Genomic DNA, 230,686 nt, shown 5'->3' on the forward strand with positions numbered 1-230,686 from the left:
GATAGGCAGGGTGTGTAAGCGTTGTGAGGCGTTGAGCTAACCTGTACTAATTGCCCGTGAGGCTTAACCATACAACACCCAAGGGGTTTTGATGGACTCAATGTAAGAACATTGAATGTGTGTAAGTAGAACTTAAATCAGTTTTCCAAGTTTTTTGCCTTCAGTTTTTAGAAAAAGCTGAAAGTAAAAGCAAGAATTTGCTTGGCGACCATAGCGATTTGGACCCACCTGATTTCCATTCCGAACTCAGAAGTGAAACGAATTAGCGCCGATGGTAGTGTGGGGCTTCCCCATGTGAGAGTAGGACATCGCCAGGCTTTAAATATCGTTACCTGTATAGACAAGTAACAACATCATCAGTGTACTAATCTGTTGATGACAATTTGTGGAGAGATGGCTGAGTGGTTGAAAGCACCGGTCTTGAAAACCGGCATACGTTAATAGCGTATCTAGGGTTCAAATCCCTATCTCTCCGCCACTATTAAGAAGCCTCGCTAGAAATAGCGAGGCTTTTTTCATTTCTGACGTTTGAGAATGAGACGGGATTTGCATCAAACCCCTAGTCAGTCGAGCCCTCGGTCTCAGAACGATTAAGAAGTCTCGTTAGAAATAGCGGGGCTTTTGTCGTTTTTAGTATTTGGAAATTAGCTAAAGCTTTGCCACTACGAGAATTTGAAAACGAACAGGTTGCAGTGTCACTCACTATCTATAATGGTGATTTTTCTAAGCTTAACTTTATGAATTTTAGGCACAAAAAAGCCCAAGCTAAGCAGCTTGGGCTTTTTAATATCTGTTGTTTAAAAAGAGTGATTAGAACTCTTTCGGAGCAAAACCTGTCATTACGTCTAGGCGCAATTCTTTACCCACTTTTGTTAATGGGTGAACGATAACTAGACCACGAACACGCTTCTTAAGCTTACCAATGTCTGCTTGCTCAGCTTTTGTGATTTCACGAGAAAATGGCATATCAAGCAGGCTCTTACGCTCTTTGTTAAGTTCGTATGTTTGCTTGTGCTTAAGTTGGTTAAGTTTCTTCGTTAGATCGTCAACTTCATTCGTGAACTTAGTAATCATTTCATGATCACCACGAGAACGTGCCGCATCCAGTTTGCGTTGGCAAGTATCTAAACGGTTGTGCAGCTTTTGAATATCGGTTTTTATGCTCATGGTAATTGGACTCAAATTTTTAATGGTCGAGGAGTATAGCATAGCTGAAATTCAACGCTCTACTATACTGCTCGATCTATTGATTTAGTTGATCAGTTCATTACCTGACGCGTTGCCAGCAAAGAAAGCATCCACGTTATTTAAAGTCACTGAGGCAATGTTGTTTAGTGCTTCGTGAGTCAGGAAGGCTTGGTGTCCAGTGAACAACACGTTGTGACACGCGGATAGACGACGGAACACGTCATCAACAATGACATCGTTTGACTTGTCTTGGAAGAATAGGTCTTTTTCGTTGTCGTAAACATCTAAACCTAGTGCGCCAATTTTGCCTTGTTTCAGTGCTTCAATTGCGGCGACAGAATCAAGCAGTTCACCACGGCTGGTATTAATGATCATCACACCATCTTTCATCTGCGAGAATGCCTTCTCATTCAATAAATGATAGTTCTCTTCGCTCATTGGACAGTGTAGCGAAATGACATCTGCGTTCGCATAGATCTCTTCAAGAGAGCAGTAGCGAGCGCCCATTTCCAATGCTAGAGGGTTTTCATATGGGTCGTAGCAGAGCAGCTCCATGCCTAAACCTTTAAAGATACGCATGGTTGCAATGCCAATCTTGCCTGTACCCACAATGCCAACGGTTTTGCCATGGAAGTTGAAGCCAACCAAGCCTTCCAGGTTGAAGTTTGCATCACGCGTGCGCTGGTAGGCTTTGTGTAGGCGTCGATTTAAACACATCATCATACCGACAGTATGCTCAGCGACAGCTTCTGGGGAATATGCAGGGACGCGCACTACTTGAAGTCCAAGCTCCTTTGCTGCTTCTAAATCGACTTTGTCGAAGCCTGCGCATCGCATCGCGATTAATCTGGTCCCACCAAGAGAAAGCTGTTTAAGTACTGGTGCGGATAAATCATCATTTACAAACGCACATACGACTTCACAGCCCTGAGCCATTTTTGCGGTTTTTGACGTTAATCTAAAATCATGGTAGTGAAATTCGAAGTCTCGATGGTTTTTAATTTTATTGAAAGACGCTTCGTCGTAGGATTTCGCACTGAAAAAAGCAATGTTGAGCATAATACCCTCTCTATTTGTGCTGAATTTATAAAGTAATCTCCTTATAAAGTAATCCAAGTTAGTCATAATGAGTAGTGAAATTTGCACATATTAAGTTTGCTTTAGTATTACCTTGTGACTAGCATGGTTGCTCTTTTTTGTGTTCCCTTAGAATGGGTGAGTTAGGCGTTCTGGCGATGTCAGTAAAATGGTTGTCTTTAATCTTGTGTTGTTCTTTTGTTCCTTTTACACAGGCTGCTGTGGACTTGGTCAAAGTAGACAAATCAAAACGCAGAATGTACCTAATGGACAATGGTGAAGTGGTTAAAGAATATCGGATTGCGTTAGGGGCTAATCCGAAAGGGCACAAGCAGGAAGAAGGGGATAACAGGACTCCAGAAGGTGACTACACTCTAGATTATGTGATTAACGATTCTGCTTTCTATCGCTCTGTCCACATCAGTTATCCAGATGCAATTGATCGCTTGGAAGCGCATCGAAGAGGTGTCTCTCCGGGCGGAGAGATCAAGATTCATGGTCTCAAAAATGGCGAGACACAATCCCCTCAGTTTATCCAGAGCTTTGATTGGACCAATGGCTGTATTGCCATCACCAATGAAGAGATGGATGAGTTTATAAAGCTAGTTAAAATGGGAACGCCAATCACCATTGAGTGGTAATGGAGCGCCTAGTTTCAACCCTATTCTTGAGACATAAAGCGGCTTGGATGATCGCTGAAGATGCCATCTAGCGCCGGCAAGTGTTTCAACTTGTTTGGGTTATTCACTGTATAGCACATTACCTTATATCCGGCTTGCTGCAGCTTCTTAATTTGACGGGAACGAACCCAGTTAATATTGAGGTTGCAACTGTATGCGTTGACTTCTTCTAACAGTAGCCCGTCTTTACGGGTAAAGAACTCACTTAGCACACCCAATCTGTAGCCTTCACAGTGCTTGTATAGCGCTCTTATCACGTCGTGACTAAAGCTCGACAAAAGGATAAATTCTTTGGTCAATGGTCCTTCAGAAAGGGTTTTAGCGACTATCTTCGCGACATCCTCTGCTGAATGGTGGTCAACTTTAACTTCGATATTAAGATTTAGGTTGTTTTTCGCAGCGAGCCCCAGCAACTCTGACAGCGTCATGATCGATTCATTGCTGAACTCTGTACTGAGCCAACCACCAAAATCTAACGTTTTTAGCTCAGCTAAAGTCATTTGATCAACACGACCTTTGCCGTTGCTGCAGCGGTTTACTGTGTGATCATGACATACCACTAGTACATTGTCTTTGGTGGGTTGTACATCAACTTCAACCCAATCAAGACCCAAATCTATAGCGGCTTGAATACTGACTTTGGTGTTTTCTGGGTACTTGCCTGCCACGCCTCGGTGACCAATCAATAGCGTTGTCATATACGTCTATTCTCAATTAGAAACTGCAAAGAATTGTACTCCTTTTTTGTACCTGCAATAGAGTTTAAATGTATGAAGTGATTAAATGATGGTTATTGATGCATATATAAAGAAGAAATTTCCATCATTTAAACGTCATTAAGTCGAGAAAGGCTAGCTTAGGTAGGTATTCTGGGTAACATAAAGTGATTGGACTTTTATGCTCTTACTGCCCAAGTTTTTAGTGGGAACGCAAAGTGAGGGCATAACTTTTATTATCAGGGAGAGAAGTATGAAAATTGGTGTAATTGGCGCAGGTGCCGTTGGTGTTGGAGTATGTAATTACTTACTGACCATGGGCAGTGTAAGTGAGTTGGTTCTATTGGACCAAAACTTAGAGCGTGCTGAAGGGGAAGTCTTCGATTTCCGTCATACCACTGCACTGACCTTCTCGAAAAACACTCACATCATTCCTACTGACGACTATCTCGATCTTCTCGGCGCTGATATTGTCGTAATCACTGCGGGAGCGCAGATTAAGCAAGGTCAGACGCGAATTGATATTGCAGAAATCAATGCCAAGATAGGTGTTGAGATTGCACGTAAAGTCGAACGAGTAGCTCCAAATGCAACCCTCATTGTTGTATCTAACCCTTGTGATATTGTCGCGCACTTTATTGCAACCAATACAGGCTTTGAGAATAGCAAAGTGATCAGTAGTGGCTGCGTGATCGATACTGCGCGCTTGATGAGCATTGTTGCCAATCGCGTGGATTTGGACCCGAAGAACATCTTTGGTTATGTTCTCGGTGAGCATGGTAGCAATTGTTTTACGCCAAAGAGTTTGATTTCAATTGCAGGACAACCTGCAGATTTCTATTGCGATGCCAATAATGTAGAGCGTATCGATGCAGACGAATTGCTCGAAGCTGTGAAGCAAGCTGGGTATGAGATTTTCCGTCGTAAACAAAATACCGTTCATGGGATCGCTGCAAGTGTGTTTCGTATTATTCAGGCAATCAAGATCAATGAACGATCAGTTTTGCCTGTAGGGACCATGATGACGGGTCAATATGGTGTTAATGGCGTGGTATTGAGTTTGCCTACTGTTGTTGGCAAGAAAGGTGCAGAGTCAGTACTCACTCATCCATTTACACAAGAAGAGCTAGATACACTTCATTCGATTAGTATCAACTTACGAGGCATCGTTGAAGATGTCGCCAAAGTAACAGGTTTAAAGTGTTGATTTAAATAATTAAAAAATCAGTATTTCTTGCGATAAAAGCCGACTGAAAAGTGGGCTTTTTTTATGTCCAGTTTTCGTACAGAAACCTTAGAATCTATGGTTGTTTAATCTGCAAATGAGTAATAGAATGCGAACCATTTTTATTTGAGTTGGTATTGGTAATGTCCCGAGTTCTTATCGTAGATGACGATGTTCCGTTGTGTGAATTATTGGAGGCGGTGTTACAAGAAGAGGGTTACACCGTTTCATCTGTCCATTGTGGGGAAAGCGCTTTGCAATACATGGAGAAGACGCCGGTTGATCTTGTTCTTCTCGATGTCATGCTACCAAATCTAAATGGTATGCAAGTTGCGCGTCGTATCTGTCAACGTTTCGCGACGCCGATCCTCATGCTAACGGCATTAAATGATGAGAACTCGATGCTAGATGGCTACCAAGCAGGCGCAGATCAGTACATCGGCAAGCCCTTTAATGTACCTGAATTGTTGATGCGCATTAAAGCAATTCTTCGTCGCGTAGGATTAGAACGTCAAAGACAAGCTATGTGCTGCACAGTACAAAGTATCAGTGATCAGCTGAACAGTTTGCCGCTGACAGGTACTGAAGCAGAGTTACTTTGCTATTTGGTAAAAAACCAAGGCGTTGTGATTTCTAAAGCCGAATTGCAAACCGAGGTTTTGAAGAAAGAGCTAAGTCCGTTTGATCGCAACTTAGACATGCACATCAGTAATATTCGTCGTAAATTGGTGGAAGCGGGATTGTCCAAACAGCACATTAAAACGTTTCGTGGAAAAGGTTATAGCTACCTAGAGGCTGTGACGAATTAATGAAATTTGTGTGCCCATCCTATATAGCCAAGCGTCGAGATAGTCTGGCTTTTAAGCTATTTACTTACATGACGGCGATCGTCATCAGTATCCTTGCTGTACAAGCTGTCGCTGAGCAAGCCTTAGTAAAAGCAATGCTAAAAGTACCAGCGAGCGTAAAAGCAGAAATGTTGGACTTAGCGCATCAAGCCAATGTTTTGATCGAAGACGGAGATATGGATGAGCTTGCGGATTGGGCGAATGCACAACACTTTTACTTATTCGTGTTAGACGAAAATCAACACCCACTTACCCATCGCTTGATGCACCCTCATTTTGAGTTCAAACTTAAGTTTAAAAGACGTTTAGATGAACAACTAGAAGGCAGAGTTAGTCGCCCAATTTTCAGTATTCCTCTTGTGGGCAACAACAGTTTGGTCATCCAACTGCCTCATCGTTTACACCCAGCTCATGACTTTATTCTCTACTTTTCGATACTGAAAGTTGTGATTGCAGCGGTCATTCTGGCGCTGTTTTCTCTATTAATGGCAAGGAACTTACAGCAACCTTTAGACCGACTTCGTGAGGCGAGTAAGAGGCTATCAAATGGTGATTTTACTGTCAGTGTGGTTGATGAACTGAAATCAAACACACGAGAATTTAATGAACTGGCGCAAGACTTCGATCATATGACCAAGGAGATCCACTCTTTGGCTGAGAAACAGCGTCGATTAATACGTGATGTTTCACATGAACTTCGTACACCATTGGCGCGACAGAACTTGGTGTTACATCTGTTGCGAAAGCGTGTGGGTGAGAGTGAGCAAAGCCTTGTCACTCGCATGGAAGAAGAAGCAAATGAACTTAATCACTTGATTGGTGAGATACTCGAAATCAGCCGATTGGAGAACGCTCGCTACGATACTGAGATGAAACGTAGCGACTTAGAAGTTCTGCTTGCTCCTCAGGTTGAGCGTTGCAAGATCGACCTAAAAGCTCAACAAACTCTTACTTTTAAATCGGACGCGACAAGGACAAAAGCCCAGTGTGACGACACTTTAGTCGTGCGCTGTTTGAACAACTTGATTGGTAACGCGATCAAGTATGCGGGCGACTCTGCGCAGATTAATGTGTGCTTAACAAATAAATCCACCGATAAGCACCACTACTTAGCTGTGACCATTGCTGATAATGGTCCGGGTATTCCACAGGATAAATTGTCCGACATCTTTGACCCATTTACTCGATTGGATGCTTCCAGAGACAAAAAGCTTGGTGGCTATGGTCTTGGGCTCGCAATAGTAAAAGAATCGATGCGAATGATGGGAGGAAAAGCCATCGCCACAAACCGAGTGGATGGTGGGTTGAGTGTAACATTGTTGTTTAGGCAATAGATCGCTCGCGGCTATTCGTGATTTAGATCACGTTCGAACAAAGTATTACTCTCATGCCCTTTACAAAAGTTTACGAATGCAAAGAATGTAAATTTAATGCAAATGGTAATGGTTATCACTTATATTCTCTCGCAAAATAAGTAGAAGGGAATCACATAGCACCTATGTGTAACCCAACATTTTGGAGTGAATGTGCATGTTTTCTAAAAGCCAACTGGCGTTAGTGATTGGAGCGGTGTTAGCAGCACCTGCCGTGGCGGAAGTTCAAAAAGCGGATGAGCACCTTGTTGTTGAAGGTCGCGAGTTTGGTTACAAAGCAGATACCAATACAACAGCAATGCGTATGGAAATGACGCAACTGGAGACCCCAGGACAAGTTGCTGTGATTGATGAAGCGGTTATTGATGAGCAGCGTGCAAGCACGTTAGGTGAAGTGCTAAAAAATGACGCGAGTGTTAGTGCCGGTGGTACGAGTCGTAACCGTGAGCGTTTCTCATTGCGCGGTTTTGAACTTAGCAGTTCTGACGGCTTTTTACGTGATGGTCGTCAGCACTGGTCACACTACCGTCAGCCAATTGAGCTTTTAGAGCGTGTAGAGATACTTAAAGGTCCATCAGGTCTACTTTACGGCAAATCTGAGCCAGGTGGTCTTGTGAACATGGTTTCTAAGAAGCCAACAACAGAAACACAAGTTAGCTTGAGCCAAGATATTGGTTCAAACGATCACTCACGCACTGTTTTAGATGTGAGTGGTGCACTGAATGAAGAAGAGACATTGCGTGCGCGCGCAATTCTTGCAAAAGAGAGTTACGGCTCTTGGCGTAAGTATGGTGATGGCACAGAGCCACAAACTGACCGAGTTGTCGGTGGTCTGGTTGTTGAATACGACATTACCGAAAACGTGATGGTTTCTGCTCATTATGACAGAACTAAAGATGAAGGCAGTGTGGATTCTGGTGCTTACATTGTAGACGGTAAGCCTGTGCTTGGAGACAAGTATATTTGGGATGCGCAATGGTCGAAGATTGATAACGATGTAGAAAACTACGGTATCGATATTAATGCGCAAGTCGCGGATAACGTAAACGTCAAAGCAGGATACAACCGTCAAGATTTCAAGCGTTTTGATGTGGAGTCTTACCCTAAGTTTGATGACTATGAAGAAAAAAATGTGATTAAGCACAAAGGGAATGATCGTTCAGACAATTGGGTGTTTGATACTGCGTATGTAGACGTTACGACTGACTTCTCTTTGCTTGATACTGATAACACACTTTTAATTGGTGCAAACTACCTAGATTACAGTTATGACCGCTTTATGGCATTCCACCAAGAGTCTAGTGTCCAGCCGGGTCAAACGGTGCCAAAGCCAGGGTATCGTAGCTCGAAAAAATGGCCGACTAGCGAGCATGATACATGGGGTATCTACGCGCAAAATATGATGACAATTAACGATTACTGGCAGGTACTTGCAGGTGTTCGCTACGATGAAAAGCGCAGCGATACATTAACTGAGAGCCAAGTATCACCAAAGCTAGGCGTTATCTTTCATCCTGCGAGTAATGGTTCAATCTATGTTCAGTACTCTGAAAGCTTCATGCCACAAGGTGCTGTGGCTGACTCTGACTTTACCAATGATGGAGAAGAACTAGAGGCTGAGCGCGGTATTTCTTATGAAGTGGGTACTAAGTGGGAACTGTTTGATGAGCGTTTATTCTTAACCGGTGCGCTGTTTGACATCACATTAGAAAATGTACGATTAGATATCGTCGATCCTAACGACTCAAAAAAACAGATTGCTACTCAAGATGGTGAGCAAGTGCACCGAGGCGCTGAAATCTTAGCGCAAGGGTTTGTTACAGATAAGCTTTCGTTAACTGCTTCTGCAATGTATCTAGATGCAGAGATTACAGAAAGTGCAAAACTAAAAGGCAATCGCCCAGCTGATGTGCCTGAGCTTTCTGCAAGCGTCTGGTCTAGCTACAAGATCCAAGACAATACGAATGTAAACTTGGGCGTGATTTATGAGGGTGAGCGCTACGGTGACGCAGCGAACACGTTTAAGAAAGATGGGTATGCGCGTGTTGATATGGGCGTGGCGTACACACACAAGTATGATGAGAACTTAGATATTGTGGCCCGATTCAATGTTGAAAACGTGTTTGATACTGAATACCTAGCTGGTGGCGGTAGTACGAACCCGGACAACTATGATGGTGCAACAAATGTAGTGATAGGCGAAGGTCGAAACTACATGGCAACAATTCAGTTCAAGTACTGATAACAATATGATTTTTAAAGGGGAAGATCGGTCTTCCCCTTTAGTCGTTTTTAGAAAACAGAAAATATAACTCGTATGAATCTAATGAAATCAAGTATCGCTCTGTTGATCTCATCGGTTTTGATTCCCGTTCAAGCGGAAAATCTTAACGATGCACAAGCAGTGCAGAGTAAAACCAATCAAGCATCGGCTGTTAGCCAGAAGCGTATTGATGCAAGTGCAGAGAAATCTTTGACTCTTGAGGCTGAAATAGAGCAGTTACAAGAAGAAGTTGGCAACTTGAAGATTTATCGTGATCACCTATCTAGTTTGGTAGACAGTCAAAACGAAGAAGTGGCTAGTCTGAATGAGCAAATCGAACAAATCGCTCAGACTCGCCAAGGTGTCGTGCCACTGATGTACCACATGCTTGATGGTCTTAAGAGTATCGTCGCTAATGATAAACCGATCCGCAAGGCACAACGTGAAGAGCGTATTGCAAAGCTGGATGCAATGATGACTCGCGCAGACGTCGCAGATGCTGAGAAGTTCCGCCGTATTCTTGAGGCGTACCAAATTGAGATGGACTATGGCTCTAAGATTGGTGTTTACCAAGGCAAGATAGCATTAGATGGTAATGATCAAGTCGAAGCCGATATCCTTTACCTAGGTCGTGTTTCATTGGTTGCACGTAGCTTATCAGGTGAGCACTTCTGGAGCTGGTCACAGCAACAAAAAGAATGGCAAGCAGTGGGCACTGAGCAAAAAGCGGAACTAGACAAAGCGTTTGCGATGGCGAACAAACAGATTGCACCGAGTATGCTTACTCTGCCAGTGTCTCTTAACGTAGCGGAGGGCAAATAAATGATGAAAAAATGGCTATCGGTTGCGCTGATTTCTTCTGCTGCTCTTCTACCTCACACAACATTCGCTAGTGACGCATTATTGCAGAAAGCACAACAAGAAAATCGTCAACAGCAGTCGCACAATGTGGCTCGTGAATCTGGTTTTAAGAAAACGCAGCAAGAGTTGCAAGCGATGAAAAACCAGCTTGTTGCCGAGCGTGCAGCGTTGCAAGCAGAAGCGGACACCCTGAGTGTTACGTTCAGCGAAAACGAATCGCAGCTTGCCCAACTTGAAGAGAAACTTCGCCTAGAAACAGGCAGCTTAGGTGAGCTTTTTGGCGTAGTTCGTCAAAATGCAAAAGAATTGGAGTCGGAGCTTAAGTACTCTGTAACAGGTGTCGACGCTAACTCATACCAAAAAAACATTGATGATATCGTTGCAGCGAAATCACTGCCGACATTACCTCAACTGCGTGCAATGTGGCGCAGTATGGAAGAGCAAGTCAAAGCAAGTGGTGAGATGGCGAATGTGTCATTCACCTTGTTGGATGGTGAGGGCCGTGAGCAAAATGTTGATGGTGTCCGTCTAGGCTCAATGGCGTTGTTGGACAACGCAGGCTATGTGAAGTGGAATGGTCAGCGTGGTGATGCGGTGAATTATCTGCGTCAGCCTGAAAACGGTCCTACGGCAAGCACATTAAGCTCAGGAGACATTGACTCACTCGTGATTGACCCATCGCGTGGCATTCTCCTTGACCAGTTAGCAAATTCTCCAACCATGGCAGATCGCCTAAACGCAGGTGGCGTGGTGGGTAAGATCATCCTTGGTTTACTCGCTATTGGCTTGATCATCGCGCTGGTTCGTGGTGTGTCATTGATCATCGCTCGTCAAAAGATCGCGAAACAACTTAAGAGCCCAACTCAACCAGAGGATAACCCTCTAGGTCGAATTCTAGCGGTATACCAAAAGGATAAGCACCGTAGTGTTGAAGCGTTAGAGTTGCGTCTATTGGAAGCGGTAGTTGATGAACAAACTCACCTTGAGAAAGGCTTATCGATGCTTAAGCTGCTTGCCGCGCTAGCACCTATGCTGGGTCTGCTTGGTACGGTAACGGGTATGATCGAAACTTTCCAAGTTATCACTCAGTTTGGTAATGGCGATCCAAAAGTCATGGCGGGTGGTATCTCAATGGCACTTGTGACAACTGTCCTTGGTCTTGTGGCTGCGATGCCATTGCTTCTTGCTCATAACGTATTGAGCTCTCAAGCAGAGAACATTCGCAATATTTTAGAAAAACAAGGTATTGGTCTTGTGGCAGAGCAAGCTGAACGTGATATGCCAAAGGGTAAAAATGCCTCTAACACGGTAGCGGAGAACGCAGCGTAATGGAGCAGATCCTACTCAACACATTGGGTTTGATCAGTGAGGATTGGGCCTCGACCTTGGCGAGCTTTATGCAGCAAGGTGGGCAGATCCTATGGTGGCTGGCTGCCGTTGTAGCGGTATGCTGGCTGCTGGTTATGGAGCGTGTTCTTTATCTGACAACGGAATTTCCGAAGGTGAAGAGACAGCTTTGTGAACAGTGGCTCGCAAGAGCAGACCACCACTCTTGGTACGCGCATCAAATCCGCGAAGGATGGATTGCAAAGGCACAAATTGAACTGCGCCAAAACCTATCAACCATCAAAGTATTGGTTGCAATTTGCCCAATGCTAGGTTTGTTAGGCACGGTAACGGGCATGATCACGGTTTTTGACGTGATGGCAACACAAGGCAGTAGCAATCCGAAATTGATGGCTTCCGGTATTTCACTTGCAACACTACCTACAATGGCAGGTATGGTTGCAGCACTTGCAGGTATGTTTGTACATGCTCGTTTAAGCAAAGTGTGTGAACGCAAAGCCCTCCAGTTAGAACAATCTTTAAGGAGTCAGAAGTGAGACTCGGACGTAGACCAAATCAACAAGATGAAGCCCAGATCGATTTAACCTCGATGCTAGATATCGTATTCATCATGTTGATCTTCTTCATTGTGACTAGCTCATTTGTACGTGAGTCAGGTGTAGAAGTTAATCGCCCACAAGCTTCCAATGTGGTCAGTCAAAAAGACGCAGGCATCTTTATCGCCGTGACGGCAGCAAATGATGTCTACATTGATAAACGTTTAGTGGATATTGAGCGTGTTGAAGCCACCATTGAGCACTTACTGCTGGAGCAACCAGACGCAGCGCTTGTAATTCAAGCGGATGAGCATGCTTACAATGGCACGGTTGTGAAAGTCATGGATGCCGCGAAAGGCGCTGGTGTGAAGAACATTGCTTTGGCGGCGGAGAAACCTTAATGAAAAGGCTATTACTCGCGCTACCCGTGTCAGTTTTGATTGCGGTGAGCTTGTTTAGCTTTATGGCGTGGATGGTCGATAAAGGCAATCAGCGAGCACCAAAGCCCTCTGAAGCGGTGCGCTTTGATATGGTTATGATCGAGAATGATGCGGATGTTCAGCGTCGTCAACGCTCGGTTCCTGAACAGCCAGAGCCACCAAAAGCCCCAGAGCCGATGGATTTGTCTCAGGCTCAAACGCAAGTTGAGCCGATGAGTCAAGTGACGCCAATCAGTGCATTGGGCTTGAACACTTCTCTTGATGGTATCGCTATTAGTGCTCCAAACTTGAAAGGCACTATGGGTAATCAGCAAGCGATCCCTTTGTATAGCCCAGAGCCACGCTATCCAAGTAAGGCACTGAAACGCAAAATCGAAGGTTACGTGATGCTACGTTTTACTATTGATGCTGCGGGGCGTCCAAAGGATATCGAAGTGCTTGATGCCAAGCCAAAACGTATGTTTGAGAAAGAAGCGATTCGAGCATTGAAGAAGTCGAAGTATCAGCCGAAGGTTGAAAACGGTGTCTCAATTGAGCAGTACGGGCAAACCCGAAAAGTGGAGTTCAATTTAGCCAAATGATGAAGAAATTCTTAATCGGTGCAGTATTGAGCCTATGCGCTTTTACGACGACTGCCAATGAACTGAGTCAATACACCGCGACTCGTGTTCAACGTGCGCATAATTTGGTTCAAGACGAAAAGTTGCAAGAAGCCATTTCAACGCTTGAAGCATTAGAGTTATCGCGCGGTTATGATCGTGCATTTGTCGCGCGTATGCTTGGGATTTTGTACTGGCAAAATGAGCAAGTGAAGTCGGCTATCAAGCAGCTAGAGATTGCGGTTAATAGCGGTCTCTTAGACGATGATCAAGCTTGGCAAACGCGCAAGATGTTAGCGGATATGTTGCTTAACGAGCAGCAGTTTTCAAAGGCATTACCTCATTACTACGACTTAAGTAAATCTGTTCCTGAAACTCAGAAGGCATATGAAATTTGGTTGCGTATCGCTCAGTCTCACTACCAGTTGAGTCAATGGAACAAAGTCTTGTCTGCGATGGGGCGCTATGAAAAGTTTGGTCAGCCAGATGAAATTGGTCCTTTGTCTATCAAGTTGTCAGCCGAACTTGAGCTGCAAAAATGGAAGCCAGCCATCGGTACGATTAAGCGTTTGATTGCGATTGAACCTGAGCGTGTGGAGTGGTGGCGTCAGCTAGCTGCGCTCTATCTTCGTGTTGATGATAACAAACGCGCTCTTGATGCATTGGCGCTTGCAAAACTAAAGGGTGTCGCACTTAGTCAAGATGATTTACGACTTCTTGCTCAGTTATATGGTGCGCGTGGTATTCCAGAGCGCGCAGCTTTGGTGCTAGAAGAGGTGAAAGACATCAACTCAGACAGCAAGTTAAAAGCGCAGCAAGCGACATATTGGCAAATAGCAAAAGAGTGGGACAAATCGATTGAGAGTTGGCATGTTGCGGCTCAATTGGACAGAAAATATAACTGGAACTTGTCCCAGTTATTAGTGCAAGAAGGTCATTACAAAGAAGCGTTAGCGACGTTGGATAAAGTGACTGGTCGTAAGGCTGATGTGGCGCTGGTGAAAGCCCGAGCTTACTACAAGTTGAAACGCTTTGAGGATGCGCTTGCAAATGCGAAACGTGCCAATGAAATTAAGCCTTCGACTCAAGCTGAGAGTTGGGTGAAGTACCTAACGCAATTGCGCAAAGCCAAAGCAAGCCAGAATAGTTAATGCGTATTTCATAGCATCGAAAGACCCGAGTCAGATCTCGGGTCTTTTTGTTTTTATAGAAGTGAGCAGGTTCGATTTCTTTTAATCGCTGCTGCGTCTACAAACTAAGTCATTCTCGTAGCAGCAAATATCTCGAGGTTACTTGGGGACAAGGTTATATTACAACTACCCAGCACTAAGACTGGACCGTCAGTTTTTATAAGGATAAATACATGATTCTTGATTCTGCCATTTTGATTTGGCTACCGCTTGTATTAGCAATTGGCGCGGCATTTGCTCGGCAACAAAGGGCAGCCTTCGCATTGCTTGGACTTACACTGCTAGGTGCATTTGTTTTTGATCGAATTGAGCTCATCGCGCTGATCAGTTCGTTGGTTGTTCTTGGAGTCTCATACCGGTTGCCGATGCTGGCATTGAATCCAAAGATGAAACCTATTTACTACCTAGGGTGGGGGATTGTCGTCCTTTGGTGTGTGATGCTTTTTGTCCATTTGATCCCTGGCTTTAATAATCTGCAAGTTCTCGACAAGGTATCCGCGGGACCACAGAGTGCGCCATTCTCAATGTATCTTAATCTGGACAAGCCACTTGCCTTCTTTGCTCTCCTTCTTGCTTATCCTATGCTGCTTGGCGGTGAGTCAAAAATAAGAATAAAACCTGCGCTGCTGGTGATGATCCCCCTGCTTTCACTATTGCCAGTTGCCGTTATGCTTGGTGCTCTAAAACCGGAGTTTAGTTTGCCGTCATGGTGGTGGCTGTTTGCTTTGAATAACCTCGTATTAACTTGTGTTGCAGAAGAGGCTTTATTCCGCGGGTTTATCCAGCAGTCATTATCTCGTCGTTTTGATTGGCGATTGGGTTTGGTGGTGGCGAGCATTTTGTTTGGTTTAGCTCATTTTGCAGGCGGTCCACTGTTGATGGTATTTGCTGGACTTGCAGGGATAGGGTACGGTCTTGTTTTCCACTTCACTGGGCGCCTATGGTGTGCTGTGTTAGCCCATTTTGTGTTCAACTTCTGTCACTTGGTTTTCTTTACTTACCCAATCTTAGCTCGATAAGATTTTCCTATAGGCTCTTGCCTCCATGTGCGGGAGCCTTTCTATTCTATCAAACGTAAACAATGTAAATTAAATGCCAATAAGAATGATTATCACCTAAATTAAGCCCTCATTTATTGGTGATGATTGTTTTTTTATGTTGCTCAAAAGCAAAGGCGTCCAAACTTGGGCTCGCCGTCTGCACATTTACGTTTCCATGGCTCTTTTATTGGTGACCTTGTTCTTTGCCTTAACGGGCATCACCTTGAACAGACCAACATTGTTTGAGCGCAGTGAGCCAATCATTCAACAACACACACTCACGATCCCTTCAAAGCAACTTTTTGCAACTGAAGGCAGCTTCCAACCCAATCGTTCGGCTCTATTGAACTTCCTAACTCAAGAAACCCATTTGCGCGGCACTCCTTCGGCTTTGGATGTTTATACCGAAATCGAAGATGGAGAGTTAGTGATTGGCGAGCTTTCTTTGGATTTTAAAGGTCCGGGTTATAACGCTACCGTTTTTGTCGATATGACCACGGGAGAGGCTGAAGTTGAAACAACGAATTACGGCATTGTCGCGCTACTGAATGATCTGCACAAAGGTCGCAATAGTGGCGATGCTTGGAAGTGGTTCATTGATATCACTGCATTATTGATGGTGTTCTTTGTTCTAACCGGAGTGTGTTTGCTACTACCAAAGAAAAAGACTTTAAGAACGTCGATGCAGTGGATGGCTTTTGGCACCTTGCTGTCGCTCGTTATTTATTTTGTTGCTGTGCCATAACAGCCTCTATTCAGAGAATTCCCCTATGTTAAACACAGACCGATTTTTGCGTCGCAACTCATTAAGCAAACTAACACTTATTGCTGCGCTGATGCCTCTTTCGCTTTTTGCTGCCCCCTTGCCTGATCGTGCCAAAGTCGATTTTGAATTCGAGTTGCCAAAAATTGATACATCAATGTACGCCCGTCCTTATGTTGCAGTATGGATTGAAGATGATAAGCGCAAGCCAGTGAAAACCATCCAGTTATGGGTTGGTAAAGATGAATGGCTAAAAGATCTTCGAAGCTGGTGGCGAAAGGTGGGTCGTTATGACCGCGAATTAGTGGACGCCGTGACGTCTGCTACTCGTCCCGCTGGTCAATACCGTTTTATTTGGGATGGCACCAATGATGAAGGTCTGCGACTCGAACAAGGCACTTACACGTTGCATGTTGAAGTGGTACGCGAGCACGGTGGACGGAATTATTTGCGACAAAAGATGCAACTAGCGGACAGCGAAGTTCGTTATCAAATCAAACCAACCCAAGAGACGGGCATGATTACCGTCAACTACCAAGTTAAGTAATAGAGAAGGAATAACGATGAAAACCAAAATGAAAGCGGTGGCACTAGCAAGTGTAATGGCGATGGGGCTAGCAGCTGCAACAACAGCACAAGCGCACCCTCGTTGGGTTTTGCCTTCTCACTTTACAGTATCAAAAGAAGGTGGTGATTGGCTGACGTTTGATGTGACTGCCTCTCACGGTACGTTTGTTTTTGATAAACCAGCGGGCAGCGATCAAGCATTTGTGATCATGCCGGATGGTCGTTCGGAGCGTCCGAACTTTGTTGTTCGTGGTAAACGTCGTTCGATGTTTGATTTCTACTTTGAAGAAGAAGGCACACACAAGGTCGCGATCAACAACCAACCAAGCTACTACACCCAATACAAAGCGGGTCGCCGCGACACAGTTAAGTGGGCTCGAGCAAGTAAAGCTGATCGCGCAAGTGTTATTCCAGAAAAAGCACGTGATGTTGTTACGCAACTGAGCTATACCCGAGCGGAAAGTTACGTGACGGTGGGGATGCCGACAGAAAAAGCGCTGGAAATTGAAGGCAAGCTGCTAGAGATGAAACCGATCACTCACCCATCAGACATCATTGAAGGCGAAGCGGTGACTTTCCAATTCTTCTTTAATGGTGAGCCTCAACAAGGTGTCACAGCCGAAATTACTCGTGAAGGTACCCTTTACCGAAACCACCAAGAACAAATGGATGTCGTGAGTGATAAAGAAGGCAAAATTACGTTTACTCCAGAGGTGGCTGGTCGCTATTTGATGAAAGCCAACTATAAAGGTGAGCTGAAAAACGATCCTCTCGCAGATAAAGCCAGTGTGAATGTTCATCTAACGTTCGAAACGCAATTAAATTAATCAAGTTTAGGCTCAGCGCTCCACTGAGCCATTTTGGATACACCATGAAAAACAGCTCTATTCTTATCGCTTCCGCTCTTTCGGGCGGCTTACTGTCCTTTCAAGCTGCGGCGCACTTTCCATTAATGAGCTGCCATTTAGAACAAGACAAAGTCATCTGTGAAGCAGGTTACTCCGATGGTTCTACCGCAGTGGACTATGACGTTGAAATGTACGATTACGATGACAACTTGATTGCCAAAGTAACCACTGACAAGCGCTCTATCGCTGAGTTCACTCATCCTCAAATGGATTTTTATCTTGTTTTCGACGCAGGGCATGAAAACCCAGTAGAAGTTGATGTGGTTGAGTTGAAAGAGAAATGATCACTCAGAAAATTCGACCGGATAATGGCAGTCGCGAAGGTAAATGGGTGGCATTAACCATCGCCGGCATTCTTGCGGTGTCTGCCGCCTTATTGCCCTATCATCAGACCGAAGTTGAGCACGCAGAAGCACTCGAGCATCAAGTGTTGATGACTGACCTTGGGCAAGAAGAGTTGGCAATGGTTGCAGAGCTTAAACTTGCTCATGAGGAAATTCGAGATCTCCACATTGATGAGGGTAAGTGGCCTGAAGTCAGTGAACTTGAAACGTTTTGGCTCGCTCCATTTGTTAAAGACCAAAGTTGGCAGCGCAAAGGTTCTCATCAATGGCAGATGTTGGATGCAGGACTTTATCTTGGCTTGAGACAGGACGATGAAGGTTCAGCTTCGATGCTACTTGATAGCCGTCACGAGCATGCTGATATCTGGTTTTCCACGGCTGTTTCTATCGATATCGAGGACTTAACTCAGCAAAGTCAACGAAAGCTAAGTGGTTGGCAACAAATCGTGTTAACGCCTTCTTCTCCTGCAAGCCCTCATAAGCATTAAGCAATAACCAACATGATAACAACTATGAAGACACGCTCTCTCTTACGTCGAATTCTAACGGCTAGTGCTTTACTGGTCGCTTCCGCTTCAAGTTTTGCCGAAACGCTCAACATTGGTATCACTTTGCAACCTTACTACAGCTATGTAAAAGCGGTGGTCGGTGATAAAGCTGAGATCATTCCTTTGGTCGATGCAGGGTTCAATCCTCATAACTATTTGCCCCAACCCAATGATCTTAAAAGACTGAATCAGATGGATGTGATTGTCGTCAATGGTATTGGGCATGATGATTTTGCTCTGAAAGTTATTCAAGCTGCGCAGCGCGACGATCTGGTGGTGATTGAGGCAAATAAGGAAGTTCCACTATTGCCCGCTATGGGGCAATCCGTTGGTAAAGGTGCAGTGAATCCACATACCTTTGTTGGACTATCCACCACGATTCAAAAGGTTTACACCATTGCCAGTGAGTTGAGCAAACTTGACCCAGAAAACGCAGCTTTTTATCGAAAAAATGCGCGAAAGTACGCAAAAACGTTTCGCCTTTTAAAGCGTGATGCGATGTTGTCTCTAGGGCAGCTAGATACAGCAGGTATGAAGGTCGCAACAACGCACAATGCTTATGGATACATTCTACAAGAGTTTGGCGTCGATGTAGCCGCGGTAATCGAACCTGCTCATGGCGTAGAGCCAAGCGCTAGTCAGCTACAGGAAACCATCGAGAAGATCCGCCAATCTGGTATTGATGTTCTATTTTACGAGCTGAATATGCCAAATCGTTTTGTTGATACCATCGAAGAAGCGACGGGCGTGAAGCTATATCGCTTTTCTCACATGACGCACGGGGAATACGAAGCCGACAAAGTCGAGGTGGAGATGCGCGACAACGTAGCAACGTTAATAGAGGCGATGAAGTTTGTTGCAAGCAAGCATGAGCAGGAGAAAGCCTAATGCGAGGTCCTTCGATTTCTCTTGATAAAGTCTGCTTGCAGTACGGGGACAACCTTATTCTGCAAGACATTCAGACTTGTTTTGAAGCGGGTCAATGCCATGTGATTATGGGACCAAACGGTGGTGGCAAAACGTCATTGTTACGTTCGGTTTTAGGACTTACACCATTTTCGGGTGACATCTCGGTGCATTGGGCGGAGGCTGAGCAAGCCGGAAAAATTGGTTACGTACCACAAAAAGCCATGTTTGAAGCTAGCTTACCTTTGACGGTCATGGATTTTGTACTGCTTAACCAAACGCGTGTGCCTCTGTTTTGGCGCCGTAAAACCAAGCAAGCTCAACAGGCGTTAGCTCAATTAGAGCGTGTTGGTATGGCAACAAGAAGTGATCGTCGTATGGGACAACTATCTGGCGGTGAGCAACAGCGTGTTCTCTTCGCCCAAGCTCTACTCGATAATCCAAGCTTACTTGTTCTAGATGAACCGACAACGGGTATGGATGAGCAAGGGGTACGTTATCTAGAAGGTTTGATTCATGAAGTGGTAGCAGAAGGTAAAACCGTTCTTGCTGTCCATCATGACGTAACAGCGGTGCGCCGTTTGGATGCGCAGGTGCATGTTGTCAATCGTCAAATCGTCGCTTCGGGGCATCACTCTGAAGTATTGAGTCCTGAGCGTATTGAGTCTCTGTTTAAGCACTACACGGCAAAAGTGGAGGCGGCGTAATGGATTGGTTAAGACAATTTGCCCTCAACGGAGTAGAAGCCGGGTGGCTCAGTGACAGCTTCGCTTATGCGTTTATGGTTAACGCAATTGTTGCAGCGCTAATTCTTGGTCCGTTACTGGGCGGTTTGGGCACCTTAGTCATCGCGAAGCGTTTGGCGTTCTTTTCTGAAGCCGTTGGTCACGCAGCGCTGACTGGTATAGCGATCGGTGTGCTACTTGGTGAACCACCGGAAAATCCATTTATCGGGTTATTCAGCTTCTGCATGATTTTCGCGCTATTGCTGCATTTCGTGCGAAATCGAACCAACGTTCCCTACGATACACTCGTGGGTGTGTTCCTCGCTCTTGCTTTGGCAGTCGGTGCTGCCCTGCTGATGTATGTGGCACGAAAGATCAATATTCATATGTTAGAGAACGTTTTGTTTGGCTCGATCCTGACGGTGACAGACAGAGACATAACGATTCTTGCGGTGAGCTGTTTGATCATTCTATTGTTACTGATTCCGACCTTTAACCGAATCTTACTGACTTGCATTAGCCCTGACATCGCGCGTGTTCGTGGATTCAACACCAGCTTTTATGACTACCTGTTCGTCATGATGATCACGCTCGTGACAATCGCAGCAGTGAAGATTATCGGTGCGGTTTTGGTTGGAGCGTTACTGCTTATTCCGGGGGCGACGGCACGCTTGCTGACTAAGCGAATGGGCAGTTTTGTTTTGCTTTCATCCTTATTGGCTACCGTTGCCTGCTTGGTTGGGACCGTTTTGCCGATGGAACTTGAATTGCCGGTACCGTCTGGCGCCTCGATCATTATTGTCTCTGCTGCGTTTTTCCTAACGGCAACGATCTACCGCATTGTGCGAAAAGCTTAAATCTGGATAACCAATGATGAAGATGAAAAAACAAATCATAACAATGGGCTTGGTTGTGACGAGTACATTTGCACCGTTCTCTTATGGCAAAGATATTATTACCAGCACGCCTGTGACTTACATGTTGTCTGAGCAACTGATGCAAGGCACAGGCATTGAAACCAGTTACTTGCCACCTAAGCGATATGGCGTTGAACGTTTGGTGAACTGGTTTGCAAGTAAAGGTCAACAACAAGCCATTAAAGCCGGGCAGGAGGCGACCGTTGCGATTACGTTGGGTGCTATTTGGCATCAAGACCCAACTTTTGTTTATGCTCGTCAGGGGAACATTCGCTTGATTGAGATTGACGCGTCTCAGGCGATATCTCCAAGAGCACCGGGCGTTGCGGCACTGACGTTAGACAATGGTGATACATCTAAGTATGCGTGGATGAATCCTACTAACTTAATTCGAATGGCTGCGATCGTGGGTGAGGATCTACAAAAGGTTTATCCTCAATATCAAGCTCAAATAGAAAAGAACCAGCAAGCGTTGATGTTAGAAATACGTGAGCTGATTAATCAACAACAGGACGTTATCTTTGCGAAAGAGATTGATTCAGTGGTCTTGCTAGGGGAATCATTAGAGGATTTTGCGTCTGGAAACCAACTGTTCGTTGTTGGTCGTCAATTTAAGCCTGAACTGGAATGGTCAGAAGCAGAGAAACTGTCTTTAAAAGCTCAGTTTGAAGAAGATAAAACTCTGTGGCTAATTACAGATAAAAGACCCTCAAAACAGCTACAATCGATTATTTCACCAGATCGCATACTGCAAATTGACGTCATTGATCGTTGGGGGAGTAAAGGAATAAAAACTGAGAAACCACTCGCGCGCTGGCAGTTGTAACACGAAAAACACCACAAAAATTATGAAGGGGACTGAAAAGTTCCCTTTTTTTATGTGGTTTTGATCAAATTTTGAGCGATTAATTGGATTGGTTGCATATAATTTATTTGTTTCATTTATGTTTCATTACTACGTTGTATGTGTTCGTTGTGTTGAAAATTTTTGTCTTGCTGTCGTAACGAACCGGTATAAACAACTATATGGATGTTAAAAATGAAAATGAAAACTCTAGCCGTTGCAGTGGCGGCACTAGCATGTGGTTCTCAGGCTTTCGCAGCTGAAGTTTACAATAGCGAAGGCACATCTCTTTCTATCGGCGGCCACGTTTCAGTGGGCGTTGGTGAGTACTTTGAGGAAGATGTTCGCATTCATGACGTATCTCCTCGTATCAATGTGGGCGGCAAACAAGACATTGGTAATGGTGTGACAGTTGATGCCAAGGGTGAATGGTCTATCAAATTACTGGACGGGGGCGCGAGCTCCTTCAACACACGTTTGGGCTACATTGGTGCAACGCATGAACAGTTTGGTCGCGTGGTAGCGGGTACACAATGGTCACCATATTACGATGTAGCTGGTGTTGCGGATTTACCAATCGCGTTTGCCAACGACTTCTTGTATGCAGACCAATATAATTTAGGTTCCGCTCGTGCTGAGCGAATGCTGAGCTACCGTAAAGGTTTTGAGTTCGGTGAAGGCTTTGGATTTAACCTCGGTCTTGGCTGGCAAGGCGAACATGACGAATACGATGCTCGTGGTCAGATTGCAGTGAGCACAAGCCTTGCCGGATTTGGTCTTGGTTACGTATACAGTGGCGGTGACCGTGACATCGGTTCTAAATCAGAATCAGCGACATCTCATGTCTTCTCTGCTAACTACGGTAAGTACGGTTCAGGTCTGTATGCGGCAATCGTATATGGTATGAATGATTATTTCTTTGATTACAAATTCCCAGGCGCAGCAACTTCTGTTCTTTATCAAGAAACGGTACAACTTGAAGGTCTATTAGCCTACGGGGTGAATGATTGGACGTTCAGTGTGAACTACGAAGCGGTAGAAAATGATAAAGACAGCAAGACTCTATACAGTGAAGCAGCGTTACAAGCTGAGTACGCAGTTACGCCTTCATTCTATACCTTTGCTGCTTATGAATTTGACCTCGGAAATGACTACAACGTGGAAGAGAACGACTACTGGACAATCGGTGCTCGTTACTACTTCTAATCAATAGGACAGTTTCTACTGCCTAAACACATTTATTGTGTTGACGCCTATTCGCTGTGAATAGGCGTTTTTCTTCAAATAGACTGAGAGTCAACAAAAATGCCCGCACAATGCGGGCATTTTTTAGTGGATAACCCCTGTTATAAAAATGGGAGCAACACTTTTTAGGACGCCAAGTTTACTTTGTCTCTAAAAGATCAAGGAAGAAAGCGTACTCCAGTGCGTCTTCTTTTAATCGCTTGAATCGACCTGACGCACCACCGTGACCAGCTTCCATATCCGTTTTGAATAGCAAGACATTGTCATCGGTCTTCATCTCGCGGAGTTTTGCTACCCATTTCATCGGTTCAAAGTATTGAACTTGTGAGTCATGCAAACCCGTCGTCACTAGCATGTTCGGGTAATTCTGAGCCTTCACATTGTCGTACGGCGAGTAGCTCAGCATATAGTCGTAATACGTTTTATCATTTGGATTACCCCATTCATCGTATTCGTTGGTCGTTAGAGGAATCGATTCATCCAACATGGTCGTTACGACATCAACAAAGGGAACGTGCGCGCCAATACCACGGTAGAGATCCGGTGCTTGGTTAATGATCGCGCCCATTAATAGACCACCGGCAGAGCCACCAACCGCAAACACTTTGTCTTTTGCACCGTAGCCTTCTTCAACAAGCCCTTTTGTTACGTCAATAAAGTCATTAAAGGTATTTTGCTTAGTGAGCTTTTTGCCATCTTCATACCAAGGGCGTCCAAGCATTTCTGAGCCGCGAATGTGAGCGATAGCGTACACGAATCCGCGGTCAAGTAAGCTGAGGCGGGTTGAACGGAACGTTGGTTCAATTGTTGATCCGTAAGAGCCGTAGCCGTACTGGTAGATTGGATTGGTCCCGTCTTTCTTAAACAGGTCCTTGCGATAAACCAATGATACTGGCACTTGCTTTCCATCACGAGCGGTTACCATGATGCGCTCTGATTGATAGTTATCCGCATCGAAATCGCCTAGCACCGGTGTTTGCTTCATTATTTCAGATTCACCCGTATTCAGGTCGAAATCATAGTAAGTACCAGGTGTGGTTAGGCTGCTGTAGTAGATACGAACTTTAGAATTATCGAGTTCATAGTTGCCTGTTAGATAAGCAGCAAACGCGCTGTCGTTAAATTCAAGTGGGAACTCTTTGCCCGTTGATAGCTGGCGGATTTTAACTGTTGATAGACCATTCGCACGTTGCTCGTACACAAGGTGGTCATCAAATAAGTCGAAATCGACAAGTTGAGTATTGTCGTCTGCTGGGACGACATCGACCCATTTAGAACGATCATGCATCTCTTCTGCTTTGACTTTCATTAAACGGAAGTTTACTGCTTGATAGTTTGTGTAGATGTAGTACCAATCACCTAATTTAGCGATGCTGTACTCAATGCCTGTTTCTCGTGGGTAAAAAGCTTCAGCTTTTGCGTTTGGATTGTTGGCGTCAATGACTGATACACCACTCGTTTCGGTGCTTGAGTGCCAAATGTACACTTGCTCGCCATCTTTACTTTTACTCAAGTAAGTGTAGTAAGCACTGTCGGTTTCTTCGTAAATCAGTTCATCGCTCTTTTGCGGAGTGCCTAGTACGTGGCGGTATACTTGATAGCCAAGCAGTGTTTGTGGATCTTTCTTGATGTAATAGAAAGCCTTGTTGTCGTTTTGCCATGCGATAGCACTCGACGCACCTTCAATTTCATCTTGTAGATATTCGCCGGTATTAAGATCTTTGATTTTGATGGTATAAACACGACGGCTTAACGTATCTTCACCGTAAGCCAGCAAGTTCTCATTTGGGCTCACATATAAGCCTCCAGTGCTAAAGAACTCGTGCTCTTTCGCCAGTTCATTTACATCTAGGATGACTTGCTTGTCTTTGCCTGCAAAGTCTTTCGCACGCATGTGCACTTCGTATTCGTTATCGCCTGTTACTTCATTTGAATAGAAGTAGTTACCTCGACGTACTGGTACTGAGTTATCGTCTTTCGCAATACGACCTTTGATCTCTTCGAATAATTGCTCTTGTAGTGCTTCAGTATGTTTTAGAACGGTTTCTGCATACTGATTTTCTTGCTCAAGATGTTGCAAAATCTCTGGGTCTTGGCGCTCATCATCGCGCATCCAATAGTAGTTATCGATTCGGGTGTCACCATGAATCGTCATTGCATGTGGCACTTTTTTAGCAACAGGTGCTTGAGTTTGTTGAGCAACGAGTTGAGATTGAGAGTAATGGTTCATGGTTGGTATTCCTTGATTGCTGCATCCGGTGACAAGCGCGACCGATACGGCCAACGTAGTTAAAGTGAAACGCATCTGTGTGTCCTTATTGTGTACCTTACTCTTGTTGTATCGCCATTCTTTTATTTAAGAGTTAAAGCACAGGTTTCTTCCAATGAATGTTGAATGGCAAATCTATAAATGTGTGTAAGCAACTGTTCTTTTTAGCAAAGATTTACAGGGATGTTAAATGTAAATGCTGGTGGATGAGAGCTGGAGGGCAAGATGCGTGCAACAAAAAAGGGACACACTTTTCAGCATGTCCCCTTTGGGTGATGAGAGGCAGGTTTTAAATTGCCAATGGCATTTCGTTTGAGTGGTCGTGCTTGCGATTAACCCAACGTAGACCAAGCATGGCGATGATCGACATTGTCATCATTAGGCAGCCAAGTGGCATTTGGTCTTGCGCTGGGAAGAAGGAAGCCAATAGCGTTGCGATGCCTGCGCCTAGGTTTTGCATACCACCCAAAATGGCACCGCCAGTGCCTGCGTGGTATGGGAATGGTGAAAGTGCGCCGGTAGTTGCCGCTGGGAACAAAATGCCTGCACCCAAGAAGTAAATGGTTGCACCGCCAATCAGAGTCAACGCCGTTGTTAGACCAAACAGACCCGGAATCAATACCACTGCTGAGCCAACTAAGATAGCCACTAGACCAACATTCAAAGCACGGCGTTCAGAACGGCGTTGTGCAATATAGCTCGATAGACCAGCGCCGACTAAGTAACCCGGTATCGGCAAGACAAATAGCAAGCTGACCGTGGTTGCTGGCAAGCCAAGTACACCACCCAACAATACACCTGCTGCTGCTTCAAATACTGCAACGCCTGCAAACGTGGCAACCAATACCAATAAGAAGCCTTGGAAGCGTTTGTCTGATAGTACGAACTTGTAGCTCTTCGCAACAGATTCATGTTTGCGGCGCTCTTTAGGCAAGGTTTCCATCATGCTTGTCATCATGGTGATCACAACGGCAATACCGAATAACGCAAGAAATAGGTAGCTAGATCGCCAGCCGAATGCTTCGGTTAGATAACCGCCCAATACTGGTGCGATCAATGGCGAAAAAATCACACACATACTGATCAAGCTGTTTGCGCGGTGCAGTTCAGCGCCCTCAAAGCAGTCACGAGTCAGTGTACGAGACATAGCTCCGCCACAGCCAATACCCAAACCTTGGATGAAGCTGCCTGCTAGAAACCATTCGAACTCATGAGCAAACAGCGCTACCAAAGTACCAAGAATGTAGATGATCAAACCCGTAATGATGATTGGCTTACGACCAAGGCGATCGGACAGCGTGCCGTATACAAACTGCGATAGACCGTAAGGGATCAGGTAACACGCCATCACAGCTTGAAGTGAAGACGCTGATACCAAGAACTCACCCGCCATATGACCGATAGAAGGCACGTACATCGTTTGAGTCATTTGACCTACGGCAGTCAGAATTGCGATTAAAAAGGTAAGTTTCGCTAATGGAAACGAGGCGGACATTTGCGTATCTCTCCAGAAATTTAAGACGTAAAAAGCCTTAGCGCTCCATATAGGAGAGCCAAATAAACAAAGTAATTAGGGAATCTAGGCGCGAGATATTAGAGCTTGAGTGCGGACTTAGCAATCAAAAAGTGTGAAGTTGAGCAAGATAAAAATCTATGATTTGGATTAGAAAATCTAATCTATTTTTGTTGAGTGTTGAAAACGAAAAAGGGAGCCGAAGCTCCCCTTGAAATACTGCGCTCATTTAGAACAACTTTCGTTATTCGCGACCTGAAGCGTAGGCGTAAAGCAACTCAAGTGCGATAGTCGCGCCAGCCAAGGCCGTTACATCGCTGTGGTCGTAAGGAGGTGAAACTTCCACCACGTCCATACCTACGATGTTCATGCCAGCGAAACCACGGATGATCTTCAGAATTTTATCTGAGTTCAGGCCGCCACAAACTGGTGTACCTGTACCCGGTGCAAACGCCGGATCCAGACAGTCGATGTCAAAAGTGACATACACTGGCTTATCCGCAACCGTGCGACGAATCTCTGCCAGTATCTCTTCTACCGACATGTCGTTTGCTTGCATCGCGTTGATGACATTGAAGCCATGATCTTGTTGGTCATATTCAGTACGAATACCAATTTGAACTGAGTTCTTCGCAGAAATCAGACCTTCTTTTGGCGCATGGTAGAACATAGTTCCGTGGTCGTAAGAACTGCCATTTGCGTAAGTGTCAGTGTGTGCATCGAAGTGAATCAATGCCATTTGACCATGGTGTTTTGCGTAAGCACGTAGGATCGGTAGCGTGATGAAGTGGTCACCACCCAAGCCTAGCATTGTCTTACCGCTCTTTAGAATCTCACTTGTTGCCGCTTCTAGACGGTAAGTGAAATCTTCCGCGTCACCACAATCGAATACAAGGTCACCTGCGTCGATCACTTTCAATTTATCAAATACGTTGAAGTCCCAAGGGAACTTCTTGCCTTCCCAAGCAAGGTTTACTGACGCACGACGGATCGCATCTGGTCCCATACGCGCACCAGGACGACCAGAAGTCGCCATGTCCAGAGGAACCCCTAGCACCACAACGTCTGCGTCTGCCGATACTGGATTTTTGATGTACGGTCGACGTAGAAACGACATAGAGTTGGAGTAAAGCGAATAATCGGTTTTCGTAAACAAATCATTCATATCAGAAGTCCTCTAAATAGGTGTAGCCTGCCAAACCTTGTTCCAGTTCAGCTAGGATTTGTTCTTGTTCACTGGTTTCAACTCGTTCTGAAACCAATTGTTTGTAATTGTCACGAATCGCATCTACGTCGATGTGAACGTAGCGCATCATGTCTTCTACGCTATCACCTTCGTTGATGTAGCTGATCTCGAATTGACCGTCTTCATCAACATTGACTACTGCACTGTGGGTATCACCAAATAGGTTGTGCATGTCACCAAGGATCTCTTGGTATGCGCCTACTAGGAAGAAGCCCATTAGGTACGGTTTGTCGTTGCTCCATGCTGGTACTGGTAGCGTGCTCTCAATGCCTTGACCATCAACATAGTGATCAATCGCGCCATCGGAGTCACAAGTGATGTCCAACATCACCGCACGACGCTCTTCCACATCCCCAAGACCAGAAAGCGGTAAAACAGGGAATACCTGATCAATACCCCATGCGTCTGGTAGGGATTGGAAAAGAGAGAAGTTCACGAAGAACTTGTCCGCAAGACGTTCGCTCAACTCATCCAAAATAGGACGGTGGAAACGGTTCTTGGTACTCATTTGACGACTTAGCTCGAAGTAAATACGCAGAGACAGTTGTTCTGCCCACGCACGTTGATCAAGGTTCAGTACGCCAGTAGCGAATTGCGAGTGAACCTCGGCCAAATCGCTTTGGGTATCATTGTAAATTTCAATTAATGCACGTGCATCGGTACCATCCTGCAGGTTTTCCCAACTACGCCACATGTTTTGTAGCAAGATTGGTGCATCTTCTGCAGGTTCGAATACTTCTTCCGGCTGGTATGTTTCAGTACCAATGACGTTAGAAATCAACACAGCGTGATGAGCGGTTAGAGAACGACCCGATTCAGAGATGATCACTGGCATCGGTTGGTCGTAGTGCTGACAGACATCACCGACCGTATTCACGATGTTACGCGCATATTCTGCAAGACCGTAGTTCATCGAGTTCGAAGATTGGCTGCGTGTGCCGTCGTAGTCTACTGCTAACCCGCCGCCAACATCGAAGTAATCAATGTTTGCACCCATGGCACGTAATTCACAGTAGAAACGTGCGGATTCATTCACACCATTGCGTACGTCACGGATGTTTGCCATCTGTGAGCCAAGGTGAAAGTGAACCAATTGCATGGTATCCAGCTTGTCTTCGTGTTTTAGACGATCAATCACGCTCAATACTTGTGATGCCGATAGACCAAACTTCGATTTCTCACCGCCGCTTGCTTGCCACTTACCTGCACCTTGAGATGCAAGGCGGATACGCAAGCCAAGACGTGGAGTTACACCCAAGCTTTTCGCTTCTTCAAGTACTAGATCAAGCTCAGATAGCTTCTCTAGTACGATAAATACTTTGTGACCTAGCTTTTCACCGATCAGTGCTAGACGCACATATTCACGGTCTTTGTAGCCATTACACACGATCACGGAGCTGCCTTGTTGAGCCAATGCCAGTACCGCCAATAGTTCTGGCTTGCTGCCTGCCTCTAGACCCAGCTGTTTATTTTCTAGCTGCGCTTGGCTCGCTAAGATTTCATCAACCACTTCACGCTGTTGGTTTACTTTAATTGGGTACACCAACAGGTATTTGTTTGGATATTGGTATTCTTCAATTGCTTGGTTGAAAGCTTGGCAAATGCCATGCACGCGTTGGTGCACGATTTGCGGGAAGCGCACTAGCACAGGCAGGTTCAACTGCTTAGCTTCTAGCTCTTTTACAATCGCACTGAAAGGGATTTGGTGTGCACGGTCACTACGAGGAGATACGTAAACCTCGCCTTGGTCATCAATTCCGTAGAAGCCTTGGCTCCAGTAGTGAACGTTGTAGTCCGCGCGGATGCGGTCTAATTTAGTTGCTTTTTCCAACTCGATTCTCACAAAAATGTATTTAAACCCTCGCTGAAATAGGAGGAGGAAATACAAAAAAGCAAATCATGAGGCGCTAACCTCATACCCTGACACGAACTCCGTGTGCGCGCATTAACGGATAAAACCCAATCAGAGTCTAATGATTAAAATTTGTTCTTTCGATTAACAACTGTTGTCGAGTCGCGGTGTAAACATTTATTTAACAGAGTGTCCATTCTGCTGTTATAGTTGGTCTGACCAGTAAGGATTTGGTCGCAGAAAAACAAGAATAAAGACCCAACAAAACAAGGATATGTTTTGCAGCTGCATAGAATTCAGGGATACATCCAAACCATGTATCTCGCCGAGTATCCAGATAAGTTAATGTTGCTTGATGGCGCCAGTCGAGCCGATATTCCACACCTCAAAGATTTTATTGAGCATCAGCTTAATCGTTCGTTCACCGACTTAAAAATGGTGGTGGTCACGCATATGCATCCTGACCATGCGGGGGCTGCGCACAAGTTGCGAGATCTTACGGGGTGCCAGATCTTAGCTGCGAAACGAGACACTCATTGGTATGGCGGCTTTGATGGTTGGTTGATGCATTTGACCGATTTGATTTTGGCGCGTTGGATGGCGAATCGAATGCGTAAACCAAAGCGGAATCTATGGTATTCGCGAAAACTAAGACCAGATATTGAGCTGGTGGATGGTGACGCCGTGCCTGGATTTTCTGATTGGCAAGTATTGGAAACCCCCGGACATACTGATAGAGACTTATCGGTTTTTCATGCTGAGCAGAATGTGCTTTATGTCGCGGATTTAATGGTGCAGGTAAAAAGCCATTTGATTGCGCCGTTTCCTATCTTTCATCCCAACCAATATCGTCGGTCGTTAAAGCGAGTTTTTGAGATGAACCCGAGTTGTTTATTGGCCGCACATGGTGGTGAAGTTGAGTTTGATGAAGATGCTTATCAACACATCATCAACACCGCGCCGGTTAGACCCATTACGCATTGGCGAGTGACGAAGATAAAACTTAAAGGGTTAATGCGCTCTGTACTGAGAAGTAAGAATATGAAAGAGGAGAATGGCGAAAAGGACAGAAGAGCCAGATGAGCGACCACGGAGTTCGCTCATCTGAAGCTACGGGGATTATGGAGCCAATAAGTGAGATTGGCTCGGGTCTACCAGAACTTTGTCTGCCATACCCTGACGACCTAGCAACATCATGTAGGTCATCTTTTCACGGTTAGTCAGCGTGATGTCGATAGGCCACTCTTGGTCGCCCATGCGTAGCATCGTTGTGATCACGCAGCGGTGTTCGAACGTTCCGTTTGATGATTTCACCTTGCGGTTCGCCTTCAGTGGAGCTTTACAGCGAACCACTTGTTCTAAGTGGTAAACATCTGGGTGTAGATCGAATTCTACGTATGACTGACCGTCTTGCTCAGTGCACTCTAGATTATCTACGTGCAGAGAAGAAGTCTGTGCGCCTGTATCAATACGCGCTTCAAGGTGAGTAATCCCTAACTCAGGTAAGCAAATTGCTTCGGCGTTCCCAATGATCATTTTCTGATTCATAGTGTCATCCTAGCGATGAGTGATAAAGAGAGCCTAGTCTATAGGCTCCCACTCAAACAATTATCAGCCTTTACCGCGAGTACGGTTAGCGTTTGGTTTTGCGTTCTTCTCGATGAAGTCGAAGATCATACCTGCAACGTCTTTATCTGTTGCAGTTTCGATACCTTCAAGACCTGGAGAAGAATTCACTTCCATCACAACAGGACCGTTTTTCGATTGAAGAATATCAACACCACATAGGTTTAGACCCATGACTTTCGCTGCGTTGATTGCGGTTGCACGCTCTTCTTTGGTTAGTTTCACTAGCTGAGCAGAACCTCCGCGGTGAAGGTTAGAGCGGAACTCACCTTCTTTTGCTTGACGTTTCATTGCTGCGATAACCTTGTTACCTACAACGAAGCAGCGGATATCCGCACCATTTGCTTCTTCAATGAACTCTTGCACCATGATGTTCGCTTTTAGACCCATGAATGCTTCGATAACGCTTTCTGCCGCTTTCGTTGTTTCAGCAAGTACAACACCGATACCTTGAGTGCCTTCAAGTAGCTTGATAACCAATGGTGCGCCACCAACGTTTTTGATCACGTCTTGAATGTTATCAGGGTGGTGAGCAAAACCAGTACGAGGCAGACCAATACCTTTGCGTGATAGCAACTGCATAGAGCGTAGCTTGTCACGAGAGCGGCTGATTGCTACTGACTCGTTCACACAGAATGTGCCCATCATTTCAAACTGACGTACAACCGCAGTTCCGTAGAAAGTGATAGATGCACCAATGCGAGGAATAACCGCGTCATACTTTGGCAATTCTTCACCCATGTAACGAATCTTAGGGTTGTTACTCGTAATATCCATATAACAGTGCAGAGTATCGATCACATCAACTTGATGTCCGCGCTCTTCACCCGCCTGCTTTAGGCGCATGGTTGAATATAGATTCTCATTACGAGAAAGAATAGCAATACGCATGGCAATTCCTTAGTAAGTCAGTACCAAATTAAAAATATAAATATAGAGTATAGTGAGTGGGTTTAATTGATGTGACAGAATCCACTCGCTTCAACGATTTAGAATTGTGGTTGGACAACCACGTCGTCAGAGGTGCGCACCTTAGGGCGTTTTCTCATGAGATGAAAACGAAAAAATATCGTCGATACGACAAAAATAATTTATCGAACTCTCGCGCCTTGCTGTGTGCGACTGTCAAGGGCGAGAAAAAGAAAATTGAGTCAAAAATTCATCATTTTTCGATGTGAGAAAACTAAAAAAAGCGGCTATTTGACCGCTTTACTTTAGTTGTTTTTATAGTGACTTAAGAAGAGTTCAGCCGTTTGGGTGGCTAGCGCTCTGGACTCTTCCTCTGTTAAAGAAGCACGCATCCCCATTAATTGTGGCCAGAATGCACTGCCTTTAAGTAAGTTATGTAGCTGAATGCTTGCCACATCCACATCTTCGATCTTAAGCGCACCGTTTTGGGCATGTTCGGTGAGCCAACGATGTAACGCGGTTTCTTGTTTTGACATGCGTTCAGCTTGTTCTTTGAGATCTTCCGGCTTAAACAAAAAGTGTCCAAACGCGACTTTTGCTAATTCAATATAGTTAGGTTCCGTCACGACGACGATCTCACTGTAGAGCAATTCAATCAATTGCTGTTTCAGCGGCAGTGTGGGTAAACGTTCAATATCGCTGTCCATCATTGATGAGCGCCAAAGCTCCGTCAGCAACTCGGTCACGATCGCCTCTTTAGAAGGGAAGTGATTATAGACGGTTCGCTTTGATACTTGAGCGATTGAAGACAGCTTATCCATGCTGGTGTTTTGCACCCCAAATTCTTGAAACGCTTGTTTCGCCGCGCAGAGAATCGCTTCTCTTTTGGTCTCGCTACGACTTTTTCTTTTTACATTCATAAGCTTGTTAAGTTAGGAAGATCATTTCTGGATCTATTTTACACTAAGTAGTTTACTTTTGATAATTTGAATGTAAACTGCACCGTGTAGTTTACTTTTGTTCGGGTTTACTTTTTATGAAAAAAACTTTGCTAGCCACAGTAGGAGCGTTCGCGATGGGTACATCAATGATTTCTTGTTCTAATGTTGATACTGAAAAAGCGCCAACATACCCGGACAAATTTGCAAACACCGAGTTGGAATACAAAAGCAGTTTGGGCGATATGTTCGGTATCATGAAAGCTTATTTCACAACTGAGCGTGCGAATCCAACCCCAACAATTGAAATTCCAGTGCATGCGATGACTGCGACACAACTACTAGAAGAACAAGATGACGTCATATACCGTCTTGGTCATTCGAGCGTGTTGATGAAGCTTGATGGTAAGTTGGTGATGACCGATCCTGTCTTTAGTGACCGAGCATCTCCTGTCCAATGGGCAGGACCAAAGCGTTTCCACCAAACACCAATCACTTTGCAAGATTTGCCAAGTATCGATGTCGTGGTGATCAGCCATGACCATTACGACCATCTAGATAAAGCCTCGATTAAAGAGCTTGGTGACAAGGTTGGAACTTTCTTGGTGCCTTTGAAAGTGGGGCAATTACTGGTGAACTGGGGCGTGCCTAAGGAAAGAGTGGTCGAGCTAGATTGGTGGGAGTCACATTCTGTCGACGGTATTGAATATACACTGACTCCGACTCAGCACTTCTCTGGTCGAGGTTTGACAGACCGCGATACGACGCTGTGGGGCAGTTGGGTTATCAACGCACAGCAAAATAAAGTGTTCTTTAGCGGTGATTCAGGTTACTTCAATGGCTTTAAAGAGATTGGTGAAAGGTACGGTCCATTCGATTTCACAATGATTGAAACGGGCGCATACAATGACCTTTGGTCAGATATTCACATGTTCCCGGAGCAGAGTGTCCAGGCACACATTGATGTGCAGGGTAAAGTGATGATGCCAATTCATAACAGTACATTTGATTTGTCAATGCACGATTGGAATGAACCAATGCAACGTGCGTTAGACATCAGTGAAGAACGTGGTGTGACTTTAGTTAGCCCTGAGATTGGGCAACGTTTGGCGCTTGCTGAGCCTCAGCCTGCTAAGGCGTGGTGGCAATAATTGCCGAGCTAAACAGCCAAACAGTTGAATAGTTAAGCCACTTATTAGTAGTTACTTGGTAGTAGTTACGTGGTCAGGGATAAGGATAAAGCTATGATGAAAGCAAAGTGGTCGTTGCTACTTACATTAAGTATTCTGCCTACCTTTGCATTAGCAGAGGTAGAGGAAGATATCTCGACGTTGATAAAACGAGTTGAGCAATCCTCTTGCACCTTTATCCGTAACGGCAAGGCGTATACCAATCGCGAGGCGGCAGAACACATGCGCAACAAATGGGATTATGCTAAAGATGACGTTGATTCTGTGGATGTGTTTATAAAAGAGGTGGCGTCAAAGAGTTGGTTATCTGGCAAGCCATATTGGGTGGATTGCCAAGATAAGCGTATTACTAGTGAAGAATGGCTGACATCATTGATGAACAGCAGTACCGATCACATTCAATAAGACCTGCTTGATGGTTTGGTAGCGCAGTGGCAATGTGCGGCTGCGTTTTCTAACCAAAAATAAATCTTCATATACCGGTTGCTTTAATTCGGCGACATATAACTCTTCTCTTAATGCAAAGCTCTCCACCGCACTGCGCGGTAAAACGGTAAAGCCGAGTCCTTTACTCACTGGCAGTAAGATCTGGCTTAACTGGTTGACGTACCCGGATAACGGCATGTCGCTGACTTTGATCTCTTTTAGTAAGGGTTCGGCACATTGATCGAAAAATAGCGTCATGTAATGTTCAGCATCTGGGTGACCAATCACGCCACAGCTTTTCAGTAACTCCGGTGTGAGCGTTTTTCCTCTGTAGGATTTAGGTAAGATCAAACATAAAGTCTCTCGACCAATTTGTTCGCTTTGGAACACGCTTTTATTTGGTGAGTAGGTTACGATGCCCATATCAATTCGACCCTCAGCAACGCCATTAAGAATAGATTGGTTGGGCGCAGCTTCTAGGTGAATCGATAAGCCTTTATGTTGTTTCTGTTTTTCAAGGAGCGGATCAAACAGCATCAAGGCAAGCGCACCAGAGCATGCGAGTTTGCAGTATCCAGCATGTGGATCATCAAAGCTCAAATCTTCTAGTAGGCTTTTTTCTTTTTCTTCAAGTTCTAGCGCGTAGGCATACACCATGCGCCCTTGCTCCGTAAGTTCAAAGCTTTTGTTCTCGCGCTTAATCAATGGGTGCTGACAAGCTTGCTCCAGCTTTTTAATGTGCTGGCTGACACCGGGTTGAGTCATATAAAGCTTTTCTGCCGTCTGCGTAAAGTGACCGACTTCAACTAGTGTTTTGAATGTGTGTAACCAAACTGGATTCAGCATAGGGCGTCGTTTGCTCGATGTTTATTAAAGAAAGCGTCTATCAGAGAATGAATCTGCTAAAGAAATTGCTGAAATAATAGCATGATGCAAGACCGAACGTAGAGAGGAGCATAAATGACGGGCAAAATAAAACCCCGCCTGGTTTCCCAGACGGGGCTTATTCTTTTTCGCAGCAATCCGGCTACTAATAGGTGCTCCCTGCATCTATCCTTGATTGTGGCTAAGTCCTTTAACCGAGTTCCTTGTTCATCGCCTTCCTAGCGGTGTCCATTCTTGCCTATCATCCTGACGGGCGAACTCTATCCTAGAGCTTAACTACATCCTTGCTGATAACTCATCCTAAGCTACCAAATCTTCATCCTGAAGATACCCAATCCTTTAGGCTTTTTTCCTGTTCCCGCCAACATCCTGTCGACATGTTTAGTATTGTTGTTTTGCTGATTACTCTCAATCAGCTAGGTAAAAAAACTTTGGCAGCGAATATTGCTTAAAAAAGGATAATTAATAATTTTCAATTAGTTAGGTTTATTGGTTGATTTGTTCTTAGTCAAAAATGGTCTTTTTACTTACATCGCTTGTGAGAGATCTCGCACAAGGTGTTGAGCGAATGTACGAATCGGTGTCTTTTTCGTCTTGTTTAAGAGTTTGCTCAAGATCACAACTCGAGTTGTAGCCATAAGATTTAGCGACAGTGTCGGACGAAATTCCCATCTCTTTTACTGCAAATATTGCCCATTCATCACGAGTTTTCTGCATGATCTGACGCAGCTTAGTTTTGAAGTTACTCATAACAGCTCCTTGGTTAGTCTTCTTTTCAACGCAAGGATAAGGAGCGTGACAGAGTTAAGTTGATAGTATACCGCTCAATATCAATACTATTGAGGCGTAGTAAAGAATGTGTCGGTAATACTGATATTATTTGCGCGTATAACAATACTATCTTGTGGAGTGACAAATGGCGCACATCGAAAAAGTACCGCAGAGACCTGGCTTTTCTTGGCGCTATCGTCGTATTGATGAGCCTAAAAAGGAGTATGACTTCCATTTTCATGATGATGTGTACGAGTTGGTCATTCATCGACACTTTTCTGGAACTCTGCACATTGGTCATCACGAGTTGGAAGTGACCCACAATCAAATGTTATTGATTGCGCCGGGTGTTCCTCATTCTATTCATTCCACGTTGGTAGAAAATAACTGTGAAACCCATGTAATTTGGTTTAAGCGTGAGTGGATTGCCAATCTGATGTTTTATTGCACGGAACTGCGCAAACTCGATCCGTTGCTCAAGGCAGCAAATAAAGGAGTAGTGTTCTCTGAGCGAACTGCTCAACAAGTTGTGGGGCTTCTTCATGAGTTGATGAAAGTACCTGCGATGGAGCAACTAGCTCGCTTTATTCATGTACTTTCGTTACTTGCGCATGATGAAGCAGCCAAAACACTGATGACACATTCTTATCTCTCGATGAGCGAACATGAGCAACAAGAAAGAGAGCGTGTTGCTAAGGTGAGCGCGTATCTAGAACAACACTTCGCTCGCAAGATAACACTTGCCGATCTCGCTAATGATTTATCGCTGAGTGAAAGTGCGGTGACTCGTCTGTTTAAAAAGCACTTTAAAGAACCCTTTAGCCAACGCTTGATGAAACTGCGTATTAACCATGCCGCCGACTTGCTGCAATCAACTGAGTTGCCCATTGGCATTGTGTTTGAGCGAGTAGGGTATCGCAATCAAGCTTTGTTTAATCGCCATTTTAAAACCTACAAGGGGCTGACTCCGCGAGACTACCGACAACATTACCAGCAGCGAATCCAACCTTAGCTTGAGCACATGCGTGGTATCGTTATGCGCAGCTGGTATATTAATTGCTAGGCTATTCGAGAATCATTATTAAGATTCAATGACAGATGGAATAGGGAACTTGATTGCCATTAATCTGTCATATTCAGTGGATAGGTTAACCCTTGCCATACGATAAAACACAGTCGAACTGTTCAAAAATTGACTGCAACATGGCGTGTTTTGTCATTATGTTGTGAAATCAATCACGGTTAATTTATTCGTTCCCCGATAGATTGGAGGGGAAAACAACCTTAGACAATAAGCTCATGATGAGCGCTACCTATATAGATGAGGGAGATTGCTATGAAAAAGATGAGAAAAGCACAGTTGCATCGTGTACGTATCCAATACTGGAAAGACACAAAAACTGACGCTAGCAAAAAAGCATAGTTAACCACACTCGTGACACTGAGCTGGCAATGGACGGATAACCTTCCATAAAATGCCAGCTCTAAAATTATCTAAAACTGCCATTATTTCTCGCTCACCATATTTTCCAGATATCTACGTAATCCCAAATACCAAGATACTCCCAAAGACTAACGGTTCCAAGCCATCAAAGCGGTTCGCGCTTCCGGTTCTCAGTACTTCAGAAATTCACGGCTTCTAAACGCAAAAAAGCCAGTCCGAGGACCAGCTTTCTCATTACTTGCTCAACTCTGTTTATTACAGAGTGACTCTGCAATTACAGGTAGTTTGCGTCAACCAGTTCGCCCGCTTTCGCGCTGCTTACTTCTGGGCGAGCTTCTAGCCAAGCGACAACTTGTGCTTTTTGCTCTTCTGTCGCGCTGCCGTAACGCTCAGTTGAACATAGGAAACCTTCAAACAGTTCTAGACCGCCGCCGCCGAAGCACAGATCTAGACCATCAATGTAGTCGATAAACTCATCTACGAATGCATCGTAACGGTCGAAGTCGTTGATGTCTGTTTCACAGCTGATTTCAAAACCTAGGATTGCGAATTCACCTAGGAATAGCTTTTTACGCAGACGACGATTTTTGTTATCGATTTTATCTAGTTTCATGATTATCTCTCGTGGATGATTTGAGTACACCTTATACCCCCAAATCTGGCTTAGCCCAAGCAAAATCGGGAGTACATAGAATAGATGTGTGTTTTATAACATTTTCTAAACACAAAGTTCATAAAGATAGACTAGTTCTGTCACTTTTCTCTTCCAAACTTCCTCTCGCTCAATGACAACGCTCTGAATCCTGCATCTTGAAGTCACTTGGGTATACAAACCTATAATTCAACCTAACACTGGGAAAGCAACACCATGAGTAAGGAAACCTTCGACGCGACGCGTTACAACCAGAGTAATAACAAGCCTTTTGAAGAAGTACTGGAAGCGAGCCTATCTCGACGCAGTATCCTGAAAGGTGGTTTGGGGGTCGGTGCAATGACCGCTTTTGGTGCATTTGGTCTCTCTGGGTGCAACTCCTCTAGCTCGGGCACTTCGGCGGGGAATGGCTCTGGCGTTTCAAGTGCAGTCCTCAATTTTGATTCGATTCCTGGCTCACTGACAGATGCTGTTTCGATTCCGCAAGGTTACGTCGCACAAGTGTTGGTGCCTTGGGGGACGCCTTTAAATGCACAAGGTAATGCTTGGAAAGACGATGGCAGCAACACGAGTGCCGATCAGCTTAATGCGCTTGGTATGCACCATGACGGCATGCATTTCTTCTCACTAAACGACAGTGACACCGATGGATTACTGTGTATTAACCATGAATACATTGATACCTCAGCATTGCACCCAAGTGGTCCTACTGTTGTGGGTGGTGTGCGCACTATCGTCGATGAAGTACGTAAAGAAATTAACGCCCACGGTGTCTCTGTGGTTCGCGTTCAACTTGAAGACAACATGTGGAAACTGGTTGATACCGATCCACTAAACCGCCGTTATACTGGTGCGACAGTGATGGATCTCTCGGGCCCCGTGGCAAATACAGACCTGACTGTTACTCGCTTTTCGCAAGATGGTAGCCAAGCACGTGGCACGTTAAACAACTGCGGTAATGGTTTTACGCCTTGGGGCACTTACCTAACGTGTGAAGAAAACTGGCCGGGCTATTTCGTTAATGCTGGTGTTCGTACTGAAGAACAAGATCGTATTGGTGTTGATGATGAGCGAACTCGTTATCTTTGGGAAACGTTGGCTGGTAATGCTGAAGAGCGTTTGGATGAGTTTACACGATTTAACGTTGAACCAACCGGAGCAAGCGCATTGGACGATTACCGTAACGAAGCGAATGGTCATGGTTACATTGTTGAAATCGACCCATACGCGCAAAACTCGCGTGCGAAGAAGCGTACTGCACTAGGTCGTTTCCGCCATGAAGGCTGTACGTTCGGTAAACTTGAAGAAGGCAAACCTGTGGTGTTTTACTCAGGTCATGATTCTCGCTTCGAGTACTTATACAAATTTGAGTCGGCGGCAGCATGGGACCCAGCAGATGCAAATCCGACAAACCGTTTGGTCACTGGCGATAAGTACATGGATGAAGGCACACTATATGTGGCGCGCTTTAATGAAGACAGTTCTGGTACTTGGTTACCACTGACACTAGACAGCGCGACAGTCTCTGGTGGCACATTGGCAGACAACTTTAACTCGTTGGCTGAAATTATTCTTAACACAGCAGGTGCGGCGGATCTTGTCGGTGCGACGCCAATGGACCGCCCTGAGTGGTGTACTGTTGACCCATTCACAGGCTCGGTTTATCTAACGTTGACGAATAACACCAAACGTACGGATGAGACCAACCCTGCGAACCCACGTTTGAACAACAAGTTTGGTCACGTAATCCGTTGGGATGAAGGGGAAGCGGCGACAGACTTTACTTGGGATATCTTCGTGTTTGGAGCCCCTGCTAACGGCGATGCAGACACTAACCGTTCCAGCCTGACAGAACTGAATCAATTTGCGAGCCCAGATGGATTGGCGTTTGATCCTCGTGGCATCCTGTGGATTCAAACGGATAACGGCGCAGATGAAGTGACGTCTTACACCAATGACCAAATGCTTGCTGTCGTACCTTCAAAACTGACGGATGAAAACGGTACGCAAGAGGTGATTGGTGCAGAAAACCAAGCTGAGCTGAAGCGTTTCTTTGTTGGCCCTAACGGCTGTGAAGTGACGGGCTTTACCATTAGCCCAGATTACAAGTCCTTGTTCGTGAACATTCAGCATCCGGGTAACTGGCCTTATAGCGACAATGCTGCGGAAGAAACACCTGCGGGTATGAAACTGCGCCCACGTGCCGCAACGGTGGTTATTCGCCGTGAAGACGGTGGTGAAATTGGCGTTTAGTCATGTGACTGAATTGAAATCGGGAATAAGAAAAGCCCTGCGTTTGCAGGGCTTTGCTGTTTTATATCTAAATAAACATGCACTTTGTATCTAGGCTTGTATCTAGATAATAAGCTTAGTTTTTCAGTGAGCCGCCCGCAGTGCGAATCACATCTTGATACCAGAAGAAGCTCTTCTTACGTTTACGTTCTAATGTACCTTGACCATCGTTGTGGCGATCAACGTAGATGTAACCGTAACGTTTGCTCATTTCAGCGGTTGAGTTCGCGACCAAATCGATGGGGCCCCAACTGGTGAAGCCCATCAGCTCAACGCCATCCAGAATCGCTTCATGTGCTTGTACAAGATGGTCGTTCAAGTAAGCGATGCGGTAATCATCTTGAATCTCACCGTTTTCATCGATTTCATCACGTGCACCTAATCCGTTTTCTACGACGAACAGTGGCTTTTGGTAGCGATCGTGAAGGAAGTTCAGCAGAACGCGCAGGCCTTTTGGATCGATCAACCAACCCCATTGGCTCTTTTCAAGATATGGGTTTGGTACGCTATCGACGATGTTACCCACTTCTTTCTGTTTTGGATCCGCACTTGCACAGCCACTTGCGTAGTAGCTGAATGAGATGAAATCGACACTTGCTGATGCGATCTCTTCTAAATCGCCTGCTTCCATCTGAATTTCAATGCCATTTTCACGGAAGTAACGCTTCATGTAGCCAGGGTATTGACCACGTGTTTGTACATCACCGAAGAACAACCACTTGTTGTTTTCATGCATTGCAGCAAGCACGTCATCAGGATTACAGGTATATGGGTAATTGATTGCGCCAAGCAGCATGTTACCAATCTTGCCGTTTGGTACGATTTGCTGACACAGTTTTACCGCTTTTGCGTTTGCGACTAGCTGGTGATGAATCGCTTGGTAAATCTCTTGTTCACTGGCGTCTTCTTGCAAACCAACACCAGTAAATGGTGCGTGCAGTGACATGTTGATTTCGTTGAATGTTAACCACAGCTTCACTTTGTCTTTGTAGCGTTCCAGCACGGTGCTAGCATAACGTTCGAAGAATTCGATGACGCGGCGATCACCCCAACCGCCATAATTTTCAACCAGTGCGTAAGGCATTTCGTAGTGAGATAAGGTCACGAAAGGCTGGATGTCGTGCTCGGCAAGTTCATCAAAAATTTTATCATAGAACGCTAAACCTTCTTCGTTAGGTTCCAGCTCGTCACCGTTCGGAAAGATTCGGCTCCATGCCAAAGACAGACGCAGACAGTTAAAGCCCATCTCTTTAAATAGCGCAATGTCTTCTGGGTAGCGATTGTAGAAGTCGATCGCCACGTCTTTGATACCCGGCGTACGTTCTTCACGGGTTTGATGCGGACTCAAAATACCGTTCGGCAGCATGTCTGATGTCGATAACCCTTTACCCCCAAGGTTGTACGACCCTTCTACTTGGTTTGCAGCAATGGCACCGCCCCAAAGAAAATGTTCAGGAAACTTAATCATGTTTCTCACTCTTTATCGTTTTGAAGTGTATGTTTTCTGTGTTCGAGAATAGTGTAGGTCAAGGAGGGATTCTTGTATCGAGATCGTGTTTTTCTCAAACGACGGGGATGGCTAGTTCTAACGGTGGTTTTGTAATCGATACAAAATCACGCTGACTTGAACAATAAAGTGAAAATCAGCCCATTTTGTTCATTTTTATTCACGATAATTTGCCCGTTCATATCGCGCATATTATTGGCGGTGATCGCTAATCCCAACCCTAATCCCTTACCAATTTTCTTTGAGGTTTGGAATGGTTCGAACATGGATTCAAGCATTTTATCCGAGACGCCGCAGCCATTATCACTTACCGTGAGCTCTACTTGATTGTCGGTTGGAGTGACGATCAAACTCAGCTGTGGATTGGCGGTTTGGTCCATTGCATCCAATGCATTCGACACAAGGTTGCCAAGGACCTGTAGTAGCCGTTGTTCTTCACCCATGATGTTAGGTAAGTCATGAGGAACGCGCACACGTACGTCCACGTTCTCTAATTGGGATTGGTACACCCGCAAAGTATCTTCGAGTGCAGAGGTGAGAGAAATTGCCTGCAAGCTTTCTGGTTTGTTGTAGGCGAACGTCTTTAACTGGCTGGTCATGCTTGCCATGCGATCAATCAGCTTCTGTACCAAAACATTGTTGGCTTTCATCATTTCGGTTTCGCCACGTTCTGCCAATAGTTCGTTTGTGGTTAGCAGGGTACGCAAGCCTGTCAGTGGTTGATTGAGTTCATGAGTGATCGCGCTCGACATGCGACCCAAAGCGGCCATTTTGCTCGATTCAATCAACTGGCTTTGCGCTTCTTTTAGCGCTTGAGTACGCTCTTCTACCCGCTGCGCCAGCTCTTGGTTTACTTGTTGCAGCGATTGCTCAGCTTTTTTCCGCTTAGTGATGTCGATGATTGTTGCAAGGAAATACTGCTCACCATGCCAAGGGAAACTGGTCAGCGAGAACAGGACAGGGAAGACGCTACCGTCACTGCGTCTGGCAATGGTTTCAACCGTGCTGATCTCTGCGAGCTCTTTATGTTTAGGCAAGTCCTTTAGTAACTTAAGTGTGGTGGAATTGGGATTACCTGCGTCGAATAATTCCCAAGCAAAAGCGTGTCGATTGACGCTTTCTGGCAAGCAGAACAAGCGCTTTGCCATTGGGTTGAGATCGAACAATTGTCCTTGTTCATCAATCAATAGCAAACCTACGTGGGTCTTATTGATCATCTGTTTCAAGCGGCGTTGGGACTCTTCCAACAGGGCTTGAATTCGCTGTTGGTTGATGTGCTTTTGGCGACGTTGTAGACCAATGATGACGAGTAATACAACCAATAAGAGCAGCGCCGCTACGCTCCAACCAATCACGTTTATGGTTTGTTGAATCGGCTTAGAAGGGGTGAGGTAGCTGACGTACCAATTCAAATCATCCAATTTAACGGTGTGCGCAAAGTAGCGTTGTTGGTTGAGCGTCCACACACTGATATTGGTGTTGTCGTATAAGCGTTGCGTTTCTAACTGAACGGTGTTGCTCGGTTCGTTAAACCAGTCAGCGTTATAAAGCGAGCTACTCGATAGGAAAAAGCGTTGTTGGCGATTTTGCAACGTAATGATGTCTTGGCTAGTAATGGTCTGTTCGGTCAACAGGCTGAGGTTGATTTGCACCACCACAATGCCTGCGATATCCAGACCGTCGTAGATAGGCGCTGCAAGATAATACAACGGGCTCGAACCTTTGGTTTTGTTCACCAAGGAAACACCGCCGCCTTGATTGTGAATTTGTTCCACAATGGCTTTCCGGTCAGACAGGCTAAAGCGCTCTTCGATCAAACTCGATACCAATACTTCGCCAGAGTTAGACAGGATTAACCACCCTTCTGTATTGGCAGCTTTATCGAGTTGAGTCAGCTGGGTTTGCAATGGCTCGTAATAAGTTCGGTTTCCTTTCACAAACGCGATGGTTTCTGGATTATTGGTGACGAGGTAAGGCAGATGGTAGAAGCGTTTAAGTGCACGGCGAACTTCACCAATATAGTCGAGCAGTTTTTGTTGAGCTTCGGTTTGAGTTTGCACGCTCAACCACTGACGGGCGACCTCTCTACTGGCGCTATAGCAAGACAACATCAGCACTGCCGCAATTGCGACCACAAGCCATGTTTTGCCATTCCTTTTGCGCTGCATACTGACTCCATTCAGCTAGTGCGTTCTCATCGACAGTCATTAAAGAGTGCGCCTAACTGGTTGGATGTTAAAGACTTGTAAGCAAGAAGTGAGATCTAGCTCCTTTTCTCCTCAGTGGTTTTTGCTACCGTTAACAAAGAGCGATTTCTTTTTCACCCTATGGCAGTAACGTATGGCTTTTAACGACTCCCCTAAAATTGCACTTATCGAAGACGATGACATTGTTCGCCAAGCTACCAGTCAATGGCTGCAACTGGCGGGGTTCGACGTGACCGCGTTCAGTTTGGGGGAGGAGGGCAAAGCCGCCATTCTTAGCCAAGAATTTGATGCGATTGTCAGTGATGTTCGCCTGCCAGACACCGACGGCTTGTCGATACTAGAAAGTCTGATTGCCAATCACATTCCAACGCCGATTATCTTGATCACCGGACATGGTGACGTTGACATGGCTGTCGGGGCGTTACAAAACGGTGCGTTCGATTTTATCGAGAAACCTTTCCAACCTGAGCGCCTATCCCAGCGAGTGACCGATGCGGTCGAGAGTTATCGCGCACAAACGTCTACTCAAGATCGCCAAGAGTACCTATCTAGTGTTAGCGGCTTAGAAGAAGTGTTGATTGGGCGAAGCCGAGTGATGCAACAGCTTAGAGAACAAGTAGCCAAGTTAGCGCGCATTGATACTAACGTGATTATTTACGGTGAAACAGGTTGTGGTAAAGAGCTGGTAGCGACCAGTTTGCACAATGAAAGCCAACGCAGCCCCCATCATTTTGTGCCAATCAACTGTGGTGCTATTCCTGAGAACCTGTTTGAAAGTGAGCTGTTTGGGCACGAAGCAGGGGCATTTACCGGGGCAGGTAAAAAGCGCATTGGTAAATTGGAATACGCGGATAAAGGCACCTTATTCTTTGATGAAATCGAGAGTATGCCACTGTCTATGCAGGTGAAAGTCTTACGTTCATTACAGGAACATACGGTTGAGCGCGTTGGGGGTAATCAGCAGATCTCGGTTGATTTGAGAGTGATCGCCGCTGCGAAAGAAGATCTCAATGATCATGATGAGTTTCGTCAGGATTTGTACTATCGCCTCAATGTAGCGCAGATCTATTTGCCACCACTACGTGAGCGAGAAGAAGACGCGTTGATCTTGTTCGAACACTTTGCTCTGAAAAGTAATCCAGGGAGTCGTCCGCTGAGTGAAGCCGATAGAAAAGCCATTCTTGCTTACGCTTGGCCCGGTAACGTGCGTGAGCTGAGGAATGTCGCGATGCGTTTTGCACTGGATGAAACCGTCTCCGTGATGGAAATTCTCTCCAGTCGACCATCTTCTACAACCGAAGAGACACAAGCAGGCGTTCCATTGGCGATTCAGCTACACAACTTTGAACGTAAAGTGCTGCATGACTCGCTAGTTCGACATCAAGGACGAATTACGGATGTGATGGTCGAGCTAGATTTACCGCGCCGAACCCTCAACCAAAAGATGCAGAAGTTTGGTTTAAATCGCTCTGACTATACATAGAAAAAACGGCTTCTGAGGAAGCCGTTTTTTGTTGAGGTACTTATTTGTTAAGGTACTTGCCAATCTAGGCTTGGTTTACCAACTCGGTGTGTTGTTGGTTTGCCTTGCGGGTAAAGACTACACCTACAACCACCATGACAATCGTCGGAACAATCCAGCTTGCAAAGTAGTGGTACAGCGGCATGTTGCTGTCTAACCATTGGTTTGCGGCTTCTGGCATGTAACCTAGGATGTGCAGCGCATCAACACAGCCAAACGTTAGAGCAGTGAACGCTGTCGCGACGACCATGATTTGCGACATCTTGTTGCGCACTGGTGCCATGATCATCAATGCAATCGCTACTGGGTGAAGCGCCACAACCGCTGGCAATGTGATAGCCAATAGTTGCTCCAGACCTACGTTAGCGATCAAACCTGCCAACACCATGGTCGTGATAACGCAGCCTTTGTAGTTCACTTTGCTGAAAGTGTTGTCGTAAAACTCACTGCCTGCTGTGGTTACACCGATAGCAGTAGTCAAACACGCTAATACCATCACGGCACCAAGTAATAGTGAACCAAATGCGCCGAAGTGGCTGAAGGTGAATGCCGTTAAGATGTCGCCACCATTGCTGAATTCAGAACCTAAGTATGAGCTTGTTGAGCCAATGTAAGCCAATGAGATGTAAACAAATGCCATGGCAACGGCGTACATCAAAGCTGCAATTAGCGTGTATTTTGCGGTGGCTTTCGGACAATCCACACCCATGCTGTGAATCGCTCGGAAGATGATCCAACCAAAACCGATAGAACCTAGCGCGTCCATGGTCATGTAGCCTTGGGTTAAGCCTTCAGCAAATGCGCCAGATACATATGGTCCCGTTGCAGTAGTAAGCTCGCCGGCTGGATAAACCAGAGCGGTTACAGACATGATCACTAAAATAGCCATCAATGCCGGGGTTAAGATCTTGCCTAGGTTGTCGACTAATTTGCCCGGGTATAGCGCAAACAAAATGGTGATAACACAGAAAGCAATTGTGAAAGGTACCAAAGCGGCATCACCAAACATTGGTGCAAAGCTAAATTGGTAAGCCACGGTAATCGCACGTGGTATTACGAATGCAGGACCAATCACGATAAATACCATTACCCAAAAACTGGTCGCCAAAGGTTTAGGTAGGGCGGCGGTTAATTTGTCTGAACCGTTTACGATAGCGACCATCACCAGTGCCATTGCAGGCAGACCTACGCCCGTTAAGAGGAAGCCAGACATCCCGCTCAGAAAGTTTTCACCTGCTTGGTAACCCAAAAATGGAGGGAAGATCAGGTTACCCGCGCCTAAGTACATGGCGAAAGTCATGAAGCCCAAAGCGGCGATATTGCGTGCGCTTAACATTGTTATTCCTCTTATGTTTCGCTTGGAAGAAACTGAAAGGAATGGGAGGAGTATGTGGTGTTCCCGTCAGCTTCTTCTCAAGCTGACAGAAAGTTTAGATATAGCCTGTCAGCTCTGAATCAGTTCCAGAGAGAGCAGGAGGATCGCAGCAGCAACGCCAGATGGGCGTTTTAAAGCGAATTGTGATTGCGCAGTTGCTGACATGAGTGATCCTTAGTGACAAAAAAGCACCAAGGAATACGTTTGCCTTGGTGTGTAGTTACCCTAACGAACATGAGGCTATTGGCACAACCCCGAAGTAGAAAATAAGTTGATACGGTCAATGTTTGTTTCTGAACTGGTGGATCGAACTGGTTTTTAAACTCAAAATTAGAATAAATGACTTTTCATTTCATTAACATGGATTGTTTTGCTGTATTTTTGTGCTATTTGTAGTCGTTTAGGCTATAAACCTCCGCTGGTAAAGTGAGCAGTTTAGAATGATGAGCTTTTTATTCTTATTGTTAAGACGCTCATTAGTTGTAGTCCAATCCAAAATCACGTCGGCAAAATATTGCTTATCAGCCAATCGTGCATTTATTTTGTCTTGATCACATTTTATTAACCTTTTGCGATCTAGGCGTGCAACCTTCTCCTCTTGAATAAGCAAGATCTTGCTCATCGCTTTGCTATCAAATCAGCATAATTTTGCTCATTTTTGATGTCTTTCTGTGCTTATGTCAATAAATACAATGACTTAAAAGTTGGCATTTCAATTGCTCTAGGGAATTTGTTGTTAATAAAGGTTTAACATGATGTAAATCCCCAATCGTGAAACGACTACACGGAGAGTAATAATGAAAATGAATAAGCTGGTAAAAGCTTTGGCTGTCGCTGTGACTTCTTTTGGTATTGCTGCTAACGCTGCGGCAGAAGATCGTAGTTACATTCTTGCAACGGCATCGACAGGTGGTACTTACTACCCTGTGGGCGTAGCGTTGGCGACGTTAAGCAAAGTGAAATTGGCACCAAAGCATCACTTCTCCCTTTCTGCAATCAGCTCTGCGGGCTCTGGTGAAAACGTCAAACTGCTGAACGAAAACGAAGCACAGTTCGCGATTCTACAAGGTCTTTATGGTGCGTGGGCTTGGTCTGGTGAAGGTCCTTATGAGAAGAGCGGTCGCCAAGAGCAGCTGCGTTCAGTCTCTATGCTGTGGCAAAACGTTGAGCACTTTATTGTTCGCTCTGACTTAGCAAAAACTGGCACAGTGACTGACCTGAACAACCTAGATGGCAAGAAGTTCTCTATCGGTAAGAAGAACTCTGGTACTGAGAACTCGGGTCGCCAAATCATGAAAGGTCTGAAAGTAGATCCTGATAAATTCAATCTTGCTTACATGGGTTACGGCGGCAGCGCGAGCGCACTTCAAAACGGTACCATTGACGGCATGAACACGCCTGCAGGTGTACCTGTTGGTGCGGTTACTCAAGCTTTTGCTGCGTTGGGTAAAGACATTTCGATTCTTTCGTTTACTGACGAGCAAATCAAAGAGGCGAACGGTAACTACAACCTATGGACGAAGTACGAGATCCCAGCGAACACCTATCCAGGTCTAGATAAACCGATCACCACCATTGCACAGCCAAACTTCTTGGCTGTTCGTGAAGATATCTCGGAAGAAGACGTTTACCAGCTAACCAAAGCGATCTACGAGAACCTGCCGTTCCTACAAGGCATCCACAAAGCAACAAAAGCAATGGCGATTGAGAAAGCGATTGCTGGTTTGCCAGTGCCTCTTCACCCAGGCGCGGCGCGTTACTACAAAGAAATGGGCATCGAAATCCCATCAGACCTAATGGCGAAATAACGCCTACTTCGCCCCGAGTTTCGGCTCGGGGCATTTTATCCCTATCGATTTCTAAGATGGAAAAAGCCGCCAGAGCTTGGAGTATGAGATGAGCGACTCAATAGAAAAGGAATTGCAGAAGTTTGAGCTGCCCACACGCACTGATTTTCCGTGGGTAACCACTACAATCACTGTGTTTGGCGTAGTGTTGTCTGCTTTGCACATTTGGTTTAATACCTTATCGACGTTACCGGAGTTATGGATTTCCGCGACCCACTTTGCTGGCTTTGCGGTGATTTGTGCGCTTTGGTATCCGGCTCATATCTCTCTCAAGCAGAGTAAGATTGCACTCGGTATCGATGTGTTAATTGCCATGGGCGCGGTCGCGTGTTTGCTCTACATTCCCTATGCCGAAGATGCGCTGTATGAGCGTGGCGTGAAGTTTGTGACCAGCGATTGGGTCTTCGCCATCATGGCAATTCTGATTGTTATTGAGCTGATTCGACGCACCATGGGCTGGTTTATTCCAGTGCTGATTGTGGTGTGTTTAAGCTACGTTGTGCTCTGGGGTAAGTGGGCAACAGGTATTTTCCACTTTCCGGGTTTGAGCATGGAAACCTTGCTCTACCGCAGTTTCTATTCCTCTGAGGGCATGTTTGGCTCTATTTCGCGCATCAGTTGGACTTTCGTATTCATGTTCATTCTGTTTGGTGCGTTTCTCGTTCGCTCTGGTGTTGGTGATTACATCATCAATGTGGCACGTGCTGCGGCTGGCAAAATCATTGGTGGTCCGGGTTTTATCGCAGTGATTGGCTCCGGTTTGATGGGCTCAGTATCTGGCTCAAGTGTGGCAAATACGGTTTCCACCGGTGTTATCAGTATTCCTTTAATGCAAAAAGCAGGTTTCCCTTCGCGCTTTGCGGCGGGGGTGGAAGCTGCGGCGTCAACAGGTGGTCAGTTGATGCCACCAGTGATGGGGGCGGGTGCTTTCATCATGGCGTCTTACACGCAAATTCCTTATGTCGATATCATCGCAGTTTCTTTTATTCCTGCTCTTATCTATTTCTTGTCTGTGGCGTTCTTTGTGCGTATCGAAGCCAAACGCAGCGGCGTTCAAAAAATCACGACCAGCGATGAATCTCTACTGAAAGTGTTGATCAGCGGTTGGCACAACCTTATCCCGCTGGCGGTATTGGTTACTTTGTTGGTTCAAGGTTTTACACCGACTTACGCTGCGGGCTTGTCGATCATCTCAGTGGTGGTGGCGTCTTGGTTCTCGAAAGATCACAAGATGGGACCAAAAGCGATCATCGAAGCGCTATCGCAAGGTGCGAAAAACATGGCGACAACAGCCGTATTGCTGGTGGGTATCGGTTTGGTGATCAACGTGATCAGTACAACGGGCATCGGCAACACCTTCTCATTGATGATCGATGGTTGGGCGAATGGTGACTTGTTCATCATGATCGTTTTGATTGCACTCGCTTCTCTTGTTTTGGGTATGGGTTTACCTGTAACAGCGGCGTATATTGTATTGGGAACACTGTCTGCCCCTGCGCTTTACAAGTTGATTGCAGAAAACCAATTGCTTGAATTGATGGTATCGGGTCAATTGCCTGAACAAGCAAAAGCCATCTTCATGTTGGCGGCGCCAGAAAAGTTGGAACTGCTTAACGCACCAATGGCGTTGGAATCCGCAAAGGAAATGGTGGCGCTAGTGCCTGCGGACTTTATGGAAACCCTACTAGAGCAAAGTTTGGGTATGGAAGCGGTAGGCTTGGCATTGCTGGCTGCTCACCTAATCATCTTCTGGTTATCGCAAGACAGTAACGTAACACCACCAGTGTGTTTGACCGCATTTGCTGCTGCAACCATCGCGAAAACACCGCCAATGCGCACTGGTTTGATGGCGTGGAAAATCGCCAAAGGTTTGTATCTTGTACCGCTGTTGATTGCTTACACAGGCTTAGTAAGTTGGGATGTAACGTCAGTGATTACTGTAGGCTTCTTTGCCATCATCGGTACCTATGCATTGATTGGTGCGATTGAAGGTTATTTGGAAGGTCCTCTAAACATTCTGACGCGTCTCTTGTTGGTAGTGGTGGGTACATTGCTGGTTTGGCACGACATCCCAATGTTGGTTCGTGTGGCAAGCTGCGCGGTATTTGTCGCGGTGTTCATTTACAGTGGTCGCAAGTTCAAATTGCAACAATCTCAACTATCGGTTTTATAAGAGGTCGTATGAAATCAGTCTATGACTACATCATTGTTGGTGGCGGTATCGTTGGTGTGTCGACGGCATGGCAACTGCAGCAACGTCATCCAGAAAAATCCATTTTATTGGTTGAGAAAGAGTCCGGTTTTGCCAAGCATCAAACCGGACACAATAGTGGCGTGATTCATGCTGGGGTGTACTACGCACCAGGCAGCTTAAAAGCCGATTTTTGTAAGCGTGGGGTAGAGCGAACCATTTCGTTCTGTGCTGAGCACGATATTCCAGTGGAGAACTGTGGCAAGTTACTGGTTGCGACCAATGAGCAAGAAGTCGAACGCATGAATGCCCTCTATGAGCGCTGCTATGTAAACGGCATCGACGTAAAGCTACTTGATGAAGTTCAACTCAAGCTGGCTGAGCCAAACATCACTGGCTTGGGCGCGATTTATGTCAAAACCACCAGTATTGTCGATTATCGTTTGGTCACTGAGCAGATGGCGGAAGAGTTCCAAAAGCTCGGCGGGCAAATTAGCCTGAGAACTAAAGTGGTGGCTGCCGAAGAGAAGGACGAAGAAGTCCAATTGACCTGCATTTCAGACGGTCAAACCATGCAACTTAATACCAAGTTCTTGGTTACTTGCAGCGGCTTGATGGCGGATCGTATGACTAAGATGATGGGTATTCCAACCGATTTTCAGATCATCCCTTATCGTGGTGAATACTACCGCTTAGATAGCAAACACGACCAAGTGGTGAATCATCTTATTTACCCAATTCCCGACCCTGATTTGCCATTCTTGGGCGTCCACCTGACTCGTATGATTGATGGCAGTGTGACTGTTGGTCCAAATGCGGTGCAAGGCTGGAAGCGAGAAGGGTACGATAAGGTCAACTTCAGCTTGCAAGATACCATGCAAATGCTCAGATTCTCCGGTTTCTGGAAGGTAACACAAAAGCATCTAAAAATCGGATTGGATGAGTTCAAGAACTCGTGGTGGAAGCCGGGCTATCTCAAACTGGTCAATAAGTACTGCCCAAGCATCAAGGTCGAAGACCTCAAACCATATCCTGCGGGTATTCGCGCGCAAGCAGTGTTATCCGATGGCACTTTGGTTCATGACTTCCTGTTTGCCGAGAGCGCAAGAAGCCTACACGTTTGCAACGCCCCCTCTCCTGCAGCGACATCTGCAATGCCCATTGGGGAATATATTTGCGATAAAGTGAATGAGAAGATAGAGGCGAAAATGGTATAAAACAAAGGCGACTAAACTGTCGCCTTTGTTGTATTTGAATCTGGGAATTAGGAGTTGCCATCTTTAGGGCAAAGTTCGCCCTTCTTGGCGTGTCTTTCGATCATGTAATCGCCGCGGGCGCTGTGCAAGACAATCGCATTCCACACTTGCCCGTCTTTGAGTTCAAACTCCATCGCGTAGTGTATGCCGCCAACGACTTGAGTTCTCACATCATTGATTTGTTTTAGCTTATCCGTCGCGTTCATTTGATGCAGAATCATACTGAGTGAGCGCTCCGCATCTGGTGTAACTTTCGCAATCTGCCAACCACCTGGTACACCACCTTGTGAGCTGCAGATGGCTTGCATTTTCTTCTTCAAAGCTGGTGACATTTGTTTGTCGACTGCGAATGTGCTGGTTGCAAATGGCAGGGCAGATAACACCAAAACAGCCGTCCACATCATCCTTAACTTCATAATTCACTCCGTTGTTTTGCTATTGATTGAGTATAAGCACGACTTTCACGGTTTACATAATCACGAGGCATTCCGTAACAGCTCATAGATACGTATCGGAAAGATGAAAGAGTTAAAAACGATCGCCTTTCGATGGCTATTCGTAACACTCTTTAGAGGAGGAGACGTTATGAGTCTGAAGCATTATTTTGAAAAGGTCTCACCAAAGTTTGAACCGGGAGGCCAGTACCACAAGTTCTACCCACTCTTCGAAGCTGTTGAAACCCTTTTTTATACGCCGGGTAAAGTGAATCACGGCGTAACCCATGTTCGAGACAGCATCGATTTGAAGCGCATCATGATCATGGTGTGGTTAGCCGTATTCCCCGCGATGTTTTGGGGTATGTATAACATCGGGCAGCAATCCAGCGATGCTTTGCTGTACGGCCTTGACCAAGCTGCCGCACAACAAGCTATTGATGCCTCTTGGGGGCTGAGTTGGGTTTGGGGTTCAGTAGAGGCGGCCAGCCAAGCGGGTTGGGCGAGTAAAATGCTGGTCGGTGCAACCTACTTTTTGCCTGTCTACGCGACTGTGTTTGTAGTTGGCGGCTTTTGGGAAGTGCTGTTTGCTATTGTCCGCAAGCACGAGGTGAATGAAGGCTTCTTTGTTAGCTCCATTCTGTTTGCGTTAATTCTCCCGCCTACCATCCCATTGTGGCAAGCCGCGTTGGGTATCACTTTTGGTATCGTAGTGGCGAAAGAAATCTTTGGCGGTACGGGGCGTAACTTCCTAAACCCAGCATTGGCTGGTCGCGCATTCTTGTACTTTGCTTATCCCGCTAACATGTCTGGCGGCGCTGTTTGGGTTGCGGCAGATGGTTACTCTGGCGCTACACCGCTGAGCCAGTGGTATGAAGGTGGTCAAAGTGCTTTGACGAACAACATGACGGGCCAACCAATCTCATGGATGGACGCATTTGTTGGTAACCTTCCGGGTTCAATGGGGGAAGTCTCGACCTTGTTGATTGCGCTCACAGGTCTGGTGCTGATCTTTATGAAGATCGCTTCGTGGCGAATTGTTGCTGGGGTCTTTGCGGGTTTAGCTGTGACGTCGCTACTGCTTAATGCGATTGGCTCGAATACTAATCCTATGTTCTCTATGCCGTTTTACTGGCACTTTGTGATTGGTGGTGTTGCGTTTGGTACCTTCTTTATGGCGACAGACCCAGTATCCGCTGCGTTCACTAACGGTGGTAAGTGGGCTTACGGTATCTTGATTGGTGTGATGACGATATTTATCCGTGTACTCAACCCCGCCTATCCGGAAGGCATTATGTTAGCGATTCTGTTTGCCAACTTGTTTGCTCCTTTGTTCGACTACATGGTCAAAGAGAACAACATCAAACGCAGAATGAAAAGGGTGAGACCTTCGTAAAATGAGGTAAGCTTCACTGAAATTTGGTTGAAAACTGCACTATATTGAAAAGGTCAGAGACATGGGGTTTCTGGCTTTTCTTTTTATCAGGAGGACGAAGACGATGAGAATTAAGGATATTCTCGATAGCCGTTTGGTGCTGTCGTTCTGGTACAACCTAGACTACTGCTTGTCTCTTCTTAGCAAAATCTCTGCACGTTAATTTCCTCAATGCTTCCGCATTGAAAAGCAATTTATCAGTTTGTTTTTAATCTTACGCTTAAGTGCGTAGGGTCGTGCGTATAAGGAAATTAACAATGAAACGTATCCCAGAACCGTTCCGTATCAAAATGGTTGAGCCAATCAAAATGACGACCTTGGCTGACCGAGAAGTTGCCCTTAAACAAGTGGGCTTTAACCCATTTCTTCTTCGTAGTGATGATGTCTACATCGATCTGCTGACCGACTCTGGCACTGGTGCTATGAGTGACAATCAGTGGGCAGGCATCATGATGGGCGATGAGTCCTATGCTGGCAGTCGTAACTATTACAACTTGTGCGATGCGGTGGAGCATTTCTTTGGTTACAAGCTTACTGTGCCAGCGCACCAAGGTCGCGGGGCGGAGCAAATTCTATTCCCAGCTTTGATTGAGCGTATGCGTCAGGTTCGCGGTGGTGAAACGCCCGTATTTATCTCGAATTACCACTTCGATACCACTGCGGGTCACATTGAACTCAATGGCGGTAAAGCGATTAACGTGGTGACGGAAGAAGCGTTTGATACCACCACACCATACGACTGGAAGGGTAATTTTGACCTCAATAAGCTGGTGGCAACGATTGAAGAACACGGTTCTAACAATATCTGTGCGATCATCACGACGGTAACGTGTAACAGCTCTGGTGGTCAGCCTGTGTCGATGGAAAATATGCGCAGCGTGTACGAAATCGCAACCAAGTACGACATCCCTGTGGTGATTGATTCGGCTCGTTACTGTGAGAACGCTTACTTTATCAAGCAGCGTGAAGCGGGTTATGAGAACAAATCGATTCTCGAAATCATTCGCGAGATGTACCAATACGGCGACATGCTCACTATGTCTGCGAAGAAAGACCCGATGGTGAACATTGGTGGTATGTGTTGTATTCGCGATCATCAAGAGCTTTTCCAAGCGGTTCAAACACGATGTGTACCGATGGAAGGCTTTGTCACTTACGGTGGTATGGCGGGTCGTGATATGGAAGCCTTGGCTCGCGGGTTGTATGAAGGTGCGGATGAAGACTATCTTCACTACCGTATTAGCCAAGTACAATATTTGGGTGAACGTCTACGCGAAGGGGGTATTCCAATTCAATACCCAACAGGTGGTCATGCTGTCTTCGTTGATGCGGCGAAGATCTTACCGCATATCCCCGCGGATCAATTCCCTGCACAGGTACTGTGTAATGCCTTGTATTTAGAGGCAGGCATTCGTGCGGTAGAGATTGGCTCACTGTTGCTTGGTCGAGATCCGGAAACGGGTAAACAAAAAGCTTCAGAACTTGAGTTGATGCGTTTGACCATTCCACGTCGTGTCTACACCAACGATCACATGGATTACATCGCCGATGCGATCATCGAGTTGAAGAATCGTGCTGATGAACTAAAAGGATTGACGTTTGAATACGAACCTCCAGTACTTCGCCACTTTACGGCTCGTTTCCGCGAACTGGATTGAGAACTCTTCGGGTTGTCGATACTTCAGAGATTGATAAACGTTAATTAAGCAAAAAGCCGCGAACTTCGCGGCTTTTTTAACTCATCTGGGTGTCGAGTTATGCTAAATCCAGCGTGATTCGCACAAACTGCTCGTCTTGGTACAGCACTTCGTAATTGAAGGTATTGCTGGCATAAATACTACCTAAGAACAGAGAACGTTGACTCATAGGTCCACGGAAAAGCATCGAAATAGGTGCGATTAAGGCGTTATTATCGTCGAAGTGTTGGTTTAAGTTATCAGACAGAACACATAGCAAACAACCATGTTGGTCGTGGGATAAATCGACATCTTCAGGACGAGAAAGCAGAACCGTCGTACCCAATTTCTTCTCGACTTCGTTGATCAGCAGTAGGTAGCTATCGAGGTGAGGTTGTGGGTTACTAGGTTTATCGGCACCTACACAACGTTCAAGTAAAGCTTCTAGATTGCCATTTTCCCCTTTTGCCTGTTGAGTCAGAGACTTTAATGGCTTTTTAATCAGTTTGTAGCGATTACTTTTGAGCTTAGGCTTAAGCCATTTTTGCAGTAGGTCGTTACGTTCTTTAAGAGGAAGAATTCGCGATGATGCGTGGATTTTGAAGTGCAGGTGTAATAAGGCGTGCACCGCAAGCTCGCTAAGTAATTGATTAGCGTCAGCGGACTGTTTTGCCTGTTTAGAACTTTGCATTACACTCTAAATTCTTTGAAAGAAAGGAATGGTGCCGAGAGAGGGACTCGAACCCTCACACCTAAGGCACTAGCACCTCATGCTAGCGTGTCTACCAATTTCACCATCTCGGCATCATGATGCTCTGAATACACAGAGGCTTCGAAATGAAGCGTTCCAAATTGTATATCCAAAATCCATAGATTGGCGAGAGCAAAATTGCTCATTTTTGGTCTTTGGTGTTCGATTGGACATTTATTGTTCATTTTTGGTGATTTCACTATTCGTCACCCTCCTAATACCCCTATTTTCCCTACAAGTATGACCACAAAATAGCATCTTTGCTTAAATTATGAACGCTTGAACGTTTGCGTAAATAAATGTGATGAATATCTCTTTTTGTTGGCTATACTTGCGACCCGTTTAAGCGGGAATTAGGGTTCGTTGTTCAGGACCCTTACCCATACAAGCCGTCACATGGAGCAGGAAGAGTCGAGAGCTCTCCAGCAGTGAATGACCCCACGGACCGGACCAGCTACGTTCAATTGCTTGTATAAGGTAAAAATAAGATGTCGAACTATCCGTTCTTCCTTCAATTTGGATCTACGAGTGCGTTGTCACTCGATGCGTTGTCCCTTTCTTCTGCCAATGCTTTTGGCATTCCTTTCTTTTTCAACGTTCAGTAGGTCCGATTCATGAGTGTTCTATTTAGTCTATTTGGTATTGTTGCACTATTAGGTTGTGCGTTCCTGCTGTCAGAGAGCCGTTCTTCAATCAATTGGAAAACCGTGTCTCGAGCATTGCTGCTTCAAATGGGTTTCGCAGCCTTGGTGCTCTACTTCCCTTGGGGACAAGCGGCGTTAGCCAGTTTGAGCAATGGTGTCGCTGGGTTATTGAGTTTTGCCGATGAAGGCATCAAGTTCCTCTTCGGTGACCTCGCTTCTACTGGTTTCATCTTCGCGGTTCGCGTTCTTCCTATCATCATCTTCTTCAGCGCTCTTATCTCTGCCCTTTACTACTTGGGTATCATGCAAAAAGTGATTCAATTTATCGGTGGTGCCATCCAAAAGTTCTTGGGGACCAGCAAAGCAGAATCTCTTGTTGCAACAGGTAACATCTTCCTCTCTCAAGGCGAATCGCCACTTCTTATCCGTCCTTTCTTGCAAAACATGACTCGTTCAGAACTGTTCGCGGTAATGGCTGGTGGTATGGCGTCAGTTGCAGGTAGTGTACTAGGTGGTTACGCAGGTCTAGGTGTAGAGCTGAAATACCTAATCGCAGCGAGCTTCATGGCTGCTCCAGGTAGCCTGTTGATGGCAAAAATCATTGTGCCAGAGCGTCAAACGCCAAGCGATTACAACAACATCGAATTGGATAAGTCTGAAGAGAGCAACGTGATCGACGCGCTAGCAAGCGGCGCGATGGGCGGTATGAAAGTTGCGGTTGCGGTAGGTACGATGCTGATCGCATTTGTGAGTGTGATTGCAATGGTGAACACGGGTCTGGAAAACCTAGGCGAAATGTTCGGCTTTGCGGGCATCACGCTACAAGCGATCTTTGGCTACCTATTTGCCCCTCTCGCTTGGTTAATCGGCGTTCCGGGTCACGAAGTATTAGCGGCAGGTTCTTACATCGGTCAGAAAATCGTAATGAACGAATTTGTTGCATTTATCGACTTCGTACAACATAAAGCAACGCTGACTGAACACACACAAGTGATCATCACGTTTGCGCTGTGTGGTTTCGCGAACATCGGTTCTATTGCAATTCAACTTGGCTCTATCGGTGTGATGGCTCCAGAACGTCGTAAAGACGTAGCGAACATGGGTCTGAAAGCGGTAGCGGCTGGTACATTAGCGAACTTAATGAGTGCGTGTTTAGCAGGTATCTTTATCTCGTTATAAGGAACGCCTCCACATAAACAGCCATTCAAAACCCGCCACTTCGGCGGGTTTTATTTTATAAATTATTTGAATGAGAGCTAGGTTAAATATTAGGTAGGCTATTGCTCGACAATATTCATTATTGAGTAAATTCACATCAGGATTGAATAGTGCTTGCGTACGGTTTGCATTTACTTTCTAATTTATTAATAGAATAAGGAAGTCGTACGTGACGTCAAAAGTCGTATCGGTAGTATTAACCGATAAAGGTTGGACAGGGTTAGGTCCACTCACTCAAACATGCTGTAAATCCATCACACCTTTCGTAGGTTCTCACCGTTTAATTGATTTTTCGCTAACCAACCTCATTCAAGCAGGAATAAAGCGTAATCTTGTCCTCAGTCGTTTTTATTGCGCACCGTTAGTTGCTCACCTTAAGCATGCATGGCAGCACTACAAATCGAGAATCGAAGTGCTCGAACCCATTTATTCTCAAGCTAAGTTATTACCTAAGCTGCAACAGAATTGGACTGATGTTTTATTGCAGCATTTAGATGTCATCAATCGACCCTCCGATGAACATGTCTTGCTGGTCGGTGGTGAGCAAATCCATCGCAATTACATTTCTTCTTTGTTGCACTACCATCAAATCCAAAATGCCGAACTCACGTTAGTTGTGGCTCAGGTTCCTGTCGCACAAGCGTCTCAGTATCATGTCGTTGAGTTAGATGAACACCGTCAAGTCATTGATATTCAACACCAGCCCCCAATTCCAGCAGAAATTCCAAACAAACCAGGCTTTGCCATGGTATTAACGGAAAATTACCTCTTTCAGCGCCCCGTGTTGGTCAAAGGTTTGTTTAATAATGCCAAGAAGCTGGATGGTCAGCATGATTTGACCAAGGACATCGTTGCACTGCTTGCGCGTAGAGTAAAAACCGTGTTGTTTGACCTCGGCGAGATTGACGCAAAGCAAGCGCCTATGTATTGGCACAACGTTAATAACATTGATGATTATTGGCGACTACAAATGATGATGCTGGCGGAACAAAGTGATACTAGCAAACCATCTACCAGTGCGTTGCTGAGCCGACAAATTGAATCGCAACGACCAAGCCAATATTGCGATATTGAAGGGATCAAAGTCCGCGTTAAGGACAGCTATATTGCTTCTGGTTGCCATATTGAGGGGGCGTGTTCAATTCGCTCAGTCATTGGTGTGGATTGTGAGCTGGGTAAAAACAGTATTCTGCACGAATCCGTATTAATGGGACGGTGCAAAATTGGAGAAAATAGTCGCATTACACGTACTATCATTGAAGAAGATGTTCAGATTGCTCCGGGTACCGTGATTGGGGAAAAGCCGGAGAGAGACAAAGAACGTTTTCACATTACGGATGGTGGATTAGTCGTGATTCCGAGGGGCAGTCGCGTTGGTTTTGAACAAGAAGCTTCTCCACTGCATGCGAATTACCCCGAAGGCGTTACAGATAACGTCGTGTAATACGGGTATTTTGAGTTGAATTGTGATTGACGTACAGAATCAAGATTTGGTGTGTAAATATACATATTTTCGAAACTAACGGCGTTTGGCTAGGAGAAAAAATGCAGTTCGACCGACTTCAATTTGCTGATGCATTGAAGCACTTTAGAAAGAAATATAAATACTCACAAGACAGTTTGGCGGAGCTGCTTTCTTCTTCACACCGTGTATTCTCTAGCTTGAATCAAGCAACGCTGAGCCAGTGGGAGAGGAGGAAAATAGAGCCGACGTTACTGCGACGTCTCGGGATCGCACATTTCTTTCAGCAACCATATCACTACGATACTCAAGAGCTGAAGAGTGTTAAGAAAGCACTCCAACATCCGGTCAACTTCCAAAATTTAAGTACGGTGTACGAGTATGAGATCACGCATACCAGTCACGTATCTTTGGATAAATTGGAAGGAGAAGATAGATCATTAGTTATGGATTCCCATCAACGTTTGAATGGGAACGAGCTTGTCGAAACTCTGAATGAGCTTGAGCTTCATCAACCTAAAATCTACTGTTTCTATTACCAAAGAATGCTGATTGGACATGTGGTGTATGAACAGAAGAATAACGCCATTTACTTGGTCAGCGTTGTATTTTTGACCAAGTCAATTCGAACTCAATTACTCAATCATATTGTTGAAATTAGTAAAGATTTGATGGTGTTTTTCCCGATTCGGGATCATAGCTTGAATCAGTTTATGGAAGATTGTTTTTTAGAACGATGTTGTTCAAGTCATTGCATCACTTTCTACACAGGAACCAGCCGGCAATTTTTTGAGAACCCAATGATCCGGAGCGTGATGCAAGGATTTCAAGATTTTCGCTTGGTTCGCTACGAGCAAATGCTTAAGAAGCAGAGTGTTTAGCTCTGCTTCCTGATCTCAAACTAGATTCAGTAAGGTCGATTACGACTTGGGTACCAATCCGTATGGTACTGAACTAAACGCTTGTGGTTGGTTTTTTACCGTCGGTGCTTGATGCACTCCTTGCCAATCTAACAGCATGATCGCGAGGACATTACGGTGTTCACCATAAGTTAGGTCGAACTCACCATCCACAGAAGGGATCATGCCTTGCTCAGTATTAAGGGCGCTTTGAATCGCTTGACGTGTTTTTTCAACAACCGGATCGTTATCCAAACCAGCCAACAAGAAAGTAATGCCGACTTCAGCAATCACATCTTCTTTTGAACGGAGAATGATGGTGTCTATGTTGTCGCGAAAGTAGTCATAGATCCATTGATGATCGGCTTCGTTAACCTGTTTTTGGTAGTACTGAGAATCTCCAAAAATGATGTGTGTCATGCCGTAGATCTTATTGCCGTATTGTTGCGGTGAGAGCTTCTTATCTAGGCTATCTGGGTAGGTGCTTCGGAATGCATCTGTAAACGCTTTAACGACATCTTGCTCGCCGAGTTGACGCAACCAATAAACCTGATTCGCCAACTGAGCTGCCCAAGCCTCAATCATGGCGGGGTCAGTGGCGTAACGAGCAAAGTCATAACGTTTTAGTATGCTTCTCAGCGTTTTGTCTTGCTTATGTTTTAAACCATACTCATCGGCTCGTGCCATTGCGCCAAGTAAATCAACACCTAAATACAAGTATTCTGGTTGATGTTTGGTAACGGTATAACGGCGCTGCCCGCGCTCGTCTTCGTCGTCATGGTAGCTGGCTAAACGTTCCTCTGAATACAGAAAAATCTGTTCTGGTGTGGTGACATCGCTGGCAAAGCGATTTAAACGGCTGGCAACTTGCGCCATGTCAGTCCATACCGCAGGTAAGTATTTATCATCCAAAGTTTGGCGGTACATACGAAGACCGAAATGCCCTTCTCGAAACGCTGGTAAGGTATAGAGCTGTGACTCATAGGTACTTTTGATCAACTGAGCAGATTGTGAATAGGTCAAAGCTGGAGACTCTTGAGAGGCTTGCGCCTGAAAAACCAGTGAGCATGAGAGCAACACGGCTAAGCTGAGAGGTTTGATACGCATATACACATTCCGTTAGAAAGCCAGAATTCAAACCTACCATCAATGCTTTATCGGTATGTAATGGCTCAGTCAATAGTTAGTCACGATATGGCGGAACGTTAGGTTGATGCGTTCTCCTTTGGTTTTTGCAGTTTTTGGGACAGCATGCTTCCAATGGTGCTGAAGCTCACCTGCCATGATAAGCAGTGAACCATGGCTGAGTTCATACTCTATTTGGGTTTTACAATGTAAATTCCTTAGCACAAACCGACGAGTTTCCCCCAAATTAATCGACGCAATAATCGGGTTTCTTCCCAATTCTGGTTCGTTGTCTTGGTGCCAGCCCATTGAATCTTGTCCATTGCGATATAGGTTTGCCAATACTGAGTTGAACGAAACGTCTGCAATGGTTTCGCAGCGTCCTTTGAGATCACTAAGTTCTGTGGTCCAAGGGTGAGGTACCATTGTGAGCCCGGAGTAGGTGTACGCTGCATCGCCGTGCCATGCTTGCAAACGAGGTTGTAGAACTGAGCGACCAAACATCATGATGCTTTCTTGTTGCCAAGGTAGGGTTGTTCGCAATTGGGAAAAGTAATGGTCGGCTTCTGAATGACTCAGAAAGTGAGGATCATGGTAGATCTTGCCTTGTGCTACTTCTTGCCAAAATGAGCTTTTGAATAAATCGCCTTGTACCTGCATCTCACTTTACCTTTCTCTTTTATAAAATGAACAAATATTTATTACCTTTACGATGGCTATTGGTTATTCTTTTAGTAAATAAGTATTTTAACAATAAATAAAGAAAACTCTTGGTTTGCCATGAGTTAGTGGGGAACAGATGCGGTACTCACCGAAGAAGCAAGGTTACTTTGCATTGTTCTTCCTCACTTTTTTTGCCCTGTGCGTTGGAGTTATTGAGCTATTACACCAAAATCAGCTCAGTCTGCACCGAGAGCGAGTTCAAGTTGAGGCCAAAGAACAACTTTCTATGCTCCGTTCCAATTTGGAAGCGGAACTGATGGCTGACATATATAAGGCCAGCACTCTGGCTACGCTTATCACATTGCTGCCGAACAGCGAAACACACAAGCTGAATTTGGCGGCGAATCGTATCTTAAGCAAAAGTAATCACATTACTGTTATTGGCATCGCAGAAAATGATGTCGTCGGTTATATATACCCTCGAAAGGGCAATGAACGTGTGATTGGTCTTGATTATCGTAGCGTGCCTACTCAATGGGTTCAGGTACAAAAAGCCAAAGACATTGAAGAGATATTTATCGCCGGTCCTGTCGAGCTTGTACAAGGCGGTAAAGGGTTGATTGTGCGCGTTCCTGTGTTCCGCGATCCTCCGACTAATAAAGACTATTGGGGCGTTATTAGTGCGGTGATCGATTTCAATGGTTTGTTGAGAGAAACGGGTGTCATTGATTTTTCTTACCAATATCAAATGACGATGCGTGGCTACGACAGTGGCGGTGAGCTAGGTGATGTTATCTTTGGCAATCCGGGAAGAGAAGAGGACATTTATGCCAAAGAGCAAGTGTTCTTCCCATATGGTGGCTGGAGTCTAGCGGTGTACTCCAATGGTGAGTTAGAACAACAAGTGCCTTGGTATGTATTACAAATGGCGCGTTTAGTTGGCTATCCGATCGTGCTTGCTTTGAGCATTGCGCTCATTGTTATTTATCGCCTATACATTGTAGCGGACAGCCGTGCATTGCATGATGAGCTTACTCAGCTGCCAAATCGTCGTTACTTTATGAAGTCTTATCAACAGCAGTTTGAGATCGCCAAGCGCTATAAAAAGCGTTATAGCTTTGCCTTGGTTAACATCGACCTCGATCATTTTAAGCATATTAACGATACCTATGGGCATGACGCAGGGGACAAGGTGTTGGTGGCGTGTGCAGAAAGAATCAAAAGCACATTGCGCCGATCAGATATTGTGGCGCGAATGGGGGGCGACGAGTTTCTTATCATCGTGCATAACCCTAAGACTGAAGAAAACATTCAAGCGTTGTTGAAAAAACTGAGGTTTGCCTTGTGTTCAACGCCGGTGATCTATGAAGAAGAATTGATATACCTGCGAACCAGCATGGGTTACGCGATGTTTGACCCTGAAATGATTTCATCTCAGCAAATGATGAAAATCGCTGACGAGCGAATGTATCAACAGAAACACTATGGCGGCTAAAACGAATGGTATAGCACCCGCTTAAAACATTTAAACGAAAAGCCTCGCACACTTAGCGAGGCTTTTTCATTTAAGCCGTTCTTATCACTAAGAAAGGACATTGCTGACAAAGGGATTAGTAGCAATGCATGTTGTGGCATATTTTGCAGTTGTTTGCATTTTGCAAATGCGATTTGCAAAATGTGTGGTTAATAAATCATCAATATGCATCAAGATCGAAGAAAAAACGCAGTTTTAAAAGTTGGCACGCATCGTGCTTTATACAGAGTGACCCTTATTAAGCCGAGGGTCACCTAGCCAACTGACGTTGTTAGTGAATACACATTGTTCACAAGTATATACCGCCAATCACCTCATTGTGATTGGCGTTTTTTCTTTTTATAGTTCAATAATTTGCCTCTCATCGCCCGAATCATCTGATTCGCCACACTTGTTATAACAACTTGGTTGCCTTGGACACACTGCTCCTCTTGAACAAATCAATCTTGCTTGAGTTTGAATCCCTCGTTCGATCCAATTGATGTTGAGAATTTTGGCAATCGTTGTGAGATCTTTCTTGATGTGCTGTGGAATCACAGTACTACCACCGGAAGACACACACAGTGACTTCAACTCTTCAGCAATCGCAATCGCATCACCACCTTGGGCTGAAATCGCTGGATTGAGGTCAATACCTGCACACAGAACGCGATTATTACCTGCAGGGTCAAATACGTTGACCGATTCACAGCAATAGATGCGGGGTTCGTTACCGACGTTAAGAATCGAAATTTGCGCCGAGCTGGTGTCCAGCGGTTGTGATAAGCGGCGGAACACCGCCCAGTGCTGACAAGGGTCATTGACTTTACGCATGTTCCCCCAAGGCAGAGGGATACCATTACCGCGATATACGGCTTTCAGTTTGCCTGGACCATAGGCATCAAAGTAATGCCAGTGTGGGTATGGCGACACTACCGTCATGCGGCGCATCGCGACAGAAGGCGAGACGCCCGCTTTTTTGTGAACATCAATTTCATAGCCAGAGCGGTCAAGTAACTGACGAAATGGCACTTTCGGACACAACAACGCCCCAGCAAAGAAACTCGACTCGAAATCGCGCCACGCTTGTAAAATATCTTGTGAGTTGAGTTCAGAGTTAGAAACCTGCGAACCGCTTTGTTCCCAGTTGTTCTGGTGACCAATCGACAACACGTTATTCATGCCGTCACTGCTGTGCAGCACTCGGTGCCCAATGTATACCGCTAAGTCGTACTTCAATCGAGTCGGGTAGTCTCGCATGCGCTTGTTGAGGTAGATGGTCCCTGGTGCTTCCATAAACGAGGTGATCAACTGCTTGGCACTCACACCGAGTTCATCAATCACATCTTGTGGCGCGCGGTCTACCCAGCGAATATCCAATCCCATGCTTTTCGCAATATCAATCAGATCCTCTACCGAAAGATTAAGACGTTTTAAGCCAACCTCTTCTGCCGCTCGTTCTAAGTCCGGGAAGTGGTTTTGGTGGTTCTCTTGATGCGCTCGAATCAAGAGATGAGCGAACTGACGCCCCGTGATGCCGGTTTGAGAGAGCATTTCCGGTATCGCGATTTGTAGGATGTCGTTAGAGAATAAAAAGCTTGGTTCGAGCGCCATTCCGTTGATGCCACCACGATTACCTTTGTTGGGGGTAATGGCTTCTAGCTCTGGTTCATCGTCCAAAAACCAAGCGGGTTCTTTTTGGAAAACTTCGGCAATCACTTCCAACATATCAATGCTCGGAACGCGTTTTCCACGTTCGATCATGGATAAGTAAGAAACTGACGGAGCGTATTCAGGATTAATCCTAACGCAACGCGCAGACAAATCTTCCATCGTTAAATGGTTGTTCTTCCTTAGGTTACGAATTTTCGTTCCTAAGAAGTGAGATTGGCGGATAAGACTTTTTGACACAGACATTTTGTAAAATTCACATTGTAAAATTTTTGTTGTGAAATTGTAGTCAATATTTCGCTAGTCTACATAATGAGCAGGCAAGGAAATTAACCATCAACTTCACAGATTTGCCTGAAACTTAAACAGAGGTTTTAAGTTTTTACTCTAGGAAGAGTGTTTAAGTGCGAGGAAACGACGATGAATATGCTGAACTTCGATAAAAAAGACATCCAACAACAAGAACGCCCATTTATCGCTGAAGCCGTATTTGCCGTCGAGGCGGTAAGTGCTGAGCAGCAGAGCGAGAAGCAAGTTAAGGCGAAGCAACTACTGGACCGTATGTTCCCATTGGAGAGTGGGTCACACCAAGATGTATCAAGCTACGTGATCGACTACAGACACGTAATGGCGTACTTCAAGGACGGCACACACAGTGGTCTGAAAAGTCCAAAGCATTTTGTGGCGTACACAGGAGAGAAAGAAGATCCAAAATCGATCCTATTCAAAGATGAATCAGGCAGTCACGTTGAAGTAATGTTCGGTTGTCACAAAGGCACGGGTTGTGTGGAGTTGATGGATATTGACGACATCCAACTGGAAACGCGTACTACCTTTAGCCCTGAGCTAATTGGTAATGCGCCGACCGCGATGCGTCATTGGATCAGCTTAATCAAAGGCGATAAGAAAGGAAAGCCAATGGCGTGCAGTGAAGACAAAGAGTACACCGCGAAAAATGGCGACGATTACTTCTTAAGCTACTGCTATAGCATTGATTAATGAGCTAAGAAGTACAGAGAATAACGAGCCAGCCCAAGAAAGACAAAACCCCAAGCACTTGCTTGGGGTTTTGTTTATATTTTCAGCCAGTTTGAATGGCTTTCGCCTGTTCGTTTTGACTGTGTTAAAGCGGCATTACGCGGTTACGACCGAGTTGTTTCGCTTCATACAATTGTTTATCAGCTTTGTTTACGATGCTATCGAGCGTGTCACCAACTTCAAATTCTGCAACACCAAAAGAGGCGGTGATGCTTTGTACTTGGCTCCCTGAACGTTTGTCACGAACACGCAGCTTTTCAATCATTCGACGAAGCGTATCAGCGTATTGTCGACCGATTCGCAGTGACTTGTTTGGTACGATAAGGGCAAACTCTTCACCACCAAAGCGATAAGCACTGATGCCGTCACGACAACTTTGTTGCAGTCGACGAGCAATGGCTTTGATTACGGTATCTCCGAATAGGTGACCGTAGTTGTCATTGAATGCTTTGAAGTGGTCGATATCCAACATGATCAGTGTCATTGCTTGGTTGTTATCGATCAGCATTTGCAGGTCGTTATCGAAAGCGCGACGGTTATACAGGTTGGATAAGCCATCGAACAAGGCGTCTTTCTGCACTTCTGCTAGCTGATTCTTAAGGCGAGAGATCTCTTCGCTAGCCGTTGTGAGTTGGCTATTTAGGAACTTCGTCGAGTGGCGTATTTCACGAGACTCTGCAACAAGCTGACGCACTACATTCATCACTTCTTCGATGCTGAGGCTATTGTCTTCAACTTTTTCTAGTTTGTTAAAGCTCTTATCCACCATGTCGGAGAAGGAGGAGGTGTCGGTAATCGTGTCAGTCATCGAGCTAGAGACTTCGCCCAAAAGCACTTCTACATTTGTTTTGAGTTCTTCTAAGCTGGTTTCTGCTTTACTCGCAACATAGCTGTTATAGAGCTGCTTATGCATTGCTGGTGGGCAGACGTCATAGTTCTCAAGAACTATATCTAATTCTTGATTCAGCTCTGGGATAGTTTTGTCTACGTAGGTGTACCACAGTGCGTAGTTGGCTGGTGTTGCCGCTACGTGGTTTTTTATCATCAGTGGTACCGCTTTTTTTAGATTCGCGGTTGATTTCTTAAATTCGTCGGTCATTTCTGCAGTGTTACAAGCAAAATGGAATTAAGCTAAGGGTAACGGATATAAAACAATATCGCTTTATTTTTTGTCATTTTTGCTTGGTTTTCTTAAAAAATATGAGCAAATAATCAAATGGTTTCATGAATATTAGTCTTGATTTTAAAATTTCATAAAATCCTTCGTAACATTCTGTTTACCATAAAAGTTTGAGTGATGGAGTTTTGAGCAATGTAAACGAAGTGCTGATCTTGACCAACTAAGGTTCGTAGAATCTGGCATGCGCATAACAGAAAAGTGCCAAAAGGAGCTTCGTTTGAACAAAACAATAGGACTGTATTGGTTTACCAATGATTTGCGACTGCATGACAACCCAAATCTGGCTAAAGCTGCAGAAGAAGTGGATTTTCTTATCTGTCTTTACTGTTATCCCAAGGTTTCACCATTTTTGGCGCACTATGCTCAAACATCCGAGTTTGGTCAGCCAAAAAGACAGTTTTTAGATGAGTCATTACACTGCCTCAACCTGTCTTTAAATGCACTTGAACAACGTTTGCTTGTTGTCGACTTGCATCCTTATCAAGCATTAAAACATGCCTTAAAAAATCTTGGTGTCACAAGGCTTTACGTTGATGCTATGCCGGGTTGCGACGAGCAAAATGTCATCGAAGAAATTAAGGCGGAGGAACGCCACGTAACGGTTGTTCAGCACGAAGTGCGAAGTTTATTTAGGTTGGCTGACCTCCCGTTCAGTCTCAATGAGCTACCTGATACCTTTACCCAGTTTCGTAAGCAAGTAGAAAAGCTATCTATTTCGCAACCTGCCGACAGAGTATCTACACTTCCGCGACTACCCAAAGGTCTCTCTTTACCAACATTGAGCTTAACTCGCGACTTAAAGCCAATGCCATTTGCTGGGGGAGAGCATGCGGGGCTTGAGCATTGTCGTCGGTATTTTGATTCGCCGCTTGCGAGTGAATACAAACAGACACGCAACGGTTTAGATGGCATGGATTATTCCACTAAATTCTCCCCGTGGTTAGCACATGGTTGTGTTTCGGCGAAAAGGATCGTGGACATGTTAAAGCGTTATGAAGCGGATTATGGTGCCAATGATTCGACGTATTGGATTTACTTTGAATTGCTGTGGCGTGAGTACTTTTATTGGTATGCGCGACGATATGGTCGGCAGCTGTTTCATTTTGGTGGGATTCGCAATCAAACGCCATTGACCAGCTTTTACGCCCATCGTTTCCAACAATGGAAAAAAGGCGAGACGCCATTCCCGCTCGTTAATGCGTGTATGCATCAACTCAATGAAACTGGGTACATGTCGAATCGTGGCAGACAACTGGTCGCGAGCTGCCTTGTACATGAACTAGGGCTAGATTGGCGCTATGGCGCTGCATATTTTGAGTCTCAATTAATTGATTACGATGTGGCTTCCAATTGGGGAAATTGGCAATACCTCGCAGGCGTTGGTGCGGACCCTCGTGGTTCAAGGCAATTCAATCTTGAAAAGCAGACGCAAATGTACGACCCCAACCATGAGTTTATTGATAAGTGGGATGGGCATTGTGATGGTGCACGTTTGGATAATGTGGACATGGTTGATTGGCCGATTGCGATGGAAAGTCATGGCAATGCGTCTTCTACGGAGAAATCATGATGCAGTTTGATACCGTTCGGTTGATCTTGGGTGATCAACTCAATTGCGAACATACTTGGTTTGAGCAACCTGATGACCACGTTCTCTATTTGATTGCAGAGTTAAAGCAAGAGAGCACGTATGTGACGCATCACATTCAAAAAGTATGCGCGTTCTTTTCTGCAATGGAAAAGTTTGCGAAAGAGCGTCAGAGCGAAGGTCATCAAGTCTTGCATCTTACGTTGGATGATACCCAATCTTTTGGGGATCTTGAGCAACTTCTCCAGCATTTTGTCAGCGAAGTTGGTGCAAGCAAGTTTGAATATCAACGCCCTGATGAATACCGATTATTGGAACAACTTGCCAAACTTAAGCTCAATGGCGTAGTAACGCGTTGCGTTGATTCAGAGCACTTTTTGTTGCCGTTTGAAGAGATCGAAGAGCAGTTCCCGCAAGGCAAACACATCATGATGGAGCACTTTTATCGCCGCATGCGCAAGCGTTTCAACATCTTAATGCAAGATGGCAAACCTGTTGGGGGGAAGTGGAACTATGATGCGAATAATCGCAACAAACTCAAAACTAAAGATATTGAGCAGTTGCCACAACCTTTAATGTTTAGTACCGATGTCAGTGAAATACAAGCGCGATTAACACGTCATGGAATTAAAACGATAGGGCACTTTGAAGGGGATTTATTGTGGCCGATTAACCGTGCTCAAAGCTTGTCTCTACTTGCTCATTTTTGCCAAGTTTGCTTGCCTCTTTTTGGTCGTTTTCAAGACGCGATGACTGGGCAACACGACGCTAAATGGAGTTTGTATCACAGTCGGATTTCGTTTTCTCTCAACAGCAAACAACTACACCCGCAAGAAGTCATTGATGCGTCACTCAAGGCATTCCATTCAAACCCAGACATTAATATTTCTCAGGTTGAGGGTTTTATTCGCCAGATTTTAGGTTGGCGAGAGTACATCCGCGGAGTGTACTGGGCGAACATGCCTCATTACCCGAAAAAGAACGAACTGGAAGCGAGCAGAAAACTGCCTGATTTCTTCTGGAATGGCGAAACAAAAATGGCGTGCATGCGTAATGCGATTGGTCAGTCCCTTGACTACGCCTATGCGCACCATATCCAACGTTTAATGGTTACCGGTAATTTCTGTTTGCTAACTGAGATCGAACCATCTCAAGTGGATGAATGGTATCTCGGTATATACGTTGACGCGATCGAGTGGGTAGAGATGCCAAACACACGTGGTATGGCGCTGTTTGCTGATGGAGGTATTGTCGGCACTAAACCTTATGCAGCTAGTGGTTCTTACATTAATAAAATGAGCGACTACTGTAAGGGCTGCCATTACGACAACAAAGCACGCAGTGGTGAAGGTTCATGCCCATTCAACAGCTTGTATTGGCGTTTTATGAACAAGCATGACAAGCGATTGGCGACCAATCCTCGTATCGGGATGATTTTCCGCTCTTGGGACAATATGGAACCACAGCAACGACAAGCTATCCTTGGAACCGCGGAGCGCTACATGGAAAATTTGGAGAGCTTGTAATGGAAATATTGATCGTAGGTGGGAATGGCGGAATTGGATTTGCCATGGTTGCGTGCGCGGCGGAACATTTTCCTCAAGCTCGTGTTCACGCGACCTATCGTAGGCAACACCCCAACTGGCATCATCCCAATGTTATTTGGCATCAAGTGGATGTGACACAAGATGAGGAGGTGAAAGCGCTCAGTGAGTACATCGAGCATGTTGATTGGTTGGTGAACTGCGTGGGTATGTTGCACACCCAAGAGAGAGGTCCGGAGAAGAATTTGAGTTCTCTCGACGCAGACTTTTTCCAGCAAACGATAATGGTAAACACCTTGCCCAGTTTACTGCTGGCGAAGTACTTTACACCTAAGCTCAAACGCAGCACACAGCCTAAGTTTGCGGCTGTTTCTGCTAAAGTTGGCAGTATTAACGATAACCAATTGGGCGGTTGGTATAGCTATCGAGCCTCAAAAGCCGCGTTGAATATGTTCCTTAAAACCATGTCAATCGAATGGCAAAGAATGCTCAAGCATGGCACGGTACTCGCGCTCCATCCGGGAACCACCGATACGGTGTTGTCTGCGCCTTTTCAAACCAATGTGCCAGAAGGAAAACTGTTCACGCCAGAGCGAGTGGCAAAGGATTTGTTGGGGTTAATAGAAAAAGCAACCCCGCAAGATAGCGGGGCATTTTGGGCTTATGATGGCGCATTACTGCCTTGGTAAAGATTGTACTTACTGGGGCAAAATACGCACTAGAGAGGTTCGGAGTGACCTACGTCTTCGTTGATTTTCTTCTTCGGCAACGCTCAGAGCAATAAACGATTTCATCCCAATTTCGCGCCCACTTCTTTCTCCAAGAAAACGGGCGCTCACAGACTGGACAGACTTTTATGGGAAGGTTGGATTTAAAACCTTTCATCGTTCTGAATGTTCACTCCTAATTCGTTGTCTTAAGCGAGTTTAGTTATCAAATAGGTACAGATAATCGTCGTAACCTAGGTTTGCCATTTCGCTTACTGGTACAAACTTCATGGCTGCTGAGTTCATGCAATAACGTAACCCTGTTGGTTTTGGTCCGTCTTTGAAAACATGACCAATATGCGAATCGCCAAACTTGCTGCGAATCTCTGTTCGTGGATAAACCAATTTAAAGTCGGTCTTCTCAACGATGTAACCTGGATTGATTGGTCTAGTAAAGCTTGGCCAACCTGTACCTGATTTGTATTTATCCGTCGATGAAAACAGTGGCTCACCAGTGACAATATCCACATAGATGCCCGCTTCTTTGTTATCCCAGTACTCGTTGTTAAAGGGACGCTCTGTGCCTTCTTCTTGTGTTACGTAGTACTGCAGATCAGTCAACTTCGCTTTGATCTCTTTATCAGACGGTTTTTCATAGACCTTCAGTTTTGTCATCAGATCTTTTTCGTTGATAAGCTCGCGTAGTGTTTTTGGGTTGTCTTTACGATCCTCACCAAACACTTCATCTAGGTATTTATCTCGACCTGACGCATAGCGGTAATATTTGTATTTCAGGGCACTCTTTTTGTAGTAATCCTGATGGTAAGACTCCGCAGGGTAGAACTTTTCAAACTCAATAAGCTCCGTTTTAAGTGGCTTCGGATAAATCATCGCCTTGTCGATTTCCATCATAAATTGCTCAGCAATCTGTTTTTGCTCCGCATTATGGTAGAAGATCGCAGGACGGTATTGGGGACCACGGTCGACGAATGAGCCTTTGTCGTCAGTCGGGTCGATATGGCGGAAGAAGTAATCCAAAACTTGCTCGTAGTTAACAATGCTTGGGTCGTACTTCACTTCAATCACTTCTATATGACCAGATTTGCCAGAAGAGACTTGTCGGTAGGTCGGATTTGCTAAATCACCACCTGAATAACCAGATACGACGTCCAACACACCCGGTAATTGTTCTAAATCTGATTCAGTACACCAGAAACAGCCGCCAGCCAAAGTAGCAATGTCGGTTTTGCCAGATGCGTTCACCTTATCCATGGTATCGGCAGTGCCTGTTTTACTTAATAAGATGAACAGTACAGGGAGTGTGAATGAGAATCCCACCAATAGCTTAGATACTTTCTTCATAACTTCCTCAAACGTCATTTTTCTCAATGAATGTTACGTAAGGAGACAGAAGTTAGAGCTAAAAAATTGCAACAATAGTGAAAAATTCTTTGCCCTTTTATACCGGAGGGCTACAGTAATGGCACCAAACAAACGCTCATTGGTGATAGGTTGCCGATGAGACAGAAGTAATAATGAGGGAAACCATGCAAGCAGAAGTAAAATGGGTCGAAGACTTTAAATTCCTAGGTCAGTCTCAATCTGGTCACTCCGTTGTGATGGATGGCAATGGCGGTGCGACTGCACCAAGCCCAATGGAGATGGTATTGATGGCTGCTGGTGGTTGTAGTTCTGTTGATGTGGTTGATGGATTGAAGTCAGCAGGTCAGAAAGTGGCTTCTGTTAATGCGAAGCTCACAACCGAACGTCGTGAAACGGCACCGCGTATTTTTACTCAAGTGAACATTCATTTTGAAGTGTCGGGTGAAGCCTTAGATCCAGAAATCGTAGCGAAAGTTGCTGCTGATTCGTTAGAGAAATACTGTTCCGTGTGCCTGATGCTCGGTAAGGGCGTAGAGATGACTCACAGCTGGGAAATCGTGTAACCGACCCTAGTGCCACTTAAATAAAAAAAGAGAAAAGCGCGTGCTTTTCTCTTTTTTTATTCCTCTTTTGCATTAACCTAGCTACGTTAAAAGCTGTAGGAAAGATCCTGTGACCGAACTAGAGAAAATGATGTCAGGCCAAGTATTCGATGGCGCAGACAAAGAAATTGATGCGATTCGAACCCACGCAACTCATGCATTGATGGCATTCAATGGCAACACCGATGAATCCCAACGTGATGCACTGCAAAAGAACCTATTTGGCAAGGTTGGGATGAGCATCATCCGTGCGCCGTTCCATTGTGAGTTTGGTAAAACGATTGAAATCGGTGAAGAGACCTTTATCAATATGAATGTCGTGATGCTTGATGGCGCTAAAATCACCATTGGTAATCATGTGCTTATTGGACCAAGTGTTCAGCTTTACACTGCATCTCACTCGCTGGATTACCGTAGCCGACTAAAATGGGAAACGTTTTGTAAACCAATCACGATTGAAGATAGCGTTTGGATTGGTGGGAACTCAGTCATCAACCAAGGCGTAACCATTGGCGCTCGTTCTGTGATTGCTGCCAACTCAGTGGTGAACTGTGATGTGCCGCCAGATTGTTTATATGGTGGAACGCCAGCCAAATTGATTCGTCGTCTAAACGAGGACGAATAACCACACTTACTCATGGTGCTTATTCTCATAATCAATAAGCGCTTATTTACATATCAATTTCATTAATTTATAAATTTCATGTGCTTATTTTTGTTGTCTATGAAATTCATAAGAAGAATGTATGAAGCTGAAAGTTGTAAGTATTTGCTTAATTGTGGGGACGGCGTTTGTAAGTGCTTTGCTCTATTTTGACTCTCAAAAGCTCGTACTTTCGCAATGCGCTGACGAAGAAAAAGTGGAGACTTGGGTTCAATTCGTATTTGACTATTCAATTCTCAATGACTTCAGCATAGAAGCCTTGGAAGAGCGAATCGACGAGGATTTAGCCCTTTCGAATCTTATTCTCGCAAACTCATGTGTTCCTATGATTCGTAAGAGTGCTGGTTATGAGTTCTTTGATGCTTACAACGCTAAACCTGAAGATATGTTGTCTTCACATTACGAACTCAACCTGCAACACAGCAGTTTGTTGGAACGTGCGTATCAGGAACCAAATTTTTATGTCGTGTTGGTGTTAAGTGAGGACAGCAGTTACTTTGATTTTGAGTACAAAATAGCAGAAACATGGGTTGATTTATTTCCTAACTTCGTGGTTTCCGATGTACGAGCTGGTCCACTAGCTTTGGAGCATGAACTAGGGCACTTAGCATGGGCACAACATGATTTAGAAACGCTATCATCTCAAGTTCAAGGTAGAACACTTGAATCCATGACAGCTGAGGATAACCAGTTACAGATCAAGCGGTATGCTCATGCTGCATTATGTGGTGACTCTGGAACCGTCATGAGCTACGAAAAGAACATAGTACCTATCTATTCCAGCCCCAATATTACCTATCAAGGTCGAGTTTGTGGAGACGCTGAAAGCGCAGACAATGCAAGGCTGTTAACCGAGTATGCTCGAGCATTGCGAGCCAAAGTTGATGCACGGTCATGGTAATCGTTACGTTGCTAAGAAATACCTACCTAGGAGGCGAATATGTCAAGAAAGACAGAAGTGTTTCTGTGTCCTAAATGTGGAGTGGAAACGCACCACGTTGTGGTTTTAGTTAGAAAGAAAAGTGCTTTTGAGGGTGATAAAAACCGCGGGAAGAAAGAGTTCATTACTGGGTTTCTCAAAAGTGCTGTCTTCGGTGCTTTTTTAGCTTCGATGGACGATTTTTCTCGTCATTTGATCTGTGAAAATTGTGGTAACAAAACCATTCAAGATTGAGCTGTCGCCTTGGCAGCTTACCCAGAGCATAAGTGTGCGTTTTGATTCGCTGAATATTCAAACCCGAAATTTATTGAGTTAGTGCTTTTACTCTTAACGTCTTTCCATGCCTGCTACTCAGTTTTTGATGAGAGACTGTCGGCGCTAACCTACTGCTATTGTTGATAAATAATTCAAACTTTATTGTAAGAAGAACAGAGAAAGACAACCTTAAGCTTCCCTTCATTTTTGAGAGTTGATGAGATAATTGATGCTCAAGTTTATTGACATTTGTGTCTTTTGTTTCACATTGTTGTGATTTTTATCACATAAAATGCAAATTTATAAAAAATAGTTAAATGAATATAAATTCACAGATATGCAGCCCATTTGTGTTGTAATTAGAGTTCTCTGCCTTTAATTATTCATTTTGTGAATGTTTGTGTAATTTTTATCGACCTTAATGGGTGACTTTCTATTCAAACTACTCTTGGGTTACGTCAATATATTAGAAAACTCGAATTTGATATTATTTCCATCTTTTGTTTTAAATGCGAAATTCATTATTAACAACGGATGGTTTTGATGATTTCTCTTATTAGTATTCTTCAGTTATAAGATTAAATAATTAGCCTACCAAAATGACATAACAAGGATTGTTATAACGGAATGATGTTCTCATAAATGCATCTGTTCTATTAACATGTATTTCTCATTTCTGTCTCTTTCAAAGCTTGTTTTTGTAAGTTGTTGATAAAGATCGGTATTGTTGTCTTTTTAGTAATGGCGACAACGATTGCTTTATATGATTGTGCAATTTTTAAAAATGGAATCGTTATATTGTAACAACGTTGACTTATCACGAGTTATAAATTTCAAATAGCACAAATAACTAAAAATAGATCTATCAAAAATAGAATAAGGATTTAACCATACGAGAAATCTTATGGTTGATAGGTTTATTGGTCTGATTGTTACTTATTTAGAATGTCATTCCAATAATCTGTTTGTCTTTAAGTTTGTTCTAATGAACTTAATTTTCATGGAAGTTTAAAAACATGCAGCACACAACTAAGTGGACGATGACCCCGCTTGCGATGCTGTTAGGTACGCTGTTTTCAATGCCGTTACTCGCAGAAGAAAACAACGTAGCTGATAGCAGCGGGATCGAATCTACACAAAATGAAGGAGAGTCGTCATGTATAGTTTGTAAACTAAGTGGGTCCGTTTACCTCTCTTACGATACAAATATTTACGACAAAGACGACTATCGCTCCGTTCGCAACTTTTCTTGGGGCGGGGATCTCAACTACGCGATTTCAAAAGACATCAAAGCTTTCTTTTCTGCCGGTGGTTACCGTGCTCTAGAAGATGAAGTTGGAACTTACGCAACGGATTCAGTACTGGGCTTGCAATACTCGAATCTGTATCGCTTTGGTGAAACGGGGAAAATTGCTGTTGCAGGTCAGTTCACCATACCTACCTCAGAAGACTCGCGAAACGATGAGCTACAAACAGCTTTTCGTTTAGCCGTACCGGTCTCTTTTTCTTTGTGGAGCGTTGATTTTTCTATCGCGCCACGACTCAAAAAGAACTTCCACAAGTACAAAACGAATGGCGGTCGCTCACTCACAGAGTGGACCTATTCACTGTTTTCTGTCGCTGAAAAGTCTTGGGATTCGTTCTCTCTGGGCATCACGGCTTTAGGTGGTAACACCATCAGTTATCAAGGGACTCGACGGAGTAGTTGGCAGTATGAAGGTGCCTTATACGGAACCTACAAATTCAACAAGAGCTGGTCACTAACGTTGGCAGCATCCTCTACCGGCTTCTATCAAGATGCGGAACGAGGAACGCTGGGCAATATCGACCTGCTTGACCAAGAGAAAGCGTCATACATCGCCTCTGTTGCTTACTCCTTCTAGGAAAATAACAAAAATTAAGGATATCCAAACCATGTTTAAAAAATTAACTCTGGTGTCAGCGATCACTGCCGGACTTGCCGGTTGTGGTGCTGACGATCAGGCTTATGACTATGTCGAAAGAGATGCAAAAGAAATCGCGGTTAAAGACCTAAAAGACGGTCGTTGGTTCTACGTACCAACAACTGGTGCAGCACCAAGATTCGCGCTAAACCAATTCCCATTTTTACAAGGTTCGCCTCGTTATGTTGAGCTGTGTTTCAGTAAAGAAGGTCTGGAAGTTCGTAATTACGACAAAAACTACCCAGACGCACATCTGACCAAAGACGCGAACAACTATTGTGGCGAGGAGAAGTTCGTTGCCGATGATGACGATGTTAACTTTGCACATGTTCTGACTATTCCTGGTGACTTTGCAGCATACCGCTGTAAAGAAGATGGTCACGGTGACTGTACGAACAAAGAAGAAACTAACGAGGATGCGAGTCTAAACTACAAGAGTAAGACCCACTTTACTCCGCGTCCGGAAGATCTTGAGATCGCCGAATTCAATATGGAAGATCTGTATGGGATCACGGATGGGCTAACCGAAATTGGTTCGCCGCGCGTAATCTCATGGGATTTTGATCCAGAGAAGGGCACGTTAAACTTCGAACTTGAGCGCTCGTTCCGCATTGACTTGGATAACATGTCAGCCTACATCAACGAAGATACCAAAGCGGGTCTTGACGACATGCTGGTCGATGGCGCGTTTAAATCTCGTTTTTATTACTCTCTAATGCACGAGAGTGTGGTGGCAACCAAAGACTACCAACCGGTTCTATATCCTATTGGTGACGAGAATGACATTGGTTTCTTTGTCTCTGAGACAAAGCAGCTTAACCCTATCACAAACAAGTATGATCGTGATGTGGTGTACCTGAACCGTTTCAACCCTGATCAAGATTCAATCAAGTATTATCTGACCGATAACTTCTTTGAAGAGAAAAACAAAATCTTCTTAGATGCGACGCTTGAATCCATCGATAAGATGAACCAAGCACTTAGATTATTTGGTGCGGATTCTGGTAAGCCAGAAATTGAAATCGTAAACAAAACCAAAGGTGCAGGTATACACCCAGGTGATTTGCGTTACAACGTGATCAACTTGGTGGATGAGCCGCTGGCGAACGGCTTGTTAGGTTATGGTCCTTCCGTTGCTAACCCAATGACGGGCGAGATCATCAAAGGTCACGTAAACCAATACGCTGGTGTGGCAAGAACTGGGGTTCCTTATTACTGGGATAACCTAGCTCGATTCTACAACCGTAATCAATTGGACTTAGACGGTCTCGATCCGTTACCAACGACAAGCTCCGCGACAACAACATCAGAAGTTTCTGAGAGAATTGAGTCGCTCTCAACTATGGCGGCAATCGCGAAGCTGGAAGCGGACGAAAGTATTCCTGCGCCTCTTGTGTCAAAAGAAGAAATGATCACAAGCAAAGCAGCGACTAAAGCGCCAACGGAGCTAAAGAAAACCTTCAGCGATGAGTTAGATTTTGAAAAGGTGGTCGCAACAGAAGAAAACCGTTTGTCTTTCTGGGCGGAGCACAATGTTTACCCAATCGAAGCATCGTGGGTTTCTTCAACCAGCAAAGCCATGCTTGATAATTTGAAACTGGATGACGACCGTTACTTCGAAATCAAGCTAGATGATGCTGGCAAAGAAGTCTCTCGAGAGCTTAAGCGTTGGAAACACCTACCAAAAGATCTGCAGGTTAAAACGGCAGATGCGATTACTGTAGCGACTTACAGTAATACGCTGGTTCATGAGCTTGGTCATAACTTAGGTTTACGTCATAACTTTAAAGGTTCGAATGACAAATCAAACTACTACACGCTAGAGCAAGCACATCAACTGGGCTTGAATAATATTCCTGCGTACAGCTCAACCATGGACTACGCGCCGAGTATGTTGGATGAAACACCAACATGGGGTCTGTACGATATTGCAGCGTTTAAATTCGGTTATGGTCGTAAAGTTGAAACCGTTCAAGCATCTTCGGGCTCAGCTCCAACACCTGTAGCGAAGCCAGCAGACGACGCTAGCGATGAAGCGAAAGCAGCATACAACAGCTACCTAAAAGAACTGCAAGACTATCAGCAAAGCTTCGCCTACAGATTTGGTGATAACGCTGAGAATGATGCACTCATGGTGTGTTCTGAAGTTAAGAAGTTAACGGGCACAGACAGTGGCAAATCTCTGTACAACTGTGACTTTAGCCGATTTGACACTGCAGCACTGTCTGATGACTCGGAACTTAAGGCGAAGACGCGTTACGGTGTGCTCTATTATCTTGATAAAGTCAATGAGATTGAGCGTAAGTCATATGATTTCTGTACTGATGGTAACGTCTCACTAAACAGCGACTGTAACCGTTTTGATGAAGGGACAAACTTAGAAGAAATTGTCTCTTATGAATGGCAAAACTACCTTGATAGTTATGACCGCCGCAATTTGCAGCTTTACGGAACGACAGGGTTGTACTCCACAGATTACATAGGTTACCTATTACGCCGTTATTCTGAGATGAACTCGATTCGTGACAAGGTGGAAGATCTAGAACGCATCGATAACTTGTACACCAACTTAGGTTATACCTCTAGTACAGATAAGCCGGGCGATTTCTTGCTGCGCCTAGCATCAAACCCTCAATACTGTAGTGAAGGCAAAGCAGATAACTCATGGTTCTGTGACTACGCTAATGGTGCGAAGAAATCAGCAGCGTTCTTCCTTGATGTTTTGCGTACACCAGAGCACCAATGTGTGATTGAAAATGCGTCAGGCAATCAAAAAGTGATTTCGTTTGGTAAATTGCTGGATAATAACTCACACCAAATTCCGGCGGATTACGATTTGTCGGCAGCAAATTGTTTTGATGAGTTAGCGGCGCGTTTCATTGAAGATGCCGATGAAGGTTACAAGGCGGTTGCAGAGACACAAAACGGACGCTTCTTGAACTCTATTGGCAGCTTTGACCCTGATTACCCTTGGTCAAATGCCGTGTCAGTGTTGGGTTACTGGCCAGACAAAGCGCTTGCGAGCTATTTCTTGGCACGTCGATTCTCTAACCGCTACACCGATGAAGTGAGCTTTGCTTCGTTGTTGGATCTACCAGGTGTTCAAGCTGAATATGAAGATATCATGGGCAACATTGTGGCAAATGATGCGTTAAGCACGCCTGTCGCGCTGGTAGATAAAGAGGGTAAGCCATACACCAACCTAAAAGGTACCACGGTGAACTTACACCTTACTGAGCAAATGGAGTCCTTACCTCCAATGCCACGTGGTATTTATCGATTCTTGGGCATTGACGCAGTCAGTCGTGAACGTATCGGTGATGTGATCCTTGAAATGGGCGTTAGCCAAATGCAGTCTGACGATTACAAAGTTAAGGCTCGTGGTAAAGCGCAGTTTGATGCATTCACTAAACAACAAGATCGCTACGGTATTATTGCAGGTGACAAAGTAGAGTTTGTAATTGATGGTAAGAAGTTTGTGGCAACGAAAGCCAACAAACTGGCTTATGATTACGCAAATCAGCTAGTTACCAGCGAAGGCTACGATCTGAAAAACTACTTGGATAACTACGACTCGGCACAACTAAGCAAGATTGCTTCGGACATTGAAAAGGCATGGGGACCATTCCGTACATCGATTCTTCCTGCATACCACGATGCGGTATTGCTACTGGATGCTCCAATGGTAAATGCAATGAAAACTACCATTGATGCAGACATTGCAGCAGGTGTGCTGACGTTTAGCACTTCATTCGGTAACTTTGTGAGAGCCAACCTGACTTCAGGTGATCTTGTGATGGATTCAGTTGCAGGAACATTAAGTTATAAAGGTGGCAAAGCACATAGGACGACAAAAGTATTTGAAGCTTACACTGACGCAATGGCTCTGATTTATAACAACTACACAAAAGACATGATGTTTGCAGTTGATAATGTGTATGCTGGCTATGTCGCGTCTGCGGATGCAGACAAAGATCTATGGCTGAAAGATCTGAATCTAGTCCAAGCGTACATTCGTGGTGACATCGGTACGGTAGCCGGTGAGTACTATGAAATGCTAGATCGTCTGCCAGAAGCGAGTGATTTTGAGTAATTAAACCTCAACTAATAAAAACAAAGGCCTGCAGAAACGCAGGCCTTTTTAGTGTCAGTCGCTATTAGATTAAGAATGGAAGATCACTTGTTCGTCTTCGGTCATTACAAGCGTCGCTTTGTTTTGCTCAATAAGCTGAGCGGCATAAGAAGGCGTCACGGCTTGAATCTCGCCTTTTGCTTTTAGCGTCAGTGATTCCCACGCTTGGTCACGATATTTACCCGCTTGGGTGTATTGAATCAGTACTTTCATAGCTTCACGCTCCGGTGTGGTTGACGTGCTACTTAAGTTAGCGCTCCTACGGCGGTTGCGCACCTGTTAAAAATGAAACATTAGATTAACCAAATAAGGTGGTACGTCGTTTTGAATAAATCGCAGTATTGACAGGTTAAGTTAATGGTATTAACTTAATGGTGTTAACTATTTATTTTGAGACGATGATGAGCGAAAAAAGCAGTAAAGGGCGTCCTGCGCAAATTTCTAGAAAAGACGTGGTTGAGTGTGCCTTAAACCTAGGGTTAGAAAATGTAAGCATGCATGCACTGGGCAAACAATTGGGGGTCAGCGCGACGGCACTGTACCGACATGTTGGCTCTAAAGAAGCGTTGGTCGATTTATGTTGCGACTATGTACTAGGGAAAGTCGCATTGCCGCAAGAGAAAGACTGGGAAGCATACCTTTACACGTTTGCGAAAAACTTTAGACAAGCACTTATGTCTATTCCGGGTTCGGTCGCGTTTATTCGCCATAGCCAAAGTTTCACGCCGGCTTCAAGCATCATCGTCAACGATATTTTAGGTATCTTCAGAGAGGCCAAATTTGAAGCAGAAGTTGGTTTTATGGCGTTTGCGAGTGTTTATACGCGAGTGACGGATATCGTTGAGCATCAAGAGCAAGCTGCACGCAATAAACCTCAATTTCTTCCTGAATTGGACGACGAGCAACTGCCTCATTTTGCGTGGTTAATGAGTCAAGCTAAGCCCGTGGACTATGACAAGTACTTCGATGATGGTATTCGAATCACGATCGAAGGTCTCAAAGCCGTTTACAAATAGAACGCATTACTCGAGAGGTGGATATGTCGTCATACATTGATAACGCGATCGGTGGTTGGATTCGCAATGCTGAAAAAACAGGTGAGCTGAAAGACAACCCTTACAGAGGTAAAAAGCTCGACCTTGAAGACTATTTTAAAACACCCGCTGAGCACCGAATGGGTATGAAGATTCTTAAAGACGCAAACTGCCTACCGCCAGCGGTGCAAATGATGCAGCTTATCGAGAAGAAGCAGAAAGAATTCGAAAGCTCAGAAGATCCTGAAACGAAAGAAGTGCTGAGAAAGGAAATTATGGCGCTTAAGTTGAAGAAAGATCTTCTGATTGAGGCTAATAACTGATCTCAGCAAAACATGTGTATTCGTCAGTGGGTATTCGAATCGATCAATAACGATCCCAGTACGGTGTATCAGTGCCGAGTTTTTCGCTGATGAAGTCAATGAACACTCGCACTTTCAATGGCATGTGTTTGCGCTCTGGAAACACCGCATAGATGGCATGCTCAGGGAGAGAGAACTCTTCCATAAGCGGTTTTAAGTTACCGGCTGCAAAGTCTTTGGCGGCGATGAAGGTCGGTAATTGTGCGATGCCAGAGCCTCTTAATAGCAACTGGCGAATCGCTTCACTGTTGTTGACCACAAAGTTGCCCTTCGGCAGTACCTTATATTCGTTACCGCTGTTGATGAACATCCATTCCACCCCGCCTCGGAAATACGAATAACGCAAACAGTTGTGTGTCACCAAATCGCTTGGTTTGGTTGGTACGCCAAATTCTTCTAGGTATGCGGGAGAGGCGCACAGTACGCTTTTACACGGAGCAAGGCGCTTAGCGACAAGGTTAGAAGTCGCAAGTTCGCCAATGCGAATCCCCAAATCAAAGCCTTGTTCGACCAAATCCACCATGGCGTCTTCTAGCTGCAAATCGACCTCAATTTTCGGATAACGTGCAAGAAATTCGCTGATAAGTGGCGCAACGTGCAAAACGCCAAAAGACATAGGGGCGGTGATTTTAAGCCTACCTTGGGGTGAACCTTGCAACTCAGAAACGGCATCGACGCCTTGCTGAGCAAGGTTGACTGCTTGTGAAGCGTACTCGAAGTATCGACGTCCAGCTTCGGTTAGGCTGAGCTTTCTCGTAGTGCGATTAAGCAAGCGAATGCCGAGGTCATCTTCGAGTTGGTTAATGCGTTTGCTTATCGCCGATTTAGTCAGGTTTAACTGCTTGGCGGCAAGGGAAAAGCTGCCGCATTCGACGACAGCGACAAATACTGGCAGTGACGCAATGGCATTCACGGCGTGCTCCTAGGTTATTGGGATTATCTATTATTAATTTTATTGTTGAGAAAAACGATACAATCATTTTCCAATTATAGAGATTATCTTCAAGAAGAAAACAATTAGACTATGCGGCAGAAAACGACCTGGATATTGGAAAGAAGAAAATGAAATACGATTGGATCTTGTTTGATGCTGACGAAACCTTGTTTCACTTTGATGCCTTCAAAGGTTTGCAGCTAATGTTTTCTCGCAAAGGCGTAGACTTCACCGAGCAAGATTTTGCCCACTACCAAACGGTCAACAAGCCACTTTGGGTAGATTACCAAGATGGTAAAGTGACAGCAGATGAGCTCAAGCACAAACGCTTTACTGAGTGGGCAGAAAAGCTCAATACCACGACGGCGGATCTCAACACGGCATTCTTAGAAGCGATGGCAGACATCTGCACTTTGTTGCCGGGTGCGAAAGAGTTGATGGAAGCGCTGCAAGGTAAAGCCAAAATGGGCATCATCACCAATGGCTTTACCGAGCTGCAAGCGATTCGTCTAGAACGCACAGGTATGAGCGATTACTTCGAGCATGTGGTGATTTCTGAACAAGTCGGTATTGCCAAGCCGGATCTAGGCATCTTTGAGTACGCGATGACGCAAATGGGTAACCCGTGTAAGACGCGCGTCTTGATGGTGGGTGACAACCTGCATTCTGATATCTTGGGTGGTAACAACTTCGGTATTGAAACATGTTGGCTGAACACCACAGGCGCAAGTGTGGATGAGCGCATTGCACCAAGCTACACGGTGGAATCGTTGAATGAGCTTAAGAGCATCCTCATCGCTTAAGCTTAAGTAAAGAAATAAACGGAAAAAGCGCTGATTTCTCAGCGCTTTTTTGTTTTTATCGATACTGTTTTGTGTCAATCGATCTTGCTTATTAGTTTGCGTTTTTTTCAGTCAATTCGCCTTGAACTTGTTGTTCTTTCTCACCAAGCTTGAAGTAAATCTTGCCGACGATGACTTCTGAAATCAGGATGGTAAACACCACCGCAAAGAAGGCGACGACACCGTTCCAAGGACCACTAAAGTCAACCTTGTCACCAAATAGGATGTTAATTGCTTCTAGCATCACGAACTTCGAACCGACCAAAATAACGTAAGTCGAAAGACCGCGATAAATCTTAGGTGCCGTGCCCGGTTTCGATTTAAAGTACTCTGCAATTTTGTGTTCCGCTTTAATAGATAGCTTCAAGAGCAACTGAAGAAGCAATGCCGCGGCGAAAGAAATCGTAAATGAATCAATCGTTACGAAATCCCAGTATTCGTCATAGAAGTTCAGTACCGTAAGGTCTACCAATACCGCCAAGGTATAACCAACAAACAGACGTTGTGGAGTGTTGAAACCGTAGACTTTATCCGATGCGCTCATAAGAACCCTCAATCAATAATGAACAAGTTTGCAAAGCCATGCCTTGCGTCGATGGGTTAACTATATGAGTTCCTCGAATTGAAAACTTGCCATTTCGCGCCATCCTAACCATTGCGATGAATGATTGTTTTGATTGGATATATTGAATACCAATAAGCGCGTTGAATTTGAAAACCGTCTACAAACTGACACGCAAACAGCGTTAGAATGGCGCTTAATCCAATAAGTAATTTCGAAGAATCAAGCAGTAAGGACTCTCATGGCAGACATCAAGCAGCTCGACAGCAAAGTGGTGTATCAAAATAAATGGATGACGGTACGTGAAGATAAAATCCAACGCCCTAGCGGAGCCGAAGGCATTTACGGTGTGGTCGATAAGCCAGACTGTGCGGCGATTCTGGCTATCGATAACGGTGTGATTCATTTAGTACAGCAGTTTCGTTACACCGTAGGGCAACGTTGTTGGGAAATCCCGCAAGGGGCGTGGGAATCAAATCCAGATGCGGATCATCTTGAGCTAGCAAAAGGTGAACTTCGTGAAGAGACCGGCATGCAGGCTAATAAGATGGAGTACGTTGGTGCGCAGTTCATCGCTTATGGGTTCTTAAACCAGACTTGCCACGTGTACTTCGCGAGTGAGTTGTCTGAAGTGGGCAATCAGCTAGACAGCGAAGAAGAAGATTTGATCACTCGTTCGTTTTCTGTCGAAGCGTTTGAGCGCATGATGATAGACGGCGAAATCAAAGACTGCGTGACCATTGCCGCTTATGGTTTAGCAAAATTGAAAGGCTTAGTGTAAGTAATAGAGCGAGCCGAAGTTTCGTTGGTGTAAAAGGCTCGTGATGAGCCTTTTAACGGTAAGTTTTGAGATGAATCATCGCCGCATGTTGTTACCATTGCAGTTTGGCGTAATGCTACTCACCACCGCCGCCGTCTCCCCCGAAGTCTCCGCTGTCAGCATCGAAATCGTTAGAATCGGTGGCGGGTTGTTGTTTGTTGCAGTCCTGAATTTCTGCGTAAGTCAGTAAAGCACTGACGCTTACAAGATCTGTCGCTTGGTCAAACAAGGCAAGTGAGACTTCTGATTGAAATTCAACATGCTCACCCAGCTCTTGGCTTAGCCCTATCGACACGTAAGTGGTTTGGTTAATGAACATGCCGTATGCGAGAAGGGCGAAAGCGTCGTCTGTTTTTCCATCTTCTTTGAGTGCCCAATCGATCTCTTTCTTCGCGTAATCCGTTTTCTCACCATACTTGAGCACGAGTTTAGGTGTAATGTCTTTTGCGATTTCTCGAATTTGGCGGTTTCGTTTCCAACTTCCAAACATAATGATTTCCTTTCAACAGGCGGTTAATCTTGGGCTATCGTCTCTCTAGTACTTCAATGAGTTCATATCGGTACAAACTTGTATCTGCTGGCGCATTCTCTGGAGTAAATTGCTGGATGCGTTTGACTTTTAAGGTGTACTCATAGCCGGGTTCAAATTCAAAACCGTCAATTTGATCATAGAAGTAGTTACCGTCCACGACCATGCACTTCATTGGAGCCACACCCACGCAGTCTACACGCTCAGGAGCGACATGAATTGTCATTGTGTTCATGGTGTCATCAGAATTGCGCTGAGCACAACCAAACAGCACCGCTGCCATCATAGGCAATACAATATAGTGTTTTAGATTCATTCTTTGTTCCTTAAAAAGTGACCAAATTATCATAGCAAGATTGACGAAAAACGACCTTGAACTTTGCGTTAGGGGCTTTATACCCAAGTGGTTTCAAGATGCAGGGTTCAGAGCGTTGTCATTGAGTCGAGTTCAAGGAAAACAATGCAGCGTAATAGCTAGCTCTTGCCAAGTTGTATATAGTATTTCATTCATAAACCTTTGGCGGAGCAGTAGCGTGAAATTATTGGCAGATAAAACTGGTGAACAATTTTTGCAAATTTTAGATGAGCAAGGTGACACGTTAACGGTGCAATTCATCTCCAATGAAGGTGAGCCAAAAGGGCAGCCATTCAAAGATTCTCTCAAAGGGTTGATATTGGCGGGTTGGTCTCATCGAACAACATCGACTGCGATTGGCATCTCTCGATTCAAAAAGGGCTATCTTGAAGATGCGCATGTGAGTTTTGCGTTGCATCGTCTCTATCCTTTGGGACGCAAAGTAAAGCTGCCAAGTGGAGAAATCGTTCAAATCGCAAGTTATGCCAATACTCACGTTGATGGTTATTATATGTTTGTGCGTCGTGAAGGGGAGCAAGAATTGGTGCGTATGAAGATGTCACCTGATTGGTTGCTAATGCCGTCAGAAAAGCTACTTGCTCTACCTTATTATCCTCGTCCTCGAACTCAAAAAGAGCTAGATGTGATTGATGAATTCGATAGCTGGGCTGGTGGCTTTTAATCGTTAGCTTATCGATAATCAAACCCAAATCGCGCTAAGTAGTGCCAGACTTTCTTCAAATCTTGCTCGTCAAACGCTTTTGCTTTTACCGCTTCACCAATGATACGTGGTGCTAGCGTACCATTTTCTGCAACCTGATTTGCGATGTCTAAAATGTTTTGTCCTCGGTAGTCTGGATAAAGATTGATGTCTTCTATTGAGACACAAAAGCCACTGTGCCAACGAATTTCAACTGGTAAATCGCGAGCGTAATCTTCTACCTCTGTGCCTTTAAATGAAGGATCGAGCACCAAGGCTCGAATATCTTCCTCCAAGCGCAAATCGCCGTGGATTTGAGTTTCGATATAGGCGTCCAACCTGTCTGGCGCTTGTGCGTTTAACTCATCCAACAAGGCTTGAACACGTTCAATGGTGGCGAAGTGCTCTGGCTCGAAGAAGCTATCTGGGTAACAAAATGTCGCTCGCTTAGTGATTTCTGGTTTCAATAAGAAGTAGCTCGACCCAAATCTTGGTGAAGCGCCAACTTCTGAACCTGAGAAGTTTAACGCGCCATACTTTGGGCGTTGATTTGGTTGGCTATTGTCGTACACACCATCAAACACGCGTTGCTCCCAACGCCAACGCTCTCCGCCTTTATAAGCTGTTAATCCGCCATTGCTTGTACCGGTTTCAAACTGAGATTTGAGCTTTCCGTCTTGCGCAATTGCTTTGAGAAGAGGTATGCCTTGAGAGGTCAAACGATCGGGATGGAAGTTAATTGTGACCGAAAATGGATGTGATTGAGGTGCTCCAACAGATTTCGAGCGAATGATTTCAAGAGCGCGTTGAGTTAAAGGATGTTCGAGCATGACGTTGACCTCAGAGTTTTCTTTCAACTTATCGAGTTCGAACGACGAATACAATCTCTGGCTTATGAATGGGAATAAGGCAATTAGAACCTCTCGACTACAGAGAGGTTCTATGAGTTTCGTTAGCTTAGAAAGGATGGTTTGACAATTGATTCGTACTTTCTAGCATTTTTTCTGCCACGTAGTGGTGTGTTGCTGTGGTCGGGTGCGTTACGTCCCAGAATACAAACTTATCAGAGCCAGAAGACGCACACTCAGAACGCAATGCATGATGGTATAGGTAATCCACCGATGAAGAGCGGTTGATGTCTTGGCAAGCTTGGCTCGCGTTTACAAAACCGTGTTGCTCTGGATTTGCTGTTAAGCTTTCAAACAGTGCATGCGTATCGTACAAGGTAACGTTGTAGCCTTGTGCAGTGTAATACGCCGCTTGTGCTTTGATGAACTCATTCATTTCCACGATCTTCGCGCGGATCTTGTTGATTTCTTCTTGAGTCGAGTAGGTAAACTGTGGTGCACGTGTTGCATCTGGTAGTGTCATCAACAACAAGTTCTTCGCACCTGCATCGGTCAGTTTAATCAAGGCTTCCGCGTAGTCTGACTTCACTTCTGGCACGCTACGGTTGTAGTTCATGAAGTCATTTAGACCAAACTCAAGGGTAAACAGGGTATTAGCAGGCTTGTAGTTTTTCGCTAATTTCGCATATGCCAAGTAAGAGGAAACTTGCTCACCTACACCAGTCAGAGCGATGTATTGGTTTTCGCCTGCCGCGCCACCTACAGCCCAGTTGTATAGCGGTAAGTTTTTCGCTTGAGCAATGTACTCAGTCCACACAAAACCGTTTGAGAAGTGTCCCAAGAACCAGCTATTTGGATTCGGGAATCGCCATTGTGATGCATTAAAGATGTTGCCGGTATCAGACAAGCTGTCACCCAACGCTACGACCTTGTTGATTTGGTCTGGCTGCATGACAGGGTCGTTGCTCCAGATGGTATGGTTGTAGGAGAAACGGTTATCGGCTGCAAAGAAGGTGATGTCAGCATTTTCATTTGCTAGGTCAAGAGTTTGCTCACAACGTTGCTTGATAACACTTTGCGGTGTGTCTGTGTAGAACATGTTCTTGAAAGAAACCGAACTCCACCAGTAGCCATCAAGCGTGAAGTAACTGCCGTCTGGATTTTCTGCCCACTCCCAATCGGTCGCAGGTTCATCTTTTGAATAACTGGTGCGGTACCAGCAGCGGACATAAGTGTAAGTTTGTTTCGCTTGCGCGCTTCTCACTTGAGAGGCACTGACCATCTCTGGAGACAATGTTGGCTCGGCAGCGTGAGCAAAACTTAGTGGTAGTAATAATGCACTAAGTAACGTAATAGTTTTATTCATGATTCACTCTCTGTGATGATTATCGTCATGATTTAGGTGAGAATTTATCTCACCAAACGTCCTCATTCTGAGTAAATACCCTACTTAGTCAAATATCTAATTATTCATTCTGTCAATTCTGGTACCGCGTTCAACTTTCAATAGATTTAGTAAATAGCATAATTTTATAAAATCTAGAATAATTACTCACTAACATTAATTTAACATGCACTTTTGGCGTTAATAAGTAATTGCTTTATAAGAAAATTGGTTCTCTTTTGATGTTCACTTTATCTGTTGATTAAATGATCTTTTATTAACAATTATGCATTCACAAAATCAATTGTTTGGATTTTTTTACAAATAATCTATAGCTGAGTAGCTCATGTTAATGATAGGTGAATGATTTTTCATGAGCGTAAAGTGAATAAAAATCAGCTCAAAAAGGAATAGAGCAAATGCATCACACAACAACTAAATTAAATGGCTTGTTTTCATTGTCTGCCGTTGCAGTGGCACTGACATTTTCGATGTCAGCGCATGCGGCTCCTCTGACGGGGTTCGACGAATCTAACTTGCCGACCAAATACATCGTCAAATTTAAAGAAGATACGTCCAGTCCTTCAGCATTGGGTGGGAACTCATTCTGGGGACCACGTATCGCGCAAGAGTCGGTCTTAGATCAGCTCAAAGCGCGTAAAGTGGAAAAGCTAGGAAATCGCGCGATTTACAGCGTGGAAATGGAAGACTCGGAGTTGGGGCAACTGCGTAACCGCAGCGACGTGGAATACGTTGAAATTGACCCACCGCGTTATCTGTTAAGCGAGACTATCCCTTGGGGCTATGAGGCGGTGAACGCTCAGCTTCTGGATGACTCAAATGCAGGGAATCGCACCGTGTGTATCATCGACTCGGGTTACGATTTGGCGCACAACGATCTGAGTGGCAACCGAGTGTCGGGTACAAACGATAGCGGTACAGGTTCTTGGAGTGTTCCGGGGAACAACAACGCTCACGGTACGCACGTAGCAGGTACGATTGCCGCGATTGCCAACACGGAAGGCATCAAAGGCGTTATGCCGAACCAAAACGTGAATTTGCACATCGTTAAGGTGTTCAATGAAGCGGGTTGGGGCTACTCATCCAGCTTGGTGAAAGCGGTACAAACTTGTGCTGACAACGGCGCGAACGTCGTAAATATGAGCCTTGGTGGTAGCCAGTCGAGTGTGACAGAAAAAAACGCGTTGCAAACCATTTACGACCAAGGCGTGTTGCTGATTGCCGCTGCGGGTAACGATGGTAATACTGCGCACAGCTACCCAGCATCTTACGATTCAGTTATGTCCGTTGCGGCGGTGGATGATAAGCGTGATCACGCGGCGTTTTCCCAAGCGACAGACCAAGTTGAAATCGCAGGTCCGGGCGTAGCAATTCTGTCTACGGTGACTGTGGGCGAGGGTAAGCTTTCAGACATTCGCTTGAACGGTGTTAGCCAGTTCGATCGTGGCATCGTTCCTCACAACCGCTTGATCCAATCGGGCGGCAGTTACGGTCCTGATCCAGTAGCTGGTTCTATCACGGCGACACTGGCAAGCTGTGACGTATCTGGTAGCAGCTTCAGCTGTGGTGATATGACGGGCAAGATCTGTTTGACCGAGCGTGTGGGCAACCAATCATCAGGCAACTACCCAGAAATCGATGCAGTTCAAGCGTGTTACAACGCAGGCGCAAGTGCGGCTATTGTGTACAGTAACTCTGAGCTTCCGGGTTTGCAGAATCCTTTCCTTGTCGATCAAAACAACGCGGCGCGTATTGTGTCGGTGACAGTTGATCGCGCTTTTGGTCAGGAGCTATTGGGCTATGTTGGTCAAGACATAACCGTATCGACCACCAAGGGTGAAGACTACGAGTACTACAACGGTACTTCGATGGCGACGCCGCACGTAACCGGTGTTGCAGGTTTGGTTTGGAGTTACCATCCAACCTGTACCGCAGCACAAGTACGTAACGCATTGATCAAGACAGCAACGGACATCGACGTAACAGGTCGTGATAACCGCACTGGTCATGGTCTTGTGAATGCTGAAGCAGCGAAACAATACCTAGACGCTGGCTGTAATGGTCCGGATGGCGGCGGCTCTGGCAACGACAACGTTCTAGAAAATGGCGTGGCGAAAACGCAGCTTTCTGGCGGCAGCAAATCAAGCACAGTATTCGTGTTTGACGTTCCTGCGGATGCAACGCAAGCGACATTCAACATGAGTGGTGGCTCTGGTGATGCTGACCTTTACGTGCGCTTTAATGGCACACCAAGCACCAGCACTTACGACTGTCGTTCATGGGCGGGCGGTAATGGCGAAAGCTGTAGCTTGAACGTCTCTGGCGCAGGGCAATATGAAGTATTGGTTTACGGCTACAGCGCGTACTCTGGTGTTTCTCTTGTAGCTGCGCACAACGGCTCGGGTGATTCATCAGGTGGTGGTTCTGCACCTTCTAGCTACACCAACTCGAATGCAGTAGCAATTCCTGACAACAGTTCTGCAGGTATTGTAAGCCCATTAGATGTGGCTCGCTCTGGCGATGCAGGTTCAGTGACTATCGACTTGGATATCACTCACACCTACATTGGCGATCTTCGTGTCACGCTAACGTCACCAGATGGTGGTCAAGTAGTACTGCACGACAATGCGGGTGGTGGTGCAAACGACATTAAAACCAGTTTCCAAGCGGATTTCTCTGGTTTTGAATCACAAGGCACATGGGAACTTAAAGCGGTGGACAATGCCAGAAGAGACACAGGCACCATCAACAGTTGGACTCTGACCTTTCAATAAGGAGTGACTATGAAGAAGTTGACCTTACTTTCTTTGTCTGCGGTAGGCGCTACCGCATTATTGGCAATCGGACTGAGCTCAAGCAGCTTGGCAAACAATCAAGGATTTCCTCTCGTGGATGAACGCCAAGATCAAGCCGAGCAGCAACCTGCACGTTACTTTGTTAAGTATCATGAAGGAAAAGAGAGCGAAGTGAGAGCGCTTCTTCGTCAGCACAACATTGAAGTGGTCGACGCTCTGGTGAAACAACACGTGTTGATTGTGGTGGGTGAACAGGCGGAAGTCGATAAGCTCGTGGATCACAATGCGGTCGAATATACCGAGCAAGAGCCGACAAGAAAGCTGCTATCTAACGGAACTACGCTTCAATAAGCCAAACTTTCTTAAGATAGTGTCAAAAAGAAAAACGCCCCTCACGTGAGGGGCGTTTGTTTTCTTTCTATGATTACTTTTTATGACTGGTTTCTTCTAAAGCCAGTCGCTTGCTATGACTAGAGACTCTTTAGGATTGATGCCGATGAGCCTATTCCCGCATCAATCAAGCCAGTTCTCAGCTAATCATATTCAAGCTAACCACTTAGCGAACAATCAGACCCAGTAAGATACCAACAGCGCCGAAGTCTGCGTCACTGAAGGTTGTGTTAGCAAAGCCTAGGTCACCAAGTACTGGCATTAGGAATACTGGTAGGAAGGTAATCAGTAGACCTTGTGCAAAAGCACCCAAGATTGCACCGCGACGACCACCTGTAGCATTACCAAATACACCTGCTGCAGCACCTACAAAGAAGTGTGGAACAACACCAGGGATAATCACAGTAAGCCCCATCACGTAAAGTAGGAACATGCCCAAAAGACCCGCCGCAAAGCTCGATAGGAAGCCAACCAATACTGCGTTTGGTGCGTATGGGAATACAACCGGACAATCAAGCGCAGGTTTTGCGTTTGGTACTAGTTTGTCTGAGATACCTTTAAACGCTGGAACGATTTCTGCGATAACCATACGTACACCTTGGAGGATAACGTACACACCACCGGCGAATGTGATGGATTGCATCAGCGCGAACATGAACCAGTGTTTACCACCGCTAACTTCGCGTACAAAGTCACCGCCAGCGAAGATACACGTCACCATAAAGATGATGCCCATGGTGAACGAGATTGCCACTGGCGTATCACGTAGGAACAACAAGCTCTTAGGTACGTTCATCTCTTCAGTAGAGTGTTCTTTGTTACCGAACTTGCTGCCAATAAAGCCCGCTAGCACGTAAGAAAGGGTAGAGAAGTGACCAATCGCAACGTCGTCAGAACCTGTTACTTGCTTCATGTACTTATGAGCAATCGCAGGGAAGAACACCATCACAGAGCCCACAACTAGAGAGCCAAGCGCGATCAGTGGAACACCTTTCATGCCGCTAGAAGCAAGGATCGCCGCTACCATCATCGACATAAATAACGTGTGGTGACCCGTTAGGAAGATGAATTTCCACGGCGTGAAGCGAGCGATCAAGATGTTCACTAACATACCGAAGAACATGATCATCGCCATCTCTTTACCAAACGCTTCTTGCGCGATAGAGACGATAGCTTCGTTGTTTGGAACTACGCCTGTGATGCCGAACGCGTGTTGGAAAATTGTCGCAAAGTCACCCAGAGAAGTCACAACCAGACCTGCACCCGCACCAAGCACGATGAAACCAAGAATGGTTTTTACCGTGCCTTTAATGCACTCGGTGACCGGTTTTTTCTGGGCAATTAAGCCGATTAGGGCGATAAGACCTACCAGAACCGCTGGCTCTGAGAGAACATCGTTCATTAAGAAACTGAAAAATTCCATAACGCCACCTTACAGAGCGCCAAGCTCTTGAAGTGCTACAGATAGACGCTCTTTCATTGCCACTTTGTCGACCATGTTATCAAGCGCAACGATGCGTGGTTCAACGCCAAGTGCGTTCAACTGTTCAACGATGTCGTTAGTACCGATGAAGATGTCACAATCCGTACCTTTTGCAGAACCTAGATCGATATGATCCACTTCTGCGTTTACATTCAATTCTTTCACGATGCCTTTGATGCTCATTTCCATCATTAGGCTAGTACCAAGACCGTGACCGCAAACAACCATAATTTTCATAATTCAGACCTTTTCTTTTTATAGGGGTGTATGCCCATTTCGAAGGGCACATCAGGAGTTAGTATTTTTCGATGATCGCAAGAACATCTTGTGTGTTTTGAGCGGTGCAGATGGCTTCTACATGCTCTTCATTCATAAACAACTCAGCCAGTTTAGAAATCGCATCCACGTGTGAGTTACTGTCTGTCGCGGCTAGCGTAACCAGCATTTTCACTGGGTCGTTACCTTCAGAATCGAAGTTCACGCCGTTTTGAATCACCGTGATGGCAAGAGACAAACGGTTAACGCCATCTTCAGGGCGAGCGTGTGGCATTGCCATACCAGGACCTACCACGTAGTAAGGACCGAGCTCTTCGTGTGAGCGGTAAATAGCGTCCACGTAGCTTGGCTCAATCGCGCCATTTTCAATCAGTGCTTCACAGGATTTGCTCACCGCATCTTTCCAGTCAGTAGCATCAGAATGGATGCGAATCACATCAGAGGTAATCAGTTCACGTAGCATTGGATCTTTCCGGTTTGTTGTTTTGTTGATGGGTACTTTATCGATCAATTTGTCAGAAAAACCTGAGAATGATCACAAATGGTAGCGCTATCTGATAGCGCTATCATAAATTGTGATAGCGCTACCATTTTTATCAGTCATCCGAGTTTCATATGCTTGTGATCGACTTCTAATGCGTTAATATCAAAACCAATAAAACGCTGTGGTAAGATGTCGCGGCAGAAAATAGAGAACACTAAATAAGAACAATGAGCGAACCTCGCAAACGAAGAAGTACTGGCAATGTCACCTTGGCGGACGTCGCTAAAAAAGCCGGCGTAGGCACCATGACGGTGTCGAGAGCATTACGAACGCCCGAGCTAGTATCTGACAAGCTGAGAGAAAAGATTCAACAAGTGGTTGATGAGCTCGGCTATATCCCGAATAAAGCGGCAGGGGCTTTGGCGTCTGCTGAAAGTTACTCCATCGCTCTTATCATTCCTTCCCTGTTTGAAAAAGCTTGCGCGCTTTTCTTACCGAGCTTTCAACAAGCGTTGAACAAGGCTGGTTATCAGTTGCTGCTTGGTTACAGCGACTACTCGGTAGAGCAAGAAGAGAAACTGCTTTCGACATTTCTTGAGAGCCGTCCAGCCGGAGTGGTGCTGTTTGGTAATGAACACAGCCAACGTACTAATCAGCTTTTGGAAGCCTCGAACACACCAGTGTTGGAAATTGCTGAGTTAAGTTCGAAAGCCAGTTATCTCAATATCGGTGTTGACCATTTTGAGGTGGGTAAAGCCTGTACTAAGCATGTGATTGAGCAAGGCTTCAAGAACGTGGGCTTCATTGGTGCGCGCGGCGATCACTCCACTTTGCAACGTAAGCTACACGGCTGGCAAAGCGCGATGATTGAGAACTACCTTGCGCCGGACCATTTCTTAACTACGCACGAAGCGCCATCTTCACAATTAGGTGCGGAAGGATTGGCAAAACTATTGCTGCGCGATTCAAGTTTGAATGCTCTGGTATGTAGCCATGAAGAGATTGCGATTGGCGCATTGTTTGAGTGTCATCGCCGCGTGCTGAAAGTCCCGACCGACATTGCGATTATTTGTTTGGAAGGCTCTTCCATGGGTGAGCACGCCTATCCAAGTTTGACCTGTGCGGAATTCGACTACGAACGCATGGGGACGAAAGCTGCAGACAAGTTACTGCAAGCCATTAAAGGTGAGCCTGTAGAGCACGCAACGGACATGGGCTTTAAGCTAAAACGCCGAGCGAGTACTGCGATCAACTAACCTCATTTGGTTAGAAACTAATACGTGATACAAAAAACCTCTCGATGCTGAGAGGTTTTTTATGCGTGAGAATAATGATTCTCTACTAAGGACGCTCACCAGCCGCTAGGCGACGTTCGATATCTGCAACCACTTCTGGGAAGTCAGCAATGGTGTCGATGAGATAGTGTGGCGAGCTCTTGAGCAGTTTTGTGCGCGCTTTTTCACGAGCGGCATTAAGTGTTGCTTCGTCCGCGGCTTGGTATTCTTCAAACGTTAGACCCGCTTCGTTACCAGAAAGCAGCAAGCCAACGGTCCACATACCGGCGTTGTGACCTTCATCGATGCCCGGTGCGGCGTCATCCACTTTGATGCACGCATTAACGTCGGTAACATTCAGCTCAATCACGTTCTTCAGTGCCATAAATGGTGCAGGGCGACCACCTTGTGGCAGGTCATCCGTTGCTACTACGTAATCTGGTTTGTAGCCGTAATCCGCTGCAACAGGAATCAGTACATCCATCACTTCGCGAGGGTAACCAGAACAAGAACCGATCTTGATGCCTTTGTCTTTCAGAGCGTTCACAACTTCAATCGCATTAAGGATTGGCTCTGCGTGGTCAGCCACTTTTGCTTTTTGCAGCGGCATGAATGCTGCGTAGATAGCGTCGATGTCTTCGCTGGTCATTGAGCGACCAAACTTCTCATTCCAGCGCTTATCAACTGCAGGAATACGACCCACTGCTTGGATGTGATCCCACTTACCAAGCCCCATTGGTTCGCGCGCTTCTTCAAGGTCGATTTCGAAATCAAATCCTTGTTTGAATGCTTCCACAAAGATGCTAGTTGGCGCAAAAGAGCCGAAATCGACGATAGTGCCAGCCCAGTCAAAGATCACTGCTTGAATTGGTGAGTTGCTCATGTTCAATCCTTTTTCTTGCTTGCCAGAGCGCTGCCTACACATTGGAACTGCGCTCAGGATAAATTGGTTTTTGTTGAGGTCTATCGACCCTAAAAGTAGTTAAAGTCTTTGCACACTTTGGCGATGGCTTCTTCGAAGATCGCCAACGCTTCTGTCAGTTGTGCGCGAGTGATGATCAGCGGTGGGCTGAGTTGAATCACATTGCCTTGCGACACCTTGAAGCTCACGCCGTTGTTGAGGCATTGGTACAACACAGCTTCCGCTTCGTCATACGCGCGTGCTTTGCTTTCGTGGTCAGTGACCAGTTCAATGCCCCATAACATGCCGATGCCACGCACATCACCAATCACTGGGTATTTGGCTTTCATCTCTAGCAGCTTTTCACGCATGAACTGGCTGTCGGCTTTGGCTTTATCTAGCAAGCCGTCTTGTTCAATGGCTTCCATAGTTGCCAGTGCTGCAGCACAACCGATAGGGCTTTTCTCATGAGTGTAATGACCCATTGAGATTTGCTCAGCAGTGTTGTATTTGTCTTTGGTTACCATGGCAGCGATAGGCACTAACCCTCCGCCCAAACCTTTACCGATGCAGAGCATATCTGGCTCGATGTCATAGGCTTGGTAGGTAAACCATTCACCACTGCGACCCATGCCGTTAGGGATGTCGTCGATGATCAGCATGACATTGTGTTTGTCACAGATTTCGCGGATGCGTTTCCAATAGGCTTTACTCGGCACTTGTACGTCGGTATTACGAACCGCTTCTGCGATAAACGCGCCCACGCCACCTTCTTTCTCAATCACGTACTCAAGGTAGTCGGCGTAATGCACGTCGCTGCCGTCCGCGACAGGGAAAGCACCACGGTAAGATACGGCTGGTGGAATGCGTTCAACACCTGCCATTAATGGTCCCATTCCTTGACGAAAACACGCTTCGCCGCCCACTGAGATGGCATCCAATGATGCGCCGTGGAAGGAATCCCACAGAGACACCACCTTGTAGTTGCCCGTGATGTGGCGCGCTAGTTTAAGTGCCATGCCAACCGCAGATGTGCCACCCGGAGCAAACAATACGCGGTTCAATTCGCCGCCACAGATTTGGGTGAGTTTTTCGGCACATTCAATCGCAGTTTCATTGGTAAAACGACGTGGTGAAAACGGCAGTTTGGCAATTTGCTCTTGCACACGGTTAATCACATGCGGATGACCGTAGCCCAACTGATGGACGTTATTGCCATGGAAGTCCATGTACTTTTTGCCGGTAGCATCTTGGATGTAGATGCCTTCTGCTGCTTCCAATGTATCTAAGCAAGGCGTTGACATGGCTTGATGAAGAAAGACCTCCGAATCACGCTTCAACAATGCTTGCGTGCGTTCGTCGTCCATCGATGCACTCCAAGCTTGGCGCGCTGGTGTTGTGTTGACATCGCCTTCGCTGCGGAAATGGGTCGGTTTGATATTCTGAGTCATAACGCTCTCTCAATCAGAAGGCTGCTTTACGCAACTTGCCAGTACATTGCTTTTTCAATTGCACCGATTAAGCGCTCGATATCTGCTGGGTAAACTTCGCCAATGTTGCCGATACGGAAGCAATCTGCGTTCGACACCTTACCCGGATAAATCACGAAGCCCTGCTCTTTCAAACGTGTGTAGAACGCTTTGAACTGGTAATCACTGTGCGTCGGAGAGTAGAAAGAAGTGATGATTGGCGAGTGAAGGTCATCACTCAGTAGCGGTTCGAAACCCAAAGAGCGCATACCTGCAACCAGTGTTTTCTGGTTAGTTTGGTAACGGCTATGACGAGCCTCAATGCCGCCTTCTTGTTCCAGCTCTAACAATGCTTGATAGAAAGCGCGAACCGTGTGCGTTGGAGAAGTAAAACGCCATTTACCGTGGTTCACTTCCATGCAGTGCCACTGGTCGTAAAGATCAAGGCTCAAAGAACGCGCCTGACCTTGGGACTTTTCGAGCTCAGTTTGTTTTGCAATCACAAAGCCAAAGCCCGGCACGCCTTGAATACATTTGTTTGCAGAGCTGATCATAAAATCGATGCCTAGCTCTGCGATATCGATAGGAATACCACCAAAGCTCGACATGGCATCGAGAATCACCACTTTACCGTGTGCTTTCGCCGCAGAAGCAAATGCCTCAATTGGATTCAGCATGCCAGTGGTTGTCTCACAGTGAACAATCGCCACGTGTGTGATCGCAGGATCCGATGCCAATGCAGTTTCCACCTCGTTCAAGTGTGGCTGTGATGTTTCGCCTGGGGAAACTACATGGCATGGAATATTTAGGTATTCAGCGATCTGAGCGATGCGTGCACCATACGCACCGTTGTCGACAACCAACAATTTTCCATCTTTGCCAATGGCACTGCCAATCGTTGCTTCTACTGATGCGGTGCCGCTACCTTGCATTAGTACACTGGTGTAGCCGTCTTGCTCTGTCGCCAGTTTTACAAGCTTAGTGCGGATCACTTCTACAATGTCTTTGTTGTATTCATCATCCCAAGTACACCAGTCTTTTAGCATGGCTTCACGTACCGTTTCAGAAGTAGATAGAGGACCTGGAGTCAGTAGTAGGTATTCGTTTTTCATCTCGATTTCCATCAGAATAGGCTAATTGGTCTACACCAAATTTCGAGTTCACTCTAGCGAGGAAGAAAAGGGCAGTAAATAGGCGAATATCCAATTTCATAAAACTTTAATATCCAGAAAATGGCGGATCAATTGAACGATTATTCATCGCGAATTTTCGTAAAACTGCCATTTAATGGTCATGATTTCGTCACAAAGGCTCAGTAGGGTGTATATCGTCAACTGGTACAGACCAAATGAAAACTTAGCCAAATTAACTGGAGAAAATGATGAAAAACCGTTTGATGAAAGGATCGCTGGCTGCACTTGTCTCTCTGCTAGCTACGAATGCAATGGCAGCACAGGAAGTCACGGTTTACACCGCTTTCGAAACTGACATTCTTGCGAAATACAAGTCTGCGTTTGAGAAAGATAACCCAGATATCAAGATTAAGTGGGTTCGCGATTCAACCGGTATCATGACGGCGAAATTGCTGGCAGAAAAGAACAACCCTCAAGCGGAAGTGGTTTGGGGTCTTGCTGGCTCGTCAATGGCACTGCTTAAAGATGAAGGTCTTCTTAAGCCTTACACACCAAAAGGTTTGGAAGAGCTGCACGCGAACCTAAACGACCCTCAATCAAACCAAGCTTGGTTCGGTAACGATGCGTTCTTTAACGCAGTTTGTTTCAACGAAGCGGTAGCGAAACAACTTAACCTGCCTAAACCAACGTCATGGGAAGACCTAACGAAGCCGGTTTACAAAGGTCACATTGCAATGCCGAACCCAGCGTCTTCAGGCACTGGCTACATGCAAGTTTCTGCTTGGCTACAAAACATGGGTGAAGATCAGGCATGGAGTTACATGCGTGACTTAGACAAGAACATTGCACACTACACGCACTCTGGCTCTAAACCATGTGTTCAAGCGGGTATGGGTGAAGTAGCTATCGGTATCTCGATGGCGAGCCGCGGCGCGAAGCTGAAAACACAAGGCGCACCACTAGCGGTTATCACACCAAAAGGCATCGGCTGGGAATCAGAAGCCGTTGGTCTAGTAAAAGAGTCGGATGCAGCGAAGCGCGTTGTCGACTGGTCAATCTCTAAAGCAGCAAACGAGCTTTACGTAGAAATGTACCCGGTGGTTGCACATAAAGAAGTGAAAGCGACTGTGTCTAACTTCCCTAATGTTCAAGAGAACATGGCGAAGATGGACTTTGCGCAAATGGGCAGCAAGCGTGCAGAGATTCTAGCGGCTTGGTCTGAAAAGTTTGACGCGAAATCAGAGCCAAAGTCTTAATCGAATTTGCTTTGAGTTGAATACTGAAATCCACCTCGGCTGAGGTGGATTTTTTGTTTTTGGAAGAGGCGAGAGTCAAAAGCCTTAAAGCAGCAACCCCACCTAACCTCCCCTTGGCTTTAACTTCTGGGGACTACAACAGTCACGCTGGTAAAGGGGAGGGACTAACTGTACTTGTTGTTCGTGATAGTGAAAGCATCATAGTCTGTATAAAGGGGGGCACTAAGCTAACCACGAAAAAGAAAACCCTCCCCCTTGATAACCACATTCAAATGCTTGGCACATTATGCTGAGAAAAGGGGGAGTTGGAGGGGGTTGTAAGCCTAGAAACAAACCTCATCACCCTTCATCTATTTGTCATCTTCTGGCTATAAATTTGTCATTGGAACGTAACACTCGAAAACTAAAGTTGGTATATACCATTTGGAGCGTGTGTTATGTCAACTAACCAACATTACCTAAATATCGAAAATGTAGTGAAGCAATTCGGACAGTTCACTGCATTAAAGAAAATCTCGCTAGCGATTGAAAAGGGCGAGTTTGTTTGTTTTCTTGGTCCTTCTGGCTGCGGTAAAACCACTCTGCTACGTGCCATTGCAGGTTTAGACTTGCCAACGTCTGGTGCGATTTTTCAAAACGGTCAAGAGACCACATTCCTACCACCAGAGAAGCGCGATTTCGGCATCGTATTCCAATCTTACGCGCTGTTTCCGAACCTAACTGTGCAAGAGAACATTGCAGTGGGTTTGAAGAACCAAGGCATGTCGACCAAAGAAGCGTTAGAGAAGGTGGATTATTGGTTAGAAACCATTGGTCTTCCAACCTCCGGCGAGAAATTTCCTAACCAACTTTCTGGTGGTCAACAGCAGCGTGTGGCACTCGCTCGCGCATTAGCGTTGTCTCCGGGTCTACTGTTACTTGATGAGCCGCTGTCAGCGCTGGATGCAAAAGTACGTGTTCACTTACGTGACGAGATTTGTAAGCTGCAACGTAAGCTGGGCATCACCACCATCATGGTTACGCACGATCAGGACGAAGCATTGTCGATGGCGGATCGCATCGTGGTAATGAACCATGGCGTGATTGAGCAAGTCGGCACACCTCAAGAGATCTACCAACAACCAGCAACGCGCTTTGTCGCTGAGTTTGTCGGCAGCATGAACTTTATTGAAACCTCAGCCGCAACGGATTCTCAGGTACGCATTGCAGAAACATTGATGCCAGCGCCAAGCTTGACCAATCGTAAGATCCAACGTGGTGACCGCTTCGACCTTGCGGTGCGTCCTGAAAGCATCAAGTTCGTTGAAAACTACACCAACTCTTTACCAGTGCGAGTTACGGCAACTGAGTTTTTGGGGGCGTTTTTCCGCATTGATTGCGTATTGCAAAACGACAGCTCAACGAAAACCATCGTCGTGGATGTGCCTGTGGAAACGGTTCAAAAACTCAATATCAAGGCGGGCGATGTACGTTACATCCAGTTTGCTGAAGAAGGGCTGCATGGTTACGCCGTGCCCTCGGTTGATAAAGCGCTAGCGGCGTAGGTGTAAACATGAATGCGAAGACAATGACGATGAATAGCCTGACCACACAAGACAAAGCAAAATCCTTACTCGGACGTGTTAGCCGCGACAACCTTGTGTTGTTCGGTTTGCTCGCTGGTTTGTCGACCATGATGGTGCTGTTCATCTTAATGCCGCTTTGGGCAATGTTGACCAAGAGTGTGCAAAATGCCAATGGCGAATTTGTCGGTCTGGCAAACTTTGCGACGTACTTTTCTTCTTCAAGCTTGTGGGTGTCGGTGGGTAATACCTTCACTTTGGGCGTGATTGTGACCTCGGTAGTCGGTGTGCTTGCGTTTGGTTATGCCTACGCGCTGACTCGTTCATGCATGCCGTTTAAAGGTTTGTTTCAAATTCTAGGTACTGCGCCGATCCTTGCGCCTTCGTTGTTGCCGGCGATCAGTTTGATCTTCCTTTTCGGCAATCAAGGCATTGCTAAAGAGATGCTGTTAGGAAACTCGATTTATGGCGTGATTGGTATCTCGATGGGTTTGATCTTCTGGACCTTTCCTCATGCATTGATGATCTTAACCACTTCGTTGCGCACTTCTGATGCTCGCTTGTATGAAGCAGCCCGCGCACTGAAAACTTCACCCATCAAAACCTTCTTTATGGTGACGTTACCTGCGGCGAAATACGGTTTGATCAGTACGCTTATCGTGGTCTTTACGCTGGTTATCACGGACTTTGGTGTGCCGAAAGTGATTGGGGGCAGCTACAACGTTTTGGCGACTGACATCTTCAAACAAGTTGTGGGACAGCAAAACTTTGCCATGGGGGCGGTGACTAGCATTATGTTGTTATTCCCTGCGGTAATGGCGTTTGGCGCAGACCGCTGGGTACAGAAAAAACAAAAGAGCTTATTCGACACTCGCTCGGTGCCTTATCAGCCAGAACCTAATAAAGCGCGCGACAGCATCTGTTTGGTCTACTGCAGCATCATTTCTATTGCAGTGCTGGCTGTGCTTGGCATGGCGGTGTATGGCTCGTTAGTTACGTTCTGGCCTTGGAACAAAGCGTTGACGCTAAACAATTACAACTTTGCCGAAATGAGCACTTACGGTTGGAGCCCATTCTTCAACTCACTAACGCTGGCAGGTTGGACGGCAGTTATTGGTACAGCCATCATCTTTGTCGGTGCGTACTGCATTGAGAAAGGGCGTGCGTTTGGTCCAATTCGCCAAGTGATGCAAATGCTCAGCGTGGTGCCAATGGCGGTTCCGGGTATGGTACTTGGCTTGGGTTACATCTTTTACTTCAATGACGCGAACAATCCTCTGAATGTGCTTTATGGCACCATGGCATTCTTGGTGATTAACACGGTAGTGCATTACTACACGGTGGGTCACATGACCGCCCTGACAGCGCTAAAGCAGTTGCCATCGGAGATTGAAGCCACTGCGGCATCGGTGAAGCTTCCTCAATACAAGTTGTTCTTTAAAGTGACATTACCTGTGTGTTTACCTGCGATTTTGGACATTGCGACTTACTTGTTTGTTAATGCATTGACCACCACTTCTGCGGTAGTATTCCTTTACTCAACCGATACGATTCCGGCTTCGGTCTCGATTCTGAATATGGACGATGCAGGTCAAACTGGCGCTGCTGCGGCAATGGCGGTGATGATCATGATTGCTGCTGCAATTGCGAAGATTGTTCAGATGACTTTGGGTAAATTGTTAGAGAATCGCACACAAGCTTGGCGCAAAAGATAAGGACACTTCGTGCAATACGTAAAAATTAAAGATTCGATTGTTGAACAGATTGAAGCGGGCATGCTATCGCCGCGTCAAAAACTGCCAGCAGAGCGTAAGTTGGCGGAGTCGTTCGATACTACACGCGTCACTCTGCGTGAAGCTTTATCACTGCTGGAAGCAGAAGGTCGAATCTATCGCGAAGATCGCCGAGGTTGGTTTATCTCACCCGAGCCATTGCGTTACGACCCAACCCAAACTCTGAACTTCCCGAACATGGCGAAAGCGCAAAATCGCGTGCCAAAAACGGAGTTGGTCGCAGCAAAAGGAACGTTGGCAAACAAACAAGCGGCACGCTTGCTGGACTTGCAACCTTTCTCGGACGTGTATCGAGTCGACCGTGTGCGATACCTTGAAGATAGACCTGTAGTATTCGTAACAAACTATATTCGCCCAGAGCTGTTTCCGAATCTGCTGGACTATGATTTGTCAAACTCACTGACGGACATTTACCGCGAGCATTATGGCGTGACGTATCAAAAGATTCGCTACCGCATTTCAACCAGCACTTTGTTGGGTGAAATGGCTCAGGCACTGCGCGCGACAGCCGGTACGCCAGCGATGGTGGTGGAGCGCATCAACTATAACCAACACGGTGAGTTGATTGATTGCGATATCGAATATTGGCGACACGATGCCATTAGCATTGAATCTCTGGCGGAACTCCATCGTTAAGTGGATTTTCTCATTATCTAAGGCTCCATCTCGGGGCCTTTATTTTATTCAGACAGGAACATTGAAATGGATTTGTTGGCGATGGGTCTCGTCGTTTTCTCTGCTGTTCTTCATGCGGGCTGGAATATCCTTGGCAAAAGCAACTCAGGCTCTGGACTCGCGTTTACCATGGCCGCCAGCTTTTCTGCATGTTTCATTCTTACCCCTTATTTGATTTGGTATTTGGCAACCATTGGCTGGACATCATTGCCGAGTGAGTTTTGGGGATTGCTGCTCATTAGCGGCATTTCACAAATGGTTTATCTGGTTGGTTTGATTGTCGCTTATAAGCACGCAGACGTGGGTGTGGTTTATCCGATTGCTCGGGCACTGCCTGTGATGATGGTCGGCGCAATCAGTGTTGCATTGGGACATGAATTATCTAGTCAGCAGTGGCTTGGATTCTTACTAATTACTCTTGGTTGTATGCTGGTACCACTGACGAATTTTCGTCAGATGACATTGAGCTCTTATTTGAACGTTGGTGTGTTCTGGGCATTGATTGCCGCAATAGGCACAACGGGTTACTCGGTAGTCGATAAAGAAGCGCTGAGCTTACTCACAGGACAAGCATCAGAGATCTTGAATGATCAGTACAGTGCAATCTTCTACTTGGGCGTGCAGTTTTGGGCGATTGGTATTCCAGCCCTTGTATGGTGCTTAGTTATGGGCAAGCCAGATGAGATTAAGACAGCGTGGCAGATCCGCAAAACAGCCAGCATGGCAGGGGTAATGATGGCATCCACCTACGGCTTGGTGTTGTTTGCGATGACCATGACAGACAACGTAAGTTTGGTGGTGGCACTAAGGCAAATCAGCATCGTGTTTGGATTGTTTATGGGGATTTGGTTTCTGTCTGAGAAATGGTATCTCACTCGGGGTATTGGGGTTACTTCGATTCTGGTGGGGATTATTTTGGCATTAACGCATTAACTAATGTGCGGGATATGCGCCCGTAATACAAAAAAGAAAAGGCAGCGAATGAGCCTCTCGCTGCCTTTTGTATTAACCTGTAAGCCTTGTTTAGAAACGCAATTGCGCACCAAACATCACGCCGCTAGAGTCAAAATCGCTGTTTTTTGAATACACATATTCTGCATTCAAACCAAAGTGTTTATAGCTCCAGCCAATACCGCCAGCCGCTTCACCACCAACACTTGAGTGTTCGATGTTTTTGCTCTGACCGTTTACTTTATAGGTGTATTCGAGAGTGTAGAGAGTGACACCTGCCTTGCCGTAAAGCTCGAAGCCTGAACCCAGTGGATAGCTAGCATAGCCACTTAAGCGAGGTCCGGAGAAGCTCGTATCGGTGACTTCTGAAATCGGACTCACGAGTATCGAACCAATACCGTCAAACGCGCCTTTATAACCCGCTTCGATACCAAAGTTATGCGTTGGCATGTAGCGGTAATAAATCTCACCTAAGAACATGTCGCCTGATTCTTCGCTCGTCGGTGCGTCGTAGTTCACACCGCCATAGCCAATGTTTGTACCTATGATGTGTTCGCTGGTGGTTGCGTTGGCAGACAAAGAAAGTGTCGACAACACCAAAGCAGTAACGAATGAATAACGCATGGACGTTTCCCCTTAGCTTTTAGCCTTTTAACCTTTTAGTTTCTTAGGACTTGTTCGAAAATGACTTTGGTGTTGTCTAGCCATTCGTAACGACGACGGTACATAGAACGTTTTGAACGAGACATACCTTCAATATCACGACGAGGTGCATTCACGTCGATAGAGTAGAAGTTGCGGTCGTATTCTGTGCCACCAAGTTCTAGCCACAGCGCATCGTAATCGGTTTTGATTCTGCCTTTGCTGTAACGCTTAGCTGCGTAAGTGTGCGATTGAGTTTTTACTGCCAACAGTGTTTCTATGCCCCAAACCTGCGCAACGATAGCCAGCAATCCAACCATCAAGCTTTTCGGACGTTGACCGTATAGCTTACGCGTCAGCTTTTTGATTTTTGCGTTGTTTTCTTCACAGCTGCGTGGTCCTTGTAAACCACCAATCATGATGCATCGTTCGCCATTCTCATGACCCAAGCTGAAAGAAAGGGTATAGAAGTTGCCATCTTCTTGGCTATGCAGCACCAAGCTCATATCACCTTCTTTTTGGTAACGCGCTTCGTAAACCAAGCGGACCGAATACAAGATGTCGTCAATTTCAAATGAAGTCAGAGTTAGACCTTCCGCATCGGTGTAGATCTCTTGAATCAGTTCAGGCGAGATCAGGTCTGCTACCGAGTTGTAGTGATCGACAACAAGCGCAGAACGGTCGAAAGCAGGTCCATTCTTAATAATGTAAGGACGAAATGGCTTCTCTAAGAATCGGTGTGTACGAGTGCAAAGCAGTTCGAGCAGTGATGCTTCAATGTTGTCCGCAAGGTACTTAAACGACTTTCTGTAGAATAAAGCGCGTGCGATGAATTTTACGCGGTAGGTCCAAATTGGACGATAAATGTCAGCGTACTCATCAGAATAAATGGTTCTGCTGTGATCAAGGATGGATTTATTCATGGTCATTTCACTCCAAACTCATTTCCAGTTGTTCGGCTCTGTCAAAGAGGCGTGAGCGCTTGATATAAAACGCGAAAATAGGGCGATAAAAGAGAGTTGTCTTATTTCGCTCAAGCATTGACGGGAGCTGGTTTTGAACGGTGTTCTTTTGGCGAAGATTTTAAGAGAAAAAAGAAGCGAGGTTTGTATGGTTTAGTATGAAATTGTCAGGGCGTGTTGTTGTGCTCAGACAAACCCGTTGAGTGAGCTAATGAGTGGCTTCCTTTCTTCAGTAACCAATAGTCATTGTCACTATCTAGGGGGACTGAATGAGCTTTGAAGACAAACAAGCGATACACATCGTTGTTTTGAGTGCGAATCAAACCATTTTTGCGGAAGCAAGTATCTCGAAGTGAGTTAGGTATAAAACGTAATCTATGGATTTTTCTAGTGTTTATTTTTTAGAGTCAAAGACGTTTAAAGAAAGCCGATAAATAAAATGAATTAATTTTAATCTTTTTTGAAATTAATTTTATTCGCTATAGGTCTCTATACGTACGCTACATTCATCGAGCACTTGGAACTCGATATTTAAAAGGTAAGTAAGGAGCATATTATGAAACGTTTAATCACTCTTGTTGGTCTCATTGCACTAACCGCTTCGCCAATTGCTGCATTCGCTGGTGGGTATCAATGGACAAATAACAGCAAATCGATTCAAGGTAATGTCGTCGACAGCAAGCAAGCTGCTTACGAGATGGGCTTTGAAATGATTAAAGAATATCAAGGTAAAACATCTCTACAACTAAGCAAAGAACTGTATGGCTCTTTTGCAAAAGTAGACAAAAATTCTTTCTCAATCACCGATAGTAAAGTTACGGTGGATGAGTTTCTACAAGATAACGGACAAATTGCCTACCAACCAATTTTAAACGTGAAATACGAATATCGTTTGAGAGAGTTAGGTAACCGTTAATTTATATTCTCGCTAGCTAATGTTTATTAATTTCTGCTTTATCCTTGCTGTGTGTTATTTATAGGAATGTTGGGGGGCTTTGCTCCCCTTTTTTTATTGCTTAATTTATATTTATTATTAATAGGCAATATTTTCTAACGCTCAGCGTCAGGTTTTCTCGCTCGTTGATTCTCATGTTCGTTTGTAAAGTGGTACTAAAGCAATATTGTGTGCCACTTTACAAAGGATACGGAATGACTCATCTCTCTTACTGGTTCAAGCAAGCTCTGGAAATGGAACAGCCAACGCCGCCATTGTCACTCCAACAAGATATAGCGACGGACGTGGCGATTGTCGGCGGTGGTTATACAGGTCTTTGGACTGCGATCATGATTAAGCAGCAATCGCCGGAAAAACAAGTGGTTGTGATTGAAAAAGGCTTGTGTGGTAGCGGGGCATCGGGCGCAAATGGTGGTTGTATGCTGACTTGGTCAACAAAGTTTCCAACATTGAAGCGCTTGTTTGGTGAACAACAAGCGGCATGGTTAGTAAAAGAATCGGAGCAAGCAGTCTTGGAAATTGAGGCGTTTTGTCAGCAGCATAATATCGATGCACAGTTATCCTTGAAAGGCGTTTACTACACGGCGACAAACCATGCGCAAACCGGAAGTATGCAGCCGGTCGTGGATGAACTTAAGCGGCTAAACGTGAATAGTTGGCGACATTGTCAGACTGAAGAGCTGCGAGAGAATGCTGGCTCACCAAGGCATGTGGACGGTTTTCACTCTCCTGTTGCCGCAAGCGTCCAGCCGGCTTTGTTGGCTAGAGGGCTACGTCGTGTTGCTATCGAACTGGGTGTTGAGGTTTATGAAAATACGCCAATGACGCGTTTAGATTATGGTCAACCTGCAACCGTTAGTACGCCTAATGCGAGCATCAAAGCGAAGCAAGTAGTGTTGGCATTAAATGCTTGGATGGTGGAACACTTTAAGCAATTTAACAACAGCATCGTTGTTGTCTCTTCAGATATGGTGATTACAAAACCTCTGGGTGACGCTTTGCCTCAATCAGGATGGCAAACGGGATCTAGCGTGTTGGATTCACGTATCTTCGTCCATTATTATCGAGATACGCCAGATGGTCGTTTGATGTTGGGTAAGGGCGGCAACCAATTCTCTTACAATAACCGCGTCGACGTGATGTTTAATAAACCAACGCACTATCAAAATCTGCTGCGTAAGTCGTTCGATAAGCTGTTTCCGCGTTTAAAAGGAACAGAATTCGCTTATTCATGGACGGGTGGTTCGGATCGCTCTGCTACCGGTTTCCCATTCTTTGGCGAGCTAGATAAACAGAACAATGTCTTTTACGGCTTTGGCTATTCGGGTAACGGTGTGGCTCAGACTCGAATGGGCGGAAAGATCTTATCTTCATTCGTATTGGGGCTAGATAATGACTGGACGCGAAGCGGTTTAGCCAGAGGACCATTAGGACAATTCCCACCAGAGCCTTTTCGTTGGACAGGGGCAATGATGGTGCGTAATGCCGTACGCCGAAAAGAGGAAGCAGAAGATAATGAGCAAACACCATTTATCTGGGATAAGTGGCTAGCAAAACTTGCGGGACCAGCAGGCAAAGCGGATAAGCTCGACTAAACTGAATATTTTGATCGCAAACGGATAGGGAAGATGTGAAATCGTTAGAGGCACCTCTTCCCTTTGTGTTAGCCTCAGTCTTTCAAGCTCAGATGCAAAAGGTGAGTAATAGAATGAAAGTATTCAGCAACTTCGACAGCGGCAGCATTCACGTAGTGAAAGCAGACGACAAAAACGACATCCAACTTAAAATCCCTAACGACAACATGTCGGAATTCTACCAGTGGTTCCACTTCCGTCTTGAGACCGAAGCCGAGCAATCGCACACCATCAAACTACTTGATCTTGCGAAGTCGGCTTACCCAGAAGGTTGGCAAGGCTACGACGTTGTTGCGTCTTACGATCGTGAAGAGTGGTTCCGCGTGCCAGCAGAGTTCGATGGTGATACGCTGACTTTCACTGTTATCCCTGAGCGCAGCTCAATCTACTTCGCGTACTTTGCACCATACACGTACGATCGTCATCTAGACCTATTACACATGGCACAAAGTGCACACCACTGCCAGTTGGAAACTTTGGGTCACACGCTAGATGGCAATGACATGAGCTTGCTTACTTTCGGTGAGCCAGAAGAAGGTAAAAAGAAAATCTGGATGATTGCACGTCAGCATCCAGGCGAGACGATGGCAGAATGGTTCATGGAAGGCATGATTCAACGTCTACTGGATGAAAACGACACGGTTGCGCGTGCATTGCTAGAAAAAGCAGTACTTTACGTTGTACCAAACATGAACCCAGACGGCGGTGTTCGTGGTCACTTGCGTACTAACGCAGTGGGTGTGAACCTCAACCGAGAGTGGCAAACGCCATCGATGGAAAAGAGCCCAGAAGTCTTCTTGGTTCGTGAACGTATGCTAGAAACTGGCGTGGATATGTTCCTAGATATTCATGGTGATGAAGCTATCCCTTACAATTTTGTAGCGGGATCTGAAGGCATTCCTTCTTATGACGAAGGCATGGCTGAGTTGGAAAACGCGTTTAAACAAGCACTTCTGACGATTACACCAGAGTTCCAAGACGAGATTGGTTACGACAAAGATGAACCAGGTAAAGCGAACCTAACCGTTGGTTCTAACTGGGTAGCAGAGCAATTTAAATGTCTGTCTTACACCATTGAAATGCCATTCAAAGACAACAACAACCACCCCGACCCACTTTACGGTTGGTCTCCAGAGCGTAGTGTGTTGTTTGGGCAAGATATTTTAGCAGCGACGCTAGCCGTATCTGACAAAATTTAACGCAATTCGTTCACAGCCCGTACTTTGCGGGCTGTCTTTCCTGCCATTATTCTCTCCGCGTTCTCTATTAATGAGCTACTTTCTCCGCAGTTAAGACAAAAAATCTGCAATTTCTGATGCTTATGTGAGTCTCGATAAGTTGGGTTTATCGTGTCGATAAAAAATCTAATTTAATTTAGCGATACTTATTCTGTTAAAGTCCATTTCGAGATTCTCGTCACAAAAATCATAACATCTCATAGGGGTAACAGCCTTGAGTGTGAGGTTGAAAGTAGGCACAGCCAGTTAAATTAGTTTTAAGTTGCTATGTAATTACAAGATGGAAGCCGGATAATTTTTCTCGCGGAATCTTGTACCTACAGAGGTTTGCTCATCGTTATCTATCACTCCAATCGTTCAGGTTTAAACGCTTGAGACAAGACGTGGCAGATAGGTGTATCAAAATTCCAACCAGCGCTCCTAATGGAAATATCCCAATTAGAGCGTCATGCGATGATGCGTTAATAGAGATTGTTGGCGTAGTTTTAATCACTAAAAACAGTGCAGGTTCTGACTTTCTTGATGACAGCGTATGCTGGGGAAAGTAATCGGGTCGCCTTCGCATAAAGGAAAAAAATAATGAAAAAGATTGCTCTTGCAGTGGCTACCGTTCTTGCTGGTGGCGTAATGTCAAATGTTGCTCTTGCTGATACATACATCGGTGGCAAACTTGGTTACAACGCACTAAACGACGCATGTCACTTAGACGCACCATGTGATGACGATAGCTTTGCAGCAGGTATGCACCTTGGCTACAACTTTAACGAATACGTTGCAGCTGAATACGGCGTTGACTACCTAGGTAACTTTACTGCTAACTTCAACAAAGCTGGCAAAAACACTGTTGATGGCGACCTATGGGCACTGACTCTAGCTCCTAAGTTCAACCTACCTCTAACAGACTCATGGAACCTATTTGCTAAAGTAGGTGCTGCTTACATGATGGCTGGCGATGAGAAAGATTTCGTACCAACGGGCTCTCTAGGTGCTGAATACCAAATCAACTACAACTGGAGCCTACGCGCTGAGTACCAACGTTACCAAGACATGTCTGATGACATCATCGACGACATGGATTCTGACTTCTTTGGTATCGGCTTCAACTACAAGTTTGGTTCTGAGCCAGTAGTTCAAGAAGAAGTGGTTGAAACTCGTCCTGTAACTCGCATCGTTGAGCACGAATACCCAGCTCAAACTGCAACAGTACAATTTGGTCTAGAAAGTGCTGAACTACAAGACGCTTCTGCGTTCAACGGTATTGTTGAGCTAATGAACACTTACCCACAAGCTCAAGTTGAAATCAACGGCTACAGTGATACAACAGGTTCTGAAGCTTACAACCAACAGCTAACAGAGAAGCGTGCACAAGCAGTTGCTGATCACTTCCAAGCTGAAGGTATTGCTGCAGACCGTATGACTGTTAAAGGCATGGGCGAAGCTAACCCAGTAGCGAGCAACGAAACTCGTGAAGGTCGTGAACAAAACCGTCGTGTAGAAGTTGTTGTTCCTGCGTTCCAATACCAAACAACTGAAGAAGCTAAATAATCCACCATTAGCTTAATGATTCTAAAAGCCAGCGTTTGTCGCTGGCTTTTTTGTTTTCATCGAAATGTCACAGCTCTGACTTACACTTTTCGTGTTCTTTTGTTTGGAGCTACAGATGCAGAACTTACCCCCACTCAATTCTTTAAAAGCATTTGAAGCGACGGCAAGATTGCGCAGCTTTACTAAAGCGGCTGAAGAGCTCAATGTCACCCGCGCAGCGGTTAGTCAACAAGTGAAATCTCTGGAAATGTATCTAGATGCCACTTTGTTTGAACGCAATGGCGCACAACTCATTTTGACCCAAGCTGCACACGATTACTTGCCCGTGGTTAGCAATGTATTCCAGAGTTTGTTCGCCGCAACTCAACACCTTTTCTCTCGCCAAAAACAGACCCAGTTAACGTTACACGTGGCGCACAGCTTTTGCTCCCAATGGTTGATACCTCGACTCGCTGATTTTCATCGCCAGTATCCTGAAGTGAGTTTTAAAGTTTCTACTACCGCAAATGCAGTGCCGAGTAATAGCGACATCGCGGATGTGGAAATCATTAATGGTTATGGTGATTGGTCTTCGCAACACGCAACGCAACTCACGCAAGAGAACTGGATTTTGGTGGCAAGCCCGGGGTTTCTTTTACTAAATCCCGTTTCTGATCTGGTTGATCTTGTCCGTTTGCCGAAACTTGCGACTGGTGGCTATCAGGAAACATGGCAAGGTTGGTTTGCGTACCAAGGGCACGAAGGAGGGAGCGTAAAGTTAGCGGGAGAATTTGAACATTCTTTGTTGGCTATTGAGGCTGCGGTGAATCAGCTAGGTGTCTTATTAGTGCGCGACTTGTTAGTAGAAGATCATCTTCAACAAGGTACTTTGGTCCAAGTAGGTCATTGGTCAATGCCAAGCCGAGGCGCACATCATATGATCGTTCGTTGTGGCGAGAAGCCGCATGTCAAAGCCTTTACTCAATGGCTAGTAAAAAGCTTACAAGCGTAACCAGATGTCCAAGCGATTTTCAGGCTATCGGGGGGCAAAATGACAAGATGAGCACGAACTGAGATAGAGCTAACAATCTGAAACATTATCAACCGTCATGACCAAAGTTCGGGTGCTAAGATGACAGAGTACGTTTCATGTCGTCATCACTCACAGAGCATGCGCTCTGGTTATCAAGGAGCAGTAATGGAAGCGTTAGAAGGGGGCAGGGATAATGCCATTTATCGTAAAGGTAATTTGGTCAGTAGACCTGCTAGCCACTGGACGATGACCGTCCATCAATTACTCCAACATCTTCATCAACATGGTTTTACTGCATGTCCAAAAGCAGTGTCGATTGAGGGCGGGAAAGAGTTGCTGACCTTTGTTGAGGGTGACAGCTATAACTACCCGTTAGAAGGACCGATTGCTTCGCTCACTGCGTTGAAATCTGCCGCAAATTTGCTCCGTTGTTATCATGATGCGTCGGAGAGTTTCCTTAAACAGCATGATCAAGATGTTCATCATTGGATGTTGCCAGCTCGCTCGCCGCAAGAAGTGATTTGTCACGGTGATTTCATGCCTTATAACGTGGCTTTAGATGGGGATGTCGTGAGCGGCGTATTTGATTTCGATACCGCTCATCCTGCGCCGCGAATTTGGGATATTGCTTTTTCTATATACGGTTGGGCGCCATTTAAGACTGATGAAGATGACAAGATGGGCACGTTAGAAGAACAAATTCGACGAGCCAAAATCTTTTGTGATGCCTATGGCTGCTCCCGATTAGAACGCGAAGAGTTGGTGGAGGTAATGACGTTGCGCTTAACGGCGTTAGTCGATCACATGCGCACGATGGCAGCCAATGGTGATGCCCAGTTTCAAGCCAATATGGAAGATTGTCACCATACGGCTTATTTACAAGATATCGAATACCTCAACAAACACCACCAAGCGATTACTTTGGGCGTATTGGGAGAAATCAAATTTTAGTCTGGCTTGGTGTGCCTTTTGATGATGGATTGAATCACACTAAACAGCCATTGGTTTTGTGGGTCCTGCTGCTGAGAACGTCGGCAGCTCATCACAAAGCTCACACCGAGCTCTAAACCATTTGGAAGTTCGATGCTACGACATGATTCAGGAACGTTACCACTCATCGTAATACCGAAATGGTCGGTGTTCATGATGATGCTGTGAATCATGGCAGGATGTTCAATCTCAACTTTTGGATCAACATGAAAGCCGATGTTTTTTAAGCGATCCAAAAGTGGGTATTTATGATCGTTCCAACCAGGCGTCTTGAACAAAACAAAGGTATAATCGCCCAACGATTGGAAGTCCTTGGCAGGATGATCTTTGCGTACAAAGAATACCGCTTTGCCTTTTCCCAACTCTTTTTGTGCGATGGATTGAGGTAGATCTTCATCAAAGTAATGAATAGCAATGGCGTTCTCACCATCAATGATGCGATTGCGAGCATCAGCCCCCCACCTTAAAAATGCATAATTGGCATGCGGCGCTTGCTTGAGCAACTCTAGGTAAAGTTTATCGCCAAAACGATCCCAAAAAAGTGTGTTGGCGTAGATTGCAACATCGCCAGTATAAAGCGGCGGGGAAAACTCTTGGGGTTTGATTGCATCTGCGCTCGCCAAGATTTGCTCGAAATGAGGCATATTGGCTTCCACAAATGAGGTTGGTTCAAATCCATTTTTGGTTTGAATGAACAGAGGATCGTCCAGTTGCGCTTTCATTTTAGTGAGGTTTTTGCTGATGGCGCCGGAGGTTTTTCCCATTGATTCCGCGACCAAGCGAACGTTGCGCAGATCGTACATGCGCTTTATTACCAAGACGTTCTGCATATCTAGATTGATTGTCATTCTTTTACTCCAGCCAACGTTTGCTACGGCATCATAGCGCTGCCTCAACAGCGGAAAGACAGGGAATGGTCAATTCTAAGTTTATGGCAGAAAAGCCTTTTTCCAGCAGGGATTTCCATTTGGTAAATTCGGGTTTTCCTCGTGCTACTTGGGCGGCGTTGCTAAAGTTTCTATATCGAAATGATGTACCACAAACAACAGAGGTGACGTATGAAAAAACTAATCGCACTAGGCTTAATGGTTTGTTCAGTAAATGTGGCATTCGCTGGCGATGGGTCATACACAGGTACCATTGATATGACAACAAGCCAAGCTAACCAAGTTGATGTGGAACGCGCAGATTCTAACCTGACTCTAAAAGGTCGAAATGATGCTGCTTATGGTGGTGTTATGATTCAAACAGACGCTTCTACTCAACCGATCCAACTTCGCGGTCGCCGCGACTAAATGGTCGAAATCTCCTTACTTTCAATGCCGCGTTTAACGCGGCATTGTTGTTTATGACACTTCTAGATTTAAAGTTATTCTGATAGCTTTTGTTTATCGATAATTGAAAATTAATTGTTGAAATCTTAATTACCATTTTTGTGCACCTAAATGATATTGATTCTCATTTAGGTTGGCGTATGATTTTCTCTATCGACGAGAGGGGAATACGCTCATGAATGGTACGTCCAATAATTTACACGCGACAGCGATACAAACAACGGCGGCACAAAACGCGTCAGCCTTTAACAAAATAAAACGCAAGTTACTCATGTTAGGTCCAGCGTTTATTGCTGCAATTGGTTACATTGACCCAGGTAACTTTGCAACGAATATTGAATCGGGATCTTCATTCGGCTATCAACTGCTTTGGGTTGTGCTTTGGGCAAACCTCATGGCGATGTTGATTCAGTATTTGTCCGCTAAACTTGGCATTGTTACAGGCAAAAACCTCGCAGAACACTTACGCGACCATCTACCTAATAAATGGGCAGTGGGTTTCTATTGGATTCAGGCTGAAATCATAGCGATAGCAACTGACCTAGCGGAATTTATTGGTGCAGCAGTCGGCTTTCAGCTTGTCTTTGGTATCAGTTTGATGGAAGGGGCGTTGATCACTGCCGTTGCGACAGTGATGATTCTGACGCTTAACCAGAAAGGTCAAAAGCCGCTAGAGGTGGTGATTGGTTCGCTTCTGATGCTGGTTGCGGTTATCTACATTGCGGAATTGTTCTTCGCTCACCCCGCTGGCGGTGAAATGGCAAAAGGTTTGTTAACCCCAACATTTACTAACTCGCACCAAATCTACCTTGCGGCAGGCATTTTAGGCGCAACTGTGATGCCTCACGTGATATACCTTCACTCGGCATTGTTCAAAAACAACTATGGTGAAAGTACGAAAACACGTCTTCGTACTACTCGTTTTGACGTGTTGATTGCGATGGTAATAGCGGGCTTTGTGAATATCGCTATTGTGGCGATGGCAGCAGCTGTTTTCCATTACTCTGGTAACCAGCATGTAGCAGAAATTGAAACCGCGTACATGACGCTGACCCCACTCGTAGGTAAAGCTGCCTCTGTGCTATTTGGTGTGTCTCTGATTGCTTCGGGTTTATCTTCCACAGTAGTGGGAACCATGGCAGGACAAGTCGTGATGCAAGGCTTTGTACGCTTCTCTATTCCAATGTGGTTGCGCCGCTTCATTACCATGGCGCCATCATTTGTGGTGATTGGTTTGGGTATGAACACCACTGATATTTTGGTGATGAGCCAAGTGGTATTAAGCTTCGGTATTGCGCTGGCGATTATTCCACTGCTTATCTTTACCAACAGCGAGCGCTTGATGGGCGAGTTCAAAAACAACAAATGGGTATCTTATTCGGGTGTGGTTATCGTCACTCTTGTATTGGCATTGAACGCGTATTTGATGTTTACGCTTGCTGCATAGCCAACGCTCGCTAAGCGACAAACCTCTGTCGATAAAAAAACGGAAGCCAATTGGCTTCCGTTTTTGCATTTAGGTGAAGAGGAATATTAGTTTTGTGCGTTAGCCTCAACCATTTCCAATTCAGCTTCACTGCGTTTGGCAGCTTCAAGCATTTTGCGGATGATGAAAGAAGCACCTAGTGCGATAGCAACCATTACAACAGCGAGCACGGTTAGCAATTGGAAGTAATCACCGTAGACGTGTTGTACGATTTCTTGGGTGATTTCTTGCCCTTTTTCTAGAGCGATAGAAGTCGAGAATGCAGCACCAACAATACCACTCAGCGCGATAGCAACAGAGAACAAGCTTACTGAGAAGTTTTCAATGTGCTTCGGTGCAACCGATAGGATAAATGCAACGACCATTGAGCCTACAATCACTTCTGCAATTGCTTGGAAGAAGTGAATCGCTAGGAAGATCTCAGGCATGATGATTACGTCTTCGCCCACTGTGGTTACAGCGAAGGTTAGGATGCCGAAAGCAATCGCTGTTAGCACGAATGCCAACGCAATTTTAGTTGCTGTAGATAGGTGAATATCGCGTTTTTCTAGCACACCAAAGAAGCCAGCTACGATAGGACCACCAACCATACACCATAGCGGGTTCATCGCCATTGCAGCTTCAGGTTCTAGTGGAATAAAGCCAAATAGGGAACCTTTTAGTGTGTTGATCGCCACCATGTTCATTGAAGTCATCATTTGACCGTAGTAAACGAAGAAACACGTGGTTAGGAAGGTTACGATAAGGATGGTACCCATCTTCAATGATTCCGCTTTGCTTGCTTTCAACATCAAAGAAACAAAGTAAAGAATTGCAGCACCACCAATGGCATAAACGATGTTTTGACCGATATCCATGTTTGAGAACATGAAGAATACCAACGCAATCATCGCCACAGAAATAAGGGCAAAGAAGATCCAGTTTTTGATGCTAACGGTTTGTTTGTCTAGATCTGATGCGACACCAACCAAGCCTTTGCGGAACACAAGTAGCATAACCAGTGCTGCGCCTGCCATTACTGCAGAGATGGTGAAACCGCCATTAAAGCCAATCACCAATACAATCATTGGGAACAGGTATTGACCTAGGAAGGCGCCTACGTTGTTCACTGAGTAGTTGATTGGATAGCCTTTCTCAAAGTCTTCTTGAGACTTAAAGGTACGTTTGTACAAGCTAGGGTAGGAAGGTGACATCAAACCACGACCGTAGCTTGCTAGTGCGATACCACACATAGACAGTGGTACGTTGGTAGCCGAAGCACCAAGAACAAGCAGCGCGTAACCAGATGCGAATGCTAGGAAGGCAATCGATAGAGAACGGTAAGCTCCTAAAAATTTGTCAGCGATGAAACCGCCAGCAATCGCAAATAGGGGACCAATCGCAGAAAAGGCACCCACGATCATCATGGTATCAGCTTCGTTGTAATTCAGATCCTCTAAGAAAAAACGCGTTAGACTGACTAACACGCCGTAGAATGATAAGCCAAACATCATTTGGCAGAACATCATAGATTTATTTAGTTTATTCCACATAATTAAATACTCACTATTGCGAGAAAGGTAGTTATTATTTCTGTTAAATGTTACTTAAACGCTATGTTACATATTGAAACAATTGTCGCATAAAACGAATTTAATGCACTAAATTTTCTAATGCGAAACGTTTGCCTTGCTAATGTATTGTTCTAGATCAACTAGGAATTATGTGAATAAATGACTAAAAAATAACATTTTATAAGACTATTATTCTTTAGTGATTTTTAAGGTTTTGAAAAGACGTTGAAATAATAAGCAGTCGAGAGTGAGGTGGGAGATAGCGTGATTTTTATGCAGGAATAAAGACGTTGGCGGAATTTTATCCGCCAACAATGAAAAATATTAATTAGCAAACGCTGAAATAAAGTATGCTATTCGCAAGGTGGTGCCATGTGAATCACTGCCAGACCGCCGAGTGACGTCTCACGATATTTCTTGTTCATGTCTTTACCTGTCTGGTACATGGTTTCGATAACTTTATCTAATGAAATAAGACATTTGCTAGTGCGTTTTAACGCCATGCGTGATGCATTGATGGCTTTCATTGCGCCCATCGCGTTTCGCTCGATGCACGGAACTTGAACCAAACCGCCAATTGGATCACAAGTCATGCCAAGCGAATGCTCCATAGCAATCTCAGCAGCAATGCAGATTTGCTCGTTGCTGCCACCACGCAGTGCGGTTAAACCTGCTGCTGCCATAGAAGAAGAAACGCCGACTTCTCCCTGGCATCCGACTTCTGCACCAGAAATCGAAGCGTTGGTTTTGTACAAGATACCAATCGCCCCAGCCACAGCTAAGAAGTCTTTCAGCTGTTTGTTGTCGAGCTCTTTGATGAAACGATGGTAGTACATGAGTACCGCGGGGATGACGCCAGCAGCGCCGTTGGTTGGTGATGTGACCACCTGACCGCCAGCCGCGTTTTCTTCACTTACTGCGAAAGCAAATAGGTTTATCCAATCCATGATCTCCATTGGATCGTTCTCTACTGCTGCGTTAGCTTCAAGCTTTTTGAGTAGGTTAGGCGCTCGGCGTGTGACGTTTAACCCACCTTCAAGAATGCCTTCGGTGTCAAAGCCACGTTGCATACACAACGACATTACTTTCCAGATCTGTTCTGCTTTTTGGTCGATCTCTTCTTGCTCACGGAAAGCCAATTCGTTTTGAAGGATCATCCCCCCTAAGCTAAAGCCGTTTTGCTCTGCTTTTTCTAACATCTCGTCAGCAGACGTGAAAGGGTAAGTAACTTGGATTTCTGCCTCATTGCCACCGTTTTCTAGCTCGGCAGCAGTGGCAATAAAGCCGCCACCGATGGAATAGTAAGTTTCAAATGCTACTTGCTCACCAGCAGCATCAAAAGCCGTGATGGTCATGCCGTTTTCGTGAAGAGGAAGGTTATCGCTGTGGAAGACGATATCGTGCTCATAACTAAACACGATTTCATGAACACCTGCGACAGAGAGCGTGCCGTGTTCAATGGTATGTTGTAGCGCGCTTTTCGCGCTCGTCATCTTGATAGTGTCGGGTTTATTACCCATTAGCCCTAAGACGGTAGCACGATCCGTGTGGTGTCCTTTACCGGTGAGCGATAAAGAGCCGTAAAGGTCGACTTGCACCTTGTGCACTTTCGCCATAGAGTCGCTAAGCAATTGAGTGAAATGGTAACCTGCGAGCATAGGACCATTGGTGTGGGAGCTAGAAGGACCGACACCGACCTTAAAAATATCGAAAATCGACAGCATAATTGACTTCCTTTCTTTGCGGACCTTTGTCAAGGTCTCTAGAACGACATTGTTAATTAGATGTTAATGCCTGAAAGAGTATTGGCAAAGCAAATTTTTGTATACAAATTGTTCGCGAAAGTATGAGTAATTGAGATCTCGGTAATGAAGTTAAACAAGGTAGTGATCATTCTAGGTAAGCGTTTGGTGCATGATCAGCTCAGTGCTGAAGGGCGCTCACGTGTGGAAGCTTTAGTTTCCGTTTTAAACCAATGGGATTTTGAGTCGACGGCATTGGTTTTTTGTGGAGGGGTCACTCAAGGTCAAACGATCTCTGAAGCGGATGCGATGTATCAGTATTTTGATCAGCTAGCCAAGGTTAGGGGAATCGGCTTTCCTGATCAGCAAGTCATCATCGAGAGTCGTTCCCTGAATACCGTGCAGAACATGCAAAATGCGGCAAAAGAGCTACTGAAAAGTGGGTTATGTCCAATGGGACAAGCTATCGAAGTCATACTGCTTTCCAATGACTACCATTTAGAGCGCATTATTGAGATCCAGACCTTGATGGATGAACAAGGCTTATTACGAGTATTGAAATCGCGTTGTGCAGACATGGGAATAGAGCTCACTGTTTCACTAGATATCGCTGAGCATATCAGTGTGCCATATCCAAACTCAGGCACTCAGGCAGATGCGTTTCTTTTATTTGATGAACTGACGACTTATCGTGTTTATTTGGAAGGGGTGAAAAACAAGGCATTTAAGCGAGACTTGGCTCAAGTACAAGCGAAACCATTAGCGATAGCTTTAAAAGCAATAGAAAAACTCCAAACTTTGCCTTTAACACAAGACGTTAAAAACCAAATCGCAGAGATGAAAAAGGCCATCGAAATGACGGCCTTTGATGATTCAGTTTTTGCAGCGCAACAAGCGTTGGCTGTGTTTCATCCGATACTCACGGCGTTAAATCAACGCCTTGACCCAGAAGCGAGTGTATCGGAATGAAACTCAGGTTTACTGGCGTTTAAGTTCACGACGAGTACGAACTGCGCTTAGTGCAATAAGGCTGTAGCACAATAGCTCGATGCCTTCTTCAGAGATGTTTTTCACATCACGCACGTAGTGCTCACCCATAACGTGTTGCCAGAAACTTCCCATTCCGTATAAGCGAGAAAATACCACCAATAAAACAACAGAGCCAATGAGCAGTTTCATGTATGGCGACTGAAGTATAACCGCCATCTGATTCACGGTACCTTTACCACCTTGGTAAGCTTTTGCACATGCGAGTGCTGTTACTGCTAAGGCTGGGAATACCCAAGAGCCATGGTGAATCATATCAAACCAGTAATCCATTTCGCGGACCATCAATACCGCAAAAAAGCCAGAGATAAGGATCGCGGCGTGCGATAAGTGAGCTTCTTGCTTGGAAACGCGATAGAACGACCAAGAAGCGACGGCTAACATGATCAGTTGTAGCGTTTCAGTGATGGATGTTTCACCCAAGCTTGAGCCCAGTAGAACGTAATCTACGCGAATACTCAGGTTCACTAAAATACTAATCGCGATGATGGTCAATGCACTCAACATCGCTTTGTAGATAACGCGCTTTGATTCTTCAGTAATTTTTGAGTCTTCAACAAGGTTGGATTGTGCCGATTCGACTTGTTTGACAGTATCTATTTTCATCCTGACCACCCGCTCCAATAAAAATGTGGAAAAAACGTGAAATTTCGTGATGTGCGCGAGAAATTTTATTGCCCAAGTGGAAAGTAATGTCAGAGGAATGTCAGAAATAAAACGGCGTTCGATATGGTATCGCTATGCGGTAAGGCTGGTAAATAAAGGACTAAGTGTCAGAAATCTGGAATGTTTAGATAAAATAAAAAGGAGCATGAAGCTCCTTTGTTGTGGATTGTGCAATCTTAGATTGCGTAAATGTTAACCATTACGACTCAGCGTCTTCTTTGTGGTTTTTACGGTAATATTCCCACTGCTCAACACGCTCATTTTCAGACAATAGGCAGTAAGTTACGCGTTCACCGTTTTCTGTCACTGTATCTAGTTCACCACCTTGCTGCACGCAGTATACTGCTGCTGGGTTTGCTGCTGATGTGTATTCGTTTGAGCGAGTTGCACCTTCATAAGTAGAACAACCTGCCAACACCATTGCTGCCGCCACTGCCGTTACTAAAGCCGTCTTTTTCATTCTTGATCTCCGCGTGGGAATTACGAGTAGTGTGTTGATTATAGGAGAGTTTAAGAAAAATACTGTCTTATGTTTGTTAAAAGCACGACGCTTGAAAGGGAATTCTGTGTAATTTTAGAATTTGCTCACTGTTCGTCTGTATATCCAAGTATCTCAAGGTTATCTTGGGTGGCATTGTTGTAGGCTTGCGCAAATTGAAACTTGGGAATAGTTATGAATTTCGGTAGTATGCGCGCAAAACATTCACAGCGGATCCTGCGATGAGACACTTAAAAACAACTACGCACCCAGACATCGAACATTTGGATGACAAAATCATCTTTCAGCGTAATGCAGCACGTGCCATTGTGCTTGATGGTGAAGATGTTCTCCTCCTCTACACTGAGCGTTACCACGACTACACTCTGCCGGGTGGTGGTATTGATGAAGGCGAAGACGTGATTGCAGGTTTGGTTCGTGAACTCGAAGAAGAAACTGGTGCGAAAAACATTCACAACATTAAGCCATTTGGTATCTTTGAAGAGTTTCGTCCTTGGTACAAAGACGATGCGGATGTGATGCACATGACGTCATACTGCTACACGTGCAAGATTGACCGTGAGCTAGGTGAAACGTCTTATGAAGATTACGAAGTGAAAAACGGCATGCGTCCAGTTTGGATGAATGTACATGATGCGATTGCGCATAATGAAAAGACGATGGCAGAAAGCCCAAAGAAAGGAATGAGCATTGAACGCGAAACCTTCTTGCTCCAACTAATCGCAAAAGAGTTGTTGTAATCACCCTCCGATCAAAGTTGTAACTTCCAGCCAATAAAAAAGTCCGAGCTCCCCCCCGGAACCCGGACTTATTCCAGACGCGCAAGCGAAGCGTCATCTCGATATTCTGTATTTTGTTTCAATCTGTAAAAACAATAGCGGTTTTATATTTGTTGTGTAAATAATTAATAGGTCTAACCATTGTTTTTCACTGAATTTGCACCCGTAATGTGATGCATCTCTACTCAATACACAAGCACAAATTGGTGAATTATCAGCAAACCACTGCTCTTTCTTATCTTTGAGATACATTACCTTAACTTTTATGCACGCGTTTGCATCGAGATCACGAGTTTGCAAATTGGCAGTACAGGATCTTGTATTTTTACGAACACCTGACATTGTCGAGTTTTAGTGATGGGTGTCACAATTCGACCAGAGGTGGTAATCGACTAAGGTCTATAAGCGGTTTGGTGTAGATAGATGACTGGTCGGAAAATAACAGCAAAGGCTGAAAAGAATCCGTACGAAGTTGTTGTACATCAACCAAGCGCTCTAGTGCGTAGAAGCGGTTGACGTACTCTTGTGTTTCATTGGGTAAAGTGAGCGCATCAAAATTTCGACTGCCCGCATTTTTCATCGCCCTTGATACGCGTCCCTCGCCCGCGTTGTAAGCTGCTAGAGTCAGTGCCAAGTCTTGATCAAACTTCTCATACAGGAACGCCAAGTATTTCAACGCCGCTTGAGTGCTGGCTTTGGTATCAAACCGTTCATCATCGGTGTCTGATACTTGTAAACCAAATCGTGTCGCTGTGGCAGGGATTAATTGCCATAGACCCGCAGCATTCGCATGTGAGACGGCTTGAGGGTTATAAGACGATTCCAACATGGGCAACAAAACGAATGTGGGCGGTAACGACTGCTGCTTAAGCTGTTTGAAAATATGATCGAGCAATGGGCGAACAGAATCGAGACGTTTGGCAATTTGGCTCTGGTAGGGCGCGAGCACTTGATATTGTTGGGTAATGGTTTCTTCGTTGGGTTTGGCTATTGAGACAGAAGAAAAGCAGGTGAGCCAAAACGCAAAAAAGCCCACAGTAATCGACCTGGATGGAGGAAGATTCTGTAGGCAAGGCGAGAATTGTTTAGAACGAACGCTCTTCATAAGTGTGTTGCACAGGTTGCTTGAGTTGACTGATCAACTCTTGGAACGCCGCAGAGCTTTGGCCGTTGCTCTGATTGTCCGTTTGGCATTGTTTTACCAAGGTTTCCAACAGCGCCCATTGTTTTCTTGCTTGCGTGCCAATTTTGGCAGGCAGAGCATTGAAAATTCGATTCACACTGGTTTCGTTGCAAGGGAGTCCAAGCGAGCGCATCAACTGACTTCTTTCACTCGCCGAGCGACTAAGTCGATTCAAAATTGGCGTTTGCTTTTGAATGTTCTCGCTAAGCGATTCCCCATCAAACTTCAAATACAGCGTTTTTTGTTGCTGAATAAGCTCTAGCAATTGCTGGTAGAGTTTAATGTCTTCCGCTAGGGAACGAACAAATTGTTGAATGTGCTGCGATGCGGCCGTTGCCATGCATGACTCCTAGTGCGCTGCGTTACTCGTGACCAGTGTGGAACTGCATTACTGCTTTGGATAGTGCTTTGGTATCCAGATTCAGTTCACCACGTGCTAATGCGTTGCGGATCTCTTCAACCTTTGCCATATCTACGTCTGGCAGTGATTTCATTTCTGCTTGAGCGCGATCGATGGCGGCAGTGTTAGCTTGGAATGCTGGCTCGCGAGTTTTGCTCTGTGCGATGGTTTCGACAGGCTTCTTGCTTGCTTGCTGGAATTTCGTTTGTGGGACATGACCGCCCGCGACTTTGTCGATTTTCATGCTGTTGTCCTCAATCATCATGTTCTAAATCGAATAGGCGACTAGGGTGTGATGAACATTAAATATTTATTTTTTGTACTCGAAGTTCACCTGTGCTGACGAGTGTAAAAATCAAAAAATGATAACCTGAGTCCAAAATCAGAACTGAGTATGTACTTGATTTAACCCTGTCACGACTGCTCGTATCACTTTGCTAGAGCTGATGTTTTCTACATCGATCTGCTGACCTTTCTTTCCCTGTTCTAGGGCGACGCCTTTGGTACTGGCGCTAAATCCATCTTTGCTCGCAACAATAATCACCTCGTTGCCTTTCTCAACCAGAGCAGGGGAGCTTAGGTTTGAAGGATCAATAATTTGTCCGGCGCGAATACGGCGAGAGGTCTCCAATCCTACCGCTTGGCTCACTTGTGTGTAGAAGTCGTCTTGGCGCGAAATCGTGCGCGTTTCAGATTTTAAATGAGTCGCGGAGATCGTTTCGTTACGCCCAATTGTGCTGGTCGCAACGAGGACAGGGAGTGTCACTGCAGATTTGATTGTAACGTTGATTCGCCAAGGAGAGGTGATGTCCTCACAACTGACCGCGCGCTTCAAATTGCCAACAGGCAGTGGGCGATTATCTCGTCCTGCGATGACCAAAGGCGACGTACAGGCGGGCAAGTGATTGGCAGAACCCGGAACCCAAATACGATATTCGAGCTGATAGGTTCCCCAATGGTGTGAACGCGCGATTTGTGCGACTTCTTGCTCAAATTGTTCACTGACGGTGACTTTTAGTTCGTTCGCCGTGAGGGTTTTCTCTGCGGCAGCGGCACTTATCGAACTGGCACTCAAAACCAAACCACAAAGCAGCATAATTTGGGGAAATCGACCTTTCCCCTTGTTTTGAGTGGTTTCCGTAAACCGGAAGCGAGGCTTCCTTCCTTGTTTGTAATTCATTGATTTTTATAAGTAATTTTTATGGCACGCATCTTGTTTCATTCTTGGCGTATTCGAGCCGACTTGAAGGAAAGATGCATGGCGATCACATTCGAAAATGCGTTAGGTGTACATCCAGAGGCACTTAATTTTCGCGTTCAGCGTACCAAAGTCCTCGCCAGTAACCTAGCAAATGTTGATACCCCAGGGTACTTGGCAAAGGACCTGAGCTTCACCACCGTGATGAACAATATGTCGACGGGAAGTGTGAGCAAATCAGTGCCGAAGTTTCAGGTAGAGGCGCAATATTCAGTGCCTTACCAAAACAGCAAAGACGGCAACACCGTGGAACTTGGTGTTGAACAAGCCAAATTCACACAAAACAACATGGACTTTCAAACCAGCCTGACGTTTCTCAACATGAAATTCAGTGGCTTGGCGAAAGCGATTGAGGGACGTTAAACATGTCATTTACTGATATCTATTCGATCACTGGCTCAGCGATGACGGCGCAAACCGTTCGTCTGAACACGGTAGCCAGTAACCTTGCAAACGCCGATGCGGTGTCTGCCAACCCAGATGATGCCTACAAGGCACTTAAACCTGTGTTTGCAACTGTGTATCAAAAAACGCAAATGGCAACAGAGAACAGTGCTTATCCAAATGCAGAAGTTCGCATTGTGGATGTTGTGAAAAATGCAGGGCAGGCAGAGAAGCGCTTCGAACCTAATAACCCATTGGCAAACGATGAAGGTTACGTGTACTACCCGGATATTGATGTGGTGTCAGAAATGGCAGACATGATGTCAGCGACACGCAGCTTCGAGACCAATGTCGAGGTATTGGCGAATGTGAAAAGCATGCAGCAAGGTCTGCTTCGATTAGGGCAGGGTAGCTAATGAGTATTGCACAATACACCCCACTGTCTTCCGATAAGCCGGTAACAACCAAGTCTGGCAGTGACGCAAGTGTCTCTGCTAACCCATCAGATATGAACAGTGCCAGCTCACTGCAAAATGAGTTTATCTCGTTGATGGTGGCACAAATTCAAAACCAAGACCCACTAAACCCGTTAGACGGAACCGAGTACGTTGGTCAACTTGCGCAGTTTTCTCAGGTGCAGAGTACCGAAAATATGTCGAAGTTAATGCAAAACAGCATGGTGTTACTCGACAACATGCAAGTGCTTTCGACCGCTGGTTTGGTTGGTCAAACCGTGTACGTTTCATCGAATGAGTTTGAACTCGGTGAAGGCGCGCAAAACGGCAAGATAGAACTAGAACATGGTTCTAACCAAGTAACGCTAGTGGTGAAAGACCAGTTTGGTCAATCAACGAAAGTGCCTCTTGGCGCGCACGCTGCTGGTGATTTGGAATTCTCCATTAATCCTGAAGAGCTCGGTTTGAAACCGGGTAAGTACACCGTTGCGGTGGAAGTTCAAGATGGGCAGAAAAGCCCTAAAGTTTTGCTGGCAGGCACGGTTGAGCAGGTTCGTATTCCAAGCTCAGGTGGCTCAGCACTGGTCAATGTTCAAGGCGTTGGCAACGTTCCTTTCTATCAAATTACTCAGTTTGGTGCTTAACCAAATAAGGAAATCAGAGGTTATTTATGAGTTTTAACATCGCACTTAGTGGTCTGGACGCGACCAATACAGAATTGAACACCATCAGTCATAACATTGCTAACGCATCGACGTATGGTTTCAAAGGCGGTCGTACTGAATTCGCGGCGGTTTACAACGGCATGCAGCCAGGCGGCGTAGAAGTGGCGTCAATCTCTCAGAACTTCGAAAAAAACGGTTCTGTAACGGGGACTGGCAGAGCAATGGACCTAGCAATTAACGGCAACGGTTTCTTTGTGACCAAAGACTCTATGGGTCAAATGCTCTACACCCGTGCTGGTGTATTTAGCACAGATAAGAACAATTTCGTTACCGCGAACAACGGAACCAAACTACAAGGCTACAGCGTTGACAACAATAATAACCTGCAAACAGGTTCAGTCGGCGATATCAAGGTATCCACTTCTTCTCTGAGTGCTAAAGCAACAAGCAGCTTAGAATTTGTTGCTAACTTCGATGCAAGTGCGACCAAGATTGATCAAGCGGTTTATCCATTTAATTCTTCGGACCCTAAATCATTCAACTCTTCTTACACCACCAAGGTTTTCGACTCGCTAGGCAATTCCCATACGGTGACTCAGTACTTCACTAAAACGTCAGATAACGAATGGCAAGTGAATGTAGAAGTGGATGGCGCGCCTACGACTCCTGCAACAGCTCAAACCGTTCAATTCAATACCGATGGTACGCTGGCTTCTCCTGCTGGCGCATTTAATGTGGCATTCCCAGCCGCGGGTGCAAACGCAATGAGCGTTGATATTAGCCTTTCAGGTAGTACTCAGTTTGGTGCTGCATTTGGCGTGAGCACCAATAATCCAAATGGTTACACATCGGGTGAACTTGCTGGCGTTAGAGTGGAAGACAACGGCATGGTTTACGCGACGTACACCAATGGTCAATCTCAACTTCAAGGTCAAGTAGTGCTTGCGGACTTTGCTAACACGCAAGGTCTATCGAAAGTGAGCGGTACCGCTTGGACACAAAGCTTTAGCTCTGGTGCGCCGATCATGGGCGTTCCGGGTACAGGTACACTGGGTGACCTTACTCCGGGTGCATTGGAAGGTTCTAACGTTGACTTAACCAGTGAGCTTGTCGCGCTAATGACGGCGCAGCGTAACTACCAAGCGAACGCCAAAACCATCTCAACCAACGACAAGCTAACTCAAGCTCTGTTCAACGCAGTGTAATGGGAGTATTGCATGGATAGCTTGTTATTTACTGCAACGTCTGGTGCGAGCCGAGTTCTTAAGGCTCAGCACGTTCGTTCTAACAACTTATCGAACGCCGACACCGCTGGTTTCCGTGCGGATATGGAACGTGTTCGAAGCGTTGAATTGCAAGGTGCGGGCTTTGATGGTCGCACCATGGTGGTGACGAACTCTGCATCGACGCGTTTTGATTCTGGCGACATCATGAAAACGGGACGTCCTTTAGACGTTGCGATCATGGGTGAAGGCTACCTAACAGTAGAAACACCGGCTGGAAATGAGGCTTACACGCGTGCGGGTAACATCAAAATCGATACGTTTGGTGCCATGAGTATCAATGGATTTCCCGTTGTGGGTGAAAACGGACCAATGATCGTGCCTGATTTTCAAAAGATTGAGATCAGTGAGCGCGGTCGCGTGTCTGTGATCCCACCGGGCGGTGGTGCAGAAGTTGAAGTTGGCACTTTAAAAATGGTGAAACCTGCCATTAACCAACTTCAGAAAGAAAGCGACAGCTTACTGCACAGTGTTGATGGTGTGCCTTTTGTTGCTGATGAAACGGTGCAATTGGCACCAGAGCATATCGAAGGTAGTAACGTTTCAGCCATCGATGAACTACTCAGCGTGATGTCACTGACGCGCAACTTCGAGATGCAAGTTCGCATGATGAAAACCGCAGAAACCTTGGCGCAAGCCGGAAACAAATTGATGGCAGCGAGATAACACTTTTTGCTCAACGTAAATCGTGCTTCTAGATAATTCCTGCCACAAAGGAGATAACCAATGCATTCAGCATTATGGGTAAGTAAAACGGGCATGGCAGCTCAAGATACAAAAATGACTGCCATCTCGAACAACCTAGCAAACGTCAACACGGTCGGCTTTAAGCGTGACCGAGTAGTGTTTGAAGACCTGTTCTACAGCATTCAGCGTCAGCCAGGCGCGCAAGTTGACCAAGTTAACGAGCTACCAACCGGTGTTCAGTTGGGTTCTGGTGTTCGTGTCGTGGGGACGCAAAAAGTCTTCACACAAGGTAACACACAAAACACGACTGGTGAGTTTGACTTGGCGGTAATGGGTCAGGGCTTTTTCCAAATCGAAAACTCTGACGGTCAGATCATGTACACCCGAAATGGTCAGTTCCATATCAACTCAGAAGGTTTGATGGTGAACAGTCAAGGTCTACCACTAGAACCTCAAATTCAGATCCCAGATAACGCCATTTCATTCTCTGTTGGTGTGGATGGCACGGTAACAACCACGTCAGCAGATGACCCGACGCCGCAACAACTAGGGCAAATCACTCTGGCTAAGTTCATTAACCCAGCGGGCTTAGAAGCAGTGGGTGGCAACTTGTTCCGTGAAACAGCTGCAAGCGGACCAGCTGACGAGTTAATCGCAGGTGAAGATGGCGCGGGCAGCATTAAGCAAGGTGCTTTAGAAGGCTCTAACGTGCAAGTTGTTGAAGAGATGGTCGACATGATCACAACTCAGCGCGCATACGAAATGAACGCAAAAGTCGTTTCTGCAGCGGATGACATGCTGAAGTTTGTCGCACAGGCAATGTAGGTAAGAAATTGGTGATGATGAAGGAAAAAGCAATGAAATGGCTTTCGAAAAGTTGGGCAGTTGCCGTCGTGTTGCTGGTGGGATGTGCTGGGCGTCAGGAGTTTATTCCGCCTGAACCAAATGCAGAGGAATACGCGCCGCCGGTGTTGGATTACACCTTGCCAGAAGCAAACTCAGGTAGCCTTTATCGTCACCAATACACCATGACGTTATTCCAAGACCGACGTGCCTACCGTGTTGGTGATGTCTTGACGGTGCAGCTATCGGAAGAGACGGAATCCAGCAAAAAAGCAGGCACTAAGTTTGGTAAAAGCTCCACTGTAAATTTTGTTGCGCCAACCATTGGCACTAAAACCATCGATGAATTGGGTGTAAGCGTGGACGGTAGCCGTAATTTTGATGGCAGCGCTTCTAGTTCACAGGGCAACAAATTACAGGGTGCAATCACGGTTACTGTGCATGAAGTGTTACCAAATGGTGTGCTTCGTATTAGCGGTGAAAAGTGGTTGCGACTTAACCAAGGCGATGAATTTATTCGCCTAACAGGCATCGTGCGTGTTGATGATATCAACCGTAGCAACCAAGTTTCTTCTCAGCGTATTGCAGATGCTCGTATCACCTATGCAGGTCGCGGCGCATTAGCTGACAGCAACGCAGCTGGGTGGCTGACGCAGTTCTTCAACAGCCCATGGGTACCATTCTAATGAAGCCAATTAACGCATTCTTTTCTTCTTTCCTATTGGCATTGACCTTGGGACTTCCTGCCACTTCGCAAGCTGAAGTGGAAATTCCGATCATGGACTTGGTGGATGTTCAGGGCATCCGAGAAAACCAATTGGTCGGCTACGGTTTGGTAGTGGGCTTGGCAGGTCAAGGAGATCGGAACCAAGTTAAATTCACTGCTCAATCGATTACCAACATGTTACGCCAATTTGGTGTACAAATTGATGACAGCATGAACCCGAAACTACGTAACGTGGCATCGGTGAGTGTTACTGCATCGGTAGACCCAATGGCGGGACCTGGTCAAACACTCGACGTCGTAGTCTCTTCAATTGGTGATGCGAAAAGCTTACGTGGCGGTACGCTATTACTTACACCACTGCGCGGTATTGATGGTGAAGTTTATGCCATCGCTCAAGGTAGTGTGGTAGTTGGCGGCTTATCGGCAGAAGGCAAAAGCGGCTCCAAGGTAGAAGTGAACACACCAACTGCAGGTCGTGTTCCAAACGGTGCAACGTTGGAGCGAGAAATCGAAACAGACTTTAACCAGCGTGGTGAAATCACGTTAAACCTTCGTAAACCAAGTTTCACTACCGCAAAAAACATCGCCCGCGAAATCAACAACACCTTTGGTCCAAATGTAGCGAAAGCAATCAACAAAGCACGCGTTGAAATGCGAGCACCAATGGATACCCAGCAGCGTGTAACCATGATGTCGATGCTAGAAGAGATGAGCGTGGAAGAAGGTCGTAAACCGGCTCGAATTGTTTTCAACTCTCGTACTGGCACCGTTGTCATCGGTAAAAATGTCAAAGTGGGCGAAGCGGCAGTTAGCCACGGTAACTTGACTGTCCGTATATCGGAATCGCAGCAAGTTAGCCAGCCGAACGCCTTTGCTGGTGGTGATACAAAAGTCATAGATCAAACGCAAATTAACGTTGATGAAGAGCTTGCACAAATGGTGATATGGCCGCCGGGAACGGAGCTGAACACCATCGTCAATGCAGTGAATAGCTTAGGTGCAACACCGACGGATCTGATGTCGATTCTGCAAGCACTCAGTGAAGCGGGTGCGTTGAATGCCGAGCTTGTCGTGATTTAAGGAGTTTGAGATGAAATTAGATACAAGTAACGATCAAGCCAAACTGAGCTCCATGTTGTATCACGACAATAGTGCGCTAGCGAACATCAAGAGAAGCCGTGATCAAGAAGGTGCCTTGGAAGTGGTTGCAGGTCAGTTTGAAGCCATGTTTCTGCAAATGGTGCTTCGTCAAATGCGCAGCAGTAGTGACGTGTTGGCTGACAAAGACAGTCCATTTGCTAGCCAACAACAAGGTGTGTTTCGCGATATGTATGACGGTCAACTGGCAATGGAGCTGGCTAAAAAGCAAAATGCGGGCATTGCCAATATGCTGGTTCAACAGCTAAGCCCATCAATGCGTGAGGTAGCATTCGACCAATCACGCAGTATCTCTTCGGCGAATGATGGAAAAGTGACCTCGCTTGAACGCAAGTCACAACTTGAAAGTGATGATATCGCCACAGTCACTGATGCAGTTAATTCCGTGCAGCAAGTGGTCGCCTCTGTTAAACAAGTGCTCGGTGAAGCCGGTATGACGACCGCGTTTACTCAGCCGCTGATCAGAAAAATGGAGCTGTAAATGAACCTTGTTAATATCGGCCTTTCAGGCTTGAACGCAAACCAAGTCGCACTTGAAGTGACGGCGCAAAACGTGGCAAACATCAATACGCCAGGATACAGCCGTCAACAAGCGCTTATGGCATCTGTAGGGGATGGCAAGTACAACAAGCTCAGTCCGGGCATTGGTGTTGAAGTCACAAGTATTCGCCGCGTAACAGACCAGTTTTTGGTCAAACAGACTTGGTCGACAAACAGCCTAGCGTCATACTCAAGTGGTTACACTACCGCAATGAGCCAGCTTGAAAGTACGCTTGGCGCTGATGGTTTTAGTATTTCTGCGGGCTTGGATTCGCTTAACGCAGCTTTGAATGATGCCACAGTAAAACCAGAATCAATTCCATACCGTCAGCAAATTATCAACGAATCAGAAGCGTTAGCGCGTCGCTTCAATACATTAACCGAGTCGCTTCATAATCAGCATAAAGACATGAGTGAGCAACGTAATGCGGCGTTAAATCATGCCAATAGCTTGATGACGAACATCGCTCACATAAACAAGCAGATTGTCGAAATGCAGGGAACGGGCGGTAACCCAGCTCAGCTAATGGATACTCGTGATGTTTTGATTGGTGAGCTCTCTCAGATCGTTGAAATCAAGACAACGGATCAAGCTGATGGAAGCATGCAGGTGACACTCGCTTCAGGTCAGCCTTTGGTGATGGGGACTGATTACGGTCAGCTAACGTCGAAGCCAAATCCTTCCGATCCTTATCTTGCTGATTTAAATGTTGAGTTTGCTTCTCAAAGTTTTGGTCTCGATCAATCTGTCGGCGGCAAATTGGGAGCGATTAACGACTATCAAACAGAAATCCTAATGCCAAACCAAGTGGCACTAGACGATATGGCAAAGGCGATGGCAGACGAGTACAACGCGGTACTTGCGACGGGTAAAGACCTTAAAGGTAACCCGGGCAAACCTTTGTTCAGTTACGACCCAGCAAACCCTTCATCTAGCTTAAAAATTACGGGAATCAGCGCAGAGGAATTGGCATTCTCAAGTGATGGCGCGCCAGGTAATGCCGACGTACTGAATAACTTGATTAAGTTGAGCAACAAACCGGTCGCCATTACAGGTTTTGGTTCTTTGAGCTTGAACGATGCATTTACCGCAATGGTTGGTGAAACGGCGATTAAAGCGCGCCAAGCTGCGGCAGATTATGAAGCAAAAACCGCAATGAACAAGCAAGCTCACGCAGCACGCGATAATGTTAGTGCGGTTAACAGTAATGAAGAAGCGGCGAACTTGATGACGTTTGCTAACGCACACAATGCCAATATGAAAGTCATTAGCACAGCTAACCAACTTTTCGATGCTGTATTGCAGCTTTTCTAAAGGGAACTCGATATGCGAATCAGTGACACTCAATTCAGCCAAATGATGCTGCAAAGTCTGCAAACCAACAACGCAGGCTTGGGGAATGTGCTACAACAAATGTCGACAGGTAATCGACTGACCAAGCTTTCAGACGATCCAATGGCGTCCATTAAGCTACTTAACCTTGAGCGTGAAAACAGCGCAATCGGTCAGTACCAAAGCAATATTGCCAATCTTAAAACGACGCTTTCTGCGCAAGAAACACATTTGGATTCTGTGAATGAAAGCCTGAAAAGTGTTCGCGATTTGGTGCTTTGGGGGGCAAATGGCTCGTTAACCGATGATGACCGCAGCGGCATGGTTACCGAACTAAAAAGCTACCGAGACGCCATACAGTCGTCCTTTAATGCACAAGACGAAGAAGGTCATTACTTGTTTTCAGGCACCCAAACCGACAAACCAGCGGTGAGTAACGGGGGCGGTGTTTACCAAGTAGACGGCAACAGTGATAAGCGTGTTGTGACGGTTGCTAAAGGCGTCACCATGGAATCCAACATGACCGCTAAAGACATTTTAGAGCTTGGCAGTGGCGACAATGTGCTGAACCAACTTGATGCTTTAATTGCAGAATTTGAGAAGCCGAGTCCGAATTTTCGAGCTGAAGTGGACGCTAGCCTTGCTGCCATTGATGATACCTCTGCAAACGTATTAGGTGCTATCACAGAGATTGGTGGACGCCACAACAACCTAGATCTGATGGATGGAGCTCACGGCGAAAACAAGCTGTTTGTTGATAAAGTGACGAACGATTTGTCTGCGCTCGATTACGGTGAAGCATCAGTACGTTTGAGCAACTACATGGCAGCGTTACAAGCAACGCAAGCTAGCTACGTTAAGATCAACGATCTCAACCTGTTTGATCGTATTTAAGGAAGTTTTATATGGTGATGAGCACAGTAGAGGTAAGACCCCACAGTATACGCTTAGGTGGGCAAGAACAAGCCTCTATCATGCCGACCCGCTCAGCGGATACGAGCAGTGCGATTAAACCGCGTCCTAGGCAAGTTCAGGCTGACACCGCGTCAGCCTATTCTGTTTCCGGTATTCAGCTTACTCAAGGTCAGCAACAAGCAACCGCTGTGCAGATCGCATCAAAATCGCTGCAAGTGATTGGTAGAGAGCTGACTCAAATTAAGCGAGGTTTGACCCAAGCCGTTAGCCAAGGAACACAGAACGTCCCCGGTTTGCAAGACAGCTTAGTTCGCTCCAAAACGTCCATTCAACAAGTGGTTGATCAGGCGCGTTTTGATGGACAAAAGGTGATTGATAACGAACTGCACCTAAAACTGGATAAAGCCGATATTCGCCGCTTCTCTATCCCGGGTTTGAACGTACATCGTTTGAGTGAAAAAGCAGAGCAAATTCGCTTGGATTTTCCGCAGGGTCAATCGGTGATGATCCAGTTTGACGGTCAGGCGGATGGTGCGCGTACGGTGAAAATGCTCGATCGCAGTTTGATTGCGATGGGAATGCGCGCATCACTGGCGGAAGACGGCACTATTTTATTTGAAGCGCGCGATACTGCTTATCAGCAAATGCAGCAAAAGGTATTGGTGACGGGTGAAGGGCATCGATTCCCAGCGGGGCACGCTAATGTTCTGAACCTAAAATCGGAACCTGACGGTATTGCAGAGTTAAGCTTTGACCTAGGTTCTCGCGATGGCATCAAACAAACTATTGCCAAGGTGAATCAGCATTTAAGACAAGTGCAAACCAGCTTGGAAGAAGCCAAAGCTTTTCACGGTGAGTTGAGTGCTCAGATGCGTTCGGTGCAAAGTAAATCTAACCAGATGAGTGCCGAGGATGTGAATTCGAAACTCGATGGATTTATGGCAACGTCAGATCAATTTACCTCAACGTTCCAAGCGCTTAATGCACAAGCGAATGTGCGTCGCCATACGGTTGTGGCGCTCCTGAAATAACCTTTCAAGAACACTCCAAGATTCCCTTCTCGATTCTATATGTGGTTTCAAAAACCAGAAAAGAGTTGGGAATCGCCTTTCTAGTTCGCTATTAAAAGAGAGATTCCTGACACTTAATTCCTCAACTCTGAAAAGACGATCATTAGGCGCGTATTCCGCTTTAGAATTCGTCAACTGCTCAATACTCTTCTGGGTCATTCCCGAGAGCGACGAAGGAGCGACGTCGGGAATCTCTTTCTTAGTTCAAACTCTATTCTGCTTGCTCAACAGGTCCTGCAACCGAACGATGGAGTTTTTGGAACAACCACCCAAGTCCAATCAGTGACGCCCCTAACCCCAAGAAGCTAACCGCTCGCCAGAAGCCATCTAGTGAACTTACATCCCACAAGAATACCTTAAGCGCGACGCACGCCAACACTGCCAAACCAATACGTTGAATCGTCATCGCTTTACGTGTTGCGCCTACCCAAGTGAGTAAGCCGCCGACAATCAAACCAGCAATCGAGTAGGTAAACAGCTCTGCCATACCCGTTGGTTGAGCTAGCGTCATCGAGATAGGCTGCCAGAATTGGCGAATCGACATACCTAGCCAAGCTGCCGTTAAGATAAGACCAAAGCTAGTAACAATAGGACGTGGGATTTGCAATGTGTCCCAGTGTTTGTAAGTGGTTACTAGCAAAATAATTGCAGGCAGTAGCCAGCCGAGTGATAGCATGTTAAACACAGGCATGGACTCAGCGGAAACATTATTGACCATCAACGGTGAATCAAGGCTATTGAGTAGCAACACCAACACAACAAAGACGCCCCAAAGTAGGTAGCTGTAAGCTTGATAAACACGTTCTAATTGTTGCGCGAACTTGCTGCGATAGCTGTAAACCAATCCCATCACTAACGCTTGGTTGGCAAACACAATGGCAGAAGTGAAATCGACGTAGCCAAGGTAGCCGTATTGCCCCGTCAGCCAGTAGTTGGTCTGAGTGAACACTGCCATCAAGAACACGTGTAAAAATGCACCTTCAAACCAATTGGCGAGTTCTGTATCTGAGTGATGTAATACAGTACGAGCGTAAGCAAGAATCGCCAAAGACGGCAAGTAACTGATCAATACCCAAGCCCAGTGCCCAGCATTAACGGGTTGCCACTCTGGAATGAATGGTAGCAAAGTCAGACGTATGACCAAGATCCCCATGGCAACTTTCACTGCCCAACTTGCAGGGCGGAACAGGTTGGCTTGAGTTTGTAATGCCATTACTGCCACTTGAATCGAAATGGCAGTCGTAAGCCATGTGTCATTGAGCCAAACAAAAGCCGTTCCTGCAATGATGGCGTGCATGATAGCTGAACACTCCAGCGCCAGAGCTTTGAATTTCTGTCCGAGTAAGGCGTAATAAACCGCAATCACTGCGGTGAAGAGTGTCCAAGCAAAAACATGACGACTCATAAACTCGTACGCGTAGAGCAGGGTAATCAATGTCATTGCTGGGGCAAGAACAAGGAAGAGGATACCCGTCAGCCGTGAGTGATCACCTGCTAGTGTCTGGAATAACGTTCGCAGTGCAATCAACGCAATACTGACACCGAGCGCAACCAATACTGGTGTTTGCCCCTCTGCCATATAGATAGAGTCAAGCGCGATAGAAAGCAGCATGATTGCGGTAGAAGCCACCAAAATTGATGGTAAAAAGATTCTTAACGACCAAGCCTTTCGAACGGCTGGTAGCCAAATCATGGCAATAAAGAATACATAGAAGTAAACTATCTCTGCGGTATCAACGCTGGACATGCGAGCCAATGCCGACAGTATTAACAACGTGATAGCCAGAGCAATGCCTGTTGGCGGATGTGTCCACTTACCTTGGCAATGACGGTAACGCGGTTTGAGCATCCAGCCCATTCTTGGTACGACAAACAACAGGTACAAACTGAGTGAAAGGAAGAGCGTAAGCCAAGAGAATAGTTGCTCTATTGGTATGCTTTCGATCAGCAGAAGCATCCACAAAACATGCGGCACGGTCATCGATGGTGAAATCCAAGCGTGTCGGATCTTTTGCATTAACAAAGTCGCGGCAACTGAAATCGCAGTGATATAGCCCGCGAGCAAGTAATAGTTGGGCTCTGCGCCGCCAATCCACAGGGGCGCGGAGTAGCCGCCGATCAAACCAAGTACAGCCATTAAAGGTCCCTGGCGCAGGGAGAGAGCTAAGCTCGAAAATGCGGCGCCCGCTAAGATCAGCAGCGATGCACTAGGCGATAATAGTTGATAGAAGACAAACGCAAAGATCACCGTGCAGTAAATCCCTGTTAACCCTGTTCCGGTAATGGCAGCAGGTACGTAAGTAAAACCTTTCGCTCGTTCTGCTCGGTCTGAGGATTTTTGCTCACGGCGATGGAACCACTCACCTGCTATCACGGTAGCAAGGGAGATTGAGAATGCGATGGTCACACGCATGATTGGTGAGAACTCGATATGACTGCCAATCACTTGCACGAGATAACCGCCACCAATCAACATGGCGAGCGCGCCAACCCAAACCAACCAATTTTCTTGGATGTTGGTCAGCAGTTTATTGGCTTGCTTCTCAAAAACGGATTCACTGCTATGGGCTAAACCACCTATGTGCACTTCGTCGAGTGACGGGAGGCTCGGCTCAACAATCGGTTGTGGCACTTCTTTGGCTGCTAGAGACGCAGTTATTGGCTCTGGATCTGATTTAGGCTCTGGATCATTAGGCGGTACGGGACTGTCTGGTGGTGTTGACGCATGCAGTGCTGCTGTAACCTTATGCTCAGGCTGTGGAGTCGTTGATGTATCTCCCTCAAACCAACGCGCACGCAGCTCTGTCAGTTCTTTATGAAGCAGAGACACTTCGTCTTCGAGCCTTGATATTCGACCGACTGCTTTCCATGTGATGACTATGGCACAAACCGCCAAGATAACCGCCAATGAGATTAACAACTGTTGCACTCCCTTCCTTGTTTGAGAACCCTTAACTTTGAGCAACTTAGCTAAGTTTAGTTCACTGTGTGGCAAGCTAACGGGATATATACCCAAGTGACTTCAAGATGCAGGATTCAGAGCGTTGTCATTGATTCTCTGTTTTTACCGAAAGCTAGCAAGGAAAACAACGTAGCGTAATAGCCCGCTCTTTCCAAGTTGTTTGACGCAGCAATCGGGTCAATGACACGCTCCCAAAGGGCGAGTTGACTGGGCTTGTATACTTTGTTGTCGATTCTTGATTTAGACCCGCTAGACCTTTAAATCGCCGCCGCGTCTACAAACCCAGTCATTCTCGCTGAACCGAGCATCTCGAGGTTACTTGGGTATACAACACAGACCGAGAATTTTGAGGGAGAGTCGCATATTTGAACGAAAACTGGCGGAGCATTCACACTAAACTAATCTTTTTTATAGAGTTAATTGGTTTTGGGCGAAAGCTCACCATAACAATAACAAATTAGGTGATGATAAATGCAAGTGGGCAACGAGGCGCTGGTGCTGTCGGCGGTTGGGGTTATCGGTTTAGGTTGTCAATGGTTGGCGTGGCGAATGCGCTTACCTGCCATTCTGTTCTTGCTATTAACAGGGATCATTGTTGGTCCGATTCTGCAATGGCTCAATCCAGATGACATTCTCGGGGATTTACTCTTCCCCTTAGTTTCCCTCGCTGTGGCGGTGATTCTATTTGAGGGCAGTTTAACCCTTAACTTTAAAGAGATCCGTGGCGTGAGCGGTTCGGTGTGGAGCATCGTGTCTGTCGGCGCAATCATCTCTTGGGTGGCAACCAGTGTGGCGACGCACTATTTCCTTAACTTTACTTGGGAGCTTGCGATTTTATTCGCCAGTTTAACCGTCGTTACTGGTCCAACGGTGATCGTACCATTGCTAAGGACCGTGCGCCCAAGCTCCAAACTCGCCAATATTCTGCGTTGGGAAGGCATTCTCATTGACCCACTAGGCGCGCTGTTTGTGGTGATGGTGTACGAGTTTATTGTCTCGCACAATGCCGTAAACAGTATCGAAGTATTCGGTACCATCATTGCGGTGGGTTTGATTCTTGGTGTTGCCTCCGGTGCTGCGGTATCTACCGTTTTGCGCCGAGCTTGGCTGCCGGAATACCTTCAGCCATTTGCGGTATTGATGGTGGTGCTCGGTGTGTTCTCGATTTCTAACCAAATGGAATCGGAAGCAGGGCTACTGACGGTTACCGTTATGGGCATGTGGTTAGCAAATGCAAAGGGCATCAACATTCAGCAGATCCTGCACTTTAAAGAACACTTAACCATCTTGTTGATCACCGGGTTGTTCATCTTCTTAGCGGCTCGAATCAGTCTTGATGACTTTGCCGCGCTTGGCATTGGTGCGGTAATGTTGTTTGTTTTCATGCAGTTGGTATCGCGTCCACTTTCGATTTTCGCTTCAACTATTCGCAGTAACTTAACCTTCAAGGATAAGCTGTTCCTCTCTTGGGTTGCGCCGCGCGGTATTGTTGCAGCATCCATCTCGTCTCTGTTTGCTATCAAGCTGACAGAATATGGCATTTCAGAAGCCATGCTGTTGGTGCCAATGACCTTCATGGTGATCATCGGCACCGTGGTACTACAAAGTGCGACGGCTCGCCCTATGGCTAAAGTGTTGGGCGTGGCTGAGCCAGCACCGAGAGGCTTTCTATTGATTGGCGCAAACCGAGTGGCGCAAGAGATAGGAAAAGCACTGGCGAGATACGATCGCAAAGTTCTGCTCACCGATTCTAACTGGGATTACATCAGCCAAGTTCGCATGTTGGGCTTAGACCATTACTACGGTAACCCGATCTCTAGCCATGCGGATGATAACCTGAACCTGATTGGTATTGGACAAGTGGTGGCACTGACGCCAGACCAACACTTCAATATCATGGCGTGTATGCAATTTGTCGGCGAATTCGGCGAAGATAAAGTACATTGCCTGCAGAAAACCAAATCTAACGGCAATGAAAAACACTCGGTTGCCGAAGAGTATCACGGCAAATTGCTGATGGGTGGCAACGTCAGTTACACCCAAATGGCAAGTTTGTTGAGCCAAGGGGCAGAAATCAAACACACCAAGCTAAGCGAGAGTTTCACCTACCAACATTACCTTGATCACCACAAAGACAATTTGATGATTCCGCTTTTCCATGTTGAAGAGAAAGGCAAAATTCAATTCTGTGATGATCCAGACCAGTTCAAACCGCCTACAACCAGCACTGTGGTGGCGCTTATTCAATCGGTCGAGACTCAATAGCGCAAATGGCGTATAGAACTGCCACTCTTGGCACATCGGAGTGGCAACATTGTTAATCGTTACCCAAGCTTAATAGAGCAGTGAGGCGCAGTGTTTTAAACGCTGCTCCTTAATATGATTCCTTAGTCATAAGACCAGAGCCCACAAGGCTCGATTCGGCAAATAAATTGTTCAATTTCCGAATTTTCGCATTGACGGCAATGACAAGGATCGCAATACTGCGCGACTGTTTTACTTTAGGGTGACATTATGGCTCCGCAATCTAATCGAAAAGACTTACATCTAGACGCTGTTTTACATCATGACATGAACATGAAAAGCAAAACGGCGGGCTTTGAGTCTGTCGAATTTGAGCATTGCGCATTGCCTGAATGTGACTTTAACACCATCGATCTTTCGAGCGAGTTTCTTGGTCATTCATTGGCGTTGCCGTTTTTGATCAGTTCGATGACTGGCGGCGCAAAAGACGCAGAAATCATCAACTGTAGTTTGGCAGAAGCGGCTAGTGAAATGGGCATTGCGATGGGGGTTGGCTCACAGCGAGTGAGCCTAGAAGACAGCCTACATTCAGGCCTGGGTAAAACCATTCGTGATCTCGCCAAGGGCGTGCCTTTGTATTCCAACCTGGGTGCCGCTCAACTGAGAGACAAACAACGTCTCGACAACGCCCAACGTGCGGTCGACTTTATCCAAGCGGACGCTTTATTTGTGCATCTCAACCCTATGCAAGAAGCTTTTCAACAGAATGGCGACCATGATTGGATTGGTGTGCTTAAATCGATTGAGCAGCTAAAACAGCGCATTGATGTTCCGATGATCATCAAAGAGGTGGGTTTTGGCATCAGTGGCGCAGTGGCGAAACAACTTGTTGAAGTAGGCGTGGATGCGATTGATGTTGCGGGCGCTGGTGGTACAAGTTGGTCAGCGGTCGAAGGTTACTGTCAGACAGACAATAAGATGCAGCGCGCAGCTGAGTTGTTTCGTGACTGGGGTATCCCAACGGCTAAGTGTTTAGAGCAAATTCACGCTCAATACCCTGACTTACCTTTAATTGCGTCTGGCGGCGTGCATAACGGCTTAGAAGCCGCGAAGGCGATACATCTGGGTGCCAATCTAGTTGGGCAAGCTGGTGCGGTATTAAAAGCCGCAACAATCAGCACACAGTCTGTTGTCGATCACTTTGAACAAATGGCATTAGAGCTGCGTTTAGCGTGCTTTGGTTCCGGCTCTGTAAATCTCCAAGCATTGACCCAAGCTCGTCGTCTTTAGCTCAACGGCTAATATTTACTCGCTTATTGATACAGTTAGGTTGATTTCGCCGAATTTCACGTCTTTTACAGAGTGAACGTCGATAAATTGTCTGAGTCTTAACACTTGCGCTGATATTTTGGGTATAGTCCATTCATCAATTGAAAGTGGAACCTGAATTTATGAAAAAATTGGTAATGCTACTGCTAGCGGCAACAGCGCTTACCGCATGTACTGACGAAGTGGGCACAGAAGCTTGGTGTAAAGACATGCGTGACAAGTCTAAAACAGAGTGGACCGCTGACAACGCAGTAGATTTTGCAAAGCACTGCGTTCTGCAAGATGGCATCGGTAGCGAGCAGTGGTGTGAAGATTTAAAAGAGAAGCCAAAAGGCGATTGGACAGCCAACGAAGCGACAGACTTTGCTAAGCACTGCGTGTTCTAAATTGACCGAACAAAAATGAGAAAGCCGAGCACTATGCTCGGCTTTCTTGTATCTGAAGGTCATCAACACCGACACTAACATCGATATCTACGTCGGTGACCTTTTGTAGAGTCGGCTCAACGGCATTCTTATGGGTTCTCTTGGTGACGTTCTTTTGTAGCAAGAGGTTATTTGGATAAGTCGAAAAGTCGCCGTCTTCATGCTTTATCAAGGTGTGAAACAAACGAATGTCTATGATCGTTCCTTCAATTCCTGCGCCATCATCAATACGAATGTTATCGCCGACACGGTAAGGGAAAACGAAGAAGATAAGAAAGCTAGCAGTGATGTTGCTCAGAATTGACCACTGAGCAATAAAGCTCACGCCTAGAACGGTAAACACAGAAGAGAGGAAGATAGAAAAATTCCCGTAGCCAATGCCGCTCACGAGCAAAAACGTAGCAAATAAGAAGACGAACAACAAAATGTTCACCGTTCTGGTAATGAATAATATTCTTGGTGGTTTGACTTTTTTATTCCGCGCTAACGTAGTGAGTGCTTTCGTCGCGATCGTACTGAAGATTTGATAAGCCAAAATGAAAATCAGACCGAGCAGTATGTCGTAGTCACTCAGGATTTGTAGAAATTGTTCAATCGATGACAGCATTACGTTCTCCTCTGTATAGGGCGAGTGTACGGTCAACCATCGGAAAAAGCGTCAAGTCTCTCTCAGCAAAAAATCATATCTCTCTCATGTCATTTTATAAGCCAAAGAAACCGTTTCTTTTGGTACGAATTTTTCACCTTTGGTGGTTTTTAGTTTATTTAAAGCCATGAAATTAAGGTGTTTATTTGTTTTATATTTTCTTTATCTTTTTCTAAGTGCTTTGTGATGTGGTTATGAAACTGGTGAATACAATAGCCTTCCTCTGATTAACCACAACCTTGGAGAAAGTGATGACACTTATCGCGATAAAATTGCTTTACGTGTTCTACAAAGCAATGAAAAGACGCTACTCATAATCGCGTCATTAGGGAACAACTCACCCAAAGCACCTAAGAACGGAATACAGACTTCCCCATGTTAGAGAGGGGATTTGAGCGCAAGGTAGTGCCTGCTTAGGAGAGAGTGGATATTGAATAACTATTCTTTCGTACTTTGCACAGAGAACTTAAATAATGAATCTCGACTACTTTATCGCCTTCGGCACCTTACTCATGTTAGAACTCATTCTGGGTGTCGATAACATCGTCTTTATTACCATCATGACTGAGCGTCTTCCTGCTCATTTGCGTCAACGCGTACGTAATCTCGGTATCGGTTTAGCAGTGTTAAACCGCATTGCACTGGTATTTTCGGTATCTTGGTTGCTGTCTTGGAAGGAACCGTTTGTCGAATACCAAGGGGTATCACTTTCTTGTAATGATCTTATCTTTATTGTCGGCGGTGCATTCCTGTTGTTTAAAGGCATCAAAGAGCTTTGGGCGTGGGTCGTGCCTATTGAAACTCCGCCACATCAATTCTTTGCTGGGCAAGTTGGCACAGTAATATTGCAGATTATTGCTGTGGACGCGGTGTTTTCTCTCGATTCGTTGATTATTGCGGCAAGCCTAACGCAGGACATCACCATTCTTGCTGGCGTGATCATCTCTTCGAGTGTGATTCTGATGTTGATGGCGAATAAAGTTCAGGCTGTGATTACTCGCCATCCGGGATTGAAAGTGCTCGCGCTACTGTTCCTGATTGTATTAGGTGCGCTGCTGATTGTTGAAGGGTTAGGGCTGAATATCGATAAGCACTACGTTTACAGTGCGCTTGCGTTTGGTTTGCTGCTTGAGCTATGCCATATCTTGATCAGCCGACAACCTTCTTCTCGACGTGTGGCAGGGCAATATTTCTAAACTTTAATGCGAAGCTAACCACTATGGATTAGCTTCGCTTTTTACGCTTTGCAGTTCTTTAATCATGGTGTCCAAGTTGCTGTCAAAGAACAATGGACCCGCAAGTTTCAGTGCAATTGGCGACGACGTGTTTTGTGTCGCTTGCAAATACAGTTCTTTTGCCCCACTTGTATGACCGCGAGCTTCTTCCGCTTTCGCTAGTAATAGATAGGTTAAGGACGTTTGCTGATTGTACGGAATCGACAGCAGTATTTGTGATGCCTTATCTGGGTTATCTTCCGACAGCGCCAAGATTGCGTTGGCTTCACACACTCTTGGGTTATTCCCTCGCTTCAACACCTCGGACAAAGAAGAAGAGTACTCTTTGTTCAGTGTTTCAATTACTTGCTTCTTATTCGCTTCATCTTTTGCAAATACTCTCATGACCTCACCAATGTAGCTCACCGAAATGGTGTAGGCATTATCTGGTGCGAGGGCTTTTGCTTGACGAAAATATGCCATCGCATTTTCATAGCCAGCGTTGTTGTACAAAGCGCCCGTCCCAGACATCAAGGCTTTTACTGCTTCTGGATCTTTAGGGAAGATCGACACATTGTGTTCCAACTCTTCTTCCGGCACTTCAATGTACATCGCGCGCAGCATGTCATCGATCATGGATGGGAAAGTTTGATGAAAACGTTCAAAGTTGGTCGAGTAACGACGATTCAAATGAGTCTGCCCTGAAACGCGATTGTGATACTGGAACAACAAACGCAACTTTTTACCATCGCTGCTCTTGCTGGTGGAGATGTTGAACTCTACGGCGGCGAGTTTTCTGTGTTCTTTAGATTTGACTACACGAATATTGCTGTAAAACCCAATGTGTTCCATGAACTTAATGACGATGCCGTACAATTCTGGTCGTGCTTTCACATCCTCACTGACATTCAATACTGCATAACGAAATTCGTAATGGCTTAAGTGCCCGGTGTGAGTATCAGGGTTCGGTTTTGAGTCGTTTTCGCTAAACAGTAAAAATGCCGCCTGAATAAGAACAATCAAAGAAAGTGCACCAATTAAGATGGGTTGTTTGCTCTTTTTAGGACGGTGCTCAACGGCCTCTATCGCGGGTTTCGAGGCTTCAGTTTGCGACTCTTCCTCTTCAATCACCTGATCTTCAGGTTTCTGTATCGCGATTTTTTCCAGTTTTACTTCGCCATCAAATCGATACCCACGCTTTGGGACGGTGACGATGTAGCTGCATTCCTGTTGGCTGTGTTTTTTCAGCACTTTTCTGAGTTCAAATACCGCTTGGGTGACCACTTGATCGGTTAATACACTGCCGCCCCACACTTGCTCGATAAGTTCATCACGCGTGTGAGTCAGTCCTGGGTTCAGACACAAGAACTCAAGCAACTTTGAGAGACGGTTATCAATCGTAATGCATGAGTCAGCAAACTGTATTTGCCCCTCATTGGGCACAAAACGCCACTCATCTACGATAAAACTGATGTTTTTGTCAGGCATTCACGCTCGCTCTTCTATTTTTTATTCATCTCATTGAGTAAATGTAGTCTCAATTGAATGATTTTGCTGACAATTTAAAGCGCGAGTAACGTGATTTTCTACATATTTCGTTATCGGAACACCGATTTCCGCTCTCTACCTCTAATGCTTTCCTTTTTACCTAGGAAATCAACACAGAATGGAAGAAAAGTTCCAATTAATTTGTTTGTTTTATTCTCTTTTTTGATGTTTAAGTTTATGTATTTATTGGTTTTATATTTTGTTTATATGCCAGTGATGAAGTTTTATTAACTGCTGAGCTTTACGTTATGTCACAGCGGCGAAAACACAGGATGATGCATCCCACACCGCAAGTGAGGGGCGAGCTTCTTAAAGAGAAAAGGCGCAACGTTCCCTGAAGTCACTTGCAATAAGGAAATAAAAAATTGATGCATGAGCATCACGTACTGAAGGACTAGGGAATGCTAGTCAACCTTTTATATTGAGAGTTATTAAGAAATGAAACTGAACAAATTTATTCTTCCAATCGCTGCTATCTTCTTTGCTACACAAGCTGCTGCTAACCCATACATTGGTGCTAGCTACCTATATTCTGAATACCAAGTAAAGAACGAGAACACAGACTTTAGTGATCAAAACAGCGGTTACAACCTTTACATCGGTTACCAGTTTAATGACCTACTATCGATTGAAGGTGGATATGCAGATTTCATCGATACGCACAAAGACTTCGAGCACATCTATTCTGATGCTTGGCTAGCGAGTGCGAAACTAACACTACCAATCACTATTTTCGACGTTTACGGTCGTGTCGGTATGGGTCACTTCCAAACTAACCTTGGTGATTCAAACGACATCTACTACGGCGTAGGTGCTGGTGTGACATTGGGCCCAGCTCGCGTTGCACTAGAGTACACCATGTACGAAGCAAAAGTTGTTGAGAACAGCTACGCGCTAAGCGCAGAGTTCCGCTTCTAAAAAAAGCAACGACTTGTCCTAGTTGTTTTCCACTGCGCTTATGGAAGAGTGCGGTGGTTTTCTTCGTTCCATTTTTGCAAACCTGACTTACTTATCTTTATTTCGTTGTATGGGACTGGCATGGTTACCGTAATTCCAATAAGAGAAGGACTAAAAAATGGAAGTACTCAAAGGTTCATGTCTGTGTGGCAAGGTAAAAATCGAAGTTGCGGATGAATTCAAATACATGGGCAATTGTCATTGTTCTGAATGCCGCAAGTTTACGGGTTCTGACTATTCATCGGCGGGAGGTGTTGCACTCGACAAGCTGATAGTTATCGAAGGTGAAGAGCATATCCAAACCTATCAGAAGAGCGCAAATACCGAACTCTCATTCTGCCGTCATTGCGGATCTAGCCTCTATTCGAAAAAGAACAACGGTATTGTGAATGTTCGTTTAGGTATCCTTGACGATATCCCTGCCGACAAACCGAGTTTCCACATTTTTGTAGGTTCGAAAGCGCCATGGAATGAGATTACTGATGAGCTTAAACAGTTTGAAGCGGAGCCTAAGCTATAGGTCGGTTTCTTGCTGCGTTTAGTACAAAATCGCTAAGGATTTAAAGTTGTGAGATAGAGCCACTCAATTGAGTGGCTTTTTGCTTTTGAGTGGCAGTAATATCCGACAATATACGATTAGTTAATATCGACAGTTTTTTGGGAGAACATCAGTGAGCGAAGAATACAACCAAGCCATTTCTAAGCACTACGCGGCTTATCGTCCGCCACTGCATCAAGTGATTTTGCAAGCCAATTTGGAAGAGTTACCTCAGTTTCAATTGGGGTTGGATATCGGCTGCGGCACGGGCGTATCGACGTTTGCTTTGGCTAAGTTCTGTCAGCAGGTTCATGGGGTTGACCCGAGCACATCAATGATTGAACAAGCCAAACCATCAGTAAGTATTGAATATCATGTTGGTGACGGTGAACACGTACCTCTTTCAGACAGTAGTGTGGATGTGGTGACGTTTGCTGGCTCGCTCTCTTATGCAAAATCAACGGCTTTATTGGCAGAGCTACAGCGTGTTTGCCAGCCTAAAGCACATGTCGTGGTTTATGATTTTGAAGTGCTGCTAGAAAAATCTCTTGAGCAGCTTGGTATCGAGATGGACTTGGTTGAATCCAACTACGACCATGCTATCAACTTCAGCGATTGTGAAGGGTTTCAAGCGGTCAACGTTTATAAAGAGACAGTAGAGTTAGAAGTCAGTGCTGAAGAACTGGCGCATGTGTTGTTCTCGTCTTCTAAGCGATACTCCAAGTTAGCGGAAGCATTTGCAGGAGATGACCCATTTGTAAACGCTGTTGAAGCGCTGAAACAGCATAACCAAAAGCATGTTATCCAAGCGGATACTTATTTCGCGATGTACCAAATCAACATCTAATACTCTTGTCCTATGAACCTTCTTAAGACCGCTAATTCAGCGGTCTTTTTGTTTGTATATTTTGTGAAATACACGCGCTTTTTACCTTGTTTGTGAATTTGCGGTCAGATTTTTGATAAATGTTTCATTTGTAAGTAAATCCAAGTGAAAGTGCGGTTTGGCTCTAATTTTGAAGGCGAGCGCTTATGATAGTCTCACGTCAATCTTGGCGCAGAATTTCAGCCACTGTGTGGCTGTTCATCGGCCTGTTGTCCAGTAACCGAATTTCATTATTACTTTTAGGCTGTAGGAAATCATCATGGCGAAGGCATTAAAAATCGAGTCAGGGCGTTACCTAAATATGGATCATGTTGTGACGTTCTCGCTTGCGAATGATTTCATTGAAATTACCGCGGCAATTGAGACTTTTACATCGATTCATATTGGTATTGAAGGCAAAACTGATTACGCCGACTACTTCGTTTCAATCCAAGACTTCCACCGCATTAAGCGTGAATTGTGTGATTACATGGGCATTGACGACCCTTCGCTATTAGTTGACTAATCACTCAAAAATGACAATAAGATTACAGAGGCAATATGCAATGCTGCAACTTGTAGTCTACGTTTTAACAACCACTGGCTAGGGTGAGCAACAATACGGCGGCGAAGATCGTCCGTTCACCAAATACAATAAGGGACGTTATGTCTGACAAATACATTGCAATGATCCAAGACTTTTTTCAGGTGTTTGAAGCCCTGAATCAACATGTCTTGGACTCCCACGGTGAATTGGCAACGTGGGAGACCCAATTGGTAAGGCTTGATATTAACCAAGGTGATAAAGAAAAGTCGTATGACGTGGCGCAGATTGCCGGCATGCTTAACTTTTCTGAAGATGCAGTAAAATCATTCTTAGTGATATACAGCTTCTTAAGTAACAATCTTTATGATCTCATTGGTAATCGTGAATACGAAGATTGGGGGACGGACGGCGATAGCCTACAAGTTGAGTACTCTGATCTTACTATTGAATCATTTTATGCCGATCAAATTGCGCCACTGATGGAGCGAAGAGTGTACTTCGAGTGGACATTTGATGCGTTACAACGGTCGTATGATGAAATGATGGCGATTAGCCACGGTAGAATAGCTTAGTGAGCTTAACGGCTGGTTAAACAATTAAGTTAAGACAAAAACAAAAGCCGCTCGTTTTAGCGGCTTTTGTTTTTAGGGCTTTCAAGTATTTCTGTTTCCTCTTCTTACAACTCTTGAATTAAAATCTATTGGCTTATCACGTATTGTGATGATGAGCGATTTACTTGTTAGAAGAACAAACATGAAAAAGACAATCTCAATAATGGTATTGGCAGTGGCGCTGGCTGGCTGTGATGACGCAAGCAAAGCCATTGACCAAGCACAAGAAGCAGCAAACAAAGCGATTGATACGGTTCAAGAGCAGATGGAATCGGTAGAAGATGCATTCAATCTCGATCAGTTTGGTGATGCTGCTGAATCTGCAGAACAGTTAGCTGCATCTGTAGAGGAAGCGATGAATGTGGATTTCAGTGATCCACAAGCCTTGATTGAAGCAAAAGAGCATATTGCCAACGCATACGCTTGTTTGGTGGAAGCGTCTTCAGAGTCGACGGTGGATAAGGTGATGGATAAAGTAATGTCATCGATCGGTAGTGAAGAAACCAAATCTTTGATTGAAGAAGGCATCGAAAAAGCGCAAGCCGCCAAAGAGTGTGTGATGTAATCGAACCGGAAAATGAAATACCCATGGCATGTGTCGTGGGTATTTTCCTTTTGCCAGCTATTCGAGCCTATCTTCTTCGTCCTGCATCTTGAAGTCACTTGGGTATACAGACTTTATTTCTACATTTTTACTTTTATTGGGCTGTGAACTTTCGTTTTATATGCACTTTTATTCGGATGAAAACAGTTCACAACAGGATGATATCCTGTCATCAGAAGTGAAAACTTAAGTTTTGTCGATTTTGTCGTATTTATTATCCAGATGAATACTAAAAAATCCTGTAACAAAAATACCTCCACAAAATCATAACCTTACATTTGAGGTAATAGCTTCTTACCACTTATACGTGCTTCATGGTTGTTTTCACCCAGCAAATTTTACTCATTGTAAATGATAATAATTTGCAATAGCGTTCACGAAATATTCATGTTTTGTGGACGAACTATGTTGGCGGTAAAGAAAACGACGTTCTCAACACTCTTGGTGTTACTTGTCTCTATTTATTCCTCTTTTGCCTTTGCGATTGACTATGACAGTGCGGTCAACGACATTGCGCAGCGCTTAGATAAAGCATCTCAGCTTTATGAACAAGGCGATAAAGACCAAGCAAAAACAACAGTACAAATGGCGTATTTCGAGGTGTTTGAAAGCCTAGAAGGTCCGGTACGAATTAATTACTCGCAGCAATACGCGTATCAACTAGAGGCAAAGTTTGGTGACATTCGCAAGTTAATCGTTGCGGGAAAACCAGTTGATGAAGTGGATACGGAAATCAATTGGTTGAAAAAAGAAATTCTGGGTCTGCCGGAGATCTTGGCGTCAGGTCACCAACTTAAAGCTGAAAACACCAATCTACATACCGAGGATATCTTGCCGTTTTGGCGTGAAGCGGTCACAAGCATCGACACCCAGCTCAATGCGGCTTTGACTGAATATCGTGAATCTGGCGAACAACCAGAAAGCGCAGCAGAAAAACAACAACGTGCATTCGATTTAGTGCAACAAGCGCAGTTCAAAGGGTACAAAAATACCGAGCTGGAAATCGCTATTCGGTTACATCGATCTGCAGAGCGTTCGGCAGAATACAACGCGGCGTTCCGCTCTATTGCCAAAATCACCAAGCAACCTTTTAATCAACAAAACCTGATCCGATTTGGGTATGAGTTGTCGACCTTGGTTCAAGGATTGAAAGACGAATTACCGGGTCTGCCAGCGACACGCGATTTCCAAGTTCCTGATACTGCGAAGAACGCCGATACAGCAGTTGCTGCACGTGATTGGAACCCTGTCGTCAGCGATATCATGACTGCGATTGATGGCGCTATTGATAGCTATAAACATGGTGACAAAACGGCGGCTATTCTTGCGGTACAAGATGCTTACTTCGATCATTTTGAAGCATCAGGTATGGAAAATGCGGTGGGGTCGAGAGACAGCGCATTCAAATCAGAACTTGAAGGCTACTTCACCCGTATTGTCAGTATGCTAAAGGCAAATCAAGCTCAGGCTGATATTGACCAGCAAGTGCAAAAGCTAAAAGTAGGCTTGATGGATGCAGCAGGCAATCTATCTGAAGGCAACTTGAGTTGGTGGGCGATGTTGATCGCGAGCTTCACCATTATTTTCCGTGAAGGATTGGAGGCGCTGCTTATCGTTGCCGCCATTACCGCTTACCTGATCAAAAACGATGCCTCTGACAAGCTACATGTTGTCAAAAATTCGGTCGTTGTTGGTCTGATTGCCAGTGCGATCACCGCGGTATTGTTCCAGTGGCTATTTGAAAACTCTGGCGCAAGTCGAGAGCTGCTTGAAGGCATCACCATGTTGATTGCTGTTGTCGTGCTGTTCTCTATGAGTTACTGGCTGCTTTCCAAAGTTGAAGCCGCTCAATGGAAGCGCTACCTCGAAAGCAAACTTGCCACGTCGATCACCACAGGTTCTCTCTTTGGTTTATGGCTGGCGAGCTTCCTAGCGGTTTACCGTGAAGGTGCAGAGACGGTCTTGTTCTACTTTGCTTTGGCGGCCGATACCAACTCTCAAACCATGGTCGCCCTGATTGCTGGATTCGCTATTGGCGTGCTACTGCTCGCGGTGATCTTCTTTGTCATGCGCTATAGCGTGGTCAAGCTCCCTCTGAAACCTTTCTTCATCTTTACTGGCGGATTCATGTATCTGATGGCGTTTGTCTTTGCGGGTAAAGGTGTTCTAGAGCTGATTGAAGGCAAGTTATTCCAACCAACATTAATTTCAGGCGCGCCAGAGTTTGCTCCGTTGGGCATTTACCCATACATGGAAACTTTGCTGCCTCAACTGGCGCTTATCGTGGCAGCAGTCTTTGCGCTCATCGTAATGAAAGCAAGAAGTAAGCGAGATCTTGCTCAGCAAGCTCGTTGTTAAACATGAAAAAATCTTTGTAAAATCAAGCAAGTAAAGGACATTACTATGTTGAATAAAAAACTCATCGCTACCGCAGTGGCTGCTTCAGCTCTATCAGGTATGGCTATGGCAAATGATCTACCTTTCGTTGAGCACCCAGCTGGTGAACCTCTTGAAATGAATGGTATGGAGATTGCTGCTGTTTACCTTAAGCCCGTTACGATGGAGCCTCAAGGTATGATGCGTGCAGCTTCTAAATCGGAAGTGCACTTAGAGGCAGACATCCATGCTCTTGCTGGTAACAAAAACGGCTTTGGTGCGGGTGAGTGGATCCCTTACCTAACCATTAACTACACGTTGAAAAACGTCGATACCGGTAAAGTGCAAGAGGGGACCTTCATGCCGATGGTGGCAGCAGATGGTCCTCACTACGGCTCAAACATCAACATGTTAGGTGTGGGTAACTACGAGCTTACATTCCACATCGATCCACCGTCAAAAGCGGGTCTGCTACGTCATACGGATGAAGAAACTGGCGTTGGTCGTTGGTTCAAACCATTTGATGCTCAATACAAGTTTAAGTACGTAGGCATTAAGTAACCTTCCTTGTGTAGCAACCAGGCCGCAGTTTGTGGTCTGGTTGCTCTGTTTTTTTGAGTGACTTATCTGTCTGATGCACTGTGCATGAATGGTCAGTGGTAAATATGAGCTTCTATCTTTCTCACGTCTTACTCGTTTTTTTGCTCCCAGCGATGCTATTTGGTGTGCTGTGGGCTGCGCAATCTAACGCTTTGTATAAACACCAGATTGGGTGGTTTGTGCTTGCGGTGCTCTCTGGTTCCGCACTGTTTCATCTACTGCCATTTAGCCAAGTGAATGTACTTATTATTAACAGTGTTTATCTTGGCGTTATCTTCCTGTCGGTTTTACTTGGTGCGATATGGCGATTGCCTTCGGTCTTATTGGTGTGCCTGCAAAGCGTAACGGTCTTTCTATGCAGTTTTGTTTGGGCAAAAGAAGCCAAGCTCACGATGTTGAGCACAACCAACGTTATTAACACCGAGCTGATTTTAAACATCAGTTCTGTGGTTCTAGGATTTGTCTTGATTGCACTAATCAAGATCGCGGTCTCTTTGACGACCAAATCCCTATCCAAGATGGCTCGTAATGCACTTTGTTTACTGTTGTTAGTGCTGGCAGCATTGCCCCTCTCTGGCGAGATTATCCTGGCGTGCATGAAGCTAGGGATTCTTGGTCTCGATAAAGGTTTACTGTCTTACGTATCTAAAGTCACCAACTTCTCTTGGATTCTGTCTTACGCCGTACTGGCATTAGTTTCTATTTGTGTGACTGTCTTTTTCGTTACTCAGACTCGACCACTACAAGAGCAGGTGAAGCAAGCTGAATCCGCGATTGAACGACGCAAACATCAAGCGGCTTTGAATTCAGCTCAACGTAAAGTGCGTTTTAATATTGCGACTATCGCTACGATTCTGATTGCGCTGCTTTTCTGGGATCTTGTCGCTTCTCAACCGATTCGTCGTTCAGAAGCGCAGCGTATTGAAGTGGCAGCCGATGGCGCTGTCCATGTCCCTATCTCTGAGCAATTAATCGATGGAAAACTGCACCGATTTGAATGGGTAGCAAGCGATGGCAAAGTGGTGCGCTTTTTCATCATTGATCGTTTTGCTGGTGAAGAGAAGTTTGGTGTTGTCTTTGATGCTTGCATGCTGTGTGGTGATGCAGGATACGCGCAAGTTGGTGATCAAGTGGTGTGCTTGGCGTGTGGCGTACATATCTTTATTCCTTCGATTGGTAAGCCTGGTGGGTGTAACCCAATCCCTATTCCTAAATGGACCGTCGCGAATCATGAAATCGTAATTTCGAAGTCGACCCTAGAAAGCGGTCTGAAATATTTTAGTGACGTGGTGGAAGTCATGGCGACAGATCCAGTCAATGGCGAGAAGATCAGCAATATGGAGGCTGAGCACAGTTATTCATTCTCAGGAAAGACCTACTTCTTTACCTCTGAGCAATCTTATGACGCTTTCCGTGATGATCCATGGAAATACGCGGACGTTGAACCGCTAAATCCGTTAGGAGAGTAATCATGTTAATCAGAATGCTTCGTCAGTCATGGCGACATGATACCAACCGAAAATTACTCGCTGTCGTTACGGTTTTTCTCGCTGCGAGCCTAATCTCAGCGCTGCTGGCTATTTCAATCAATATCGGTAACAAGATGTCGATGGAGATGAAAAGCTATGGTGCCAACATTGAAATCTCTCCTGAAGGTCAAGTAAAGCTGCCAGATATTTTGGCGAAGAACGTCAACAAGTTGGAAAAAGAAGACTTACTTGCAGAGAGTGAACTGCCCAACATCATGGATATCTTTTGGCGCAATAACATTATTGGTTTTGCTCCATTTGTACGTGGGCAAGTTAAAGCGCCTGAGTTCAATAAAACCGTCAATATTATCGGTACTTTCTTTGATAAGAACCTGCCTGTTTCTGACGATGGCAAATACCGAACGGGTAATAAAACCATCTCGACGTATTGGCATGTCGATGGTCAATGGCCAGATGATGAAAAAACTCAAGCCTTGGTAGGGCAGTCATTGGCGCAAAAACTGGGTCTTAAATCTGGCGACAAGCTTGAGTTGCGCGGCATCGAAAACCGCACATTGTCGGTAACGATAACGGGCTTACTGGAAAATGGCACGACGGATGAGAACGCAGTGTTACTGCCGCTGAACCTTGGCCAGAAACTGCTGGGTTTGGAAGGACGAGTACAATCGGTAAAAGTCTCAGCATTGACGGTGCCGGAAAACGCACTATCAAAAAAAGCACGTGAAGATTTGGAATCGCTTGATTCGGATGAATATGACCTTTGGTTCTGCACGGCGTTTGTCTCCTCAATCTCTTTCCAATTAGAAGGCGCGATGAATAACGCAATGGTGAAGCCTTTGTGGCAGGTTGCCGCTTCAGAAGGCATGGTGATTCATAAGATCCAAAGCTTATTGTTTGTTGTGACGTTTGCCGCCTTGATTGCTTCTGCGATGGGGATCGCCTCATTAATGACCAATGCGATATTGCAGCGAGCCAAAGAGATTGGTTTGATGAAGTCCCTTGGTGCTCACAACTGGCAAGTGTATGCGTTGTTCTATTCTGAATCGATGATTTGTGGCGTGTTGGGCGGCTTACTTGGTTGCCTTGCCGGGTGGGGACTATCCAAAGTGGTTGGTTATGCACTGTTTGGTTCATCCATCTCTTTTGATTGGATCATCGTTCCAGTGGTGCTGTTTATCTCGACCCTAATTACAGTGTTAGGTACTTACTTCCCTTCACGCAGAATTGCTTCTCTCTACCCAATTGAGGTGTTGTATGGCCGCAAATAAATCTTCCTCTATGCTGCTTACCTTAGTTTGGCGTTCATTGAGATTACGTGCGCAACGTGTTCTCGTGGTGTTTATGGCGTTGACGGTTGGCGCGGCAATCATTACTGCAATGGCAGGGGTCTACTTCGACATTAACCAGAAGATGAGTCATGAGCTACGAAACTACGGAGCGAACTTTTTTGTAGGACCGGACGCGACAGCGACATTAACGACAAAGCAATACCAACAGATCAAAGCTGAGGCACCTAAAGACAGTTTAATTGCTTCCAGCCCATATCTGTACGGCATGGTACAAGCCGAGCTAGAGAAAATTGTCTTAATGGGTATCGACTTTTCGCAGTTGAAAAAACTGGTTCCTTATTGGCAAGTGGAAGGTCGATGGATTGGTGTCTCTTTTGATGATCGGAATGTCATGATCGGAAAGAAACTGGCAGAGAAATTAGAAGTCAAAGTTGGCTCTGACCTGACGGTCTACAACAAAAGTGACCGTTATACGTTCAAGATTAAGGGTATCATTGAGTCAGGTTCGGATGAAGATAACTACCTAATTGTAAACCTACCGTTCGTACAAAAATGGTTGAACAAAGGGGATGAAATCAATTTTGCCATGTTCAGTCTAACGAATGATAAAGGTCAGGTAGGGCAGTTTGAATCGACTTTGAAGCAGCAGTACCCAGACTTGCTTGTTCGTCCTATCCGAAAGGTGTCAGCATCGGAAGGTAAAGTACTCAATAAGATTAAGCTGTTAATGGGCATCGTCGCTCTGGTCATTTTAGTGTTGTCTACCCTATGCGTGAATACAACCATGACGTCGATGATTTCTGAGCGACGTTATGAGTTCGCACTACAAAAGTCTTTGGGCGCATCCAATCAATCCATTACTCGTCAGATTGTTGTTGAAACTCTTGCCATTACCTTTGCTGCAGTTATTGCAGGGTTGCTAATCGGTTATGTGTTAGCGCAATTTCTTGGACACTCGGTGTTTAACGCCACCATTGATTTACGTTTCCCTGTGCTGGTTATCACTAGCTTACTTTCTTTCGCTGCGGCTTTAGTGGCTGCAACGCTTCCAACCATCAGAGCCATTCGTATCGATCCGGCTAAAGTGCTCAAAGGAGATTAACCATGTCAGATTACGCTATTAAGACCGAAGGCTTATGCAAGGTTTTTGACCAAGTTCATGCGTTGGACGACATCAATATTGAGGTAAAGAAAGGGGAGTTTGTTGCCATTATGGGCGCGTCGGGCTCAGGTAAAACGACCTTAATGAATATCCTCAGCTGTTTGGACAATCCGACCTCAGGCAAGGTGTTCCTCGATGGTGAGGAAGCGGACAGCCTAGATGAAGAAGGGCGACGAGCATTTCGAGCAGAGAAAATCGGTCTGGTCTTCCAGCAGTTTCATCTCATTCCTTATCTCACTGCTCTGGAGAACGTGATGCTTGCGCAGCATTACCATAGTGTGCCCGATGAAGAAGCAGCAAAGCGAGTGTTAGAACAAGTAGGTCTAGGGCACCGCTTTGAACACTTACCGAGTCAGCTTTCTGGTGGTGAGCAGCAGCGTGTATGCATCGCTCGCGCGATTGTGAATGAAAGCCCGATCCTGTTTGCTGACGAACCCACTGGTAACTTGGACGAGGAGAACGAAAAAATCGTCCTCGATATTTTCCAAAAACTCCATGCACAAAACCGAACCATCATTATGGTCACCCACAACCCAAGCTTAGGTCAGTACACGGACCGAATCATCCGCCTCCAACACGGCAAGTACATCGGAGAGGAGGTGTTAGATGTGGCATAAACGCCGCTACGTGATCGCGCTGTTAGCCATGCTTGCGCTATTTGGTTGTGAAGACCAAAAAGCACAAATCGGGCAACCGAGTCCTGATATTGCTGCAATGAATGCGGCGCAACAAACGGTAAGCCTTGAAAGCTATCAAGGTAAGAAAATTGTTCTGGAATTTTGGTCTTCCACCTGCGGTGCGTGCATTGCCATGATGAAGAAATGGCAAGACGTATATGCACGTCGAAGCGATGAAGTCGCAGTGATAGCGATTAACATTGATGACTACGAGGTCGACTTAAATGAATACGCCACCAAGTATGGGTTTTCATTTCCGATGGTGAAAGATCAATTGGGCATCACTAAAGAACGTTTCTCTATTGGGGTGACACCCACAACTTACCTCATTAATCGCGATGGAAAGCTGGTGGACATGCACATCGGCTATTCAGCGAGTATGGATCTGGACAAGGTCATCTCTCAACTTTAATCATTTTAGGAATCAACCAAATGTTACTTACAAAATTCCGCCCGTTTTTGACCGCTCTGATTACTGTCTTTGCCATGATGTCTTCTGCTTGGGCGACTGAAAACTTACAAGAAAAAGTACAAATTGAATCACCAGTCATCTTTCAGTTAGCCAGCGGTGCAAAGGGAACGGGGTCGAAAATGACCATTCACAATAACTCAGATGAAGCTTTAGTCATCAATAGCTTCAAAGTGGATGAATTCGACAAGACCATGCTACACGGGACGAAGTATGAAGCGGGTAAGCGCAAAATGTTTATGGTGAAAAGCATCACTATTCCTGCACATAAAAAACTCGCGCTTACGCCAAATACACACCATTTCATGATGTTTGGTCCAAAGCGTGAATTAGAACTTGGTGAGTACCTGACGATGGTAGTAAACACCAATCAAGGTGACTTCAAAGTGATCGCGCAAGTGGTGCCTCGTAAACTGAAATAAGGTGGCTCAATGAAAGTACGAATAGGTTTGGCGCTGGTCGCAGCAGCGTTGTTTAGTTTGAGTGGTTGTTCTGAACCCGAGCAAGCAAAGAAAGAGCCACCTAAATTGACGCAGTTGGATCAGCGTCTTACCCTCGCGGAATCGGCAGGGTTAATGGACAAGCGTATGCCGATGAAGAAATTGATGGAGCAATATGTATCGGTTGAAGCTGTCGACCTTGATAGTGGCGAATATCGCGATGCCTCCATGAGTGTAGACGAGTCATTCTCTGCATTTCCCATCGACCCAAGTAATGCAGTAAAGCTTTCTTCTCGTGATGATCTTGCTGGGATTAAAATGCGTGAAAATAGGTTGCCTGTGTATTTGATTAAAGATGATAACGGGCAAGTCTCTCGAATTGTTTTGCCAATCCGTGGTGAAGGTAAGTTTGGTTTGATTTATGGCTACTTAGCTCTCTATAGCGACAACTACCACATTGCGAGTCTGTCGTTTTACAAACATGGGGAGAGCGCAGGATTAGGGGCGGAGATTACCGATAACGCTAACTGGACAAAGCAGTTCAAAGACAAGCCTTTATTCGATCATGGTCATCCATCGATTCGTATCGTACAGGAAGGGCGCAATACACAAGACGCTTACTCTGTCGATGGAATCAGTGGGGCAACCTACACCAGCCAAGGCGTTGAACACGCGATTAATTTTTGGACCGGGGATCTTGGTTTCGGCGAGTTCTTACGCCAATACCGAAATTAAAAAGTTTGACTATTCATAAGGCAATTTAAACTCTGCGCTCAAGGAGAAAAGGTGATGGCACTTAGAAGAGGTCAAGTTTCAGAAGAACAACTGATGTTATTGATTCAGCTTACTAAAATTCGCTCAGCAGTATTAATAAAAGCACTTCGAATGCACTTAGTCGAAGGAAAAAGCCAGCGCTTAGCCACTGAAACGGTGGGTATCAATCAGAGCTTTCTCAGCGTTCGTTTACGTAAGCTTCGAGATGTTGAGTCGACGGTTCTCAAGTTAAGGAAGTTTTATTAAGTGCCCACCACTTTTTAGTGACGCCTCTGCATTCAGCGACCATGCTACTTTTATTCACTATAAGGCTTTGAACAACAACGGTGGCGTGAGTATACCCAAGTAACGTCGAGATGCTAGGTTCAGCGAGAATGACTTGGTTTGTAGACGCGGCGGCGATTTAAAGATCTAGTCATTCTAAATCAAGAATCGGCAACAAAGTATACAAGCCAAGGCAGCTCGCCCTTTGGGAGCGTGTCATTGACCCGATTGCTGCGTCAAACAACTTGGAAAGAGCTAGCTATTACACTGCGTTGTTTTCCTTACTCTCGAATCAATGACAGCGCTCTGAATCCTGCATCTTGAAGTCACTTGGGTATAACAGCACAGCGTGAGGGTACAACAAAAAGGGGATATGCCTATCCCCTTTACTGTTTCTACTTACCCATTAGCTCTTGGGTAAAATAATCCATACAAAGCTGTTGGGCTTGTGGTTTGATACTGACCTGCTCGTTTTCTCGCAATGCTAAGTAGAGTTCAATGATCTTTTGGAATGCGGGAATAAGGGCGTCGCGTTCTGGCATCGCAACGGTCTGCTTTAACTGTTCACTAAACTTAGGCAAACGGGATTCAATCTTCCTTACACCTGAAGGGGTTAATCCTTGTTGCTGTAAAGCCAGTGGTGATATGGCAACCGAACGAAGGAAAGACAAGAACTCAGCTGCTTCAAAATACTCACCACGCGCAATTTTGGTCGCGCCATAATGGACCCAAATCCAAAAGCGGTCTTCAATCCATTGCGGATCTGGTTGAGGGTAATGGGGCTGCGAAGTGGTGAAGACTTGCGATAATTGACCATCGCGCTCCCAAAGTACTTTTGTATGATCCACGCGTGCTGCTGCATCCTGCAGTGCGACAAATTTGAAATCAACGTGAATGGCATCAGGTGCGTAAATCGCGATGACCAACCTTGGTTCTCCCACGTGCTCACCAGTGAACGCCGCGACTTGTCCTTCTACCTTATCGATAAGTGCAAAGCGTTCTGTCATCACCGATTCCACATCATCAGGGTTGATGGCGATAACCAAGTCCAAATCACTGTATTTATCCATTGAATCAGAAGCATAAGAGCCACTCGCTCCAATGCCGAGGATGCGTTGGTCGGCAGTAAATACCGCAAGAATCTTTTTTAGAAGCTGTTCATGAGCTTGAGGGAGCGTGCTTGAGAATTTCATATTTTACCTATTAATCATGGTTGATATTAGAACCATCAGGAGATGGTTAGTGCGGTAAAATTAGCGCAGCATTACAATATGGCGTTAAGTGCTAAAAGAAGCAAGAAAAACCGGCTTGGAAAAGCCGGCTAATAAATTACTTCAGTGAGTTGTGGTGCATAAATTGATCATCAATGCCTTTGAGCTTCATGTCGTCCATGATGAAATTCACCGTATTCAATAAGCGCTGTTCGCCTTTCGGGATAAGGTAACCAAATTGACCTTTGGTGAACGGGTCTTCACAGCGTGCGGCTTCTAAACGCTCATCGGTGACTTGATAGAATAGACCTTCAGGTGTCTCGGTAACCATCACATCCACTTTGCCCGTAGCGACAGCTTTCGGCACATCTAAGTTATTTTCGAAACGAGTAAAGCTGGCATCTTGCAGATTTGCATCGGCGAATTTCTCGTTGGTGCCACCGATGTTAACGCCTACACGAACGGATGCTTGGTTTACTTTATCCAACGTGTTGTATTGCTCGGCTTTGCCTTTTGCGACCAAGAAACACTTGCCAAACGTCATATAACCCTGAGTTTGTTCTGCATTCAATTGACGTTGCATCTTACGTGTAATACCGCCCATCGCGATGTCATATTTGTCTTGGTTAAGGTCTGTCAGCAGGTCTTTCCAAGTAGTACGAACCAGCTTTAGCTCTACGCCTAACTGCTCGGCGATGTGTTTCGCGACATCAATATCGTAACCAGAGTAACTTTTGCCGTCATAGTAAGAAAAGGGTTTGTAATCGCCAGTTGTACCGACACGCAATGTTCCTAATTTTTGAATGTCTTCTAGCTTGTCGGCTTGAGCGACGCCAGAAACTGCTAGTGTTACAGAAGCAAGTAATAATGCTGTTTTTTTCATTGTTGTTGTCTGATTTGTTGTGTTTGAACGAATTTTCAAACTAACAGGAACCGCAGCAAAAACAGATCAAACCAATCGAAAAAAGCGTAATTTTTCAAAAATAATTTCTTGTCTTGAAAGTGATTGCATTTGTCTCTTTATACGTAAGAAGAGCAAGGTTTTTTATATGAATGGCAGGGCGTTATGAATCGGATTCATCCTAAGAAATTGCTTCGTAGTAAATGGACGGCAGCACAACCCGTAAATAAAGAAAAGCACTTTATCATTTCAGAAATGGAGTTTGATGAAGAGGGCAATGTCGTGAGGTGTGTGATTGAGGCGGTTATGACCAAGCGAGAGCGTGAATTAGATTGGCATGATCTAAAAGATACACAGCAGTGGCGACAAGGATGGAAATAAACCGTTGGAAACCCAAAAACGAGATGGAGTTAGAAAAGTGATGAATATGAGTAGGTTCGTTGTAGAGACTTTGCTATTAATGGAGTCGTCACTCTACTTATTCAAACACAAGGTAATGCCATGATCGATTTTGACAGTTCCTCGGTATTCAAGCTTAAGCCAATAGAAGTCTCTAAAGTTCGCGACGATTTTCACAAGTTCTTAATTGACGGTGAGACCGTTTTTGCTGGCTTTAAAACCGTCCGTGACCAAGTGGTGTTCACCAACAAGCGTGTTATCGCTGCTAACGTTCAGGGCATCACTGGCTCAAAAGTGGATTACACGTCGCTTCCTTATAGCAAGATAAATGCTTTCTCGATTGAGACATCAGGCACGTTCGATTTAGACTGTGAAATTGAGTTCTTTCTCAGTGAGGTTGGGCGAGTGCGCTTTGAGATAAAAGGCTCGTTCGACCTAATCTCATTCAACAAGATGATAAGCGAGTATGTGCTGGCTTAATGAGCCTCAATGCCATATATATAGATAACCAACAAGGAAGCAAATATGCTTCCTTTTTTGTTCTTGTACTTGGGTATATTAAGAACTGGTAGATAAGTTTGCTGTTTGAATCACTGCGCTGTCGCCAAATGACAAGACAAGCGATGGTGTTTTCTTTACCTTTCGGCTTTTTGAATGATTGCAAAGGGAAGAAAATGACGGTTGTATTTGAGGGCGTTCCTCTTGTTCGAACAGAGTGGGTTCACGATCTGGCAGCGCTTTTCGACAACAGTAATATCGATGTGCATCAGCTTATTAAAGTAAGCAAAGCCCCTGAAGACATTCAAATGTCAGACGTTGAGTTTCTACCCGAAACCATACTTAGAAATCTGCTTTTAGCGTTCGGAGAGTCTTGCCCCACCGACGAATTTATTCACACCATTTGGATCTTGTGTCGCGATTTGTATGTGCCCAAAGTGTTAGCACAGTTAGCCCTTACGCCGACAATGACGGTCGCTGAAGCTATTGAGGTATTCTGTCATTCGATGCGCCGATATTCGAACAATACACGTCTTGGCTTGGAGCAATACCACGATCGTATATGGTTTGCGAGGTACAAAGATGGGGAAAACCAACCTTGGTATCAATATGCTGAGATGTTTAGTCTCATTTTTATGGATGAACTGGTTGCTGCACTTGCAAACTATCGGCAGCAAACCGTAAGTGTGAGTGTGAAGAGCACCAATATGGAACGCTTCTTTGATTGCCGACAATTGAAGCATGTGCAGTTTTACACCAACCGAGCGGCAACGGGTATCCAGCTTAATGATGCCGTGTTAAACAAGACGATTTGTATGCCGAACAAAGGGCGATTTGATGGGAGTACCGATCTCAGTGAAGTGCCAACCTCGTTTGTTTCCTCGTTTGGTTTTGCGATTCTTCCCTATATTTCTTTTGGGCGATTTTCCATTTTGGAAGCGGCTCAAATTTTGGGTATTCATAAACGAACGTTACAGCGACGCCTGCATGATTGTGAGGTGACGTACAGCCAAGTGATGGAATCATTGCTGCTTGAGCGCAGTTTATCTCTGCTCAAAAACTCCACTCTTTCTATCACGACCATTGCAGCATCCTTGGGCTATGCCGATACCGCCAATTTCACTCGTTTTATTCGTCGGAAAATAGGCATGACGCCTTCTGCTTACCGCAAAACTTGAGGTTTGGGGTGTGGCGCTAATGTGCTTTTCACTCAGGGTCATCAATTCCACCTTGTGGCACAGGATGACAATTTATATTGCTCTCAATCAATAAGATGAAGGGCATCGAAACTAAAGAGAGAGAAACGAAAATGTCCCATCGATTCCAAGAGTACCGTTCACCGCTTACCCAATCCTTCGAGCACGCCGTCGAGTACTTAGAGTCATTAAATGAACGACCTGTCGACAAATGTGTGACATCCCAGGAACTGAGAAAGGCGATTGGTGGTGCGCTGCCAACTACGCCAACGGATCCATCTGCGGTGATTGATGAGATGGTTAAGAGCGTCGATGCCGGTCTGATTGCAACAGGTGGCCCTCGTTTCTTTGGTTATGCAATTGGTAGTTCTTTCCCTGCATCATTAGCGGCAGATTGGCTAGTAAGCGCGTGGGACCAAAACGTGCCGTATTACGTTGCTAGCCCTGCGTTGTCAGTGGTTGAAGAGACGGCCGCTGAATGGATGACTCAACTACTCGGTTTGGCGCCTAACTCTGGCATTGGCTTTACTTCTGGCGCGCAAGAGGCAATTTACACCAGCCTTATCACTGCTCGTAATGCACTATTGCAACGTGCAGGTTGGGATGTGGCTGTTCAAGGTATGTATGGTGCGCCGCGCATTAATGTGGTTGTAAGTGATCAAATTCACTCAACGATTAAGCGTGCTCTTTCAATGATCGGTATTGGTTTAGAAAACATTGTTAAGGTACCGACAGACAACAACTTACGCATTATTCCAGACAACTTAATGGAAACGATCACCGCACTTGAAGGACCAACTTTAGTTTGTGCGCAAGCGGGCTGTATCGACTCTGGCGCTTTCGATCCTTTCCACGCGCTTGCTGACGCTGTCGCTGCACATGGCAATGCATGGCTACACGTTGATGGTGCGATTGGTTTGTGGGCGGCTGCAAGTGCAACACATCGTTACCTTCTTGATGGTATTGAAAGAGTCGATTCCATCGATACGGATGGTCATAAGTGGTTCAACATGCCTTATGACTCGGGCATGGTCATTGTGAAGGATGCAGGTTTGCTGGCTCAAGCGATGGGAGGCAGCAATATGGGGGATTACCTGAACGATGCGATGGATAAACCCGATCGTAATGCCATTAATTTTGGCATTGGTGCTTCGCGTCGTGCACGCGGTGTACCTGTCTACGCTGCGTTTAAATCGCTTGGCAAACAGGGCATTGAAGAGCATGTTGATCGTTGTACTTCGCTTGCACAACATATGGCAGAAAGGCTTTCAACGGTAGATGGCATTACTATTTTGAATGATGTTGTGTCCAACCGTTTTTCCGCACAGTTTGGTGAAGGGGATGAGGCGTATCGTAATGAGCTGACAGCACGCGTGGTCCATCGGCTACAGCAAGAAGGGACGCTTTACCCTTCTACTTCGGGTTACAAAGGGCTGAAAACTATGTTGTTCTCAGTGCTAAGTTGTCACACTTCTCTTGAAGATATCGACTTATCCGCAGAGAAGATCGTAAAAGCATATGTGCAAGAGAAGCATCGCATGGATGCTGAGTAACGTCTTCGAGCGCAAAAATTGAATATAAGCCCAGTTTTATACTGGGCTTTTTTATGTCTGCTCAATGTACTTAGGCATGCAATGACAATTAATCCTGTATGGGTTTACTTATTCTTTTTGTATCACTTATCCCATTCAATAAGGATTCAGATATGAAATCAAAACTACTCACTTTTCCCTTTGGACTCACTCTTCTGTTTGGAGTAGCTATTCTCAATGGATGTTCGAGCGCTAAGCCCGTCGACAGTCATCTTGTTAGTGCCTCAGGGGTTGATACGGCATTCTTAATCAGTAAAAAAGCCAGCTTGGTCGGGCAGATTGAATATTCAAAAGCCGACACAAAAAGTAGCGCTGCTCTTAATCAAACCCAAACCAATATCAAAGTTTTCAAGGATGAAGAAAATACGTTAACTCTCGCTCAGGTGAAGAGCTGCAACAACTGCAATTACCATTTAGAGCGTGGACATAAAGGCTTGTTATTCCCAATCGGAGACGCAAATCAACATACGTATATTGGTAGAAAAAAGCTCGCGAGCTTGTACTCAGAACATCCCATTTATGTGGACAAAATTCGTGACTTTATCCGTGCTAATCCTTCGCAAGTAGAACATGAAGAAGCTTGTATTGACGTGCTTGCGGTCTATTCGAAAACAAGTCGGATTGAGGTTGGAACGATCACTGATTGTGCGACTCCGCTAAAAAGCCACGCGATTAGAAACGTACAAATGGTGCCACTCGGTTGATATTCCGTTGGCGATGCTGCGATTAAGAGGGCGAAAACTCGTGAGACAATAGCCCCCCGAGTTCATACCAAAAAGAAAAAATACAGGAAGAAGACAAACGCCAATAAGGTTGCAGATAACACTGGGTAGATGATGTAGGAGTCATGATTGCTGGTGCGCTGGTAGCAGAATGAGACCAGCAAGATGTTGTAAACAACGAGCAGTAAACTGATCATGGTACCGCTATTCAGGCTCAAACTTGATAACTGAGTAAGAAAGAATCCCAGCAATAGATAATCAAAAACGATTAGCCAAAGGAACGCTTTCTTTAGCGAATCATTGTTAGGCTTATTGGCCGCGGGTAATGGCATATCGAACTCAACTAAACAATTACTGCAATCATGATATTGGGGAAAAAAAGGTCACGCAGAAGGAATGAAACTGGTGACCTTTTTGGGTTTAGAGGTCTTGAATCTTGGCTTTTTGATTGTCAGATTCAACAGAATAACGAATCACTTCTTGTCTTATCACTGGCTGGTTAAACTCCGCTTTCTGTTTTGCTTTTTCTAGCTCACTGTCTTGCTGGTCTCCGAAGAAGGTTTCTAAAACCTGAGCAGCGGGCGTAGTGAGAATAAACAACTCTATACGGCGGTTTTCGCTTGAATCTGGTTCATCCGGGTTAAGCAGCGCACGATCGGACATCCCCGTGACTTGCATGACTCGCTCATCAGGCATGCCACCCTCAACAAGCGTTTTTCTCGCAACGTCGGCACGAGACGCGGACAATGCCCAGTTTGATTGTCGACCAAAGTGCTTTTTGAAAGGTGTAGAGTCAGTATGACCACTGATGATCAATGGGTTGCTGATGCGTTCAAACACAGGTGCAAGCGCAAGCAGTAAATCTTCAAAGAAAGGGGTCAACTCCGCGCCACCACGACTGAACATGTGCTGCTTGTAATCATCTTGCAGTGCGATACGTAGACCTTGTGGCGTAATGGTTACGTTGACGTTACCTTGCGCGCTGATTTGACCTACGACTTCATCGATGACTTTCGCCAGTAGAGCAAGTTGCTCTTGTGTGTCGAAGTTACCAGGGATCAGCGAGTCGATTTCTGGACCATCGCCATCACCTTGGAAGTACGAGCTCACGACATGATTCGAGTTGTGTTTACTTGGCACAGAAGAGTCCTGTGCCAAGTCGATTGGAGAGATACTTTGCGAGGTATCGAAAGGGTTACCGTAACTCTTATCGAAGACACTCGAGCTATGAAGGTGAGCCATAATGGCTTTGCGCTCTTCCTTGTCGACCACCTGCATGACCCAAAGTACAAGAAACAGCGCCATCAAAGCGATCATAAAGTCGGCAAACGCGACCTTCCACGCGCCACCATGAAACTCATCATGGTTGTGTGCTTTGACGCGTTTGAACACCACATGCTCTTGTTTTTGCATTATCCCTCCTGTTCAGATAGCCACTTCTCCATTTGGTTGAAAGTAGGTTTGATGTCTAACTGAATGTGTTTACGACCAGCATCGATAGCGAGCAATGTTGGCTTTTTCGCAACGTAAGCGACCAAAGTGGCGCGCACACATTCGAAAGCCGTCATGTTTCGTTTCACTCGCTGAGCCATGGCGTTACTGAGTGGATCTAAACAACAGTAACAACCAAAAATACCAATGAATGTACCGACGAGGGCAGCAGCAACGTGATAACCGATTAGGGCAATCGAACCGTCAATGGCTTGCATAGTAATGATGATGCCGCCAACTGCAGCAAGAATACCGAACCCAGGAAGTGCTTCTGCCGTGCGTTGCATAGAGCGCGATGGCAACAGCATTTCGGTTTGAATTGCTTCGATTTCTTGTTCTAACAGTCCCTCTAATTCATGAGGCGACATTTGTCCCATTGCCATTAAACGTAAATTATCAGTAATGAAAGAAATAAGACGATGGTCGTCACTTACTTTTGGATAAGCGAGGAACATAGAGCTCTGTTCTGGTGATTCAATATGTGAATCGAGAAACTTAAAACCGCGGCTGCGAGCTGTCTCTAGTAGATTGTTAAGCAGCGCCATTAACTCCATGTAGTATTCATATTCTTCGTCAGGACCTGAAATGGTTGCGCGCAATTGCTGACGCATTTCTTTCAAGACTTGCGGAGGGTTACCAATGATCAGTGAGCCAGCAGCGGCACCAATGATGATCATAAATTCAGCGGGTTGCCAGATTGCACCCAGATTACCGCCTGCCCACATGTATCCGCCGAAGACACACAACAGGACAGTAATGGCTCCAAAAAACTTTTGCATCTCGTGACTCCTAAGAGGACATTAATTGGTTAAGTTGTTTAAGCGCTTGTTTGTGCAACTGACAGATGCGAGGTGGTGTCAGGTCGAGCACGAGCGCGATTTCATGTAGGTTGAGTTCGTGTTGGTAAAACAAGGTCAGCAACAGTTGGTCTCGTTTTGGCATTTTGCCAAGAGCACTGTCTAAGCTACGACGTATATGTTCATGCTCCATACCGTCATACTGACCACCAAAGTGGCTGTCATTACCGCTTTCCATCAACTGATCGAGACTTTGCATTTCGCCTGCAAGCGCCGCGTTTTGGCGGTTGTAGTAATCTTTCTCATCGGTGCCGAGGGCTTTAATGATCTCGGCATCGGTTGGCATTCTGCCAAGAGCACGAGTGAGATCTCGGGTCACGTCGTTCAGCTCATGCGCTTGCTGACGTGTCTTGCGCGATCGCCAATCCAATCGGCGTAGCTCATCGAGAATGGCACCACGAACACGACAAACGGCGAAAGCAGGGAAGTGTGGATCTTCCACATCCCCGTAACGACGACCCGCTTCAACAAGAGCAATCAGACCAATTTGTTGCATATCTTCGATGCTGCAATGAGACGTTGCATGAACACGCAGTTGGTTCACAACACGTTTGACCATGATCTGATGACGCTGCAATAGTGCATTCTCGTCAATCGGGCGAGACGGCGTGTTTACTTCCTCCGTCTCGGTATAACTTTCCTGTAAGTTCATCTCCAACATAGTTGTGCCCCGTTATTGCACAACGTATTTGGTTAGCAGAACATCATCGATATCACGCACGATGTCAGTTTTTGCGAATGCCAGTAGCAAGGTTTCTTTCACCTCACTTTGCAAAGTGTCGATAGCACCTGTTTGTTGTAGCTCATCGAATGTTTTATCGCTGAATAGCTTAAGCAATGAGTTCTGCACCATAGGCATGTAGTCATCGATGCTTTTGATGCGCTCAGGGCGACGTGTTTCTAAGGCTAGCTCTAACATTACAAAGTGCGTTTGTTTTTTACCTTTGATAGTCAATACCACTCTCTCCAACGGATGGAAGCTTGGTCCTTTACTCGTTGGTTGCTCGACCGCTAGAAAAGCCAATGGGGAGTCCTCTAAATAATCGTTGAAACTGGACGCCGATGATACTGACTGTGCGCTTTTGTTTAGATACCAAATACCACCAATCACAGTGACTCCGGAAACGAGGGCACTGGTGATGATCATGGCGATAAACAGGGCGATCATTTGTTGTTTGGTCATAACCTTTTTCCTCGGTGATTCATTAGGCTTGAGTGTTTAGCCAATGCTCTGAATAGTTTGTTGTTGTATTAGATTGAAAGGTGTTGGATTCGCGAGCGGCAAAGATAGATGCCTCTTCTTGATTGCCATCATGCGCGTGTCGCTCTTGACCTTGATCCGAGCCGACATTGACATCGACATGAACGAAGTTTTGCTCTTGAAGTTCCGTTCTTAAGCGTTCTGAAACTTGTATCAATGCTTCGCGTGTTACGGCGCTATTAGCGTTGATTTGCACGCTTAAGCGATCTCCCTCGACACGAACCAATAGATCCAACTTACCGAGTTCTGGCGGATCGAGACGAATCTTGGCTTCTTGCAGGTTCTGCTGTGCTTGCAACGTCACGCGGTCTTGAAGTACCTGCATCATCTGCTCACCCCATTTACCAGAACTGGTATCGACACGAACTGCCGCCCATTCCGACCCCTGAGCTTGGGTTGCTGCGAGCGGCGTCGTAGGATTGGTGTGTGCCGCATGAGCTGTCGGTGACTGCACTTGCGCATTAGCCGTCAAAGGCTGTCCCTGAACTGGCTGGTTAAGGAGTGTTTGCAAATCTGCTGCAGATACTTTGACCTGATTTGTGGCGCTAGCTTTAGCTATGCTTTGATTCTCTGACGTTGGCGTCGCCGCTCCCAGTGTAGAGTGTGGTTGAGTTGCCGTACTGGTTACTTGCGTTGAGCCATTTATCGCTTTGGTCGTAACTTGACCAGATTCGTCTTGTTTGCCGGCTGCTTTCACTATGCCTTGCATCAGAGCTTGTGCTTGAGCTGCTAAATTGACTGGTGTCGCTGGAGCTTGAGAACTGAGTAGGGCATCCACCGGGGCATCTTCAGAACTTGAACCTTGCTCGGTTGTTTCTGTATCGGCAGGCGCTTTAGGCAACGCTTGTGCATTCAAACGAAAGCCGGGTACAGGAACGTGACCGGATAGCGCTTCTTGCTGAGTTTGAGAAGATGATGCAGAAAACCCTTGCTCGGATCGTGCCTGCATTACTTTCCCATCTTGCGTTGGCTGAGAAGCAACACCGCCAGAAATTGAATTGGTTACCATCATTGTGTTAGCTCCATGGTCATTGCAAGTTGATACGCCATGGCTCGCTCTTGCTGGTTACTCACCGAACTCATTTCTTGCTCTAGCTCGCTGGTGGCTTTTTCCAACGTAGTAAAAGCACTTGCGTGCACTGCTTTCGCTCGTTGGATTTCCGGCGCCAGTTTTGGATCTTTCAGGAATGGCTTGTGGCTAATAAGCAGCTCTCGCAACTGTAAGTCGTAGCGCTTGAGAGCCCGCCAATCAGCCGTTTTAGTGGCGATTTGGATCAGTTTTGACAAGTGGCGAAATCGCTCTGGCGACACTTTATGCTTGCTGTCCAAAATTCATCCAACCTTCTCGAATGTTACCCATGACACGTTCAACGTTGTCTAAACGTGATGTGTCGTTTTGTACGCTGGTGTAGAACAGCTCTACTTGGCAGAAGTCGTAAAGTTGGCGTAAGTTATCAGCAATTTCACCGCCGTTCTCTTCATCTAAAGCACTGCTTAATCCAATGAGGATGTTCATGCATTTGTTAATGCTTGCGCCTTTTTCCGCAAGTCGGTTGGCAGCTAGGTGACCACGTATACGTTCAACTTCATCGAGTAAGCCGTCGATTAACATGACAACGAGCTGATGTGGGTTTGCTGATGCAGCTTGCGCATCAAGATCGACTTGCTGGTACGAGTCGTAGCCGGAATCCATGAGCATGAGTAGTTCTCCTAAAGCCTTAACCAAACAACGACTGGGTTTGGTTCATTTGCGTCATTAACGTGTTCATTTGGGTAAATTGTTTGATGTAGCGTTTGTACGACATCTCGTACTTGCGCTCTAACGTGGTTTGCTTATCTTCGATGCGTCCAAGGTTGGCTTGTAGTGCATCTTTGCGAGATTTGAATGTGCCAGAAGAGAACTTCAGGAAAGGTTCAGCCATGTCATCCAGTGAATCTAGAAGTGCACCATCGCCGTTAAAGATGGATTCTAGTGCGGCACTGTTGCTCTTTTGAGCTTCGTTGAACTTGGTTTGATCGACTTTCATTTTTCCTGAACGGTCTAACGTAATGCCGATTTCACTCAAACGCATGCCGCCGTATTCACCACGAACTAGGCTCGTAACTTGGCTTTCGATAGAGCGCATGGTTGGATCACTAGCAAGTACGCCGCGTGCTTGATCTTCGCCGCCTGTTTTGGTGTATTCGTCGATGGTTGAAATCAATGAGTTATATGCTTCAACAAACTTATCAACTTGTTCTTTTGTGCCTTCTGAATCTGTGCCCACTTCAAGTGCAATCGGTGTTTCACCTGACTTTTGCGCTTTTGTTACTGTGAGGTCGACACCATCAATCACGCCTTCAAAAGTATTGCTTGCGTTAGTTAGCTTTAGACCACTGCTTTCTGCACCAAGCCAAATGACAGCGTCTTGAGGTTTACTAATCTCAGTCGTGCTAGTGAAAGCATTTTCAAACCATGCTTCACCAGTACCCGATGCACTCACATTGATTGTGTTTGCGACACCTGTTTTGGTGCTAGATAACATGAAGTGAGTTTGACCATTAGAACGCACAAGTGTGGCGTTAACGCCAGGGTTATCGGCATCGTTGTTGATTGCACTAACCAGCTCGGTCATGGTTGCTTTACCGTCACCGTCGCTATCAACGGTTGATAAGTCCAAGCTCATGCTTTCACCGTTGATGGTGAAATCTAAAGAACCCACAGCAGGGATTTCTGTCGATGCATCCAAGCTCGCAGGCATACCCGTAGAGATCTGGTGTGAGGTTGCAACTTGCTCAACGAAGATCTGATAGTTACCCACCAAAGCTTTAGCATCGGCGTCAGCAGTAAAAAAGCCTTCTTGAGATGTCGTAGCTTTGTTTTTGATAACGCTGTTGGTGCTGCTGTTCATCTCTTTAACGGCGGTGCGGAAGTCTCGCAGAGCGGTTTCTACTTTGCCCAACGCCGTTAATTGAGATTGATACTTGTCTGTTTGTAGCTTGTAGCGTTGCTGAAATGGTTGAACATCTAACGTGGCGAATTGGGTTGCCATGCTTATTGGATCTAACGAACTCATGAGGTCGCTCCCTCTCTCATCTGTGGTTGGCACTGCGAGCTGTCGCAGTGCCACTAATAAATTGTCTATCGCAAGATGCGTGCCTAATGTTTAAGTCTATATAAAACAATGCATTACGATGATTTTGTGTGGTTGGGAGGAAGCGGGTTTTCCACCTGTTGGTTCCGCTCTTCCCCTGAATACTCTTGGGGTTTCCCAAATAGAAGAGGCGACCAAAAATAGGCAAAGATTTAACGCAATACCCGAGTAACCTGAGAGGCTTGGTTGAGTGAGAATAAGTTGGGTATCGAGAGGAGAAAACGAGGCTATGAGGCTGTACGCATAGTGAGCGGATTTCGGGGTTTACTGCTAAGTGTTTCAGATTTTTCTGACCCTAATAAGAGAACTGTTTTTGCTATCTTATGCCCCTGCAATTTTTGTGGTTGCTAACGTCCGGCTATTCCTCAATTAGATCCAAAAAAGAACGACAGTAATGAATGATTTTGTTTTTAGACTTATGAAGTGTGCCCGTGCATACGAAGCCTTCATTGGAACCAAACTACGCAGTAAACAGAGTATTAATGCTGAGGAGTTGGCGAGTATTCGTATTGAAGCGGTTTCGCGATTCCCTGAGCTTAAATCTTACCATCCGACTCATGGCGCGGAATCTGCGGAGCTTGAGCTGTTTAATAAGGTGCTGATCAACACCATGCTCAAAGCTGGATTTCGTGTCCCTGCCAATCAAAATAATGGTGCAAGTAGTATCTACATTCGTCGTTAATAAATCTTTTCGTGGCGGTTTTTCATTTATACCCAAGTAACCTCGAGATGCTAGGTTCAGCGAGACTGACTTGGTTTGTAGACGCGGCGGCGATTTAAAGGTTTAGTGGGTCTAAATCAAGAATCGACAACAAAGTATACAAGCCAAGGTCCTTACTATTTACAAAGAGTGCCCTTTGGGAGCGTGTCCTTGACTCGCTTTTTTAGTCAAACAACTTGGAAAGAGCTGGCTATTACACTGCGTTGTTTTCCTTGCTCTCGAATCAATGACAACGCTCTGAGTCCTGCATCTTGAAGTCACTTGGGTATAGGTATAAATCAACCCTATGTGAACGAAAAAAGCCTCCCGGATGAATGGGAGGCTTAGAGCTTTCAGACGAACTAAATGTTGTAACCTTTTAGTTAATAGAAGGGGACTATTAACGTAGTAGCGACATTGCCATACCAGGCAGTTGGTTCGTTTGAGAAAGAACCGTTGTACCAGCTTGCATAAGCATTTGGTTCTTAGTCATGCTTGAAGATTCTGCTGCGAAGTCTGCATCCATGATACGGCCTTTCGCTGCAGTAGTGTTCTCAACCATGTTACCAAGGTTAGTCATAGTGTGTTCTAGACGGTTGATGTTCGCACCGAAGTCTGCACGAGAAGAACCAATCTTTTCAACTAGACCAGCAGCGCCACTGATTTTATCAAGAGCTGCTTTCGCTTTAGCTGCGTCACCAACACCGTCAGTGATTGCTGCGTCAGCTAGGATAGTAGTGATTTCACCAATACCAGTACTTGCGTCTACAGATAGTGTTTCAGCTGAAGATGAACCGATTTGGAATGATACTGCGCCTGCACCGAAGCCGCCGCCTTTAAGAAGGTTTTGACCACCGAACTTAGTGTTGTCAACGATGTTGTTAAGTTCTTTAGTTAGCTCTTGGAATTCTTTATCAAGAGATGCGCGGTCAGTAGCACTGTTTGAACCGTTCAACGATTGTGTTGCTAGGTCGTTCATGCGGTACACGATGTTAGTCATTTCGTCCATCGCGCCTTCCGCAGTTTGCATCATTGAGATGCCGTCTTGTGCGTTACGCATTGCTACGTTCATGCCACGAGTTTGTGCTTCTAGTCGGTTAGCAATTTGCAGACCTGCAGCATCGTCAGCCGCTGAGTTAACACGGAAGCCTGTGCTCAAACGCTCCATTGCAGTGTTTAATAGACCATTTGTGTTGTTCAGCGTGTTTTGCGTAACAAGTGAAGCGTAGTTAGTGTGCATAGATAAAGCCATCGTAAGTCTCCTTGGTTTTCAATATCTTTTCAGGCCTCGGGAATTTCCCTGCTCACTAACAAGAGGCGGTTAATTGGTTTTAATGATTAATTAGAAAGTTAAATATTTTTTCCAAATGGCTCATTTTGATGGTTTTTGGTGATGCCCATTCCAGAAAATCGCTGATTTAGACCCAGCAGACCGTTAAATCGCCATCGCATCTACAAACTAAGTCCTTCATGTTTACAAACTAAATCAACCTCGCTGAACCCATCGTCTCGACACGACTAGGTATAAAAAAGGGCGAACTCTAAATTTAGAATTCGCCCTTATTGTTCTACGGCATTCTTACTTTATTCGTCATCAAACGATTGAAAAGACAGTGACGTAGGAATATCGCTGAAGTATCCGAAATAGTAACTCGCGCCTAATAAACGGTAGCGGTTGAGTTCTACTTGGCTTGCGACACGCCCTGCTACCCATGGAAATTGATTGCGACGTAGGAAACGAGCAATAGGTAAAAACGCATGTTGATCTTCTTTGTTTTCTATCGTCACAGATAACTTAATCATGTCTGGCTCGAAATCCACAATATGCTCAAAGTGAATTTGATTTGTCGCGATCTCGAACCAGAGTGCAAAGGCGTTTTCTTTGAGCTGCTCAACCAAAGTACCAACGCGTTCGTGTAAGCAGAGCGCTTTATCTGCTTGCAGAGATGGCACGACATGTTGAAATCCTGCATTGTGAAACTGAATCATTTGCTCAAGAAAGTGCGCGCCAGGCTGCCAAAGCAGCGCATCAACATGAATTGGCACGACCACGTTGCTGATCAAATCGGGATGAAACGCTTCCAACTGAAATTGAGTTTGGCGAAGCGCGAGATACAAGCTGTAAAGATCTAAGCAAAACAGCATTTGCTCAGAAAGTTCAAATTGATACACGCTCTGCTCACCACGTGACCCAAAACGTAATGTGAGGTGTTGGTATTCCACCTCTCCGGTTTTCGTCTCACGAATTGCCTGACACGCATGCTGAATGTCATTGTGTTTGAGTGCATCAAACACCAGTTTATCGTCTTCCGTGACAATGTGTTCCTCAGCAAGGCAACACAAATAGTCGTACATCGCTTTGTTTGAGATGAGATTATCCAAGGTTACCTACCACGTTGATTTGTTTGTTTTCTGGAATTTCATTGTAAGACAGTACTGCCAACCCTTGGGTAAAGGTGCGGGCATAACGTGCCAGCAATGGTCGCAGTTGAGGCATCACCAGTAAAATTGGTGGCAGACCTTGTTGCTTAAGTTGTTGACGAATCAAGGGTAAATTCTGTTGGAACTGTCCAAGAATGTTTGGTTCGATCGGGAAACTGTCTAGCATGACCGTACCTGCTGCTTGTGCTTGTTGCAGTGATGTCATCAACATCTGTTCGAGTTCGTCAGACAAGGCGTAGACGTTCAACTCGTTTTTCTGACCAGCAACTAAGTTGACCAAGGTGCGTTTGAGTGCGCAACGTACGTCTGCAGCAAGCAAAATTGGATCTTTGGTGTTTTCCGATGATTCCAACATGGTATTGGCGATGGTGCGAATGTCTTTTAGTGGCACTTGGTCAAGCAGAAGCTGACGATAAACCTTAAGTTGCTGGGCTGGTGTTAATGCTGCCGCTAACGCTTCAGCCAGTTTTGGCGCTTGTGCTGTAAGGCGTTGAGTCATGGCTTCTACGTCATCGTGCGTAAACAACTCTGCCAAATTGGTCTTCATGATCTTGCTGATGTGGGTGGCGATTACCGTACCATCGTCAACCACCTGATAACCCATATTCAGGGCTTTGGCTTTGTCTTGATGTTCAATCCAAACGGCTGGCAATTGGTAAGCGGGATCGCTTCCTAAAATACCATCAACTTCGCCATAGGTTTCACCAACAGCAATTGCCATTAAGCGTTCTGGTTCGATAAAGCCTTGTTCAATCACTTCACCATTTAGAGCGATGGTGTATTGATTTGGCTTTAAGCTTAAGTTGTCGCGGATACGGACTTCAGGCAGTAAGAAACCCACTTGTTCAGAGAGGTTGCGACGCACACCACGAATACGCTGTGCCAAAGGTGCACCTTGTTCTCTGTTGACCAAATGTACTAAGCGGTAACCTAGGGCAAGAGACAAAGTGTGAACATGTGGAATATCATCCCAAGTTAGCGTGGTCTCTTCTTCTTGCATTGCATGAGAAAGCGCTTCTACTTGGTCAATTTGTGGGTCTTGAACGGGCTTTTTACTTTGTCGCCATCCAGCAAATGCCAATACTGCAGCAAAGGTGAAAAATGCCAAGTGAGGCATGCCCGGTACGATACCAATCACCACCATAATGCCAGCAACGGTGAACAAAGTTGCTGGTGTTGCCAGTAACTGCTTATGCATGGTTTCTGACATGCCATTGTCGCTGTCGTTGATACGAGTAACGATAATGGCAGCGGCAGTAGCAAGTAATAGTGATGGGATTTGTGCAACGAGACCGTCACCAATGGTCAGTAGGGCATAAGTCTTGAAGGCTTCGGAAGCAGGTAATCCGTGCTCGAATACACCAATACTGATACCACCAATGATGTTGATGAATAGGATCAGTAAACCTGCGACAGCATCACCGCGAACGAACTTAGATGCACCATCCATTGAGCCGTGGAAATCGGCTTCGTTCGCGACTTCTTTACGACGCAGACGTGCAGTCTCTTGGTCGATCAAACCAGCGTTGAGGTCGGCATCGATCGCCATTTGTTTACCTGGTAAGGCATCCAAGGTAAAGCGAGCGGATACTTCAGAAATACGCTCACCACCTTTGGTGATCACGACGAAGTTAATGATCATCAAGATGATGAACACCACCATACCAACGACATAGTTACCACCGATAACCACTTCACCGAAGGCTTGGATAACTTTACCTGCCGCATCTCCACCGTTGTGACCTTCAAGCAATACGATACGCGTTGATGCTACGTTCAGTGTTAAGCGTAATAACGTCGCGACCAACAAAATGGTTGGAAAAACTGAAAAGTCGAGTGGTCGCTTTGCTGTAGTGCTGACCAGCAATACCAGAATCGCTAAAACGATGTTGAAGGTAAACAGCGCATCCAACAGTAATGGTGGTAGAGGCAAAATTACCATTGCCAAAACCATCAGCAAGACAATTGGAATTCCCATATAGCCTTTGGTGGAAGTTTGAAGTTGTTTTAACCGGTTAAACATACTCTCGTGTCCTTGGGTAAACGCGGGTTAATCAGTGTTGCAAATGCTTTGGAATTGAAAAGTGAGGCAAAGGTGTTGGTTCTTTTCCTTCCCCTTTACGAAAGGCTTTCAATTGCAAAACGTAAGTTAGAATGTGAGCCACAGCGATATAGAGCTGGCTTGGGATGGCTTGCTCAATTGCGGTGGTGTGATAAATCGAACGAGTAAGAGGTGGCGAGTTGATGATCTCGACCTTGTTCTCGCGGGCAATACGTTGAATGTGCATTGCGGTCTCATCGACGCCTTTTGCGACCACAAATGGCGCATCAGAAAGTGATGGCTCATATTTCAATGCGACGGCGTAGTGAGTCGGGTTAGTGATCACTACGTCTGCAGTTGGCACCATTTTGTCGATTTTACGACGAGCAAACTGTTGTTGAATTTGTCGAATACGTTGTTTGACTTCAGGGCGACCTTCGTTGTTTTTGAACTCTTCTTTGAGCTCTTGTTTGGTCATTCGTAGTTCCTTGAGGTGTTCCCAACGTTGGTAAGGAATGTCAATAACCCCAAACAGTAATAGAGCAAACCCCATCAGCAGTAGACCTTCGAACAAAATCGACATGATCAGAGAAAAACCTTGGCTCAATGGCAAGTTTTGCATACCAAGTAGCGGCTGCAAATGGTTGTCCAAGTAGCCATAGAGGATGCCGAAGATAACCAAAACCTTGAAGGTCGATTTCAACAGCTCAACGACTGAGCGAGTCGAGAAAATGCGCTTAATACCTGAGATAGGGTTGAGCTTGCTTAGCTTTGGCATCACGTTGGCTGGTCGAAACATCCAGCCACCTAGCACCATGCTACTGCCACAGGTCACAATGATGATCACCGTGAAAAGCGGTAACAGCATCTCAATAATGACAGCCAAACTTTGACCTAGGTGCTCAACCAACTGTTTTGGATTTTCTAAGTCTGCTTTAGTTAAGGTCATGTTGTAGCGGAATACGCCGGAGACGCTTTCCCAAATGCCATTCAGTTGAGAATAAAAGAACAGCGCCACCGCTAAAAATATCACAGCAGTCGTGAACTCTTTTGCGCGAGGAATCTGCCCTTCCTGGCGGGCTTTTTTTACCTTCTGGGGGGAGGCTTTCTCGGTTTTGTCTTGTGACGACTGATCGCTCATGAGCCCCCCAACATAAAGTTGTTCAGAAAACGAATCGTGTCATGCACCAATGCGGTGTAGCGGCTTGGCACGCCAGATACTGAAATCAAAACACTAAATAGACCTAATAACATGGTCATCGGGAAGCCGAGTGCATACACGTTAAGTGACGGGGCTGCTCGGTTCATCACACCAAAGCTGATGTTTGCAAGCAGCATGGACACGATAGCCGGTAGCGCTAAAGCAAGTGAAGAGGCAAACATCCACCCAAATATGTTGATAATGCCTTGAAGAGATAGAGCGGTAATACCTGAGCCGACCGGCCAAACGACAAAGCTCTGAATGACAATGTCGATAACCAACAAATGTCCTTCAAGTGCAAGGAACAGCAAAGTAGAAAAAATCAGAAAAATACGTCCAAGAATGGCGACCGAAAGTCCGTTCACTGGGTCATTCATCATCGCCATACCTAAACCCATCTGCAGAGAGATGACTTGACCAAGCATGGTAAAGACATTGAATAGCATATGCAGAATCAACCCAAACATCACGCCCCAGATTGCTTGCTCGAAAGCAAGAAACAGAGACGTCATAGAGAAGAGTTCGACTTCTGGCATGGGTGGCATCAGTGGAGCGGTGATCACCACAATAGAAAGGGCGAGCAAGCTGCGCACCCAAACAGGAATAAGTGCATCTCCGAAAAAAGGCATGGAGATAAACACCGCGCCCACACGGAAAAATGGCCACCAAAGTTGACCAAGAATCATGGACAATTCCGCGAACGAGATCGTCATTAGCCGATCATCCCCGGAATGTTGTGGAATAGGTAATCGAACAGCTCCATGATTTTTCGCAGCATCCAGTGACCTGCGAAAATCACCATAAGGAGTGTGACTAATAGACGCGGTAAGAAACTCAGTGTCTGTTCGTTAATCTGTGTTGCGGCTTGAAATACCGCAATACACAAACCAACAATCAAACCAGGTACAACAAGCACTGCCACCATCAGGATGATAAGCCATACTGCGTCAGAGAATAGAGTGACGGTTAATTCTGGTGTCATGATGTTCTCCCATCACCCAAAGCTGGCAGACAAGGTACCAACCGTCATCGCCCAACCATCAACAAGAACAAAAATGACCAGTTTAAAGGGTAGGGAGATAATCAGAGGTGACAACATCATCATACCCATTGCCATTAAGACACTAGCGACCACCAGATCGATGATCAAAAATGGAATAAATAACATGAAGCCAATTTGGAAAGCTGTTTTGAGTTCACTGATCACAAATGCTGGCAGTACAACAGCGAAAGAAATGTCTTCAACATTTTGATCTATTGGCTCATTCGCAATACGTAACATCTGCTCTAATGAGCTTTGGTGCGTCTGCGCTAACATAAAGCTTCTGACTGGCTTTTCAGCCACAGAAAACGCCTGAACCAAAGTAATTTCACCGTTGTCATAGGGCTTAAACGCATTGTCGTAAATGTCAGTCCAAACGGGACGCATAATTAGAATCGTCAGCGTCAAAGCAATACCCACCAACACTCGGTTTGGTGGGCTTTGTTGCAAACCTAAAGCCTGACGCAAAATTGCTAGTACGACGATAATACGCGTAAAGCTGGTGGCCATGAGGATAAACGCTGGCAAGAAGCTGAGTGCTGTCATGAGCAACAGAATCTGAAGCTTCACACTGTACTCTTGTTGTGTGTCGCCGTCGGAAACCGATAGGATCGTTAAGCCGTTGTCCGCCGCCATGGTTGGCAGTGCAAACAGTAATAAACCGAACACCACCATCGTCAGCAAAGATCGTCGACGCTGACAAACACTCAGAACATTCATTGCGCAATCCATCCGAACTTATCGACCTACACCGCTAAGTGCGGAGTCGTGTACATCAATAAGGCGAAGTCCATATTTATCGTTAACAACGACGACTTCTGCTTGTCCCATTAGCGACCCATTAACTTTAACGTCTAGAGGCTCACCGTTGAGTTTATCAAGCTCAATGACGGTACCTTCACCAGCTTTCATCAAGTCACCTAACGGTATCTCTTTGCTCGCGACTTCAAGTGTTACGGTCACTGGAATGCTCTTGAAGAAACTCAAATCGCGCTCGGCAACAGGTTCAGCTTTAAAAGTTGGCTCAGTTTCAAAATCTTCCAACTGAAAATCATCAAAATTTAATTCATCGGCGTCGAATGCTGTGTTCTCTTGCGCTTCGCTCATCGCTGCGATTCCTTATCTGGGTTAAAAATCAAAACAAGCTGACCGTCTTGCTCGGCAACACGACCAGTGAAAAGGGTTTGGGGACCAATGCTGATAGGCACGGTATTTAGAAGCTCTATTGGCAAAATATCGTTAGGCTGTAGCCCCACAACATCACTGAGCGCCATGGTTTTTTTGCTTAGCACGACGTTGAGACGAACGGGGGTGGATTCTAAAGAACGACAAAACGGCTGATACAGATCGGCATCGCTGTGCATTTCCAGCTGCTCAATCAGAGTTTGAATCATCGCACTGTCTAGCTTGAGGTGAATGGTGCCCTGATAGTCTTCAAACGCGATGGAAAGTTCCGCGTGTAAGCCAATCCCGCGTGGCGTTTCATACTCACAAAGTTGCCACATTTCTTGAGGAGCGAGCCAATTGGTGATGATTCGGCTAATCCGTTCTTGCAATCGTAAATCACTAGCGGTTAATGAGGTTGAACTGCGCTCTGTCGTTGCGCCGTAAAAACGGTCTGCTAACTTAATCAGAGTTTGCGAATCACCATGAACATACACCATGCCCTCATCTTGATGTTGGTAAGTGGACGTTTGGTCCTTATCCAACAGCGTTGGCGAGAACCGATGCAGCTCGACAGAAACTAAGCTCGCTTCGACTTTGTTTGAGCTGAGCCAATTTTGCAATTCATTTGTGAGGCTGGAACAGGATTCTGAAATCAAAATTTCGAGCTTTTCACGAATGATATGAATAGGTTTGCCTAATAATTCTACATCTAACAAATTGATGTCGGAAATAGGCTCGTTAACTTTGTTTTCCATCTATATTTTACCGTGCGTTAACAATCTAAACTGCTTCAACTTAATGGCGGCCAGTCTATACATAAAATTTAATGATCCTTTAGTGTCAACTTTGATTATTGTGACTTTAGTTCACATGTTGATTTGTAGGTAACTATATGCACTTTTAATGAAATTTAAAAAGAGTTAGGTTGTGGCTTATAAAATAGTTAATAAAAAATATAACAAGCGGAAGCTAAGATGGTGTTAATTCAACTATTTAGGGTTGAAAGATAATAAAACCATCTAACCTCATGCAATACAAACCATTTTTTGTTGGTCAAATTAAGTTTAAGTAAGAATGAACCCTGCTTTCGTGGGCGTTTGTTGACCAATTTTAATATTTCAGAATAGGGTCTTAATATGATTACCTATGCCAAATTTCCTAACTTGATGGCATATTTAATTAACCATTCTATGTCAGGGCTTTGTAAGATATACCTAGGCAGAAATGGCTTAATAATATTTTCAAGCTTATTTTCTATTGCACTATTAACCTTGTCTAATTCTTCAGTTGCTGGAGAAAAGATCACCATACCCATGGATCTTTCTAATTGGACATATAAAGGAAATAAGTTTGAGTGCAACTTGATGCATTCAAATATTCCGCAGGGGAAGTTTTATTTCCTAGCGGAACCAAATAGCCAAATTTCGTTTATTGCAGATGTTCGAAATAACAACAATAAATGGAATAGCGCGGTGCTAAGTAGTGAGAATGCTCCATGGTCTAATGAGCTTTATACGAAAGATGGGGCGTTGGTTGAGTATAAATTGGCGACGAATCGGGTTAAGTTTAGCCATGGTGCAGATGCATTACTGGAGCAAGTTGCTTCAGGTCGTTGGGTTACATTGTCACTTGACGGAAGTAATCCTTCCGCTATTAGCGCTGTAACGTTACCAACTATCCGAATGCAGAGTGCATTGGAGTCCTTCAACCAGTGCCGCGCTCGTTTGCCTAAGCTTTCGTTTTCCCAAGCACGCGATATCAATCTGCCATTTAATTTTGGTCAAAAGCAATTAAGTGTTAAGCAATCAGACACATTGGCCGCCTTATACAGTTATGTGTCTGTCGATGAGCGCGTCACTAAGATTTTGATCGATGGTTACACCGATAATGTAGGCTCTCAGCTTGCAAATTTAAGCGTATCACGTCAACGAGCCCAGCAAGTCGCAGATGCCCTTGTTGCGCTAGGTGCTGAGCGCAGCATGATTGAAATTCGTGCCCATGGTGCTCGCTACCCTATCGCCAGTAATAACACGTCAGCCGGACAAGCCAAAAATCGCCGAGTCACATTAAGACTGGTTCGAGACAATGAACGTGTGATTGCGAAAAATCGCCCAGAAGTAAAACAACCCCAACAAGAGAAGGTAAAGGTTCAATGATGACGAAAACAGATATTTTGTTGGTTGAGCCAAATGAAAACCTTGCTCAACCAGTGTTGGGTGTACTTGAGAATGCAGGATATTCGACAAAACACAGCCGCACTGGTCGTAGCGCACTTTTGCAAGAGCGTGCTTGTATCACTCTGGTGAGTTCTAACTTGCCTGATATGTGTGTGCGTGAGTTTGTGGCATGTCATCAGAAGCAGCGCAATGCTGGTGTCGTGATCGCTATTGTCGATCAAGAACAGGGCATCTTAGCTGCGGAAACAATGAAGTCAGGCGCGACAGACTACCTACTTCGTCCGTTCGAAACCAACCAATTACTGAATTTACTTAAGCGCGTAGAAGCTTTAGGTAAGCCATTGGCAAACATCGTGGCGGAATCATGGCGTAGCAAACAGGTGCTTCAATTAGCTCATCGCGCAGCATGCACTAATGCAAGCGTCCTTATTACTGGTGAATCTGGTACGGGTAAAGAAGTGCTTGCTCGCTATGTGCATGAGCAATCTCCAAGAGCGGATGGACCTTTTGTTGCGGTCAACTGCGCGGCTATTCCAGAATCCATGTTGGAAGCGGTGTTGTTTGGTCATGTAAAAGGCGCGTTTACCGGAGCAACAAACTCACAAAGCGGCAAATTCGAAGAAGCCAATGGTGGCACCATTTTGTTGGATGAAATCGGTGAGATGTCGCCAGCAGTGCAAGCGAAACTATTACGCGTACTTCAAGAGCGTGAGGTGGAAAGAGTTGGCAGTCACAAAGCAATTCAACTGGATATCCGAGTGATCGCGGCGACCAACAAAGACTTGCGTGAAGAAGTGCAAAAAGCCACGTTCCGTGAAGACCTTTACTATCGTTTGGATGTGCTGCCATTGCATTGGCCGCCGCTGCGTGAGCGCAAAGAAGACATCTTACCGATCAGCCAATTTTTCATCGAAAAATACCAAGATGGCAGTCGTTGTCATCTGTCCCAAGATGCGATTTCGGCACTGAGCCAATATCACTGGCCAGGCAATATTCGTGAACTCGAAAACGTCATTCAACGCGCTTTAGTCATGCGTCACGGTGATTACATTACCGCCCATGACTTGATGTTGCCGATTGAATTGTTAACACCAGTCCAGTCTGTTGAGCCTGTTTCAAGCTTTGGACATGTCGAAGCGAAGAAGCAAGCTGAGTTTCAATTTGTTCTAGATAAATTACGTCAGTTTGGTGGAAACCGAACCAAAACCGCAAACGCATTGGGTGTCTCTACCCGTGCGTTACGTTACAAGCTCGCGGCAATGCGCGAGCACGGTATTGATCTACAGTCGGCGCTTGGCTCGGCTGCCTAAAAGGGGAAAACAAAGATGGCAAGTCAACCAACCAATGCGGTTTCAGCAGAGCAGCTAATGCTGTCAAAAATGGAGGTGATGCGAACACAAGCTCAACCTCCGGAATTTGTGGTAAGTGCAAACCCACTTGATCAGAAAACCTTGAATACTCCAATTTCTTTTTCACAAGCGATGACGAACGTGCTCGATACGGTCAATCAACATCAGTCAGTCGCAAGCCAGAAAATGACGGCTGTAGAAACTGGGGCAAGTGATGATTTGGTCGGGGCAATGATTGCAAGCCAAAAGGCGAGTCTCTCATTCAATGCTTTGATGCAAGTGCGCAACAAAGTCGTGATGTCATTTGAAGATATTATGAAGATGCCGGTGTAATACATGTCAGAACTATCCACTCAAGTCGCCGGTACTTCTGCAATGCATACTGGCACCACTCAGTCATTCTCTTCAAGCAATGGAATGGATGACGTTACAAACAAAATCAAGCAATTGTGGTCAAGCAGCCAACGCAACCTGGTGTTGTCTGCTGTTTTGGCTGCTATTGTTGCCGCGCTCATTGTGGTCGCGCTTTGGAGTTCTTCTCAGAGCTTCCGTCCTCTATATAGCCAGCAAGAGCGCTTTGATATTGGCGAGATTGTGTCGGTATTAGAAACGGAAGGCATCAGCTACCGTATGCAAGAGCAAAATGGACAAGTGCTGGTTCCTGAAGGTGAGGTTGCACGTATCCGTATGCTTTTGGCTTCAAAAGGGGTAAAAGCGAAGCTGCCAACGGGTCTTGATTCATTAAAAGAAGACAGTTCTCTTGGTACCAGTCAGTTCATGGAAACTGCACGCTACCGTCATGGTTTAGAAGGTGAGTTAGTACGTACTATCATGTCTCTAAACTCAGTCGCAAACGCACGTGTGCACCTTGCTATTCCTCGTCAAACCCTGTTTGTGCGTCAAAATACGGAAAACCCGTCGGCTTCGGTCATGCTAGAGCTTAAACCGGGTGAAGACCTTAAGCCTGAGCAAGTTGAAGCGATCATTAACTTGGTGGTTGGCAGTGTGACGGCAATGAAGCCGGAGTTTGTCTCTGTCGTTGACCAATACGGTCGCCTATTGAGTGCAGACGTTGCTTCTGCTGAAGCTGGCAAAGTGAACGCCAAATACCTTGAATATCAAAAAAACGTTGAGAAACAAATCATTCAACGTGCCGCTGACATGCTGACCCCAATCGTGGGACCAAGTAACTTCCGTGTTCAAGTCGCGGCAGATATGGATTTCAGCCAAGTTGAAGAAACGCAAGAAATCTTAGACAACGCTCCAGTGGTCCGTAATGAGCATACGATTCAAAATAACTCAATCGACCAAATCGCTCTTGGTATCCCTGGTTCATTGAGCAACCAACCGCCAGTCACCGGTGAAACGCCAACGAATGACAGCCAGAACTCAAACGCGCGTTCGGAGATCAACCGTCAATACGCAGTGGGTAGCAGTGTTCGTCGTACTCAATACCAACAAGGTCAGATAGACAAATTAAGTGTTTCGGTCTTGCTGAACTCACAAGCGGCGCCGGATGGTGTGGCTTGGAGCGAAGCCGATAAAACGCAAATTTCGACCATGATCATGGACGCAGTTGGTATCTCAAACGCTCGTGGTGATAGCTTGAGCCTTATGAGCTTCAACTTCACTCCAATCGAGATTGACGCGCCGCCGGCAATGCCTTGGTGGCAAGACCCGACGGTACAGCAGCCTTTGCGTTACGTGATTGGCGGAATGTTGGGTTTGGCGATGATCTTCTTTGTTCTTCGTCCGCTTATCATGCATCTAACAGGTGCAGACAAACCTGCTCCTGAGCTGGAGTTTGCTGAGCCGCAAATCGAACCGGATTACGACAACCTACAAACTCGTGAAGAGCGTGAGCGTGAAGAGGTGCTTAATCGCAAACTATCAGAGAAAGGGATTGCCGTTTCGTCTGGATTGGATGTTAACAGTGACATGTTACCGCCAGCAGGCTCTCCACTTGAGATTCAATTGAAACACCTACAGCTTATTGCCAACGAAGAGCCAGAGCGTGTAGCCGAAATTCTGAAACAATGGGTAAACATCAATGAACACAGCGCCGTTGACGTCAAAACAGACGCTTAGTTATGTAGAACAAACCGCCCTTGTGCTACTGGGGATGGGAGAGGACGCGGCTGCAAAAGTGCTGCAAAACTTTACTCGTGATGAAACCCAGCGCGTGACTCGCGCAATGGCGAAGTTGAATGGCATCAAAAGTGATTCTGCTCGTGGTGTCATCCAAAACTTTTTTGAAGATTTCCGAGAGCACAGCGGCATTCGTGGCGCGTCGAAAGAATACTTGTCCAATACGCTACGTAAAGCGTTAGGTAACGATTTGGCAAAGGGGTTGCTCAACAACCTGTATGGCGATGAAATTCGCAATAACATGCAGCGTTTACAGTGGGTAGAGGCGGAAACGTTGGCACGATTTATCGTCAACGAGCACCCACAGATGCAGGCTATTTTCTTGGCTTATCTGCCCGCGGACAGTTCTTCAGCCGTATTGAAGCACCTGCCGCAGGATTACCATGATGAGATCTTGTTCCGCATTGCTCAGTTGCAAGATATCGATCACCAAGTTGCGAACGATTTGCACGAGCTTGTAGAGCGTTGTATTGACAAGGTTTCTGCTAGTCAAACCACGCCTTTGTCTGGTGTGAAGCAAGCGGCAGACATCATTAACCGATTTGAAGGTGATCGCGCGTCCTTGATGGAAATGCTCAAACTGCACGACGAGGATGTTGTGAATGAAATCGAAGAGAACATGTTCGACTTCATGGTGCTGGGTCGTCAGCGCGAAGAAACCATGGATGCACTGGTTCAACAGATCCCATTGGAATTGTGGGCTGTGGCATTGAAAGGCTCCGAGATTACTATGCAGCAGGCAATCAAACGTTCTATGCCTCAACGTATGGTTAAAGCGCTAGAAGACGATATGGAACTGCGCGGCGCCGTGGTATTGAGCCGAGTGCAGCGTGCACGTCAGGACATTATGCAGCTAGTTCGTGAGCTCGATGAGTCGGGCGAAATTCAACTGCTACTTTACGAAGAGCCAACGGTGGAGTAACGCAATGGCAGACAAAGCACCAAATACCATGCGTTTACCCCCAAGTGGTTACCGTTTACATCGCTTTCCACCTTTGGCACAGCCAGTAAATATTGAAGATGACTTCGCGCTGGAAAATCAAGGTTGGCAAGATACTCAAGCTGATATTCAGCAACAGCTTGAGGCTGGCTTTCAACAGGGTTTACAGCAAGGTCATGATGAAGGTCTACGTCAAGGCATTGAGCAGGGTAAACAACAAGGCTTGCTCGATGGACAAAAAGAAGGCTTTCAAAAAGGGTTTATTTCTGGAGAGCAATCTGGAAAGCAAGGTTTTATGGAAGCGGCGAAACCAGTGAATGAGTTGTTCCATGCTCTGTCTCGTTGGCAGAACGAAAAAGAACAGCAACAACGTCACATGATTTGCGAGTTAGTACAAAAGGTGGCGCAGCAGGTTATTCGTGCTGAGCTGACCTTAATGCCACAGCAAATCTTAGCCTTGGTTGATGAAACGCTATCGGCAATGCCGGGCAAAGCGGAGAGTGTGATTGTGCATTTGAATCCGCAGGATTTAGAGCGTATTAATCAGATCAATGCAGATTTGCCATCAGCTTGGAAGTTGGTTGCAAATGCCGAGTTGCCTGTGGGCGGTTGTCAGCTTGTCACCGAAGATGCCGAAGCTGATGCGAGCTGCGATTCACGCTTGGAAGCTTGTATGGACAACGTAAAGCAGCACTTGCTTGATGAAGTGTCGATTCCGCAGGTTGAAACCGAAGATGAATAGCACCTTAAGCCATGAAGTATTAAGTGAGCGTTTGAGCGATGCATTAGCGTCGCTCGATTCAATTCCCGTTGCGAGAGTGACAGGGCGATTGATCAAAGTAAATGGTTTGATGCTTCAAGCCGTTGGCTGTCGTTTCAAACTGGAACAACGTTGCCTAGTTGAAACCGCAGAAGGGGATATGATCGAAGCGCAAGTGGTTGGCTTTGATCATACCGTCGCCTACTTAATGCCTATTCGCCGTTTAGGTGGCTTATTTGCTGGTGCCAAAGTCATTCCACTGGATGGAGACAGCACGGTACAGCTTAGTTCGCAATGGTTAGGGCGGGTGGTCAACGGATTAGGTGAACCGTTCGATGACGGTGCGCCACTTAAAGGGGGAGATCGTGTTTCACTTGAACCTAAACCGATCAACCCACTTAAACGTCGCCCGGTCGATACGCCTCTGGATGTTGGCGTTCGTGCTATCAATGGTTTATTGACTGTGGGTAAAGGGCAGCGCATTGGCTTGATGGCTGGCAGTGGTGTCGGCAAAAGTGTCTTGATGGGAATGATCACGCAGAACACAGAGGCCGATGTGATTGTCGTGGGTTTGATTGGCGAACGTGGTCGAGAAGTCCGCGAGTTTATTGAACGAAACTTAACACCAGAAGCTCGTCAGAAAGCGGTGATTATCGCCGCACCCGCGGATGAATCGCCACTGATGCGATTGCGCGCCACATTACTTTGTCACCGAGTTGCTGAGTACTTTCGTGACCAAGGTAAAGACGTATTGCTCCTGATGGATTCTTTGACGCGTTATGCGATGGCGCAGCGAGAAATTGCCTTGTCTTTGGGTGAGCCGCCAGCATCACGAGGTTATCCGCCTTCGGTATTCAGCGTTTTGCCTCAGCTTTTAGAACGAGCGGGTAACAGCGAAAACCCGCATGGCAGTCTGACCGCAATCTATACCGTGCTTGCCGAAGGTGATGACCAACAAGATCCTGTGGTTGATTCTGCTCGTGCAATTTTGGATGGGCACGTTGTGTTGTCTCGTCAATTGGCTGAGCAAGGGCATTACCCAGCGATTGATATCAATGCTTCTATCAGCCGTTGTATGAACGCTTGTACTCACGAGGCGCACAGCACGATTGCTAATAACTTCCGTCAGCTTTACTCCAACTATCTGCAAGTTAAAGAGTTATTACCACTGGGTGGCTATCAACCAGGACAAGATCCTGAGTTGGATCAGTCGGTTTCTATGTATCCGCAATTGCGTGCTTATCTACAGCAGTCTGCAAATGAAGCCGTAGACTACCCAACCAGTTTGACGGCGTTGGCGCAGATGTTCCAGAGTGAGGCGCAATAAGGTTACAGCATGGAGTCCAAACTAAAAGCGGTTGGTAAGCTGCAGCAAATGGAAGAAAAGCAGCGTGATAGAGTGGGGCAGCAGCTCGATGTGATGAGGCAGCGTCACTCTCATCTTGCGATGCAGCTAGAGCAGCTTTCTGAACTCAAAAACCATGCGGGTCAATCCGCCCTTGCAACACCTGTGCTTAATAGCGCGACACTGATGAACTTAAATCGCGTTGATCACATGCTACAAAAAATGCTTCACCACCACGAACATGAACAAGCCGTGATGCAAGCAGAATGCGCTTCGGTACAAAAACACCTTGAGTACAAACATGCCCGAGTGCAGGGGCTAGAGAAAGTGTTGGAACGTTGGCGCAGTAAACAAAATTATGAGAAAGCCAAGAAAGAGCAGAAATTGATTGAAGACATCATCAATTCCCGCTTAAAACGCAAACCGCTATAAAGTTGCGAACTCTGGCGCTGGTAACTGTTCTTTCTTGTCTTAGTGGTCAAAGAGGTTCGCTAGGTAACGACTCAGCGGCATAGGCTTTGCGACGCCATAACCTTGTGCAAAGTTGATCCCCAAACTGCGTAATATCTCGCTATGTTCTGCGGTTTCTACGAACTCTGCGACGGTTTCTAAGTGCATTTCTTTCGCAACCGTCGCAATGGAACTGACGATCAATCGGTCGGTTTCACTCTTAGTGATTTCACGTACAAATGCCCCTTCAATCTTCAGAATATCTAATGGCAGGCGGCGCAAATAAGCAAAGCTAGCGTAACCAGTACCGAAATCATCAATTGCGACTTTACAACCGAGTTTGCGTAACAAGCTTAAGGTTTCAATCGCTTGTTGTTCATTGATGAGTGCTGAAGATTCGGTAATCTCAAAGCAAATCTTTTCCAACGGTACATTAAAGCTTTTGGCACTCTCTATAATGCGAGAGGCTAGGTTTTCTGCACTTAGGGTTTTCGCGGTAAGATTGATCGCGCAATGCCCAATGTCATCCCAGTTTTTTACCTTGTCCCCAAGCATTCGAAACGTGTTGATTATCACCCAGTGATCAAGTTTTATCTCTAATCCGAATTGGTTGATCAGAGGAAAAAATGCCGCAGGTGAGAGCACTTTTCCGTTTTGTTCTTTTAGGCGTAACAACACTTCAAAACTGTGCTTAGTTTCTTCGACACCTGAGAGCTTCATATATGGTTGGCAGAACAGTTCAAACTGCTCGCGCTTAAACACCTGTTGGATATGGTTGAGTTTATCGACGCGGTCCATTTCGAACGATTGTGCGTTAATCCAATGAATACTGCGATCGCTTTGAGGTGGTTGATCACACAAAATCGACACCACCTTTTCAATGTCTTGCCCGTGATGAACGACGGTACAAAATATCGTTGGCGAAACAAGAGCAACAGAGGTGCCACGCCAATAGAATTGAAAGCTCTCTAGATACTCCACGACTTCTCGCAACTCTTCCTCTGCGAGGTCTGAGTAATGAGTAAAACTCAACAACCCTGTAGAGAAAGGTGGGCGGTAGCAGCGATTGATACTGTCGTTGCGAGAATAAAGAAACTCACTCAGTTGCATGATTAATTGCGATTTACCCTCATGACCGAGGTCTGTGAGCATAGAAAGCGTTGGCGTTAGATCAAGATAGAGCAACAGGGAATGGCGTTGACGACTGATGTCTTCTTTTAACTGGGCGATGTTGGACAAGCCTGAATACGGGTCAATCCGCTCTGAACGAATCTGTCTTTGTGTCATCTCGAACAGCTTCACTGAATAGCCACCGAGTAAATACGCCAAGGTAGTGAGCACGGTAATGATGATCAGCAAACCATAGAACTGTTTGTCACCAATTAAGCCTGCGTTGTAGTGGCTGATACTGTCATTAATGATCAATAAAATGAACGGCGCGCCAACAAACAGTGGGCGAATGAGTCCGTGCTTAGCTAAACCAATCACGACAAGAAGTACGGCAAAGAAGCTCAGCGAGTTGAGCATGAAAGAAGATGAAGAAAGTACCGCAGTAATAAAAATGGCAATACAGCTTACTAGCCATGTTATGTAGCCGCGACAGCGGGAGTTTGAAACTCTTAAACGCTTGTCTAAGGCAAGATACGATTGTGTGTCGGTATCGGTGAGTAAGCTCACCATGACGTACAAAATAGGTGTCACCAACAACTGAGTTAAGTAATTCCCTAGTGTGGCATAGAACAAAAAGTCCGGGCTTAGAAATTGACCATCAACAAAGGTGTTGACCAACATCATCTTGATCGTATTAGCGAACGGAAATAAGCACCCAATGACGACAAAGAATAAAGTGATCCTTTGCTCTGCGGGTTGATAGAGGGCACGGTTGTTGAGGTAATGAAACAAGCTAGAAAATGCGAAAGGCAACAATGGAACAGTGAAAGCGTAAAGCAACGCATGTTCGAGTGTTCTTCCGGTCCAAAAATAATAAGCGAATAACCCGAGTATTACTGCAGGCAATGCGCGCCATTGATAACGAAGAAAACTCACTATCATGACGGAGCTGACGGCAGAAATTAGCTGAAAGGAATCTTGCTCAATAACAAACATCTGCGACAGCGCAAAACCAGCAAACACGGACAATATGACGCCAAGAGTCAAAAACAGCATCGCTGAAATACGGCGACTCGATGCAGCATTATTCATGGACTTGATCTGAAAGTAGTTGGGTAGCCGATAATAACAGGATTATCGGCTTAAGATGTACTGGAAAATGATAAGTTTTAGAGTTTTTATTCTAAAAATTGTAAGTAAGGTTTAAGGCACGTGCTACAAGGGCTGACGGCGTCTGACCCAAGCGAATAAACTGCCAAGAGTGACCAGTCCGAAACCAAGTGAACCGCCACTGCTTTCACCACTGTTATTATTGCCAAAATCATTGCTGGTGGTGTCTTCCGGATCGAACCCTGAATCCCCTTCGCTATGGTAATCCTCGCTTGCAGCCAGGGCGGCGTTGTAGACCGTTTTTACTCCGGAACTGGTTTGCGCCTCGACCCAAGAAGTGTAATTGAGTACTTCTGTAAATACGCTAGGAATAGCGGGAGACTCGCAAACCGAAGATCCGTAGCTCACTATGCCGATCTGTTGATAATCCCCGTTGGTGTCTTGATAGGTCAAAGGACCACCAGAGTCTCCTGCACATATCCCAGTGTAAGTTCGGTTAGGGAAGCCATTGGCGCACAAGCTTTCTTGTGAGTTAAAGCCTGAAACAAGTGAGGCACACTGTAAATCTGTTAAGGGTTGGATTTCTGCCCAGCGTAGATAGTTAGGACCTGACGTATCGTTCGTTGAGGTTTGTCCAAGCCCAAAGATTTGATATACCGTCTGCTCACTGTAGTCGCCAAAGTCCTGTGGTAGTGTGATGGATTGGACGTTGTCGGTAATTGGACGCGTGAGTTCCAAGACAGCAATATCGTTAATCCAAAGGTCATCTGGATCGTAGTTTGGATGAATGGTGATAGCTCGCACATCTTTAAATTCTTCCACGAACACATCGTTCATGGTTGGGTTTTTTACCAACACGCGAAGATCGTTGATTGTCCATCCGCCAGTGAAGACACTCGGTTCGACACAGTGTGCTGCGGTCATGATGTACCTGTCATTAACGATGGTACCACCGCAAATGTTGGCAAACTGACTGGAACCCGTACGGTGTAAAATGACGCGTGCAAAGAAAGGGAGTTGGTTGGCTGTAGCTTGTTGTCCGCCAATAATAAAAGGTTTCACGTCAGGTGAACTGACTTCACCCATCGTTTCGGCTGAGCTAGAAAGTGGGGCAATGAGAACAACGCCACTCATAAAGAAATGATACAACCTCATAAAGCCATCCTTGGATTTCAAAAGCACTCTTTTTACTTTATACCAATTCCGGCATTAATCTATTCACTCGTGATGCAAATAAATCCACGTTATACCCAAGTAACCTCGAGATGCTAGATTCAGCGAGAATGACTTGTTTTGTAGACGCGGCGGCGATTTAAAGATCTAGTCATTCTAAATCAAGAATCGGCAACAAAGTATACAAGCCAAGGCCCTTACTATTTGCAAAGAGTGCCCTTTGGGAGCGTGCCTTCGACTCGTTTTTTTAGTCAAACAAAAGGCTGCGTCAAACAACTTGGAAAGAGCTGGCTATTACACTGCGTTGTTTTCCTTACTCTCGAATCAATGACAACGCTCTGAATCCTGCATCTTGAAGTCACTTGGGTATGAAGTCGATTATCTCAATTTAATATTCAATCGTTTGCAACTTTGTGCTGGCGAAACTTTAGGTTCAATACAATTCGTGTGATCGCTGCTCTAGCACACGGGCATGTTGGCGTATCAGCTAAACTCTTGTCTTAGCCAAGACCTCAGTAAATGAAAGGCTTCCTGTTTGAGTTTGTGTGGTGGGCAAACAAAGTAAAACTGCTGGTATGGGTTGACCACAGGCTCGCCCAATTCCACCAATTGCCCGTATTTGATGTCATCTTTGACAAATAGACGATGGGTTACCAATAACCCCAAACGTCTTGTCGTTGCTTGTACCGCTTGAATGGACATATTGAAGGTCATTGGCTTTTTATTGGTAGGTCGCAGTAATCCTGTCTCTTCTTCCCAAACTTGCCAGTCATGCTTTCGGCGATCGTTAGTGACTTCAATGATGGGGTAAGTTGATAGCAGTTGCTGAATGTCTCGGTTATCAGGCTGCTCTAATAATTCGGGACTGCACACCAACACTAACTCATCCTCACTCAGCTTTTCACAATAGTAATCTTGCCACTCTTGAGGACTGCCATGCACGACCGCAGCGTCAATCCCCTCTTGCTCTAAGCTAAACAATCCCACCAAATTAGACAGACGAACATCCAACTGAGGGGCGTAATCTTGCAAGCTCGACATGCGAGGGATCCACCAATGCAAAGCAAGTGAGTTAACCATATTGAGCGTAATACGCTTGGAGTTTTGATCGTGAATCAAAGCTTCAGTGGCATCGACGATTTGCTCCAACGCAGGCGCCACTTTGCGATAATACTTTTTACCATCATTGTTGAGTCTGACTTGGCGACCAATGCGATCAAACAAAGGTTTATTGACCTGACCTTCTAATGATTTGATGGCTTGGCTAACCGCAGAGTGGCTCACAGAGAGTAGGTGGGCGGCTTCTGTCATGCTGCCTGTCTCCGCTACAGCGACAAATGCGTAGATGGATTTTAGTGGGACTAATTTGCGCATACTGCTTCGGCTCTCTCTATGAACTGGATTTAATTTAACTTGTAAGTTTTACTTACATTAGCGTTTAAAAATACTCGCTATTTATCACTAGCGCCTTTTCCTAAAATACTCCGTGAATTAAGGAGTATCCAATGAAAGAAGAAAATAAACCCGTCATCTTTATGTTGATGTCGACATTAAGCTTATCTGTTACAGGGCTGTTAGCAAAGCAGCTCAGTGATGATTTATCCGTGACCATGTTCAGTTTTTTACGCTTCTTTACTCCAGCTCTCATTTTATTGGTCATGCTGCGCTTTAAGAATCTGACTTTGCCTACAGCAGGTACTATTAAACCAATTGTTCTGCGTGCTCTTTTCATCGCAATGTGTCAGTTGTGTTTCATTGCTTCTTTGCAAACGCTCACTTTGGTTGAAGGGGTTGTACTGTTCGCAACTGGACCACTGTTTATGCCCATCGTCGAGAAGCTGTTTATGCGTGGTCAGATTCGAATGTCGACTATCGTAGCGCTCGTTATGGCGTTTTCAGGTGTGATTTTATTGGCGGGTGCAGATGGCGAGTTTACATGGCGTATCGATTTGCTCTTGGGATTAGCTGGTGGGCTGTTTAACTCGGGTTCTCAATTGACGCTCTACAAAGCAAGTAAGAGTGGTCTATCACCACTAGAAATCAATTTTTGGACCTTCGGCACAGCGGCACTGCTTATCTTGCCACTCGTGTTCGTGAATGATGCGAGTATGTTGGTTAATTCCCTATCGATAAGCACTTTTGAAACGCCCAATACTGCACTCGTATTTTTGATGTCGTTACTCATTATTAATACGCAAGTATTCCGTTCCAAAGCGTACCAGCTTGCAAGCAGTGGTTCGCAGCTTGCACCGCTGATATTCACCAATCTGTTGTTTACCGCAGTATGGCAATGGACCTTCTTTGACGACCAAATGAGTCATAGCCAAGTTGCAGGAGTGAGTTTGATTGTGTTAGCGACGGTATTGAATACCTGTTGGGTTAGGTTCTCAGCACGCCGCGTACATGTACTGCGAAGGACTGAGTTATCATAATCACACTAAAAAACGGCAGCGAGAGTCTGCCGTTTTTATTTAATTGTTTTATTTTCTATTAAATATGATGACTTGTTTACCTTCCTTGTAGGAAAACAGGTCGTTTTTCTATTTTAGTAAAACAAATAGATAAATCTATTTCTGTCATAGGCTTAGAGTTGAATAATAAGATTTGCAAGAATTTAGGGATCGTACACTTTCTATTTGTACTGTAGGAAAGGTCTGAACTGAAACTAAGATTGTTTTTTCTATAACCAAATGCTGATAGCTTTTCATTATAGGTTTGGTTAGGAATCGATAGTAATAAACTATAAATGTAACGAGTTAGCATCACTAATCCAATATTTTAATTAATGCTAATTGGTAATTTTTTAAAACTGGAAAATTAGACATGAGTTCAAAAAACAATGTATGAACTCGGTTAACAAAAATAACTAATGTTAATTCAGTTCATTTTCTGTTCAAAAAATAGGATTAAGGAAAATATTATGAAGCTCAATAAATTAGTTGCGATCTTAGGTTCATGTTTATTTACGTCTTCTGTTCTGGCGGCATCGGCGAATACCATTACTTTCCAAGGTGAGGTGACAGATGAAACATGCACAGTTTCAGTAAACGGTGAAAATGCTTCCCCGGTTGTACTTTTGGAAACTGTGCCGAAGTCAGAGCTAGCGAAAAGTGGTGACACGGCTGGTGCAACGGAGTTTGAAGTTTCTATCTCTGGTTGTACCGGTAACGCGACAACGGGTGTGCCGAACATTTCGACAGTATTCGTCGGTAACCAAGTGACAGGTAATGGGAACCTTGGCAATACAGGCAGTGCGACAAACGTAGAGTTACAAATCTTAGACACTAGCGATTCTGCTATTGACTTAAGCGGTGGCTACAAAGGAAGTAATGATCTTGCACTTGCCGCTGGCGAGAAAGCAAACAGTGCGACGTACAAAGCCCAGTACTACGCAACAGGTGCATCAACAGCAGGTACAGTAAATGCGTCACTACAGTACGCAGTCTCTTACCAGTAAGTTGTAATTGGAGAGAGGCTCTGTCCTCTCTCCTCGTTGTAAAGTGATGAGGTGATAATGTTTTTACGGTTTTGTGTTGTCTTTATCACGGTAATAATGAGCTTCTTTGCGAATGCCAATATTGTCATGACGGGAAGCCGAGTTATATATCCAGAGGGTGAACCGTTCGTTAACGTTTACCTAAAGAACAAAAGCAAAAATGTCTTTATGGTTCAATCTTGGTTTGAGAACGAAGATGGGTCCAAAGCGACACAAAGTGATGTGCCATTTGTCGTGTTGCCACCATTGGCGAAAATTGAGCCACAACGGGGTCAAACGCTAAGGATAATCAAAGGAGTAGAAAAAGCACTTCCCCAAGATCAAGAGTCAGTTTTTTACTTTAACTTTTTACAAATTCCGTCTAATGCTGCCATCGCTGAAGTGGCTGCAAGCAGCAATAAAATTGTGGTAACAGTAAAGCACAAAGTGAAGTTGTTCTACAGACCAAAGCAAGTGGTTAATTACAATAGAAATTGGAAAGAAGACTTTCAAGTTCAGCTCATAAATTATCAAGATGGAATCGCAAAGGTTAGGCTTAGTAATAAGCAACCACTGTATGTATCTTTGTCTGCAAATATGTTCATAGAGCATCTGGACGAAAAGTGGTTCTCAGAAGCTAAAATGATATCACCAAATTCATATCAAGATTTTACGTTCAAAAATGTAAAAATTAAAAAAGGTGATAAAGCCGATTTGTTAATAACGACGATCAGTGACCAAGGGGCATTAATACCTAAGCGTTATTCCATTCAGTTTTAAATATTAATTTAGCTTTGGTGAGTAATATGTTGTTCGTCAAACGTTCATATTTTATTTTTTCGCTTATTGCTGCAATGCCTACTTTAGCGGAAGAGCTCGCTTTTGACCCTTCACTATTTCATGGCGATGTGGATATTCAAAAGCACATGTTATCTGGCGATGCATTAAATGGCTACTCGTTTGATGATGGGCACTTAGTTGATTTGTATGTCAATGGCGAAATGGTTCTCCAAGGGAGTGTTGTTTCTTCTCGTTTGAATAAGAGGACTGAGCGCAAAGAGCCTTGTTTTTCTGCCCAACAACTCAAATTGATCGGGCTTAAGTTGGATGACAAAGCGAAAGCAAATCTCAGTTGTCAGCTTTTGTCTGACGTCGCGCCAATGGTGAAGTGGCAGTATGACGAATCAAGCTTTCAAATGAATTTGGACATCCCACAAGCGGCGATGGAAAGTAAACCTCGTGGTTACATTGATCCAGAAAAATGGGATGAAGGTATGACGGCTTTTTTTGTGCGCCATAACACGAACTATTACCACAATGAGTACAAACGCGCAGAAGACAGCGATTACCTTTACAGCAACTTAAAAGTTGGGATGAATCTGGGCTTGTGGCAATTTCGTCACGATGGTTACTTTCGCTATTTGGACAATGATACAGAATATACCTCGTTGAATACGTACGTTCAGCGTCCTATTTCTTCAATCCACAGTTCATTGTTGCTTGGTGAGTCGTACACCAATGGCTCTATTTTTGGCAGCTTGTCATACAGCGGTATCAAGTTATCAACGGATCAGCGCATGTGGCCGCAAAGCCAGCTTGGGTATGCGCCGGAAGTTCGTGGTGTCGCTGCCACTTATGCTCATGTCGTGATTAAACAGCAAGGTAAAATTATTAAAGAAATCGACGTACCACCCGGTCCTTTTGTTATCAGTGATTTGAACGATACCAAAAGTGATGGTGAGTTAGAGGTGATCATTCAAGAAGCTGACGGTAGCGTAAGCTCATTCAACGTGCCTTACTCCTCGGTGCCTCTTTCTGTGCGCCCTGGACAAATCATTTATAACACCGTTCTTGGTGATGTTAGAGGGTATGAAGAGGTCAGCAATTGGTTTGCTGAAAGTTCTATCCAGCAAGGTGTAAACAACCGTCTTACGTTCAACTATGGTTTGCGCATGGGGAAAGATTATCAGGCGTATTTAGCTGGCGGTGTGGTTGCGACGCCAATCGGTGCATTTGGTATAAATAGCACCTATTCATTTGCGCGTGTGTATGAAGAAAAAGAGTACCAACGTGGGTGGCAAGTGGAGATGAACTATGGTCGCTCGTTTGATACCGGTACCAATTTTTCTCTGCTTGCTTATCGTTATTCTTCAGAAAACTACAAAGAGTTGGAAGACGTTCTGGGCTTGAGAAAACAGCGAAAAAACAATAGCGATGAATATCAGTCTCAAACGCTCAATCAAAGAAACCGTCTTACGTTGTCTTTGAGCCAATCATTGGAGAAATACGGCACGGTTAACGTTAGTGGTTCTCTAGTGGATTATTACGATGGTGAAGAGAGTATCGATTACCAAGCTACCTACAATAATCATTGGAGAAATGTGTCTTACAACATCAGCGTGGGACGTCAGTTTTATCACGAAGAGTTTGGCGTAGGTAATTATGAAAACACCGTAGCATTGAGTGTGTCACTTCCGTTCGACTTCTATGACCGTTGGTCGACATTTGGGTTTAACTATACCCATAGTAAATCGAGTGAATCAGCGACCGCCAATGTATCGGGGACGCTGGGTAAAGATGCACCTGTTTCTTATTCAGTCTACGGTGGGCGAGAAGGGAATAGCAATACTTATGGCGGCAGCTTGTACACCAGAACTCCTTACGGCGGCGTTTCGCTTTCTTCTGCAAATGGCGATGATTACAACCGTGTTTCGGCGGGTATTTCAGGAACGATGCTTGTGCACGATGGCGGTGTCACCCTAGGTCCTTATACCAATGATTCGTTTGCTTTAATTGAAGCGAAAGGCGCGAAAGGTGCCAAGGTAATGAATGGACAAGGTGCAAGAATCGATGACTCTGGCTACGCGTTATTGCCTTCGTTGATTCCTTATCGTTATACCGATGTGTCTTTGAAAAATAATGGGTTAAGTACTGGCGCGGAAATCAAAACCGGTAGTCGGAAAGTCGTGCCGTATTCCGGTGCTGTTGTAAAAGTGAAGTTTGAAACGCTGAAAGGAAAAGCGGTGTTGATCAATACCGTACTCGATAAAGGGGGGATTCCTCCAATGGGCGCAGATGCTTTTGATCAGCAAGGGATAAAGATCGGCATGGTTGGGCAAGCTGGTCAGGTGTACGCCCGATTAAAAGAGACTAACGACGTAGTGATTTTACGTTGGGGTACTGGCAATGAATGCAGCATCAACTACACCCCGCCGAAATCGGACCGAGTACTTCTCTTAACCGAACAAACCTGCATGATGAGGTAATTATGAAATATTCAATATGGACCCTTTGCCTATCTATCTTGTTTGTGAGTATGTCTGCTTTTGCTACCTGCACAAAGCTGAACACGACGAACCAAGCTTACTTATCAACCGAGGCAATCAACGCTGGTTACTATGTAAACAATAACTTTACTGGTGCGGCGGATGGATACTTTGGAAGCTATGGTTTACCCGGGGTGATTAGCATCAACAGTGGCAGTCTTTTTCAGCCAGATGGCAGCGTCATTGCGACTTCGACAGCTTCGTTCTTAGGCTCAGCAAACCGAACGCCTTATGGCGATAAGCAGGTTTTGTTTCGATGCGACTTAGCTGATAAAAACGATCTTTGGGAGTATTACTCAACAAACGGAGACGACAACTATGCAGGACGAAATGAAGTTCCGGGCATTCCAGGAGCCTATTATTCTGACTATCGTTATGCCGCCTTTCGTCTGACTAATCTTGCAACCGGTGAGTACTATTCCCGTTATTGGAAAGCGAGAAAGCTCAACCCTGATGATATGTTTCAAGACAGCAATTACATCTATGTACACGCAGGAGTGTTTAGTGATGTAAGTGTTGAAGTCATCAAAGTAACCAGCGGGACGGGTAACTACGGGTTGAACTACGGTCGCTTTTCACCGACTCGTAACGGTGTGCATGGCTATATTGCATTTAAAGGCGGCGGTCGAAGTTCTGGTTTGACCGTTGGTTGTGACCATGGTGGCGGTTGTTACAGTGGATGGTATGGAGATTATCCCGGAGCGTGGGGATGGGCGAATCAGCTTACGTTTATTCGTGGTGCGTTTTGCCAAGTTTCAGATTACACACCACACGTACTCTTCCCGACGATGACCGTCGATGCGCTAAATAATGGTGAATCATCAAGGTTGGCGTTTAGCATCGGTTTACTGTGTGAACTTAATGCTGCGTCTGGCACCACATCTAACACAAGTACCAGTCTGACAGCGACACGTCCGATTGCGATCGGCTTATTGGTGAACTCTGCCAACGCAGCCAGTAAAGCCGAGCAACTTGGGCTAAAAACATCTGCGGGCGGTTTAACGTATTTGTTAAGCAATGAATACGGGAATCCTGGCGTAGCTCAGGGGGTCGGGATCAGAATATACGATAACTCTGGGTCTCCAATGAACCTGTTGCCTAGTCGTACGACTGGAACGGGTAATGCTGGCGGATGGTATGGCTTTAAAGAGGTCACGCAATTGGAATCATCCAATGCATCTTCTGAATCCTACCGAGGTCACTTTACGGCTTCTCTAGAAAAACTCAGTGGTGAAACTGTTACAGCAGGAGCTGTGTATGCCCAAGCGCAAATCATCGTCAGCTTTCAATAAGTTCACTTGGTTACTTTTCAGTATTGTTTTGGTTTTTTCGATGTCTTCTGTTCATGCAGCTGTCGATATAGATCGAACTCGTATTGTCATCAGTGCCCATGACTTAGGAAGTGACTTTACCCTAGCGAATTCTGGTGAGGATAACGTACTTCTTCAATTATGGACGGACAAAGGTGACCTCAAGGTTTCTCCATCGGATGAGGAGACACCATTATTCGTTATCCCTCCTATTTTTAAAATGGCGCGGGGAGAAGTGCGATCAGTACGTTTGTTACTGAATCGAGCCGATTTAGATTTTGAAGATCGTGAAAACTTGCTTTGGTTAAACATCTTTCAAGTGACGCAGGTATCCGAAGAAACAGTCACCGCAAATACTCAGCAAATCATGTTGCCGTTGAGGTTGCGCTTAAAAGTACTTGTTCGCCCAAAAGGCATCAAAGCCCCAGGAAAACACGCGTTTTCACAACTGCGTTTTGTGCGCTCAGGAGAAAGTTTGAAGGTGGTGAATCCGTTGCCTTGGTTTGCAAATTTTTTGTCGATAAAAGTGGGTGACGATACCTATGAAAGAATCACTGTCGCACCTTTTTCGAGCGTCAGCTTACCGCTAGGTCAACGTCTAAATATACAACAAGTACATTTCGACATCATTGGAGATGACGGAAATATAACAAATTATAAAGGTACCTTAGTTCATTAGAATAAAGTGGTGAGATTTATGATTTACAACTTTGAAAGGGAGTTCGCTGCTTGGTTAGAGGAAAAATCGATCTCTAGGAAAGAACTTATTGCAATATTACAACAAGCCTATTATGAGGAGTTTAAAGGGTTAGACACCATCACTCTGAGCCGGTGGTTGAACGGTAAAGTGATTCCTCCTTTGTATAAGCAATTCTATATCGCGCGATGTTTAGACATCGACTTAGTTGAGATCATTCTTAATCTAGATGAGCACGGGCATAAAAATCCTGCACGGCATGCCTCGGTGTTGTCTAATTTGGTAAAGGCGTTTGACTTCTCTCTGACGGCTCTTTCTTACTATAAAGTACCCGAATTTGTTCGAAGTGAAATTCGTTCCCAAACCTATTACGAACACCTTGAGGTTTTTAAAGATTTTTATAGCAATGTTTCTGCCATTGAAGGTTTTATTGGGGACTTGTACGCGATGAAAACGGATATTAAGTACAAGTGTATTTTATTGCAGAATAAACAAGACGATATTGTTGGTCATTGGGCTGGTATATTGAACTTAGAGAAGCTGAACAACCTATCTTCGTTCATTAGTATCCCTGAAAACGAAGTAAAGCGAAGTTGTCTGGTTAAGTTAGGACACGCGATGAACTCTACTCATTTCTTTGAATTAGTGATTCAAGCGATTTGTTATTACTTGCTTTCTCTTTATAAGACAAAGGATTACGTCTATATCTTTATTGCCGGATATCCGATTCTTGAGTTTGCAAAGAAAGTATTTAATGCAAAAGAGGTCAAGTATTACCCGCCTACAGACAGTAGCCAGAAGGTGGGTTTGTATTTGGTTAAGTTCGATATCATTCGTTCCATTTCCAACCCTATTTTGATTCCAAAGATCAAAAAAAAATTGCAGTGTTTACAAGAGTGCGATTTTAAAGACTGCAACCTTTGTAACTTGCGTCAGTTTTGCTCTGCCAAGTCAAAATCTTGTCCTGCTTAGCTTATAAGTTAACGGTTAGCGTTTTGTATAAGAAGCCTTGTAGCCCCCAAACTGGGATATTGCTCTGCGTGATTTGCATACGCTCTAGTGGCGTTTCGACCCGTTCAATGATCAACTTTGCTCGGGTCTTTTTGCTCAGTTCAATCACTCGGTCATAATAGTCTTGTTTAGTGGAGTGTTCGACCTTAATAAACTGATAAAGTCCACCTAGCACCTCTTGTTCTCTAAAATCGAAGTCTAAATCATAGTCATCTACTGCTAACAGGACATTTTGTTTCTTCAGAAAATCGAACCCCTTTTGAATTTCTGGGCATCGTTGGCAGGTATTCCTTTCTGTGACTTCAATGACTAAATCCGCCTTTAATGTTTCGAGCGTATTCCTAAGAATGACAATGTCACACAATAAGTACTTGTCGCATAGGTTGCTTCTTTCAAGGTTAATGAAAACGTATTTTCCAAAGAAGTCATTGGTGTGTTGATGGATATAATGCTCTAATCTAGAAATCAACGCACGGCTCATATGAGGGTACTGTATTTCCCGATTATAGAGGTCTTTTATCTCTTGTTTTGGAAGATTCAGAGGATCGAGAAGAACCTCGTAACCAAGAACCCTGTTCTTGACGTCGACGATTTCCTGCAGCTTGTAATGGATATCCGATGGGTAGATATTGTTGGTTTTATTCAAGTAATCTTCGATCAAAAAGCACATTTTCCCGTTATTCCGTTTTTTTGAACATGATGGTGATGAACTCCATCTCTTCATCAGAGATAAGTGGTTTTTCATCGAGCAACGTTTTTCTCTTAAATTCAATGACACCTTTTATTTCACGTATTTGCTCTGGTCTCATTTCATTAATGCGTTGTTTTATATAGTTAAACTCTCTTTGTTCTACGCCACTCATGTTGAATCCATTACTGATATACCGCTGCATTAGGGTGTCGTTTTTCGTGTATTCAATTTAATTGAAGAGTGAAGCAGCATGTTGGCATTAGGCGTTGAAAAAATAGCAAGCTGCTAATGGACTCGATTTCGATAAGCTCTGCACTATTGATGTCAGGCTTCGCAATTCTCCTTTGGTTGTTCGCGAATTGTTTGATTTTTAATCAGAATGAGCTAGCGTCAAGAAAGGTGCAGGGAGAGAAAACATGCTGACTTTAAACTATCACGTCGAGATTGCCGCGACACCTCAGCGCGTATGGAGCGTGCTGACCGATGTCGAACTATACAAACGATGGGCACAAGCCTTTTCGCCTCAGTCTCAATTTGATGGCGCATGGGAAGAAGGTTGTGACATGACCTTTTTTGACCCAGACATGGGCGGAACGAGAGCGATAATTGACACAGTACAGCCGCTACAAAAACTGGAGTTTCATCATGTTGCCATTTTTAACCCAGATAATCGGCAGCAATTGGATGGAGACTTAGCGTCAAAGTGGATCGGATCGCGAGAGATCTATCAGATCGATACTTTGGAGGATCGCTTATTGCTGAGTATAACCATTCACACTCACAGTGATTTTGTGTCGATGTTCAACCACGGCTGGGAGAAGGCTCTGCCTTTGATCAAAACTATCAGCGAAGAATAGGGTGAGGTTGCAAGCTAAGATTGGGCTGACGACAGGTGACTTGTGGGTATACAATAGCCGCCAATTTGCGCACCAAGAGAGTTGATGATGGAATTTAAGGTTGATACCCACACGCATACGTACGCCAGTGGTCACGCATACAGTACGTTGATTGAAAATGCGAAATCGGCAAAAGAGAACGGGCTTGATATGTTCTGTACGACCGATCACGCTGAATCAATGCCGGGTGCGCCTCATTACTGGTTTTTCTCTAACCAGAAAATTCTGCCTCGTTTTCTTGAGGGGGTTGCGATCATTCGTGGCGTTGAATCTAACATCATGAACACTCAAGGTGACATCGACATTCCCGACAGCGTTGATCGAAATTTGGATTGGGTGATTGCCAGTTTTCATGAGCCAGTATTCCGCCCTGCAGATAGTGCCACGCACACGGAAGCGTTGTTGAATATCATCAAAAATGGTCGTGTTGATGCGTTGGGTCACTTAGGTAACCCGAACTTTGACTTTGATTTTGAAGCTGTGCTGAAGTGCGCTAAAGAGCACAATGTAGCGATTGAAATTAACAACACCACTCTGAAGGGCAATAGCCGCGTCGGTAGTGTAGACCGCTGCCATGAGATTGCACAAATCGGCAAAGAATTGGGTGTATTTTTCACTACCGGCAGCGATGCACACTTCTGCCATGATGTGGGTAATCTGAGCTTAGTCGGCGAGTTAATGGACAGAGTGGGTATCGACAGTAGCAAAGTTATTACTCACTCAGCACAACAATTCTTAGCCTTCTTAGAGTTGCGCGGTCGTAAGCCAATCGTAGAGTATGACGAGATTCGCAACGCATAAACTTGATTACACTTTTGGTTATGCAAGTGTTAAGGGATTGCTTTACACTGCTCGCATTAAAAAGCCGACTCAGAATTCGGCATTCAATGGAGAAGTGAAGATGTTACGTCCTTTAATACTGGGGTGTGTGATTGCGTTAGGCTCAACTTATGCAATGGCAGAAGCCGTCGATTTAAAACAAAACATGAAGCAGATGAAGATGGAATTCAAACAGGCGGCGGAAGCGTCTGATGTTGAAACCATGAAATCTGCGATTGATAGCTTGCAAGCGATCGTCGAACAATCTAAGCGTGGTAATTACCCACCAGAGAAGTTTGATATCTACCTAGAAGGCTTTAACAAGTTGACGGTAACGCTAGATAAGATTGAAGCTGATCTCGATGCGGGCAAGCTACAAGAAGCGAAAGATCAATTACGTGAAATCGATAGTCTACGCGAAGAGTACCACGATAAGCGTAACCCAAGTATTTGGAGCAAGCTGTTTAGCTAACCGTTTATCCAACTTGAAAAGATGACCATCAGCCTGCCACTTCGGCGGGCTTTTTTGTGCCTGTCAATCACAGTATTCAAGAAAACCTGTGAGGTAGCAGCCACTTATGAATCCTCTTTTTGAGCTAGCACTCAGAATTGGTTACGCTATGTGAAATTTGTTAAGTCACCGTTATGCGTAGATTAATTCCTTTTTATCGCTCCATGTTATTTGCTAGTGCTCTAAGTTGGGCACTAGTGACACTGATGCCTGTTATCAATGCTCATGGTAACAGCATGGGGGTGTGGGCGACGCTATGTACACTGAACGGTTTTGAGTTGGTGCAGATAGAAGAGGGCGACAACTCCGTCAGCCACAAAGGTAAGCCTTGTCCGTTCAGCCACTTCTCGACTTTTCATCACGATACACTTCCAACGACACCTCTACTCTCAAGATTGAGCTTGGTCGTTTCTGACAGCTACACTTATTTGGCTCTAAGTGTGCGATTTGAAACGCCAGTTCCTCGTGCTCCCCCAATTTCCTTTTTCTCATAACAAAAACAATTACAAGTAAATAAAGCCAACAACACTGCCATTCGAGCAGTGGTACTCCCGAATCTAAGTCAAATGACGTCACATACCGATGAGTATGTTCAGGATGCGTTTGACTGAATTTGGGTGTTCACAATGAAAAAAGGAAAATACACATGTTGAGAAACTCGGCAAAGCCTCAACTCAAGGAAGCTTCACGCGAAAAGTCCATCTATTTTATGACGTGGCGATGGCACTTCTACGCAGGTTTATTCGTTATTCCATTTATGTTGATGCTCTCCCTTACGGGGTTAGTGATGCTGTTTGATGATGAAATCGAACTGGCTCGATATGAGGCAACGTTGCACGTTATACCGCAAGAGCAAACCGTTCCTGTCTCTAGACAGTTAGACGCGGTAAAGCAGGCGTATCCCGATTTTAATATCACCCAATTTGTGCCTGCAAAAACATCTGATATCGCCAACCGATTCTCGATTCAAAATCAAGAAGGCAGCTCATTGATTGTTGCTGTGAACCCATACTCCGGAGAAGTACAAGGGACGATTAACCGTGGTGATAGCATCTATGAACTGATGAATAACATCCATGGCACTTTGCTTATTGGTGATTGGGGTGATCGGTTAATAGAAATCGCCGCCAGTTTAGGCATTTTACTGTTGGTGTCTGGTTTGTACCTGTGGTTACCAAGAGACAACGCAAGCCGTGCTGGCTTTTTGAAAATTCGTTTTGGCAGTGGAACTCGTATTTTGATGCGAGATCTGCATGCGAATTTAGGCGGTGTGCTATCAATTGTTCTGTTGTTCTTTTTGATTTCAGGTCTGTCTTGGGCTGGGATATGGGGCGCGAAAATGGTGCAAGCTTGGAATACCTTCCCAACCTATTACACATGGGGTGAGAAACCAGAGTCGACACTGATACACAAAGACCTGAATCATGGTGCATCAGAAGAGATGCCATGGAACTTAGAGCTTGCTGCTGTGCCACAGTCGAAAGATAAACCAGCTCATGATCACGCCAACATGAAGGAAGAATCAGCTTATGCAGGCAGTCATGATGCACTATCTATTGATGATATCGTCCACAAGGCAGAAATGATGGGTTTTACTGGCTATAAGCTATTTTTGCCACGCTCTGAGACAGGTGTTTACACCGTGGCTGCTAACTCAATGGGCGGTGATATTTCCGATCCAAGACAAGATCGCACCAGTCACTTTGACCAATATTCCGGTCGCTTGTTGGTGGACGTCACATGGCAAGATTACAGTTTGTTTGCCAAGTTCATGGCGGCAGGAGTGTCGTTGCATCAAGGTGATGTGAGTGTATTGAACAAAGTGCTCAACGTGGTGTTCTGTCTGGCGTTCATTTTAATCTCAATCACAGGGGTTGTGATGTGGTGGATTCGTCGACCAAGTCGCAGTGCTGCATTAGGGGCGCCACCTAAATTTCAACAAGACGGCATTTGGAAGCTTGGTTTAGTAACGTTGGTAGTATTGTGTTTGGCGTTTCCGATGGGCGGTTTGGCAATTGTTACCGTTCTCGCACTGGATTGGCTGTTGTTCAACCGCGTCGAGAAGCTGAAAACGGCGTTGAACTAGCAAGAGACGAGTGAAATAGTAAAAGAGCCAGCGAATTGCTGGCTCTTTTTATTTCTGATAAATCTCCAGCGGCAAGCCATCTGGATCTTGGAAGAAGGTAAATGCTTTGCCTGTGAACTCGTCAATGCGAATCGGCTCAACTTCAACGTCATTCGATTCGAGGTAGGCTTTTACTTGATCAACATCATCAACCAAAAACGCGAGATGTCTCAACCCTTGTGCTTCGGGAAAGCTTGGTCTATTCGGTGCGCCCGGAAAGCTAAACAGCTCAACTTGGCTTCCATCAGGTAGAGCAAGGTCGAGCTTGTAAGAGTCTCTAGCTTCACGATAATTTTCAGCAATGACCTTTAGCCCCAAGACTTGGGTGTAAAAGTGTTTTGATGTTGGGTAATCACTGCAAATGATTGCGACGTGGTGAATGGCATTAAACATGGTTAGTCTCTTCAAACATGGTTAGCCTCTCCGGAGACTAAGTGCTCCTTAACGAAGTCAATAAACACGCGCAGGCGAGCAGGCATGTATTTGGTTTGTGCATACTGCATCGCGATAGCGCCGTGGTAGTTACTTTTGATCATCCAATCAGACAGAACCTCTACCACTTCTCCTCGTTCTAACGCGTCTTTAATCACGAAGTCGTGGAAGATTCCAATTCCCAAGCCAGACTTAACCCCGTTCAATCGCATTTGAGAGTGGTTAACGGCGTAGCGTCCACTCACGGCAATAGAGTGGAAAGCTTCTTCTTTAAAGAAAGACCAGATGTTGTCTTTGTCGTTCTCAGCAAGATAAATACAATCGTGCTGCTCAAGTTCAGTCGGATGCTCTGGCATACCGTGTTTGGCAAGGTAATCTGGAGAGGCACACAAAACAAGATTGGTCTTGCTGATCTCTTTGAGTACCAGATTCTCATCGGGTTTGTCGGTGAGCTTAAATGCTACGTCGATACCTTGGCGAAAAAGATCAATCTCACCATCAGCAGCACGTAGCTTGAGCTGAATGTTTGGGTAGCGATCTAGGAATGGCAACACAAATGGTTGAAGCACCGAGTTAAGAAACGCTTCGGGTGCAGCCACTGTGAGTGCACCTGTGGGCTCGGCATGATCTTCCGCCGATAATTCAACCGCTTGCTGCGCCGCATTCACCATGGCGATGCTTTGGTCGTAAACCTTTTGCCCGGCTTGAGTGATGATCAACTTGCGAGTCGTTCGCTCGAACAGTTTCACTGAGAGGGCTTGTTCTAACCGTGTGATCAACTTACTTAAAGCCGATGGCGTCACGCCAAGCTGTTTGGCTGCAGCGGTAAAACTACCCTCGTTTACCACTAAGATAAACGAAGCAAGATCAGGGAGTAGGGCAATGAGTTTTGGGTTAACCATATTTGTTCAGTTCTGCGCAGCGGAATAACGGTATTGTCTGGTACGGTTTTGTTCGGTTCAAGTGTCACCGTCTCGCTTTAGCGATATTTTGCTAAGAAGGCATTCAGGGCAGGCAAGCCAGATTCACCAATATGGTAGTGCTGCCAACAGTGATAAATAGCCGTTTCGTGGTCCGCAATCAACTCGATAGCTTCTTGCTCAGCGATTGAATACTGCTGTGAAGCTTTCACTTCTTCATGCCACTCTTGATACTTGACCTCATAAGGTTCTACCCACTTCAGAAGAGTTGTCACCAACTCCAGCCATGGCAACTCTATCCACTTGGTTGCGTCTGCCAAGCCTTTATCAAGCATCTCTTGGTGTCGATTTTCGATATCCATGCCATTTGCCAATAATACAGGCTTGAGCTTTTCTGCGGTGAGCTCTTCTACTTCAATCAAGGTTTGCCACAGCGTTTGTTGTTCACCATGGGCGTAATGGTTCAAGTAGTGATTGAAAAAAGCGATGCCGTAGATTTCGCCATAGTAAGCAGCCAGTACGTTATGAATCATGCTGAGAATCGTGATTTAAACAGGGAATACCGCATTGTAGGAGGGGAGTACACGAAGTGTAAATAGCTGAATAAGAGTAAAAAATCGCTGCTGAAAAAATCGAACAGAACTTGTGAGAGTTTTATGAGAATTCGATGAAGTTGCTGATAGATTTGTTCGTCATTCTTAGAGGCAAGAACGCAAAACGTTCGAAACGTAATGCTTAACCAACTCAAGTTACAAACAAAGAAGTAAAGCCGTAAACATGGACTTGAGTAGTTCAACCCTCATTAAAGGATGGAATCACAATGAAAAAACGTACCCAACTCGGACTCGTCATGACTTCAGTCGCTATGGCACTAGGCTCTGCATCAGTGAATGCAGCAGAACTGGAAATCACCGTGACTAACGCGACAAAAGGCATTTACTTTACGCCACTGATTGTCGCAGCACATGGCTCTGATCTTAAGATGTTCAGAACCGGTGAAGCCGCAACCCCAGAGTTAGAAGCAATGGCGGAAGGTGGTGACATCTCGGGTCTTGCTAGTGTCATTGGTAATGCTGGTGGTGTTGTGGTTGAGAACCCGGCTGGTGGTATTTTGAATCCGGGTGTCGCGACTACCTTTACCATGAACAGTGGTGATCATGGATACTTGTCTCTTAGTGCGATGCTTCTGCCAACCAATGATGGTTTCGTGGGGCTAGATAGCTGGAAAATCCCAACGGAAGCTGGCACATACCGAGCAACGCTAAGAAGTTATGATGCAGGCACAGAAGCCAATGATGAACTTAAAGGTAGCATGCCAAATCCACCTTTCATTACCTTTGGTACAGGCGGCACCGGTGTTGAAGCGGCAGTGACTAATGACAAAGTTCACGTGCATCCGGGTAACCTTGGTGATAGCGATCCAACTGGCGGCATCAGTGACCTAGACAGCAGCAGCCATCGTTGGCTGAACCCAGTTGCAACCATCACAATTGTTGTGAAGTAAGGGGGATGTATGAAATACAGAATCTTACTCGTAGCAGCTTCAGTCGGCTTACTCGCCGGTTGTCCAAGCGATGATGATAACGATGTGGTGAAGTCATACCGTTACACGATTAACGTTGCAAACTTGACCGCGAATCAACCGATGTCGCCACTTGCGATTTTGGCTCACAACGACAAATACAAATTGTTTGAAATTGGCAAAAGCGCTTCTGTTGAGCTTGAGCATCTTGCAGAAGGGGGCAGCAATGCCGAGCTGTTAGCGCTAAAGGATTCCAATGACTATGTCTACCAAACGTTGTCAGGTAATGGTTTAGTGCTTCCTGGTTCAAGTGATTCCGTAACCTTTACAGTTGACCCACACAAAGCGGGCTACGTTTCAATCGCTTCCATGTTAGTGAACACCAACGATGCGTTTGTTGGGGAAACGGGTCTATCGCTTAAATCATTGGCGGTGGGAGAAAGCTACGAAATGAGCATGAACGTTTGGGATTCCGGCACGGAATTGAACGATGAACTTGCAGCCACCATTCCGGGACCAGCAGGCGGTGGCGAAGGCTTTAATGCTGCTCGTAACGACACAAATGACGTAGTGGCGTTTCACGCTGGAGTGGTAAGTAAAGATGATGGTTTAGCCAATTCTGCGCTTTCTGCGAACCATCGCTTCCTGAATCCTGGAGCGAAACTCACTATCACCCGAGTCGAGTAATACAGGCTCCGATGGCGTCTCCTTTCCAAAGCGCTTGTAGCCGAGCGCTTTAACCCTCATGGCGTCATCGGAACCTTTTTTGAAAGAAATTCCGATTTGTTCCGGTCATGTGCAAAGTGAGGATTCTCAGACGCAGGGAAAGGACCATGGAACAGCAGGCAATCAATTTAGTCGCGAACATTTTGCTGGTAGAAGACGATGATGATTTGGCAGAACTGGTTCAAATGCATCTCAAGTTTCAAGGACACCAAGTGTTGCGGGTAACGAATGTCGCCGAAGCCAAAGCGCAATACCGACAACAACCTTTTGATTTACTCATTCTTGACCGAGGTTTGCCAGACGGTGACGGCTTAGATATCTGCCATTATTTACGTCAGCAACAAGATTGGAGCCCTGTGCTCATGCTGACCGCCAGAGATGGTGAGATGGATAAAGTGGATGGTTTGGAGGCGGGTGTGGATGACTACATTACCAAGCCGTTTAGCGTATTAGAATTTCAAGCTCGAGTACGCAATGTATTGCGACGGGTAAGTCAAACCGTTGAAGTACAAGTTGAAAGAAGTGAACTTGAAGATAGCATGGATTTTGGTCCATTAAGAATTATTCCAGAATTGCATCAGGTATCCCTAAATGACAAGGATGTCACTCTTACCGCGACAGAGTTTACCTTGCTGCAATTCCTCGCGACACGCCCGGGTAGAGTCTACAGTAAAGATGAATTGCTCGACCATGTGTGGAATACCAGCCATTCCGGCTATCATCATACGGTGTGTAGCACCATCAATCGCCTACGTAGCAAGTTGTCTTTGTCTGACTCTGATCATCATTTTATCCAGACGGTATGGGGCGTGGGGTACAAGTTTCAACCACGACAGTAGCTTAACTACCCAAGTAATGACTGATTAAGGAGGCGCTAGGATGAGCTTCAAATCTCGCTTAGTGGTGTTCACGAGCCTATGGTTTTGTTTAGCAGCAGCCGTTATTGCATTAACGTACAATTGGCAAAAAGAGACCATTGAATTACGCACTAAACAGAGTCTGCACAAAGAGCTAGCAAGCCACATGCGTGATGATAATCCGTTGATGATAGGTACGGATTACAACCCAAAAGCGCTCAAATCCATTTTTCATACCCTTATGTTGATTGGTCCGGATTTCGAAATCTACTTTCTTGATAGCCAAGGCAACATCACTACCCATGCAGCACCAGAAGGTGCAGAGATCATGGGTAAGGTAGATCTTAACCCAATTAAACGATTCTTGAATGACGAGCCATTCCCCATCTTAGGCGAAGATCCTCGTAATCGTGGCGAGCACAAAGTGTTTTCCGTAGCAGCGATTGAGGAACTCGGCTCAACCGTGGGTTATCTCTATGTAGTCATTGGCAGTACCAGACATGATGCGATTGCCAACGCCCAAGTAGACACACCTTATATCGCGCTCGCTGGGTTAGTTTTAGTGTCTATTTTAGGCTTTGCATTAGGTGCTTATGTGTTAGTGAAACGCAGTTTATTGAACCCGATTGAGCGTGTGACCAATCAGCTTCAACAACAAGCAGAACATGATTTCCGCCTGCAACCCGATTTTACGCGCCAAGTTCCGGAATTAGTACCGATAGCAAATTCCTATCAGATGATGGCGAAGCATATCCAGCAACAGTTTTTGCAGTTGGAGTATCAATCGTCTCATCGTCGTCAAAGCTTATTGCAGCTTAGTCATGATTTAAAAACACCGTTATCGAGCGTTCTTGGCTATTTGGAAACGTGGCGTTTGCAGCATCCTGAATCCGACCCTTTGATTGACGTCGCTTTCAGAAACTGTGAGAAGCTGTCTACGCAATTGCACTCTTTGTTGGACGTAGCTCAAAAAGAAGCGCCCATGCCGAATTACGAGTATCGACCAGTGGATCTTGGAGCCTTGATGGCAGAGTGCGCCGAGATGATGCAAAGCCAGTTTGCTCGAAAAGAAGTGCTGCTGAAAATAGACGTCGATAACGAAATTCAAACCGTGGGTGATAAAGGTCTTTTAGAGCGGTTGGTGCTTAACTTGCTTGAAAATGCGCTGCGCCACAGTCCAATGCGTTCTGAAGTACATTGTCATGCTCATTTAAGTGACGATAAATCAAGAATTCATTTTGCCTTTATTAACCATATTGAAGAAGAAGCACAGGGAGGCTCGCTAGGTATTGGGACCAAGATTGTACAGTCGATACTCATGTTGCATCACAGTTATCTAGAGACCAGCAGCACACCATCTCAATATCAACAAAAGTTCACATTACGAGCCGTTTAATCTATCTATACCCAAGCCATTCTCGCTGAATGAAGTGTCTCGAGATTACTTGGGTATAGCTACCGCCACCTTCCTCTTGCTTACTTTCCCTTTCTGTTCATCGAACAAATCTACTGTTTAAATCGAATTTTTCGCTTAATAATTCGTCATGATTGTTATTTCAACAAACGAATGATAGCGCTGATGAATTAAATTTATTCTGTTACATATTTAACGTGCTAGAACTTAATATTAACCTTGCTATCTAATTTGTTTCGTAAATATTACAACTCACGCTTTTTTATGATTTTTACATTATAAAATTAATTTCTATTTATATTAGAGTTAGGTGTTTTAGTGAATATTGTAATATGCGTTTAGTTGTTTATTTTTATCGTAAAGAACTGTTGCTTATATCATCAAATGAAATGAAAAAATGGAACTAAAGTCACTTAATTGCCGCCGAAAAATCTAAACAGGGAATCTATTTGGTAATAATGTTTAAGTAACAGTTAGTTACGGATTCATAATTAATAATATGGCTAAACTTCCGACAAGGATCGAAAAGATGAGCGACAAGGAATCTATTAAGACTAATCGCAGCCGCCGCAATTTTTTAAAAGGTGCAACTGGTGCAGTTGTGGCTGGCGTCAGTGCTTCGGCGTTTTCTGGTGCTGTTCAAGCAAAGGAACAGAATATCGATTGGAGCAGACTAGGTAAAAGAAATGAAAGACGCCTCTGGCGTAAAGTTCGAAAGCAGTTCGTTTTGGATAAGCGAACGACTTATATGAACATCGGTACTACGGGCTCAATGCCAAGACATGTTCTTGAAGGGTATGAGGACAACAACAAACTGGTTGCGAAATACCCGTGGGACATGAAGAATAAATTTGGTTCATGGCCTTATGTGTCTGAAATGGTGACGCAAGTTGCACCGGGCTTTGGTGCAAATGCGGATGAAATCATCTTGAGTCGTAACACTACTGATGGTCTATGCTCTATCATCAACGGTCTTCACTTCGAGCCGGGCGATGTGATCTTAACCACTCATCACGAACACGTTGCGGCGACGTCCCCTATGAACGTTGCCAAGCATCGATTTGGTGTGGATGTCGTAGAGATTCAACTTCCTGTCTTCACTGGTACAGAAGATGTGACAGAAGAAGACTATATTCAAGCGTTCAGCGATGCGATTCAAGCACATCAAAATGTTCGGTTAATCGTGTTCTCTCATATCACCTACAAAACTGGTACAACACTTCCAGCGAAAGCCATTTGTTCTTTGGCTAAGCAACATCGAATCCCGACCTTAGTTGACGGTGCGCACACTGTGGGTATGTTCGATCTTGATTTCCATGACATGGACTGTGATTTCTATGCAGGTTCTGGTCATAAGTGGCAGTGTGGTCCGGGCGCTACGGGTATCTTATATGTACGTGACAACGGTAAACGCTTAAATGAGTACTGGAGCGATCGTGAAAACCCATTGTGGTTGATTAACTCTTCTTTATCTCATGCAGATTACCTAGGTAAGCAGTTACAAATGCAGTACATTGGTAATGACAACTACCCAGCAAAACAAGCACTTGCTGACAGCTGTAAGATGTGGGATGAAATTGGTCGCGACCGAATTCAAGAACGCATCTTGGAGTTAAGTGAGTTATGTAAGGTGCTGCTTAGCGAAGCGTTACCTGAAGCGCAAATGTACTCGCCAAACGTTGAGGGCTTAACTAGCGGTCTGACTACGTTTAACCCGTTTTTTGATGTAACAGATGAAGAACGACTAACGCAGTTCCGTGATCGTCTTCGTGAAGATTATGGTTACATCATCCGTACAACAAGCTTCAAGTTGTACAAGGATGATTCGTACGAAACACATGCGTTGCGCATTTCGACTCATTTATTCCATGATGAGAGAGATGTTGAAGGTCTGGTTGAAGCCATTGCGGATCTTTATTACTCGTTCTAATGTTGTTTATCGTCAAAGCGCCCATGTTTGGGCGCTTTGTTAAAGAGAGGGATATTCACCATGTCAGTGAAATTAATCAAACGAACCATGACGGCAATGGCTGTTGGTATGACGTCACTACTCTCTGCTTCAGTGTTTGCTGGTGATTTACAAGACATCAAAGACAGCGGCGTTTTGCGTCATATCGGTGTGCCATACGCGAACTTTGTTTCTTACATCGACCAAGGTGAAGTGCAGACTTTGACAGGGCTGGATGTGGATATTATTAAAGGGTTTGCTCAGTCTCTTGGCGTCCGATATGAATACGTACCAGCGCAATGGAACAATGTGGTAGGCAAACTGACAGGTCAACAAGTTGAGTACAAAGACGCCCAGCTTCAGGTTGGCAAAACGATGCCTATTGAAGGCGATCTGATTGCTAACGGAGTCACTATTCTTGATTGGCGAACTCATGTCGTCGATTTTTCTGATGATTACTTCCCATCTGCGGTTTGGTTAGTCGCACGCACAGATTCCACCCTTACTCCAATCAAACCGACAGGTTCCATTGAGAACGATATCTCGATGGTGAAATCGCTTATCAAAGGTCGTGAAGTTCTCGCGATGGAGCACTCGTGTCTAGACCCGAACCTTTACAATCTGTATGACACGGGAGCAAAAGTTATTTTGCCTGATGGGCAGCGTCGATTGAATGAGATGGTGCCAGCGATAATGAAGAATGATGCAGAAAGTACACTGCTTGATGTAGCAGATACACTGATTGCATTGGAAAAGTGGCCAGGAGAAATCAAAGTAATTGGTCCTGTGTCCGAAAATCAAAAAATGGCGGTTGCCTTCCGTAAGGACTCCCCTGAATTAAAAGCCGCATTTAATCAATATTTGAAGTCAATTAAAAAAGATGGGACGTACCAGAAGTTGGTCGAGAAATACTACCCGTCAATTTACTATTTTTATAATGACTACTTCTTAGAAGATAGTAAGAACGATATATGAGAAAGTCTGTAAAAAAGATATCAAGCCAGAAGATCATCACCGTCAGTGCTATTTTGGTGTCGCTCTATTTAGCGATGATTATTACTGTGACGAGTTTAGGTCAAAACAAATTAAAAGATTCTCAGCATCGTGAACTTGACCTAAAGGTAAAAAGCTACGCGGGTACTCTCGATAATTTATTCACGATAGCCAGCGAAGATGTCGACCACTTATCAACTGATAAAACGGTGCAGACCTTCTTTGCGAATCTTGCTTCAGGCATGTCGATGGAATATGGGCTAGGCGCTAGTTTGATCAACTTGAAGCGTAAGCTGCAAGAGAAAGCCGACGCGAAAACTGTCAACAACCAGATCATCTACACCAAGCTGACGTTAGTTGGTCTTGATGGTTCAACCATCGTCACTACGGGCGTTAAAACAGATCATCGTATTGATACGTCTCGATTGCTTAATGACCACGCTCATCCTGAGGAAGTCAGAGCGATACAAAATGATGGTAAGGTCCTCATTCAAGTCGTTAAGCAAGTGATGTTTTCTGGCAAGCCTGTTGGCTTTTTGATTGCTGACATCAACAAAGAAGTGGTGATTTCCCAACTGACGAATCAAGAACATGAAGGCAGCTATAGCCGGATGGTGTTAAAGATCAACGATGTGGAAATGGAAGTTTGGGATTCTATTAGTCGTAAGCTGGAACAAGAAAACATCACGGATCCAGAAGCCCTTGCCAAAGAGCTAAAGCAAAAAATCTATTTTGAAGTACCCATTGAACATCATCACTTTAAGTTGATGGCGTGGTTTGAATCACTCAGTGAGCGAGATATTTATACTTCACGCATGTTCATTAATGGTTTAAGTGTACTTGCCATCATGATTGTGGTTGGGTTGCTTTATGCATTCACGCTAAACAACACTCGTGTAGAGCTGAAAATAAAATTGGAAGAGGAGAAGAAGCGTAAAGACTTTCTTTCTCAACAGAACCAGCGCCTGACCAGTGAAATCGAGCGCCGTAAATCGTCAGAGATGGAGTTAGCTTATCAAGCGAAACATGACTCCTTGACCGGATTACCAAACCGAGTTTATGGCTCCGAGCGTCTCGACTTAGAGCTTTCACGTGCAGAACGCATCGGTTCGAATGTGTTGGTGATGTTCATCGACCTTGATCACTTCAAGCAGATTAATGATTCCATGGGACATTTCGTTGGTGATGAAGTCTTAAAACTCGCAGCGGAAAGATTGCACAACGCAGTTCGAAAAACAGACTTATTGGCTCGGATTGGCGGTGATGAGTTTTTGTTAGTGATTCCAGACTTGCACAATGCGGACAGCGCAAAACGATTTGCGACAACGGTTCTATCTGTGTTTAACGAGCCGTTTGTATGGCAAAACCACGAGTTTTTCCTCTCGGCGAGTGTCGGAATGTCAGTCTTCCCGGAAGATGGTGATAACGCCGAGCAGTTGTTGGCGTGCGCGGATATGGCCATGTATCGAGTTAAGCAGGATGGACGTAACGCTTTCTGTTTTTACGATCACAACATGAACCAAGATTTGCAGCGCTTCTTAGAGTTGGAAACTCGCTTGCGTAACGCCATTTCGCAAGACTTATTAGAGCTTTACTACCAACCTATTATTGATTTAGAAAGCGGAGCGATTGTCGGCGCTGAAGCTCTAATGCGTTGGAATGACGACAAGTTTGGGTTTGTGAACCCAGAAGAGTTTATTTCGATTGCAGAAAAGAACGGCTTGATTCATCAACTTGGTGATTTCGCTATTCGTCAAGCATGTCACCAAGCAGCGAAGTGGCAGAAAGATTCACCCTTGTTTGTATCAGTAAACTTTTCTAGTGTGCAGTTTAGATACTGTGATCGCCTCTTTGAGCAAATCAAGCTTCACCTTGAAGAGTCGGGGCTGCCGCCAGAATTGTTTGATGTTGAAGTTACTGAAAGTCTTTTATTCAACCACAGCAATGAACTGATGGGCATGTTAGATGACTTACGTGCGATGGGGGCGAAGCTAACGATTGATGACTTTGGTACCGGTTACTCAGCATTGAGTTACTTACAGAAATTCCCATTTGACCGACTTAAAATTGATCGCAGTTTCTTACAGAACATGTTTGAGAATGAATCGGATCGTGAGCTTGTGAACGTTATTATTGCAATGGCGAAAGCGCTTAACCTTAAGATCGTCGCAGAAGGCATTGAAGAGCAGCGTCACGTTGATTACTTGAAAAACCTAAACTGTGAGTTCGGACAAGGTTTCCACTATAGCCGACCATTGCCAGCGAAGGAGTTTGAAGCGCTTTTAACAACGCCAACTTGGCTATAACTCCTTTCAATACAACCTCATAGAAAAGCATTAGTTGGATTCGTGCCTAGAATTCATTAATGCTTTTCCACCTTGAGGGATAATCGTTTTTCCTTCCTTGAATTACACTACACTTAATTGAGAAGTAATTGCCTGTGACCCCCGTCACATAAAGGCTCAACCTAATTCTAATCGAGTGAAAACTCGACAAAATAAACAGGAAGGAATTGCGAATGTCTTCTGCATTTTACCAACAGATTGAACAGCAAATTGAAGAAGTGAAGGCGGAAGGTCTTTACAAAGCAGAGCGTATCATTACGTCTCAACAGCAAGCGGCTGTTAAAATCTCTACTGGTGAAGAAGTACTAAACTTCTGTGCAAACAACTACCTTGGTCTTGCTAACCACCCAGCGCTTATCGAAGCGGGCAAAGCAGGCATGGACGAGCACGGTTTTGGTATGGCTTCAGTACGTTTCATCTGTGGTACTCAAGACATCCACAAAGAGCTTGAGCAGAAGCTTTCTAAGTTCCTAGGTAAAGAAGACACGATTCTTTACACATCATGTTTTGATGCAAATGCGGGTCTATTTGAAACTATCCTAGGTAAAGAAGATGCGATCATCTCTGACGCTCTAAATCACGCGTCAATCATTGATGGTGTTCGTCTATGTAAAGCGATGCGTTTCCGCTACTCAAACAACAACATGGAAGAACTAGAGCAACAATTGATCGCTGCAAAAGAAGCGGGTGCTCGCCACATTCTTATCGTAACTGACGGTGTGTTCTCAATGGACGGCGTAGTGGCTAACCTTCCAGCTATCTGTGACCTAGCAGATAAGTACGGCGCATTAACTATGGTTGATGATTCTCACGCTGTTGGCTTTATGGGTAAAACAGGTGCAGGTACGCACGAACACCATAACGTAGTGGACCGTATCGACATCATCACCGGTACGCTAGGTAAAGCAATGGGCGGCGCTTCAGGCGGTTACACATCTGGTAAAGCTGAAGTGATTGACTGGTTACGTCAGCGCTCTCGCCCATACCTATTCTCTAACTCTGTTGCACCAGCAATCGTAAACGCTTCTATCCGCGTTCTGGATCTACTAGAAGAGAGCGGTGACCTACGTGAGCGTCTATGGGAAAACGCAGCACACTTCCGTGCTCGTATGGAAGACGCAGGCTTCACTATGGGTGGTGCTGACCACGCGATCATTCCAATTATGTTAGGTGACGCAAAAGTAGCAGCAGAATTTGCTGAGCGCGCACTAGAGAAAGGCATCTATGTAATTGGCTTCTCATTCCCTGTAGTACCAAAAGGTCAAGCGCGTATCCGTACTCAAATGTCTGCAGCACACTCTCGTGAGCAGCTAGACCGAGCAATCGATGCGTTTATCCAAGTTGGTAAAGATATGGGCATCATCTAAGTCTGAGAGACTAAAAAGTTACAAAGGCTTTCCCAACTCTTTTGAGTCGGCTCATGGGTAAAGCCTTTACCTCTTCTTTAATGACGGTAGATGAAAGAATTTTTTGTCACGCATAGAGCGGGGCAATATTGGGTGAATATTATGAAAATCAAAGCACTATCAAAGCTAAAGCCAGAAGAAGGCATCTGGATGACTGAGGTTGAAAAACCGGAAGTTGGCCACAACGACATTCTGATCAAAATTAAGAAAACCGCTATCTGTGGCACTGACGTACACATTTACAACTGGGACGAATGGTCGCAAAAGACAATTCCAGTTCCTATGGTTGTAGGTCACGAATACGTGGGTGAAGTGGTTGCGATTGGTCAGGAAGTTCGTGGCTTTGAAATCGGCGACCGCGTTTCTGGTGAAGGTCATATCACGTGTGGTCATTGTCGTAACTGTCGCGGTGGTCGTACTCACCTGTGTCGCAACACGATCGGTGTTGGTGTAAACCGTGAAGGCGCATTCGCAGAATATTTAGTGATCCCTGCGTTTAACGCGTTCAAAATCCCAGAAGGCATCTCTGACGATCTAGCATCAATCTTTGACCCGTTTGGTAACGCTGTACATACCGCGCTTTCTTTTGACCTCGTCGGTGAAGACGTGCTGATCACTGGCGCTGGTCCAATCGGCATCATGGCAGCTGCGGTAGCGAAACACGTTGGTGCTCGCCATGTTGTTATCACAGACGTAAACGAATACCGCCTAGAGCTTGCTCGTAAGATGGGCGTAACTCGTGCAGTAAACGTGGCTGAAGAGAAATTAGAAGACGTAATGTCTGAGCTAGGCATGACAGAAGGCTTCGACGTAGGTCTAGAAATGTCTGGTAACCCGTCAGCATTTAACTCCATGCTAACGACGATGAACCACGGTGGTCGCATTGCACTTCTAGGTATTCCACCATCAGACATGGGTATCGATTGGAACCAAGTTATCTTCAAAGGTTTGGTGATCAAAGGTATTTACGGTCGTGAAATGTTCGAAACATGGTACAAGATGGCTTCATTAATCCAATCTGGTTTGGATCTATCACCAATCATCACGCACCACTACAAGATTGATGATTTCCAAGAAGGCTTCGATGTAATGCGTAGCGGTATGTCAGGCAAGGTTATTCTTGATTGGGAATAGAGCAAAGCTGGTAAAATAGTCCCTAGGTTCTCTTAGGAGAATTTTACCTCCACCACCCTGGTACCAGTTAAAAACTCCGAAAAACTACAGTGTTTTTCGGAGTTTTTTGTAAGAGAGTAATATTTATCACCTCATGAACTCTTTTTAACACCTTCCATACTTTTTCTGACTTACCTCTTTTAACCGCTCTACATCAATCTTCGTGATTCTTCTTTTTCCTGAATTTTCTAACTATTTAACTGAATTACTGATGTAGAACTCTTTGATTTTATCGGGCTACCACAGAGTTACTCTTATATTGTCACAAATGGTCAGCGAGCAGGAGAACTATAATAATCATAATAGCATCTCAATAAACTCCAATTACCTTTTATTAAAGCTATCGTTCAATATACATGATTCTATGATGGTATAAATTATGTTTATGATGGTATGAATTAACGTTATTTCCACTAATGAATCTTATTGTATATAGTCGAGGTTGCTATACCGAAATGACTATTTTTCTCAAAGCAGAGTTTAATATTTCTACATCTATTAATGATTTTAAAGGATTGCATAATGTTTATTAGGTTCGCTTTGGTAATTTTAACAATGAACATTTTGAATCTTAGAGACTGCTGGTGCGTATGGAGTTCTTGGTGGCATGCTCATGGAACTAAAGGAGGAGCACTAAATCAAGATGGTGAGCCAAAAGATTCGCCCCCAAGTTTTCTATTATTGCTAAAAATGGTTGACAAATCATGGCTGGAAAATATGAAATTGATTATAAGTGCTCATCATGGATATCAGTGAAAATCATAATGAGAGATAAATATTGGCTAGTGAGCTTTGATGAGTCTGGTTTTTTAGATTTGGAAGTTTATAAAGTAGAATGCGAATCTAGAAGTGAAAATACTCAAGAAATATTCCAATTATTTAATGCGGCAAGAAAACTATGCATAGATTTTTCTGAAAAAAATGGCATAGACTTTAATTATCCATTTGTTTTTTAAAAATAAAGAAGGAATAACTAGGGAAATTGAAGGGATATTTCCTGATTTTGGTCGATATGGAGTTATTGTAACATCAAATAATAATGGTGAGAATGCTATTTTAGATGCTGAAAGTTTAGGTTGCTATCAAGTTTTTCATCTTGATGTTAATCAAGGTTCACTCTACGCAGAAAAGACTTTGTTAGAATATCTTAGCGAAATAGAGTGGAATGGAAATGGATCTTATCCATTGACTATAAATAAACCTAATTAAAAAAGTTGCGACAATCGATCTGTTGTCCTTTCCAATTGTCGTAAACTTATGTCTAGATATCTTTATAAAACAATAAGCTAGAAGAAATAGAATAGATCTATGCACAATGATTGTTCTCTGACCCCATAGAGTTGGTTGCAGAGCAGGCGGGATTTACCTCTATGCTTATGTGAATGGTAATCCGTTAGGGTATGTGGACCCGGATGGTCAACAAAGTATCCCAATACCATGCGTACCAGATAGACCTTTAGAGAATTACTATCCCAAAGAAGTAACTGATGGTATTGAAAAAATTGAAAGAGAGTCCAATAGAAAGTATGTGATATGGCTAGTACCATCTTTCCTCCCTCAAAATTTTTATGTGTGATTGTTGATGTATACAACAGGTTTGTCAAAGGAGTTTTATGTGAGAAGTAAACTGAAAAAAATTACTGTAATAATGCTTATGGCTATATTCATATTTTTATCTCTCTATATATATTTTCACTTAACTCTGGTTGGAATTAACCCAAGTGAAGTAAAAGATTTTGAGATCTTTGATGTGCACTGTGAGCCAACACTCAGGCTTGCTAATGGTACAGAATCAAATAGTGTATGTAAGTTTAAGGGAAACATAAATGGTAAAAAAATATCAGGATATGCACTTTCTTACTGTGAGATAAATAAAGATAAAATGCTCTTGAATGAAAGTAGAAGCATATTAAATCATAAGGTAATATATACACTAACGTGTAGCTAATTGAACCTTGGGCAACTTTTGTTGTTAAAGTGGATAGAGCTAAATCAACCAAGCGTGGTGACTTTTCGAGTGGGTAGGTCTAATTTGGTTATCGATTCTATTTACCTTACCTGCGTTGTTAGCTTAACCTATATGCTAATAATTATGTTTACGTAAAAATAAAAATAACAGAAGATACCCCGAGCCTCTACTCCTAAAATCAATGATACTAAATCAAAAAGTTACGACAATTGACTTTTACCTCCACCATTTTTGAAAGTCTCATACCTAAACATCTTTACGAAACAACAAACTGGAAGAAGCACAACAAAGCGATGAACAACGATTGCTCCATGACTTTTTGAACTGATTTTCTCTATTCCATGATAGCAATGTTAGTCTTTATAGCCTCATTATTTAAATTATCTGAAAAGGTTTAGTTAGATCTAAAGAATACTGAGGTTTAGGTAATATTGTTATGAATCCCGTTAAAAATTTCAATGACGGTCTATGTGTTGAAAGTCCCCTTTGCACAGAATTTAAAAATAGATGGATTGGAAGATGTTTTATAAATTAAATATGAATGTTTATCACAGAAAAAATACTAAACTAGTTAATATTATGTCGGAAATAAGATAGTTTTGATAGGTATATAATGGTGACGATAGTCTTTTAAGATTTTACTTCAGGAGAAAAGTCAGAAAATGAAGAATATACAGATTATAGATGACGCAATTAACGCAACATATGATATTTTTTCGGCAACAGACGATGAGTTCTCATTATTTTTTATTGGCAAAACTAACATCGCGTTTATAGAAGATATTGATTTAGATAATTTAGTTGTTAGACAGGCTTTAAAGAATTTGTGGGACCGGAGGGTTAGAAAGTGCGATGTTCAGGGAATCCATGGAACTCTATTTTATGGAATGGAAGATAAAAAAGATTATTATCCAACGTTGATCGACGAAGAAGCATGTAACCCCGATGGTTCTAAACTTCGACAGGAATAAGCCATACATTTTCTTTGATTACTCTTTGAATCAGGTTAAATAGGTGATGTATTAACTGGGCAGGTATTGCCTTTTGCCAAAAGATTTTGTCTCCTGGTTGTTATCAGACTCGCCTATTCCGGCTATATTTTTAGCAGGGTTGTCACTTTATGCATTTCAATTGGCAACACCACATAGATTGTAACTTTTAAAGCAATAAAAAAATACTGTGATAAAGAAATTAAAGAACTGTGAGCGGAGGAAAGTAACAAAGATATGATACTTTTACAATTTGTTATCTCGAAGAATGGGATCAGTGTCGTGGCATAGTGAATTTGACCACTTAGACTCACTACAAGAACAAGGTGGGATCAATCTCTATGCTTGTGTGAATGGTGATCCATTAGGGTATGTGGACCTGGATGGTAGAAATCCGGTGGCAGCTGGTGCCGCTGGTGGAGCTATGGTCGCAGGCCCCTCAGGGGCGGTTGCTGGTGTAGTAGCCGGTGTTACTGTTGGCGTGGCAATATGTGCACTTACCAATCTATCTATGCAACTTTAATGAAGAAGCTGAAGAAAGCGAAACGGAAAGCGGTCCCTCAAATGATAAAGAAAACTGGGAGAAAATCCCAGGGTCGAACCAAGCCTATAGACCTAAAGGTTCCAAGGAACCTATCTTCGAACGTGACCGCGCCAGAGGGAACAGCCATGGTGGGAGTTACTGGAAAAAGTGGAACAAAAAGCGTGATTGGGAAGGGGGAAAACGAGAGATGGTACATACAACGAAGATGGTAAAAGGCAAAGAGATTAAAACTAGTTATACAAGGAGAGGGGTATTTAATGTTTCAAAAGCAACACAAAAGGAATTATGCAGAATATTCCCTAACTTACTAGATTTATATGATGATAATGATGGTATAGAAACGAAAATTGGCGCTATTTCTGTATTTGATCATTGGCTGAATGAAGAGGAATATTTTAGATATGTTAACTCACCTAACTCAGTCAAAGAGAGTTATTCAAGAAAATTAGATGAGTTTGCATTTTATATGGCAACTAATTATGAATGTTATACATTTAAAGTAGTGGGTCGGGGTAAAAAACGCAGGGTGTCATTTAGGTATTTTACTGATAGTGATTCTATTTCAAAAATTGCTAAGCAAAAACGAGAAACTATTCCCTCTCTATTTTTATATAAGTTAGTATTCCCAACCTTGGCTGTTAGCTATTTTGAAGGGTGGGAAAATACTAATTATATCTATTCCTCAGATTATGATTATATTTTATTTTTTAGTCGGTTAGCTGAAGAGAAAGGATTGAGTTTTTTACGATTAGGTTAAAAATGCTGTACTAACGTTAATAGTGAATTTCTTAAAATACGGGGTCTGTTGGTTAAATCAATTGAACTAAATCAAGAAGCTACGATCTGATTGGCTATACCCATCAATCGTCGTAGCCTCATGCTTAAACCTCGTTACAAAACAACTAACTGGAAGCAGTACAATAAAGCTTTAATCAAACGTATTTCTCTGACCTTTTAAATAAAAGACAGGTACCGAATTGAGGTGCCTTTGTTTTCTTTCTGGGACACATCCTTTTAGGGCGGAATGGGGATACCAGTGCATTTTCGTACGATAAAGACGGAAATCCAATTAAGGGGCTCTTGGCCTTTTGAAGTCGAGTACGATGCAGAAAACCGATTAACCAAACTGAACTTTACGCATGATAACGTTCAATATCGTGAGCAATTTGCTTACGCGCATGACCATATGTTGGCTCAATACCAGTTTTACAAAGACAAAGCGCTGGTCGAGGAGAAGCAATTTGTTCGTTATGGGTTAGTTTAGCTTCAACAACGTAATGCTCAAGGGGAGGTAGTTCAAGAATACGCTTGGGACAAGTCGAAGGAGGCAGTTTTAGTGGGCAACCCTTTGGTTACTCAACGAAACGCAGTGACTTTGCGAGTGGGTTAGTTTATTTTGGCTATCGGTTCTATTCGCCTTACCAGCGCCCCACTACAAGAATAAGGTGGGATCAATCTCTATGCTTGTGTGAATGGTGAACCATTAGGGTATGTGGACCTGGATGGTAGAAATCCGGTGGCAGCTGCAATAGCGGCGACGACTGCTGCTGCGGCACGAGCGCTCCTTAAAAAGCTATTAAGGGATATCGCGAAGAAAAAGGCGAAAGACGCTGCTAAAAAGCAGTCTAAGAGCAGTAAAAGCAAGGCTAAATCTCAGGGATGTGTTACAAAGGGGGGACGTGGGCAGCAAGTTGGAAGCATGATAAAAACTGATGGTTCAACCACGACCAGCGCCATAAAAGCAAAAGTGGAATCGGTGGGTTTTAAATCCACCAAAACAGCAAAC

Annotated in this window: 223 protein-coding genes, 2 tRNA genes, 1 rRNA gene and 1 pseudogene (1 of these 227 cut by a window edge); 146 read left to right on the forward strand and 81 right to left on the reverse strand. The window is 45.1% G+C overall.

From position 1 onward, the window contains the following. The first annotated feature begins 200 nt into the window (after positions 1-200). Positions 201-317 (forward strand): 5S ribosomal RNA (rrf, locus tag NL647_RS00005). Positions 318-387: 70 nt separating this feature from the next. Further along, positions 388-478 (forward strand) — tRNA-Ser (locus NL647_RS00010). 332 nt (positions 479-810) lie between these two features. Here NL647_RS00010 and NL647_RS00015 read toward each other — a convergent pair. Both NL647_RS00015 and NL647_RS00020 read right to left on the reverse strand, forming a co-directional pair. After that, positions 811-1,167, reverse strand: a complete 357-nt coding sequence (locus NL647_RS00015; protein WP_005530256.1) for a YibL family ribosome-associated protein — start codon at positions 1,165-1,167, stop codon at positions 811-813. Positions 1,168-1,251: 84 nt separating this feature from the next. Then, a complete protein-coding gene (locus NL647_RS00020; protein WP_017817374.1) occupies positions 1,252-2,247 on the reverse strand; it encodes a 2-hydroxyacid dehydrogenase in 996 nt (331 codons plus the stop codon). A 176-nt stretch (positions 2,248-2,423) separates the two neighbouring features. Between NL647_RS00020 and NL647_RS00025 the strand changes: the two genes are divergently transcribed. Next, positions 2,424-2,906, forward strand: coding sequence for a murein L,D-transpeptidase family protein (locus NL647_RS00025; RefSeq protein WP_009696839.1), 483 nt, complete (start codon positions 2,424-2,426; stop codon positions 2,904-2,906). Positions 2,907-2,926: 20 nt separating this feature from the next. Here the strand turns inward: NL647_RS00025 and NL647_RS00030 are convergent, their stop codons facing one another. After that, entirely contained in the window at positions 2,927-3,643 is a 717-nt protein-coding gene (locus tag NL647_RS00030; RefSeq protein WP_005453243.1) for a glycerophosphodiester phosphodiesterase family protein, read from the reverse strand. Between the two features lie 271 nt (positions 3,644-3,914). On the opposite strand from NL647_RS00030, the gene NL647_RS00035 reads away from it, so the two are divergent. The 21 genes from NL647_RS00035 to NL647_RS00135 all read left to right on the forward strand — a co-directional run bounded on the left by NL647_RS00035 (position 3,915) and on the right by NL647_RS00135 (position 23,111). Further along, positions 3,915-4,868, forward strand: a complete 954-nt coding sequence (locus NL647_RS00035) for a 4 glycosyl hydrolase (RefSeq protein ID WP_009702515.1) — start codon at positions 3,915-3,917, stop codon at positions 4,866-4,868. 161 nt (positions 4,869-5,029) lie between these two features. Beyond that, positions 5,030-5,695 carry a response regulator transcription factor gene (locus tag NL647_RS00040; protein WP_005453247.1) on the forward strand — a complete coding sequence of 222 codons (666 nt, stop codon included), beginning with the start codon at positions 5,030-5,032 and terminating at the stop codon, positions 5,693-5,695. Next, the gene (locus tag NL647_RS00045) at positions 5,695-7,068 is read left to right on the forward strand and encodes a sensor histidine kinase (protein ID WP_005453249.1); all 1,374 of its coding nucleotides are present in this window, start codon (positions 5,695-5,697) and stop codon (positions 7,066-7,068) included. Before NL647_RS00040 ends, NL647_RS00045 begins: the two co-directional genes overlap by 1 nt. 196 nt (positions 7,069-7,264) lie before the next feature. After that, positions 7,265-9,349, forward strand: a complete 2,085-nt coding sequence (locus NL647_RS00050) for a TonB-dependent siderophore receptor (RefSeq protein WP_253649439.1) — start codon at positions 7,265-7,267, stop codon at positions 9,347-9,349. A gap of 75 nt (positions 9,350-9,424) precedes the next feature. Continuing rightward, positions 9,425-10,192, forward strand: a complete 768-nt coding sequence (locus NL647_RS00055; protein WP_045487138.1) for a DUF3450 domain-containing protein — start codon at positions 9,425-9,427, stop codon at positions 10,190-10,192. Continuing rightward, complete coding sequence (locus tag NL647_RS00060) at positions 10,193-11,560, forward strand: MotA/TolQ/ExbB proton channel family protein (protein WP_009696843.1); 1,368 nt, start codon at positions 10,193-10,195, stop codon at positions 11,558-11,560. Further along, entirely contained in the window at positions 11,560-12,114 is a 555-nt protein-coding gene (locus tag NL647_RS00065) for a MotA/TolQ/ExbB proton channel family protein (protein ID WP_005453261.1), read from the forward strand. Before NL647_RS00060 ends, NL647_RS00065 begins: the two co-directional genes overlap by 1 nt. Next, complete coding sequence (locus tag NL647_RS00070; protein ID WP_005453262.1) at positions 12,111-12,515, forward strand: biopolymer transporter ExbD; 405 nt, start codon at positions 12,111-12,113, stop codon at positions 12,513-12,515. Before NL647_RS00065 ends, NL647_RS00070 begins: the two co-directional genes overlap by 4 nt. Further along, positions 12,515-13,135: an energy transducer TonB gene (locus NL647_RS00075; protein ID WP_005453264.1), complete on the forward strand. Its 621-nt coding sequence runs from the start codon at positions 12,515-12,517 to the stop codon at positions 13,133-13,135. Before NL647_RS00070 ends, NL647_RS00075 begins: the two co-directional genes overlap by 1 nt. Beyond that, on the forward strand, positions 13,132-14,304 hold the full coding sequence (locus NL647_RS00080) for a lipopolysaccharide assembly protein LapB (RefSeq protein ID WP_005453266.1): 1,173 nt from the start codon (positions 13,132-13,134) through the stop codon (positions 14,302-14,304). Before NL647_RS00075 ends, NL647_RS00080 begins: the two co-directional genes overlap by 4 nt. 212 nt (positions 14,305-14,516) lie before the next feature. Continuing rightward, complete coding sequence (locus tag NL647_RS00085) at positions 14,517-15,362, forward strand: CPBP family intramembrane glutamic endopeptidase (RefSeq protein WP_050940805.1); 846 nt, start codon at positions 14,517-14,519, stop codon at positions 15,360-15,362. A 136-nt stretch (positions 15,363-15,498) separates the two neighbouring features. Continuing rightward, complete coding sequence (locus tag NL647_RS00090) at positions 15,499-16,128, forward strand: PepSY-associated TM helix domain-containing protein (protein ID WP_009696845.1); 630 nt, start codon at positions 15,499-15,501, stop codon at positions 16,126-16,128. A 25-nt stretch (positions 16,129-16,153) separates the two neighbouring features. Further along, the gene (locus tag NL647_RS00095) at positions 16,154-16,693 is read left to right on the forward strand and encodes a DUF2271 domain-containing protein (RefSeq protein WP_009696846.1); all 540 of its coding nucleotides are present in this window, start codon (positions 16,154-16,156) and stop codon (positions 16,691-16,693) included. 16 nt (positions 16,694-16,709) lie between these two features. After that, on the forward strand, positions 16,710-17,540 hold the full coding sequence (locus NL647_RS00100) for a DUF4198 domain-containing protein (RefSeq protein WP_005453274.1): 831 nt from the start codon (positions 16,710-16,712) through the stop codon (positions 17,538-17,540). Positions 17,541-17,584: 44 nt separating this feature from the next. Beyond that, positions 17,585-17,905 carry a hypothetical protein gene (locus NL647_RS00105; RefSeq protein WP_005453276.1) on the forward strand — a complete coding sequence of 107 codons (321 nt, stop codon included), beginning with the start codon at positions 17,585-17,587 and terminating at the stop codon, positions 17,903-17,905. After that, positions 17,902-18,453 (forward strand): hypothetical protein, encoded by a 552-nt coding sequence (locus tag NL647_RS00110; RefSeq protein ID WP_009696848.1) that lies wholly within the window; start codon positions 17,902-17,904, stop codon positions 18,451-18,453. Before NL647_RS00105 ends, NL647_RS00110 begins: the two co-directional genes overlap by 4 nt. A gap of 24 nt (positions 18,454-18,477) precedes the next feature. Next, complete coding sequence (locus NL647_RS00115; RefSeq protein ID WP_005453278.1) at positions 18,478-19,401, forward strand: zinc ABC transporter substrate-binding protein; 924 nt, start codon at positions 18,478-18,480, stop codon at positions 19,399-19,401. Then, positions 19,401-20,126, forward strand: coding sequence for a metal ABC transporter ATP-binding protein (locus tag NL647_RS00120; RefSeq protein WP_009696849.1), 726 nt, complete (start codon positions 19,401-19,403; stop codon positions 20,124-20,126). Before NL647_RS00115 ends, NL647_RS00120 begins: the two co-directional genes overlap by 1 nt. Next, positions 20,126-21,001 carry a metal ABC transporter permease gene (locus tag NL647_RS00125; RefSeq protein WP_005453280.1) on the forward strand — a complete coding sequence of 292 codons (876 nt, stop codon included), beginning with the start codon at positions 20,126-20,128 and terminating at the stop codon, positions 20,999-21,001. Before NL647_RS00120 ends, NL647_RS00125 begins: the two co-directional genes overlap by 1 nt. A 16-nt stretch (positions 21,002-21,017) precedes the next feature. Beyond that, complete coding sequence (locus tag NL647_RS00130) at positions 21,018-21,887, forward strand: zinc ABC transporter substrate-binding protein (RefSeq protein ID WP_110415199.1); 870 nt, start codon at positions 21,018-21,020, stop codon at positions 21,885-21,887. A 213-nt stretch (positions 21,888-22,100) separates the two neighbouring features. Beyond that, positions 22,101-23,111 carry a porin gene (locus NL647_RS00135; protein ID WP_005453282.1) on the forward strand — a complete coding sequence of 337 codons (1,011 nt, stop codon included), beginning with the start codon at positions 22,101-22,103 and terminating at the stop codon, positions 23,109-23,111. 74 nt (positions 23,112-23,185) lie between these two features. Here NL647_RS00135 and NL647_RS27210 read toward each other — a convergent pair. The 5 genes and pseudogenes from NL647_RS27210 to speA all read right to left on the reverse strand — a co-directional run. Next, positions 23,186-23,251 (reverse strand): annotated as a pseudogene (locus tag NL647_RS27210) (zf-TFIIB domain-containing protein); the annotation flags it as partial. A gap of 38 nt (positions 23,252-23,289) precedes the next feature. Then, on the reverse strand, positions 23,290-25,455 hold the full coding sequence (locus NL647_RS00140; protein WP_253649440.1) for a S9 family peptidase: 2,166 nt from the start codon (positions 25,453-25,455) through the stop codon (positions 23,290-23,292). Positions 25,456-25,708: 253 nt separating this feature from the next. Further along, on the reverse strand, positions 25,709-26,914 hold the full coding sequence (emrD, locus tag NL647_RS00145) for a multidrug efflux MFS transporter EmrD (RefSeq protein ID WP_253649441.1): 1,206 nt from the start codon (positions 26,912-26,914) through the stop codon (positions 25,709-25,711). 262 nt (positions 26,915-27,176) lie between these two features. After that, complete coding sequence (gene speB, locus NL647_RS00150) at positions 27,177-28,097, reverse strand: agmatinase (RefSeq protein WP_005432598.1); 921 nt, start codon at positions 28,095-28,097, stop codon at positions 27,177-27,179. 1 nt (position 28,098) lies between these two features. Beyond that, on the reverse strand, positions 28,099-30,009 hold the full coding sequence (gene speA / locus NL647_RS00155; RefSeq protein WP_253649442.1) for an arginine decarboxylase: 1,911 nt from the start codon (positions 30,007-30,009) through the stop codon (positions 28,099-28,101). A 336-nt stretch (positions 30,010-30,345) separates the two neighbouring features. On the opposite strand from speA, the gene NL647_RS00160 reads away from it, so the two are divergent. After that, positions 30,346-31,113 (forward strand): MBL fold metallo-hydrolase, encoded by a 768-nt coding sequence (locus NL647_RS00160; RefSeq protein WP_047516367.1) that lies wholly within the window; start codon positions 30,346-30,348, stop codon positions 31,111-31,113. A gap of 36 nt (positions 31,114-31,149) precedes the next feature. Here the strand turns inward: NL647_RS00160 and NL647_RS00165 are convergent, their stop codons facing one another. The 3 genes from NL647_RS00165 to NL647_RS00175 form a co-directional block, all read right to left on the reverse strand. Beyond that, complete coding sequence (locus NL647_RS00165; protein WP_005432588.1) at positions 31,150-31,578, reverse strand: RimK/LysX family protein; 429 nt, start codon at positions 31,576-31,578, stop codon at positions 31,150-31,152. 63 nt (positions 31,579-31,641) lie between these two features. Beyond that, positions 31,642-32,547: a 30S ribosomal protein S6--L-glutamate ligase gene (gene rimK / locus NL647_RS00170; protein WP_005453290.1), complete on the reverse strand. Its 906-nt coding sequence runs from the start codon at positions 32,545-32,547 to the stop codon at positions 31,642-31,644. A 323-nt stretch (positions 32,548-32,870) separates the two neighbouring features. Then, positions 32,871-33,485, reverse strand: coding sequence for a TetR/AcrR family transcriptional regulator (locus tag NL647_RS00175; protein ID WP_005453294.1), 615 nt, complete (start codon positions 33,483-33,485; stop codon positions 32,871-32,873). A 155-nt stretch (positions 33,486-33,640) separates the two neighbouring features. Between NL647_RS00175 and NL647_RS00180 the strand changes: the two genes are divergently transcribed. Both NL647_RS00180 and NL647_RS00185 read left to right on the forward strand, forming a co-directional pair. Next, on the forward strand, positions 33,641-34,654 hold the full coding sequence (locus NL647_RS00180) for an MBL fold metallo-hydrolase (RefSeq protein WP_050939724.1): 1,014 nt from the start codon (positions 33,641-33,643) through the stop codon (positions 34,652-34,654). A 96-nt stretch (positions 34,655-34,750) separates the two neighbouring features. Continuing rightward, positions 34,751-35,098, forward strand: coding sequence for a DUF5329 family protein (locus NL647_RS00185; RefSeq protein WP_026000151.1), 348 nt, complete (start codon positions 34,751-34,753; stop codon positions 35,096-35,098). Here the strand turns inward: NL647_RS00185 and NL647_RS00190 are convergent. Then, entirely contained in the window at positions 35,063-35,965 is a 903-nt protein-coding gene (locus tag NL647_RS00190; protein WP_009696858.1) for a LysR family transcriptional regulator, read from the reverse strand. The genes NL647_RS00185 and NL647_RS00190 overlap by 36 nt on opposite strands. 543 nt (positions 35,966-36,508) lie before the next feature. Beyond that, positions 36,509-36,754: a hypothetical protein gene (locus NL647_RS00195; protein WP_005453301.1), complete on the reverse strand. Its 246-nt coding sequence runs from the start codon at positions 36,752-36,754 to the stop codon at positions 36,509-36,511. Between the two features lie 166 nt (positions 36,755-36,920). On the opposite strand from NL647_RS00195, the gene NL647_RS00200 reads away from it, so the two are divergent. Next, positions 36,921-37,787 (forward strand): AraC family transcriptional regulator, encoded by an 867-nt coding sequence (locus NL647_RS00200; protein ID WP_009703629.1) that lies wholly within the window; start codon positions 36,921-36,923, stop codon positions 37,785-37,787. Positions 37,788-38,493: 706 nt separating this feature from the next. On the opposite strand, the gene NL647_RS00205 is transcribed toward NL647_RS00200, so the two are convergent. Then, entirely contained in the window at positions 38,494-38,832 is a 339-nt protein-coding gene (locus NL647_RS00205) for a YggL family protein (protein ID WP_005453308.1), read from the reverse strand. A gap of 255 nt (positions 38,833-39,087) precedes the next feature. Here NL647_RS00205 and NL647_RS00210 point away from each other — a divergent pair, with 255 nt between their 5' ends. Next, complete coding sequence (locus tag NL647_RS00210) at positions 39,088-41,124, forward strand: PhoX family phosphatase (protein WP_253649443.1); 2,037 nt, start codon at positions 39,088-39,090, stop codon at positions 41,122-41,124. Positions 41,125-41,239: 115 nt separating this feature from the next. On the opposite strand, the gene NL647_RS00215 is transcribed toward NL647_RS00210, so the two are convergent. Both NL647_RS00215 and NL647_RS00220 read right to left on the reverse strand, forming a co-directional pair. Then, entirely contained in the window at positions 41,240-42,631 is a 1,392-nt protein-coding gene (locus tag NL647_RS00215) for a glycoside hydrolase family 1 protein (protein WP_005453312.1), read from the reverse strand. A gap of 146 nt (positions 42,632-42,777) precedes the next feature. Further along, on the reverse strand, positions 42,778-44,838 hold the full coding sequence (locus NL647_RS00220; protein ID WP_050902485.1) for a sensor histidine kinase: 2,061 nt from the start codon (positions 44,836-44,838) through the stop codon (positions 42,778-42,780). A gap of 172 nt (positions 44,839-45,010) precedes the next feature. On the opposite strand from NL647_RS00220, the gene NL647_RS00225 reads away from it, so the two are divergent. Then, positions 45,011-46,360, forward strand: a complete 1,350-nt coding sequence (locus tag NL647_RS00225) for a sigma-54 dependent transcriptional regulator (protein ID WP_253649444.1) — start codon at positions 45,011-45,013, stop codon at positions 46,358-46,360. 64 nt (positions 46,361-46,424) lie between these two features. On the opposite strand, the gene brnQ is transcribed toward NL647_RS00225, so the two are convergent. Continuing rightward, complete coding sequence (brnQ, locus tag NL647_RS00230; protein ID WP_253649445.1) at positions 46,425-47,735, reverse strand: branched-chain amino acid transport system II carrier protein; 1,311 nt, start codon at positions 47,733-47,735, stop codon at positions 46,425-46,427. 836 nt (positions 47,736-48,571) lie between these two features. Between brnQ and NL647_RS00235 the strand changes: the two genes are divergently transcribed. The 3 genes from NL647_RS00235 (at position 48,572) to lhgO (ending at position 53,029) form a co-directional block, all read left to right on the forward strand. Beyond that, the gene (locus NL647_RS00235; RefSeq protein ID WP_005374185.1) at positions 48,572-49,582 is read left to right on the forward strand and encodes a TAXI family TRAP transporter solute-binding subunit; all 1,011 of its coding nucleotides are present in this window, start codon (positions 48,572-48,574) and stop codon (positions 49,580-49,582) included. 88 nt (positions 49,583-49,670) lie between these two features. After that, complete coding sequence (locus NL647_RS00240) at positions 49,671-51,794, forward strand: TRAP transporter permease (protein ID WP_054824313.1); 2,124 nt, start codon at positions 49,671-49,673, stop codon at positions 51,792-51,794. Positions 51,795-51,802: 8 nt separating this feature from the next. Further along, the gene (gene lhgO / locus NL647_RS00245) at positions 51,803-53,029 is read left to right on the forward strand and encodes an L-2-hydroxyglutarate oxidase (protein ID WP_253649446.1); all 1,227 of its coding nucleotides are present in this window, start codon (positions 51,803-51,805) and stop codon (positions 53,027-53,029) included. 47 nt (positions 53,030-53,076) lie between these two features. On the opposite strand, the gene NL647_RS00250 is transcribed toward lhgO, so the two are convergent. Continuing rightward, positions 53,077-53,484 carry a cystatin gene (locus NL647_RS00250; RefSeq protein ID WP_050937270.1) on the reverse strand — a complete coding sequence of 136 codons (408 nt, stop codon included), beginning with the start codon at positions 53,482-53,484 and terminating at the stop codon, positions 53,077-53,079. Between the two features lie 169 nt (positions 53,485-53,653). Here NL647_RS00250 and NL647_RS00255 point away from each other — a divergent pair, with 169 nt between their 5' ends. Together NL647_RS00255 and NL647_RS00260 are read left to right on the forward strand one after the other, a co-directional pair. Continuing rightward, entirely contained in the window at positions 53,654-54,898 is a 1,245-nt protein-coding gene (locus NL647_RS00255) for an NADH:ubiquinone reductase (Na(+)-transporting) subunit B (RefSeq protein WP_253649447.1), read from the forward strand. A gap of 296 nt (positions 54,899-55,194) precedes the next feature. Further along, the gene (locus NL647_RS00260) at positions 55,195-56,595 is read left to right on the forward strand and encodes a tryptophanase (RefSeq protein ID WP_253649448.1); all 1,401 of its coding nucleotides are present in this window, start codon (positions 55,195-55,197) and stop codon (positions 56,593-56,595) included. Between the two features lie 97 nt (positions 56,596-56,692). Here the strand turns inward: NL647_RS00260 and NL647_RS00265 are convergent, their stop codons facing one another. Together NL647_RS00265 and NL647_RS00270 are read right to left on the reverse strand one after the other, a co-directional pair. Further along, positions 56,693-57,304 carry a DUF2913 family protein gene (locus NL647_RS00265; RefSeq protein ID WP_009703776.1) on the reverse strand — a complete coding sequence of 204 codons (612 nt, stop codon included), beginning with the start codon at positions 57,302-57,304 and terminating at the stop codon, positions 56,693-56,695. Between the two features lie 29 nt (positions 57,305-57,333). Next, positions 57,334-57,417 (reverse strand) — tRNA-Leu (locus NL647_RS00270). A gap of 561 nt (positions 57,418-57,978) precedes the next feature. Here NL647_RS00270 and NL647_RS00275 point away from each other — a divergent pair. The 3 genes from NL647_RS00275 (at position 57,979) to NL647_RS00285 (ending at position 61,569) form a co-directional block, all read left to right on the forward strand. After that, positions 57,979-59,187 carry a NupC/NupG family nucleoside CNT transporter gene (locus tag NL647_RS00275; RefSeq protein WP_005432553.1) on the forward strand — a complete coding sequence of 403 codons (1,209 nt, stop codon included), beginning with the start codon at positions 57,979-57,981 and terminating at the stop codon, positions 59,185-59,187. Between the two features lie 208 nt (positions 59,188-59,395). Continuing rightward, positions 59,396-60,670: a sugar phosphate nucleotidyltransferase gene (locus NL647_RS00280; protein WP_009696873.1), complete on the forward strand. Its 1,275-nt coding sequence runs from the start codon at positions 59,396-59,398 to the stop codon at positions 60,668-60,670. A gap of 101 nt (positions 60,671-60,771) precedes the next feature. Next, entirely contained in the window at positions 60,772-61,569 is a 798-nt protein-coding gene (locus NL647_RS00285; RefSeq protein ID WP_253649449.1) for a helix-turn-helix domain-containing protein, read from the forward strand. A gap of 39 nt (positions 61,570-61,608) precedes the next feature. On the opposite strand, the gene NL647_RS00290 is transcribed toward NL647_RS00285, so the two are convergent. Both NL647_RS00290 and NL647_RS00295 read right to left on the reverse strand, forming a co-directional pair. Further along, positions 61,609-62,694 carry a DUF3541 domain-containing protein gene (locus NL647_RS00290; RefSeq protein ID WP_005453339.1) on the reverse strand — a complete coding sequence of 362 codons (1,086 nt, stop codon included), beginning with the start codon at positions 62,692-62,694 and terminating at the stop codon, positions 61,609-61,611. A gap of 69 nt (positions 62,695-62,763) precedes the next feature. Next, entirely contained in the window at positions 62,764-63,372 is a 609-nt protein-coding gene (locus NL647_RS00295; protein ID WP_029789595.1) for an alpha-ketoglutarate-dependent dioxygenase AlkB, read from the reverse strand. A 139-nt stretch (positions 63,373-63,511) separates the two neighbouring features. On the opposite strand from NL647_RS00295, the gene NL647_RS00300 reads away from it, so the two are divergent. Further along, positions 63,512-64,870: a diguanylate cyclase gene (locus tag NL647_RS00300; RefSeq protein ID WP_005453344.1), complete on the forward strand. Its 1,359-nt coding sequence runs from the start codon at positions 63,512-63,514 to the stop codon at positions 64,868-64,870. A gap of 378 nt (positions 64,871-65,248) precedes the next feature. On the opposite strand, the gene NL647_RS00305 is transcribed toward NL647_RS00300, so the two are convergent. Then, the gene (locus NL647_RS00305; RefSeq protein WP_009696875.1) at positions 65,249-66,805 is read right to left on the reverse strand and encodes a DUF3612 domain-containing protein; all 1,557 of its coding nucleotides are present in this window, start codon (positions 66,803-66,805) and stop codon (positions 65,249-65,251) included. A 174-nt stretch (positions 66,806-66,979) separates the two neighbouring features. On the opposite strand from NL647_RS00305, the gene NL647_RS00310 reads away from it, so the two are divergent. Beyond that, entirely contained in the window at positions 66,980-67,558 is a 579-nt protein-coding gene (locus tag NL647_RS00310) for a malate synthase (RefSeq protein WP_009696876.1), read from the forward strand. 124 nt (positions 67,559-67,682) lie between these two features. On the opposite strand, the gene NL647_RS00315 is transcribed toward NL647_RS00310, so the two are convergent. After that, positions 67,683-68,696 carry a GGDEF domain-containing protein gene (locus NL647_RS00315; protein WP_253649450.1) on the reverse strand — a complete coding sequence of 338 codons (1,014 nt, stop codon included), beginning with the start codon at positions 68,694-68,696 and terminating at the stop codon, positions 67,683-67,685. A gap of 298 nt (positions 68,697-68,994) precedes the next feature. Between NL647_RS00315 and NL647_RS00320 the strand changes: the two genes are divergently transcribed. The 3 genes from NL647_RS00320 to NL647_RS00330 are packed head-to-tail and all read left to right on the forward strand — an operon-like array spanning position 68,995 to position 72,598. Next, positions 68,995-70,347 carry a DASH family cryptochrome gene (locus tag NL647_RS00320; protein ID WP_253649451.1) on the forward strand — a complete coding sequence of 451 codons (1,353 nt, stop codon included), beginning with the start codon at positions 68,995-68,997 and terminating at the stop codon, positions 70,345-70,347. Continuing rightward, on the forward strand, positions 70,347-71,891 hold the full coding sequence (locus NL647_RS00325; protein WP_253650099.1) for a cryptochrome/photolyase family protein: 1,545 nt from the start codon (positions 70,347-70,349) through the stop codon (positions 71,889-71,891). The genes NL647_RS00320 and NL647_RS00325 overlap by 1 nt, the downstream gene beginning before the upstream one ends. Next, positions 71,891-72,598 (forward strand): SDR family oxidoreductase, encoded by a 708-nt coding sequence (locus NL647_RS00330; RefSeq protein ID WP_253649452.1) that lies wholly within the window; start codon positions 71,891-71,893, stop codon positions 72,596-72,598. The genes NL647_RS00325 and NL647_RS00330 overlap by 1 nt, the downstream gene beginning before the upstream one ends. 49 nt (positions 72,599-72,647) lie before the next feature. Here NL647_RS00330 and NL647_RS00335 read toward each other — a convergent pair whose 3' ends face one another. Both NL647_RS00335 and msrB read right to left on the reverse strand, forming a co-directional pair. Beyond that, positions 72,648-72,794 (reverse strand): DUF2256 domain-containing protein, encoded by a 147-nt coding sequence (locus tag NL647_RS00335; RefSeq protein ID WP_005453360.1) that lies wholly within the window; start codon positions 72,792-72,794, stop codon positions 72,648-72,650. Between the two features lie 41 nt (positions 72,795-72,835). Beyond that, positions 72,836-73,978 carry a peptide-methionine (R)-S-oxide reductase MsrB gene (gene msrB / locus NL647_RS00340; protein ID WP_009696880.1) on the reverse strand — a complete coding sequence of 381 codons (1,143 nt, stop codon included), beginning with the start codon at positions 73,976-73,978 and terminating at the stop codon, positions 72,836-72,838. Between the two features lie 185 nt (positions 73,979-74,163). Here msrB and NL647_RS00345 point away from each other — a divergent pair, with 185 nt between their 5' ends. From NL647_RS00345 to NL647_RS00370, 6 genes are all read left to right on the forward strand, one after another. After that, the gene (locus NL647_RS00345; protein WP_009696881.1) at positions 74,164-74,562 is read left to right on the forward strand and encodes an OsmC family protein; all 399 of its coding nucleotides are present in this window, start codon (positions 74,164-74,166) and stop codon (positions 74,560-74,562) included. 109 nt (positions 74,563-74,671) lie between these two features. Beyond that, positions 74,672-75,226: a sugar O-acetyltransferase gene (locus NL647_RS00350; RefSeq protein ID WP_005445435.1), complete on the forward strand. Its 555-nt coding sequence runs from the start codon at positions 74,672-74,674 to the stop codon at positions 75,224-75,226. Between the two features lie 121 nt (positions 75,227-75,347). After that, positions 75,348-76,166, forward strand: coding sequence for a hypothetical protein (locus NL647_RS00355; RefSeq protein ID WP_253649453.1), 819 nt, complete (start codon positions 75,348-75,350; stop codon positions 76,164-76,166). Between the two features lie 39 nt (positions 76,167-76,205). Then, positions 76,206-76,439 (forward strand): hypothetical protein, encoded by a 234-nt coding sequence (locus tag NL647_RS00360; RefSeq protein ID WP_005445432.1) that lies wholly within the window; start codon positions 76,206-76,208, stop codon positions 76,437-76,439. A 1,037-nt stretch (positions 76,440-77,476) separates the two neighbouring features. Beyond that, positions 77,477-78,343 carry a hypothetical protein gene (locus NL647_RS00365; protein ID WP_045487056.1) on the forward strand — a complete coding sequence of 289 codons (867 nt, stop codon included), beginning with the start codon at positions 77,477-77,479 and terminating at the stop codon, positions 78,341-78,343. Between the two features lie 31 nt (positions 78,344-78,374). Further along, a complete protein-coding gene (locus NL647_RS00370) occupies positions 78,375-82,496 on the forward strand; it encodes a zinc-dependent metalloprotease (protein WP_253649454.1) in 4,122 nt (1,373 codons plus the stop codon). 69 nt (positions 82,497-82,565) lie between these two features. Here NL647_RS00370 and NL647_RS00375 read toward each other — a convergent pair whose 3' ends face one another. Further along, a complete protein-coding gene (locus NL647_RS00375) occupies positions 82,566-82,748 on the reverse strand; it encodes a hypothetical protein (RefSeq protein WP_005445428.1) in 183 nt (60 codons plus the stop codon). A 185-nt stretch (positions 82,749-82,933) separates the two neighbouring features. On the opposite strand from NL647_RS00375, the gene NL647_RS00380 reads away from it, so the two are divergent. Continuing rightward, on the forward strand, positions 82,934-83,551 hold the full coding sequence (locus tag NL647_RS00380; protein ID WP_253649455.1) for a TetR/AcrR family transcriptional regulator: 618 nt from the start codon (positions 82,934-82,936) through the stop codon (positions 83,549-83,551). Positions 83,552-83,574: 23 nt separating this feature from the next. Further along, a complete protein-coding gene (locus NL647_RS00385) occupies positions 83,575-83,892 on the forward strand; it encodes a DnaJ family domain-containing protein (RefSeq protein ID WP_009696887.1) in 318 nt (105 codons plus the stop codon). Positions 83,893-83,935: 43 nt separating this feature from the next. Here NL647_RS00385 and NL647_RS00390 read toward each other — a convergent pair whose 3' ends face one another. Next, a complete protein-coding gene (locus NL647_RS00390; RefSeq protein ID WP_005432509.1) occupies positions 83,936-84,844 on the reverse strand; it encodes a LysR family transcriptional regulator in 909 nt (302 codons plus the stop codon). A gap of 149 nt (positions 84,845-84,993) precedes the next feature. Here NL647_RS00390 and yjjG point away from each other — a divergent pair, with 149 nt between their 5' ends. Continuing rightward, positions 84,994-85,668 carry a pyrimidine 5'-nucleotidase gene (gene yjjG / locus NL647_RS00395; RefSeq protein WP_005445424.1) on the forward strand — a complete coding sequence of 225 codons (675 nt, stop codon included), beginning with the start codon at positions 84,994-84,996 and terminating at the stop codon, positions 85,666-85,668. 91 nt (positions 85,669-85,759) lie between these two features. Here yjjG and NL647_RS00400 read toward each other — a convergent pair whose 3' ends face one another. After that, positions 85,760-86,251, reverse strand: coding sequence for a hypothetical protein (locus tag NL647_RS00400; RefSeq protein ID WP_005445423.1), 492 nt, complete (start codon positions 86,249-86,251; stop codon positions 85,760-85,762). A 259-nt stretch (positions 86,252-86,510) separates the two neighbouring features. Between NL647_RS00400 and NL647_RS00405 the strand changes: the two genes are divergently transcribed. Further along, positions 86,511-87,050 carry an NUDIX hydrolase gene (locus NL647_RS00405; protein ID WP_005445422.1) on the forward strand — a complete coding sequence of 180 codons (540 nt, stop codon included), beginning with the start codon at positions 86,511-86,513 and terminating at the stop codon, positions 87,048-87,050. 115 nt (positions 87,051-87,165) lie between these two features. Here NL647_RS00405 and NL647_RS00410 read toward each other — a convergent pair whose 3' ends face one another. Then, positions 87,166-87,579, reverse strand: a complete 414-nt coding sequence (locus NL647_RS00410; protein WP_253649456.1) for a DUF6559 family protein — start codon at positions 87,577-87,579, stop codon at positions 87,166-87,168. 34 nt (positions 87,580-87,613) lie between these two features. Next, entirely contained in the window at positions 87,614-87,934 is a 321-nt protein-coding gene (locus tag NL647_RS00415) for a DUF4377 domain-containing protein (RefSeq protein ID WP_005445420.1), read from the reverse strand. Positions 87,935-88,151: 217 nt separating this feature from the next. Between NL647_RS00415 and NL647_RS00420 the strand changes: the two genes are divergently transcribed. Beyond that, positions 88,152-88,655 (forward strand): hypothetical protein, encoded by a 504-nt coding sequence (locus NL647_RS00420; protein WP_005445419.1) that lies wholly within the window; start codon positions 88,152-88,154, stop codon positions 88,653-88,655. An 8-nt stretch (positions 88,656-88,663) separates the two neighbouring features. Here NL647_RS00420 and NL647_RS00425 read toward each other — a convergent pair whose 3' ends face one another. Both NL647_RS00425 and NL647_RS00430 read right to left on the reverse strand, forming a co-directional pair. Beyond that, positions 88,664-89,503 carry a DUF3626 domain-containing protein gene (locus NL647_RS00425; RefSeq protein WP_050934824.1) on the reverse strand — a complete coding sequence of 280 codons (840 nt, stop codon included), beginning with the start codon at positions 89,501-89,503 and terminating at the stop codon, positions 88,664-88,666. A 127-nt stretch (positions 89,504-89,630) separates the two neighbouring features. Further along, on the reverse strand, positions 89,631-90,890 hold the full coding sequence (locus NL647_RS00430) for an SGNH/GDSL hydrolase family protein (RefSeq protein WP_086028060.1): 1,260 nt from the start codon (positions 90,888-90,890) through the stop codon (positions 89,631-89,633). Between the two features lie 434 nt (positions 90,891-91,324). Here NL647_RS00430 and NL647_RS00435 point away from each other — a divergent pair, with 434 nt between their 5' ends. Together NL647_RS00435 and NL647_RS00440 are read left to right on the forward strand one after the other, a co-directional pair. Next, positions 91,325-93,700 (forward strand): S8 family serine peptidase, encoded by a 2,376-nt coding sequence (locus NL647_RS00435; RefSeq protein ID WP_253649457.1) that lies wholly within the window; start codon positions 91,325-91,327, stop codon positions 93,698-93,700. A gap of 9 nt (positions 93,701-93,709) precedes the next feature. Beyond that, on the forward strand, positions 93,710-94,072 hold the full coding sequence (locus tag NL647_RS00440; RefSeq protein WP_253649458.1) for an ATPase: 363 nt from the start codon (positions 93,710-93,712) through the stop codon (positions 94,070-94,072). A 205-nt stretch (positions 94,073-94,277) separates the two neighbouring features. Here NL647_RS00440 and NL647_RS00445 read toward each other — a convergent pair whose 3' ends face one another. The 3 genes from NL647_RS00445 to NL647_RS00455 are packed head-to-tail and all read right to left on the reverse strand — an operon-like array spanning position 94,278 to position 96,333. Then, positions 94,278-95,534, reverse strand: a complete 1,257-nt coding sequence (locus NL647_RS00445) for a PTS ascorbate transporter subunit IIC (protein WP_005384349.1) — start codon at positions 95,532-95,534, stop codon at positions 94,278-94,280. Positions 95,535-95,543: 9 nt separating this feature from the next. Continuing rightward, a complete protein-coding gene (locus NL647_RS00450; RefSeq protein ID WP_005374080.1) occupies positions 95,544-95,831 on the reverse strand; it encodes a PTS sugar transporter subunit IIB in 288 nt (95 codons plus the stop codon). 58 nt (positions 95,832-95,889) lie between these two features. Further along, entirely contained in the window at positions 95,890-96,333 is a 444-nt protein-coding gene (locus NL647_RS00455) for a PTS sugar transporter subunit IIA (protein ID WP_005384357.1), read from the reverse strand. Between the two features lie 248 nt (positions 96,334-96,581). Here NL647_RS00455 and NL647_RS00460 point away from each other — a divergent pair, with 248 nt between their 5' ends. Next, on the forward strand, positions 96,582-97,610 hold the full coding sequence (locus NL647_RS00460) for a LacI family DNA-binding transcriptional regulator (protein WP_005442357.1): 1,029 nt from the start codon (positions 96,582-96,584) through the stop codon (positions 97,608-97,610). 85 nt (positions 97,611-97,695) lie between these two features. Here the strand turns inward: NL647_RS00460 and phnX are convergent, their stop codons facing one another. The 3 genes from phnX to phnW form a co-directional block, all read right to left on the reverse strand. Beyond that, positions 97,696-98,511, reverse strand: coding sequence for a phosphonoacetaldehyde hydrolase (phnX, locus tag NL647_RS00465; RefSeq protein WP_253649459.1), 816 nt, complete (start codon positions 98,509-98,511; stop codon positions 97,696-97,698). 89 nt (positions 98,512-98,600) lie between these two features. Further along, positions 98,601-99,980: an aspartate aminotransferase family protein gene (locus NL647_RS00470; RefSeq protein ID WP_253649460.1), complete on the reverse strand. Its 1,380-nt coding sequence runs from the start codon at positions 99,978-99,980 to the stop codon at positions 98,601-98,603. Between the two features lie 26 nt (positions 99,981-100,006). Then, on the reverse strand, positions 100,007-101,110 hold the full coding sequence (gene phnW / locus NL647_RS00475) for a 2-aminoethylphosphonate--pyruvate transaminase (RefSeq protein ID WP_253649461.1): 1,104 nt from the start codon (positions 101,108-101,110) through the stop codon (positions 100,007-100,009). Positions 101,111-101,376: 266 nt separating this feature from the next. Between phnW and NL647_RS00480 the strand changes: the two genes are divergently transcribed. The 5 genes from NL647_RS00480 to NL647_RS00500 all read left to right on the forward strand — a co-directional run bounded on the left by NL647_RS00480 (position 101,377) and on the right by NL647_RS00500 (position 107,350). Beyond that, entirely contained in the window at positions 101,377-102,387 is a 1,011-nt protein-coding gene (locus tag NL647_RS00480; RefSeq protein WP_253649462.1) for a putative 2-aminoethylphosphonate ABC transporter substrate-binding protein, read from the forward strand. Between the two features lie 437 nt (positions 102,388-102,824). After that, positions 102,825-103,931, forward strand: coding sequence for a putative 2-aminoethylphosphonate ABC transporter ATP-binding protein (locus NL647_RS00485; protein ID WP_009705055.1), 1,107 nt, complete (start codon positions 102,825-102,827; stop codon positions 103,929-103,931). 8 nt (positions 103,932-103,939) lie between these two features. Next, the gene (locus NL647_RS00490) at positions 103,940-105,664 is read left to right on the forward strand and encodes a putative 2-aminoethylphosphonate ABC transporter permease subunit (protein WP_253649463.1); all 1,725 of its coding nucleotides are present in this window, start codon (positions 103,940-103,942) and stop codon (positions 105,662-105,664) included. Positions 105,665-105,673: 9 nt separating this feature from the next. Beyond that, the gene (phnR, locus tag NL647_RS00495; protein ID WP_017635094.1) at positions 105,674-106,378 is read left to right on the forward strand and encodes a phosphonate utilization transcriptional regulator PhnR; all 705 of its coding nucleotides are present in this window, start codon (positions 105,674-105,676) and stop codon (positions 106,376-106,378) included. 66 nt (positions 106,379-106,444) lie between these two features. Further along, positions 106,445-107,350 carry an EamA family transporter gene (locus tag NL647_RS00500; RefSeq protein WP_239911210.1) on the forward strand — a complete coding sequence of 302 codons (906 nt, stop codon included), beginning with the start codon at positions 106,445-106,447 and terminating at the stop codon, positions 107,348-107,350. 90 nt (positions 107,351-107,440) lie between these two features. Here the strand turns inward: NL647_RS00500 and NL647_RS00505 are convergent, their stop codons facing one another. Continuing rightward, on the reverse strand, positions 107,441-107,992 hold the full coding sequence (locus NL647_RS00505) for an outer membrane beta-barrel protein (protein ID WP_005445404.1): 552 nt from the start codon (positions 107,990-107,992) through the stop codon (positions 107,441-107,443). A 35-nt stretch (positions 107,993-108,027) separates the two neighbouring features. Further along, the gene (locus NL647_RS00510) at positions 108,028-108,939 is read right to left on the reverse strand and encodes a VirK/YbjX family protein (protein WP_050935514.1); all 912 of its coding nucleotides are present in this window, start codon (positions 108,937-108,939) and stop codon (positions 108,028-108,030) included. 589 nt (positions 108,940-109,528) lie between these two features. Between NL647_RS00510 and NL647_RS00515 the strand changes: the two genes are divergently transcribed. The 6 genes from NL647_RS00515 to NL647_RS00540 all read left to right on the forward strand — a co-directional run bounded on the left by NL647_RS00515 (position 109,529) and on the right by NL647_RS00540 (position 116,307). Beyond that, positions 109,529-109,888, forward strand: a complete 360-nt coding sequence (locus NL647_RS00515; RefSeq protein ID WP_009696903.1) for a DUF3316 domain-containing protein — start codon at positions 109,529-109,531, stop codon at positions 109,886-109,888. A gap of 233 nt (positions 109,889-110,121) precedes the next feature. Next, a complete protein-coding gene (locus NL647_RS00520; RefSeq protein ID WP_061066186.1) occupies positions 110,122-111,522 on the forward strand; it encodes an FAD-dependent oxidoreductase in 1,401 nt (466 codons plus the stop codon). Between the two features lie 113 nt (positions 111,523-111,635). Next, positions 111,636-112,760 carry a M14-type cytosolic carboxypeptidase gene (locus NL647_RS00525; RefSeq protein WP_005445399.1) on the forward strand — a complete coding sequence of 375 codons (1,125 nt, stop codon included), beginning with the start codon at positions 111,636-111,638 and terminating at the stop codon, positions 112,758-112,760. A gap of 618 nt (positions 112,761-113,378) precedes the next feature. Further along, complete coding sequence (locus tag NL647_RS00530) at positions 113,379-114,344, forward strand: OmpA family protein (protein WP_253649464.1); 966 nt, start codon at positions 113,379-113,381, stop codon at positions 114,342-114,344. 115 nt (positions 114,345-114,459) lie between these two features. Then, entirely contained in the window at positions 114,460-115,335 is an 876-nt protein-coding gene (locus NL647_RS00535) for a LysR substrate-binding domain-containing protein (protein ID WP_009696905.1), read from the forward strand. Between the two features lie 186 nt (positions 115,336-115,521). Beyond that, positions 115,522-116,307 carry a phosphotransferase enzyme family protein gene (locus tag NL647_RS00540; protein WP_045487021.1) on the forward strand — a complete coding sequence of 262 codons (786 nt, stop codon included), beginning with the start codon at positions 115,522-115,524 and terminating at the stop codon, positions 116,305-116,307. On the opposite strand, the gene NL647_RS00545 is transcribed toward NL647_RS00540, so the two are convergent. After that, positions 116,304-117,194: a LysR family transcriptional regulator gene (locus NL647_RS00545; protein WP_253649465.1), complete on the reverse strand. Its 891-nt coding sequence runs from the start codon at positions 117,192-117,194 to the stop codon at positions 116,304-116,306. The two genes, NL647_RS00540 and NL647_RS00545, sit on opposite strands and share 4 nt — an antisense overlap. A gap of 210 nt (positions 117,195-117,404) precedes the next feature. On the opposite strand from NL647_RS00545, the gene NL647_RS00550 reads away from it, so the two are divergent. Continuing rightward, the gene (locus NL647_RS00550) at positions 117,405-117,641 is read left to right on the forward strand and encodes a hypothetical protein (protein ID WP_005445393.1); all 237 of its coding nucleotides are present in this window, start codon (positions 117,405-117,407) and stop codon (positions 117,639-117,641) included. A gap of 214 nt (positions 117,642-117,855) precedes the next feature. Beyond that, positions 117,856-119,127: an Nramp family divalent metal transporter gene (locus tag NL647_RS00555; RefSeq protein ID WP_005445392.1), complete on the forward strand. Its 1,272-nt coding sequence runs from the start codon at positions 117,856-117,858 to the stop codon at positions 119,125-119,127. A gap of 86 nt (positions 119,128-119,213) precedes the next feature. On the opposite strand, the gene NL647_RS00560 is transcribed toward NL647_RS00555, so the two are convergent. Both NL647_RS00560 and NL647_RS00565 read right to left on the reverse strand, forming a co-directional pair. Then, on the reverse strand, positions 119,214-120,698 hold the full coding sequence (locus tag NL647_RS00560; protein ID WP_009696908.1) for a peptide MFS transporter: 1,485 nt from the start codon (positions 120,696-120,698) through the stop codon (positions 119,214-119,216). 374 nt (positions 120,699-121,072) lie between these two features. Further along, on the reverse strand, positions 121,073-122,443 hold the full coding sequence (locus NL647_RS00565) for an L-serine ammonia-lyase (protein ID WP_005445390.1): 1,371 nt from the start codon (positions 122,441-122,443) through the stop codon (positions 121,073-121,075). Between the two features lie 144 nt (positions 122,444-122,587). On the opposite strand from NL647_RS00565, the gene NL647_RS00570 reads away from it, so the two are divergent. Then, positions 122,588-123,430 (forward strand): YdcF family protein, encoded by an 843-nt coding sequence (locus NL647_RS00570; RefSeq protein ID WP_253649466.1) that lies wholly within the window; start codon positions 122,588-122,590, stop codon positions 123,428-123,430. A 9-nt stretch (positions 123,431-123,439) separates the two neighbouring features. Here NL647_RS00570 and NL647_RS00575 read toward each other — a convergent pair whose 3' ends face one another. Together NL647_RS00575 and NL647_RS00580 are read right to left on the reverse strand one after the other, a co-directional pair. Further along, positions 123,440-124,114: a hypothetical protein gene (locus tag NL647_RS00575; protein WP_114320744.1), complete on the reverse strand. Its 675-nt coding sequence runs from the start codon at positions 124,112-124,114 to the stop codon at positions 123,440-123,442. Positions 124,115-124,373: 259 nt separating this feature from the next. Beyond that, the gene (locus NL647_RS00580) at positions 124,374-124,634 is read right to left on the reverse strand and encodes a DUF333 domain-containing protein (protein ID WP_005445386.1); all 261 of its coding nucleotides are present in this window, start codon (positions 124,632-124,634) and stop codon (positions 124,374-124,376) included. Between the two features lie 260 nt (positions 124,635-124,894). Here NL647_RS00580 and NL647_RS00585 point away from each other — a divergent pair, with 260 nt between their 5' ends. After that, positions 124,895-125,413 (forward strand): NUDIX hydrolase, encoded by a 519-nt coding sequence (locus NL647_RS00585; protein ID WP_005445385.1) that lies wholly within the window; start codon positions 124,895-124,897, stop codon positions 125,411-125,413. Between the two features lie 403 nt (positions 125,414-125,816). On the opposite strand, the gene NL647_RS00590 is transcribed toward NL647_RS00585, so the two are convergent. The 4 genes from NL647_RS00590 to flgA form a co-directional block, all read right to left on the reverse strand. Beyond that, entirely contained in the window at positions 125,817-126,494 is a 678-nt protein-coding gene (locus NL647_RS00590) for a lytic transglycosylase domain-containing protein (RefSeq protein ID WP_045487146.1), read from the reverse strand. 43 nt (positions 126,495-126,537) lie between these two features. After that, a complete protein-coding gene (flgN, locus tag NL647_RS00595; protein ID WP_253649467.1) occupies positions 126,538-126,975 on the reverse strand; it encodes a flagellar export chaperone FlgN in 438 nt (145 codons plus the stop codon). Between the two features lie 22 nt (positions 126,976-126,997). Then, positions 126,998-127,279, reverse strand: coding sequence for a flagellar biosynthesis anti-sigma factor FlgM (flgM, locus tag NL647_RS00600; protein WP_009696912.1), 282 nt, complete (start codon positions 127,277-127,279; stop codon positions 126,998-127,000). A gap of 138 nt (positions 127,280-127,417) precedes the next feature. After that, on the reverse strand, positions 127,418-128,215 hold the full coding sequence (gene flgA / locus NL647_RS00605; protein ID WP_080992796.1) for a flagellar basal body P-ring formation chaperone FlgA: 798 nt from the start codon (positions 128,213-128,215) through the stop codon (positions 127,418-127,420). A gap of 78 nt (positions 128,216-128,293) precedes the next feature. Between flgA and flgB the strand changes: the two genes are divergently transcribed. Genes flgB through NL647_RS00665 form a run of 12 tightly spaced genes read left to right on the forward strand, consistent with a single transcriptional unit; the run spans position 128,294 to position 138,314 of the window. Next, complete coding sequence (gene flgB / locus NL647_RS00610) at positions 128,294-128,656, forward strand: flagellar basal body rod protein FlgB (protein ID WP_005445380.1); 363 nt, start codon at positions 128,294-128,296, stop codon at positions 128,654-128,656. 2 nt (positions 128,657-128,658) lie between these two features. Continuing rightward, positions 128,659-129,093 (forward strand): flagellar basal body rod protein FlgC, encoded by a 435-nt coding sequence (flgC, locus tag NL647_RS00615; RefSeq protein ID WP_005445378.1) that lies wholly within the window; start codon positions 128,659-128,661, stop codon positions 129,091-129,093. Beyond that, the gene (gene flgD, locus NL647_RS00620; protein ID WP_005445377.1) at positions 129,093-129,776 is read left to right on the forward strand and encodes a flagellar hook assembly protein FlgD; all 684 of its coding nucleotides are present in this window, start codon (positions 129,093-129,095) and stop codon (positions 129,774-129,776) included. The genes flgC and flgD overlap by 1 nt, the downstream gene beginning before the upstream one ends. A 26-nt stretch (positions 129,777-129,802) precedes the next feature. Next, a complete protein-coding gene (flgE, locus tag NL647_RS00625; RefSeq protein WP_005445376.1) occupies positions 129,803-131,002 on the forward strand; it encodes a flagellar hook protein FlgE in 1,200 nt (399 codons plus the stop codon). Between the two features lie 12 nt (positions 131,003-131,014). Next, positions 131,015-131,746 (forward strand): flagellar basal-body rod protein FlgF, encoded by a 732-nt coding sequence (gene flgF / locus NL647_RS00630; RefSeq protein WP_029789141.1) that lies wholly within the window; start codon positions 131,015-131,017, stop codon positions 131,744-131,746. Between the two features lie 60 nt (positions 131,747-131,806). Next, positions 131,807-132,592, forward strand: coding sequence for a flagellar basal-body rod protein FlgG (flgG, locus tag NL647_RS00635; protein WP_005445374.1), 786 nt, complete (start codon positions 131,807-131,809; stop codon positions 132,590-132,592). A gap of 32 nt (positions 132,593-132,624) precedes the next feature. Further along, complete coding sequence (gene flgH / locus NL647_RS00640) at positions 132,625-133,296, forward strand: flagellar basal body L-ring protein FlgH (RefSeq protein WP_009696916.1); 672 nt, start codon at positions 132,625-132,627, stop codon at positions 133,294-133,296. Next, positions 133,296-134,417, forward strand: a complete 1,122-nt coding sequence (locus NL647_RS00645; RefSeq protein WP_005445371.1) for a flagellar basal body P-ring protein FlgI — start codon at positions 133,296-133,298, stop codon at positions 134,415-134,417. The genes flgH and NL647_RS00645 overlap by 1 nt, the downstream gene beginning before the upstream one ends. 10 nt (positions 134,418-134,427) lie before the next feature. Further along, the gene (locus NL647_RS00650; RefSeq protein ID WP_005445370.1) at positions 134,428-134,976 is read left to right on the forward strand and encodes a rod-binding protein; all 549 of its coding nucleotides are present in this window, start codon (positions 134,428-134,430) and stop codon (positions 134,974-134,976) included. Next, positions 134,977-136,350, forward strand: a complete 1,374-nt coding sequence (gene flgK / locus NL647_RS00655) for a flagellar hook-associated protein FlgK (protein ID WP_005445369.1) — start codon at positions 134,977-134,979, stop codon at positions 136,348-136,350. Between the two features lie 12 nt (positions 136,351-136,362). Further along, positions 136,363-137,262: a flagellar hook-associated protein FlgL gene (gene flgL, locus NL647_RS00660; RefSeq protein ID WP_005445368.1), complete on the forward strand. Its 900-nt coding sequence runs from the start codon at positions 136,363-136,365 to the stop codon at positions 137,260-137,262. An 11-nt stretch (positions 137,263-137,273) separates the two neighbouring features. After that, the gene (locus NL647_RS00665) at positions 137,274-138,314 is read left to right on the forward strand and encodes a hypothetical protein (RefSeq protein ID WP_005445367.1); all 1,041 of its coding nucleotides are present in this window, start codon (positions 137,274-137,276) and stop codon (positions 138,312-138,314) included. 250 nt (positions 138,315-138,564) lie between these two features. Here the strand turns inward: NL647_RS00665 and NL647_RS00670 are convergent, their stop codons facing one another. Then, entirely contained in the window at positions 138,565-141,282 is a 2,718-nt protein-coding gene (locus NL647_RS00670; RefSeq protein ID WP_253649468.1) for a DUF2339 domain-containing protein, read from the reverse strand. Between the two features lie 504 nt (positions 141,283-141,786). On the opposite strand from NL647_RS00670, the gene NL647_RS00675 reads away from it, so the two are divergent. The 3 genes from NL647_RS00675 to NL647_RS00685 all read left to right on the forward strand — a co-directional run bounded on the left by NL647_RS00675 (position 141,787) and on the right by NL647_RS00685 (position 145,274). After that, entirely contained in the window at positions 141,787-143,580 is a 1,794-nt protein-coding gene (locus NL647_RS00675) for a sodium:proton antiporter (RefSeq protein WP_253649469.1), read from the forward strand. Between the two features lie 249 nt (positions 143,581-143,829). Further along, positions 143,830-144,849 (forward strand): type 2 isopentenyl-diphosphate Delta-isomerase, encoded by a 1,020-nt coding sequence (gene fni, locus NL647_RS00680; RefSeq protein ID WP_253649470.1) that lies wholly within the window; start codon positions 143,830-143,832, stop codon positions 144,847-144,849. Positions 144,850-145,010: 161 nt separating this feature from the next. Then, the gene (locus tag NL647_RS00685) at positions 145,011-145,274 is read left to right on the forward strand and encodes a DUF3012 domain-containing protein (RefSeq protein WP_079325002.1); all 264 of its coding nucleotides are present in this window, start codon (positions 145,011-145,013) and stop codon (positions 145,272-145,274) included. Positions 145,275-145,305: 31 nt separating this feature from the next. Here NL647_RS00685 and NL647_RS00690 read toward each other — a convergent pair whose 3' ends face one another. After that, positions 145,306-145,920, reverse strand: a complete 615-nt coding sequence (locus NL647_RS00690) for a mechanosensitive ion channel family protein (protein WP_029789135.1) — start codon at positions 145,918-145,920, stop codon at positions 145,306-145,308. A gap of 512 nt (positions 145,921-146,432) precedes the next feature. Between NL647_RS00690 and NL647_RS00695 the strand changes: the two genes are divergently transcribed. Then, the gene (locus tag NL647_RS00695) at positions 146,433-147,155 is read left to right on the forward strand and encodes a TerC family protein (protein ID WP_009705022.1); all 723 of its coding nucleotides are present in this window, start codon (positions 146,433-146,435) and stop codon (positions 147,153-147,155) included. Positions 147,156-147,176: 21 nt separating this feature from the next. Here the strand turns inward: NL647_RS00695 and NL647_RS00700 are convergent, their stop codons facing one another. Further along, on the reverse strand, positions 147,177-148,661 hold the full coding sequence (locus NL647_RS00700; protein WP_253649471.1) for a winged helix-turn-helix domain-containing protein: 1,485 nt from the start codon (positions 148,659-148,661) through the stop codon (positions 147,177-147,179). A 498-nt stretch (positions 148,662-149,159) separates the two neighbouring features. On the opposite strand from NL647_RS00700, the gene NL647_RS00705 reads away from it, so the two are divergent. From NL647_RS00705 to NL647_RS00780, 16 genes are all read left to right on the forward strand, one after another. Then, positions 149,160-149,639 (forward strand): porin, encoded by a 480-nt coding sequence (locus NL647_RS00705; protein ID WP_038868315.1) that lies wholly within the window; start codon positions 149,160-149,162, stop codon positions 149,637-149,639. A gap of 157 nt (positions 149,640-149,796) precedes the next feature. Next, complete coding sequence (locus tag NL647_RS00710) at positions 149,797-150,198, forward strand: GFA family protein (protein ID WP_009696921.1); 402 nt, start codon at positions 149,797-149,799, stop codon at positions 150,196-150,198. 151 nt (positions 150,199-150,349) lie between these two features. Beyond that, positions 150,350-151,063, forward strand: coding sequence for a class I SAM-dependent methyltransferase (locus NL647_RS00715; protein ID WP_017817323.1), 714 nt, complete (start codon positions 150,350-150,352; stop codon positions 151,061-151,063). Between the two features lie 298 nt (positions 151,064-151,361). After that, positions 151,362-151,607, forward strand: coding sequence for a hypothetical protein (locus NL647_RS00720; RefSeq protein WP_017188587.1), 246 nt, complete (start codon positions 151,362-151,364; stop codon positions 151,605-151,607). A gap of 140 nt (positions 151,608-151,747) precedes the next feature. After that, positions 151,748-152,200, forward strand: coding sequence for a hypothetical protein (locus tag NL647_RS00725; protein ID WP_005445358.1), 453 nt, complete (start codon positions 151,748-151,750; stop codon positions 152,198-152,200). Positions 152,201-152,381: 181 nt separating this feature from the next. After that, complete coding sequence (locus tag NL647_RS00730; protein ID WP_017188588.1) at positions 152,382-152,804, forward strand: hypothetical protein; 423 nt, start codon at positions 152,382-152,384, stop codon at positions 152,802-152,804. Between the two features lie 426 nt (positions 152,805-153,230). After that, the gene (locus NL647_RS00735) at positions 153,231-155,201 is read left to right on the forward strand and encodes an FTR1 family protein (RefSeq protein WP_226982142.1); all 1,971 of its coding nucleotides are present in this window, start codon (positions 153,231-153,233) and stop codon (positions 155,199-155,201) included. Positions 155,202-155,246: 45 nt separating this feature from the next. Next, positions 155,247-155,780: an iron transporter gene (locus NL647_RS00740; RefSeq protein WP_017188589.1), complete on the forward strand. Its 534-nt coding sequence runs from the start codon at positions 155,247-155,249 to the stop codon at positions 155,778-155,780. A 104-nt stretch (positions 155,781-155,884) separates the two neighbouring features. Further along, on the forward strand, positions 155,885-157,288 hold the full coding sequence (locus tag NL647_RS00745; protein WP_050924642.1) for a Fe-S-containing protein: 1,404 nt from the start codon (positions 155,885-155,887) through the stop codon (positions 157,286-157,288). 2 nt (positions 157,289-157,290) lie between these two features. Then, complete coding sequence (locus NL647_RS00750) at positions 157,291-158,577, forward strand: ABC transporter permease (RefSeq protein WP_050935419.1); 1,287 nt, start codon at positions 157,291-157,293, stop codon at positions 158,575-158,577. Beyond that, entirely contained in the window at positions 158,564-159,700 is a 1,137-nt protein-coding gene (locus tag NL647_RS00755; protein WP_050922048.1) for an FtsX-like permease family protein, read from the forward strand. The genes NL647_RS00750 and NL647_RS00755 overlap by 14 nt, the downstream gene beginning before the upstream one ends. A 2-nt stretch (positions 159,701-159,702) precedes the next feature. Beyond that, entirely contained in the window at positions 159,703-160,377 is a 675-nt protein-coding gene (locus NL647_RS00760) for an ABC transporter ATP-binding protein (RefSeq protein ID WP_017188592.1), read from the forward strand. Continuing rightward, positions 160,367-160,849, forward strand: a complete 483-nt coding sequence (locus tag NL647_RS00765) for a TlpA disulfide reductase family protein (RefSeq protein WP_050935420.1) — start codon at positions 160,367-160,369, stop codon at positions 160,847-160,849. Before NL647_RS00760 ends, NL647_RS00765 begins: the two co-directional genes overlap by 11 nt. A gap of 20 nt (positions 160,850-160,869) precedes the next feature. After that, positions 160,870-161,328 carry a copper chaperone PCu(A)C gene (locus NL647_RS00770; RefSeq protein ID WP_045486972.1) on the forward strand — a complete coding sequence of 153 codons (459 nt, stop codon included), beginning with the start codon at positions 160,870-160,872 and terminating at the stop codon, positions 161,326-161,328. Between the two features lie 9 nt (positions 161,329-161,337). Beyond that, complete coding sequence (gene nqrC, locus NL647_RS00775; protein ID WP_009696933.1) at positions 161,338-162,081, forward strand: NADH:ubiquinone reductase (Na(+)-transporting) subunit C; 744 nt, start codon at positions 161,338-161,340, stop codon at positions 162,079-162,081. A 54-nt stretch (positions 162,082-162,135) separates the two neighbouring features. Continuing rightward, entirely contained in the window at positions 162,136-162,366 is a 231-nt protein-coding gene (locus NL647_RS00780; RefSeq protein WP_005448648.1) for a PapB/FocB family fimbrial expression transcriptional regulator, read from the forward strand. A 413-nt stretch (positions 162,367-162,779) separates the two neighbouring features. Here NL647_RS00780 and NL647_RS00785 read toward each other — a convergent pair whose 3' ends face one another. Both NL647_RS00785 and NL647_RS00790 read right to left on the reverse strand, forming a co-directional pair. Then, positions 162,780-163,577 (reverse strand): nucleotidyltransferase domain-containing protein, encoded by a 798-nt coding sequence (locus NL647_RS00785; RefSeq protein ID WP_005448649.1) that lies wholly within the window; start codon positions 163,575-163,577, stop codon positions 162,780-162,782. 136 nt (positions 163,578-163,713) lie between these two features. Beyond that, a complete protein-coding gene (locus tag NL647_RS00790) occupies positions 163,714-164,478 on the reverse strand; it encodes a transporter substrate-binding domain-containing protein (protein WP_252045581.1) in 765 nt (254 codons plus the stop codon). A 183-nt stretch (positions 164,479-164,661) separates the two neighbouring features. On the opposite strand from NL647_RS00790, the gene NL647_RS00795 reads away from it, so the two are divergent. The 5 genes from NL647_RS00795 (at position 164,662) to NL647_RS00815 (ending at position 168,885) form a co-directional block, all read left to right on the forward strand. Beyond that, the gene (locus NL647_RS00795) at positions 164,662-164,877 is read left to right on the forward strand and encodes a TIGR02450 family Trp-rich protein (protein WP_005448652.1); all 216 of its coding nucleotides are present in this window, start codon (positions 164,662-164,664) and stop codon (positions 164,875-164,877) included. Positions 164,878-164,997: 120 nt separating this feature from the next. Then, positions 164,998-165,375: a PH domain-containing protein gene (locus NL647_RS00800; protein WP_005448655.1), complete on the forward strand. Its 378-nt coding sequence runs from the start codon at positions 164,998-165,000 to the stop codon at positions 165,373-165,375. Positions 165,376-165,569: 194 nt separating this feature from the next. Then, the gene (locus NL647_RS00805) at positions 165,570-166,571 is read left to right on the forward strand and encodes a helix-turn-helix domain-containing protein (RefSeq protein WP_253649472.1); all 1,002 of its coding nucleotides are present in this window, start codon (positions 165,570-165,572) and stop codon (positions 166,569-166,571) included. Positions 166,572-166,702: 131 nt separating this feature from the next. Continuing rightward, positions 166,703-168,142 (forward strand): aminotransferase class V-fold PLP-dependent enzyme, encoded by a 1,440-nt coding sequence (locus NL647_RS00810; protein WP_253649473.1) that lies wholly within the window; start codon positions 166,703-166,705, stop codon positions 168,140-168,142. A 152-nt stretch (positions 168,143-168,294) separates the two neighbouring features. Continuing rightward, on the forward strand, positions 168,295-168,885 hold the full coding sequence (locus tag NL647_RS00815; RefSeq protein ID WP_253649474.1) for a hypothetical protein: 591 nt from the start codon (positions 168,295-168,297) through the stop codon (positions 168,883-168,885). Between the two features lie 62 nt (positions 168,886-168,947). Here NL647_RS00815 and NL647_RS00820 read toward each other — a convergent pair whose 3' ends face one another. From NL647_RS00820 to fliD, 9 genes are all read right to left on the reverse strand, one after another. Then, a complete protein-coding gene (locus NL647_RS00820; RefSeq protein ID WP_038898762.1) occupies positions 168,948-169,235 on the reverse strand; it encodes a hypothetical protein in 288 nt (95 codons plus the stop codon). A gap of 88 nt (positions 169,236-169,323) precedes the next feature. Continuing rightward, positions 169,324-170,316 carry a flagellar motor protein MotB gene (locus NL647_RS00825; protein ID WP_005448665.1) on the reverse strand — a complete coding sequence of 331 codons (993 nt, stop codon included), beginning with the start codon at positions 170,314-170,316 and terminating at the stop codon, positions 169,324-169,326. After that, the gene (motA, locus tag NL647_RS00830; RefSeq protein WP_005448668.1) at positions 170,316-171,173 is read right to left on the reverse strand and encodes a flagellar motor stator protein MotA; all 858 of its coding nucleotides are present in this window, start codon (positions 171,171-171,173) and stop codon (positions 170,316-170,318) included. The genes NL647_RS00825 and motA overlap by 1 nt, the downstream gene beginning before the upstream one ends. Positions 171,174-171,183: 10 nt before the next feature. Further along, complete coding sequence (locus tag NL647_RS00835; protein WP_005448669.1) at positions 171,184-171,912, reverse strand: FliA/WhiG family RNA polymerase sigma factor; 729 nt, start codon at positions 171,910-171,912, stop codon at positions 171,184-171,186. A 12-nt stretch (positions 171,913-171,924) separates the two neighbouring features. Next, positions 171,925-172,434 carry a flagellar basal body-associated protein FliL gene (fliL, locus tag NL647_RS00840; protein ID WP_005448671.1) on the reverse strand — a complete coding sequence of 170 codons (510 nt, stop codon included), beginning with the start codon at positions 172,432-172,434 and terminating at the stop codon, positions 171,925-171,927. A gap of 22 nt (positions 172,435-172,456) precedes the next feature. Beyond that, complete coding sequence (locus tag NL647_RS00845) at positions 172,457-173,524, reverse strand: flagellar hook-length control protein FliK (RefSeq protein WP_253649475.1); 1,068 nt, start codon at positions 173,522-173,524, stop codon at positions 172,457-172,459. Next, a complete protein-coding gene (locus NL647_RS00850; RefSeq protein WP_005448673.1) occupies positions 173,521-173,841 on the reverse strand; it encodes a hypothetical protein in 321 nt (106 codons plus the stop codon). Before NL647_RS00850 ends, NL647_RS00845 begins: the two co-directional genes overlap by 4 nt. Further along, complete coding sequence (gene fliS / locus NL647_RS00855) at positions 173,825-174,211, reverse strand: flagellar export chaperone FliS (protein WP_005448674.1); 387 nt, start codon at positions 174,209-174,211, stop codon at positions 173,825-173,827. The genes NL647_RS00850 and fliS overlap by 17 nt, the downstream gene beginning before the upstream one ends. 19 nt (positions 174,212-174,230) lie before the next feature. Then, positions 174,231-175,568 carry a flagellar filament capping protein FliD gene (fliD, locus tag NL647_RS00860; protein WP_005448675.1) on the reverse strand — a complete coding sequence of 446 codons (1,338 nt, stop codon included), beginning with the start codon at positions 175,566-175,568 and terminating at the stop codon, positions 174,231-174,233. A gap of 472 nt (positions 175,569-176,040) precedes the next feature. Between fliD and NL647_RS00865 the strand changes: the two genes are divergently transcribed. Next, positions 176,041-176,328: a hypothetical protein gene (locus tag NL647_RS00865; RefSeq protein ID WP_005448676.1), complete on the forward strand. Its 288-nt coding sequence runs from the start codon at positions 176,041-176,043 to the stop codon at positions 176,326-176,328. Positions 176,329-176,746: 418 nt separating this feature from the next. Here NL647_RS00865 and lafA read toward each other — a convergent pair whose 3' ends face one another. The 9 genes from lafA to NL647_RS00910 form a co-directional block, all read right to left on the reverse strand. Next, a complete protein-coding gene (gene lafA / locus NL647_RS00870; RefSeq protein WP_005448677.1) occupies positions 176,747-177,598 on the reverse strand; it encodes a lateral flagellin LafA in 852 nt (283 codons plus the stop codon). A 332-nt stretch (positions 177,599-177,930) separates the two neighbouring features. Then, positions 177,931-178,728: an EAL domain-containing protein gene (locus NL647_RS00875; RefSeq protein ID WP_005448678.1), complete on the reverse strand. Its 798-nt coding sequence runs from the start codon at positions 178,726-178,728 to the stop codon at positions 177,931-177,933. Further along, entirely contained in the window at positions 178,721-180,811 is a 2,091-nt protein-coding gene (gene flhA, locus NL647_RS00880; RefSeq protein WP_005448679.1) for a flagellar biosynthesis protein FlhA, read from the reverse strand. The genes NL647_RS00875 and flhA overlap by 8 nt, the downstream gene beginning before the upstream one ends. Before the next feature lie 31 nt (positions 180,812-180,842). After that, complete coding sequence (flhB, locus tag NL647_RS00885; protein ID WP_005448680.1) at positions 180,843-181,970, reverse strand: flagellar biosynthesis protein FlhB; 1,128 nt, start codon at positions 181,968-181,970, stop codon at positions 180,843-180,845. Then, positions 181,967-182,743, reverse strand: a complete 777-nt coding sequence (gene fliR, locus NL647_RS00890; RefSeq protein WP_005448682.1) for a flagellar biosynthetic protein FliR — start codon at positions 182,741-182,743, stop codon at positions 181,967-181,969. Before fliR ends, flhB begins: the two co-directional genes overlap by 4 nt. After that, a complete protein-coding gene (fliQ, locus tag NL647_RS00895; protein ID WP_005448684.1) occupies positions 182,743-183,012 on the reverse strand; it encodes a flagellar biosynthesis protein FliQ in 270 nt (89 codons plus the stop codon). The genes fliR and fliQ overlap by 1 nt, the downstream gene beginning before the upstream one ends. A gap of 12 nt (positions 183,013-183,024) precedes the next feature. Then, positions 183,025-183,792, reverse strand: coding sequence for a flagellar type III secretion system pore protein FliP (gene fliP, locus NL647_RS00900; protein WP_005448685.1), 768 nt, complete (start codon positions 183,790-183,792; stop codon positions 183,025-183,027). Positions 183,793-183,810: 18 nt separating this feature from the next. After that, a complete protein-coding gene (fliN, locus tag NL647_RS00905; protein WP_005448686.1) occupies positions 183,811-184,179 on the reverse strand; it encodes a flagellar motor switch protein FliN in 369 nt (122 codons plus the stop codon). Next, positions 184,176-184,994: a FliM/FliN family flagellar motor switch protein gene (locus tag NL647_RS00910; protein ID WP_017817315.1), complete on the reverse strand. Its 819-nt coding sequence runs from the start codon at positions 184,992-184,994 to the stop codon at positions 184,176-184,178. The genes fliN and NL647_RS00910 overlap by 4 nt, the downstream gene beginning before the upstream one ends. Before the next feature lie 381 nt (positions 184,995-185,375). Between NL647_RS00910 and NL647_RS00915 the strand changes: the two genes are divergently transcribed. From NL647_RS00915 to fliJ, 8 genes are read left to right on the forward strand one after another with little or no spacing between them, the layout of a single operon-like run. Next, positions 185,376-186,395 (forward strand): OmpA family protein, encoded by a 1,020-nt coding sequence (locus NL647_RS00915; protein WP_253649476.1) that lies wholly within the window; start codon positions 185,376-185,378, stop codon positions 186,393-186,395. After that, positions 186,395-187,726 carry a sigma-54 dependent transcriptional regulator gene (locus NL647_RS00920; protein ID WP_009696357.1) on the forward strand — a complete coding sequence of 444 codons (1,332 nt, stop codon included), beginning with the start codon at positions 186,395-186,397 and terminating at the stop codon, positions 187,724-187,726. Before NL647_RS00915 ends, NL647_RS00920 begins: the two co-directional genes overlap by 1 nt. Before the next feature lie 15 nt (positions 187,727-187,741). Next, positions 187,742-188,098 (forward strand): flagellar hook-basal body complex protein FliE, encoded by a 357-nt coding sequence (gene fliE / locus NL647_RS00925; RefSeq protein WP_005448690.1) that lies wholly within the window; start codon positions 187,742-187,744, stop codon positions 188,096-188,098. A 3-nt stretch (positions 188,099-188,101) separates the two neighbouring features. Continuing rightward, the gene (fliF, locus tag NL647_RS00930; protein WP_005448691.1) at positions 188,102-189,853 is read left to right on the forward strand and encodes a flagellar basal-body MS-ring/collar protein FliF; all 1,752 of its coding nucleotides are present in this window, start codon (positions 188,102-188,104) and stop codon (positions 189,851-189,853) included. Continuing rightward, the gene (locus NL647_RS00935; RefSeq protein WP_005448694.1) at positions 189,816-190,835 is read left to right on the forward strand and encodes a flagellar motor switch protein FliG; all 1,020 of its coding nucleotides are present in this window, start codon (positions 189,816-189,818) and stop codon (positions 190,833-190,835) included. Before fliF ends, NL647_RS00935 begins: the two co-directional genes overlap by 38 nt. Positions 190,836-190,839: 4 nt before the next feature. Then, the gene (gene fliH, locus NL647_RS00940; RefSeq protein ID WP_005448696.1) at positions 190,840-191,595 is read left to right on the forward strand and encodes a flagellar assembly protein FliH; all 756 of its coding nucleotides are present in this window, start codon (positions 190,840-190,842) and stop codon (positions 191,593-191,595) included. Continuing rightward, the gene (fliI, locus tag NL647_RS00945) at positions 191,588-192,940 is read left to right on the forward strand and encodes a flagellar protein export ATPase FliI (protein WP_038899007.1); all 1,353 of its coding nucleotides are present in this window, start codon (positions 191,588-191,590) and stop codon (positions 192,938-192,940) included. The genes fliH and fliI overlap by 8 nt, the downstream gene beginning before the upstream one ends. Before the next feature lie 9 nt (positions 192,941-192,949). After that, the gene (gene fliJ / locus NL647_RS00950) at positions 192,950-193,390 is read left to right on the forward strand and encodes a flagellar export protein FliJ (protein ID WP_005448699.1); all 441 of its coding nucleotides are present in this window, start codon (positions 192,950-192,952) and stop codon (positions 193,388-193,390) included. A 39-nt stretch (positions 193,391-193,429) separates the two neighbouring features. On the opposite strand, the gene NL647_RS00955 is transcribed toward fliJ, so the two are convergent. From NL647_RS00955 to NL647_RS00965, 3 genes are all read right to left on the reverse strand, one after another. Beyond that, positions 193,430-195,610: an EAL domain-containing protein gene (locus NL647_RS00955; RefSeq protein ID WP_253649477.1), complete on the reverse strand. Its 2,181-nt coding sequence runs from the start codon at positions 195,608-195,610 to the stop codon at positions 193,430-193,432. A 123-nt stretch (positions 195,611-195,733) separates the two neighbouring features. Next, entirely contained in the window at positions 195,734-196,783 is a 1,050-nt protein-coding gene (locus NL647_RS00960; RefSeq protein ID WP_230850223.1) for a trypsin-like serine protease, read from the reverse strand. A 501-nt stretch (positions 196,784-197,284) separates the two neighbouring features. After that, on the reverse strand, positions 197,285-198,175 hold the full coding sequence (locus tag NL647_RS00965; RefSeq protein WP_005448703.1) for a LysR substrate-binding domain-containing protein: 891 nt from the start codon (positions 198,173-198,175) through the stop codon (positions 197,285-197,287). A gap of 131 nt (positions 198,176-198,306) precedes the next feature. Here NL647_RS00965 and NL647_RS00970 point away from each other — a divergent pair, with 131 nt between their 5' ends. The 7 genes from NL647_RS00970 (at position 198,307) to NL647_RS01000 (ending at position 206,581) form a co-directional block, all read left to right on the forward strand. After that, the gene (locus tag NL647_RS00970) at positions 198,307-199,233 is read left to right on the forward strand and encodes a DMT family transporter (RefSeq protein WP_053050909.1); all 927 of its coding nucleotides are present in this window, start codon (positions 198,307-198,309) and stop codon (positions 199,231-199,233) included. A gap of 488 nt (positions 199,234-199,721) precedes the next feature. Continuing rightward, positions 199,722-200,258 (forward strand): fimbrial protein, encoded by a 537-nt coding sequence (locus tag NL647_RS00975; protein WP_005448705.1) that lies wholly within the window; start codon positions 199,722-199,724, stop codon positions 200,256-200,258. Between the two features lie 96 nt (positions 200,259-200,354). Then, positions 200,355-201,056, forward strand: a complete 702-nt coding sequence (locus NL647_RS00980) for a molecular chaperone (protein ID WP_230844635.1) — start codon at positions 200,355-200,357, stop codon at positions 201,054-201,056. A gap of 26 nt (positions 201,057-201,082) precedes the next feature. Beyond that, positions 201,083-203,542: a fimbria/pilus outer membrane usher protein gene (locus NL647_RS00985; RefSeq protein WP_253649478.1), complete on the forward strand. Its 2,460-nt coding sequence runs from the start codon at positions 201,083-201,085 to the stop codon at positions 203,540-203,542. A 2-nt stretch (positions 203,543-203,544) separates the two neighbouring features. Further along, the gene (gene stbD, locus NL647_RS00990) at positions 203,545-204,894 is read left to right on the forward strand and encodes a fimbrial usher protein StbD (RefSeq protein ID WP_053050906.1); all 1,350 of its coding nucleotides are present in this window, start codon (positions 203,545-203,547) and stop codon (positions 204,892-204,894) included. After that, entirely contained in the window at positions 204,860-205,591 is a 732-nt protein-coding gene (locus tag NL647_RS00995) for a fimbria/pilus periplasmic chaperone (RefSeq protein ID WP_253649479.1), read from the forward strand. The genes stbD and NL647_RS00995 overlap by 35 nt, the downstream gene beginning before the upstream one ends. Positions 205,592-205,609: 18 nt before the next feature. Beyond that, entirely contained in the window at positions 205,610-206,581 is a 972-nt protein-coding gene (locus NL647_RS01000; protein ID WP_005448711.1) for a hypothetical protein, read from the forward strand. Position 206,582: 1 nt separating this feature from the next. On the opposite strand, the gene NL647_RS01005 is transcribed toward NL647_RS01000, so the two are convergent. Together NL647_RS01005 and NL647_RS01010 are read right to left on the reverse strand one after the other, a co-directional pair. Beyond that, positions 206,583-207,290, reverse strand: coding sequence for an EAL domain-containing protein (locus tag NL647_RS01005; protein ID WP_252045592.1), 708 nt, complete (start codon positions 207,288-207,290; stop codon positions 206,583-206,585). A 7-nt stretch (positions 207,291-207,297) separates the two neighbouring features. After that, positions 207,298-207,483, reverse strand: coding sequence for a hypothetical protein (locus NL647_RS01010; protein ID WP_005448713.1), 186 nt, complete (start codon positions 207,481-207,483; stop codon positions 207,298-207,300). Between the two features lie 244 nt (positions 207,484-207,727). On the opposite strand from NL647_RS01010, the gene NL647_RS01015 reads away from it, so the two are divergent. From NL647_RS01015 to NL647_RS01035, 5 genes are all read left to right on the forward strand, one after another. Then, on the forward strand, positions 207,728-208,168 hold the full coding sequence (locus NL647_RS01015) for an SRPBCC domain-containing protein (protein WP_005448715.1): 441 nt from the start codon (positions 207,728-207,730) through the stop codon (positions 208,166-208,168). 87 nt (positions 208,169-208,255) lie between these two features. After that, positions 208,256-209,008, forward strand: coding sequence for a phosphatase (locus NL647_RS01020; protein WP_005448720.1), 753 nt, complete (start codon positions 208,256-208,258; stop codon positions 209,006-209,008). Between the two features lie 100 nt (positions 209,009-209,108). Next, a complete protein-coding gene (locus NL647_RS01025) occupies positions 209,109-209,498 on the forward strand; it encodes a cytochrome b562 (RefSeq protein WP_009697233.1) in 390 nt (129 codons plus the stop codon). A gap of 173 nt (positions 209,499-209,671) precedes the next feature. Then, the gene (locus NL647_RS01030; protein ID WP_253649480.1) at positions 209,672-210,031 is read left to right on the forward strand and encodes a hypothetical protein; all 360 of its coding nucleotides are present in this window, start codon (positions 209,672-209,674) and stop codon (positions 210,029-210,031) included. Positions 210,032-210,183: 152 nt separating this feature from the next. Continuing rightward, complete coding sequence (locus NL647_RS01035; protein ID WP_253649481.1) at positions 210,184-211,623, forward strand: PepSY domain-containing protein; 1,440 nt, start codon at positions 210,184-210,186, stop codon at positions 211,621-211,623. 48 nt (positions 211,624-211,671) lie between these two features. Here the strand turns inward: NL647_RS01035 and NL647_RS01040 are convergent, their stop codons facing one another. From NL647_RS01040 to NL647_RS01050, 3 genes are all read right to left on the reverse strand, one after another. After that, positions 211,672-212,055, reverse strand: a complete 384-nt coding sequence (locus NL647_RS01040) for a VOC family protein (protein ID WP_009697230.1) — start codon at positions 212,053-212,055, stop codon at positions 211,672-211,674. An 11-nt stretch (positions 212,056-212,066) separates the two neighbouring features. Continuing rightward, a complete protein-coding gene (locus NL647_RS01045; protein ID WP_005448730.1) occupies positions 212,067-212,996 on the reverse strand; it encodes a LysR family transcriptional regulator in 930 nt (309 codons plus the stop codon). A 77-nt stretch (positions 212,997-213,073) separates the two neighbouring features. Continuing rightward, positions 213,074-213,547, reverse strand: a complete 474-nt coding sequence (locus tag NL647_RS01050; protein ID WP_253649482.1) for a hypothetical protein — start codon at positions 213,545-213,547, stop codon at positions 213,074-213,076. A gap of 287 nt (positions 213,548-213,834) precedes the next feature. Here NL647_RS01050 and NL647_RS01055 point away from each other — a divergent pair, with 287 nt between their 5' ends. The 16 genes from NL647_RS01055 to NL647_RS01130 form a co-directional block, all read left to right on the forward strand. After that, positions 213,835-214,518 carry a spondin domain-containing protein gene (locus tag NL647_RS01055; RefSeq protein WP_005448735.1) on the forward strand — a complete coding sequence of 228 codons (684 nt, stop codon included), beginning with the start codon at positions 213,835-213,837 and terminating at the stop codon, positions 214,516-214,518. Between the two features lie 9 nt (positions 214,519-214,527). Further along, positions 214,528-215,223, forward strand: coding sequence for a spondin domain-containing protein (locus NL647_RS01060; RefSeq protein WP_047515033.1), 696 nt, complete (start codon positions 214,528-214,530; stop codon positions 215,221-215,223). 146 nt (positions 215,224-215,369) lie between these two features. Further along, on the forward strand, positions 215,370-216,101 hold the full coding sequence (locus NL647_RS01065; RefSeq protein ID WP_253649483.1) for a response regulator transcription factor: 732 nt from the start codon (positions 215,370-215,372) through the stop codon (positions 216,099-216,101). Positions 216,102-216,141: 40 nt separating this feature from the next. Then, on the forward strand, positions 216,142-217,515 hold the full coding sequence (locus tag NL647_RS01070; protein WP_253649484.1) for a sensor histidine kinase KdpD: 1,374 nt from the start codon (positions 216,142-216,144) through the stop codon (positions 217,513-217,515). Positions 217,516-218,062: 547 nt separating this feature from the next. Further along, positions 218,063-219,463, forward strand: a complete 1,401-nt coding sequence (locus tag NL647_RS01075) for an aminotransferase class V-fold PLP-dependent enzyme (RefSeq protein WP_005448743.1) — start codon at positions 218,063-218,065, stop codon at positions 219,461-219,463. A 60-nt stretch (positions 219,464-219,523) separates the two neighbouring features. Then, entirely contained in the window at positions 219,524-220,456 is a 933-nt protein-coding gene (locus NL647_RS01080) for a transporter substrate-binding domain-containing protein (protein ID WP_009697226.1), read from the forward strand. Next, positions 220,453-222,780, forward strand: a complete 2,328-nt coding sequence (locus NL647_RS01085) for a bifunctional diguanylate cyclase/phosphodiesterase (RefSeq protein WP_049536313.1) — start codon at positions 220,453-220,455, stop codon at positions 222,778-222,780. The genes NL647_RS01080 and NL647_RS01085 overlap by 4 nt, the downstream gene beginning before the upstream one ends. Positions 222,781-222,992: 212 nt before the next feature. Continuing rightward, a complete protein-coding gene (locus NL647_RS01090) occupies positions 222,993-224,186 on the forward strand; it encodes a glycine C-acetyltransferase (protein WP_005448754.1) in 1,194 nt (397 codons plus the stop codon). 141 nt (positions 224,187-224,327) lie between these two features. After that, a complete protein-coding gene (gene tdh, locus NL647_RS01095; RefSeq protein WP_005448756.1) occupies positions 224,328-225,359 on the forward strand; it encodes an L-threonine 3-dehydrogenase in 1,032 nt (343 codons plus the stop codon). A 743-nt stretch (positions 225,360-226,102) separates the two neighbouring features. Further along, entirely contained in the window at positions 226,103-226,354 is a 252-nt protein-coding gene (locus NL647_RS01100; protein WP_253649485.1) for a hypothetical protein, read from the forward strand. Continuing rightward, positions 226,344-226,607 (forward strand): hypothetical protein, encoded by a 264-nt coding sequence (locus NL647_RS01105; protein WP_253649486.1) that lies wholly within the window; start codon positions 226,344-226,346, stop codon positions 226,605-226,607. The genes NL647_RS01100 and NL647_RS01105 overlap by 11 nt, the downstream gene beginning before the upstream one ends. A 406-nt stretch (positions 226,608-227,013) precedes the next feature. Further along, complete coding sequence (locus NL647_RS01110; RefSeq protein ID WP_253649487.1) at positions 227,014-227,346, forward strand: hypothetical protein; 333 nt, start codon at positions 227,014-227,016, stop codon at positions 227,344-227,346. A gap of 683 nt (positions 227,347-228,029) precedes the next feature. After that, positions 228,030-228,338 (forward strand): hypothetical protein, encoded by a 309-nt coding sequence (locus NL647_RS01115; RefSeq protein WP_253649488.1) that lies wholly within the window; start codon positions 228,030-228,032, stop codon positions 228,336-228,338. A gap of 509 nt (positions 228,339-228,847) precedes the next feature. Then, positions 228,848-229,657 carry a hypothetical protein gene (locus NL647_RS01120; RefSeq protein WP_253649489.1) on the forward strand — a complete coding sequence of 270 codons (810 nt, stop codon included), beginning with the start codon at positions 228,848-228,850 and terminating at the stop codon, positions 229,655-229,657. Between the two features lie 279 nt (positions 229,658-229,936). Next, positions 229,937-230,164 carry a hypothetical protein gene (locus NL647_RS01125; RefSeq protein ID WP_050926427.1) on the forward strand — a complete coding sequence of 76 codons (228 nt, stop codon included), beginning with the start codon at positions 229,937-229,939 and terminating at the stop codon, positions 230,162-230,164. Between the two features lie 252 nt (positions 230,165-230,416). Continuing rightward, a protein-coding gene (locus NL647_RS01130) for a hypothetical protein (protein ID WP_253649490.1) crosses the window boundary here: on the forward strand, positions 230,417-230,686 show its 5' portion. It continues 192 nt past the right edge of the window; only the first 270 of its 462 coding nucleotides appear in the window; its start codon is at positions 230,417-230,419; the stop codon falls past the right edge of the window.

Origin of the sequence: Vibrio sp. Y29_XK_CS5, assembly GCF_024181835.1 — a bacterium.
Taxonomy (GTDB): Bacteria; Pseudomonadota; Gammaproteobacteria; order Enterobacterales; family Vibrionaceae; genus Vibrio; species Vibrio harveyi.

Bases quoted from the DNA above. Each gene is read 5' to 3' on its own strand.
- NL647_RS00685 (WP_079325002.1), top strand. From the start codon at position 145,011: ATGAAAAAATTGGTAATGCTACTGCTAGCGGCAACAGCGCTTACCGCA.
- tdh (WP_005448756.1), top strand. From the start codon at position 224,328: ATGAAAATCAAAGCACTATCAAAGCTAAAGCCAGAAGAAGGCATCTGG.
- NL647_RS00195 (WP_005453301.1), bottom strand. From the start codon at position 36,754: ATGAGTAACTTCAAAACTAAGCTGCGTCAGATCATGCAGAAAACTCGT.
- NL647_RS00820 (WP_038898762.1), bottom strand. From the start codon at position 169,235: ATGCCATTACCCGCGGCCAATAAGCCTAACAATGATTCGCTAAAGAAA.
- NL647_RS01085 (WP_049536313.1), top strand. From the start codon at position 220,453: ATGAGAAAGTCTGTAAAAAAGATATCAAGCCAGAAGATCATCACCGTC.
- NL647_RS00750 (WP_050935419.1), top strand. From the start codon at position 157,291: ATGTTAATCAGAATGCTTCGTCAGTCATGGCGACATGATACCAACCGA.
- flgN (WP_253649467.1), bottom strand. From the start codon at position 126,975: ATGGCAACGGCCGCATCGCAGCACATTCAACAATTTGTTCGTTCCCTA.
- emrD (WP_253649441.1), bottom strand. From the start codon at position 26,914: ATGTCCGCCTCGTTTCCATTAGCGAAACTTACCTTTTTAATCGCAATT.
- NL647_RS00325 (WP_253650099.1), top strand. From the start codon at position 70,347: ATGCAGTTTGATACCGTTCGGTTGATCTTGGGTGATCAACTCAATTGC.
- NL647_RS00780 (WP_005448648.1), top strand. From the start codon at position 162,136: ATGGCACTTAGAAGAGGTCAAGTTTCAGAAGAACAACTGATGTTATTG.
- NL647_RS01005 (WP_252045592.1), bottom strand. From the start codon at position 207,290: ATGTGCTTTTTGATCGAAGATTACTTGAATAAAACCAACAATATCTAC.
- rimK (WP_005453290.1), bottom strand. From the start codon at position 32,547: ATGCGTATTGCTATTCTTTCTCGTAATGAGAATCTATATTCAACCATG.
- NL647_RS00920 (WP_009696357.1), top strand. From the start codon at position 186,395: ATGACGAAAACAGATATTTTGTTGGTTGAGCCAAATGAAAACCTTGCT.
- NL647_RS00970 (WP_053050909.1), top strand. From the start codon at position 198,307: ATGAAAGAAGAAAATAAACCCGTCATCTTTATGTTGATGTCGACATTA.
- NL647_RS00315 (WP_253649450.1), bottom strand. From the start codon at position 68,696: ATGACCGACGAATTTAAGAAATCAACCGCGAATCTAAAAAAAGCGGTA.
- NL647_RS00580 (WP_005445386.1), bottom strand. From the start codon at position 124,634: ATGAAAAAGACGGCTTTAGTAACGGCAGTGGCGGCAGCAATGGTGTTG.
- NL647_RS01020 (WP_005448720.1), top strand. From the start codon at position 208,256: ATGGAATTTAAGGTTGATACCCACACGCATACGTACGCCAGTGGTCAC.
- NL647_RS00135 (WP_005453282.1), top strand. From the start codon at position 22,101: ATGAAAATGAAAACTCTAGCCGTTGCAGTGGCGGCACTAGCATGTGGT.
- NL647_RS00995 (WP_253649479.1), top strand. From the start codon at position 204,860: ATGCCCAAGCGCAAATCATCGTCAGCTTTCAATAAGTTCACTTGGTTA.
- fni (WP_253649470.1), top strand. From the start codon at position 143,830: ATGGCTCCGCAATCTAATCGAAAAGACTTACATCTAGACGCTGTTTTA.
- NL647_RS00345 (WP_009696881.1), top strand. From the start codon at position 74,164: ATGCAAGCAGAAGTAAAATGGGTCGAAGACTTTAAATTCCTAGGTCAG.
- fliJ (WP_005448699.1), top strand. From the start codon at position 192,950: ATGGAGTCCAAACTAAAAGCGGTTGGTAAGCTGCAGCAAATGGAAGAA.
- nqrC (WP_009696933.1), top strand. From the start codon at position 161,338: ATGAAAGTACGAATAGGTTTGGCGCTGGTCGCAGCAGCGTTGTTTAGT.
- NL647_RS00485 (WP_009705055.1), top strand. From the start codon at position 102,825: ATGTCAACTAACCAACATTACCTAAATATCGAAAATGTAGTGAAGCAA.
- NL647_RS01040 (WP_009697230.1), bottom strand. From the start codon at position 212,055: ATGTTTAATGCCATTCACCACGTCGCAATCATTTGCAGTGATTACCCA.
- NL647_RS00700 (WP_253649471.1), bottom strand. From the start codon at position 148,661: ATGCCTGACAAAAACATCAGTTTTATCGTAGATGAGTGGCGTTTTGTG.
- NL647_RS00015 (WP_005530256.1), bottom strand. From the start codon at position 1,167: ATGAGCATAAAAACCGATATTCAAAAGCTGCACAACCGTTTAGATACT.
- NL647_RS01010 (WP_005448713.1), bottom strand. From the start codon at position 207,483: ATGAGTGGCGTAGAACAAAGAGAGTTTAACTATATAAAACAACGCATT.
- NL647_RS00650 (WP_005445370.1), top strand. From the start codon at position 134,428: ATGAAATTAGATACAAGTAACGATCAAGCCAAACTGAGCTCCATGTTG.
- NL647_RS00105 (WP_005453276.1), top strand. From the start codon at position 17,585: ATGAAAAACAGCTCTATTCTTATCGCTTCCGCTCTTTCGGGCGGCTTA.
- NL647_RS00365 (WP_045487056.1), top strand. From the start codon at position 77,477: ATGCAGCACACAACTAAGTGGACGATGACCCCGCTTGCGATGCTGTTA.
- NL647_RS00360 (WP_005445432.1), top strand. From the start codon at position 76,206: ATGTCAAGAAAGACAGAAGTGTTTCTGTGTCCTAAATGTGGAGTGGAA.
- NL647_RS00260 (WP_253649448.1), top strand. From the start codon at position 55,195: ATGAAACGTATCCCAGAACCGTTCCGTATCAAAATGGTTGAGCCAATC.
- NL647_RS01025 (WP_009697233.1), top strand. From the start codon at position 209,109: ATGTTACGTCCTTTAATACTGGGGTGTGTGATTGCGTTAGGCTCAACT.
- NL647_RS00425 (WP_050934824.1), bottom strand. From the start codon at position 89,503: ATGCTCGAACATCCTTTAACTCAACGCGCTCTTGAAATCATTCGCTCG.
- NL647_RS00915 (WP_253649476.1), top strand. From the start codon at position 185,376: ATGATTACCTATGCCAAATTTCCTAACTTGATGGCATATTTAATTAAC.
- motA (WP_005448668.1), bottom strand. From the start codon at position 171,173: ATGCAAAAGTTTTTTGGAGCCATTACTGTCCTGTTGTGTGTCTTCGGC.
- yjjG (WP_005445424.1), top strand. From the start codon at position 84,994: ATGAAATACGATTGGATCTTGTTTGATGCTGACGAAACCTTGTTTCAC.
- msrB (WP_009696880.1), bottom strand. From the start codon at position 73,978: ATGAAGAAAGTATCTAAGCTATTGGTGGGATTCTCATTCACACTCCCT.
- NL647_RS00570 (WP_253649466.1), top strand. From the start codon at position 122,588: ATGAAGTTAAACAAGGTAGTGATCATTCTAGGTAAGCGTTTGGTGCAT.
- NL647_RS00025 (WP_009696839.1), top strand. From the start codon at position 2,424: ATGTCAGTAAAATGGTTGTCTTTAATCTTGTGTTGTTCTTTTGTTCCT.
- NL647_RS01060 (WP_047515033.1), top strand. From the start codon at position 214,528: ATGAAATACAGAATCTTACTCGTAGCAGCTTCAGTCGGCTTACTCGCC.
- NL647_RS00305 (WP_009696875.1), bottom strand. From the start codon at position 66,805: ATGTCTGTGTCAAAAAGTCTTATCCGCCAATCTCACTTCTTAGGAACG.
- NL647_RS00815 (WP_253649474.1), top strand. From the start codon at position 168,295: ATGAAATCAAAACTACTCACTTTTCCCTTTGGACTCACTCTTCTGTTT.
- NL647_RS01000 (WP_005448711.1), top strand. From the start codon at position 205,610: ATGATTTACAACTTTGAAAGGGAGTTCGCTGCTTGGTTAGAGGAAAAA.
- NL647_RS01090 (WP_005448754.1), top strand. From the start codon at position 222,993: ATGTCTTCTGCATTTTACCAACAGATTGAACAGCAAATTGAAGAAGTG.
- NL647_RS00515 (WP_009696903.1), top strand. From the start codon at position 109,529: ATGAAACGTTTAATCACTCTTGTTGGTCTCATTGCACTAACCGCTTCG.
- flgG (WP_005445374.1), top strand. From the start codon at position 131,807: ATGCATTCAGCATTATGGGTAAGTAAAACGGGCATGGCAGCTCAAGAT.
- NL647_RS00435 (WP_253649457.1), top strand. From the start codon at position 91,325: ATGCATCACACAACAACTAAATTAAATGGCTTGTTTTCATTGTCTGCC.
- NL647_RS00690 (WP_029789135.1), bottom strand. From the start codon at position 145,920: ATGCTGTCATCGATTGAACAATTTCTACAAATCCTGAGTGACTACGAC.
- fliH (WP_005448696.1), top strand. From the start codon at position 190,840: ATGGCAGACAAAGCACCAAATACCATGCGTTTACCCCCAAGTGGTTAC.
- flhB (WP_005448680.1), bottom strand. From the start codon at position 181,970: ATGAGCGATCAGTCGTCACAAGACAAAACCGAGAAAGCCTCCCCCCAG.
- NL647_RS00530 (WP_253649464.1), top strand. From the start codon at position 113,379: ATGAAAAAGATTGCTCTTGCAGTGGCTACCGTTCTTGCTGGTGGCGTA.
- NL647_RS00565 (WP_005445390.1), bottom strand. From the start codon at position 122,443: ATGCTGTCGATTTTCGATATTTTTAAGGTCGGTGTCGGTCCTTCTAGC.
- NL647_RS00535 (WP_009696905.1), top strand. From the start codon at position 114,460: ATGCAGAACTTACCCCCACTCAATTCTTTAAAAGCATTTGAAGCGACG.
- NL647_RS00440 (WP_253649458.1), top strand. From the start codon at position 93,710: ATGAAGAAGTTGACCTTACTTTCTTTGTCTGCGGTAGGCGCTACCGCA.
- NL647_RS00220 (WP_050902485.1), bottom strand. From the start codon at position 44,838: ATGCAGCGCAAAAGGAATGGCAAAACATGGCTTGTGGTCGCAATTGCG.
- phnW (WP_253649461.1), bottom strand. From the start codon at position 101,110: ATGAAAAACGAATACCTACTACTGACTCCAGGTCCTCTATCTACTTCT.
- NL647_RS01115 (WP_253649488.1), top strand. From the start codon at position 228,030: ATGAAGAATATACAGATTATAGATGACGCAATTAACGCAACATATGAT.
- NL647_RS00045 (WP_005453249.1), top strand. From the start codon at position 5,695: ATGAAATTTGTGTGCCCATCCTATATAGCCAAGCGTCGAGATAGTCTG.
- NL647_RS00665 (WP_005445367.1), top strand. From the start codon at position 137,274: ATGGTGATGAGCACAGTAGAGGTAAGACCCCACAGTATACGCTTAGGT.
- NL647_RS00975 (WP_005448705.1), top strand. From the start codon at position 199,722: ATGAAGCTCAATAAATTAGTTGCGATCTTAGGTTCATGTTTATTTACG.
- fliS (WP_005448674.1), bottom strand. From the start codon at position 174,211: ATGCTCATGGATTCCGGCTACGACTCGTACCAGCAAGTCGATCTTGAT.
- NL647_RS00210 (WP_253649443.1), top strand. From the start codon at position 39,088: ATGAGTAAGGAAACCTTCGACGCGACGCGTTACAACCAGAGTAATAAC.
- NL647_RS00445 (WP_005384349.1), bottom strand. From the start codon at position 95,534: ATGGAATTTTTCAGTTTCTTAATGAACGATGTTCTCTCAGAGCCAGCG.
- fliE (WP_005448690.1), top strand. From the start codon at position 187,742: ATGGCAAGTCAACCAACCAATGCGGTTTCAGCAGAGCAGCTAATGCTG.
- NL647_RS00745 (WP_050924642.1), top strand. From the start codon at position 155,885: ATGAGCTTCTATCTTTCTCACGTCTTACTCGTTTTTTTGCTCCCAGCG.
- NL647_RS00965 (WP_005448703.1), bottom strand. From the start codon at position 198,175: ATGCGCAAATTAGTCCCACTAAAATCCATCTACGCATTTGTCGCTGTA.
- NL647_RS00960 (WP_230850223.1), bottom strand. From the start codon at position 196,783: ATGAGGTTGTATCATTTCTTTATGAGTGGCGTTGTTCTCATTGCCCCA.
- NL647_RS00865 (WP_005448676.1), top strand. From the start codon at position 176,041: ATGAATGATTTTGTTTTTAGACTTATGAAGTGTGCCCGTGCATACGAA.
- NL647_RS00240 (WP_054824313.1), top strand. From the start codon at position 49,671: ATGAGCGACTCAATAGAAAAGGAATTGCAGAAGTTTGAGCTGCCCACA.
- NL647_RS00090 (WP_009696845.1), top strand. From the start codon at position 15,499: ATGTTGCTCAAAAGCAAAGGCGTCCAAACTTGGGCTCGCCGTCTGCAC.
- NL647_RS00645 (WP_005445371.1), top strand. From the start codon at position 133,296: ATGAAGCCAATTAACGCATTCTTTTCTTCTTTCCTATTGGCATTGACC.
- NL647_RS00115 (WP_005453278.1), top strand. From the start codon at position 18,478: ATGAAGACACGCTCTCTCTTACGTCGAATTCTAACGGCTAGTGCTTTA.
- NL647_RS00055 (WP_045487138.1), top strand. From the start codon at position 9,425: ATGAATCTAATGAAATCAAGTATCGCTCTGTTGATCTCATCGGTTTTG.
- stbD (WP_053050906.1), top strand. From the start codon at position 203,545: ATGAAATATTCAATATGGACCCTTTGCCTATCTATCTTGTTTGTGAGT.
- NL647_RS00100 (WP_005453274.1), top strand. From the start codon at position 16,710: ATGAAAACCAAAATGAAAGCGGTGGCACTAGCAAGTGTAATGGCGATG.
- NL647_RS00790 (WP_252045581.1), bottom strand. From the start codon at position 164,478: ATGAAAAAAACAGCATTATTACTTGCTTCTGTAACACTAGCAGTTTCT.
- NL647_RS00720 (WP_017188587.1), top strand. From the start codon at position 151,362: ATGGCGAAGGCATTAAAAATCGAGTCAGGGCGTTACCTAAATATGGAT.
- NL647_RS00205 (WP_005453308.1), bottom strand. From the start codon at position 38,832: ATGAAACTAGATAAAATCGATAACAAAAATCGTCGTCTGCGTAAAAAG.
- NL647_RS00545 (WP_253649465.1), bottom strand. From the start codon at position 117,194: ATGACAATCAATCTAGATATGCAGAACGTCTTGGTAATAAAGCGCATG.
- NL647_RS00225 (WP_253649444.1), top strand. From the start codon at position 45,011: ATGGCTTTTAACGACTCCCCTAAAATTGCACTTATCGAAGACGATGAC.
- flgD (WP_005445377.1), top strand. From the start codon at position 129,093: ATGAGTATTGCACAATACACCCCACTGTCTTCCGATAAGCCGGTAACA.
- NL647_RS00330 (WP_253649452.1), top strand. From the start codon at position 71,891: ATGGAAATATTGATCGTAGGTGGGAATGGCGGAATTGGATTTGCCATG.
- fliR (WP_005448682.1), bottom strand. From the start codon at position 182,743: ATGACGATCTCGTTCGCGGAATTGTCCATGATTCTTGGTCAACTTTGG.
- NL647_RS00765 (WP_050935420.1), top strand. From the start codon at position 160,367: ATGTGGCATAAACGCCGCTACGTGATCGCGCTGTTAGCCATGCTTGCG.
- NL647_RS00735 (WP_226982142.1), top strand. From the start codon at position 153,231: ATGTTTTGTGGACGAACTATGTTGGCGGTAAAGAAAACGACGTTCTCA.
- NL647_RS00760 (WP_017188592.1), top strand. From the start codon at position 159,703: ATGTCAGATTACGCTATTAAGACCGAAGGCTTATGCAAGGTTTTTGAC.
- NL647_RS00405 (WP_005445422.1), top strand. From the start codon at position 86,511: ATGGCAGACATCAAGCAGCTCGACAGCAAAGTGGTGTATCAAAATAAA.
- fliL (WP_005448671.1), bottom strand. From the start codon at position 172,434: ATGACCAAACAACAAATGATCGCCCTGTTTATCGCCATGATCATCACC.
- NL647_RS00265 (WP_009703776.1), bottom strand. From the start codon at position 57,304: ATGCAAAGTTCTAAACAGGCAAAACAGTCCGCTGACGCTAATCAATTA.
- NL647_RS00160 (WP_047516367.1), top strand. From the start codon at position 30,346: ATGTATCTCGCCGAGTATCCAGATAAGTTAATGTTGCTTGATGGCGCC.
- flgM (WP_009696912.1), bottom strand. From the start codon at position 127,279: ATGAAAATCGACAAAGTCGCGGGCGGTCATGTCCCACAAACGAAATTC.
- NL647_RS00770 (WP_045486972.1), top strand. From the start codon at position 160,870: ATGTTACTTACAAAATTCCGCCCGTTTTTGACCGCTCTGATTACTGTC.
- NL647_RS00165 (WP_005432588.1), bottom strand. From the start codon at position 31,578: ATGAATCAGAAAATGATCATTGGGAACGCCGAAGCAATTTGCTTACCT.
- NL647_RS00505 (WP_005445404.1), bottom strand. From the start codon at position 107,992: ATGCGTTATTCATTCGTTACTGCTTTGGTGTTGTCGACACTTTCTTTG.
- NL647_RS00740 (WP_017188589.1), top strand. From the start codon at position 155,247: ATGTTGAATAAAAAACTCATCGCTACCGCAGTGGCTGCTTCAGCTCTA.
- NL647_RS00575 (WP_114320744.1), bottom strand. From the start codon at position 124,114: ATGAAAATAGATACTGTCAAACAAGTCGAATCGGCACAATCCAACCTT.
- NL647_RS00490 (WP_253649463.1), top strand. From the start codon at position 103,940: ATGAATGCGAAGACAATGACGATGAATAGCCTGACCACACAAGACAAA.
- NL647_RS00460 (WP_005442357.1), top strand. From the start codon at position 96,582: ATGAGCGAACCTCGCAAACGAAGAAGTACTGGCAATGTCACCTTGGCG.
- NL647_RS00200 (WP_009703629.1), top strand. From the start codon at position 36,921: ATGGCGCACATCGAAAAAGTACCGCAGAGACCTGGCTTTTCTTGGCGC.
- NL647_RS00410 (WP_253649456.1), bottom strand. From the start codon at position 87,579: ATGTTTGGAAGTTGGAAACGAAACCGCCAAATTCGAGAAATCGCAAAA.
- NL647_RS00310 (WP_009696876.1), top strand. From the start codon at position 66,980: ATGAATATGCTGAACTTCGATAAAAAAGACATCCAACAACAAGAACGC.
- NL647_RS00805 (WP_253649472.1), top strand. From the start codon at position 165,570: ATGACGGTTGTATTTGAGGGCGTTCCTCTTGTTCGAACAGAGTGGGTT.
- NL647_RS00710 (WP_009696921.1), top strand. From the start codon at position 149,797: ATGGAAGTACTCAAAGGTTCATGTCTGTGTGGCAAGGTAAAAATCGAA.
- NL647_RS01030 (WP_253649480.1), top strand. From the start codon at position 209,672: ATGCGTAGATTAATTCCTTTTTATCGCTCCATGTTATTTGCTAGTGCT.
- flgK (WP_005445369.1), top strand. From the start codon at position 134,977: ATGAACCTTGTTAATATCGGCCTTTCAGGCTTGAACGCAAACCAAGTC.
- NL647_RS00030 (WP_005453243.1), bottom strand. From the start codon at position 3,643: ATGACAACGCTATTGATTGGTCACCGAGGCGTGGCAGGCAAGTACCCA.
- NL647_RS01050 (WP_253649482.1), bottom strand. From the start codon at position 213,547: ATGATTCATAACGTACTGGCTGCTTACTATGGCGAAATCTACGGCATC.
- NL647_RS00190 (WP_009696858.1), bottom strand. From the start codon at position 35,965: ATGCTGAATCCAGTTTGGTTACACACATTCAAAACACTAGTTGAAGTC.
- lafA (WP_005448677.1), bottom strand. From the start codon at position 177,598: ATGGCTTTATCTATGCACACTAACTACGCTTCACTTGTTACGCAAAAC.
- NL647_RS00525 (WP_005445399.1), top strand. From the start codon at position 111,636: ATGAAAGTATTCAGCAACTTCGACAGCGGCAGCATTCACGTAGTGAAA.
- flgE (WP_005445376.1), top strand. From the start codon at position 129,803: ATGAGTTTTAACATCGCACTTAGTGGTCTGGACGCGACCAATACAGAA.
- NL647_RS00550 (WP_005445393.1), top strand. From the start codon at position 117,405: ATGAAAAAACTAATCGCACTAGGCTTAATGGTTTGTTCAGTAAATGTG.
- NL647_RS00675 (WP_253649469.1), top strand. From the start codon at position 141,787: ATGCAAGTGGGCAACGAGGCGCTGGTGCTGTCGGCGGTTGGGGTTATC.
- NL647_RS00140 (WP_253649440.1), bottom strand. From the start codon at position 25,455: ATGCGTTTCACTTTAACTACGTTGGCCGTATCGGTCGCGCTTGTCACC.
- NL647_RS00500 (WP_239911210.1), top strand. From the start codon at position 106,445: ATGGATTTGTTGGCGATGGGTCTCGTCGTTTTCTCTGCTGTTCTTCAT.
- NL647_RS00085 (WP_050940805.1), top strand. From the start codon at position 14,517: ATGATTCTTGATTCTGCCATTTTGATTTGGCTACCGCTTGTATTAGCA.
- NL647_RS00290 (WP_005453339.1), bottom strand. From the start codon at position 62,694: ATGCGTATCAAACCTCTCAGCTTAGCCGTGTTGCTCTCATGCTCACTG.
- NL647_RS00980 (WP_230844635.1), top strand. From the start codon at position 200,355: ATGAGCTTCTTTGCGAATGCCAATATTGTCATGACGGGAAGCCGAGTT.
- NL647_RS01065 (WP_253649483.1), top strand. From the start codon at position 215,370: ATGGAACAGCAGGCAATCAATTTAGTCGCGAACATTTTGCTGGTAGAA.
- fliN (WP_005448686.1), bottom strand. From the start codon at position 184,179: ATGAGCGAAGCGCAAGAGAACACAGCATTCGACGCCGATGAATTAAAT.
- NL647_RS00835 (WP_005448669.1), bottom strand. From the start codon at position 171,912: ATGTTGGAGATGAACTTACAGGAAAGTTATACCGAGACGGAGGAAGTA.
- NL647_RS00250 (WP_050937270.1), bottom strand. From the start codon at position 53,484: ATGAAGTTAAGGATGATGTGGACGGCTGTTTTGGTGTTATCTGCCCTG.
- flgC (WP_005445378.1), top strand. From the start codon at position 128,659: ATGTCATTTACTGATATCTATTCGATCACTGGCTCAGCGATGACGGCG.
- NL647_RS00130 (WP_110415199.1), top strand. From the start codon at position 21,018: ATGAAGATGAAAAAACAAATCATAACAATGGGCTTGGTTGTGACGAGT.
- NL647_RS00080 (WP_005453266.1), top strand. From the start codon at position 13,132: ATGATGAAGAAATTCTTAATCGGTGCAGTATTGAGCCTATGCGCTTTT.
- fliQ (WP_005448684.1), bottom strand. From the start codon at position 183,012: ATGACACCAGAATTAACCGTCACTCTATTCTCTGACGCAGTATGGCTT.
- NL647_RS00560 (WP_009696908.1), bottom strand. From the start codon at position 120,698: ATGTGGAATAAACTAAATAAATCTATGATGTTCTGCCAAATGATGTTT.
- NL647_RS00110 (WP_009696848.1), top strand. From the start codon at position 17,902: ATGATCACTCAGAAAATTCGACCGGATAATGGCAGTCGCGAAGGTAAA.
- NL647_RS00795 (WP_005448652.1), top strand. From the start codon at position 164,662: ATGAATCGGATTCATCCTAAGAAATTGCTTCGTAGTAAATGGACGGCA.
- NL647_RS01045 (WP_005448730.1), bottom strand. From the start codon at position 212,996: ATGGTTAACCCAAAACTCATTGCCCTACTCCCTGATCTTGCTTCGTTT.
- NL647_RS00355 (WP_253649453.1), top strand. From the start codon at position 75,348: ATGAAGCTGAAAGTTGTAAGTATTTGCTTAATTGTGGGGACGGCGTTT.
- NL647_RS00935 (WP_005448694.1), top strand. From the start codon at position 189,816: ATGAACACAGCGCCGTTGACGTCAAAACAGACGCTTAGTTATGTAGAA.
- NL647_RS00375 (WP_005445428.1), bottom strand. From the start codon at position 82,748: ATGAAAGTACTGATTCAATACACCCAAGCGGGTAAATATCGTGACCAA.
- lhgO (WP_253649446.1), top strand. From the start codon at position 51,803: ATGAAATCAGTCTATGACTACATCATTGTTGGTGGCGGTATCGTTGGT.
- fliP (WP_005448685.1), bottom strand. From the start codon at position 183,792: ATGAATGTTCTGAGTGTTTGTCAGCGTCGACGATCTTTGCTGACGATG.
- flgF (WP_029789141.1), top strand. From the start codon at position 131,015: ATGGATAGCTTGTTATTTACTGCAACGTCTGGTGCGAGCCGAGTTCTT.
- NL647_RS00705 (WP_038868315.1), top strand. From the start codon at position 149,160: ATGAAACTGAACAAATTTATTCTTCCAATCGCTGCTATCTTCTTTGCT.
- flgL (WP_005445368.1), top strand. From the start codon at position 136,363: ATGCGAATCAGTGACACTCAATTCAGCCAAATGATGCTGCAAAGTCTG.
- flhA (WP_005448679.1), bottom strand. From the start codon at position 180,811: ATGTTTAACCGGTTAAAACAACTTCAAACTTCCACCAAAGGCTATATG.
- NL647_RS00380 (WP_253649455.1), top strand. From the start codon at position 82,934: ATGATGAGCGAAAAAAGCAGTAAAGGGCGTCCTGCGCAAATTTCTAGA.
- NL647_RS00540 (WP_045487021.1), top strand. From the start codon at position 115,522: ATGGAAGCGTTAGAAGGGGGCAGGGATAATGCCATTTATCGTAAAGGT.
- fliI (WP_038899007.1), top strand. From the start codon at position 191,588: ATGAATAGCACCTTAAGCCATGAAGTATTAAGTGAGCGTTTGAGCGAT.
- NL647_RS00060 (WP_009696843.1), top strand. From the start codon at position 10,193: ATGATGAAAAAATGGCTATCGGTTGCGCTGATTTCTTCTGCTGCTCTT.
- NL647_RS00285 (WP_253649449.1), top strand. From the start codon at position 60,772: ATGCAGTTCGACCGACTTCAATTTGCTGATGCATTGAAGCACTTTAGA.
- NL647_RS00480 (WP_253649462.1), top strand. From the start codon at position 101,377: ATGATGAAAAACCGTTTGATGAAAGGATCGCTGGCTGCACTTGTCTCT.
- NL647_RS00125 (WP_005453280.1), top strand. From the start codon at position 20,126: ATGGATTGGTTAAGACAATTTGCCCTCAACGGAGTAGAAGCCGGGTGG.
- NL647_RS01055 (WP_005448735.1), top strand. From the start codon at position 213,835: ATGAAAAAACGTACCCAACTCGGACTCGTCATGACTTCAGTCGCTATG.
- NL647_RS00120 (WP_009696849.1), top strand. From the start codon at position 19,401: ATGCGAGGTCCTTCGATTTCTCTTGATAAAGTCTGCTTGCAGTACGGG.
- NL647_RS00385 (WP_009696887.1), top strand. From the start codon at position 83,575: ATGTCGTCATACATTGATAACGCGATCGGTGGTTGGATTCGCAATGCT.
- NL647_RS00400 (WP_005445423.1), bottom strand. From the start codon at position 86,251: ATGAGCGCATCGGATAAAGTCTACGGTTTCAACACTCCACAACGTCTG.
- NL647_RS00180 (WP_050939724.1), top strand. From the start codon at position 33,641: ATGGGTACATCAATGATTTCTTGTTCTAATGTTGATACTGAAAAAGCG.
- NL647_RS01015 (WP_005448715.1), top strand. From the start codon at position 207,728: ATGCTGACTTTAAACTATCACGTCGAGATTGCCGCGACACCTCAGCGC.
- NL647_RS00275 (WP_005432553.1), top strand. From the start codon at position 57,979: ATGAGTGTTCTATTTAGTCTATTTGGTATTGTTGCACTATTAGGTTGT.
- fliD (WP_005448675.1), bottom strand. From the start codon at position 175,568: ATGAGTTCGTTAGATCCAATAAGCATGGCAACCCAATTCGCCACGTTA.
- NL647_RS00800 (WP_005448655.1), top strand. From the start codon at position 164,998: ATGATCGATTTTGACAGTTCCTCGGTATTCAAGCTTAAGCCAATAGAA.
- NL647_RS00185 (WP_026000151.1), top strand. From the start codon at position 34,751: ATGAAAGCAAAGTGGTCGTTGCTACTTACATTAAGTATTCTGCCTACC.
- NL647_RS00755 (WP_050922048.1), top strand. From the start codon at position 158,564: ATGGCCGCAAATAAATCTTCCTCTATGCTGCTTACCTTAGTTTGGCGT.
- NL647_RS00985 (WP_253649478.1), top strand. From the start codon at position 201,083: ATGTTGTTCGTCAAACGTTCATATTTTATTTTTTCGCTTATTGCTGCA.
- brnQ (WP_253649445.1), bottom strand. From the start codon at position 47,735: ATGTTAAGCGCACGCAATATCGCCGCTTTGGGCTTCATGACTTTCGCC.
- NL647_RS00520 (WP_061066186.1), top strand. From the start codon at position 110,122: ATGACTCATCTCTCTTACTGGTTCAAGCAAGCTCTGGAAATGGAACAG.
- NL647_RS00075 (WP_005453264.1), top strand. From the start codon at position 12,515: ATGAAAAGGCTATTACTCGCGCTACCCGTGTCAGTTTTGATTGCGGTG.
- NL647_RS01075 (WP_005448743.1), top strand. From the start codon at position 218,063: ATGAGCGACAAGGAATCTATTAAGACTAATCGCAGCCGCCGCAATTTT.
- NL647_RS00335 (WP_005453360.1), bottom strand. From the start codon at position 72,794: ATGAAAGGTTTTAAATCCAACCTTCCCATAAAAGTCTGTCCAGTCTGT.
- NL647_RS00095 (WP_009696846.1), top strand. From the start codon at position 16,154: ATGTTAAACACAGACCGATTTTTGCGTCGCAACTCATTAAGCAAACTA.
- NL647_RS00725 (WP_005445358.1), top strand. From the start codon at position 151,748: ATGTCTGACAAATACATTGCAATGATCCAAGACTTTTTTCAGGTGTTT.
- phnX (WP_253649459.1), bottom strand. From the start codon at position 98,511: ATGAGCAACTCACCAATTCAAGCAGTGATCTTTGACTGGGCTGGCACT.
- NL647_RS01100 (WP_253649485.1), top strand. From the start codon at position 226,103: ATGGCTGGAAAATATGAAATTGATTATAAGTGCTCATCATGGATATCA.
- NL647_RS00215 (WP_005453312.1), bottom strand. From the start codon at position 42,631: ATGATTAAGTTTCCTGAACATTTTCTTTGGGGCGGTGCCATTGCTGCA.
- NL647_RS00255 (WP_253649447.1), top strand. From the start codon at position 53,654: ATGAGTCTGAAGCATTATTTTGAAAAGGTCTCACCAAAGTTTGAACCG.
- NL647_RS00825 (WP_005448665.1), bottom strand. From the start codon at position 170,316: ATGCAAAAACAAGAGCATGTGGTGTTCAAACGCGTCAAAGCACACAAC.
- NL647_RS00955 (WP_253649477.1), bottom strand. From the start codon at position 195,610: ATGAATAATGCTGCATCGAGTCGCCGTATTTCAGCGATGCTGTTTTTG.
- NL647_RS00785 (WP_005448649.1), bottom strand. From the start codon at position 163,577: ATGAAATTCTCAAGCACGCTCCCTCAAGCTCATGAACAGCTTCTAAAA.
- NL647_RS00810 (WP_253649473.1), top strand. From the start codon at position 166,703: ATGTCCCATCGATTCCAAGAGTACCGTTCACCGCTTACCCAATCCTTC.
- flgH (WP_009696916.1), top strand. From the start codon at position 132,625: ATGAAATGGCTTTCGAAAAGTTGGGCAGTTGCCGTCGTGTTGCTGGTG.
- NL647_RS00450 (WP_005374080.1), bottom strand. From the start codon at position 95,831: ATGAAAATTATGGTTGTTTGCGGTCACGGTCTTGGTACTAGCCTAATG.
- NL647_RS00510 (WP_050935514.1), bottom strand. From the start codon at position 108,939: ATGACCATGAATAAATCCATCCTTGATCACAGCAGAACCATTTATTCT.
- NL647_RS00235 (WP_005374185.1), top strand. From the start codon at position 48,572: ATGAAAATGAATAAGCTGGTAAAAGCTTTGGCTGTCGCTGTGACTTCT.
- NL647_RS00555 (WP_005445392.1), top strand. From the start codon at position 117,856: ATGAATGGTACGTCCAATAATTTACACGCGACAGCGATACAAACAACG.
- NL647_RS00295 (WP_029789595.1), bottom strand. From the start codon at position 63,372: ATGCAGGTACAAGGCGATTTATTCAAAAGCTCATTTTGGCAAGAAGTA.
- NL647_RS00415 (WP_005445420.1), bottom strand. From the start codon at position 87,934: ATGAATCTAAAACACTATATTGTATTGCCTATGATGGCAGCGGTGCTG.
- NL647_RS00300 (WP_005453344.1), top strand. From the start codon at position 63,512: ATGCGGTACTCACCGAAGAAGCAAGGTTACTTTGCATTGTTCTTCCTC.
- NL647_RS00845 (WP_253649475.1), bottom strand. From the start codon at position 173,524: ATGATGGTAACCAATTCAATTTCTGGCGGTGTTGCTTCTCAGCCAACG.
- NL647_RS00695 (WP_009705022.1), top strand. From the start codon at position 146,433: ATGAATCTCGACTACTTTATCGCCTTCGGCACCTTACTCATGTTAGAA.
- NL647_RS00730 (WP_017188588.1), top strand. From the start codon at position 152,382: ATGAAAAAGACAATCTCAATAATGGTATTGGCAGTGGCGCTGGCTGGC.
- NL647_RS00065 (WP_005453261.1), top strand. From the start codon at position 11,560: ATGGAGCAGATCCTACTCAACACATTGGGTTTGATCAGTGAGGATTGG.
- NL647_RS00050 (WP_253649439.1), top strand. From the start codon at position 7,265: ATGTTTTCTAAAAGCCAACTGGCGTTAGTGATTGGAGCGGTGTTAGCA.
- NL647_RS00585 (WP_005445385.1), top strand. From the start codon at position 124,895: ATGAGACACTTAAAAACAACTACGCACCCAGACATCGAACATTTGGAT.
- NL647_RS00455 (WP_005384357.1), bottom strand. From the start codon at position 96,333: ATGCTACGTGAACTGATTACCTCTGATGTGATTCGCATCCATTCTGAT.
- speB (WP_005432598.1), bottom strand. From the start codon at position 28,097: ATGAATGATTTGTTTACGAAAACCGATTATTCGCTTTACTCCAACTCT.
- flgA (WP_080992796.1), bottom strand. From the start codon at position 128,215: ATGAATTACAAACAAGGAAGGAAGCCTCGCTTCCGGTTTACGGAAACC.
- NL647_RS00470 (WP_253649460.1), bottom strand. From the start codon at position 99,980: ATGACTCAGAATATCAAACCGACCCATTTCCGCAGCGAAGGCGATGTC.
- fliF (WP_005448691.1), top strand. From the start codon at position 188,102: ATGTCAGAACTATCCACTCAAGTCGCCGGTACTTCTGCAATGCATACT.
- NL647_RS01080 (WP_009697226.1), top strand. From the start codon at position 219,524: ATGTCAGTGAAATTAATCAAACGAACCATGACGGCAATGGCTGTTGGT.
- flgB (WP_005445380.1), top strand. From the start codon at position 128,294: ATGGCGATCACATTCGAAAATGCGTTAGGTGTACATCCAGAGGCACTT.
- NL647_RS00370 (WP_253649454.1), top strand. From the start codon at position 78,375: ATGTTTAAAAAATTAACTCTGGTGTCAGCGATCACTGCCGGACTTGCC.
- NL647_RS00020 (WP_017817374.1), bottom strand. From the start codon at position 2,247: ATGCTCAACATTGCTTTTTTCAGTGCGAAATCCTACGACGAAGCGTCT.
- NL647_RS00175 (WP_005453294.1), bottom strand. From the start codon at position 33,485: ATGAATGTAAAAAGAAAAAGTCGTAGCGAGACCAAAAGAGAAGCGATT.
- NL647_RS01070 (WP_253649484.1), top strand. From the start codon at position 216,142: ATGAGCTTCAAATCTCGCTTAGTGGTGTTCACGAGCCTATGGTTTTGT.
- NL647_RS01035 (WP_253649481.1), top strand. From the start codon at position 210,184: ATGTTGAGAAACTCGGCAAAGCCTCAACTCAAGGAAGCTTCACGCGAA.
- NL647_RS00035 (WP_009702515.1), top strand. From the start codon at position 3,915: ATGAAAATTGGTGTAATTGGCGCAGGTGCCGTTGGTGTTGGAGTATGT.
- NL647_RS00910 (WP_017817315.1), bottom strand. From the start codon at position 184,994: ATGGAAAACAAAGTTAACGAGCCTATTTCCGACATCAATTTGTTAGAT.
- NL647_RS00040 (WP_005453247.1), top strand. From the start codon at position 5,030: ATGTCCCGAGTTCTTATCGTAGATGACGATGTTCCGTTGTGTGAATTA.